Raw genomic sequence first — 223,524 nt, 5'->3', positions numbered from 1 at the left:
TCCTCCCGCGCGGCCGCGCGCCGCATGTGGGCGAGCTCGTCACGCTGCCCGGCGCCGCGCGCATGCTGCGGGCGATCGGGGAGACCAAAGGCGCGGCGCTCTATGGCGGGGAGATCGCCGAGGCGATGGAGGCCCGGGCGCGCGCCGAAGGCGGGGCGATGACGGCGGCCGACATGGCGGCCTTCAAAGCCGAATGGGTGACGCCGATCTCCAAGGATTACCGCGGCTATACGGTCCACGAGATCCCGCCGAACGGGCAGGGGATCGCCGCGCTGATCGCGCTCGGCATCCTGGGCAATTTCGATCTGGCGGGCATGGCGGCCGACGGCGTCGACGCCAATCATCTGCAGATCGAGGCGATGAAGCTCGCCTTCGCCGACACCTACGCCCATGTCGGCGACCTCGCCCATATGAAGGTGACGCCGGCCCAGCTGCTCGACGATTCCTATCTCGCCGAGGCGGCCAAGCTCATCGATCCGACGCGCGCACAGGTCTTCGCGGCTCGCAATCCGGTGAGGGGCGGCACGATCTACCTCACCGCGGCCGACGAGAGCGGCATGATGGTGAGCTTCATTCAGTCGAACTTCATGGGCTTCGGCTCCGGAATCTGCCTGCCCGACTGGGGCCTCTCGCTGCAGAACCGCGGCCACGGCTTCCATCTCGATCCGGCGAGCCCGAACGTCGTCGCGCCGGGCAAGCGGCCGTTCCAGACCATCATCCCGGGCTTCCTCACCAAGGACGGCCAGCCGGTGATGAGCTTCGGCGTGATGGGCGGCAACATGCAGCCGCAGGGGCATATGCAGACCCTCGTGCGCATGATCGACTTCGCCCAGAACCCGCAGGCCGCCTGCGACGCGCCGCGCTGGCGCTTCAACGCCGGCCTCGACATCAACGTCGAGGCCACGATGGCGAGGGCGACCGTCGAGGGCCTCGCCGGCCGCGGGCACGAAATGAGCGTGATCGACGACAGCTACCAGGATTTCGGCGCCGGACAGTTCATCTGGCGCATGGGCGATCCGGCCGTCGAGGGCTACGCCGCGGCGAGCGACCCGCGCCGCGACGGATACGCGGCGACGGGCTGACGGACGGATCGCGCCCTTCAGCCCTGCGGCGCGCCGGCCTGCTTCATGGGATCGGCGTTCGCGAAGGCCGGCATCGCCTCGCATCGGGCGACGATCGCGTCGACCGTGGGGATGTCCGGAACCGTGATCTTGAACACCTTCATCACGGCCGTGACGCTCGCCAGGCAGATGTCGGCGATCGTCGGCGCGTCGCCGTGGCAGAAGGCGCCGGCGCCGGGCTCGCGCGCGAGCTTCTGCTCCACCGCCTGAAGACCCGTCGTGAACCAGTTGATTTGCCACGCTCTCCAGGCGTCGGCGTCGAAGCCGGCTTCCGTCAGGTAGCGGCGCACCCGCGGCACGATCAGCGGGTGGGTGTCGGAGGCGAGCATCGCGGCGATCGAGCGGACGCGCGCGCGGCCGTGCGGGTCGCCGGGGAGGAGCGGAGGCTCGGGCGCGATCTCGTCGAGATATTCGAGGATCGCGACCGACTGGGTGAGCGGCGGCTGGCCCTCCTCGATCAAAGCGGGGATCGCGCCGAGCGGGTTGATCGCGAGAAACGCCGGCGACCGGTGTTCGCCGGCGTCGATGTCGACATTGATCTCCTGCGCCTTGAGGCCCTTCAACGCGAGCGCGACCCGCACCCGGTAGGTCGCGGAGGTCCGCCAGTAACTGTAGAGCTTGAAGGTCGGTTGGGGCATGGACGCTGGCTCCGGGCTTGTCGGCGGAGGAGATTTGCGCGTCGCGGCCCGGGGGACAAGCTGGCGACCGACGTCCCGAGCCCGCCTACACCGCGTGCTCCGGCGCGAGCCGGCAGGCGCCCGTGCGCAGTTCGATCTGGATGGTCGGGTGGACGATGCCGAAGCGCGTCTCGAGCTCGGCCGCGATCGCATGCAAGGCGTCGTCGCCCGGATGTCCGCCGGGAATGACCAGATGGGCGGTGAGGGCGGTCTCCGTCGTGCTCATCGGCCAGATATGCAGGTCGTGAACCTCCACGACGCCGGGCAGGCGCTCGAGCATCACGCGCACCGCGGCCGGGTCGACCCCAGGCGGCGCGGCGTCGAGCGACATCAGCACGCTGTCGCGCAGCAGGCTCCAGGTCCCGACGGTGATCACGGCCGCGATCGCGAGGCTCACGAGCGGGTCGAGCCAGAGCCATCCCGTGAGCACGACCAGCAGGCCGGCCACGATCACGGCGGCCGAAACCGCGGCGTCGGCCGCCATGTGCAGATAGGCGCCGCGGATGTTGATGTCGCCTTTGCCACCCGCCATGAACAGCCAGGCGGTGAAGCCGTTGATCGCGACGCCGATCGTCGCCACCGTCATCACCGTCGCGCCGGCGACCGGCTGGGGGTCGACGAGGCGCTGCGCGGCCTCCCAGCCGATCACGCCGACCGCGATCAGCAGGAAGACCGCGTTGACCAGCGCCGCCATGATCGAGCTGCCGCGCAGGCCGTAGGTGAAGCGCGTGGTGGGCGGCCGCTTCGACAGGATCACCGCGATCCACGCCACGACCAGACCGAGAACGTCGGAGAGGTTGTGGCCCGCGTCCGCGATCAGCGCGAGCGAGTTGCTCGCGATCCCGTAGCCGGCCTCGATCAGGACGAAGGCCGTGTTCAGTCCGATCCCGATCGCGAAGGCGCGCCCGAAGCTCTTCGGCGCATGGCTGTGGCCGCCGGGGCCGTGGGAATGGCCGGCGTGGTCGTGCGCGGCGTGGTCGTGCGCCGCGTGGTCCTGCCGCTGATGGTCCGTCATGGGGTCGCCCTTCCAGGCGCAGGCTTAGTCCGGGCGGCCGACGTAATGCTAGAACGTCCGGTTCGGGACGCCAGTTGAGCCCATGCCGGGCGTCTCCCGTCGCCGGCCCGCCGCACGCGGCGGCCTGTCGCAGGGAATAAAGAAATACGCGGAGCGTCTGTTACGTAAGCCGGACAGACGCCGGAAGCGCATTTGGCGCGCAAGCTTGGGCCCGCCGGGGGACGGGCCGCATGAAAGGCACACACGCTGTGACCACCGCCTATCTCAACCGCATCGCCACGGCGACGCCCCCGAACGACGTGCATGACTCCTTCGTCAGCTTCGCCGAAGGCCAGCTCGAAGACCCCCGCGCCCATCGCGCCTTCCGCCGCATGGCGGAGCGCGGCCAGATCGATCATCGCTGGTCGGCGCTGACGCCGAAGGTCGACGACGGCGACGGCGTGCTCGACCGCGACGGCTTCTATGCGCTCGGCCGGTTTCCCTCGACCGCCGCGCGCATGCGCCGCTACGAGGCCGATGCGCCCGATCTCGCGGCGAAGGCGTTCGAGCGGCTCGGCCTCGGCGCCGACGCCAGCCGGCTGACCCATCTCATCGTCGTCTCCTGCACCGGCCTGTCGGCGCCGGGCATCGACTTCGACCTGATCGCGCGCTTCGAGCTCAATCCGTCGATCGAGCGAACCACGGTCGGCTTCATGGGCTGCTACGCCGCGATCAACGGGCTGAAGCTCGCCCGCCACATCGTGCGCTCGGAGCCTCAGTCGCGGGTGCTCGTCGTCTGCCTCGAACTCTGCACGCTGCATCTGAACGAGAGCGCTAATCTCGAGCAGTTGCTGTCGTTCCTCGTGTTCGGCGACGGTTGCGCGGCGGCGCTCGTCAGCGCCGAGCCCGTCGGACTGGCGCTCGACAGCTTCCACGCCGCGATGGCGCCCGGGACCGCCGAGGAGATCCGCTGGAACATCCGGGATCTCGGCTTCGACATGTTCCTCTCCGGCCGCGTGCCGGGCGAACTCGGCCGCACTTTGAAGCGGGGCGTCGAGACCATCCTGGCTGGCCGCCAGGTCCGGGACGTCGACCTCTGGGCGGTCCATCCCGGCGGCCGCTCGGTGCTCGACGCCGTCGAGACCGGGCTGGAGCTCGAGGGCGACGCGCTGGTGCCGTCGCGGCGCGTGCTGCGGGCGAACGGCAACATGTCGTCGGCGACCATCCTGTTCGTGCTTGAGGAGATCATGCGCGACGCCGAGCCCGGCCGGACCGGCTGCGCCATGGCCTTCGGCCCCGGCCTCGTCGCCGAGACCATGATGTTCCAGACCGCGGGACGATGACCGCCTTCGCCGCGCCCGGCCGCTCGCGCGCGCCGGAGCTGATGGACGACGACGCGACCGACTACGAGACGTTCCGCGCCTGCCTGGTCGACCTCGCCCGCGTGAATCGCCTGTCGCTCGGCTATCGCCCGACCCTCGGTTTCCTCGATCGGCTGCTGCGCGAGGGCCGCCTGCCGAAGGACCGGCCGACCGCGATCGTTGACGTCGGCTCCGGCTATGGCGACACGCTGCGGGAGATCGCGGACTGGGCCCGTCGCCGTGGCGTCGCCGTGGCGCTGACGGGGCTCGACCGCAACCCCTGGGCCGAGCGCGCGGCGCGCGAGGCAGGGGGCGACCCCGCGATCGACTACCGCACCGCCGACGTCTTCGACGTCCGGTTCGACGGCCCGGTGGACGTCGTCCTCAGCGCGCTGTTCACCCATCATCTCGACGACGCCGCGCTCGTGGCCTTCCTGCGCTGGATGGAGCGGACCGCCGGCGTCGGATGGTTCGTCAACGACCTCCACCGCAACCGCCTGCCGGTGATCGGCTTCAAAGCCGCCGCCTGGGCGCTGCGGATGCATCGCTTCGTCCGGCACGACGGCCCGGTGTCCTTCGCGCGCGCCTTCGTCGCCGAGGAGTGGCGTGGGGCGCTCGCGGCGGCGGACGTTCCGGAGGGCGCGGCCGAGATCGTCTGGCGGACGCCGTTCCGTCTCTGCGTGTCGCGGGTCCGCCGATGACGGCCGAGACCCACGACGTCCTGATCGTCGGCGGCGGGCCGGCCGGCGCTGCGCTCGCGACCGAACTTGCCCGCGCCGGGCGGGACGTCGTCGTCGTGGAGCGCGAGCTCGGCCCCCACGACAAGGTCTGCGGCGAGTTCCTGAGCGGCGAGGCGCTCGACATGCTGGAGCGCCTCGGGATCGACGTCGCGGCTCTCGGCGCGGTTCCGATCTGCGCGGTCGGGGTCTCGCGCGGGAGCTGGCGGACGGAGCGGCCGTTGCCGTTCCGGGCGATGAGCCTGTCGCGGCGCGTTCTGGATGAGGCGTTGCTGACGCTGGCGGGCGACAGCGGCGCGCGGGCGCTGCGCGGCTCGGCGGTCCGCGAGCTCAGGACGGCGGAGGAGGGGTGGCGCGCGCGCCTCGCCTGCGGCCGGACGATCGTCGCGCGCCACGCGGTGCTGGCGACCGGCAAGCACGATCTGCGCGGCCATGCCCGGCCGCCGGGCCGCCAGAACGACCTGATCGGCTTCAAGACGGTCTTCCGTCTGCCGGACGCCGCCAGGCGAGCGCTGGAGGACGGGGTCGAGATCGGCCTGTTCCCGGGCGGCTACGCCGGGCTGGAGCCGATCGAGGGCGGCCGGGCCAATCTGTGCCTGGTGGTGACCATGCGCGCCTTCGCGGAGCTCGGCGGCGGCTGGGACGCGCTCGCAGCTCATCTCCGCGCGTCGGTCGCGCGCTTCGAGGCGGCGCTCGCCGGCGCCGAGCCGCTGTTCGAGCGTCCGCTCGCGGTGTCCCGCATTCCTTACGGCCTCGTGCGACGCGGAGGCGAGGGGGACGGACTCTGGCGCGTCGGCGACCAGGCCGCGGTCGTCCCGTCCTTCGCCGGCGAGGGCGTGACGCTCGCTTTGCACGGGGCGAGGCTCGCGGCCCGCGGCCTGCTCGACGGCCGCGCGGCCGGCGCGTTCCAGGCGACGCTTGCGACCGACCTCGCGCCGCAGATCCGGTTTGCCACCGCGCTGTCGCGGATGATCGTGCATCCCGCGGGCCAGGCGCTCGCGCCGCTCGCAGCTCCGACCCTGTTGCGCTGGCTCGCCGGCGCGACCCGGCTGCGGCCGCGCGGCGACGGGCCTTCGCCGCGGCTCGTCGCCTGCCGTCCGAGAGCGGGGCTCGGCCATAGCGGCGAGACCGCCGGCGCCGTCCGGTGGCCGATCGCGCAAGAATCTGGCAAGCGATAGGCCGCCGCCGCCGCGGCGGCCGGGAGGCGCGAAGGTGTCGGCTTCAACCAAGACGAGGGCGGCCGGTCTGTTCACGCGGCCGGGCTTCATGGTGCGTCGGCTGCACCAGATCTACGTGTCGATCTACCTGCAGGAATGCGCGGCCTTCGGCACGACGCCCGTGCAATCGAGCGTCATGCAGGTGCTGCTGCTCACGCCCGGAATCGATCAGGCCGCGCTCGCGGCCGAGATCGGCGTCGACCGCACGACGACCTCGAACGTGCTGGCGCGGCTGGAGAAGCGCGGCCTCGTGCGGCGCGAGGCAGACGCGGAGGATAAGCGGCTCCGGCGCGCCTTTCTGACCGAACAGGGGGAGGCGATGCTGGCCGAGATGCAGGACGCGCTCGACCGCGCGCATGGCCGCCTCGTCGCGCCGCTGTCGCCGGACGAGCGCGACGCCTTCGCGCGCTCGCTGCGGGTGCTGGTGGAAGCCAACAATGACGAGGGCCGCTCGGCGCTGCGCATGCTGTAGGCCGGGGATCGGCGGGGTCAGCGGCTCTTTCCGGTTGCCAAGGCGGATATCGTCAGCATACTGACGATCGGTTCGGAGCCGCGGCGCGGCCCGGTCGGCCGCGAAGCATCGGGCGAGGACGAATGGCAGAGTTTCCGAACGCCGACGGACAGAGCCTCCGCGGCTTCCTGAACATGGTGTCGACGCGCTTCCCCGAGGAGCTCGTGCGCGTGCCGCAACGCGTCGACTCGCGCTTCGCGACGACCGCGGTCGCCTTCGAGCTGGAGCGCGCCGGCCGCAGCCCCGTGCTTCTGTTCGACGACGTCGACGGCAAGGGCATGCCGCTCGTCACCAATGTGGCGGCGAACCGAAAGCTGCTCGCCGCCTGCCTCGACGTCGAGCCTGGCGATCTGCCGACCGCGTTCCGCGAACGGGCGATGAGCTATCTGCCCTGCGAGACGCTCGACCGCGCGCCCTGGGACGAGGTCGTGATCGAAGGCGCCGACGTCGACCTCACGAAACTGCCCATCCCGCTGCAATTCACGGTCGACGCCGCGCCCTACATCACGGCCGGGCAGATCACGGCGCGCGACCCGGTCACCGGGGTCGACACGACGGGCTTCCATCGGCTGATGCTGAAGGGTCGCAACCGGCTCGGCGTGTCGCTGCATTCGCGCCGCCGCATGCACGAGTTCCACCGCCGCGCCGAGGAGCGCGGGCACGGGCTGCCGGCGGCCGTCGTGATCGGCGTGCATCCGCTGCACTATATGGGCTCGATGACCTACGCCTATCCGCCGCATGTGCGGAAGTTCGAGATCATCGGCGGCCTGTTCGGCGAGCCCTACCGGCTCGCCCGCTGCGGGATCGAGGACCTCGAAGTCCCGGCAGGCGCCGAGATCGTCATCGAGGGCGAGATTCTGGCCGAGACGCGCGAGCCGGAGGGGCCCTTCGGCGAATTCACCGGCTACGCGTCCTACCGCAGCACGCAGAACGTGTTCGTCGCCCACAGGGTGCGGATGCGGCGCGACGCGCTCTTCCACAGCGTCGTCTCCGGCATGGCGAAGGACCACATCCTGATCTCCTGCGTCACACGCGAAGGCGAGATCCTGAACGCGCTGAAGCGCAACCTGCCCAACGTCACCGCCGTCCACGTGCCGCACTCGACCTGCGGGGCGTTCGTCGCGATCATCGCCATGAAGAAGATCGCCGAGGGCGAACCGCAGATGGCGGTGATGGCGACGCTCGGCACCGAGCTCTACACGAAATACGTCATCGTCGTGGATGACGACGTCGACGTCTTCGACATCAACGACGTGTTCTGGGCGATCGCGACGCGGGTGCGTGCGGAGAAGGACATCTTCTTCGTGCCCGGCGCCAAGGGGGCGATCCTCGATCCGAGCTCGGACCCGAAGGACTTCACGCTGACCAAGATGGGGATCGACGCGACGCGCCCCTCTGGACGCGACTTCGCCGAGCGCCTGGTGATCTCCGAGGAGGAGCGCACGCGGGCGCGCGACATCCTCGCCGCGGCCGGGGCGACGCTCGGATGAGCGGCCCGGTCTCGCGGCCGATCATCGTCGGGATCAGCGGCGCGTCGGGCGCGGCGCTCGGCGTGCGGCTGCTCGAGGTCCTGCGCGATCTGGGGGTCGAGACCCACCTCGTGATGAGCCGGTCGGCGCAAGTCACCCTCGCGCAAGAGACCGACCTGAAACCCGCCGATCTGCGGGCGCTCGCGAGCTCGTTCCACAATGTCGACAATGTCGGCGCGAGCATCGCGAGCGGGTCGTTCCTCACCGCCGGCATGATCGTCGCGCCGTGCTCGATCCGCACCTTGTCGGAGATCGCGACCGGAGTGACCTCGACGCTTCTCACGCGCGCGGCCGACGTCGTGCTGAAGGAGCGTCGCCGTCTCGTGCTGCTTGTGCGCGAGACGCCGCTCCATCTCGGCCATCTCCGCAGCATGGCCGCGGTGACCGAGATGGGGGCGATCGTCATGCCGCCGGCGCCGGCCTTCTACGCTCGGCCGAAGAGCATCGACGACGTCGTGAACCACACGGTGGGGCGCGCGCTCGACCTGTTCGGCATCGAGGCCGGGCTCTCCGGCCGCTGGGCCGGCGTCTCCAAGGCCGGCGCGACGAGCGACGAGCCGTGACCGCGGCGCTCGACCTCGACGGCCCGCACTGGGGCTTCGCGCTGGAGGTCTACGGCAAGCCGGGCGTCGCCGCCGCCTGCCTGCGCCTTCAGGACGGATGCGGCGTCGACGTCAATGTGCTGCTGGTCGCGCTCCACGCCGCGGCCAAGCTCGGGATCCCGATCGGGGAAAGCGAGGTCGCCGTGCTGGACGCGGCGGCCGCCCCCTGGCGCGAGCGCGCCGTCCAGCCGCTGCGGGCGGTGCGCCGCGACCTGAAGTCGGGCGTCGGCGACCTGCCGCCGGGCGCGGTCGAGGGCGTGAGGGACATGGTCAAAGCCGCCGAGCTGCAGGCCGAGCGCGTCCAGCAGGCGGCGCTGGCGCGTGCGCTGGACGGTTTAGCGCGCGATCCTCTCCGCGCCGACCCGGCCGGCGCCGCGGCCACCGTCGCGATGTTCTACGCCCGACGCCTCGGGCAGGACGGAAACGCCCTTGCGGAGGATGCAGCGCTGGTGGGCGCAGCCGCGGCCTGACGGATCGCCGCACGGCGGGGTCGCTCAGTCGGTCTCCTTGCCGAACAACTTCCGCAGTTCGTCCTTCGCGGCTTCGAGCGTCTTCCGTTGATCGGCGGCGAGGTTCTTCCCCGACCGGTTGATATGGAAGGTCAGCATCGAGATCGCGGAGCGATAGGGATCGGACTTCCGCCGGTCGCTCTTTTCCGCCGAGCGCTTCAGCGATCTGGCGATCTCGGCCGGATCGTCCTTCGTGAACACGCCGTCTTCGAGATCGAGCGCGTCGCTCCTTTCCGTGACGTCCTGAGACCATTTCTCGCCGCTCTTGGCGTGCTTCGCCTTGCCGGTCATGGGGACCCTTCCCGTTTCGGCCCGGCGATCGAGCCGGGCGGCTTCTGAAGACCTCGTCCTGCGTGCGAACAACGGACGCGCGGCTTTGTTCCAGCGAACGGGCGGGCCGTTCACGTCTAAGGCGTCCAGGGGAACTACCTCGCGAGAGCCGTGTTCAACCTGGGAGGAACCCCACCGAACACGGAGAGCCGCCAATGCTCGACGACCCGAAAACCGCCCATCCCCAGCCACCGCAGCCGAACCAGAAGCAGCCCATGCCCGGCAGCGAGTCCGCGATGCGGCCGCAGGCCGATCATGGCGAGCAGAGCTACAAGGGCTCGGGCCGCCTGACCGGCCTCGCCGCGCTGATCACGGGCGCGGATTCCGGCATCGGCCGGGCCGTGGCGATCGCTTATGGGCGAGAGGGGGCGGACGTGCTGATCTCCTATTATGACGAGCACGACGACGCCCGCGAGACGGCGCGGCTGGTCGAGGAGGCGGGCCGCAAGGCCGTCGTCGTCGCCGGCGACATCAAGCAGGAGAGCCACTGCAACGACCTCGTCGCCAAGGCGATGGAGGCCTTCGGCCGGCTCGACATCCTCGTCAACAACGCCGCCCATCAGGCGAGCTTCGAGCGGATCGAGGACATATCGGCGGAAGAGTGGGACGTGACCTTCCGCACCAATGTCTACAGCCAGTTCTATCTGTCGAAGGCGGCCGTGCCCGTGATGAAGCCGGGTTCGTCGATCGTGAACACGACGTCGATCAACGCCAAGAACCCGAGCCCTCATCTTCTGGCCTACGCCACCACCAAGGGCGCGATCGCGAACTTCACGGCGGGCCTCGCAGGCCTCGTGGCCGACCGCGGCATCCGCGTGAACGCGGTCGCGCCGGGCCCGATCTGGACGCCCCTGATCCCGTCGACCATGCCGGAGGAGGCAGTGGAGAGCTTCGGAGAGAACACGCCGCTCGGCCGGGCGGGCCAGCCCGCGGAGCTCGCCGGCGCCTATGTCCTGCTCGCTTCGGGCGAGGCGAGCTACATCACCGGCGCGGTGATCCCGGTCACGGGCGGCCGGCCGATGCTCTAGCGCCGTCGGCGCGGGCCTCGTCCGGCGCCGGGCCCGCGCCGCTTGCTCTGACATCCGACGGACGGAGATCGCGGGGACGTGATCGCCCGTCCCGTCGCGCGCGACGCTTCGGGGCGGCGAGGCTCTGGCCTTGTCCGCCTCGCGCGACATTCTTGTTTGCGAAAAATTCCAATCCGGCGACGCCCGCCGCGCGCGACGGCTGACGGAGACAGACGATTTCGCCCCTCCGCCATCCGCATGTCGTGGTCCTGCTCGCATCGCCGATCCTGGCCGGCTGCTCGGGCGTGCAGTCCGCGCTCGCGCCCGCAGGGCATGAGGCGGAGGAGGTCGCGCGGCTGTTTCTCGTCATGGCGGTCGGCGCCGGCGTGATCTGGACGCTGGTGATGGCGGCGGCGATCTACGCCACGCGCATACGTCCCGAACCGCACGAGGAGCATATCGGCCGCAAGCTCATTTTGTGGGGCGGCGTCGCGTTTCCGGTTGTCGTGCTCGCGGGGCTCCTGATCTACGGGCTCGGCATGATGTCCGAGCTGCGGCGGCCGGGCGAAGGCCTGAGAATCGACGTCTCGGGCGAGCAGTTCTGGTGGCGCGTGACCTATCGGCCGAAGGACGGCGCTGAGGCGCGGAGCGCCAACGAGGTGCGGATCCCGGTCGGCGAGCGGGTCGAGTTCGCGCTAACGAGCCCGGACGTGATCCACTCGTTCTGGATCCCTGCGCTCGGCGGCAAGGTCGACATGATCCCGGGCCGCGAGAACCGTCTGGTGCTGCAGGCGGAGCGGCCCGGAACCTATCGCGGGGTCTGCGCCGAGTTCTGCGGCGCGAGCCACGCCTTGATGGCGTTTCCGGTCGTCGCGATGGCGAAGCCGGACTTTGAAGCCTGGCTCGCGGCGCAGGCGCGGCCGGCGGCGCAGGCGGTCGAGACCGCCCGCGGCGGCGAGCTGTTCCGGCTGAACGGATGCGGCGCCTGCCACGCCGTCGCGGGCACCGACGCGAAGGGCGAGGTCGGACCCGACCTTACCCGCTTCGGCGAACGCGCGACGGTGGGCGCCGGCCTGCTGCCCAACACGGCCGAGAACGTGATCCGTTTCATCATGGAGACGGACACGCTGAAGCCGCGCGCCAAGATGCCCGCCTATCCCAACCTGCCGCACGCGGACCTCGCGGCGATCGCCGCCTATCTGGGGAGCCTGAAGTGACGGCAAGGCTCGGGAACCTCTCCGCTCGCGCGAACCGCCGTGCGTGCTTCGAGACGCCTGCTTCGCAGGCTCCTCAGCATGAGGATCGTCTCCGCTTTGGCGTCCTCAAACCTCCTCATGCCGAGGAGGCCCCGAGCGCCGTGTCGAAGCACGCAGGACCGCGCCCCCATTGGGAAGCGCTCCGCTCGTCGGAAATCCGCCCATGACCGCTGAGCGCGCGCCCTCTCCCCAGGACGACCCCGAACACCGCAAGGCCCAGGAGGAGCGGCTCGAGAAGGTTTGGGAGACGCCGCCGGGCTTCCGTTACTGGTCCGCGGTCAACAATTCCGAGGTCGGGCTCTGGTACACCGCGACCTCGCTGTTCTTCTTCCTGTTCGCGGGCGTCCTGGGACTGCTGATCCGCACGCAGCTCGCCGTGCCTGAGAACGATTTCCTCTCAGCCACCTTCTACAATCAGGTCTTCACCCTCCACGGCACGGCGATGATGTTCCTGTTCGCCGTGCCGATCTTCGAGGCGGTGGCGATCGTCATCCTGCCGGAGATGCTGGGCGCGCGCGACCTGCCGTTTCCGCGGCTCTCCGCCTTCGGCTACTGGAGCTTCCTGATCGGCGGCGTGTTCGTCTGCGGATCGATCTTCTTCAATGCGGCGCCGGACGGCGGCTGGTTCATGTATCCGCCGCTGACGACGGACGAGAAGCAGACAGGCATCGGCGCCGACGTCTGGCTGCTGGGTTTGTCCTTCATCGAGGTGGCGTCGATCGCGGCGGCGGTCGAGCTCATCGTCGGCACGCTGAAGTGCCGCCCGCCCGGCATGCGCATCAATCTGATGCCGCTCTACGCCTGGTACGTGCTGGTGGTCGCCGGCATGATCCTGTTCGCCTTCCCGCCGCTGATCGCGGGCGACATCCTGTTCGAGCTCGAGCGGATGTTCGACTGGCCGTTCTTCGATCCCAAGCGCGGCGGCGACCCGCTGCTCTGGCAGCACCTGTTCTGGATCTTCGGCCACCCGGAGGTCTACATCGTGTTCCTGCCGGCGATCGCGCTGCTCGCCATGATCGTCCCGACCTTCGCGCAGCGGCCGATCCTCGGCTATTCCTGGATCGTGCTGGCCGCCGTCGGAACCGGCTTCCTGTCGTTCGGACTGTGGGTCCACCACATGTTCACGACGGGGCTGCCGTCGATCTCGCTCGCCTTCTTCTCCGCGGCCTCGGAAGCCGTCGCGATCCCGACCGGCGTGCAGATCTTCGTCTTTCTCGCGACCCTGCTCGCCGGCCGCGTGGTCTATTCGGTCCCGATGCTGTTTGCGATCGGCGCGCTCGGCATCTTCGTCTTCGGCGGGCTGACCGGCGTCATGGTGGCGCTCGCGCCGTTCGACTGGCAGGCGCACGACACCTATTTCGTAGTGGCGCATCTGCATTACACGCTGCTCGGCGGCATGCTGTTCCCGCTGATGGCGGGCCTCTATTATTACTTCCCGTTCGCGCGCGACCGGAAGCTGTCGGACCGGCTGGGCACATGGGCGTTCTGGCTGATGTTCGTCGGCTTCAACGTCACCTTCCTGCCGATGCACATAACCGGGCTGCGCGGCATGCCGCGCCGGGTGTTCACCTACGCCGAGGGGCTCGGCTTCGACACGCTCAACATGGTCTCGACGGTCGGCGCCTTCGTGTTCGCCGCCGGCGTGCTCGTCATCGTCTGGGACGTGCTGCGCCCGAGGGGTCGCGAGCCTTACGCGCCGCGCAACCCGTGGAACGCGGGCACGCTGGAATGGCTGTCGGAGAACCCGGGCAAGGACTGGGGCGTGCGCACCGTCCCCGTCGTCACCACACGATACCCGCTCTGGCAGCAGCCGAATTTCGTGCGCGACTTCGACGAGGGCCGCTTCTACCTGCCGGACGCCGAGGAGGGAAAGCGTGAGACGCTGATCACCTCGGTGCTCGACGCGCGGCCGATCCAGTGCCTCCGCGTGCCCGGCAACACCTTCATGACCATGGGCGCGGCGTTCCTGACCGGCGGCGCCTTCATCGCCGCGACTTTCTACGCCTGGACGCTGACGATCCTGTTCGCGATCGCGGCGCTGATTTCGATCCTGGTCTGGCTGTGGCGCGGCACCGCGATCATCCCCGAGAAAAAGGAGAAGGACGTCGGACTCGGACTGAGCCTGCCGCTCTACGTCTCCGGCCCGGATTCGGTCGGCTGGTGGGCGATGTTCATCACCATGATCGGCGACATGTCGGCCTTCGCCAGCCTGATCTTCGGCTACTTCTTCTACTGGACGATCCATGCGAGCGGCTTTCCCGCCGGCGATGGCGCCGGTCCGGGCGTCGTCTGGCCGACGGCCGCGCTCGCGCTTGGCGTCGCGGCCTGGGCCGCGATGCTCGCCGCCCGCCGCGCGAACGCCGCGGACCGGCCAGGCGCGCTGCGCTTCTGGCTCACGGGGGCCGCGGTCCTCGCCGTCGGGAGCGGCGCGGCGCTGCTCTGGGGACCGCACGCGACCGGGCTCGACCCCACCGCCCATGTCTACCCCGCGACTGTCTGGGTGATCGCGATCTGGACGGCCGTCCATCTCGGCGTCGGCGTGATCATGACGCTCTACTGCCTCGCGCGCTCGGTCGGGTCGAAGCTGACGGCCGCGCATGACATCGACATCCACAATGTCGTGCTGTTCTGGCACTTCGCGCTCGTGACGATCGTCGTCACCGTCGCGACGCTCGCCTTGTTCCCGCTGGCGGTCCGATGAGCGACAGCGGCCTGCATGAGCGCGGCGCGCGCTTCGAGACGCGCTTCTGCGAAGCGCTCCTCAGCATGAGGAGCGCAGAGGACGGCAGGCTCGCCCCTCCTCATGCTGAGGAGGCCCGAAGGGCCGTCTCGAAGCACGCAGCGCGTCGTGCCCGCTCAGTCCGGAGCGCCAGCCGATGATCGCCTCGATCCGCGCGAACCTCGTCACGCTTGTCACCGCCCCGACGGTCTGGGCGCTGCACTTCCTCGTCTGCTACGTCGCGGCGGCGACCCATTGCGCCAAGGCGATGGCCGACGCGCGCGTCATGACCGGCGCGGCCTGGCCGGACATCACGGAGGCGCGGATCGTGATCGCGGCCGCGACCCTCGCCGCGCTCGCCGCCATCGCGCTCGCCAGCCGCCAGGCCTGGACGCACTGGGGCGACGGCGACGCCGACCCGCCTTACGACGACGCCACCAAAGACGACCGCCAGCAGTTCCTCGGCTTCGCGACGATCCTGCTCTGCGGCCTGTCCTTCGTCGGCGTCATCTTCGTCGCGCTGCCCGCTGTGTTCATCGGGGATTGCCGATGAACCGCGCCGGCCTGGTCCTGCTCGGCCTCGTCACGCTCGCGCTCGCCTGGGCGCCGTGGACCGACGCCATCCTCGGCCACGGCTTCGCGGCGCATATGACGCGGCATATGGCGGTCGTCGCGGTCGCCGCCCCGCTGATCGCGCTCGGCGTCGTGGGCTCTGCGCGCGACCCGTCGCTCGGATGGCCGTCGGCGTTCGCCGCGATCCCCGTCTCCCTGGTCGAACTCGTCGTCGTCTGGGGCTGGCACGCGCCGGCGGCCCACGACCTCGCGCGGGTCTCGCCATGGGCGTTCGCGGCCGAGCAGGCCTCGTTCCTCGTCGCCGGCCTGTGGCTCTGGATCGCCTGTTTCGGACATGCGGCCGACGCGCGGCCGGGCCGGACGGCGCAGGGCGTGATCGCGATGCTGCTGACCTCGATCCACATGACGCTGCTCGGCGTGCTGCTCGCGACGAGCGCGCGCGCGCTCTACGCCGCCCACCACGGCGCAGCCGCCGCGGCGCTCGACCAGCAGCATGTCGGCGGCATCGTGATGCTGCTTGTCGGCGGCGCGGTCTATCTCGGCGGGGGGCTCGCGCTCGCGGCCCGGCTGCTCGGCGACGACAGGCCGGAGACGGAGCGGGGGCGCGCGGCATGAAGGGGTGGCGCGTCGACTTTCTCGTGACGCCGCTGCGCGCGGGGCTCGCGGCCGCAGCGGTCGCGGCCGGCGTGCTGGCTTTTGGCTGGTCCGGCCTGTTCAACGTCGCGGCGACCTCCGGCCATTGGCCGATCACCGACTGGTTCCTGCACTACGTCATGATCAATTCGGTGAAGACGCGATCGCTGGCGATCGAGACGCCCGGCGATCTCGACGACCCCGCGCTGATCGCCCGCGGCGCCGGGCATTTCGCGGCGGGCTGCGCCGGCTGCCACGGCGCGCCGGGCCGGCCGCGCTCCCCGGTCATCCGCGAGATGGTTCCGACCGCGCCCGATCTCGGCCCGAAAGTTCCGACATGGGAGCCGAAGCACCTGTTCTGGATCGTCAAGAACGGCGTCAAATACGCCGGCATGCCCGCCTGGGTGTCGGCCGAGGAGCGGGAGGACGAAGCCTGGGCCGTCACGGCGTTCCTGCTCAAGCTGCCCGGGATGGACGCAGACAGCTACAGGTCGCTCGCCTTCGGCGCCGAACAGGATGGGGCGGCGAACGGCTTCACGGCGGTGAAGCCCGAGCCGCAGGGCGCAGCGCCGCGCGAGGACGTGCTCGCCGACTGCGCCCGCTGCCACGGCCGCGACGGCGCAGGGCGCGACAACGCGGCCTTCCCCGTGATCGCCGGCCAGAACGAGGCCTATCTGTTCGACGCGCTGAAGGCCTACGCCGACGGACGGCGCCACAGCGGGATCATGGCGACCGCCGCCGCACGCCTTCCCGAGCCGGAGCTCAGGGCGCTCGCGGCGCATTACGCCGCTCAGCCGCCGGTCGCCGCGAAAGGCGCGCCTCCGGTCGAGGCCGCACTGGTCGCGGCGGGCGAGCGCATCGCGCGAGAGGGCGATCGCGGCGCCGGCACGCCGGCCTGCGCGTCCTGCCACGGACCATCGCCGATGGCGCGCAATCCCGCCTATCCCAGCCTCGCCGGCCAGCACGCCGCCTATCTCGAAAGCCAGCTTCGTCTCTGGGAGAAGGAGCACGACAGCCGCGGCGGCGGTCCGTTCGCCGGCGTCATGCGCAAGATCGCCTTCGGCATGACCGAAGAGCAGATCAAGGCCGTCTCCGCCTATTACGCCTCGCTCCCGCGTGAGCGGACGCCGTAGGAACCGCCATAGCCGGAGCCCGCTTCCGAGGTATGGCGAAGCTTCGGGCGGGCGAACGCGCCGGGTTCATCGAAGCAGGCATCCGACGAGCCGCTCCGACCGAGGGGAGGCGAGAGTGGCCTTCGCTCTTGACGCAATGTTATAATATTACATATTTGTCGACGCGAGGACGAGGGTCGGCCCGCTCATTGAACTGGGGACGCACGGACGCGGCTTGAGCCGCCGCCTCCTCGCGCGATGCGGCGGCTCCGGCCGCTCCACACGATAAATCGGGGTGACTCTATTGCGATCCGGCATCAGAACACGCGTGAAGGCTCGCCTTCTCGCAACGGCGGCGCTTACGCTGGCTTCAAGTTGCGGCGCTCGCGCCCAGCAGACGATCGAGCTCGACGAGATCACCGTCTCCGCGCCAAGCCCGATCGCTCCGGCGGACCAGCCGGCCGGCCCGCCGCGCGACCTGAACGGCGTGCTGCCCGTCGTCACCGACGTCTTCGCGCCGGTCACGGTCGCGCCGCGCGACGAGATCGCCCGTCGGCAGCCCGCCTCGCTTGGCGACGCCTTGCGGGACAAGCCGGGCCTCGCCGGGTCGACCTTCGCGCCGGGGGCTGACAGGCCCATCATTCGCGGCCTCGAGGGACCGCGCGTTCAGATCATCGAAAACGGGCTCGGCGTCCACGACGTGTCCGCGCTCGGCGAGGATCACGCCGTGCCGGTCAGTCCGCTGATCGCCGACCAGATCGAGGTGATCCGCGGACCCGCGACACTGCGCTACGGCTCCTCGGCGATCGGCGGCGTCGTGAGCGTCGAGAACGACCGAATCCCGCAGTTCGAGCCGCCGGGCGGGTATTCGGCGGAGGCGATCGCCGGGCTCTCTTCGGTCGACCGCGGCCGCTCGACCGCCGCGCGGATAGACGCGGGCCACGACGGTTTTCTGGTCCACGCCGACGGCTTCGCGACGAGAGCCGAAAACTACGCCACGCCGGACGGACGGCAGGCGAACTCAGCGGCGCGGTCGACCGGCGGAGCGATCGGGTTCTCGAAGGTCTTCGATCAAGGCTATGTTGGGCTAGCCTACAGCCATTACGACAGCTTCTACCACATTCCGGGCGGGGAATCGGCCGAGCTGAACAGCCGGCTTGATCCGGAACAGGACAAGATCCAGGCTCAGGGCGAGTATCGCTTCAACGACGGACCCTTTTCGGCCGTCCGCTTCTGGATCAACGCGTCACGCTACAAGCACCGCGAGCTGGGTTTCGAGGAAGAACATGGTCATGATCACGACGATCATGATCATGACCATGACGAAGATCACGATCATGACGAGGCCCGCGAGGATGTCGTCCACGGAGTGTTCAAGAACCGTGAGGTTGAAACGCGGGTCGAACTGCAGCACGCGCCGGCGGCCCTGTCGTTCGGCGCTTTGACCGGCGCCTTCGGCGTCCAGGCCGGCCACGGCAAGCTCAAGACGTTCGGCGAAGGCGAGGGCCTGATCGCGCCGACCGACACGAGGACGGTCGCCGCTTATGCTTTCGAGCAGATCGACTTCGGTCGCGGGCTGAAGTTCCAGGCCGCGGGCCGCATCGAACATGCCGACGTCGACGGAACGGCGACCAGTTTTCCGGGGCTCGTCCCCGACGGAAGCGATCCTGTCAGCCAGGGGCGAGACCGAAAGTTCACGCCGATGAGCGGGAGTCTCGGCCTGCTTCAGGAGCTGCCGCATGGCTTCGTGGCGAGCCTGACCGGACAATATGTCGAGCGCGCGCCAAGCGGCCTCGAGCTGTTTTCGCGCGGCGCCCATCACGCCGCAGGTCTGTTCGAAATCGGCGATCCGAACCTCAAACTCGAGAAGGCGAGGTCGCTCGAGATCGGCTTGAGGCGGGCCGAGGGGGCGCTCCGGCTCGACGCCAGCGCCTATCACACCTGGTTTGACGGTTTCATCTATCGCCGGCTGACGGGCATCCAATGCGGCCACGAGTTCGACAGCTGCGGCGAGGAGGACGAGTTCGACCAGAGCGTCTATTCCCAGAAGAACGCGAAGTTCTATGGCGTCGAGCTCTCAGCGCAGTTCGACGCGATGATCATCGGCCGGCACGTCTTCGGTATCGAGGGCCAGTACGACTTCACCCGCGCGAAATTCACCGACGGCGCCAACGTCCCGCGCATCCCGCCGCACCGGCTGGGCGGCGGCGTCTTCTGGCGCAGCGAGGACGGCTTCTTCGCCCGCGTCGGGCTGCTCCACGCCTTCGCGCAGAACAAGACCGGCGAACTCGAAACGCGCACGCCCGGCTACGACAATCTGAAGGCGGAGCTCAGCTACACGCGGGAGTTCGATCGCCGGACGACCAAGATCAGCTCGCTGACGGTCGGCGTCCTAGGAGACAACCTGCTCGACCAACGCATCCGCAACGCCGCCTCCTTCAAGAAGGACGAGATTCTTCTGCCCGGCGCCGGCGCGCGCGCCTTCGTGCGCGCGAAGTTCTAGACGGGAGCCTGATCGCCTCAGATCGTCGTGCCGGCCGAGGCGGCGGGACCGGATCTTGTCCGGCGGACGAACGCGCGCTTCCGCGAATGTCCGCTGCGGGCGCCTTCACGCGCGCGGCCGTCGAGGCGTCTCGGGATCAACGACGATCACGCTTGGCTGGGGCGGGAGGATTCGAACCTCCGGATGGGGGAATCAAAATCCCCTGCCTTACCACTTGGCTACGCCCCAGCGAGGCCGCGCGGGCCGTCGGCGGCATGGATAGCGGCGGCGCGCCGCCGCCGCAATGGCCGCGTGGGGCCCCGCGGCGGGCGCGTCCGTCTTCCGGCGGAGCGGTTGCGCCGGAACGGCCGGCCGTCCAGAACGGGCGATCGCCGCAGACGGAACGCGTCTCCATGTCCGACGAGATCGATTTCGACCGTTCACGGGACGCGGCGGCCGGCGAGGTCGTGCAGGTCGCGCCCGGCGTGCGCCGGATCATCGCGCCGAACCCCTCGCCCTTCACCTTCACCGGCACCGCGACCTATCTCGTCGGCCGCGGAAAGGTCGCGATCGTCGATGCCGGGCCGGACGATCCCCGGCATCTCGCCGCGGTGCTGAAGGCGGTCGAGGGCGAGACCGTCCGTTTCATCGCCGTGACCCACACCCATCTCGACCACACCGCCGGCCTGCGCGCGATGGCGGACGTGACGGGCGCCGAGGTGGTCGGGGCCGGGCCGCACCGCGCCTTCCGGCTCCTGCGCGACGGCGAGCGCGACAGCCTCGAGGCCGGCGTCGACACGGCCTACCGGCCCGATCGCGAGCTTGGCGACGGCGACGCCGTCGCGGGCGACGGCTGGACGCTCGTCGCGGTGGCGACGCCGGGGCACACCGCGAACCATCTCGCCTTCGCGCTCCCCGAATCCAACTTGCTGCTGTCCGGCGATCACGTGATGGCCTGGTCCACGACGATCGTCGCGCCGCCGCATGGCGCCATGGGCCCCTACGTCGCCTCGCTGCGCAAGCTGATCGAGCGGCCGGAGGACCTCTATCTGCCCGGCCACGGGCCGGCGCTGCGCAACGCGCGCAGCTTCACGCGGCATCTGCTCGGCCATCGCCTGATGCGCGAGACCGCGATCCGGGAGCGCATCGCGCGGGGTCCCCGCCGCATTCCGGAGCTCGTGGCCGAGCTCTATCGCGGGCTCGACCCGCGGCTCGCCGGCGCGGCGGGGCTGTCGGTCTTCGCCCATCTCGAGGAGATGGTGGCGCGCGGCGAGGCCGCGACCGACGGTCCGCCCCGGCTCGACGGGATGTTCCGCCGGGTCTAAGGCGTCGCGTTGGCGGCCGCCGTGAGGTCGGCGAAGAAGGCCCGGATGCGGTCGGCGTTGGCGCCGAAGTCGGCGCGGCCGATGCGGGAGGCCGAGCGCATGTCGATTCGGGCGCCCTCGCCATCCTCCCGGATGCGGATCGAGACGTCGTTCTGCAGTCCGAGCAGCGGCGTGCGGGCCACCGCCTCGATGCGGCCGGTCGGCGGCCCGCCGCGCGGGAAGGCGGTCGGCCCGAGAAGCCGCCAGCCGCGGTCGTCGATCAGGCCGATCGCGAGGTTGGCGACGTCGTTCGCCGGCAGCGCGAGCCGGAGCGTGCCGATGTCCGGATAGCCCGCCCGCTGGGCTTCCGCCTGCGCCGGCGGAATGACCGGGGGCGGCGCGGGCAGGTCGCTTGGCCCGCGGTCGCGGCCGGCGCGCTCGAACCGCGGCGGATCGGCGAGATCGGTCGAGACGTCGACCAGCGCGGGCGCGCCGATCCGGCTCGCCGCCACATAGGCCGGTCCGCCCAGCACCGCCGCGGCGATGACGATCGCGGCGAGCGCGCGCCCGCCGCCCTTGGCCCCGCTGGTCCAGACGACGACCAGCGCCACGACGCCGAGCAGGGCGGCGAGGGCGGCGAGCGCGAGCCCGGCCACGAGCGCGGCGAGGCCGGAGGCCCCGTCCACGGCCTGCAGGCGCGTAAGCGCGAAGGCGTAGAACGTCACGCAGGCGGAGAACGCCGCGAGCCAGAGCGCGCAGCGCGCGACGACGGACCGCGCGGCGGGCAGGGGCTTCACCACGAACGTCACGGCCGGGATCCTCCGCAGATGCTCTTCAGAGCCCGGAAGGACGCCTCGTCCATCATTGTCGAACTCGCGTCGCCGGCGTCGCCGACGGCGACGTCGATCGCGCGCTTGCGCTCGGCCGTCGCCGGGTGGGAGGCCAGATAGTCCAGCGGCGAGCCCTTGTCGTCCTCCTCGGCGTCGAGCCGGGCGAGGAACCCGCCCAGCGCCTTCGGATCGCCGCCGATCTTGCGCATGAGCGCCACGGCGTAGGCGTCCGCCGCGCTTTCGACGGCGCGCGAATAGGACGCCTCGCTCAGCGTGCGCGCGATGAAGATCGCGACCGTGCCCCCGGCGAAGTCGCCGAGCACGAAGCCGAACAGGAACGAGGTCCCGCCGGCCTGCAGCGTGCGGCGGGATCCGTCGCGATGGGCGACATGGCCGATCTCGTGAGCGAGCACGCCCGCGACCTCGTCGGGGCTTTGCGCCGCCTGGATCAGGCCGTTGAACAGGTAGACGGGGCTGCCGGGCAGAGCGAGCGCGTTCGGAATGTCGCTGTCGACCGCGACGATCCGGATCGGGATCGGCAGTCCGGCGGCGTCCGAAAGCCGCTTCGCCAACGCGTCAAGCGCGGCGCGGCCGGGCTTTTCCTCGGGGCGGTCGCCGCATTCGAAGCGATCGCCGCCGATCGGCAGGACGTAGCGGATCTGACGGTCGACGGCCGCGCCCATGCGCTGGTCGACGCTCCAGGGCAGCAGCGGCGCGATCTGGTCGGCGAGGGCGGGAACGCCGTAGACGCCGAACAGCGCCGCCGAGACGACCGCGGCCAGGCTCCACAGCACCACGCGGCGCTGGACGCTGGCTTCCGCGACATGGGCGGTGTTGAGATTGGGCGACCAAGCGCGGATGTGCTCAGCCAAAGCGGGGTCGCGAAGATCGAGCCGCGCGAGCGGCGCGGAGCCCTCGCAGGTCAGGCGCAGCTGGCCGGGTACGCCCGGAACCTCGCGCAGATCGGCGAACGGCCAGTCGGCGATGCGGCGGCCGTCGGTCCCACGGATGGCGAGATCAGCGCCGAGCGCGACATGCACGTCCTGTCGGAGGCTGGTCTGCCCGTCGAAATAAACGCCCGTTCCCGTCGCCGTCACTCAACGCGTCTCCCGGGCGGCGACGCGCGGCGCGCCTCCCCCCGGCCATTCTAGCCGAGACCGCGCCGGCTTCCATCATCGCGGCGAAGGAGGTGGCCTCAAAAGCCGCCGAAGTCGAGCGCGTCGGCGACGCCCTCGCCGAACGCGCCGGCGACGGGCTCGAGCGACTGGGCCGCCATCAGCGCCGGGAGCCCCGTGATCGCGACGCTTTCGAAGGACCGCCGCCACAGCGAGCGGGCGCCGAAAAGCTGCCACAGACCGGCGGCGCCCATGACGAACAGAAAATAGGCCGCGACCGTCACGATGGCCAGGACGACGCCGGCGCCGCTTCCGGCGCTCTCCGCGCTTTCGGCCATCTCTTGGATGGCGGGCAGTCCGCCGACCGCGAGGACGATCGCGAAGATCACGAGGCCGACGATCGCCGAGAACAGCAGCATGACGAGAAGGAAGCGGACATAGACGCCGAAGAAGGCGAACAGGCCGAGGTCGCAGCGCGCCGCCGCCGGCCCGATCCGGCAGCCATTCGCCCACCAGCGGTATTCGACCGCCTGATAGAGCGGCGGGACGACGAGCAGGCCGAGCAGCGCCGGAAGCGCCAACATCGCCCCGAGGGCGCCGCCCTGCGCTCCGCCAGGCGAGCCCCCGGCCCCCAATTGCGCGGCGACCACGCCGCCGACGACCATCGGCCCGAGGATGAGGACGACCGCGAGCAGCCAGAGCAGCACGCCGCGCTTGAAGAGCTGTCCCCCGGTCGCGGCGAACGACCCCTGCTGGTCGCCATAGGCGGTGTGGTCCATCTTGTAACGCTCGAGGCTCGCGCGGCCCCAGGGGTAGGCGAGGCCGAGCGTCAGGATCGTCGCGAACGCCCAGAGAAAGCTGCGGCCGGCATAAGCGAGGCCGGACCCCGTCTGCTGGAACCGAATGCCGCGCCAGACCGTGCGGGTGAGCCGATAGCGGCGAGCCCGGTAGAGCGCGAATTGCGCGAGAAACACCAGCCCGATCGTGGTCGCCACCTGCGCGACGACTCCGCCGATCGGGCCCGCCAGCGTGGCCGCGAGAAACACCAGCCCGTAGAAGGGGATCAGCACCGCGAGCGCGATCAGGAAGCCGATGAACAGCTCCACGCCGCGGCCGAGATATTCGAGATTGTCGTTGTCGATCTCCGTCCTGCTCCAGAGGAAGCGGCGGATGTCGGTCTGGTACCAGAAGCGGTAGATGCCGAGCGTGACGACGGTGAGCAGGAGGCCCTTGACCACCGTCGGGGCCATCGCGCCGGCCGCGCCGTGAAAGCGCGGCCGCTGTTCGCCGCCGGACCCGAAGGCCGCGTTCCTCTGGTCCACCGCAGCCCCCGCATGCGTTTGTGGCGGCGGCGCCGGCCGCACGCCTGGATTGCGGTCATAGATCACGGAATCGGCGCCGAGGCGAGTTGGTCGGAGGTCTGAGCCGGCTCAGGCCGCCGCGCGCAAGCCCTGCTGCGACACCCAGGCTTCGGCGCGGTCGAGGGCTGTGGCGAGCCGGTCGAACAGAGCGTCGATCTCGCTGTCCGAGATCACCATCGGCGGGCAGATCGCGATCGAATCGCCGATCGCGCGCACGATCAGGCCCTCATCCTGAGCGAAGGCGACCACCTTGGGGCCGACGCCCTGCTTCGGGTCGAAGGAACGCTTGCTCGCCTTGTCCGCGACGGGCTCGACCGCGCCGACCAGTCCCATTCCGCGCGCCTCGCCGATCAGCGGATGGTCGGCCAGCGCCTTCAGCCGCTGCTGGAACAGTGGCGTGACCGTGCGGACATGGCCGATCGTGTTCTCGCGTTCGTAGATTTCGATCGTCTTCAGCGCGACGGCTGCGGCCACGGGATGGCCGGAATAGGTGAAGCCGTGGCCGAAGACTCCGATCTTCTCGCTCTGGCGGATCAGCGCCTCGTCGATCCAGTCGGGGATGATCACGGCGCCGAGCGGGATGTAGGCGGAGGTCAGCTGCTTGGCGACCGACACCGTGTCCGGCTTCATGCCGAGCGCGGTCGAGCCGAACCATTCGCCGAGCCGGCCGAAGCCGCAGATCACCTCGTCGGCGATCAACATCACGTCGTGCTTCTCCAGCACCGCCTGGATCGCGGGATAGTAGCCGGCCGGCGGCACGATCACGCCGCCCGCGCCCATCACCGGCTCGGCGATGAAGGCGGCGACCGTCTCGGGCCCTTCCGCCTCGATCTGCGCGTCGAGTTCGGCCGCGAGCCGCGCGGCGAACGCCTCCTCGCTCTCGCCCTCCTGCCCGAAGCGGTAGTGGTGCGGGCAGGCGGCGTGGCGCACGCTCGACAGCGGCAGGTCGAAGTCGATGTGGTTGTTCGGCAGCCCAGTCAGGCTGGCGCTCGCGATGGTCACGCCGTGATAGGCCTTGATCCGCGAGATGATCTTCTTCTTCTGCGGACGTCCGAGCGCGTTGTTGACGTACCAGACGAGCTTCATCTGGGTGTCGTTGGCCTCGGAGCCCGAGGAGCAGAAGAAGACCTTCGCGGCCTGCATCGGCGCGAGCTCCTTCAGCTTCTCGGCGAGCGCGATCGCCGGATCGTGGCTCTTGCCGCTGAAGAGATGTGCGAAGGGCAGCTTGCCCATCTGCTCCGCGGCCGCCTCGACCAGCTCCTTGCGTCCGTGTCCCAGCCCGTTGCACCAGAGCCCGGCCATGCCCTCGATATAGGGCTTGCCGTCGACGTCGTAGACGAACACGCCCTCGCCGCGCTCAAGGATCAGCGTGCCCTGCGTCGGCAGCGTCGCGAGGTTGGAGTAGGGGTGAAGCACGGTCGCGACGTCGCGCGCCTGCAGATTGGTCAGCATGGTCCGGGCTTTTCGTTCGCGATGAGGGATCGTTCGCGACAGGCTTAGGGAGTTTCCGCCGGCCGCGGAAGGGGCAGCGGCGGATGGCTGGCCGCAGGCTTTGGCGCCTCGCTTCCGGGGGCGGGCTTCGCCGCGGCGGGCTCCTCGTCGCTTCCGTCCTCGTCGGCGACCTTCGGCTCGTCCCACTGACAGAGCTTCGACTTGGATTTGCGCGGCTGGAGATCGAGGTGCAGATGGCTCTCGTGATGGCCGTCCGAGCCGGGTCCGAGCACAGTGTCGAAGCGGCCGCAGGCTGCGTCTTTCGCTTTGCCTGAAAGGGCTTGCGGCATGTCTTTCGCGAAGATCGCGAACGTGCCGCCGGTCTTCAGGGTGAGGCCCGAGAGGTCGACCGCATTGGCGCGGCCGTGCTCGCTCATCTTTCCGCCGGCGGCGCCGTTGCGGCCGCGGCACATGAAGGAGCCGGCGATCTCGACTTTGACCAGCGCGTCGCCCGCCTGCTCGGCCGCCGGCGCGAGGTCGTCGCGGACATAGGCCGCGAGCTCGCGCGCCATCGCGCAGCGCAGGGTGGCGGCGGGCTTGATCGGGATGGTCGCGCCGTCCCTGCGGCGGACTCCGGTAAGCTCGACAGGCGCCCGGGAGCCGCAGACGCCCGGCCCTTCGATCGAAGGCGCCGGCGTGAACTCCGCGACGCCGTCCGCCTCCAGCGCCCTGCAGTCCGGATCGTCCGCGAAGGCGAGTTCCGGGAGCGCCAGGGCTGGCGCCGAAGGCTCCGGCTTGGCCTCTTCCAGCGGTTCGGGCGGCAGCGACGCCTGAGGCGGTACATCCGGGCCGTCGTCCGATCGACGCGGCGGCAACGGCGGCGCGAGCGCGGTCGGCGGGTTGGCCGCGCCAGGTTCGTTCGCGCCCGTCTCGCGCTGCGGCGGGAGCGGGACAGCCGCGTCGGGCGGCGTCGCGACCGGCGCGGGTCGGGCCGTGGGAGCGTCGGACGGCCGGCTCATCATGACGGCCAGCACATTCGCCGGCGCCGGCGCCGGGCCGTCCGCCGGCAGGAGCGGCGGATCGGGCGGCTGAGGGACCTGCGCGAGCACGGCCGACCAGTCCTCCTGCTCGCGCCGCGTGCCGCCGCGCGGCGCGAGCGTCGCGGGGCCGGCGGCGCGCGGGAGCGCGGCGTCGCGCCGGTCCGTGAGCGCGGGTCGGCGCGGAGGGGAGGGCGGGGCCTGGTCGCGGCGTTTCACGCCGGGCTTCTGGCGCGCCGGACGAGCCTTTTCAGGCTTGGCCCGGCGGGGCTTGCGGGCCGGCTTGCGCTCGTTCTCCCACGGAAAGCGGAACTGGACGAGTTCGAACGCGGGCGCGGTCCAGATCGATGCCGCCGGCGCGGCGCACGCCTCCGCGCCAAGCGCGAGACATGCCCCGAGACCCAACAGCGCGGCGCGCGCGAGAGCTCTCATCGCCTGACGACATTGATCATCCCGGGCGTTCGACAAGGCCCGGACGCTTTCCGCCGTACGGACGCCATGTTTGCGCGGCCTGTGACGCTCGTGTAACCCTCGCCGCTTGAGTTCAGAGGACGTCCGGACCCCACGTGACCCTTCCGTCGACAACCCCGCTCCTTGATTCCATCGCCGCTCCGTCCGACCTGCGCCGCCTCCCCGAGGAGAGGCTGACGCAGGTCGCCGACGAGCTTCGGCGCGAGACGATCGACGCCGTCTCGGTGACCGGCGGCCATCTCGGGGCCGGGCTCGGCGTCGTCGAGCTGACCGTCGCGCTGCACCACGTGTTCGACACGCCGGACGACCGGCTGATCTGGGACGTCGGCCACCAGTGCTATCCGCACAAGATCCTCACCGGCCGGCGCGACCGCATCCGCACGCTGCGTAAGGGCGGAGGGCTCTCGGGCTTCACGCGCCGGACGGAGAGCGCCTACGACCCGTTCGGCGCCGCGCACTCCTCGACCTCGATCTCTGCCGGTCTCGGCATGGCGGTCGCGCGCGACCTCAAACGCGGCGACAACCACGTCGTCTGCGTGATCGGCGACGGGGCGATGTCGGCGGGCATGGCCTATGAGGCGATGAACAACGCCGGCGCGCTTGGGAGCCGCCTGATCGTCATCCTCAACGACAACGACATGTCGATCGCCCCGCCGACGGGGGCGATGTCGGCCTATTTCGCGCGGCTGGTCTCCGGGCGCACCTATCTGTCGCTGCGCGAGATCGGCCGCGGCCTTGCGAAGAAGCTGCCGAAATTCGTGGAGCGCGGCGCCGCGCGGGCGGAGGAGTACGCCCGCGGCCTCGCCATGGGCGGCACGCTGTTCGAGGAGCTCGGCTTCTACTATGTCGGCCCGATCGACGGCCACGACCTCAGCCATCTGCTGCCCGTCCTGAAGAACGTCAGAGACGCCGAGCAGGGCCCGATCCTGGTCCATGTCGTGACCCAGAAGGGCAAGGGCTACGCGCCGGCCGAGGCTTCGGAGGACAAGTATCACGGCGTCTCCGCCTTCGACGTGGTGTCGGGCGCGCAGGCCAAGCCCAAGGCCAACGCGCCGAGCTACACCAAGGTGTTCGCCGAGAGCCTGATCCGCGAGGCCGAAAGCGACGACCGCATCGTCGCGATCACCGCGGCGATGCCCGGCGGCACCGGGCTCGACCTGTTCGGCCGGGCGTTCCCCAGCCGCATGTTCGACGTCGGCATCGCCGAGCAGCACGCCGTCACCTTTGCGGCGGGGCTCGCCACCGAAGGGCTGAAGCCGTTCTGCGCGATCTACTCGACCTTTCTGCAGCGCGCTTATGACCAGGTCGTGCACGACGTCGCCATCCAGAAGCTGCCGGTGCGCTTCGCGCTCGACCGTGCGGGCCTCGTCGGCGCCGACGGCGCGACTCACGCCGGCGCCTACGACCTCGCATTCCTCGGCTGCCTGCCGGATTTCGTGCTGATGGCGCCGGCCGACGAGGCCGAGCTCGTCCACATGGTCGCGACCGCCGCGGCCTATGACGAGGGTCCGTCCGCGTTCCGCTATCCGCGCGGCGAAGGCGTCGGCGTCGAGCTGCCGATGCGCGGCCGGGCGCTCGCGATCGGGCGCGGCCGGGTGCTGCGCGAGGGCGCGACGGTCGCCCTGCTGTCGCTCGGAACGCGCCTGCAGGCGGCGCTGGAGGCCGCCGAAGAGCTCGCGCTCAAGGGCGTGTCGACGACGGTCGCGGACGCGCGCTTCGCCAAGCCGCTCGACCGCGATCTGGTGGCCAGGCTCGCGCGCGAGCACGAGGTACTGATCACGATCGAGGAGGCGGCGCCCGCCGGGGGCTTCGGCTCAGCCGTGCTGCATCTGCTCGCGGGCGAGGGGCTGCTCGACCGCGGGCTCAAGATCCGCACGCTCGCCCTGCCGGATCGCTTCATCGATCACGACCGGCCGGACCGTCAGCTGGCCGAGGCCGGCCTCGACGCCCGGACGATCGCGGCCGCCGCGCTCGCCGCGCTCGGCCGCGAAGGCCGGGCGGCGCTCAGGGCCTGACGGCGGGACGTGAGGCGAGATCCGGGCGCGGTTCAGGCCGCGGCGAAGGCCGGGTCGCGGCTGAACTGACGGAAGCTGATCAGACGCCGTCCGGCCTCGTCCCACAGCGCGAGCGGAGCGCATTTCAGGCTCTGCAGCAGCGTCAGCCGGCCGATCTCGCGCAGCTCCGGATGGTCGCGGAGCACTTCCGGCAGCCGGTAGAACGGAATTCGGCTCGACAGGTGATGGACGTGATGCACGCCGATATTGGCGGTGAACCACGTTAGGACGGGCGGCAGATCGTAATGCGAGCTGCCGTGCAGCGCGGCCTCGAGCGCGTTCCACTCACGGCCGCTGCTCCAATGCGTCTCCTCGAACTGGTGCTGGACGAAGAACAGCCAGACCCCCAATCCGCCCGCGATCACGACCACGGGCAGGTGGACCAGCAGGAACGCGCCGAGGCCGACCGCCCAGATCATCACGCCGACCACGAGCGCAATCGCGGCGTTGGTCGCCATCGTGCTCAGCCAAGGGGTCCAGCCCTTTCCCATGAGCCCGATCGGCAGGCGGCTCTGCAGGATGAAGACATAGGCCGGCCCGAGGCCAAACATCACCACCGGGTTGCGGTAGAGGCGATAGCGCAGCCGGCCCCAGCGGGTGCGGCCGCGATATTCCGCGACCGTCAGCGTGTCGATGTCGCCGACGCCGCGATGATCGAGATCGCCCGAGGTCGCGTGATGGACCGCGTGGCTCCGCCGCCAGCAATCATAGGGCGTCAAAGTGAGAACGCCGATGGCGCGGCCGATCCAGTCGTTCGCGGCGCGGTTCGCGAACAGCGAACCATGGCCGCAATCGTGCTGGATCGAGAACAGCCGCAGCAGGAAGCCGGCCGCCGGGACGACCAGGATGACGAGCAGCCAGTCGTGGCCGGCGCTGTGAGCGAACCACATCGCGGCCCAGGCGGCGGCAAACAGCGCCGCCGTCAGAGCGAGTTCATAGATGCTGCGCGCCACGTTCGGACGCTGATAGTCGAGCAGCGCGCGCCTCATGCGGTTGGCCGCCTGAGCTGCTGCCGAACTGGATTTCTCCGCCGCCATCAAAAGCCGTTCCTCGAGTGCCGTGGGCGATCGCTGGGGGCGCGGTCGACCGGGGGTTGCGTGCGGCCTCGACCGTGGTGCGGAGCGGGACGTTGAGCGCTACAGATCACATGGACAGGTCCGGCGCCACTGTTCTCTCGCTCACAATTCGTTTGCGCCAGGAAGTCATGATCGCAGATCGCGGGGTACGAGGCCACCCCGGCGCACCTTCTAAAAGCCGAGGACCTTTGCGATTTCGTCGGCTGCGAGCGTCGGCGCAAGCGCGCCGCCGGCGACGTCCCGCTCCAGTTCGGGCACCCGCCCGGCAAGCTCGGGATGTCCGGCCAGCCGATCGCGGAAGCGGGCCTCGACCATGTCCCACATCCAGCGCACCTGCTGCTTCGCGCGCCGTTCGGCGAACTCGCCGGCGCGTTCCCGCGCCGCGCGGCACGCCACGATCCGCTCCCACAACGTGTCGAGCCGCACGTCGTCACGACCGGAGATGGTCAGCACTTCGGGGGTCCAGGCCCCGCCCTGCGCCGACAGGATCCTGAGCGCCGCGCGGTAGTCCCCCGCGGCGTCCTGCGCGCGGCGCTCGCCGTCGCCGTCGGCCTTGTTGACCGCGATGATGTCGGCGATCTCCAGCACGCCCTTCTTGATCCCCTGAAGTTCGTCGCCGGCGCCCGGCAGCATCAGCACGACGAACACGTCCGTCATGTCGGCGACGGTGATCTCGGACTGCCCGATGCCGACCGTCTCGACCAGGATGACGTCGAAGCCTGCGGCCTCGACCAGCAGCATGGTCTCGCGCGTCTTGGAGGCGACGCCGCCGAGCGTGCCGGCGGACGGCGAGGGGCGGATATAGGCCGCCCGGTCCATCGACAGCCGCGCCATCCGCGTCTTGTCGCCGAGGATCGAGCCGCCGGTTCGCTTCGAGGAGGGGTCGACCGCGAGCACGGCGACCTTGTGACCCTCCGCCGTGAGCCGGCTTCCCAGCGCGTCGATGGTGGTCGACTTGCCGACGCCGGGCACACCGGTGACGCCGACGCGGATCGCCTTGCCCGTCTCGTCCAGCAGTTCCTGAATCAGCGCGCGGGCGGCGGCCTGGTGGTCGGCGCGACGCGATTCCGCAAAGGTGATGGCGCGCGCCAGGGCCGCCCGATCGCCGCTGCGGACGCGGTCGGCGAAGGCGGGCACGTCGATCGGGGGAGGCGGTGCTGACGGCAGGAGGGAGACTCGCGTTTGCGCAGGTCGAGGAGGCTATCAGGTCGCGCAAGGGCGAGCGACGCCGCCGAAAGGCGGACGACACGCGCGGAAAGAATTCACCGCGCTTCAAAATATTCCGCGGAGCAGGCGAACTGTCATCTCACGTTCAGCGTTCCTGCGGCATACAAACGTTACGGAATGTTTCGCTCCGTGACTTTGCGCAGGAGAGCGGCATGAACGCGGATCGGATCGAAGGCCTGTACCGCCAAATCCGGGGCGGCGCGCTGCAGCTCTGGGGCCGTCTCACCGGGGACCATGCGCTGGTGCTCCGTGGACGCGCGACGGCGTTTTCAGGCGCCGCTCAGGCGAGCTTCGGCCGCGCCATGGGCGCGGGCCGCCTGCTGGGGCTGCGGCGTCGTCTAGGCGTCTGACGCCGGACGTTTCCAGCCCGCACGAAAAGAGGCTCAGGAGCCCGCGGCCGCGGCCGCGGCCTCGAGCAGGGCGGCGTGGGCGCGGCGGCGGCAGTCGTCCTTGACCGCTTCGTCGGCGATCTCCATGCCGTCGAGGGATCGCCCCGCGCGTTCGAACAACGCGGCGTCCCACAGAAGATGCGGCGGGTTTTCCTGTCGGAACAACTGCTTGGCGAAGGCCTCGACCAGCTGCGGGTCCGGCTCCTCGGGCGTGTTTTCGGTGCGCTCGTCCGTCATTCCGCAGCCTGCGCCTTGGTGTAGCCGAGACGCTCGTTGAGCATGCCGACAAGCTCCTTCGCGGCGTTCGCGACCACCGTGCCGGGCGGGAAGATCAGGCTGGCGCCCGCCTCCTTGAGCGCGGGATAGTCGACCGGGGGGATCACGCCGCCGGCGACGATCATGATGTCGCCGCGGCCCTCGGCTTTCAGCGCGTCGCGGAGCGCGGGAACCAGCGTGAGGTGCCCGGCGGTCATGGTCGAGATGCCGACGATGTGGACGTCGTTCTCGATCGCCTGCCGCGCGGCCTCTTCCGGCGTCGCGAACAGCGGGCCGATGTCGACGTCGAAGCCGAGATCGGCGAAGGCGGAGGCGATGATCTTCTGGCCGCGGTCGTGCCCGTCCTGGCCGACCTTCGCGACCAGGATGCGCGGGCGGCGCCCGTCCGCCCGCTCGAACTCCGCCACCAGCTTCAGCACGTCGTCGATCGCGCCCATGGCCTTGGCCTCTCGCTTGTAGACACCGGAGATCGAGCGGATCTCGGCGCGATGCCGGCCGAACACCTTCTCCATCGCGAGCGTGATCTCGCCGACGGTCGCTTTCGCGCGGCCCGCCTCGATCGAGAGGGCGAGCAGGTTGCCGGTCCCGCGCGCGCCGTCCTCGAGCGCCTTCAGGGCAGCGTCAACCGCCGTCTGGTCGCGCTCCTCGCGAAGCCGCTTCAGCTTGGCTTCCTGCGCGGCGCGCACTTCCGCGTTCTTGATCTGGCGGACGTCGAGCGTCTCGTTCTTCAGCACCTTGTACTTGTTGACCCCGACCACCGTCTGATCGCCCGAGTCGATGCGGGCCTGCGTGGTCGCCGCCGCCTCCTCGATGCGCAGCTTCGGCACGCCGGCCTCGATCGCCTTCGCCATCCCGCCCAGCCGGTCGATCTCGGCGATGTGCTCGAGCGCCTTGGCGGCGAGGTCGTGCGTCAGCTTCTCGACATAGGCCGAGCCGCCCCACGGGTCGATGAAGCGCGTGGTGCCGCTCTCCATCTGAAGCACCAGCTGGGTGTTGCGGGCGATGCGGGCCGAAAAATCCGTTGGGAGCGCCAGCGCTTCGTCGAAGGAGTTGGTGTGCAGCGACTGGGTCCCGCCTTGAGTCGCGGCGATGGCCTCGAGCGTCGTGCGGGTGACGTTGTTGTAGACGTCCTGCGCGGTGAGCGACCAGCCGCTGGTCTGGCAGTGCGTGCGCAAAGGCAGCGATTTCGGGTTCTTCGCCCCGAGATCGGTCATGAGTTTCGTCCAGATCAGGCGCGCGGCCCGCATCTTGGCGATCTCCATGAACACGTTCATGCCGATCGCCCAGAAGAACGACAGGCGCGGCGCGAAGCGGTCGATGTCGAGGCCCGCCGCCATGCCGGCGCGGACATATTCCGCGCCGTCGGCGAGCGTGTAGGCGAGCTCGAGGTCCGCCGTCGCTCCGGCCTCCTGCATGTGGTAGCCGGAGATCGAGATCGAGTTGAACTTCGGCATGTGCGCGGAGGCGTGGGCGAAGATGTCCGAGACGATCCGCATCGAGGGCTGCGGCGGGTAGATGTAGGTGTTGCGGACCATGAACTCCTTGAGGATGTCGTTCTGGATGGTCCCGGCGAGGCCCGCCTGCGGCACGCCCTGCTCCTCGGCGGCCACCACGAACAGCGCAAGCACCGGCAGCACCGCGCCATTCATCGTCATCGACACGGTCATCTTGTCGAGCGGGATGCCGTCGAACAGCGTCCGCATGTCGTAGATCGAATCGATCGCGACGCCGGCCATGCCGACGTCGCCGGCGACGCGCGGATGGTCGCTGTCGTAGCCGCGGTGGGTCGCGAGGTCGAAGGCGACCGACACGCCCGTCTGCCCGGCCGCGAGATTCGCGCGGTAGAAGGCGTTCGAATCCTCGGCCGTGGAGAAGCCGGCATATTGCCGGATCGTCCAGGGCTGCGACGTGTACATGGTGGGGTAGGGGCCGCGGATGTAAGGCGGCAGGCCGGGCCAGCTGTCGAGGCCCTCGAGCCCGGCGAGATCGGATGCGCCGTAGATCGGAGGCGCCACGACGCCCTCGGGCGTCGTCCAGGCCTCGGCGCCGAGCGGGGGCGGAGCGAGGTCCGGCCGGCGCCAGTCGATGGCTGCGAAATGGGGCAGACGGGCGGTCATGATGCGCCTCCTGCTGCGCGCGCGGCGGTCTGGCGGGCGAGCGGTCCCGCCTCCTGCAGCGTCGCGAGGGCGTCGTCGCCGGCTGTGACGAAGCGCGACACGCCGGCGGCCTCCAGGGCCTCGGCGCCGTCCTTCGGCCGGCCGGCGAGCCAGACCGTCGCGCCGCGCGCCTTCAACGCCGCGACGACGGCCTCGCCGTCGGCAGCATAGCCGTCATCGGCCCCGCAGACGATGGCGAGCCCGGCGCCGCTGTCGGCGAAGGCCGCGGCGGTCGTCTCGGCGTCGGCGCCCGCCGGTCCCTCGATCGCGCCGAGGCCGCCCGCCGCCAGCAGGTTGCGGACGAAGCCCGCGCGGGCGGCGTGGCGCGCGACGGGGCCGATCAAAGCGAGGAACGCCCTCGCTTCGTCCGCGCCGTTCGCGGCCCACAGCGCCTCGAAGCTCTCGGCCGATCGATCGAGGTCGAGCGCGACGGAGGCCGCAGACGGCGCCAGCCGCATCGCCGCCCGGATGTCGGCGAACGAGGCGCCGGCGAGCAGGGCCGAGACGATCCGTTCGAAATCCGCCGGCCCGTCGCCGAGGTCCTCGCCGAGGGGCTGGGTGGCCGGTGCGGGCGGGGGGGCGGCCGGCCGCTTGATCGACATCGGCTGCTCCGACCCCTGCGGAAATTCGCTCACCCCCACGATCGGCGTCTGGCGCGTCGCGACCAAGGCGGCGCGCGCCTTCCGCGTCTCGGAGATCCCCGCCTGCCAGGCGCCGCCCATGACGGCTGGGTGCAGGCCGCCGCTCCGCTCGATCGCGCGGAACGCGCTCCAGCCGGCCTCGGCGAAGCGCTCCGTGAGCGCCTCGATCGCGCCGGCGCCCGCCGCCGGATCGGCCACGCGGTGGGCGTTCGATTCCTCGATCACCATGGCCTGCGTGTTGCGGGCGAGCCTGCGGGCGTCGGCGTCGGCGCCGTCGAGCGCGAATGTGTAGGGCAGCACCGTGACCGAATCGGCGCCCCCGACGCCGGCCGCGAAGGCCGCGATCGCAGTGCGGACCATGTTCGTCTGGGGGTCGCGCCGCGTCATCATCCGCCGCGAGGTTTCGGCGTGGACATGGACGGCCTTCTCGCGAAGCCCGGCTTCGCGTCGCCAGGCCGCCCACAGCAGGCGGAACGCGCGCAGCTTGGCGATCGAGGCGAACTGGTCGGCGTCGCAGGCGAAGGCGAAGGCCATGGCGTCGGCGGCCGTGTCGAGGTCGACGCCGTTGTCCAGGAGCGCCCGGACATGTTCGGTGGCGGAGGCGAGCGCCGTCCCGAGCTCCTGCGCTTCGCTCGCGCCCACCGAATGCGCGACTCGCATGTCGAGCATGGCGACCGGGCTGACGAAGCCCCGGGCGCGAAGCGCCTTCACCGTTCCCGCGAAGCGGGCGCGCATCTCAGGCCACGGGTTCGGCAGGGCGCCGGTGCGGATCAGGTTGCGGATGAGATCCGCGCCGAACAGCACGGTTGTCGACGCGGGGTCGAGGCCGCGCTTCTCGACCAGCGCCGCGACCAGCGCGGCGGTCGCACGGCCCTCGAAGGGCGCGACGTCGAGATGGATCGGCGCGAGGTCGAGCAGCACGCCTGCGAGAGCCGCGTCGAGGCGCTCCACCGTGTCGGCGACGAGGCCGTCGCCGCCGCCCGGCGGCGCGAAGACCAGCGACAGCCCGGAGGCGCCGTTGTTGAGATCTTCAAGCGCCTGGGCGTTCGCGGCCTTGGCGTCGGGGAGGTCGATCCGCGTCATCGCGATCCACGGCGCGCCCGCTGGGCGGCCTGCGATCGGCTTCGCCTCCACCCGGGGCGCGATCGCGTCGACCGGCACGCCGTCAATCGTACTGCGGCCGAGCGCACGGTCGAGCGGGCGTCCTTTCAGGGCGGCATCGGCGGCCTTGCGCCACTCCTCCTCGCTCGCCGGAAACTCGGCGGCGAAGGCGGTGGCGCGCGTGGTCGGCTCGGTCGTCATGCGTCTCTCGATAATGCTGCGGCGCGAAAGTGCCACACCGCCCCTGTCGCGCCATTATCAACCTTGGAACTAGGGACGGCAAAACGGCGCCGGTGGTCGGGGCGACAAGAGCTGCAGGAAAGGCGAGGCGATGGCGACGGACCCGCTCTATTCCGTTTATGTGTTCGACGCCTACGGCACGCTGTTCGACGTCCATTCCGCGGTGGCGCGCCATCGCGGCGCCGTCGGGCCGACGGCTGACGTCCTGTCCGAGACATGGCGCACGAAGCAGCTCGAATATGCCTGGACGCGGACGCTGATGGGCCGCTATCGCGATTTCTGGGCGCTGACCGAAGAGGCGCTCGACGTCGCCGCGGCCAGGGTCGGCGGCCTCGCACCGGAGCTGCGCGTTCTGCTGCTCGACGCCTATCTCGAACTCGCGGCCTATCCCGAGGTCGTCGGCGTGCTGACCGCGCTGAGGGCGCGCGGGGCGAAAACCGCGATCCTGTCGAACGGATCGCCGGACATGCTCGATGCGGCGATCTCGGCTGCGGGGCTCGCTCCGTTGCTCGACGCCGCGCTGTCGGTCGATCCGCTCAGGCTCTTCAAGACCGATCCGCGCGCCTATGCGCTCGTGGGCGAGCGCTTCGGCGCTGCGCCGCACGAGGTTTCGTTCCAGTCCTCGAACCGCTGGGACGTCGCCGGCGCCGCGGCATTCGGCTTCCGAACGGTCTGGATAAACCGCGCCGGGGCGCCAGACGAGTACGCCGACCTACCGCCCGAGCGGGTTCTGGACAGTCTGGGCGGGCTGCTCGCCAGTCCGTCCTAGAACGACACGCCGAGCCGGGCGCGGCCGCCGCGCGTCGCCACGCCGTCGCGCTCGCTGTAATCGTAGTGCACGTCGAGCTTGACGCCCTCGGCGAGCGCCGTGCCGACGCCGAGGCCGCCGACGAGGCCCCGGCCGGTGGGCGATCCCATCGCCGCGGCCGCCACGCGCGCCCCGTCGGCCACGGCGCGAAGACGGGTCGCGTCGTAGCCGACGATCTCGTCCGCGCCCATGAAGGCCTCGACATTCACCTTGTGGGTCGCGTCGATCCGGAAGCTGCGCGAGCCCGCCAGGCGGAACGTGCCGATGGCGGCCGTCGCGCGGCGGGCGGCGAAGGACAGGCCGCCATTGTCGCCTTTGACGTCGAAGCTGGGGAGGGCGGCCCGGTGGAGGGCGAGCGTCGCGGTCGGGGTGATCTTGATCGCGCCGAGGTCGAAGGCGCCGCCGACCTGTCCCGCCGTCCGCAGATCGTAGGACGCCGCGTCGCCGTGGCACCGGGCGTCGTCGGCGCCCAGCGACAGCGAGTTGAAATCGAACTGCGAGGCGCCGATCAGCCCCTTGGCGAACAGCGGGCCGGCATTCGACTTGAAATAGACGTCGACGTGCCGGGAGAAGGTGCGCGCGCCGAGGTCGCCCGAACTCACATTGCCGAAGCCCGCGCCGGCGACCGCGCCCAGGACGAGACCAGTGCGGACCTCGCGGTCCGCCCCGATCCGGAACTGGCTGGCGTCGCCGCCATAGCCCGCCCGGCCGCGGCGTTCAGCCTGGCCGTAGCCTGCGCCGCCTTGCTCCCAATAGGTCAGGGCGTTCGGGACCGGCTTCCTGGCCGCCGATCGATCGGCGTCCAGACGCGCGAGCGCGGCCTCCGCCTCGGCCTGAGAGAGGAACACGCCGCTTTCCAGCAGCGACTGCGTGGTCCGGATGTCCGCGGCCCGGGCCTGCGAAGCGCACAGCGCTCCGACGACGCCGAGCATGAGCCCGACGCGCGATGCATGGATCCCCATGGTCTCGCTCCGTCATTGCCTGCTACGGGCGTCCCGCACGGAGCCCGTATTGCGATGCAGTATGAACGGACGTTCAGAAAACGCGACCCGCGGGGCATCACGAAGCTGTTAGACGGAAGTCGAAGCCGTGCACCCTGTGGCCGTGGAGACTCAACGGCAGGCGACCAAGCCGCCAGCGTATTGAGCGTATGATCAATTATCGGGTAGCGGCGCCTAGGCCGCGAGCGCGGCGAGGATGCGGATCCAGGACCGAGCGCCCTTCCGGAAGCTCTCCAGGTCGTATTTCTCGTTGGGCGAGTGGATCCGATCGTCGTCGAGAGCGAAGCCGACGAGCAGCGTGTCGAGCCCCAGCACGCGCTTGAAGTCGCCAACCACCGGGATCGAGCCGCCGGAGCCGATGGTCACCGGCGCGACGCCCCATTCCGCTTCGAGCGCCGCGCGGGTCTTGACCAGGGCCGGGCTGTCGAAGGGCAGCTGGATCGCGCGCGAGCCCTTGTGGCCGATGAAGTCGACGGAGCAGTCGTCCGGCGTGCGCGCGCGGACGAAGGCGCGGAAGGCCCGGCGGATCGCGGCGGGGTCCTGGTCGCCGACGAGCCGGAAGGAGATCTTGGCGTGCGCTTCGGCGGGAATGACCGTCTTCGCCCCCGCGCCGATATAGCCGCCCCACATGCCGTTGACGTCGCAGGTCGGCCGCGACTGGATCTGCTCGATGACCATGCGGTCGCGCTCGCCGGCGGGCTGCGACAGCCCGATCGGGCTGAGGAAGGCGTCGGCGTCGAGGCCGAGGCCGCGCCATTGCTCCCGCACGTCCTCCGGCGTCTCCCCGACGCCGTCGTAGAAGCCGGGCAGCGTGACGCGGCCGTCGTCGTCGTGCAGAGCCGCCACGATGGCGGACAGGACATGAAGCGGGTTCCGCGCCGCGCCGCCATACATGCCGGAATGCAGGTCGCGGTTCGCGGCCTTGACGGTCACCTCCTCATAGATGAGGCCGCGGAGCGAGGAGGTAATCGCGGGCTTGCCTTCGGCCCACATGGTGGTGTCGCAGACGAGGGCGACGTCGGCGCGGAGTTCGGCCTTCGCGTCCTCGATGAAGGGCGGGAGGTTGACCGAGCCGCTCTCCTCCTCGCCCTCGATCAGCAGGGTGACGCCGACCGGCAAGTCCCCGGTCGCCGCCTTCCAGGCGCGGCAGGCCTCGATGAAGGTCATCACCTGGCCTTTGTCGTCGCTCGCGCCGCGGCCGAGGATGATCTTCCGGCCCGCGACCTCCGCGATCCTCGGCTCGAAGGGCGGCGTCTCCCATTTGTCGAGCGGATCGACGGGCTGGACGTCGTAATGGCCATAGAACAGCACGTTGAGCCCGCCCGGCTTCGGCTGCTTCGCGAGCACGATCGGATGGCCGGGCGTCTCGCGTAGCTCGGCTGCGAAGCCCAGCGCGGCGAGGTCGCGCTTCAGCCAGTCGGCGGCCTCGCGACAGCCGTTCCTGTAGGCCGGGTCGGTCGAGATCGACGGGATCTTCAGAAGGCCGAACAGCCGCTCGAGGCTCTTGTCGAGGCCGTCGTCTGCGGCGGCGAGCGCGCGGTCGAGATCGGACATGGGAGTTCCTTCAGGCTTGGCCGGCGCCGTCGCGTTCAGGCCATTTTCGTCGGTCGGGCGAAGCCGATCAGGCGAGATCGGTATGAACGAAATCGTCGCCCTTGTAGAGCAGCGGCGCGCAATGCGCCCGGGCGCAGGCGTAGGCGAAGCAGTCGCCCATGTTGAGCTGCGCCGGATGGCCCGTGCCCTTGCCGTAGCGTGCGCGGGCGTCGAGCGCGAGCCGGCCGATCTCGGGGGTGACGTCGATGACGGCGACGCGACCGACCGCTAGAAACCCATCGATCCGCAGCATGGCCTCCGCCAGGCTCAGCCGGGTTCTTCGTTGCAACGCCAGCGCGGTTTCGAAGGTCGCGATCGGCGAGGTGAACGCCTCCGCCGCGTCGACGATGCGCTGTTTGAACAGCTCGCGCTCCGCCTCGTCGAGCAGAATGGCGCACAGCGCCGAAGCGTCGACGAACATTGCGACTACTCGTCGTTCAGCGAATCGAAAAAGGCTTTGTCGATGACCGCGCCGGTGTCCGGATGCGAAGCGATTTCATCGACGATCGCTTGCATGGCGGCCAGCCGGCGCGCGCGGTCGGAAGGACCGTCGATCCTGGCGAGCTCCGCTTCGCAGGCGCGCCTGATCGTGGCTGTCAGGCTTTCGCCACTGCGCGCCGCGAGCCGTCGCACGACCCGATCCGTTTCCGGGTCTCGAACATGAAAAGCCATCGTCTACACGCTCCGTGTAGCGATCTAGATAGCGTGTGGACGTGGGCTCTTCAACGTCTCACCGGCTGCGCAGCAGGCTCCCGAGCACGCCGCGCACGAGCGCGCGGCCGACGGAGCCGCCGACGGACCCCGCGATCGACTTGCCGATGGAGGCCGCCACGTTGCCCGCGGTCTGGTTGACGATGGTGCGGGTCACCTCGCGGGCGACGCGCTGGCCGGGGTTCAGCGACCCCCTGCGGCCCGATCCGCCGAAGATCGTGTCGAACATCCCTCCGAGGCCGCCTCCGCCGCCGGCGTCGGCCTCCACGACGGCGGCGTCCAGAGCCTTCTTCGCGAGCATCTCATAGGCGGACTCGCGGTCGATCGTGACGTCGTAGCGGCCGGCGAGCGGCGACTTCGCCATCAGCCCGGCCCGCTCCGGAACCGTCAGCGGCCCGATGCGGGCGGTCGGCGGCGCGATCAGCGTGCGCTCGACGATCGACGGCGCGCCCTTGCCTTCGAGCATGGACACCAGCGCCTCGCCGACGCCGAGCTCGGTGATGACCTGCTCGGTCTTGAGCTTGGGGTTCGGCCGGAAGGTCTCGGCCGCCGCCCGCACGGCCTTCTGGTCGCGCGGCGTGTAGGCGCGGAGCGCGTGCTGGACGCGGTTGCCAAGCTGACCGGCGACCGTCTCGGGCACGTCGATCGGGTTCTGGGTCACGAAATAGACGCCGACGCCCTTGGAGCGGATCAGACGCACGACCTGCTCGACCTTGTCCACCAGCGCTTTGGGGGCCTCGTCGAACAGCAGGTGCGCCTCGTCGAAGAAGAAGACGAGCTTGGGCTTGTCGGGATCGCCGACCTCCGGCAGTTCCTCGAACAGTTCGGAGAGCAGCCACAGCAGGAAGGTCGCGTAGAGCCGCGGGCTCGACATGAGCTTGTCGGCCGCAAGGATGTTGATCACGCCGCGGCCGTCCGGGGCGGTCCGCATGATGTCGGCGAGCGCAAGCGCCGGCTCGCCGAAGAACTTGTCGCCGCCCTGGGTGTCGAGCACGAGCAGCTGCCGCTGGACCGCGCCCACCGTCGCTTTGGCGACGTTGCCGTATTGCGTGGTCAGCGTCGCCGCGTTCTCCGCGACATAGGTCAGCAGAGCCTGCAGGTCCTTGAGGTCGAGCAGCAGCAGCTTCTGCTCGTCGGCGACGCGGAAGACGATGTTGAGCACGCCCTCCTGGGTGTCGTTGAGGTTCATCAGCCGGGCGAGCAGCAGCGGCCCCATCTCCGAGACGGTCGCGCGGATGGGGTGCCCCTGCTCGCCGAACAGGTCCCAGAACACGGCCGGGAACTGCGCGTTCACGTAAGGGTCGAGCCCGACCTCCGTCGCGCGTTTGACCAGGAAATCCTTCGGCTCGCCCATCGCCGCGACGCCCGACAGGTCGCCTTTGATGTCGGCTGCGAATACGGGCACGCCGGCGGCGGAGAAACCTTCGGCGAGGACCTGGAGCGTCACCGTCTTGCCGGTGCCGGTCGCGCCGGTGACGAGCCCATGGCGGTTCGCGAGTCGGAGCTCGAGCTGCTCCTCCTTCACCTTGGCGCCCTTGGCGTCGAAGCTCGCGCCGATGAAGATCCTGCCGTCCTCGGCCATCGCGTTCCCTTGGCGTCGTGTCGGCGGCGGGGCCGCGCGCCGGTCTTGCGTCGGCGGGAAAGTGGCACGGCGCGCGGGCCGAACCAAGCCGACGTCCGTCGATCGGATCGCTTGTGTTCGCCGGCTCGGTCCCTAGTATGCGCCGCTTGCAAAGAGCGCGGACAAGGGGTTTCGGCGGATGGAGGAACTGGTGACGCGCCTGTCGTCGGCTGCGGGACTCGACCGCGCGAAAGCCGAAGCGGCGGTGAAGACGATCCTGGCGTTCCTCGACAAGGAGGCGCCCGCAGACGCGGTCAAGGAGCTCGTCGACGCCATGCCCGGAGCCGACAAGGCGCTCGAGGACGGCCGCGCGGAAGCGGCGGCGAACGGCGGCTATGCCGGCTTCGGCGCGATGGCGGCCTATCACGCTTTGACCGCGGTGGGTCTGTCGGGAGGCGAGGTTCAGGTGGTGACCAAGGAACTGCTCGCTCACTCGCGCGCGACCGTGGGCGAGGAGACGACCGGACGGATCGTGGGCGCCGTGCCGGGACTGGAAGCGTTCGTCTGACGTTCGTCCCGCCGCCTCGGCGGCGGCGACGGGCGCGCCGCCCCGCGTAGATCCTGGGGCTCGTTCGAGGGTTCGGACGCCAGGAGGCGAGGCATGAGCTATCCGATCCTCGACATCGAGGGCGTGGGGCCGCAGCTCGCGGTCAAGCTGAAGGCGGCGGGGGTGCGCACGACCGCGACTTTGCTCGCGCGCGCGAAGGACCCGAGGGGACGAAAGGCGCTGGCGGCGGCGTCCGGGATCGAAGAGCGCCGCATCCTCAAATTCGCGAACATGGCGGACCTCATGCGGATCCGGGGCGTGGCGGGCGAATATTCCGAGCTGCTCGCAGCCGCGGGGGTCGACACCGTGCGGGAGCTGAAGAACCGCAACGCGGCCAACCTCACCAGGGCCCTCGCCGAGCTCAACGCGAGGAGCAAGCTCGTGCGACTCGTGCCTTCGGAAAAGACCGTGATCAAGTGGATCGAGCAGGCGAAGACCATGCCGCCGATGATGACCTACTGAGGCGCGGTCCCGCTTGGAACGGAGACCAGGCCGGGTTCGGCCGGCGCCTTCGCTCCGCCGCCTGACCCGCGCCGCTTCATTCCAGACCGTCGACCCGCGAGATCACATGCCTGACCTAGACGCGACCGCGCCCTTCGCCGCCGCCCGCCTGTTCGACCGCGCCGGGGGCCCCCGCGTGATGGGCATCCTGAACGTCACGCCGGATTCCTTTTCGGACGGCGGCCGATTCGCGGCGGTGGAGGGCGCCGTCGCGCAGGCGCGAATCATGGCGGAGGAGGGCGCCGACGTGATCGACGTCGGCGGCGAATCGACCCGGCCCGGCTACGCGCCGGTCGACGCCGAGGAGGAGATCCGCCGAGTCCTTCCGGCGATCCGCGCCGTGCGGGACGCGGTCCCCACGGCGATCTCGATCGACACCATGAAGGCGAAGGTCGCCGCCGCGGCGCTCGAGGCCGGAGCCGCCATCGTCAACGACGTCTGGGGCCTGCAGCGCGACCCCGATATCGCCCGCGTCGCGGCCGAGCACGGCGCTGCGGTCGTCGTGATGCATCACCGCACCGAGGTCGACCCGAGCCTCGACATCGTCGAGGACATCAAGAGTTTTCTCGGCCGCTCGATCGAGATCGCTCTGAAGGCGGGAATTCCCGAGCGCGCCATCGCGCTCGACCCGGGCGTCGGCTTCGGCAAGACGGTGGAGCAGAACCTGACCGCGATCCGGCGGATCGACGCGCTGGCGGCGATGGGCTTCGCGGTGCTGCTGGGCGCGTCCCGCAAGTCGCTGATCGGGCACATCATCGAGCGGACGCCGAAAGAACGGCTGTTCGGGACCGTCGCCACCTCCGTCGTCGGCTGGGCGGCGGGCGCCACCCTGTTCCGGGTGCATGATGTTCGCGCCAACCGCGACGCCCTGCTGGTCGCGCGCGCGGTGTTGTCCGCGCCCTGAACGGGGCGCGGGCCGCTCCCCGCTCAGGGCCTTGTCATGTCAGGGCAGCGAGCTGCGAATGACGACGAACGCCTCCTGCGTATGCGCGTGCTGGTTGCGCAGCTTGCCGCCATGCCATTCGAAGATCTTCTGGCCCACCCGGTTCCCGACATTGCCGCCGATCGTGTGGATCGCGGCGCCCTGCACGTCGATCACGATGTCGGCGTGACTCGGATAATCGGGGTGATGCGCGGCCCATGCGTAATCGATCTTGGATGCGCTCTCCCGGTTCATGCCGAGGATGTCGCCCGGCTCAACCGTCACATCGCCAGGCTTGTAGCCCCAGAACGGCGTGGTCTTCTTGATGAGCTTGTCGTTGATCGTGCGGTAGAAGTAGACGGAATGCTGGGCGCTGTAGGGAAACTGCGCGGCGGCGCCCGCGATGTTGACCATGTAGGAGATGAAGGCGGCGGACCAGGGAACGTCAGCGTCGCCCCCGTCGAGTTCGGGACGGCCCAGATAATCCCAATAGGTTCCGATGCGCTCCTTCAACGGAGACTGCGTCTCCTTCTTCCCGGAATAGGCGGTGAATTCGGTTTCCGCCTTTTGGGCCAGCTTCGTCGCGAACAGTGCCATCCCCGCGCCTCCTCAAGAGTGTGGCGAGAGGCTACTACAACCTAAAAGGGATGAAAGTCAGGATCACTACTTATAGGAGCGAAGACTGCCCCGCTGCGCCCGTCCCCTTCCACGGACGTGAAAACGGGGCCCGCAGGCCCCGTCTCGGCTTAGCGGCTCGCCGTCACTTCGCCTCGGAATAGAGCTTCTCGACATATTCCCAGTTGATGAGGTTGTCGACGAAGGCCTTGAGGTAATCCGGGCGCTTGTTGCGGTAGTCGATGTAGTAGGAGTGCTCCCACACGTCGACGCCGAGGATCGGCGTCGCGCCGTGCACCAGCGGGTTTTCGCCGTTCGGCGTCTTCATGACCTCGAGCTTGCCGTTCTTCAGGGCGAGCCAAGCCCAGCCGGAACCGAACTGGCCTTTGCCGGCCTCGATGAAGTCCTCCTTGAACTTGTCGACGCCGCCGAGGTCTTCCTTGATCTTCGCTTCCAGCGCGCCGGGGATGGCGCCCCCGCCGTTCGGCTTCATCCACTGCCAAAAATGGATGTGGTTGTAGTGCTGGCCGGCGTTGTTGAAGAGCGCCTGGTTCTTGCCGTGCGACTGCTTCACGATCTCCTCGAGCGAGGCGTCCTCAAGGCCCGAACCCGCCAGCAGCTTGTTGCCGGTCTCGACATAGGTGTTGTGGTGCTTGTCGTGGTGAAACTCGAGGGTTTCCTTGGACATGTAGGGCTGCAGCGCGTCATAGGCGTAAGGCAGTTCGGGCAGCGTGAACGACATGAAAGTCTCCCGAGATGGAATGGCGCGGCCGCCGACCGACGGCGTGGCTCCGACGAGGGCCTCGCACGGCGACAGCATGGCAGCGGTACATAGGCCGCTATCCCAGGCGCGACAACGCCGACCGCGCGAGTGAGGCGCGCGCTCTTGTCCCGGCGTCTCCCACAAGCATGAGAGCGTTGCGGCTGTTCCGCGGCGCTCAGAACCGATAAAACACAGTCTGGCCTTGGCCGATCCCCAGCCCGCCCGGCCGCGCGCGCCGATGGGCCGTCGCCCGAGTTGAGGTTTGTCTCAAATGTTCGTCGTTCTCTATGCGCTTGGATTGGGCCTGATAGCCTGGAGCGGCTTCCTTCTTTTAACCGGCGACGCCTTCGTCACGATCGACATCGCGGCAGGGCTCGCCGGCTCGGGCGCTTTCGTGATCGGCCTCGGCGCCGTCGTCGCGGCGCTTGGGAAACTGACGCGCGCGGTCGCCGCAGGACGGGCCGCGGCGGCGCCGCTTCCGCTTCCCACGCGGGCTCCGGACTCGTCCGCCATCCGGAGCCAGGCGGACGGCCACGCCGAAGAGATCGGTCTTCGTGGGCTGCCGGACCTCGTGTCGGAGCCGGCCGCGCCGGAGCCGACCGCGCCCGACGCTCCCTGGCCTGGAGCCGCGCCTGAACCCAGGTTCGATCTCCGGGCCTCGCGCGGCCCCGCCCCGCAGGAGGCTCCGCCGGCCGAGCCTCCTGCGCCGGCGCCTGCGCTGCAGGAGATGCGGCGGCCGGCGCCCACGATCGCGGTGCAGCGCCCCGCGCGGCCTCGACCCGAACCCGCGCCCGAACCGGAGCCCCTGCCGTCCGAACCGGAGGCCGCGCCGGGACCGTCCGAGCCGGTCGCGTCCACGATCGAGGACGCAGGGTCGCCCGAACCGGCGCCGCGCCGGCCGACGCCCGAAGAGCGCGCGGAAGCGCGGCGACGCCGTCGGCTGAAGCTCAAGCAGGCGCAGGAGGCCGAACAGGCCGAACAGGCCGAAGCCGTCCCGCCGGTCGCCGCGCCGAAGATCGCCGCGCCGATCATGGGCGGCGCCTTCGCGCGCCGCTTCGGCGACGCGGGTTCCGAGCCGTCGTCGTCCGCCGCGCCCGATGTCGGCCGACCGGCGGCGCGGACGGCCGGGGAGAGGTCCGCGGATCTCGATGCGCAGGCGACCCCTTCGGCCGACGCTCCGCACGCCGATCCGACCGAGACGGCGTCGCCGGCGCCCGCCGAGCCTGCTCCGGTCATGGCGGCCGCCGGGAAGGCCGCCGCTCCGGAGCGCGCGCCCCCGTCTGCGCCGGAGCCGAAGATTCCGGAATGGCTCGCCCGAGCCCGGGCCCGTCGCGAGGCCCGGGGGGCAGGGCGACCGGCGGATCGCTCCGCCGCGGCCGCCGTCGCGGAGAGTCCGGCGGAGGCCGTTCCCGAGGAGGCGGCGAACGTCGCTCCGCCTGCGGCCTCCGCCCCGGCCGATGAAGCCGAAGCCCCGGCTCCGGACGCGCCTGTCTTCGCCTCCGGAACCCCGACCGCAGAGATCGAGGCGCCGCCGCCGGCCGAAACATTCGTTTCGTCGGAGGATCACGAGTCGGTCGCGGAGTCTGCACCCGAGCCCGAGCTCCAACCCGAACCCGAACCCGAGCCCGAGCCCGAGCCGGCTCCGGAGCAACCGGCCGGACCCGCCCTCGTCAGCGAGGGCGAGCACAACGGCGTCATCTACCGCTTCTTCGACGACGGGTCGGTCGAAGCGGAGTCGCCGCACGGGATGCGCCGCTTCGCTTCCGTCGACGAGCTGCGCGCGACCGTTCTCGCCGCCCGCGGGCGCCTCGGCGACGAGGACGAGGCCGATGCCGCCGGGACCTATGAAGCGGCGGACGCCGAGGCCCCGGCCGTCGCCGAGTCCGAGACCGGCCAGCCGCATGACCCGGACGGACAGGACGCGGGCCCGGACCAGCATGAGGAGGCGCCGGAGCCCGATTTGCGCGCCAGCCGGGACGAGATCGATCCGCTGGACGCCGCTCTGGCGGAGCTGGAGCGTGGCGAGCCCGACATCCGGATCGATCCCGCCGACCGGCCTGCCGGGCGCTGAACGCGACGCCGCGTCAGAGCCCAGGCGCGGCGTCGGGATGGCCGACCGCGGCCAGTGCGAAGGCGTAGGAGAGGGCGACCTCCTCGAGCCGGTCGAATCGGCCCGAGGCGCCGCCATGGCCGGCGTCCATGTTCGTCCGGAGCAGAATCGGGCGCGCCGAGGTCGTCGCCTCGCGGAGCCGCGCGACCCATTTGGCGGGCTCCCAATAGGTCACCCTCGGGTCGGTCAGCCCGGCCAAAGCGAGGATGGCGGGGTAGGGGCGCGGCGCGACGTTATCGACCGGGCTGTAGCCCGCGATCCTGTGGAAGGCGGCCTCGTCGGTGATCGGGTCGCCCCATTCCGGCCACTCTGGCGGCGTGAGCGGCAGCGTGTCGTCCAGCATCGTCGTCAGCACGTCGACGAAGGGCACGTCGGCGACGATGCCGGCGAACAGCTCCGGCCGGAGATTGGCGGCCGCGCCCATCAGCATGCCGCCGGCCGAACCGCCATGGGCGACGATGCGGCCGGCGCTCGTGAAGCCATCCTTCGCCAGTAGCTCGGCGGCGGCGATGAAATCAGTGAAGGTGTTCGGCTTCTTCTCGAGCTTGCCGTCGAGATACCAGCCCCAGCCTTTCTCCGTTCCGCCACGGACATGGGCGATCGCGTAGACGAAGCCGCGATCGACCAGCGACAGCCTTGATCCGGAAAAGCTCGCGGGCATCGAGATGCCGTAGGCGCCGTAGCCATAGAGCAGGCAGGGCGCGGAGCCGTCGAGCGCAAGGCCCTTGCGGTGGATCAGGGTCACGGGAATGAGCGCCCCGTCCGGCGCCGGGGCCTGAAGGCGGCGAACCACGTAAGCCTCGGGGTCGTGGCCGGAGGGAATTTCCTGCCGCTTGCGCAAGGTCCGCTCGCGCGTGCGGAGGTCGTAATCCCAGACTTCGCTCGGGGTCGAAGGCGAGGAGTAGACGAAGCGCGTCAGATCGGCGTCGAACTCCGCGCCGGCCTCGACGCCGAGCGAATAGGCCTCCTCGGCGAAGGCGATTTCATGCTCCGCCCCGTCGGCGAACGACCGCACCACGATGCGCGGCAGGGCCTCCACGCGTTCGAGCCGCACGAGATGGCGGGCGGTGACGGCGTGGTCGAGCACATAGGTTCCGGCGCGATGGGGGACGAGCTCGCGCTCGCCGGCCGCCGGATCGTCGGCGTCGCGCACGGTCAGCTTGAAGTCGACCGCGCCGTCGGCGTTGGTGCGCAAGATGAGGCTGGAGCGGCCGTCGAGGTCGGGATGATGGTCGATCTCGTAGCGCACGCCGGCGACGCGCGGCAGCACGAGGCGCGGCGCGGCCTCCGGGTCGGCGCGCGCAATAAGATGCGCCTCGCTGGTGTCATGGTCGGACACGGTCACGACGCAGAACGCGCCCGACCGCGTCTCCTCGACGCCGACGAACCAGCCGGGATCCGGCTCGCGAAACACGAGGAGGTCGTCCGCGGCGGGGCGGCCCAGCAGGTGGCGGTAAACTTCGAGCGCGCGATGCTCGTCGTCGAGGCGCACGTACCAGAAGCTTGATCCGTCCGCGGCCCACACGGCCGCGCCGGTCGCATTGGGCACGACGTCGGGAAGGTCCTCGCCGGTCGCGAGGTCGCGGACGCGGATGGTCAGGAACTCCGATCCGGCCTCGTCGGCGCTCCAGCAGAGCAGACGATGATCGGGCGAGGCGCGCCACGCGCCGAGCTGGAAGAAGGCGCGACCACTCGCGAGCGCGTCGCCGTCGATCAGGATCTGATCCTCGCCGTCCGGGGCGTCAGCCGGACGCCGCACGATCAGCGGATGCTGGCCTCCCGCGCGGTGGCGGACGGCGTAGGCGTAGGGCCCGTCCCGGACCGGGACGCTGGAATCATCTTCCTTGATCCGGCCTCGCATCTCCGCGACGAGCCTCGCCTTCAGCGGATCGAGCGGTCCGAGCAGCGCCTTGCAATAGGCGTTTTCGGCGTCGAGATGGGCGCGGATGTCCGGGGGAAGCAGGGAAGGATCGCGAATCGTCTCGCGCCAGTTGTCCGCCTTGAGCCATGCGAAGGGATCGCTGAGCCGCACGCCGTGAACCATCCGTTCGAAGGCGCGACGTGGCGCCGCGGGCGCGGATGGGCGGTCCAGGACGGTCATGAATGCCTCGATCTACTGTGTGCGACGCCCGCCCCGAGGTCGGATCGGGGGCGTAGAGCTAGGCGCGGCGGCCGCTCACCGCAAGAACAGCCGGGCGCGCGCGGTCTGGGCCCGCCGGTTCGCCGCGCGCGTTTGAACTGAAACGCTTGCGGCTCAAGGCTTGGTTGACCGGTAATGACCTCAGTCATCGCGCCATACGGCAAACAAAAGCCGTGAAAATCGACTCTCAGAACTTGCGCTACAGTCGAACATTGTCTATCTAGCAGGCAGTCGTGCGGGCGACGAATCGAACAACGCCGTAAAGGCGGGGTTCACGTCAGGCGCCGCAAGGACTTCTTGACAGGACGCGGCGATCAGAGGTCGGCCGATCGATCCGAAGCGAACATACGGAACCGGATTTCCATGAGCGATACCGCCACCCCCGCGAACTACATCGAACTCGCGGCCGACATCGTTTCGGCTTATGTCAGCAACAACTCGGTATCGGCGAGCGATCTTCCCTCGCTGATCAACGAAGTGCATGGCGCTCTGTCGCGGGTTTCGACCGGCGCCGTGGAGACGGTGGCCGAGGCCCCGAAGCCTGCCGTTCCTCTTAAGAAGTCGGTGACGTCCGAGTACATCATCTGCTTGGAAGACGGCAAGAAGTTCAAGTCTCTGAAGCGCCACCTGCGCACCCAGTACAACATGTCTCCGGAGGAGTATCGGGAGAAGTGGGGCCTTCCCGCTGATTATCCGATGGTGGCGCCGAGCTACGCCGCGGCGCGCTCCGAACTCGCCAAGAAAATGGGCCTCGGTCAGCAGCGCGGCAAGCGCGGCCGCTGACTTCGGCGGGCTCGCTGACGCGGGCCGTTTGACATGCGGGAAGCCGTCCGGTTCGCCGGGCGGCTTTTTTCGTGTGCGCGCGACGGCGACGTTCGGCCGTCCAGGCGAAGCAGGCCGTCCGTCGGCGCGAGGACTTCGTGGCGTCCCTTCGGCCGGTGTTCAGGCGCTCGGCGAGCCGCCTCCGCAGCCGGCTCGCGGGGATCGCGATGAGGCGTGGAGGGCGCGGAGGCGGTCACAGCCTGTCGCGCCGACGGCCGTCGCTGCCGCGAACCGGCCATGGACAAGAAAAAAATCCTAGACTAGGATTTCAGGCATGTTGGTGAACCGGAGGCCGCCATGTCGAAATCCCTCTCATCCGCTCGTCCGAAGGGGGGAAGGCTCACCCGCCTCGCCCCTGCGGCGGCGAAGCTTCTGGCGCGGACCGTCGCGGCGGGACCCGGCGGCCTCGACGCCGCCTCCGCCGAGCGCGCGGCGGCCCTCGATCTCGCCGCGCGCGATCTCGTCAGCGTGCGGGAGGAGGGACGGCTGGTCGCGACGGAGGCGGGACGGGCGCGGATCGCGCGGGGCGCGGCGGGAGACGGGTTCCTGGCCCAGCATCGCGCGCTGGGGCGGCGGCGCGTGGAGGTCGGCGGCTCGGTCGAAGACGCGCTGGTCGACCTCGACGAGAGCCCTCTCGCCTGGCTGGCGCGGCGCAAAGGCCGCGACGGACGGCCGCTGCTCGCCGCTCACGAGGTTCTCGCGGGCGAGCGCCTGCGGGCTGACTTCACGCGTGGGCAGATGACGCCGCGCGTGACAGCAAGCTGGGAGGCCGCGGCGCCGAGCGGGCGTCGTGGCGGCGCGGGGGTCGGGGTCGATCTCGCCGACGCCGTGCTGGCCGCCCGGATGCGCGTCCGGCGCGCGCTCGAGGCGGTGGGCCCCGAACTGGCGGGCGCACTCGTCGACGTCTGCTGCTTCCTGAAAGGGCTCGAAGAGGTCGAGCGCGATCGCGGATGGCCGGCGCGCGGCGCCAAGCTCGTGCTTGGCCTGGCGCTTGCGCGCCTCGCCGGCCACTACGGCCTGGCGCCGCGCGCGGCTTCGCGGCAGGAGGGCCGCATCGTCAGCTGGGGCGCGCCCGACAGCCGTCCCTCGATCGACGGCGCGCCTGGCGAGTCATGATCCGGTCGCAGGCGTCGGCTCGACCTTCGCCGCGTCCGCCGCCTCGCGCTTGATGCGCTCCACCATCGCTCTCAGACCGTTGGAGCGCTGGGGCGTCAGATGCTCCCGAAGCTTGATCCTGTCGAACACCGCCCCGGCGTCGGTCGCGAGGATGTCTCGGGCCCGACGGCCGGAATAGAGCGCGACGGTGACCGCGACGAGGCCCTTCACGAGGTGCGCGTCGCTGTCGCCGCGGAAGAGGAGAACGGGGTCATCGCCTTCGCCGACCTTGGTCTGGAGCCAGACCTGGCTGGCGCAGCCCTGCACCTTGTTCGCGGGCGAGCGCGCCTCGTCGGGCAAGGGCTCGAGCTCCCGTCCGAGTTCGATCAGGTAGCGGATCCGCTCTTCCCAGTCGTCGATGAACTCGAAGCCTTCGATGATCTCTTCGATCGACATCTGAACCTCTCGCGGCGGTCACCGGGAGGTAGTGCGGTCGCGCCGATCGCGCAAAGAAAAACCGCCGCGCGGTCCAGATCGCGGCGTCAGGCCGGGCGGCTGGAAGCGGGTCCGCGCCACGCCGGCTTGCGGTCGCCGGCGGTCAGCGTGTCCCGAACGGGCGCGGCGCCGGCGGCGGTCGGAGCGGCGCCGCTCCGCGGCGCGGTCACGGAAGCGGCCGCTTCGCCGCCCAGATAGTCCTGGATGAGCGACGCCCCGCTGGCCGCGCGCTCGCCGATGACCTTGATCGCCTGCGAACCGATGGCGCAGGCGTCGGGCTGGCGGTCGCAGAAGCCGCCGACGTCGGAGACGGTCGCGCCGGCCGCGGCCAGCGCCGAGAGCGCGTCGATCGAGGCGCGTTCCTTCTCGGTCGGGCCGTCCTTCGAGGGAGAGCCGAGCGGCAGCACCAGAAGGAGAACGGAGATCCAAAACGCGGTGCGTAGAAGGAAGAACATGGCGATGACGGCCTTCTGCCTGTCCGCCGCGCGTGGTTCCAAGCTCCGCGCGGTCGGCTTCTGTCGACGACCATAACGGCCCCGGCCTAAAGACGGATGTAGCCGGCCGGCGTAAATCTCCCAATCTGGTTCACGAATTTGAAAGACGGTCGAAAGCTTTCGTAAAGCATAAACTTGGAATGACGACATCGCGCAAGGTTGAAGACGGCTGAACGGCTCACGCCGCATTTTAGCGTTCGCTTAAGCCGGCGCTGCCACTGTGGCGGCGCGGAGTTGAGGCCCGGACGCTGTGGCGCCGGCGCCGCGCCGGTCCTCCGGGCCGGGTTTCGGAGTGGTGTCGCGTTGCTTCAGGTCGCCCGTCAGCACGCGTTCTTGGAGCAGGCCGCAGCGCGACTCTGCGCGGCGCTCGCCGGCGATCCGGACGTCTCGCCGCGCCATGCCGGGTTCGTCGCCACCCATCTCGCCGTCGGCGTCGCGTCCTTCGCCGTCCTGCCGGCGCTGCTCGCGATCGACGGCGCGCCGTCGGCGCTCGGTCTGGCGGCCTGCGCATGGCTCATCGCGCCCATCCTGATCGCCTTCAAGCTCTCGCGCGGCGGCGACCTCGAACAGGCGCAGATCTTCGCCTCGGTCGCTTTCGCAGCCTTCGTCGCCGCGATCGCGGCGCTTGACGGCGGGCTCGCGTCCTTCGCGACGCTGTGGCTTGCGCTGCCCGCCTTCGAAGCGGCGCTGTCGGGCTCGCGCCGGGCGTTGACGGCCGCAGCGCTTGCGGCCGGGGGCGCTCTGGTCGCGCTCGCCGGGGTGAGCCTCGCCGGCGGCGGACCGGCGTCCGGCGGCGGAGCTGCGAGCGCCGTCGGGATGGTCGCGGCGTCGGTCTACGCGCTCGCCCTGATCCTCCGCGCCGCGCAAGCGATCGGCGCCGGAGACCGCTCGAAACAGGCGGGCGAGGCCCGTTTCGACCTGTTCGCCGCCTCCGTCAGCGACATGATCACCCATCACCTCTCGGACGGGTCCGTCGTCTTCATCTCGCCGGCGGCCCGGACCCTTCTCGGCGCTTCGCCCCGCGATCTGATGGGGCAGGGACTGCTGGCGCGCGTCAACGTCGCCGATCGTCCCGCGTTTCTTCAGACGCTGTCGGCCGGCGGCCTCTCCGATCAGCCGCGCGTCGCGGAGATCCGCATCCGCCGGCCTTCGGCGGCCGGACGGCCCGACGCCGGCGAGGTCGTGTGGCTCGAGATGAGCGCCCGCAGGCTCCGCGCGCATGAGCGCGACGGACATGACGCTGCGTCCGCCGTCGTGGTCTATCGCGACGTCTCCGAACGCAAGGCGCATGAGGAGGCGCTGATCGCCGCCCGCGAGGAAGCCGAGCGCGCCAACGTCCTCAAGACGCGCTTCCTGGCCAACATGAGCCATGAGCTCCGAACCCCGCTCAACGCCATCATCGGCTTTTCCGAAATCCTGTCCGATGAGCAGCTCTGTCGGCTGACGCCCGAGCGGCGGGCCGATTACGCCGCGCTGATCCACAAATCGGGCGCGCATCTGCTCGACGTGGTCAATTCGATCCTCGACATGGCCAAGATCGAGAGCGGCGCCTTCGCGATCCTGGCCGAGCCCTGCGCGCTCGAGCCGATCGTGCGCCACTGCGTCAGCCTGATGGCCCTCAAGGCGGATTCGGCGGGCGTCGCGCTCGTGGCCCGCGTGCCGGCCGACCTCCCCGAGATTTCGGCCGATCGTCGCGCGGTGATGCAGATTCTGCTCAACCTCGTCGCGAACGCCGTCAAGTTCACGCCGCGCGGCGGCGAAGTCGTCGTCGAGCTGCGGCCGGGCGCGGGCGGCGTCGCGCTCGTCGTGCGCGACACCGGCGTCGGCATCGCGCCGGAGCATCTCGGCCGGCTCGGCGAGGCCTTCTTCCAGATCGACTCCGGCGTCAGCCGCCGTCACGAAGGGTCCGGGCTCGGCCTGTCGGTGGTGCGCGGCCTGGTCGAGCTGCACGGCGGCGAGCTCGGCGTCGAGAGCGCGCTCGGACGCGGCACGTCGGTGACCGTGTTCCTGCCGTTCGATCCCGCGGCCCGCCGCACCGCCGCCTCGAAGATCGCCGCGCCGCACTTCGCCCGGGCCGCGGCGCCGACCGTCCTTCCCGCGTTGAGGGGGAAACAAAGTGCGTAACGTCGCCCGCCCATTCGATCCCCGCCAGGACGAGCGCCAAGGCGCGCTCGCCTCCGCGCTCGACGCCGCCCGCCGGCGGCCCGTCGACACGTTCGCGGGCCTGCTCGCGGCCGCCTGCACGGTCATGATCCTCGTGAACGCGCTGGCCCTCCAGGAAGGGCGCCGGCCCGGGACTTCGCCGACGGCGGAGGACGCCGCCCATCCCGCGGGCCACGCGTCGTCCGCGCCCCGGCGGAATGAACTCGTCGCCCAGATCCAGGGCGCGCTCGCCGACCTCAAATATTACGACGGCCCGGTCGACGGGCTGATGGGCGCGCAGACGGCGTCGGCCATCCGCGCCTTCGAGCAGGCCGAACGGCTCGCCCAGACCGGCGAGGCCAGCGAGCGCGTGCTGGCCGCAGCCCTGACCGCGCCGCCGAAGAAGGCCGAAGCCGCATCTTCGGCCGGTCGCTGGACCCAGGCCGAAGCGCCGAAGGCCGCCCCCGCTCCGGCGCGTCCCGCGCCGACCGCGCAGGCGGCGCCGGCGACGACCGGCGCGATCGCCCCGCCGAAGCTGATGGCGGTCCAGAAGGCGCTCGCCAAGATCGGCTATGGCCCCGTCACGATCGACGGCAAGATGGGCGCGGAGACCCGCAGCGCGATCCAGAGCTTCGAGCGCGACCGCGACCTTCCCGTGACGGGCGAGCCGTCGCCTCAGGTGCTGAAGGCGCTGCAGGCGATGACCGGCGCGCCGCTCCAATGAGCGTCGATCGGGGGGCGCCGTGAGCGCGCGGCTCACCTCGGAGTTCTGGGTTTCGGCGTATGTGCGCCGTTGCCAGCTCGCCGGCGCCTATGCGGTGGTGCGTCGCCGCGGCGCCCGCGAGGCCGGCGCGATCCTGCTCGTGATCGACCGACTGGACGGGACCCACGACCTGTATGCGCCGGCGCCGCAGTCCGAGGCGGACGACGTGCGCGGCCGCGCCTTCGAGCGGATCGCGGAGCGCGTGGACGGCCTCGCGGTCGAGGGCCGGCTGGCGCGAGAGGTGAAGTTCGACTCCGACGTCTGGATCGTCGCTGTCGAGGATCGCGAGGGACGCGCCTTCCTGGAGAACACGTAAAGCCGGGATCAGCCGCGCCGACGGGCCCCGTCGCGCTCCCGCGCGGTCCGGCCGCGTGGGGCGGCGCGCGCCGCGCCGGCGCGTTCGGCGACGCCGAGCGGCTCGAACAGCGGCTCGTGACGCGGGGCTGCGGCCTTCGGCGCGACGCGCCCGACGAGCGCGTCGAGAAGCTCCGCCGCCACCACGCGCGGCGTCGCCTCCGCGACGTCGACGAGCGCGAAGAACGGGGCGACCGACAGGGCGATCTCGGGCCGGGCGAGCAGCAAGGCGCGACCGACCCCGCTGACCTCGACGCCCGCCGCGCGCAGCATCATCACGAAGCCTTCGCCGCTCGGCTCGGCCGAGAGCCATGAGGCGTCGGCGGGCTTCAGTGCGAGAGCGTCGGCGAGGGCCTCCGTGATCGCATGCGCGCGGCCTTCCTGCGTCGCGGCCTCGATCAGCGCGGCGTCGACGGCGTCGGCCCTGCGGAAAGCGCGCCCGATCCCCGGCCGGGAGGAGCGCAGCTCCAGAGCCTTGCGGATGGCGACGCGGCGGTCGGGATCCGCGTGCAGATAGAGCGGGGCGAGAACGGCCGCGTCGAGGTCGTCCCGGCGCAACAGCGCGCCCGCGAGGGCCGGCGCCGCGACCGCCCGCGCGACCATGGCGGAGAGGATCGCTTCGCCGGGCCGCGCCGAAGGATTGGCCGCGAGGGCCTCCAGCACCTGATCGCTGGGATGGCGGGCGAGCAGGCGCATCGTGTCGTCGTCGAGGTCGGCGCGCGACGCGACGGCGCCGGCCTCCACCGGACCGCCGTCGAGGGCGAGCGTCAGCAGGATCTGCCGCGGCACATGGGGGAAGCGGGCGAGCAGCGGGGCCGAGACCGAAAAGGCGTCGTCCAGCAGCCGGGCGATCACCGCGGGCGGCGCCCGATCGTCGTCGGCGAGCTTGCGGGCGACGATCGCGCGCGTGTCCTGGTCGACGACGTCGAGCAATTGAAGCGCGAGCTCCTCGAAGCGAGCGATCTCGTCCGGCGCGTGGTGCGGCTTCTGGACGAACAGATCGGTCAGCACGCGCGCGAGGATCGGCCTGACGTCGACGCCCTCGAGCTTCGACAGGCGCTCGAGCGTCTCGACGGGCAACAGCTCTGCGCTCATGGAGGCTTCGGTCCTCGGGCGGAAGGGGAGGGCGGAACGCCGGCGCACGCCCAGCCGATCGGTGAGACGCTAGGACGGGCATGGTTAGCGAGACGTTAACCCGAACCCAGCGCATGCGCGACGCCGGGCGGATCTGTTGTTGCGTGGCCACAGGTCGCCGCTCCGAACGACCTGAACGAGCGGGGTAACGACTCGTTAACCACCCAGGCGCTCAATCGGGTCAGAGGGCCCGTTCTGCAGGGCAACCGCCCCGGGCCGCAATTCGATCGAACCCCCTCGAACGGGGAGGAGCGACATGGGCCTGGTGCTCGCATTCCAAACTGCGCCGCGTGCGGCGTCCCGGCCGTCCCAGCGACGGCCCGCGCCGGCGAACAGCGCCGATATCCTGTTCTTCACAGGCGTGCGCTACGAACGGCAGGAGGTCTCCCGACCTCAGTCCGGCCAAGCGCCGCGCGCTCTCGACCTGAGCCCGCCGTCGTCGTGAGGTCGTCTTCCGTCCGGGCGAGGCGATCGCCCGGAGGAGCGAACGGGATCGGCGCCGCGCTCGTCTGCGCGGTCATGTCCGGGCTCGGCGCCTGCGCGCCGACGGGGGACCTCGGCCGCCCACGACCGAGCGTCGTGCACGAGACGATCATGCCCGCCGCCGGCGCCGCGCTCGCGCGTCAGCGCGGCGAGCCGGTCTCCGCCTATCCCCTGACGGACGACGAGCAGGAGATGCGCGCCCTCGGCTGGGCGGTGGTCATGCCGCCGCTCCAGGAGCAGTGGCGCGACCGAGCGCTCGTCGAGCTTCGCCGCACCCGCATCCTTCCCGCGAGCCGAGCCCGCCTCGACAGGGCGTCCTATGCCGATACCCTGCTTCGGACCCCGTACCGCTCGAGCGCCGCGCGCTATGCGCGGCTGAAGGACGACGTCGAGGCCGACACGCTGCGCGTCGAGCCATTCTTCCAGGCCGCATCGAGGGTCGCCGAGGGCGATCGCGCCCGCGACGGCGTCGCCGCGCGGCTGGCCGACCTCCGCCCCGACGAATCCGCCGACGTGAACGCGCGGGTCGAGGAGAACGGCCTGATGATCGCCTGGGTGCGGCAGTCCTTCGAGGAGCGCCTCGCCGCCTATCGCTACGCGCTGGAGCGGCTGATGCTGGCGACCCCGGACCGGGCGTCGGCCGAGGTCGAAGCCGCTCTCGACGCGTTCGAGGCGGTTCTGCGCAGCCTGCGCCCGCTGGGTCCCCGCCGCGGCGTCTTCAAGGGCTGACGCGCCTCACGGCTCGATCTGGCGCGTCGCGGCGCGGCCGCAGGTCGAGCCCGCGGCGATCCGGCGGAGAGCGTCGCGCGCGCTCGGTCCGGGCGCAAACAGCCTCAGCAGCACGAAGCCCGCCGGAGTCGGCGAGACGATCCTCAGCGTCGGCCGGCCCTCGACCGGGGGCTCCAGTTCGGCGGCGGCGACGTCGTCCGCGTTCAGGATCGTGACCTCGACCTCGCCGTCCGTCGCGGCCCGGTCGGTCAGCGCGTAATAAGGCTGGCCGAGCCGGTTGTGGACCGAAAGCGCTCCGTAGGTCGAGGGCAGCGCCGCCCGCACCGTGACAGGTCCGTCCCCGACGTCGTAGCGGCAGGCCGCCACCACGAAATGCGGGTCGCTGAACGGTAGCAGGCCGGCGTTCTCGCCCTCGTCTGGAAGCGCGACGAAGCGGCCTTCAGCGCCGAGCGCGGCGAGCCGGTCGTAGGGACCCTGCCGCGCGAGATAGGGAACGCCGAGCAGCGAGCCAATGTGGACGAGGCCCGCGAGCGTCAGTCCGACCGCGAGGGCGTAGAGGAGCCGCATCATCGGCAGGCCCCCCGGCGGATCGAGAGCAGTTCGGACCGGTCGGAGCGGTCGAGCGGGGTGCCGAGCGTCGTGTCGTAAAGGGCGAAGCGCATCACGAACGGCCCTTCGCCGACGATGGGCGCCCAGTTGCCCGGCCGCGCTTCGCGCGAGAGCGCGATGTCGAGCGGCTGTCCGACCGTCCGCAACGCGTCCGAGCTTGCGAAGCCCACGCGATCGGCCGCCGTCCCCAGGCGCTGGCCCGCCGGCGTGAACAGCGACAGCGTCCAGAGCCGGGCCGAAGGCAGATCGCCCGCGAGCTCGTAGTCGCAGGCGGCGTCGAGCGGGCGGCCCTCGTCGTCCGTCGAGGCTGCGAAGGCGAGCCCGTCGCCAAAAGCGAGAGGCGCTTCGCCGCGCCGAGCCGCTCCGGCGCGCTGATAGGGATCGGCGTCGAGGGTTCCAACGCCGGGTTCGGCGCGCCAGGGGCCGAAGGCGAGACCGCTGTCGGGCAGTCCGTTCGCGACCGTCCACCACGTCGCGCCGAGTCCGAGGGCTGCTGCGAGCGCAAGCGAGAGAAGCGCGGCGAGGGCAAGGCGCATCTGGATGAGGCTCAGCGGGCGAGCGTGGAACCGCCGCCCCCGGCGGGCAGCGTCAGGGAGGCGCGTTGGGGGCGCGCCGCGCTCGCCGAGGCGACGTCCGAGACGATCGCGTTCAGCACCCGCGCGGCCCCGTCGGTGAGGTTGCGCGAGCGAAACGCGGCGGCCGGGTCCCCGTCCGCCGGGGCGGCCTGGACCATCTGGGGCTGGGCGGCCGGCGCGGGCAGGCCGAGGATCGGCTTCGGGGGCAGGCCCTGTTGGGCGAAGGACATGATGTCCTTGAAGGTCATCGCGGGAAGCGAGCCGCCGGTCATCTCGTTCGTCGTGGTGAAATCGTCATTGCCGAACCAGACGCCCGCGACCAGCGATCCGGTGAAGCCCACGAACCAGGCGTCCCGGTAGGACTGCGACGTGCCGGTCTTGCCGCAGACCTGATAGCCGTCCACGCGGGCGCGGCCTCCGGTGCCGCCTTCGGTGACCGCCAGCATCATCCGGTTCATGTCCGCCACGACGTGGGGCCCGAGCACCAGCTGCGGCGGCTTGGCGTCGCGATCGTGGCGCCACAGCACGTCGCCCTTGGAGTCGAACACCTCGATCGCGGCGTAAGGCGGCGCCCGGCGGCCGCCGCTCGCGAGCGTGGCGTAGGCCGAGGTGTGGTCGATCACCGTCACCTCCTCGACGCCGAGCGCGAATGCGCGGCCGACGTCGAGCTTGCTGCGGATGCCCATGCGGTGGGCGATCTCGATGATCGGCTTCTGCCCGATCTGGACGCCGAGGCGCACCGGGATGGTGTTGATCGACTTCGCATAGGCCGTGATCAGCTTGGTCTTACCGGCGAAGCGGCGGCCGTAGTTGCGCGGGCACCAGTTGCCGATGCAGAGCGGCGCGTCCGTCACCACGCTGTCGGGCGTGTAGCGGCCGGAGGCGAAGGCTGCGGTGTACACGTAAGTCTTGAAGGACGAGCCGGGCTGCCTGAGCGCGTCGACCGCGCGGTTGAACTGGCTCTGGCCGTAGTCGCGGCCGCCGACCATGGCGCGCACCGCGCCTTCCGGCTCCATCACCACGGCCGCGGCCTGGTCGACGCGGTACTCCTCGCCATATTGCCGCAGCATCCGCTCGACGGAGGCCTCGGCGTGGCGCTGGACGGCGGGGTCGAGGGCGGTGCGCACCACGAGCACGCGCTGGCCCTTGAACGCGCCCTGCTCGGCCATCTGCCGGATCTCGCCGAAGGCCCAGTCGAGATAGTAGTCCGGGCTGGTCACCGCGACGATCGGCTTCGGCGTCGCCGGGTAGAAGCGGGCCGGCTGGACCTGACCCTCGGTCATGAAGCCGGAGTCCACCAGATTGTCGAGCACCACCGAGGCCCGCGCCCGGGCGGCGGCGAGGTTGATGTGGGGGGCGTATTTGGTCGGGGCCTTGAACAGGCCGGCCAGCATCGCGCTTTCGGCGAGCGTCACGTCGCGGGCGGATTTCGAGAAGTAGAAATGCGCCGCCGCGTCCACCCCGAAGGCGCCGCCGCCCATATAAGCGCGGTCGAGGTAGAGCTTCAGGATTTCGTCCTTCGACAGATGATGTTCGAGCCACAGCGCAAGAAACGCCTCGCGGATCTTGCGTTCGATGGTGCGTTCATTCGTCAGGAACACGTTCTTCGCAAGCTGCTGCGTGATCGACGACCCGCCCTGAACCACGCCGTTCGCGCGCGTGTTCTGCACGACCGCCCGCAGCGTGCCCGCGACGTCTATGCCGAAATGCTGGTAAAACCTGCGATCCTCGGTCGCGAGCGCCGCCTTGATCAGATGATCCGGATATTCCGACAGCGGAATCCCGTCATTCTGCATCACGCCGCGCTTGCCGATCTCCTGGCCGTGGCGGTCGAGAAACGTCACCGACAGGTCGGTGCGGCTCAGCCAGTCCGGCCCGGTCTCGCGGAAGGCGGGCACCGCGAGCGCCAGCGTCAGCACCGCGCCGGCGGCCCCTAAGGTCAAGCTCTCGCACAGGATTTCGACGGTCCACCGCCGCCACCCGCGCGCGCGGAACGCGTCGAAGGCGGCGCAGACTCCGTCCCACCAGCGGGAGATCGCGGGCCAGATTTTCCAGAACGTGTGGTCGAGCCAGGAATCGAGCGCGAGCAGAGCGCGCCTGGCGTCCGCCTTCTTGCCGGGAGCGCCGAAACCGAACACCAGACCCTCCTCCCGTACCGCGACTTCGCCGTGCTTGACCCTAACCGCTGGCGCGCGCAAGAGCCATGCCGTCGCGGCGGACCGGCCTCCCGCGCGTGAAACGCGCATGCAATCGCGCGCGATTCCGGGTTAAGTCCGCGCGACGCGCCGTCTCACACGCAAAACGCCGCGCCGCCCCTCGCGGCCCGATCCGAAAAGTCCGCCTTTGCCGCCGTCCGACCCCCGCGCCCGCCGACGCCCCCCGGCGCCCGACCCCGCCTTGGCGGCGGCGCCCGCCCCGTTCTGGCGGACGAAGACGCTGGCCCAGATGACCGGGCCGGAATGGGAGAGCCTGTGCGACGGCTGCGGCCGCTGCTGCCTGCTCAAGCTTCAGGACGAGGACACCGACCGCATCGCCTACACCGACGTCGCCTGCCGGCTGTTCGACAAGGACACCTGCCGCTGCTCGAACTACGCCGAGCGCGCCCTCCACGTGCCGGACTGCGTGCGGCTGACGCCGGCGATCGTCGAGGAGATCGGCTGGCTGCCGCCGACCTGCGCCTACCGCCTCGTCCGCGACGGCGAGGACCTGCCCTGGTGGCACCCGTTGGTCTCCGGCCGCCCCGAGACGGTGGTCGAGGCCGGTGTCTCCGTCCGGGACAAAGTGTACGGCTCCGAGACGGAGGTCGCCTTCGACGAGCTCGAAGACCGCATGGTCAGCTGGCCGGCGAAATGGCCGGGGCGGAGGGGGAGGGGCGGGCCTTCTGAACCTTAGACGAGTTTTTCGCTGGACAGCAGCCCCTCAGTGTTGACCGTGGAGGCCGCCAGTCGGGAGTTGACGTTGCGAAAAATCTATACGCTTGGATATGAGGGCGCTACGTTGCCTGACTTCATTAGCACACTTCAAGAATGCGGTATCTCGCTCTTGCTCGACATTCGGGAGCTACCCCAATCGAGGCGTCCAGGTTTCTCAAAACGCGTACTTTCTGAGGCGCTCGCCGACGCTGGAATCTGCTACCGCCATATTAAGCAACTTGGCGATCCGAAACCCGGGCGCGATGCGGCTCGCCGAGGGGATATGGAGCAGTTTCGCACTATTTTCTGTACCCATATGGAGTTGGAGGCGTCCTGTAGGGCAGTTGCTGAAGTCGCGGCTGACGTTGAGCGGGAAACTGTAGCACTTATGTGCTTCGAACGAGCGCCGAAAGATTGTCATAGATCTATTGTAGCTCAACGCATTCAAGGCTTAATACCCGCAGAGGTCATTCATATCGGTGTTCCGCCAGTCAAGCGACTAGGAGATGCGGATGGCGTTCGACCTGAAAGGCTCGTTGGAACACGCCGATGACGAAGCCTTTATCCTCATCAAAGCGGCGCCACGGGCGAGCGAAACACATGGTGAGACGGTATGCATAGCCGCAATAGATCATAATGGATGCTGGGTTCGTCTCTATCCAGTGTCCTTTCGGCAGTTGGAAGACGCGCAGAAATTTCGACGATGGGATCGTATCCGCTACCGCTGGCGGAAGCCAGTTGCTTCCGCAGACCGACGTGTAGAATCGCGGCGCGTAGATCAGGGCAGCATAGAGATAATCGGAAGGTTGAGAGAGAAGGATCGGCACGCATTTATCAACCGCTCCGCGGTCACTTCTCTAAGAGCAGAACTGCAGGCTGGTCGAAGTCTAGCCTTGCTCAACTGCGAGGTCATTGAATTTTGGTCGGAGCGCCAGAATCAAAATGAAATGGAGCGACAGCATAATGTATATAGGATTATGCGCCAGCAGGGTGACTTCCTCAGCCAAGCCAATTTAATTCCGCGTGAGGTCTGTCCTTACGTGTTCAAGTATCGTTACCGCGACGATGATGGAGAGCACACCGGCACTTGCCAAGACTGGGAGACAGAAGCGACTTTTCTGCGCCGACGATCCGAGTTTTGTAGCGAGCAGAAAGCCCTCGAGTGGATGGTAGAAAAATTCGGCGTCGAGTTTCCGCGCGAAGGAATGGCGCTTGCAATGGGAACGCACCGCTACCGAGCGGATCAATGGCTAATAAACGGGATACTACGCGTTAATAAGAACCCTCAGCTGTCATTTTTATAGCTGAGATTGAAATGTAGTTCCTTGTACGGTCGTATCAAAGGTCAATGTGAAAAAGGAAGCCAAGACGCTTCACGGCAAGGCGGTCGACTCGCTCGTCGTCGCAGTCGACCATTTCAACCGTGCGTGGGACCGAGGTCGCACTGAAGCGGTCCTGATCATGCTCGACCGCGCATTCGAACTTCTTCTGAAGGCAATCATCATCCACAAGGGCGGTGACATCCGGGAGAAGGCAAAGGAGGGTACAACCATAGGCTTCGACTACTGCCTACGCAAATGTCTGTCGGACGCTGCTTTGAAATGCCTGGACGAGGACGAGGCGGTCGCGCTCCAAAGCCTTAATACCCTTCGAGATGCCGCACAGCACCACATGATCGAGGTCTCTGAGGAGCAGCTCTACATTCACGCTCAGAGCGGAATTACATTGTTTACCCGGCTTGCGGGTGACTCGCTGGGGTGCCCCCTCAGGAAGGAGATCCCGCATCGCATCCTTCCCGTCTGCGCGAAGCCGCCGACGGACCTGAGTTCGATGTTCGACGTTGAGTTCGCAGATATTAAGAAGATGGTCGCTCCAGGATCACGGAAGCGCCTCGACGCCAGTGCCCGGCTGAGATCGATGGCGATCATTCAAGCTTCGCTAGATGGGAAGAAGAGCCAGCCGAGCGACCGAGAGCTATCGAATGTGGTCCGACGCATCAACAAGGGGGAAGGGTGGCGTTCGATCTTTCCGGGGGTGGCGACCCTGACCATCCAGCCGGACGAGGCCGGCCCGGGCCTCACCATTCGAGTCATGCGTAATCAGGGCGAGGCAGTTCAGATCGTCGAGGAGGGTGATCCGAACGCTACCGTGATCGCCGTTAGAAAGGTGAACGAGCTCGACTACTACAACATGGGGCTCCGCGACATGTCCAAGAAGCTCGACGCCTCTGAGCACAAGTTACTCTGGATCATCCGGCGGGAGGGCATGCTGGAGAACCTAGACCACCACAAAATCATCAAGATCGGAGGCACGACCCATAAGCGATATAGTGGAAAGTGTTTGAAGCGACTTCGCGAACTCCTCGCAGAGAGGGAACTCCATGAAGCCTATGCAAACCGGAATTCACCGCGCTGAGCCGATGCACTGCGAGCGTCCGTATCCGAGCTGACGGCTAATTCCAATCTGCCTATAGCCGAACACCGCATCCACCGCCTACCGGATCCCGCATGCCCCATTCCCGCCGCGTCATCCTCTTCGTCAACGTCGCGCATGCGCTCGATCATTTCGTGCTGCTGGTGTTTCCGACCGCGGCGATCCTGATCGCGCGGGAGCTTGGGCTCGACTATGGGGCGGTGATCGCGCTCGCCACCGGGTGCTTCGTCGCCTTCGGGCTGTTCGCGCTGCCGGTCGGCTGGATCGCGGGCCGGGTCGGGCGACGGAACCTGATGGCGGCGTTCTTTCTCGGTTGCGGGGCGGCGCTGCTCGGGCTGGCGACCGCCTCCGGGACCTGGGGCTTCGCGGGCTGGCTGCTCGTCCTCGGCATGTTCTCCGCGATCTACCATCCGATCGGCTCGAGCCTGCTGGTCGCGAACGCGTCGGCGCTCGGGCGCGCGCTCGGCTGGAACGGGGTGTGGGGCAATGTCGGCGCGGCCTCGGCCTCCGGCGTGACGGCGCTGATCGCGGCCGCCTTCGGCTGGCGCGCCGCCGCGGCCGCGCCCGGGCTCGTCTGCCTCGCCGTCGGGATCGCCTTCCTGCTGCTGGTCCCGAAGGAGGCGGGGAATGCGGCCGGCGGGGCCGGCGGCGCGCCCCCGCAGCCGACGCTCCGGCTGGCGCGGCCGGCGGCGCTGCTTGCCGCCTTCGCGGTCGCGATCGTGGCGGGCGGGCTCACCTTCAACATGACCACGATCGCTGCGCCCAAGGCGATCGACGAGAAGATGTTGTTCGCGCTGCCGCTCGGGCTGGTCGGCGCGCTCGCGACCGCCGTGTTCGCCTTCGGGGCGCTCACCCAGCTCGCCGTCGGGCGGCTGATCGACCGGTTCTCGCTGCCCGCGATCTTCGTGGGGCTCGCCGCCCTGCAGCCGCTCGGGCTCGGCCTCGCGGCGGCGTTCTCCGGCGCGCTTTTCCTCGTCGGGCTCGCGCTCGCGATGAGCGCGATCTACGGGCAGGTGGTGGTGAACGACGCCATGATCGCCCGCTATGTGCCGCCGGACTGGCGCGACCGGGCGTTCGGGATCCGCTATTTCCTGGGCTTCACCGCGGCGGGGCTCGCCGCGCCGCTGATCGCGCTCGGCCACGCCGCCGGCGGCTTCCAGACGGTGTTTTCGGCGGCCGCGGCGTTCGGGGCCGCGATCTTCGCCTGCGCGCTGCTCACCTTCGCGCTGTCGCGGCCGAAGCCGGAGGCGGCCGCGGCGGCCTGAACGAGGTCAGTGGCCGTCGATGCGGTTCTGCGCGCTTTGCCAGGCGAGGAAGTTCTTCCGCGCCTCCTGCACGAACGGGCTGCGGCGCACCGCCGCCATGAAGGCGTCGGCGATCGCCTTGCCGGGTTGGCGCAGGGGCCTGCGGAACTGCACGAGCAGGATCACGCGGGTCTCGTCGGTCTCGTTCCAGACCTCGTGAAAGTAAGTGTCGTCGAAGACGAGGCACTCGCCCTCGCGCCAATGGGTCATCTGGTCGTCGACCGCCATGCGGACCGCCATGCGGTCCTTCGGCACGAACAGGCCGAGATGGCAGGTGATCAGGCTCTTGGTGACGCCGCGGTGGCGCGGGATGCGGGCGCCGGGCGCGAGGATCGAGAAGAACGCGCTGTTGAGGCCGGGCACGGTCGCGACGAGTTCGGCCGTGCGCGGGCATTTCTCGCAATTGGCGTCGACCTTGTAGCCGTAGCCGTAGAGGAAGAACGACCGCCATTTGCGGTCGGCGCCGAGGCGGCCATGGTCGGGCGAGATGTCCGGCAGGACCGGGATGTCCTCGCGCGCGAGCACCGCCGCGGCCTCGGCGCGGATCGCCTCCCAGTTCGCGCAGAGCTCGGCGGTGAAGGGGAAGGCCGCGGCGTCGAACACCGGCGGGTTGCCGACGAGCGACGACTTCGCCAACATCTCGTCGAACCAGGGCCGCAGGCGCTTGCCCGCGCGGTAGATCCAGCTCCGCTTGGGCTTGGTCTTGAGGGGGGCGGCGGCGGCGTTGGTCATGTCCGTCTGGCCGATGTCGGGCGTCTCAGGCGTGAAGCGCGACGACGCGGTCGAGATGCGCGTCGAGCAGGGGAGCGAGCGGCGAGCGTCCGATCGGCACGCCCGTGCAGCGCTGGATGAAGGCGAAGTCCATATTGGCGTCGCCCGACAGAATTTGCGGGCCTTCCGGCGTCCACGCAAGATCCCAGCCGACCACGACAGGACCGTCGAAGGCGCGATGGGCGGCGACCGCGGCCTGCGCGAGCTGTCGCCACCCGCCGCAGACGCGGCCCGCGATCATCTCGCCGGTCGCGGGGTGGGCGTAGGACCAGGCGGCGCAGGTCTCGACGGCGTCGCCTACGACCGGGCCGAAGACGCCGCTCGCAAGGTCGATCGCCGCGCCGAAGGTCGCGCCGGGGCCGGCCGGCCAGCCGGGCTCGCGCAGGAGGCGCATCACGCCGTGGGTGACGCGCGGCTCGCCGGCCTCGTCGAGGCAGGTGACGACGCGGAAGGCGAGCGGCGCCGCGCTCGCGTAGCGCGCGACGCTGTCATGGTTCCTCGTCCGCGCCCGGACGATCAGGCTGCGGCGTCGCGAGAGCGCCGAGAGCCGGGCGAGAACCATGTCGACATTGGCGAAGGTCCCGTCGTCGTCGCAATAGAGCATCGGCTCGACGCGGGCGAGACAGAGGCCGAAGGGGTCGTCCGCGGCGTGGCGGGCGACGACCACGAGGTCCTGGTCGAGGGCGTCGGCGTCCGTCGTGAAGGGCTCAAGGGCGCCGTCCTCGAACAGGCCGAGGATCGGGGCCGTCGGCAGCCCGCGGGCCGCACAGATCCGCGCGAAGGCCAGCCGGTCCTCGAAGTCCGGCGGGCGGTCGGGGGCGCGCCGCGTCGCCTGGATCGAGGCGGTCAGGCCGTTCGCGGTTTCGGCCGCGGTCATGACCGCGTCGGCGCCGGCGCCCAGCGGACGGGCGCCGAACAGCGTCAGCTGGTAGTAGCTCCGCGGATCGACGCGGCGGAGCGCGGCGCAGCACAGAAGGTCGAGCAGTTGGCGGCCGGCGCCCGGCCCGCCGCCGCGCGCGACGGTCCGCGCCGCGCGGCGCCAGCAGTCGGCGATGGCGGCCGCGGTCGCGGCCTGCCGCGCGATGGGCAGGCGTGACAGCGGGCGCGGGCCGGCGCGCCGCAGGTTGAAGTCGCGGTAGATCGCCCGTCCTTTCCGTCCGATCGCGTCAAGCGGGAAGGCGTAGGACTTGTCGGCCGAGAACACGGCGAGCAGCAGGGCGCTGAGATAGGCGAGCACGGCGAGCAGCTCGCCGGTGTCGTTGAAGTAGCCGAGCAGCTCGTTGTCGGTCTCCGATATGGCGTTGTAGGCCGCGCACCAGCCGATCGACTGGGCGCCGATCTGGATCGCCAGCCCTGCCCGCAGGACGTGCTGGACCGAGCGGCGCATGGCGTAGCGCCGACCGGCGTGGAAGATCAGCGCGGCCGCGACGAGCCACAGCGCGATCGACAGGGTCATCTCGTACGGCCCCCCCGTGTCGAGCAGGAAGAGGTCGCCAACGCTGCCCTCGACCGACAGCACCGCCATGCCGATCGACCCCGCGATCCAGGCCCTGCGCAGGGCACGATCCGCCCAGCAGGCGCGCAGCTGGATCAGCGTCCAGGCGAAGCCCGCGACCGCGACGACATTGCTGCTGAGCTCGACCGGAGACCAGCTGATCGCCGGCGGAAGCCCGCTCGCGAGCTGGAGGGCGTAGACGACGAGAATGACGCCGAGCCCGCCGAGCGCAAGGCGTTTCGGCGACGACAGCACCGGGTGAAGCGCGGCCCGCACGGGCGAGGGGGTCACGACCCCTCCCGCGCGCTGCGGTCTGTGGACGCTCGATCGCTGGTCGCAAGGCGCATGACGGGCCTTTCGCGCCCGCGGCGCGCGCGGGCCAATGTCCGTTCCCCGTGTCCACACATAGCGGCCGCGCGAGGCCGGGTGCAATCCCGTCGTGCGGACCTCCCGAAGCCGCCGTCGGCCGCAGTCGGATCTTCACATTCGCGCCGCCCGGCCCACATTCATCCAGACGATCGCGACCGGGCGGCGCGGGTCGTCGGAATGAGATGTCGCAGAAAGGGGCCTTCGCCATGATCCGGGCTTTCTTCGCAGCCGCAGCTGTCGTCGCGCTCGCCGCGCCCGTGTTCGCGGCGCCGGCGCCGACGGGGGTGTGGAGCATGCCGAACGGCAAGGCGCAGGTGCGCATCGCGGACTGCGGCGGCGCGCTCTGCGCCACGCTGGTCGCGCTGAAGAAGCCGACGGACAAGCAGGGCCGCCCGAAGGTCGACAAGCACAATCCGAACCCGGCGCTGCGCAGCCGGCCGGTGATCGGCGTGTCGCTCGTGCGGGCGCGCCCGGACGGCGCGGACTGGGCCGGCGACTTCTACAATCCCGACGACGGCCGGACCTATGCCGGCCGCATCATGGCCGACGGCGCCGACCGGCTGAAGCTGCGCGGCTGCGTGCTGGGCCTCGTCTGCAAGACCCAGGTTCTGACGCGCGTCGACTGAACAGGGGGCGGCAACCTTCCTCTCCCGCGGGCGTTACGCCCCGAGGGCCCGAACGAGGAGATTCACCCCATGCGATCAACTCTCATGGCGCTCGCCATGGCCGCGACGGCCGCCGCGCCCGCCGCGGCGCAGGACGTGATCATCCGCCAGCCGTCGGAGACCCGCGTGATCGAACGCGAGCCCGCGGACACGGACGTGATCGTGCGCGAGCCGGCGGAACGGCGCGTCATCGTGCGCGAATCCGAGCCCGAAGTGGTGGTGCGCCGCGCGCCGGACGTCGTGCGCAAATACGTCGTGGAGGAGAGCCGGCCGTCGGTGCGCTATGAGCGCCAGGTCTCGGTCGGCGACGCGCTGCCGGAGGAGGTCGAGGCCTATTCCGTGCCGGACAGCGAGTATCGCTACGTCGTGCTCAACCAGCGCCGCTACATCGTCAATCGCGAGCGGCGGATCATCGACGTCGTCGACTGAGCGCGCCTTTTCCGCGCCGGGCGGAAAAGGACCCCGCGCATCCCAGCGCGGGGTCCTTTTTTGCGTCGTCGTCAGATCCGGCCGAGCAGCGCCAGCACGATGATGACGATGACGATCAGCCCCAAGATGCCGCTCGGGCCGTAGCCATAGCCGCGCGAGTGCGGCCAGGCGGGAAACACGCCGATGAGGATCAGGATCAGGATGATGATCAGGATGGTGGACATTCGGATCTCCTCGGATGCGCGCTCCCGGGGGGTGCGCGGATCGCTTCTCGCCCTTGAGGTCTAAACCTGCGAGCGAGATGACGGTTCCGTGAGGAGGCGGAGCCCGGTTCAGAACCGGACGATGGTCGCGACCCCGAACACCTTCGCGTTGCGCGTGCGCTTCGGCGCCTCGTCCTCGGACTCCGCTTCGGCGAAGCCGCCGCTGGGCCGCCAGACATATTGGAAGGTCGGCTGGACGGTGAGGCCCGGAACGATCTGGGCGCGGTAGGTCGCCTCCAGCACCGCCTCGGAGCTGCGCGCCGGCAGGTCGAGACCCGCCGCCGCGTGCGCCGCGCGGTCGGCGTCTGCGAGCGCGGGCGAGAAGTCGGCCCAGCCGTAAGCGACCCCGATGACGTCGTTTGGCCGCCCGGGCACGAGGCCGCGCGCGACCACGCCTCCGTCGACATAGGTCGAAATCGGATTGCGGTCGGACGAGCCGGCGATCACGCGGGCGAACACGCCGATCCCCTGCTCGTCCTCGCCGCCGGGAAGACGCCAGATCTGCTGGTCGACGATCGCGAACAGATTGACGTTCCCGCGACGGCGGCGCGGGTCGTCGTTGCTTCCGGGGCTGCCAAGCACGAGCCCGTCGGTCCCGCGCTTCAGGTGGCCGAAGCGCCCGAAATGCCCGTAGCCGCCGAACTTGATCTCTCCGGGCAGGCCGGCCGCGTCCTCGCCCTCGTTGTAGCGGTAGCGGCCTTCGAGGATGACCATCGGGGCGTCCTGGAGGCGGAAGTTCAGCCCGTGACGGTTGCCGCGCTCCGGGTCGTCGTCATAGCGCCCCGGGGCGGCGCGTCCGTTGTAGACCGCCCCGACCAAAGTGAAGTTCTCCGTCGCCTTCCACGTCGCCTGCGCGCCCAGCGCCGCGAGCGGATAGGCCGGCCCGCCCTGCGGCAGGTTCTCCGACGGAGGCCCCGCCCAGCCGAAGGTGGCGTCGAGGAAGTTCTCCCCGTAGGCGCTCGTCATGAACTCCTCGTCGGCCGCCATCTGGCCGAGGCGGACCGACAGCCGGTCCGAGACCTCCTGGTCCCAGTAGAGCTCGAACAGCCGCGTCGTCGGGCGCGCGCCGATGTCGTTCGCCGACAGCAGGTTGCCGACATGCTCCTCCGACACGTCCCGGCCGTGGATCTGCAGCATGTCCGCGTGCAGCCGACCGCCTTCGATCCCGAAGACCGTTTTGGCGTCGACGTCGACGCCGATCTTGAACAGGCCGCTGTAGGTCCAGCCCTTGTCCAGCCCGCCGGAAAGGTTTCCGCGCGGATCGGAGAAGTAGAAGCCGGAGATGCGAAAGCCCTGTTCGGCGAGCGCGTCGCGCCCGGCCGCGAGCCCGGCGAAGGCCGGAACCCCGTCGAGGATCGAGGGATCGGCTTCGTCGTCTTCCGCGGCGCCGGCGGGCGCGGCCAGCAGTGACGCCGCCGCTAGGAGGCCAAGAACCGATCGACGCACGCATCCCCCAGAATCTTATCGTCTTCTTATGTGCTGGACGTTGCCATGGCCGGGTCCCCGCAACAACCGGTTTGGCCGCCGGGCGGCCGACGATGCGAGGCGTGCAAGTAATTCAGCGTCCGTTAACAGCGGTGTGAGACGGTAACTGCTTGTGGATGGGCCTCCAGCCAAGTTGACGCCGTGCAGATGCTCACCCGCCGGTTCCTGAACGACGCATCGGGCAATGTCGCGATGATCCTCGCGTTGCTGTGCGTGCCCCTCATGCTGTGCGCCGGCGGCGGGGTCGACCTCGTGCTGCAGGAGCGCGACCGCGTGAGGCTGCAGGATGCGCTCGACGCCGGCCTGGTGGCGGCGGCGGCCCTGGCCCAACCGCTCGGCGCCGAGCAGACGATCCGCAATTATCTGAACGCCGGCCGGCTCGGGGATTATGCGCTCAGCATCTCCGAAAAGCGCACCGCGATCTCGCGCACGGTGACGGCGACGGCGACGCAGAGACGCCCGACGAGCTTCCTGAAGCTCGCGCGCATCGACGAGTTGCCGATCGTCGCCTCAGGCTCGGCGGAAGAAAGCTACAAGAACGTCGAGCTGTCGCTCGTGCTCGACCTGTCCGGCTCGATGCGCCTTAACTCGCGCATCACCGCGATGCGGCCGGCGGCCAAGTCCTTCATCGCGACGCTGCTCGCGGGAACCGCGAAGGACTACACGACGATCAGCCTGGTGCCCTATGCGGGCCAGGTGAATGTGGGCTTCGCCGCCTTCGACTCCTTCGCGGGGTCCACGACCTATCGCAAGCACGACAAGTCGTCCTGCTTCGGGATCGTCGAGAAGACCTACACGCCGGCGATACCCGACTTCACCAAAGCCGAGCATGTGCCGGTGTTCAGCACCTTTTTGGTCGGCAAGAACGAAGGCTTCGATCCTTGGAACTGCCCGACCGAAGAGACGTCGATCACCTATTTCTCGAACGACGCCAAGCTGTTGCAGGACAAGATCGACGCCTACCACATGTTCGACGGCACGGCGACGCAGATCGCGATGCGCTGGGGGCTCCATCTTCTCGACCCGGCGGTCAAGCCGCTGATGAACAGCGCGGCGGCGCAAGGCGTGAAGCTCATCCCGGCGGGCTTCTCCGACCGGCCGGCGCCGTTCCACGACGGCAAGACGCTGAAGGTGATCGTGCTGATGACGGACGGCGAGGTCGTCGCCCAGCAGCGGCCGACGAGCGGCCTCCCGGTCAATCCGCAACCGACGAAGAGCGGCACGACCAAGCAGGTGCTCAGCCAGTCCGACGCCCTCAACGCGATGGTGGGAGCCTGCGCGGACGCCAAGCTCAAGGGCGTGGTCGTCTACACGATCGGCTTCGACACCAACGGCGAATCGGCGGCGTTCCGCCAAAAGCTCAAGGCCTGCGCGTCGAGCCCGGAGAAGTTCTACGAGGCGAAGACGAGCGACATCAACGCCATCTTCCAGGACGTGGCGCGCAGCATCTATCCGCTGCGGCTCACGAACTGACGCGCGCAGCAAGACGCGAGGATGCGCACGCCCATGCCGAAGCTTGTTCGCGCGTTCTGGCGGCACCGGTCCGGGGTCGCCGCGATCGAGTTCGGGATGATCGCGCCGATCTTCTTCGCGCTCGTGCTCTCGACCTTCGACGCGGGCTGGCTGATGACGCAGTCCATGCTGCTCGACCGCGCGATGGACAAGTCGGTCCGCCTGGTGCGGATCGGCGGCGTCGCCGCGCCGAAGACCCACGACGCCCTCAAGGCGAGCATCTGCGACGAGGCCACGCTGATCCGCGATTGCGCGGCGCGGTTGATCGTGGAGATGACGGTGATCAAGACGGGGAGCAGCTTTCCGACCACGAGCGCGCCCTGCGTCTCGCGTTCGGCGACGCCGGATTCGACCTTCCAGTCCGGCGGGCGCTCGGAGGTGGTTTACGTCCGAGCCTGTCTCGCGGTCGACCCGCTGGTTCCGATCATCGGGGAGGGGCTCGGGCTGCCGCGCGCCGCGTCGGGCTACTACAACATCATCTCCGTCACCGGCTTCATGAACGAGCCGGGCGTATGACCATGACCCGCTTCCGTTCCCGTCTCCGCTCCGACCAGCGCGGCGTGGCGGCGATCGAGTTCGCGATCGTCGCGCCCGTCCTCGTCGTCCTGCTGCTGTCGGTCGTGACCTATTTCACGGCCGCGCGGGACGATCACCAGGCGAAGCGCGCCGCCTTCACGGTGAGCGACCTGATCACGCGCCAGACCTCGGTCGACACCGCGTTTCTGACGCTCGCGCGCCAGATCCTGATCCACACGTCGCCGACGAGCGCGTCCGAACCGGCGCTGCGGGTCACCAGCGTGTCGCGGCCGGTCGACGCGATGACGGTCGACTGGTCCTACGCCACGCCGCCCTTCGCCGCGATGACCAGCGTCGCCGTGCCTGCCGCGCGGCTGCCGGCGATCGCGGTGGGCGAGTCGCTGATCGTGGTCGAGACCGACGCCGCCTATGCGCCGGCCTTCCCGATCGCGGGTCTCGTGCTTCCGCGGCTTCAGAACCTGACCTCGGCGCGGCCAAGGCTCGTCGGCCGGATCGCCAGGACGAACTAGCCGTTCGGCCGCTCAGACCCCTTCGGCCGAGAGGCCCGCGCGCCCGCGGGTGATCGGCGCCGACAGGGTGACCCGCAGTCCCGGCCGGTTGTCCTGATAGGACAGCTCTCCGGAGAGCTGCCGCACCAGCGCCTCCACCATCCGCGAACCGAAGCCCTTCTTGGCGTCGGAGGCGCGGCCGACGCCGCTGTCGGAGACCGTCAGGCGGATCGAGCCGCGGTGGTCCGACAGCGCGATCGCGATCGGGCCGGCCTCTCCGCCATAGGCGTATTTCGCGGCGTTGATCATCAGCTCCGTCAGCACCAGCCCGAGGCTGATCGCGTGTTCGGTCGGGACCAGCACCGGCGACAGGTCGAGCGCGATCAGCCTGGCGTGCTCCTCGCCCGTCGAGGCGCAGATGTCGGCGACGAGGTCCTCGATGTAGCGGGCGGCGTCGATCTGCTCGACCTGGTCGGAGCGGTAGAGGCGACGGTGCACCAGCGCGACCGCGCTCAGCCGCCGCCGCGCCTCTTCGAGCGCCGGCGCGAGGCCCGGGCTCTGCGAGGCCCGCGCCTGCAGGGCGAGGAAGCTCGAGACCAGCTGCAGGCTGTTCTGGACGCGGTGGTTGACCTCTCCGATCAGGAACTCCTTCTGCTGGATCAGCAGGTCCTTCTCGTCGATGGTGGCGACCAGCCGGCGGTTGAGCTCCTGCAGCCGGCGGGTCTGCCAGACCTCGACGACAGCCGACCGCAGGCGCCCAGCGGCCTCGATCTCGGGCGCCGTCCAGCGCCGCGCGCGGCCGCTCACGGTCTCCCGCCAGCTCTCGAACGACGCGCGCGGCGTGAGGATCTGGTCCGGCGTCGCCTCGACGCCCTTATGCGGGTTGCCCGCCCATTCCACGACCTCGACCTGCTCGGCGCGGAACCACATGGCGATCCAGGGATCGCCGAGGGAAAGCGTGATCGCGAGCAGGCCGCTCGCAAGCGCCCGGTGGGCTTCGGCCGCGGGGAGCCGCTCGCTCAGCCGTTCCGTGGCGAACACCGTCTCGACGCTGCGCGGCAGGGCCCAGGCCGCGATCGCCCGGACGGCGTCGTCCGGCGGACAGCGTCCGCTGGTGACCAGGTCGCGCCCGCGCAGGATCGCGACGCCATCGCCGCCAAAGGCGCGACGCACCTCGCCGACATGGTTGGAGATCGCGTCGTCGAGCGAGCCTTCGCGCGACAGCAGCGCGACGAGATCGTCCTGAAAACTGCGGAGCCGGACGCGCTCGCGCACGGCGTCGGTCTCGTCCTTGACCCGGATCTGTCGCCCGAGCTGGCCGGTCACCGCGCGCGCCGCGCCGCGGACGTCGTAGGCGAGGGCGCGCGGCGTCTCGTTGTGGCAGGCGACGAGGCCCCAGAGCACGCCGTCATGGACGATCGAAACGGACGCCGACGCCGCGATCCCCATGTTGCGGAGATACTGAAGATGGATAGGCGAGACGCTCCGCAAGGCCGCGTCGCTGAGGTCGATCGCGTAGGTTCCGGCGCCGGCCGGCCGGATCGGCGCCGGCTGGTAGCCGACGTCCGGAATGACGCGGATCGGGTTGCGCAGGTAAAGCGCGCGCGCCTGCTTGGGGACGTCGGAGGCCGGGAACCGGTGATGCAGGAAGGACCGCAGGTCCTGGCGCCGGTCCTCGGCGATGACGGCGCCGGAATCGTCGGCGAGGAACTGGTAGATCATCACCCGGTCGTAGCCGGTGATGCGGCGAATCTCGGCCGCGGCCACGGCGCACAGCGCTTCGAGCGTCGGCGCGCGCTCGAAGGCGGCGGCGGCCGCTTCCAGTTCGCTCAGCAGCACGCCGGACGAGCGCGCCTCCGGCGACGCCGGCTCCAGCTCGACGAGCAGGCTCCCGCCCGAGCGGTGCGCGCTGGCGTCGAACACCTCGCCGGAGGGCGCCTGGACCGCGCCGAGATAGGCGGGGCCGGGCGCGTCGGCGGCGATGTCGCGGACGCGGTCGAGCACAGCGCCGCCGACGAGCTCTCCGAGCGGCCGGCCCAGCCAAACGTCGGCGCCCAGCCGGCCTTCGACGTCGCCGGCGGCGGCGACCAGGCTCAGGCTGTCGGGATCGGCGACCAGCAGCACGCCATGGGGCTGGATCGCGCCGGGCGCGTGGATCGGCTCGCGATCGCAGGCCGTGAGGTCAAGAGTGTCCACGGCGCGACCACTTCCCCGAAAAAGCAGGACGGAACCCCCGCTGCCCTTTTGACACGCGAAGGTCGCGGGGAAAACCGTTTTCGACGGTATCGAAGGGTGGTTGTCTCGTGCACGGCCGAAACAGATCGTGTGGGCGATCGAAAACCTGAAGGCGCCCCGTCGCAGCCTATCGCCGTTCGGCGGCGCGGCGCTTCACCGCGACGATCTCTTCCTGCATGCGGCGCAGGTCGTCGATCGCGCGCGCCTCGGCCCGGGTGAGCTCGCGCTTCGGCTCGAAATGCTCGATCAGCACCGCGAGCGCGTCGCCGATGCGGCCGAGTTGGCGGCCGTAGCTGCCGACGTCGTCGACGATTTCGCGCTCGACGTCCGGATCGGGCGTCTTGCCGAAGTCGAAATTCAGGAAGCTGAAGACGTTGCCGCGCGGGGCGAACATCAGTCGGAAGGCCTGGGAGACGTCGCCTCCCCAGGGGAACGTCATCCGCGCCATCGTCTCGTCTCCCGCGCGCCAATCCGGCGCCGCCAGCATGCGGCGCGGGATGCGGGAACGCCAGAGCAATTCCGTCGCCGGGCGGGGCGGGTGGCCGCCCGGCGATCGAAGAGCCGTCAGCCGGCCATCTTCAGCCCGGCGTTCGGCGTGCGGATCTCGATGTCGACCTCGAGCGTCGCCAGCGTGTCGTGCCGGTCGAGCTTGACCCGGACCTTTTCGGGATCGATTGCGACGTGCTTTGCGATCACCGCGAGGATTTCGTCCTGCAGCACCGTGACGAGATCGCTGCGGCCGAACACCGCCCGCTCATGCGCAAGCAGCAGCTGCAGCCTTTCGCGGGCCGCCGGCGCCGAGGTCCGGCGAGTGAAGAATCTCAGAACGCCCATGCTCATGCCGCCCTCCGGCCGAACAGGTTGCCGAAGAACCGCTTCCTGTCGCTCGGCACCGTCATTTCGATGGTCTCGCCGCGCAGACGGCGCGCTGCGTCGAGATAGGCGCGCGACGGCGCCGAGATCGGGTTCGCGAGCGTCACCGGCGAGCCCAGATTGGACGCCTTCAGCACCTCCGGGCTCTCCGGGATGATGCCGAGCAGCGGGATCGAGAGGATCTCGAGCACGTCGTCGACCTTCAGCATGTCGCCGCGCTCGGCGCGCACCGGGTCGTAGCGGGTGAGGAGAAGCAGCTTCTCCATGTTCTCGCCGCGCTCGGCCTTCTCGGTCTTCGAATCCAGCAGGCCGATGATGCGGTCGCTGTCGCGGACCGAGGAGACTTCCGGGTTGGTGACGATGACCGCGAGGTCGGCGTGGCGCATCGCGAAATAGGCGCCGCGCTCGATGCCGGCCGGGCTGTCGCAGATGATCCAGTCGAACTTGTCCTTGAGCTGGTTGATCACCCGCTCGACGCCCTCGGCGGTCAGGGCGTCCTTGTCGCGCGTCTGGCTCGCCGGCAGCAAAGAGAGCGTGTCCACCCGCTTGTCGCGGATCAGCGCCTGATTGAGGTTCGCGTCGCCCTGCACGACGTTGATCAGGTCGTAGACGACCCGCCGCTCGGCCCCCATGACGAGGTCGAGGTTGCGCAGTCCGACGTCGAAGTCGACGACGACCACGTTCTGTCCCGTCTGGGCCAAAGCCGCGCCCAGGGCCGCGGTCGACGTGGTCTTGCCGACGCCCCCCTTGCCCGACGTGACGACCAGCACCTCTGCCATATCCGAATTCCCCCTGTCCTGATGATCGTCGCTTCGGTCAGTCGAGCGCGGCGACGCGCAAGTTTTCGCCGTCGAGCCATACGCGCACCGGCTTGCCGCGCAGCGCAGGGTCCAGTTCGTCGGTGGCCATGTAGACGCCGTCGATGGCGAGCAGCTCGGCCTCGAGCTTCCGGCAGAAAATGCGCGCCTTGCCGTCGCCCGCGGAGCCCGCGATCGCCCGGCCGCGCAACGCGCCGTAGACGTGGATCGAGCCGGCCGCGACGATCTCGGCGCCCGAGGCGACCGGGCCGCAGATCGTGACGTCGCCGTGGAACGAGACGCTTTGCCCGGACCTGACCGGCTGGTCGATCACGAGCGAGGTCGCGCCCGGCGCCGCGTCCTTGGCCGCGATCTCGCCCGCGGCGCGGCCGCCGACCGGCATGGCGAGGCGCGCGTTCGGGCCGTCCAGGAACTTGGGATCGCAGCCCTCGACGCCGATGACGCGGACGCCGCGCTGGTCGAGGTCGCCGAGGAAGGCCGCCAGCATGCGCGGCGACAGCCGGATCTGGGACACGTCGAGCACCACCGGGCGCTCGCTGAAGAAGCCGGGCGAGCCCGCGGTCAGGGCGTCGAGCTCCGCGAACCACTCCTCGAGCGGGAGTTCGGGCGCGAGCACCAACGCCATGAAGGACCGGCCGCGGAACCGGACCGGCCGGCGCTTCTCGCCCTTGGCCTCGGATTTGGGAACGATCTGCAGAGCGGCTTGCACGTGGGGCGGTCCCGGGCTCAGGGTTAACGAAGCGTTGCGTTAACTTTCGGGCCGGCTCGGTTAACGAGCGGTAAACGGCCCGGCACTTTCTGCCGGGCGGGCGGATGAACCCGCATTTTGCGACGCGCCCGTTCATGAGCCCCATGCGCCGGCCGGTCGCCGCCGCGGTCCGGTAGGGCGCGGCCCGGACCGGTCAATCCGTGGTTTCCCCGATTGTCGTCCGGTCAATAACGTGGCCCTTCGCGTGGCCCGCGACGAGCGGGCCGAGTCGGGGCGCGCCGGACGAGGGGTCCGGGCCCGAGAGCGAAAAGGTGATACATGGCGGTCATTCGCGGTACGAACTCTTCGACCAAGATTACGGGCACGGCGTCCCGAGATTACATTTATGCGCTTCTTGGAAATGACACCGTGTCCGGCGGAAACGGGCACGACCAGATCTCCGGCAACGCCGGCAACGACGTGCTGAACGGCGACGCCGGCAACGATGTTCTGAAAGGCGGCGGCGGTCTGGACGTTCTCAACGGGGGCGTCGGCAACGATCAGCTGGACGGCGGCAACGATCTCGCTGCGGACAAGCTGAACGGCGGCGACGGCGACGACTACATCATGGCCTACGCCAACGACGTCGTGGACGGCGGGGCGGGACTCGACACGCTGGCGCTCGGCCTGTCGTTCGACTTCTCCGGTTCGTCGGAGCCGAAGCTCTACAAGGTGAACCTGTCGCAGGCGGACGGCGCGGCCGCCGTCGACACCGGCTTCGACGGCGTGGTCGCCAAGAACATCGACAATGCGCTGATCTTCCTCGGCAACGCCAAGGGCGGCTCGTCGGTGATCGGCTCGACCGGCGACGACACCATCCAGGGCGGGATCGTCGAAGCCGGCGCGAAGGGCCACACGCTGCGCGGCGGCGCCGGCGACGACCAGATCACCGGCTCGGACAAGGCGGACCGGATCTATGGCGACGCCGGCTCCGACTTCCTCTATGGCGGGACGGGCGTCGACACGCTGACCGGCGGCGCGGGCGACGACCTGTTCATCCTCCAAATCGAGCAGGCCTTTCCGGGCGCGCCGAAGCAGGCGGTCGACACGATCACCGACTTCGGACCGAACGACTATTTCCTCGTCGAGGCTTCGCTCAACCCGTTCGGCATCAGCATCGACGGCGTCAACCAGAACGCCCCGCTCGTGTCCGGCGCGGCTCCGAAGGCGACGTCCACCAATGGCGGCCAGTTCCTCTACAACACCACGTCGGGCGTGCTGTCCTACGACCATGACGGCAAGGGCGGAGACGCCGCCATCGCGATGGTCAAGCTGACCGGCGCGCCGACGCTCTCGGCCGGCGACTTCATCTTCGACTTCTGACGTTCGTCAGATCGCTTTATGCAAGGTCCGCCCGGCGTACGGCCGGGCGGCGCCTCCGACGATCGCAGGGCTGGCCGGCGCGCCGTTCCCCGCCACATTGCGACAGCGGCGCACGACGCCAGCCGCGTCACTGACCGGAGGCGCCCGCCTGTCCGAGCTTCGCGCGACCCTGAGGCGGCTCTATCACGGGGAGACGGCCGCGGCGCGGCGGTTCCAGCTGTCGGTGATCGCGGTCGACCTCGCCATTATCGCGTTCTTCATCGCGAGCCCGCTGTTCGCGGACAAACCGATCTTCTTCTGGATCGACTATTCGATCGCCGCGCTGCTCGCGCTCGACCTCGCCGCGCGGGCGCTCGCGAGCTCCGACGCCCGGGTCTGGATCCGCCAACCCGTGACGCTGGTCGACGTGTTCATCCTCGTCACCATGCTCGCGCCGCTGTGGCTCGCCAATCTCGGCTTCCTGCGCGTGCTGAGGATCTGGACGCTTTCGAAGAGCGGCCTGATCTGGGCCCCCTTGCGCCGTCGCGGTTACGAGACCTGGGAGACGCCCGCGCGCGCCGTGATCAACCTCGTGACCTTCCTGTTCGTGGTCACCGGCTTCGTCTACACGAGCTTCCGGGGCGAGGAGGGCATCGCGTCCTATGTCGACGCGCTCTATTTCACCGTGGCGACGGTCACCACCACCGGCTTCGGCGACGTCACGCTGCCGGGGGTCGCGGGCAAACTGACCTCGATCGTGGTGATGATCGTCGGCATCTCGCTGTTCGTCCGGCTCGCGCAGGCGATCTTCCGGCCGGCCAAGGTGGACTTTCGCTGTCCGAACTGCGCGCTGCTGCGCCACGACCCGGACGCGGTGCACTGCAAGGCCTGCGGCGAGCCGCTGAAGATACCCGACAAGGACGACTGAGCGCGGGGGGATCGCCATGGACGCACGGCCCCCGTCCGGCCACAGTGCGATGGGCAGGTGAGGAAAAATGCGCCCTGTCCGCGCCCCTGGGCGCGTCCCCTCCCGGAAGGAGCACCATGTCGCTCACGTCGCGCCTCGGCGGCCTCGCCGCGCTCGTCCTCGCAAGCCTCGCGCTCGGCGCCGCGCCGGCTTCGGCCGACAAGGACCTGTCGCGCGAGATGATCGTCGGCGACCCGTCGGCGCCCGTCGGCGGCAACCCGAAGGGCGACGTCACCATCGTCGCCTTCGTCGACTACAATTGCGGCTTCTGCAAGCGATCCGCGCCCGCGCTCGACAAGCTCGTCAAGGCCGACGGCAAGGTGAAGCTCGTCTACAAGGACTGGCCGATCTTGGCCGAGAGCTCGGTCGTCGGCGCGAAGCTCGCGCTCGCGGCGAAGTATCAGGGCAAGTACGAGGTGGCGCACGCCGCTCTGATGAGCCTCACCGGCGCCAAGGTCCCGGTCGACAAGATGTCGGCGGCCCTCACCACCGCGGGCGTCGACATGAGCCGTCTCGCCGCCGACGCCGAGGCCCACAACTCCGAGATCACCGCGCTCCTCAAGCGCAACGACGCGCAGGCGCGCGGCATGCAGTTCCAGGGCACGCCCGTCTATCTGATCGGCCCGCTGCTGGTGGCGGCCGCGCTCGACTACGCCGGATTTAAGGACGCCGTGGAGCAGGCGCGGGCGCGAACGTCGGCAAAGTAATCCGGCGGCGGAGACCATCTCGTGATCGAATGAAAACTTAAGCGCCTTCCGGTGGACTGCATTCTGCTCTGGACTCTGATTGGTCTTCGGAGCGACAACTTCGCCCTCGCATAAGATCGGAGGGCAGGCGCATGGCCACGACCATTCCCGGAACCGACGGAGCGGACAGCCTCACCGGCACGGACCTCGACGAGGTCATCTACGGCTACCTTCCGGCCTCACCGGCGACCGACACCGGCGCCGACACGCTGTCGGGCGCCGGCGGCGCCGACAGCCTCTACGGCGGCGGCGGCGCCGACACCCTCTCCGGCGGAGCCGGCGAAGACCAGGTCTCCGGCGAAGTCGGGAACGACACGCTGCGCGGCGGCGACGGCCGCGACTTTCTCTATGGCGGCGACGACCTCGACCTCATCGGCGGCGGCGCCGGCGACGACTATGCCCTGGGCGGCGCCGGCGACGACACGGTCTATGGCGAGACCGGGCACGACTATCTCGACGGCTCCGACGGAGCGAATCTGCTCGCAGGCGGCGCGGGCGACGACACGCTGGGGGGCGGGGCCGACGCGCTGGTCGACACGCTCGCCGGCGGCGACGGTGTCGATCGGTGGCGGCTCGAGGCGTTCGGGACGCTCGCCTACACTTTCGCCCTGAACGAGACGCCGGGGGCGGCGTCCCTGCTGCGCTACGACGGCGTGATCGTCGCGGGCGGCCGCAGCATGGAGGCGATCTCCTTCGAGCTGGGAAGCGGCGCCGACAGCGTCACCGGCGGCCGGCTTCAGGACCAGATCCGGGGCGGCGACGGGAACGACACCCTTGCGGGGCTGGGCGGCAGCGACAGGCTCGACGGGCAGGACGGCGTCGATTCGCTGAGCGGCGGGGCGGGCGACGACCAGGTCTCCGGCGGGTCCGGGCCGAACCCGATGGTCGCGGTCGGCCTCACCGACGTCCTCGACGGCGGCGCCGGTTCCGACGTCTGGGTGGTCCAGTGGTCCAGCGCCGAGGGCGTTCGGCTGATCTGGAAGAGCGGCGCCGACGCGGTGACGACGCTGTTCTCCGACGGCGTCGCCACGCAGACCGCCGTGCGCTTCGAGCACCTCTACTTCAGCGGATATGACGGGGCCGACAGCGTCGTGGCGGGCGCGGGTCAGGACCAGCTGAGCGGCGGCAAGGGCGCCGACACCCTGATCGGCGGCGCCGGCGACGACATCATCGTCGGAGACTATTACGGCGACGGCGTCGACAGCTTCGACGGCGGCGCCGGCGACGACGTCTGGGCGCATTATGGCTACGCCGGCCTCGGCAATCTGTCCTTCACCCTCGACGACCGGGCCGGCGCGACGAGCGTGATGATCGCGAACGGCGCGGTCGTCGCGGCGGGCCGCAACTTCGAGCGGGTCTATCTCTATGGCGGCGCGGGCGCCGACAGGTTCGTCGGCGGGAGCGGGCGGGACACGCTCGACGGCGGCGGAGGCGACGACCGCCTGAACGGCGGCGGAGGCGACGATTACGTCCAAGACTATGAAGGCGACAACACGATTCAGGGCGGCGCCGGCGACGACTACCTCTATGCCGGCGGCGGTTCGGACCTGATCCGCGGCGGCGACGGCGCCGACACCCTGAATGGCGGCCGGGCGCCGACGGGCGTCGACACGCTCGACGGCGGCGACGGAACGGACGGCTGGCAGGTCGAAGGCCGGGGCGCGGAGGCGCTGTTCGTCACGCTCAATACCGATCCGAACGCCGCCAGCACGGCGACCTCGAACGGCGTGGTCATCGCCACGGCGACGCATATGGAGCAGCTCTACGCCAGCGGCGCCAGCGGCGACGACAGTCTCGTCGGCGCCGGCGGCGCGGACCAGCTCTATGGCGGCGAAGGAGGCGACACGCTGAAGGGCGGGGCCGGAAACGACTATCTGGGCGGCGGCTTCACCCTCTCCGCCGGCGGCGTCGACCCGGCGGCGCGCGACAGCCTTGACGGCGGCGCCGGCTCCGACATCTGGTCGATCGAGGGTTACAACAGCCTGCTGGCGCCGCTCGTGCTGACGCTGCGGGCGCCGAACGTCGTCAGCAAGCTCGGCGTCGGCGGCGTCGTGGCCCAGACGGCGATCAACATGGACAGACTCGACGTCGTCGGCAGCGTCGGCGCCGACCGCTTCGTCGGCGGCGCGGGCGCCGACACGCTCGACGGCTATTTCGGCCGCGACACGCTGAACGGCGGCGGCGGCTCCGACATCCTGGCGTTCTACAGCTTCCAACAGGGCGTCTCGGCGTCGCTCGCGACCGGCACGACCTCGGACGGCGACGTTCTCGTCAGCATCGAGAACCTGATCGGCACCTATTACGACGACACCCTCATCGGGGACGACCGCGCGAACCGGATCGACGGAAGGGGAGGCTTCGACTCGATCGAGGGCGGCGGCGGCGACGACGTGCTGCGCGGCGCCTACGAGGCCGACGTGCTCCGGGGCGGCGAGGGCGCGGACACCGCGACCTACTTCAACCGCGTCATCGAGAGCACGTACGAGGAGGCGGCGATTTCAGTGTCGCTCGCGACCGGAACCGGACGCGGCGGGGAGGCGCAGGGCGACCGCCTGTTCAGCATCGAGAACCTGATCGGCACCATCGTCGACGACGCGCTGACCGGCAATGGCGGCGCGAACGTCCTGCAGGGCGCGGCCGGCGCCGACACGCTGGCCGGCGGCGGCGGCCGCGACACCGCGGACTATTCGCTGTCGGAGGAAGGCGTCACGGTCTCGCTCGCGCAAGGCAAGGGAACCGCCGGCGACGCCAAAGGCGACGCGCTGTCCTCGATCGAGGATCTCGCGGGCTCCTCCTTCGGCGACGTCCTCGCAGGCGACGCGGTGGCCAACCGGCTGACCGGCCGCGGCGGCGCGGATCTCCTGTACGGCCGCGCCCAGCGCGACGCGCTGGACGGGGGCTCTGGCGCCGACACGCTGGTCGGAGGGGAGGGCGCCGACACGCTGACGGGCGGCGCGGGCGCCGACGTGTTCCGCTTCGACAACGCGCCCGTGGCGGGGCAGGCCGACCGCATCGTCGATTTCGATACGCGGCTGGACCATGTCGAGTTGGCGCGGGGCGTCTTCAGGGGGCTGACCGTCGCCTCGCTCGAAGACTTCGCCTATGTCGGCGCGATCGGCCGCGACGGCTCCGGCCGCCTGTTCTACGACGACCGCAGCGGCGTGCTCTCCTTCGACGCCGACCGCGGCGGCGCGGGCAAGGCGATCGCCATCGCCGTGCTGACCGGCTCCCCGCACCTCACGGCGGACGATTTCGCGCTGGTGTGAGGCTGCGGGCGAGGCGGGAGGGGGGACGGTCGCCGACGATCGACGTCCGAGAGGGCGGCTCCGGCGTTCAAATGCGAGGCGGAGCCCCCGACCGAGTTCTCGAGAAGCGACTCAAATTCCTAATCTAGGAAAATAAGCATTGACAGCGTGACGCTGGCGGGGTAGGTTTTCGCCATGCTCCACAGTTGCGCCGCTGACGATGCGGGGTCGCCGGGCCGGTTCAAAACGGATCGCGGGGAGGAGACGCCATGACCGTTTCATCTCCGCGCCCTGCGGCGTCGCCCGCGACCTTCCAGGAGGCGCGACGGCTTTATGAGACGAGCGAACTTCCCCAGGCCGAGATCGGCCGCAGGCTCGGCCTGTCGCCGTCCTCGCTGAGCCGCATGGCGAAGCGCGACGGATGGCGGCGGCCTGCGGCGGCGCAGGAGCGCGCGGCGCTGGTGCGGCGGGTGCGGGCCAAGGTCGACCGCGAGATCGAGGCGGTGGAGAAGGCGCTCGGAGGCGAAGGCGCCGCCGACGCCGCCGAGCGCGCGGCGCGGACGCTGGCGAGCCTCGTCAAGACGCTCCGCGAGCTCGCCCTTTACGACGAGCAGCAGGCCAAGGCCGGCGGCGGCGAGCGCGGCGCGGGGGTCCCAGAGGATGACGGCATCGCCGATATTGACGCCCTCCGCGACGCGCTTGCGCGACGTCTTGAGGGCCTGCGCGGCGAGCCCCGATCGTGACGCGATCCTCGCCGCGCTGGCGGCCGGCGAGATCCGCTTCATGCAGAGCGAATGGACCTTGTGGGCCCGCCGCGACCAGCTGCCGCCGGCCGGCGACTGGACGACCTGGCTCGTGCTCGGCGGCCGCGGCGCGGGCAAGACGCGGGCCGGCGCCGAATGGGTGCGCGGCGTGGCGCTGGGGCGGCCCGGCTCCGCGCCGGCCCGGGCCGGCCGCATCGCGCTCGTCGCCGAGACCTACGCCGACCTCCGCGAGGTCATGGTCGACGGGATTTCCGGCCTGAGACACATCCACGGCCGCGCCGAGCGGCCCGCCTGGGAGGCGAGCCGGCGCCGCCTGGTCTGGCCGAACGGCGCCGTGGCCCACGGCTTCTCGGCCGAGGATCCGGAGGCGCTGCGCGGCCCGCAATTCGACGCCGCCTGGTGCGACGAGATCGCGAAATGGCGACATGGCGAGGAGACCTGGGACATGCTGCAGTTCGGACTGCGCCTCGGGCCCCGCCCGCGGCAGATCGCGACCACCACGCCGCGGGCCGTGCCGCTGATCAAGCGGCTGCTCGCCGACGCCGAAACGGTCGTCACCCGCGCGACCACCCGCGCCAACGCGCAGAACCTCGCTCCGAGCTTCCTGCAGGCGGTGGTGGGAACCTACGCCGGCACGAGGCTCGGCCGGCAGGAGCTCGACGGCGAACTGCTCGAGGACCGCGAGGACGGCTTGTGGACCCGGGAGGCGATCGAACGCGGCCGGGTCCGCGCCGCGCCGGAGCTGACGCGCATCGTGGTGGCGGTCGACCCGCCGGCCGGCGGCGGCGCGCGCTCCGACGCCTGCGGGCTGGTGGCGGTCGGCTTGGGGAGCGACGGCCGCGCTTATGTGATCGCCGACGAGACGATCGCCACCCCGCGGCCGGAGCTGTGGGCGGCCCGCGCCGCAGCTTTGTGGCGCAGGCTGGAGGCGGACGCGCTGGTCGCGGAGGTCAATCAGGGCGGCGAGATGGTGCGCTCGGTGATCGCGCAGGCCGATCCGGAGATCCCGGTGCTCGCGGTGCGCGCCACCCGCGGGAAATGGCTGCGGGCGGAGCCGGTCGCAGCCCTCTACGCCCAGGGCCGGGTCGTCCATGTCGGCGCGTTTCCGAAGCTCGAGGACGAGATGGCGGCCTTCGGCCTTGACGGCCTGGCGAACGGCCGCTCGCCCGACCGCGTCGACGCCCTGGTGTGGGCGGTCACCCATCTCATGCTCGGCGCGAAGGGCAGGGGGCCGCGGGTGATGGCGTTGTGAGGACGCGAAAACGGCCGCGCACGAGGCGCGGCCGTTCGTCATTCGCCTGCGAGGCGTCGTCGGTCAGTTTTCGATGACGTAGACGATCTCGTAGGTGTCGGGATCGACGATGACGATCACGTCGTCATCGGTCACGAAGTAGCTGTAGTCGCGGTATTCCGGCACGATCTCGACGATGGTCGACGGCACGCGCTGCACCGTGACCGTGCGGGGCACGGCGACGCCGACATTGATGCTCACGCCGCCGAGGCTGGAGCGGGACACGCGCGTCCCGCCGCCGGACTTGACGATCGTCTGACGGATGGTGGTGCGCTGCTGCGACGTGATGTTGACGTTCGTGCGGCTGGAGCTGCGGGACGTCGAGCTGGAGCTCGAGGAGCCCTTGTCCTTGGCGTCGGCGCCGGACTTCGTGTCCGCGCCCGACCGCTCCATGCGATCGGCGCCGTCCCGGTCCTTGGCGTCGGAGCCAGAACCGGGGCGCTCCTTCATGTCCGAGCCGGATTCGCGCCGTTCCTTGGCGTCGGACGTCGAACCGGCGCGGTCCTTCGCGTCGGAGCTTGTCTTGTCCTTGGCGTCGGGGCGCTCCTTCATGTCCGATCCGGAACGCATGCCGCCCGCCCCGCCCGACGCGGCGCCGGAGCCTGATTTGTCGTCCGACGCGGCGCCGGCTCTCTCCTTCGCGCCGCTGGCCGAGCCACCGGTCGCCTTGTCCGAAGACGAGCCGCCGTCCGCCGCCGCCCCGCCGCTGCGCGACGAGCCCGCGCCGCTGGAGCCGCCGGCGTCCTGTCCGGAGCCCGCTCCGCCGGAGTCCATGCGTGATCCCGCGCCGCCCGAGGAGCCCCCGGCCGCTGAACCGGCGCCGCCGCTGCTGCTGGACGCTCCGCCGCCTTCCGCCTTCTGCGCGAATCCAGGCGTGGGAGCTGCGATGATCGCGATCGCCGCGACCGTGCTGAGAAGTAGCTTGTTCATTGATTTGCCCTCTCTGCCCGCCAAATCCGGCGGGTGAGTAGCGCGCCCTCGTCAGCCAAACGTCGCCCCGATCCGATTGTTCCGGAGGCGTCTTCTGAAAGCCATGGGCGCCGTGTTGCAGATATGCTGCGGCGCGGCGCGACGACGTCGCGAAAACCTTGATCCTGGAACACTTAGTCTGGACGGCGGCGGCGCCGCATTGCGACGAGCGACGGCCGGCGCTTAGGCCTCGGCCGGCGTCCGCGGACGCTCGCCGACGCCTCGCGCGTGGAGGAACCCCTTATGACCTTCGGCTTCTCCCGCCTGTTCCGGCGCGCCCCGGCGCGGAAATCCGCGCTCACCGGCGCGCTGGTCGCGCTGCATGGCGGCGGGACGGCGGTGTGGACGGCGCGCGACGCCGCGGCGCTCGCTCGCGAGGCCTATCAGAAGAACCCGGTCGCAAACCGGGCGGTGCGGCTCGTGGCGGAGGCCGCCGGCGGCGTGCTGCTGGTGCTCGCCGAAGCCGAGCGCGAGCTCGCCGAACATCCCTTGCTTTCGCTGCTCGCTCGGCCGAACCCCCGGCAGGGGCGGGCCGGTCTGATCGAGACCCTGGTCAGCCACCTGCTGGTCGCCGGCAACGCCTATGTCGAACAGGTCGCGCTCGACGGCGAGCCGCGCGAGCTCCACGCGCTGCGGCCGGACCGGATGCGCGTGATCGCCGGCCCCGACGGCTGGCCGGAGGCCTATGAGCACCGCGTCGGCGCCGAGGTCGCGCGCTACGACCAGCGTCAGACGCCGGTCCCGCCGATCCTGCATCTCACGCTGTTCCACCCGCTCGACGACCATTACGGCCTGAGCCCGCTGGAGCCGGCGGCGGCGGCTGTGGATCTGCACAATGCGGCCTCCGCCTGGAACAAGGCGCTGCTCGACAATGCGGCGCGCCCCTCGGGCGCGCTGATTTACAAAGGCCCGGAGGGGACCAGCCTGTCCGACGATCAGGTCGAGCGGCTGAAGGAGGAGCTGGAGGCGCAGTTCTCGGGCGCCGCCAACGCCGGCCGGCCGCTGCTGCTCGACGGCGGCCTCGACTGGCGGCCGATGGCGCTGACCCCGCAGGAGATGGACTTCCTCGAGGCGAAGAATTCGGCCGCGCGCGACATCGCGCTCGCCTTCGGCGTGCCGCCGATGCTGCTCGGCATCCCCGGCGACGCGACTTACGCCAACTACGCGCAAGCCAATGTCGCGCTGTGGCGCCAGACGGTGATCCCGCTGCTGTCGCGGGTCGCCCAATCGCTCGCCGGCTGGCTCGGCCCGGCCTGGGACCAGGACCTCACCTTGAAGCCCGACCTCGACGCGGTCGAGGCGCTGGCGAGCGAACGCGAATCCCTCTGGCGGCGGGTGACGGCGGCCGACTTCCTCGACCCCGACGAAAAGCGCGCGGCGGTGGGGTACGGGCCACGGGGCGGGTGAGGGGCCAGCGCTTCACCTCGCGTCCCTGTAGTTCGCCCAGCCCTTCGCGACCGCGTCGCGGAGGTCGCGCGGGCAGCTCGCCGACCGTCCCGCGGCGCGGGCCGCTTCGAAGCGGTCGGCGTCGGCCTTGGGCCACGGCCTGTCGAAATTGGCGGAGAGCTTGTCGATCATCTCGGCCGCCTCCGCCTCGCTCGCGACCTCGCAGGCGACGACGAGGCCGGCGAAGCGGCCGAGCACCGCGTAGCGCTCGCGCTGGACGGCGGTTTCGGCCCAGGCGGGCGCCGCGAGCACTCCGCCGATCAGGATGAGTGTCAGGCGCAGCGGCGGACGCACGCCCGAGGGGCGGCGCTCCGGCCGGCGCGTCCCATGTCGCAATTGTCGTTTCAGACACGCCCCCCGGGAAAACCAGATCATGCCTCACGCCCTCCGCCGGGCGCGTTTCGACGCGCCGGAATTGAAGCGCCTGCCCGTCGCGCCGGCGGTGTCGGCCGACGGGGCGGTCGAAGGCTACGCCAGCCTGTTCGGCGTCGTCGACCTCGGCCGCGACCGGGTGGAGCGCGGCGCCTTCTCAGCCAGCCTCGCCCGGCGGGGTGCGCGGGGCGTGCGCTTCCTGTTCCAGCACGATCCGTCCGAGCCGATCGGGGCCTGGGGCCAGATCGTCGAAGACGGGCGCGGCTTGCGGGTCTCCGGCCGGCTGAACCTCGCCGTGACCCGCGCCCGCGAGGTGCACGCGCTGCTGCGGCAGGGCGCCCTCGACGGGCTATCCATCGGCTTCCGCGCGGTGCGAAGCGCGCGGGGGCCCGGCGGCGTCCGCCGTCTCGTCGAGATCGATCTGTGGGAGGTCTCGGTCGTGACCTTCCCGATGCTGCCCGACGCCCGCGTGGGCGCAGTGAAGCTCCGCCCTTCCGTATCCCCCGCCGCCGCGCGCGGCTTGTCCGCCCGAGAGGCCGCAAGATGACCCAGATCGAACTCCGCTCTCCGGAAACCAAGGCCGCCGAGGGCGCGCCGTCGAGCCTCGAGGTGGTGACCGCCTTCGACGACTTCATGCACGCCTTCGAGGCGTTCAAGGAGGTCAATGACGAGCGCCTCGCCGAGATCGAGGCGCGGATCTCGCCCGACGCCGTCACCTCCGAGAAGCTGACGCGGCTCGACGCGGCGCTCGATCGCCAGCAGCGCGCGCTCGACGCGCTCACGCTGAAGAGCCGGCGCCCGGCGCTCGAGACCGGCGGCGGCGCCGTCGAGCGCGGCGGCGTGCGTGAGCACAAGACGGCGTTCGACGCCTATGTCCGCCGCGGCGAGGTCGCCTCGCTGAAGCAGCTCGAGGGCAAGGCGCTCGCCTCCGTCACGGACGCGCAGGGCGGCTATCTCGTGCCGGACGAGACCGAGCGCGAGATCGGCCGCCGCCTCGCGGAGATCTCGCCGATCCGCGCGATCGCGAGCGTCCAGCAGGTGACGTCGTCGGTGTTCCGCAAGCCGTTCGCGACCGAGGGATTCGCCTCCGGCTGGGCGGCGGAGACGGCGGCGCGCGCCCAGTCGGCGACGCCGACGCTGGACGAGCTCGCCTTCCCCGCGATGGAGATCTTCGCGATGCCGGCCGCGACCCAGACGCTGCTCGACGACGCGGCGGTGGACCTCGACCAGTGGATCGCGGCCGAGGTCGAGACCGCTTTCGCCGAGCAGGAGAGCGTCGCCTTCGTCACCGGCGACGGGACCACGCGGCCGCAGGGCTTCCTCACGCCGCCGAAGGTCGACAACGCCGCCTGGGAATGGGGCAAGATCGGCTCCGTGCTCACCGGCGCCGCCGGCGACTTCGCGGCGACCGACCCCGGCGACGCGCTGCTCGACCTCGTCTACGCGCTGCGCTCCGGCTACCGCCGGAACGGGACCTTCGTGATGAACCGGCGCAGCCAGGCCGCGGTCCGCAAGCTGAAGGACGGCGACGGACGCTACCTCTGGGAGCCGCCGGCGCAGGCGAACGCGTCCGCGACGCTGCTCGGCTTTCCCCTGGTCGAGGCCGAGGCGATGCCGGACATCGCGGCCAACGCCCACGCGATCGCCTTCGGCGACTTCAAGCGCGGCTACCTCGTGGTCGACCGGATCGGCGTGCGCATCCTGCGCGATCCGTTCACGGCGAAGCCCTACGTGCTGTTCTACACCACCAAGCGGGTCGGCGGCGGCGTGCAGGACTTCGACGCCATCAAGACGCTGAAATTCGCCGCAAGCTGAGCGGGCGATCCCGATTGGGGGCGCGACGCCTCCGTCCCCCTCTCCCCTTGCGGGAGAGGGTCGGGGTGAGGGGTGGTGGCGGCGCGGTTTCCGAAAAGGGCGCCGCTGGCGCCCCTCATCCGGCCGCTTGCGCGGCCACCTTCTCCCGCAGGGGGAGAAGGGAAGAACGCGCCCGTCGCCGATCACCTCAAGACGAAGCGCGACGCTTCCATCCCCCTCTCCCCTTGCGGGAGAGGGTCGGGGTGAGGGGTGCGGGCGGCGCGGTTTCCGGACAGGGCGCCGCCCGCGCCCCTCATCCGACCGCTTGCGCGGCCACCTTCTCCCGCAAGGGGAGAAGGAGACCGCCGCGCCGTCTCCGTCTTCATTCCCCCTTCCGGCGCGCTTCCGGCGCGAGACGCCGCTCCCTCGGCTGGAGCAGCGCCGGGAGACGCGCGCCTCACCCGCGCGCGTCGGCGGCCCTTTCCGTCCCTCCCGCGGGAAGGGCCGCCACTTTTCCTTCACTCAGGATCACGCTCATGCCCGCCGTGCTGCTCACTCCGCCCGAGGCGGAGCCGATCTCGCTCGCCGACGCCAAGGCCTATCTGCGGCTCGAGCACGACGCCGAGGACGGGCTGGTGACGACGCTGATCGCCGCCGCCGCCCGCCAGGTCGAGAAGATGACGCGGCGCGTGCTGGTGGCGCAGCGCTGGCGGCTCGACGTCGCGCTGCCGGAGGACGGCGGCTTCGTCGCGCTCAGGCCGCGGCCGGTGCGCGAGATCGAGGCCGTGCGGCTCGCCCGCTCGGACGGGACGCTTCAGACGCTGGCCCCGGAGACATGGCGCTTCGACTGGGCCGCCGAGCGCCTGAGCTTCGCGACGCGCCCGGGGGGCAGCCGGCGGGTCGAGATCGACCTCGCCGCGGGCTACGGCGCGCCGGAGGATGTGCCCGAGCCGCTCCGGCTTGCGGTGCGCCGGCTGGTCGCCGACGCCTTCGAGCGCCGCTCCGGCGCCGACGGCCCGCCGGCCGACGTGCTCGGCCTGGTCGCGCCCTATCAGGATCTGCGGCTGTGAGCGCGGCGACGCCCGGCGCGCTCAGGCGGCGCGTGACGATCGAGGCGCCGGCCGATCTTCCCGACGGCGCCGGCGGCGTGGCGCGGGGTTTTGCGGCGGTCGCGACGGCGTTCGCAGCCGTCGAGCCGGTGTCGGCGGAAGAGGCGGCGCCGGCGCGGGCTCTCGGGCTCAACCGCCTGTGGAAGGTGACCTTGCGCGCCCTCGACGGACTCGGCGGCGGCCATCGCGTGATCTGGGGCGGCCGGCCGCTCGACGTGCTGTCGGTCCGCGCGCTCGACGCCGACGACCGCTTTCTGGAGCTGCTCTGCGAGGAGGTCACGCCGTGACGATCCCTTCCGCCTGTCTCGCGCTGCGCGCCGCGGTGGTCGCGCGGCTCTTAGCCGACGCCGGCCTGAGCGCGCTGCTCGGGGGCGCCCGGGTCCATGACGAGCCGCCGCGCGGCGCGTCGCCGCCTTACGTGCTGGTCGGCGACGTCGCCACGAGCGACGCCTCCGGCGACGAGGCGCCGGCGGAGGAGCATCTGCTGGCGCTGGAGGTGTGGTCGCGAGAGGGCGGCCTGTCGGAGGCGCTCAAGGTCGCCGACCGGGCGGTCCGCCTGCTCGACGGCGCCGCGCTCGCCCTCGACGGCTTCCGTCTCGCGAGCCTCGCCTGGCGCACGACCGACGCCGGTCGTTTCGCCGACGCGGGGCTCCGGCGCGCGACGGTGACGTTTCGGGCGGTGACCGAACCGGCGTGACGGGGGGCAGCGAAGCCGCCTCCAATGTCGCCAAGCTACAGGCGCGACGTATCCGCCCCCTCTTCCCTTGCGGGAGAGGGTCGTGAGGGGTGGCGGCGGCGCGGCTTCCGGACAGGGCGCCGCCCGCTCCCCTCATCCGACCGCCGGCTTCGCCGTCGGCCACCTTCTCCCGCACGGGGAGAAGGCAAGAGCGCCCGATCGACATCCCTTTCCACCGAGGACCTGACATGGCCATCCAGAAGGGCAAGGATCTGCTCGTGAAGATCGCGGACGGCGCCGGCGGCTTCGTCACGGTGGCGGGACTGAGATCGCGCTCGCTGTCGTTCAACGCCGAGCCGGTCGACGTCACCCATTCCGAAAGCGTCGGGCGCTGGCGCGAGCTGCTCGCCGGCGCCGGCGTGAAGAAGGCGAGCGTCGCGGGCGCCGGCGTGTTCCGGGACGAGGCGTCGGACGTCCGCATGCGCACGCTGGTGTTCGACGGCGCGATCGACGAGTTCCAGATCGTCATCCCGGATTTCGGTCGCGTCGAGGGGCCGTTCCAGGTCACGGGCCTCGAATTCAAAGGCGACCACGCCGGCGAGGTCGTCTACGAGCTCGCGCTCGAAAGCGCCGGCGCGCTGGTCTTTACGGCGGCGTGATCCGGTCCGGCGTCCGCCCGCGGCGCTTCCGATGAGCGGCGCCTTCGACGCGCGCCGGCTCTGCGCAAGCCTCCCCATAAAACGCCGCCGTCGTCCTCCGGCTTGACCGGAGGACCCAACTCGGGCGTGGAGCGCTGAGGCGGCATGGATGGTCCGGTCAGGCCGGACCATGACGCCAGGTTTGCCAAGGGTCAGCCCGGGAAGCCGACCGCGGTCGTTCGGCGCGGGCGCCTTCTATAAAGCGCCGCCGTCGTCCTCCGGCTCGACCGGAGGACCCATGTCGGGCGTCGAGCTCGACGGTCGACGTGGATGGTCCGGTCAAGCCGGACCATGACGAGGCTCTTATTGCTCACGCTCATCCAAGCCGGGTCGACCCCGCTTGGCGCCGAACCCAGCCCGTCCCTCGCTCGCACGTTCGAAGGATGCATCCCATGCCCGCAAACCGCCGCCGCGGCGAAGTGGAGGCCGTGTTCGACGGTCGGCCGCATCGCCTGGTCCTGACGCTGGGCGCGCTCGCCGAGCTCGAGGACGCGTTCGGCGTCGCCGACCTCACCGCGCTCGCCGAACGCTTCGAGCGCGGCCGGCTGTCGGCGCGGGACGCCGTGCGGATCCTCGGCGCCGGCCTGCGCGGCGGCGGCCTCGACATCGCGGCCGACGACGTCGCGGGGCTCTCCCACACCGAGGGCGCGGCGGGCTTCGTGCGCGCCGTCGCCGACCTGCTGCAGGCGACCTTCGGCGCCGCCGACACGGAGGGCGGAGGCGCGGACGACGCCGGCCCTTTCCCTGGGACGAGCTGACCGCCTTCGGCCTCGGCGTGCTGAACCTGCCGCCCGAGGCCTTCTGGCGGACGACGCCGCGCGAGATCGCGGCAGCCGCGCGCGGCCGGAGCCGGCGCGGGCCGTCGGTCGCGCCGCTCAGGCGCGCCGAGCTCGACGGGCTGATGGCCCGCTTCCCCGATGTGGAGACGCCCCATGGCGCATGAGCCGATCACCGTCAACGTCGCGGTCGACGCCAGCGCGTTCCGGCGCGAGCTGACCGAGGCCGAGCGTCTGTCGCGCGGCTTCGGCAGGGCGCTCGGCGACGCGCTGGAGGGCGGCGTCGTCAAGGGCCGCTCGCTCGGCGACGTGCTGCGCTCGCTCGGCGGGCGGCTGTCGCAGCTCGCGCTGTCCTCGGCGCTCCGGCCGTTCGAGAACGCCGTCGGCGGTTTGTTCGCGAACCTCACCAAGGGGCTGCTCGGCGGCGTCACGCCCTTCGCCAAGGGCGGCGTCCTGGCGGCGCCGACCGTGCTGACAACCGGTTCGGCGCCTGTGGCGCTCGCCGGCGAGGCGGGACCGGAGGCCGTGCTGCCGCTGGCGCGCGGCGCCGACGGCCGGCTTGGCGTGGCGGCCGCGGGCGGCGGCGGGCACGGGGCGATCACGGTGAACATCGCGACGCCCGACGTCGAAGGCTTCCGCCGCTCCGAGGCGCAGGTGACCGCGGCGCTGGCGCGCGCTGTGGCGCGGGGACGGAGAGGCCTGTGACCCCCTTCCACGACGTCCGCTTCCCGACCGACATCGCGCGGGGCGCGCGCGGCGGGCCGGAGCGGCGCACCGAGATCGCGACGCTCGGCTCCGGCTTCGAGGAGCGCAACGCGGTCTGGTCGCATTCGCGCCGGCGGTGGGACGCAGGGCTCGGCGTGAAGACCCTGGCGCAGCTCTCGGCCGTCGTCGCCTTCTTCGAGGAGAGGCGCGGCCGCCTGATCGGCTTCCGCTTCAAGGACCCGCTCGACTTCTCCTCCGCCGCGCCGGGCGCGGCGATCGCGGCCACCGACCAGCATCTCGGCGAAGGCGACGGGACGACGCGTCGCTTCGCCCTGCGGAAGACCTATGGCGGGGCGTTCGATCCCTATCGGCGGCCAATCCGCAAGCCGGTCGCAGGAACGGTCCGCGTGGCGGTCGGCGGCGTCGAGACGGGCGCCTTCGCGCTCGATCTCGCGGACGGGTCGGTGGTGCTCGATACGGCCCCCGGCGTCGGCGAGGTGGTCGCCGCCGGCTTCCAGTTCGACGTGCCCGCGCGCTTCGACGTCGACCGGCTGGAGATCGACCTCGCCGCGTTCCAGGCCGGCTCCGTGCCGTCGATCCCGCTGGTGGAGATCCGGCTGAGGTAGCGGGCACGGGCGGGAGCCATTCTCTCCTTCCGGAAGACGGCGCGCGACGTCGCCGTCCCCCTCTCCCCTTGCGGGAGAGGGTCGGGGTGAGGGGTGTCGGCGGCGCCCCAGACAGGACGAGGCGCCGCCCGCACCCCTCATCCGGCCGCTTGCGCGGCCACCTTCTCCCGCAAGGGGAGAAGGGAAGACGCGGCGCCGCTTTGCGATAAGAGGCCGACAGATGCGCGACATTCCCGAACCGATGGCGGCCGCTCTGGCGTCGGGCGTCACCACTTTCGCGCGCTGCTGGCGGGTGACGCGGGCGGACGGGGTTGCGCTCGGCTTCACCGACCATGACGACGACCTCGCCTTCGACGGGGTCGAGTACCGCGCCGCGAGCGGCATGACGGCGTCGGCCGCCGAGCACGCGCTCGGCCTCGCCGTCGGCGGGCTCGACGTCGTCGGCGCGCTGGACGAGGCCGCGCTGTCGGAGGCGGATCTCGCGCGCGGCGCCTATGACGGGGCGGAGGTGCGGCTGTTCCTGGTCGACTGGCGGGCGCCGGAGACGCGGCTGCTGTTGTTCGCCGGCGCGCTCGGCGAGGTCGCGCGCGAGCGCGGCGTCTTCACGGCCGAGCTTCGCAGCCTGACCCACGCGCTGGCGCAGCCGCGCGGGCGCATCTATCAGCGCGGCTGCGACGCCGATCTCGGCGACGCCCGCTGCGGGGTGAACCTCGCCTCGCCCGCCCATCGCGCGGAAGGCGTGGTGTCCGCCGTCACCAGCCCCCGCGGCTTCCGCGCCGCGGCGCTCGGGGGGCGCGGAACGATCTTCGCGCGCGGCCGGCTGGTCTGGACGAGCGGGGCCAACGCCGGCGCGGCCGCGGAGGTGCGGCGCCATGCGGCCGACGCCGCGGAGCTCGCCGAGACGCCGGCGATGGCGATCGTCGAAGGCGACGCGTTCACGGTGACGGCCGGCTGCGACAAGACGTTTGAAACCTGCTGCAAGCGTTTCGCAAATCAGGTGAATTTTCGCGGCTTTCCTCAGATGCCCGGTAATGACTGGCTGGCTCTGCCGGCGCGCGCCGGCGGCGACAATGACGGAGGCCGGCGTGGCTGAGACCGATCGCGCGACGGCGCGCACGCTCGATCCCGCCGCCGTGGCGGACGCGGCGCGCGGATGGATCGGCACGCCCTACCGGCACCAGGCGAGCGCCCTGGGTCTCGGCGCCGACTGCCTCGGCGTCGTGCGCGGCGTGTGGCGCGAGCTGATCGGCCCGGAGCCCGAGCCGCCGCCGCCTTACGCCCGCAGCTGGGCCGAGGACGGCGCCGGCGAACTCATGCTCGACGCCGCGCGGCGCTGGCTGGTCCCGGTGCCCGCCGGCGCGATCGAGGCCGGCGACGTGCTGCTGTTCCGGGTGGCCCGCGACCGCGTCGCGAAGCATTGCGGGATCGCGACGGGCCCGCGGACCATGGTCCACGCCTATGACGGCCACGCCGTCGCCGAGACCGCGATCCCCGACATCTGGCTCACCCGGCTGGTCGCGCGCTTCCGGTTTCCGGCGGGCGTCTGAATCGAGGGTCGCGCGACGCCTCCGCCCCCCTCTCCCCTTGCGGGAGAGGGTCGGGGTGAGGGGTGACGGCGGCGCCCTCGCCGGAGAGCGCGGAGCCGCACCCCTCATCCGGCCGGCGGCTGTCGCCGCCGTCCACCTTCTCCCGCAAGGGGAGAAGGGAAGAAGCAGCAAGGATGTCCCCATGGCCGTGCTCGCCCTCACCGCGATCGGGTCGGTGCTCGGCGGGGCGTTGCTGCCGAGCGGAATCTCGCTGTTCGGGGCGACCCTGTCGGGCGCGGCGCTCGGCGGGGCGATCGGGGGGCTTGCGGGCTCCGCGATCGACCAGACGCTGTTCGGCTCCACCTCGAAAACGACCGGGCCGCGGCTCGAGGACGTCAAGCTCACCGCCTCCACCGAAGGCGCGCCGGTCATGCGCGTCTATGGCCGCATGCGCGTCGGCGGGCAGGTGATCTGGGCGAGCCGCTTCCGCGAGACCGCGACCACGGAGACCCATGGCGGCAAGGGGTCGAGCCCCAAGGTCGAGAGCACGACCTACGCCTATTCCGCGAGCTTCGCGGTCGGACTCTGCGAGGGGCCGATCGGCGCGGTCGGTCGGGTGTGGGCGGACGGCGAGCCGCTCGAGACCGGCGACTACGAAATGCGGCTCTACACGGGGACGGAGGACCAGCTTCCCGACCCGAAGATCGTCGCGGTCGAAGGGGCGGGATACGCGCCTGCCTATCGCGGGCTCGCTTATCTCGTGTTCGAGGAGCTGCCGCTCGAGCGCTTCGGCAACCGCATTCCGCAGATCACCGTCGAGGTGATCCGCCGGCCGCCGGCGGCGACGCCGCAGCTCGAGGACCTGCTGACGGGCGTGACGCTGATCCCCGGCGCCTCGGAATTCGCCTATGCGACCGAGGCGATCGAGCGCAAGACCGGCTTCGGCGCCTGGGCCGCCGAGAACGCCCATGTCGGCGGCGACCGGGCGGATCTGGTGGCCTCCCTCGACGATCTCGCGGCGCTCGCGCCGAATGTCAGCCATGTCTCGCTGGTCGTCGCCTGGCACGGCACGGACCTGCGCGTGAACCTCTGTGAGATCCGCCCCAGGCCGGAGACGCAGGCCAAGGAGACCCGGCCGAAGAAGTGGCGCGTCTCGAACTTCGAGCGCGAGGACATCGAGACCGTCAGCCTGATCGACGGCGAGCCCGCAATCGGCGGCGCGCCGGCGGACTTCTCCGTGTTCCAGGCGATCTCCGAGCTCAAGGCCCGCGGGCTGAAGGTGACGCTCAACCCGTTCGTGATGATGGACGTGCCCTCAGGCAACGCGAAGCCCGACCCTTACGGCGGCGCCGAGCAGGCGGCCTATCCCTGGCGGGGGCGCATCACCTGCTCGCCGGCGCCGGGCCTGCCCTTCACGACCGACGGCACGGCGGTGATCGCCGAGCGCGTCGGCCACTTCTTCGGCGAGGCCGCGCCGGGCGATTTCGGCTGGCACGCCGAACGCCTGACCGTGACCTATGGCGGGCCGAACGAATGGTCCTATCGCCGCTTCGTGCTGCACATGGCGCGGATCGCGCAGGCCGCCGGCGGCGTCGACGGGTTCCTGATCGGCTCGGAGATGGTGGGCGTCACCCGGCTGCGCGACGACACGGGCGCCTATCCCGCGGTCGCCGCCCTGAAGACGCTCGCAGCCGACGTGCGGGCGACGCTCGGGCCGGACGTGCGCATCGGCTACGGGGCGGACTGGACGGAATTCGCGAACCACCGGCCGGACGACGGCTCCGGCGACGTGATCTTCCATCTTGATCCGCTGTGGGCGGACGACAATGTCGACTTCGTCGGGATCGACAACTACGCCCCGCTCGCCGACTGGCGTGAGGGCTCGGCCCATCTCGACGCCGTCGCCGGCTGGAAGGGGCCCTACGACGCCGCCTATCTCGACGCCAATGTCGAGGGCGGCGAGCTGTTCGACTGGTTCTATGCGAGCCCCGCCGACCGCGACGCGCAGATCCGCACGCCGATCGTCGACACGGCGCATGGCGAGCACTGGGCGTTCCGGATCAAGGACATCCGCTCCTGGTGGGAGAACGCCCATCACGATCGGCCGGGCGGCGTGCGCTCGGCTGCGCCGACGGCGTGGGTCCCGCAGTCGAAGCCCATCGTGTTCTGCGAGCTCGGCTGCCCCGCGATCGACAAGGGCGCGAACCAGCCGAACGTGTTCGTCGACCCGAAATCCTCGGAATCCTTCATCCCGTATTTCTCGAGCGGAAGGCGCGACGACCGCGCCCAGCGCGCCTTCCTTTCCGCCCAGCTCACGCATTGGGCGACGCCCGGGCGCAACCCGGTCTCGGCCGTCACGGGCGAGCCGATGCTCGACCTGGCGCGGCGCTTCGTCTGGACCTGGGACGCGCGGCCGGCGGCCGCGTTTCCCGCGATGTCCGACGTGTGGGCGGACGCCTCGAACTGGCGGCTCGGGCACTGGCTGACGGGGCGGCTCGGCTCGGCGAGGCTTTCCGACGTGATCGCCGACATCGGCCGCGGGCTTGGCGTCGCCTTCGACCTCGACGATCTCGACGGCCAGGTCCGCGGCTACACGCTCGACCGCGTGATGAGCGCGCGCGAGGCGATCGAGCCGCTGATCGACGCCTTCGGCGCGGAGGCGCTGGCGCGCGGCGCGGCGATCCGCATCGCCAACCGCAAGGCGGCGCCGGTCGCCGCGCTGACGCCCGACGATCTGGCGGACGGGACTGAGAAGACGCCGGCGTTCCGGATGACGCGCGCCCAGGCCTCCGAGATTCCGCAGAGCCTGAAGCTCCGGCATGTCGATCCCGACGCCGACTTTCGGCAAAGCGCGGTCGAGGCCCGGCGGCTCGCCGGCGAGGGACGGGCGGTCTCGGAGGCCGCCTTCCCGCTCGCGCTCACCGCCGAGGAGGCGCAAGGACTCGCCGACGGCATGCTGATCGAGGCCTCGGTCGCGCGCGAACGCGGCGAGTGGACGCTGCCGCCCGGTCGGCTCGCGCTGGAGCCGGGCGACCGCGTGGCCTTCACGGCGAACGGCCGCACGACGCTGATGCGGCTCGACGAGGTGGGCGAGGAGTTCTCGCGCCCCGTCAAGGCGACGCGCGACGATCCGGACGCCCGCGACGTCGAGCCGATCGAGATCGTGACGCGGCCGCCGCCTTCGCCGGGACGGGCGGTCGCGCCGGTCTTCGACGTGCTCGATCTGCCGCTGATCGTAGGCGACGAGCCGGCGCATGCGCCGCGGCTCGCGGCCTACGCCGCGCCCTGGACGCCGATGGCGGTCTACCGCGCCGACGACGGCGAGACCTATGCGCTCGACCAGATCCTGCGCCGACCGGCGACGCTCGGCGTGCTGACGGCGCCGCTCGGCGTCCACGCCAGCGGCCGTTTCGACCGCGCGAACGCGCTGGAGGTCGAGATCGGGCCGGACCGGACGCTCGAGAGCCGCAGCGACGCGGCCGTCCTGAAGGGCGCGAACATGGTCGCCGTCCGCGGGCCGTCGGGCGGCTGGGAGGTGCTGCAGTTCGCGACCGCGGAGCTTGTCGGCGCCGGCGTCTGGCGGCTGACCCGCCTGTTGCGCGGCCAGTTCGGCACGGAGGACGCGATCGGCGATCCGACGCCGGCCGGCGCGAGCTTCGCGCTGATCGACGCCCGCACGCCGGTGTCGACGGTCGCCGCGACCGAGCGCGGCCTTGAGCTTCCGTGGCGGGCCGGGCCCGCCACCCGCCCGCGCAACCACGCGACCTATGTCGCGACGACGGCGCGGATCGGCGCGCGCGGGCTCATGCCGCTGTCGCCGGTCCATGTCTCGGCGCGACGCGACCCGGGCTCCGGCGACGTGACGATCTCGTGGATCCGGCGCACCCGGATCGGCGGCGACGATTTCGATGCCCGCGACGCGCGGCTCGGCGAGGACGTGGAGGCCTACGAGGTGGACATCCTCGTGGGCTCTGTCGTCGCGCGGACGATCGAGGCGTCGTCGCCTGCCGCCGTGTATGCGCACGGCGAGCAGATGGCGGACTTCGGCGCGGCGCCGGACGCGCTCGACGTCGCCGTCCGGCAGCTGTCCGCGACGGTCGGGGCGGGCGTCTCGGCGCGGGCGACGCTCGCGCTCTGACCAGGGGCGCTGGCCCTTATGGCTCCGCCGTCGTCCTCCGGCTCGACCGGAGGACCCATCCCGGGCGTCGCGCTCGACGCCGGACGTGGATGGTCCGGTCAAGCCGGACCATGACGAGCTTTGTTCGAAAGCGGCGCGGCTCCGCCTGCGCGCGTGACGGACCTCTCCAGAGCCGAATTTCGGCGCGAAATCCCACATCCGGAGCCCTCCCATGACCGCGAGCCCGCATCTCGGCCTCGGCTATCTCGCGCCGTCGCAGGCGCAGAAGCACGTCACCGTCAACGAGGCGTTCCGGCGGCTCGACGCGCTGGTGCAGCTCGGCGTGCTCGACCGCACGCTGACCGCTCCTCCGGGCGGCCCCGCCGAAGGCGATCGGCATATCGTCGGCCCGGCCGCGACGGGCGCGTGGGCCGGCCATGACGGCGAGATCGCGGCCTTTCTCGACGGCGTCTGGGTCTTCGTCGCGCCGAAGCCCGGCTGGCTCGCTTATGTCGCGGCGGAGGGCGCGCTGCTCGTCTTCCTGCCGGGCGGCTGGGTCTCCGCGCTCGGCAGCCTCGCGAGCCTCGACGCGTTGGCGCATCTCGGCGTCAACGCGACCGCCGACCTCGTCAACCGTTTCGCGGTCGCCTCGCAGGCCGTGCTGTTCAACCATGACGGCGCCGGCGTGCAGGTGAAGCTGAACAAGGCGGGCGTCGGCGACACTGCAAGCGTGCTGTTCCAGCGCGGCTTTTCCGGCCGCGCCGAGTTCGGGATCGCCGGCTCCGACGCCTTCGCCTTGAAGGTGTCGGCGGACGGCGCCGCATGGGCGACCGCGCTCGCGGTCGATCCGGCCACCGGCGCGGTCGACCTGCCGCAGACGCCGCGCGTCAAGGTCGACAAGTTCGTCGCGTCGGGCGTCTGGACCAAGCCGGCCTGGGCGAAGCGCGTCCGCGTCATGCTGTGCAGCGGCGGAGGAGGCGGCGGGTCGGGCGGCCTCCGCGGGGCGAGCGTCGCGATCGCCGGCGGCGGCGGCGCCGCGCCGGGCACGATGTGCGACGCCGAGTTCGCGGCCGCCGACCTGCCCGCGACCGTCGCCGTGACCGTCGGCGCCGGCGGCGCGGGTGGCGCCGCGGTCACGACGGCGGACACGAACGGCGCCGCCGGCGCGCAGGGCGGCGCGAGCGCCTTCGGCGGCTATCTTCAGACCAGCGTGTTCGGCAACCAGGGCGGAGGCGGCGCCGTTGCGGGGGGCGCGGCGGGCCTGTCGTCCGGCGCCCGCTTCCTTCCGCCCTGCGCCGACGTGAGCGGCGGGGCGGCGACGACGCTCGCCGGAGCGAGCGGGTCGAGCGGCCCGGGGCGCTATGCGGCGGGCGCCGGGGGCGGCGGCGGCCTCACCGCGGCGAACGCCGAAGGCGCCGGCGGCGCGAGCGGCTTTCCCCGCGTCGGGACCGGCCTCGGCGGGACCACGGCGGGCGGCGCGGGCCCGGGCGGGGCCGGCGCCGCGGGCGCCGCCATCGTGGAGCTCGGGATCACCCTGATCGGCGGCAACAGCGGCGGTGGAGGCGCTGCGGGCCACGCCGTCGCGGGCGGGGCGGGCGGCGCAGGCTCCGCCCCGGGCGGCGCGGGCGGGGGAGGAGGCGCAGGCCGCAACGGCCTGTCCTCGGGGAAAGGCGGAAACGGCGCCCGCGGCGAGGCTTGGGTCGTCTCGATGGCGTGACGGACGACGGGCGTTTCCGCCCCGACAACCCGCTGCGGCAGCGGTTCGACGCCGACGTCGCCAGACATGCGGCCGCGCGGACGCCGCACGCTCCGCCCGCGGCGCGCCGCAGGCAGGAAGTGAGCGCTGATCTCTGGAGTCTCTTAGGCTCGCCGTGCTAGCACTCGCTCAGCGATACAGGCGAGAGGCGCGGATGCTTGCTACAAGTGAACTGATCACGTTCTTGCAGGGCGAGCCGTGGAACAACCTGACCTACGTCGCGCCCCCGCCGGCGCGGGACGTCGTCGGGATGTCGGATCCGATCGAGCGCAAGCTGCTGTCGTGGCTGACGTCCGCGCTCTACGCCGGAGTCGGCGAGATCGTGGAGCTCGGCACGTTCCTCGGTGCCTCCTCGGTCTCTCTCGCATCGGGCCTTCAGAGCAATCCGCACCTGAGGCCGGAACAAAAATCCAAGAGGATCAACGTTTTCGACCAGTTCAAGGGAACGTTCGAGAGCGACTACATCACCAAATACACGAAGTTCACCCTGGACGAGGACGGAGGGTTCCTCGGCATCCACGCCGCCCAGACGGCGGCGTTCAAAGACTATCTGAAGGTGACCAAGGCCAACGTCAGTCACGTGACCTGGGACGGCCGTCCCATCGAGCTGCTCTATGTCGACGTCATGAAGGACCCGTTCGTCACGGCGAACGTGGTGCGTCAGTTCTTCCCGAGCCTCGACGTCGGCTCCATCCTGATCATGCAGGACTACCTGTTCCACACGCTGCCTTACAGTGTGGTCGTGATGGAGTATTTCGAGGAGTACTTTACGCGAGGGGGAGACACCGGGCGCGGCAACGTCATCTTCGTCTGCCATAAGAAAGTTCCGGCGACCATGACGGCGGAGTTCACCTGGCTTGGCATGACGAGAGACCAGAGACTCCATTATCTGATGCAGGCCATGTCCAAGCAGCGGACGCATCTGCACCGCGAGTTCGTCGCGCACCTGATCAGCGATTTCGTGACCGGCAAATACACCTGAAGCCTGGACGAGCCGCCGATCGGCGGCGGCTCGTCCGGTTGACGCCGGCGACGTCGCTTCGCCCCTGATCCAGCCCGCCCTCCAGGCGGGCTTTTTCGTGCCCGGAGATCCGACATGATCGACGACCGCTCCCTGCAGCGGGCGCTTGCGCTCGCGCGCGCCTATGACGGCGCGATCGACGGAATGGCGGGTCCGAAGACCCGCGCCGCCATCCGGCTGTTCGTCGCGGGCCGCGTCGGAGCCGGCCGGACCGCGCGCTGGGGCGAGGCGCGGCTGCGCGTCGCGGCCGAGCAGGCCGTCCTCGCCGACCTCGGCTTCTATCCCGCGTCGTCGGTGATCGACGGCCTCGTCGGCCCGAACACCCGCGACGCCTGGGAGCGCTGGCAGAACGCCCAACGCGGCGGCGACGCCGCGCCAGCCCTCGCCGCGCTGCTCGGTCCGACGGGCTCGGCGCCCGCCGGCGCGCCGGCCTGGCCCGCCCAGAGCGGCGCGGCGCGCTTCTTCGGCGCGGTCGGGACCGGGCAGACGCTGCTCGCGCTGCCTTATCCGATGCGCCTCGCCTGGGACCGGACGGTCGTGGTGACCCGCGTCTCGCTCCATCTGAAAGTCGCGGCGAGCGCCGGCCGCGTGCTGGCCCGCGTCAAGGACCACTATGGCGAGGCCCGCATCCGCGAGCTCGGGCTCGATCTGTTCGGCGGAGCGCTGAACGTCCGGAAGATGCGCGGCGGCTCCGCCTGGTCGATGCACGCCTATGGCGCCGCGATCGATTTCGACCCCGAGCGCAACCCGCTCCGCTCCGGCCGTGACAAGGCGAGGCTCGCCCGCCCCGACGCCGCGCGCTTCTGGGAGTTCTGGGAGGCGGAAGGCTGGGTCAGCCTCGGCCGCGCGCGGAACTACGACTGGATGCACGTCCAGGCGGTCCGGCTGTAGCGCCGCGGCCCGCCGTCCTTCGCCCCTGCCATTTCAAACTTCCGGAGACCGAGATGTCCCCTCGATCGATCACCCGACCGAAGCTCGAAAACGCCATCGTCGACGCCGCCGCCGGCGTCATCCGCGAGGCGGCGCTGGCGGGAGCCGCCACCCCCGGCGCGGCGCTCGCCACCGCCCGCCGGGTCGCCGACGACGTGGTCGCCGACCCGCGCATCGCGCCGGCTCTCGAGCCCGTCCGCCGCTTCGAAAGCCAGACGCTGCGCGGCATCGCCGCGGCCGCGGGCGCGCCGTTGCTGGTCGCGCTGGGACGGCTTGCCGGAGTCGAGCTCGCCGAGGGCGACGCCGCGACGGTGGTCGCGACCCTCGTGTCGCTGATCGGCGCGGCCTACGCATGGTACGGGCGCGAGACCACGACCCGGCCGCTCGCCTGAGGAGACGCCGATGACGGCCCCGCTCCGCCGCGATCCGGCGGCCTATGACCGCGACGACGCCAAGCTCGCGGCGCTCGAACAGCGGGTCTACGGCCTCGAGCGCGGCGTGCAGGATCTCAACCAGCTCTTCACCGGCCGGATCGGCGAGGTGTCGGCGCAGCTCGCAGGCCTGTCGGCGCGGCTCGACGACCGGTCGCGCACGCCTTGGGGCACGATCGTGTCGGCCATGGGCGTCGTGCTCGCGATCGTGATCGCAGGCGGCCAGCTTGCGAAAACGCCGGTGGTGGACGCGATCTTCCGGCTGGAGCGGGACACGGCGACCCTTGGCCAGACCATGACGCCGCTCGCGACGTTCTCCGACTTCAAGGGAACCTACGAGAGCAACCGCCTCGTCCTGCGGCAGGACAACGAGGCGCGCTTCGCGCGGCTCGACGCCGCGCTCAAGGCCCTGGAGGCGCAGGCGCGCGAGGCGCAAGGCCAGGTCGTGCCGCGCGGCGAGCATCAGGAGCGCTGGCGCTCGCAGGACCTCGCTGTCGCCGGCGCGCAGCGCCAGATCGACGACCTCAAACAGGCGCTCGGGTCGATCTATGGCGCGCGCGACGTGATCATCGACCTGCGCGAACGGCTCGACCGCGTCGAGCGGATGCGCCTCCCGAACGGCAGGTGAGACGGTCGCCGGCGTTGCGCGGGCCGTATGAGCGCCTAGTTTGCAAAGCATGACGATGCGCGTCGGACGGACCACACCGGGCATTCATCGCGGGTTCAGCGCGACCATGGCAGCCTCGAGCGTATGAACTGGAGGCTTTTCATCGCGTGGAGCGCGCTCGCGGCGCTCGCCGCGCCGGCCACGTCCGCCTTGGCGCAGGAGGGCGCCGTTCTCGTCGTGCAGAATGGCGGCCCGTTCGACATGCCTCAGCCGATGGTCCCGATCGATCGCGCGCCGCCTCCTGCCGTAGCGCCCCCGCCGCCGAACGTCGAGGCGCAGGCGCGCGAGCCGGGCGACGCGAACCGCCCGGGGTCCCGCGACGATCGTGACGGGCTGGAGCGCGCACGCGCGGCGGCCCGCGCCGTTGGCGAAGGCGAAGGCGATCTCGACCGCGCCCGCGCGGCGGCGCGGGCCGCCGAACCGCCGCGCGCCCCGCCTCCGACCGCGCCGCGGTCCCCCGGCGCGATCGGCGGCAAGGACTGCCTGTCGGGCCGCGAGGCGCGCGGCGCGATCTCCGCCAAACGCGCCGTGACGCTCGCGCAGGCCGTGCGCTCGGCGCGGGACGCCTGGGACGGCGAGGTCATCGACTACAAGCTCTGCACCTATGACGGCGCGCTCGCCTACGAGCTCACTTTGCTGAACGGCGACGGCAAGGTCGCCCGCGTTCGGGTCGAGGCTGTCAACGGCAAGCTGGTCGGCGTCCGGTGAGGCGGGCTGCGGCGGAACGCGGGACGCGGCGCGCGCGGCGTGGCAAGATCGCCGGCCGAGCCCGCTAGAGCACCCGACCCATGCGCCTTCTCGTCGTCGAAGACGATCCCGACCTCAACCGCCAGATCGTGACCGCGCTGACCGAGGCCGGCTACGCCGTCGATCGCGCCTTCGACGGCGAGGAAGGTCATTTCCTCGGCGACACCGAGCCCTACGACGCGATCGTGCTCGACATCGGTCTGCCGAAGATGGACGGCATCTCCGTGCTCGAGGAATGGCGGCGCGGCGGCAAGACCACGCCGGTGCTAATCCTCACCGCGCGTGATCGCTGGTCGGACAAGGTGCAGGGCTTCGACGCCGGCGCCGACGACTATGTCGCGAAGCCCTTCCACATGGAGGAGGTGCTGGCGCGGCTTCGGGCTCTGCTCCGGCGCGCGAGCGGCCACGCCTCCAACGAGCTGCTGTGCGGGCCCGTGCGGCTGGACACGCGGGCCGGCCGCGTCACCGTCGACGGCCACGCCATCAAGCTGACGAGCCACGAGTACCGCCTGCTCGCCTATCTCATGCATCAGCAGGGGCGGGTGGTGTCGCGCACCGAGCTCGTCGAGCATCTTTACGATCAGGACTTCGACCGGGACTCCAACACGATCGAGGTGTTCGTCGGCCGCCTGCGCAAGAAGCTCGGCTCCGAAATCATCCAGACCGTCCGCGGGCTCGGCTACCTGCTCGCGGCCCCCGAGGACGCGTGAGCGCGACCGCGGAGCGGCCGGACGGGGGCCCTCCGGTCGGCGCGTCCGCCGCCGCCTCCTCGCCGCGCGACCCGACGGCCGAGACGGCGCGGCCGCCCGCCAAGGCCGCGTCGATTGCGGTCCGGCTGTTCAGCTCCGCGGCTCTCTGGACCACGGCGACCTTGCTCATCGGCGGCGTGACGCTCTCCTCCTATTACACCCGCTCGGTCGAGCGCGGCTTCGACCAGCGGCTGCACGTCTATCTCAAGACGCTGGTCGCGGGCGTCGCCGACGGAACCTTCAGCCGCGACGATCCGGGCTCCTTCGGCGAGCCGCGCTTCGACCTGCCGCTCAGCGGCTGGTACTGGCAGATCACGCGGCTCGACAAGGAGCCGACGGAATCGACCACGTCCAAGTCGCTGTTCGAGGAGGAGCTTCCCCGGCTCGCCGATCTCGGCGTCAAGGAGACGGTCGTCGGAACGCGCGAGGGCTACGCGGCGGGTCCTGAGCGACGACGGCTTCGGATCGTCGAGCGCACGGTCGATCTCGGGCCGGACGGCCGCTACCTCATCGCCATCGGCGGCGCGGCGGGCGAGATCGACAAGGACATCGCCGATTTCAACGTCACGCTGCTGATCAGCTTCCTCCTGCTCGGCCTCGGACTCGTGGTGGCGACGGGCTTTCAGGTCCGCTTCGGCCTTCGGCCGCTTGCCCGCATCCGCGCCCAGCTCGTCGAAATCCGGCAGGGCGGCCGCTCACGCCTCGACGGCGCGTTCCCGCAGGAGATCGCGCCGCTCGCGGGCGAGCTCAACGCGCTGCTCGACGTCAACCGCGAGATCGTCGAGCGCGCCAAGACGCATGTCGGCAATCTCGCCCATGGGCTGAAGACGCCGCTGTCGGTGATCGCCAACGAGGCCGACGCCGGCGAGGGCGCCTTCGCCGCCAAGGTGCGGGAGCAGGCGGTGCTGATGCGCCGGCAGATCGACCATCATCTCGAGCGGGCCCGGCTGTCGGCCGGCGTCGCGCTCGCCGGCGACACGACGCCGGTGAAGCCGGTGGTCGAGGCGCTCGCGCGCACCATGGAGAAGGTCTACCGCACCCGCGATCTCGCGATCGCCGTGGAGGCGACCGAGGATCTGCGCTTCCGCGGCGAGCGGCAGGACCTCGAGGAGATGGTCGGCAACCTCGTCGACAACGCCTGCAAATGGGCGAAGGGACGCGTCGCCATCTCGGCCGCGCCCTACGGCCCCGCGACCGGCCCGAACGGACGGCCGCAGCTGCGGGTGCTGGTCGACGACGATGGGCCCGGCCTCACCCCCGAGCAGAGCGCCGAGGTGCTCGCCCGCGGCAAGCGGCTCGACGAGACCAAGCCGGGCTCCGGACTGGGGCTGGCGATCGTGAGCGAACTCGCCGCGATGTATGGCGGCCGGCTCGCGCTCGCCAAGGCGCCCGAGGGCGGCCTGCGCTGCGACCTCACGCTGCCCGGCGTCTGACGCCGCGGAACCGCCGGCTCGCCTCCAAGCTTTCGCCGAATTCCGGCGGCCTTCTCCCTGCGATCGCCGAATCGGCCATGGGGTCGGCCGCGGCGGGACAGGGGGATTCCAATGCGTAGAACCAAACTGGCGGCCGTCGCGGCCGTGTGCGGCCTCGCGGCCAGTCTTGCGGCCTGCGGACCGGGCCGCGAAGGCGAAGGGTTCGGCACGGTCGCAGGCGCGGTCGGCGGCGGGCTGATCGGCAACGCGGTCGGCGGCCATGGCGGCAGCCGGGTGGCGGCGACCGTGATCGGCGCCGGCGTCGGCGGCCTGCTCGGCAACCGGATCGGGGCGGCCATGGACGACGACGCTCGCCTTCGCGCCGAGGAGGCCGAGTACGACGCGCTCGAGCGCGGCGACGAAGGCCGGCCCTATGAGTGGCGGTCGCGGGAGTACCGCGGCACGGTGGTCGTCGGCCCGACCTATGTGCGACGCGACTATGAGCGCTGCCGGACCTTCGAACGGCGGATCTTCCGGCCGAACGGCCAGGTCGTCGTCGAGCGCGGCCGGTCCTGCCGCGGCCCGCGCGGCCGCTGGGTCCCGATCGACTGAGGCTCAGCCCTGCCGGAAGCCGGACCGCGCCGCGAGCAGACCGAGCGTCGCGCGACCGGGAGACGGCGGGGCCAGAGGCGGCTGGCGGCCGGCGGCTTCCGCGCCGAGCACGACGGCGAAGGCTTCGGCCGCGAGGTCGGCCGACAGCCGGCCGCCGTCGGGTCCGAGCCCGAGGCCGAGCCGCCGCGCGAGCGCCATCGGGCCGCTGGCGCCGGCGCGCACGGCGTCGGAGAGGTCGGCGCAGGTGACGTCCGCCGCGATGTCGACGAAGGCCGCAGAGGCGGTCGCCGGCGAGATGCGGGCGAGATAGGCGGCGATCGGCTCGTCGGCTTCGTCGCGCGGCGCCTCGACCCTCGGCGCCTCGACGTCGACCGCGGCGCCGAGGCGGGACGCGGCGGCGACGCCCGCCGCCCAGCCGTTCGCGACGGCGTCGGCCGCGCCGGCCCCCGACCGCGCCTCGAACAGACCATGCTCCTCCCCGAGGCCTGACCTGCGAGCGAGCTCGTCACGCGGCGCGAAGCCTCCGGACACGACGAGCGCGTCGGCCGGGATCACGCGCGCGCCGACGCTCGCGCCTTCGCCGAAGCGGTTTTCCACCCTGACCCCGGTGAGGCGCTGCGCGCCGGCGTCGAACTCCACGCCGGCGACCATTGTGGCGAAACTGAGCGCGACGCCCCGCGCTTTGGCCATGTCGACGGCGGGTCCTTGCGGATCGGGTCGGGAGTCCAGCACCAGCTCGACGGCGACGCCAGCGTCCCGGAGATCGGCGGCCGTGCGGTAGCCGTCGTCGGAGGCGGTCGCGACCACGACGCGCCCTCCCGGCGCGACCGCATGGCGCCGGAGCAGCGCCCGCGCGGCGCCGGACAGCATGACGCCCGGTCGGTCGTTGTCCGGAAAGACCAGAGGCCGCTCGCGCGATCCCGTCGCGAGCACGACCACTTTCGCCGCGAACAGCTTCAGCGACCGACGGTCCGGCCGACGCGGGTCTGCGGCTTCGAGGGCGGTGACCGTCCCGTCGGGGTCGACGGCGACCGCCACGGCGCCGAGCGCGAGCGCGCCGCGATCGCGCAGCGCGTCCGCGCGGCCCTGCGCCCAGGCGGCGAGAGGCAGGCCGTCGACCGTTCCCTCATGGAGGTCGGCGACGCCGCCGGCGCGGGCATCCGCCTCGATCACCCGCACCTCGAGGCCCGCCGCGCGGAGGGCGGAGGCCGCGGCGAGTCCCGCGAGGCCCGCGCCGATGACCGCCACGTCGCATGTCTCGATGCGCGCGCCGTCGAGCGCCTCCGCGATCGCCGCGCGCGGCGCCGGCAGCGGGACGTGCCGGCGCAGGCGTTCGAGCGCCCGCTGGGGGATGGGCAGCGTCCGCCGCTCGGCGCGCGACGCGGCCGCGAGCTGGGCGATGAGCCGCCGCGTCGCCGAATCGACCGGGCGAGCGCTCATGCCCTCGCGCACCGCTATGCGCTCCGCGGCCGCGATCACGGAGCGCGGGCCGACGTCGAGCGCGACCTGGGCCGCCGTCTCGAGACCGATCGCCATCAGCCCCCGCGGCCGGCCGAGGTCGAGGCTTCGTCCGAGCACGGACACGCCGTTGGCGAGCAGCGCGCTCGCGAGCGTGTCCCCCTGAAGGCCGGAGAGCGCCTTGCCGGCGAAGCGGAAGCCCACGGGCTCGTCGCGGTCGACGCGCGCGCCGAAGCGGCCGGGCGCGGACCGGGCGAGACGCCGCGGACCGCTTGCGGGCGGCGCGTCCGGGCCCGACGGGCTCATGGCGTCGTCTCCCGCTCGCGGATCGGCGCGCGCCGCGTCGGCGCGTAAGGGTCGAAGGCCGGGTCCGGCGTCCGTCCGGCGAGCAGCGTGGCGAGGTGCTTCGCCGCCGGCAGCGCGGCGGACAGCGCCTCGCGGCCGAAGCCGAGCGAGAGCCACAGCCCCTCGATCTCGGCCGCGCCCACCTGCGAGCGGCCGTCGACGCCGGTCCACACCGTCACCGGCTCCTCGCCGACGACCGCGAGCCGGGCGAAGGAGGGCGCAAGCGCCACCAGCCGCCGGGCCAGCGCGTCGTCGCCGACCGGGCCGGAGGCGATGATCGCGCCGGACAGGTCGCGCGCCACCGTCACGTCGTCGATCACGAGCGCGGGGCCGATCGACGGCGCGTCGGGCTCCGTGGTCAGGATCAGGCGCTCCTCGCGCTTCAGCGAGAGCCGGCCTTTGCCCTCGCGCACCAGTCGGATGGCGGAGAGATCGTCGGACAGCACGACGGAGCGCGCCCGGATCGTCCGGTCGGCGAGGCGCACGCCCGTGACTTTCGGACCGTCGCGCTCCAGCGCCTCGACCAGCGTGGAGTCCACCAGCTCGGCGCCGGCGGCGGCCGCGTCGTCGGCGATCGCGAAGGCGAGCGCGTCGACGTCGACGGTCACGGCGGAGGCGTCGTGAAGCGCCGCGGCGAGGCCCGACCCGTCCGCGACCGGCGGGCTCAGCGCCGCGACCTCGCGCGGCGGGACCATCCAGGCGTCCACCCCGATCGCCTTGGCGCGAAGCCCGACCTCCGTGAGGGTTTCGATCTCATGCGGTCGGTCGGCGATCGTAAGGCAGCCCGAACGCTCCCAGTCGACCGCGAGCGGCAGTTTGCGCGCGAGCTTCACCATGCGTTTGGGTCCGGCGCGATGCGCCGCCATGCGCAGCGGATCGACATGGGCGGACCGCGCCACGGGCCAGGCGCGCTCCTCGGCGGCCCCCGCGATCTCGCCCGGAGCGATCAGCGCGACGCTCGTCCCGTGGCGCGCGCAGGCCCGCGCCAGCGCGAGCGCGCGGACGCCGCCGCCGACCACGACGAGGTCATACGCGTCGCGCGTCAGGGCGCGGAGCCGGGGGTCGAAGGCCGGAGCGCGCGATCGGCCGAACGCTCCGAAAGGCCAGGGCAGAGCCATGCGTGGGAACAATGGGCCTTCGCCGAAAAGGTGATGAAGCGCAGATGCGCGGCGTTCTATAATGCCTATAAAGCGCTGCGACGCGTCGGGCAGCCCGCGCGACGGCTTTTTCGCCCCTCACGCGCCTTTGCGCCACAATCGGATGTTTCTCGATCCCGTGATGTCCTTCGACGCCGCACGACTTCGCCGACCTGAGCCGCCGTCCGGGACGCCGGCGCGTTGACCGCGCTCTGGATCATATTCGCCGCGATGACCGCCGCGGCCGTGTTCGTCGTGCTCGCCACGCTGGCGCGCGGCCGGACGGCCGCCGTCGACGCCTCCGAGGCCGACGTCGCGGTCTATCGCGACCAGCTCGACGAGATCGCGCGCGACCGCGACCGCGGCCTGATCGGCGCGGCGGAAGCCGACAGCGCGCGCGCCGAGGTGGCGCGCCGCCTGTTCGCGGCGACCGGTCGCGACGGCGAGCCAGGCTCGCGCGCCGACGGCGCGACGGCGCGGCGCAGGATCGCGGCCGTCGTCGCGCTCGTCGGCGTGCCGCTGATCGCGCTCGGGGGGTACGCCGCGATCGGCCAGCCCGAGATGCCGGACATGCCGCTCGCCGGCCGCACGAGCGGGAAATTGGACGCCTCGAACCTTCAGGATCTGGCGACTCGCGTCGAAGCGGCGCTCGCCAAGAACCCGAGCGACGGGCGCGGCTGGGCGGCGGTCGCCCCCATCTATATGCGTCTCGACCGCCCCGACGAGGCGGCGCAGGCCTTCGCCAACGCGATCCGCCTGCTCGGCTCGACGCCGGAACGCGAAGCCGACCGCGGCGAGGCGCTGATCGCGGCGGCCGACGGCGTCGTGACCGCCGACGCCCGGCAAGCGCTGGAGCGCTCCGTGCAGGGCGAGGAGCCCTCCGTGAAGGGCGCGTTCTATCTCGCCCGCGGCGCCTGGCAGGACGGCGACCTCAAGGGCGCCGTCGCCCGGCTGAAGGCCCTGCTCGACAAGGCGCCGGCCGACGCCCCGTATCGCGACGCGGTGAAGGACGAACTGCAGCGCCTCGCCGAAGTCCCGGCGATGCCGATGCCGGAGGCGACGCCGGACGTCGCGAAGAAGACTCCGGAGGAGCGGGCCGCGATGATCCGCTCGATGGTCGACGGGCTCGGCGACCGCCTGGCGGCGCAGGGCGGCGACGTCGGCGAGTGGCTGCGCCTGGTCCGGGCGCGCGCCGCGCTCGGCGACGCCGCGAAGGCGAAAGCAGATCTCAACGCGGCGCGGGCCAAGTTCTCCGGCGACGTTCGGGCCGCGGCGCGGCTCGACGCGCTGGCGGCCGGACTTGGTCTCGAAGGGCCGGGCGCGTAAAGGGTAGCGACATGACGATCGACGCCGGCTCCTCCGCCTTTCCCACGCCGCGCCGCCGCGCCAGCGCCCGCAAGCGGCGCCGGCTCGCGATGCTCGGCCTGATCGGGATCGTTCTGGTCGCCGCCGTCGCGCTGATCCTGAATGCGTTCAATGACACGCTGGTGTTCTTTCGCACGCCGAGCGAGATCGTCGGCCGCGACGCGGGGTCGGGCGTCCGGATGCGTCTCGGCGGGCTCGTCAAGGAAGGCTCTATCGTTCATGAGGGAACGACCGTGCGCTTCGTCGTAACGGACATGAAGGCCGAGATGCCCGTGACTTACACCGGTCTGCTGCCGGACCTGTTCCGTGAGAAGCAGGGCGTGGTGACCGAAGGGGCGATGGGCCAGGACGGCGTCTTCAAGGCCGACAGCGTGCTCGCCAAGCATGACGAGAACTACATGCCGAAGGACGTCGCCGACCGCCTCAAGGCGCAGGGCGAATGGCGGCCGGACGGCGCCAAGACGCCGAAGGGCGAGACGCCAAAGAGCGAGACGCCGGAGGGCAAGGCGCCATGATCGCCGAGACCGGACATTACGCGCTCGTCCTCGCGCTCGCGCTCGCGATCCTGCAGTCGACGTTGCCGCTGTGGGGCGCGCGCCGGCGCGACGCGGCGCTGATGGCGCTCGCAAGCCCGCTCGCGGTCGCGCAGTTCGTGCTGGTCGGCGGCGCCTTCGCGGCGCTGACCCACGCTTACGTCACGTCCGACTTCTCGCTGCTCAACGTGGTCGAGAACTCGCATTCGGCGAAGCCGCTGATCTACAAGATCTCCGGCGTGTGGGGGAACCATGAGGGCTCCCTGCTGCTCTGGGTGCTGATCCTGGTGCTGTTCGGCGCGCTGGTCGCGCTGTTCGGACGCAATTTGCCGGACCGGCTGAAGGCCGACGTGCTGGCCGTTCAGGCGATGATCTCGACGGCGTTCCTGCTGTTCGTGCTGGGGACGTCCAATCCCTTCGCCCGCGTCGTCCAGGCGCCGCTCGAAGGGCAGGACCTCAACCCGCTGCTGCAGGACCCCGGCCTCGCGATCCACCCGCCGCTGCTTTATCTCGGCTATGTCGGCTTCTCGATGGCGTTCTCCTTCGCGGTGGCCGCGCTGATCGAGGGGCGCGTCGACGCGGCCTGGGCGCGCTGGGTGCGGCCCTGGACGCTGATGGCCTGGTGCTTCCTCACGCTCGGCATCGCGATGGGCTCGTATTGGGCCTATTACGAGCTCGGCTGGGGCGGCTTCTGGTTCTGGGACCCGGTCGAGAATGCCTCGCTGATGCCCTGGCTCTCCGGCACCGCGCTGCTGCACTCGGCGGTGGTGATGGAGAAGCGCGAGGCGCTCAAGGTCTGGACCATCCTGCTCGCGCTGCTGACCTTCGCGCTGTCGCTGCTCGGCACCTTCCTCGTGCGCTCGGGCGTGCTGACCTCGGTGCACGCCTTCGCGGTCGACCCCGAACGCGGCGTCGCGATCCTCGCCATCCTCACCGTCTTCGTCGGCGGCAGCCTCGCGCTCTACGCCTTCCGCGCGCCGGTCCTGAAGCAGGGCGGCATCTTCGCGCCGGTGAGCCGCGAGGGCGCGCTGGTCGTCAACAACATCTTCCTGACGGCGGCCTGCGCGGCGGTGTTCGTGGGCACGCTCTATCCGCTCGCTCTGGAGGCGGCGACCGGCGAAAAGATTTCGGTCGGCGAGCCGTTCTTCAACGCGACCGTCGGCCCGACCATGCTGCCGGTCTTCCTGCTGATGCCGCTCGCGCCGCTGCTCGCCTGGAAGCGCGGCGACGCGCTGCGGGCCGCGCAAGGGGTGATCTGGGCGTTCGGCGCGGCGATCCTCGGCACGGCGCTCGTCGCCGGCTTCGTCCGCGGCGGTCCGACGCTGGCGCCGATCGGCGTCGGGATCGCGCTGTTCACGATCGTCGGCGCCTTCGCCGAGATCGCCGAGCGCACGAAACTGTTCCGCGCGCCGCCGGCGGAGAGCCTGCGGCGCGCGAAGGGGCTGCCGACCTCCTCCTGGGGCGGGGCGCTGGCGCATGCCGGCATGGGCGTGACGTTGCTCGGAATCGTCGGCGCGACCGCCTGGTCGAGCGAGGCGGTCGTGGCGCTGAAGCCCGGCGACACGGTCCCGCTGTCCGGCTTCGAGGTGACGTTCGACGGCGCCCAGGCGCGCAACGGGCCGAACTACCGGGCGACCGCCGCCCATCTCACCCTGCGCAAGAACGGCGAGATCGTCGCCGCCGTCGAGCCGGCGCGGCGGTTCTATCTCGCCCGCCGGCAGGACATCGCGGAATCCGGCATCGCGACCTTCGGCGTCTCGCAGTTCTACGCGGCGACCGCCGAGGCGCGGACCGACGGCGCGACCGGCTTCAGGCTGCAGTACAAGCCTCTGGTGCTGCTGATCTGGCTCGGCGCGGTCGTGATGGCGCTTGGCGGATGCCTGTCGCTCGCCGACCGGCGCCTGCGCGTGGGCGCTCCCCGGAAGGCCGCCCGTCCGTCGCCTGCGATGCAGCCGGCGGAATGAGCCGCGTCGTCCTCCTCTTCGCCGCGCTGCTGGCGGTGCTCGCCGGGCCGGCGCTGGCCGTGCAGCCGGGCGAGCAGCTCGCCGACCCCAAGCTCGAGGCCCGCGCCCGCGGGCTCGGCGAAGAGCTGCGCTGCATGGTCTGCCAGAACCAGTCGATCGACGATTCCAACGCGCCGCTCGCGAAAGATTTACGCCTGCTGGTGCGCGAGCGCGTCGCGAAGGGCGACAGCGACGAGGCGGTGCTGTCGTTCCTGGTCGAGCGCTACGGCGAGTTCGTGCTGCTGCGCCCGCGCTTCCGCGGAGAGACCCTTGTGCTCTGGCTGCTCGCGCCGGGCGTTCTTGTCCTGGGGCTCGGCGGGTACCTGGTCTGGGCGATGCGCGCGCGCCGCCGCGCCGCGCCGGCGGACGGGCTGACGGAGGAGGAGCGCGTCCGCCTCGAGGCGCTGCTGGGCCCGGACGGGACGGACCCGAAAACGGTCTGAGCGGGGTTTCGCCGAAAGGCTTGCGGCGAAACGGCGCCGCGGCTTACCGATATTTCATCGCTCAGCCAGCGGCCGGTAAGGCCGGACCGGTGAATGTCTCCGGCGAACCCCCATATGGGGCACAGGATTTCCGCTGGGAGACTGAACCGACATGACGAACGACAAACCCACGCCTAACAGCGCCGGCGGGTTTCTGGCCCGGCGCCGCAAGACGGTGATCGCGTCAGCGCTCGCGCTCGGCGTCGCCGGCGCGCTCGGAGCCGGCGCGTTCACCACCGGCGTCACGCCGGCGCTCGCTGAATCCTCCGCCATCCAGCCGCAGGCCGCTCCGGCGCTGCCGAGCTTCGCGGACGTCGTGGACCGCGTGAAGCCCGCCGTCGTCAGCGTGCGGGTGAAGAACGTCGCCACCGACGACGAGGAGACCGCGCAGGGCCCCGGCGGGCCGGGCGGCGCGATCCCGGGCATTCCGGGCCTCGACCGTCTGCCCGACGACCACCCGCTGAAGAAGTTCTTCAAGGAGTTCGGCCAGCGCGGCGGTCCCGGCGGTCCGGGAGGACCCGGCATGCCCGGTCAGCGGCCGCGGCTTGGCATGAGCCAGGGCTCCGGCTTCTTCATCTCCGGCGACGGCTATGTCGTGACCAACAACCATGTCGTGCAGGGCGCGAAGGAAGTCGAGCTCGCGCAGGACGACGACACGACCTTCAAGGCGAAGGTCATCGGCACCGATCCGCGCACCGATCTCGCGCTGCTTAAGGTCGAGAGCGATCGCAAGGACTTCCCTTACGTGAAGTTCGCAGGCCCTGAGGGCCCGCGCGTCGGCGACTGGGTGGTCGCGGTCGGCAATCCGTTCGGCCTCGGCGGCTCGGTGACGGCGGGCATCGTCTCGGCCCGCGGCCGCGACATCGGCGCCGGACCGTATGACGACTTCCTGCAGATCGACGCGGCGGTGAACCGCGGCAATTCCGGCGGCCCGACCTTCAACCTCAAGGGCGAGGTCGTCGGCGTGAACACCGCGATCTACTCGCCGTCGGGCGGCAATGTCGGCATCGCCTTCTCGATCCCCTCCGAGGTCGCGACCGACATCGTCGAGAAGCTCAAGACCGGCAACAAGATCGCCCGCGGCTACATCGGCGTGCAGATCCAGCCGGTCACCGACGAGATCGCGGAAAGCCTCGGCCTCAAGAAGGCCCAAGGCGCGCTCGTCGCGGAAGCCCAGAAGGGCACGCCCGGCGAGAAGGCGGGCCTCAAATCCGGCGACACGATCATCAAGGTCGACGGCGAGGAGATCGAGAGCGCCCGCGCGCTGTCGCGCAAGATCGCCTCGATGGATCCGGGCAAGCCGGTCACGCTGACGATCTGGCGCGACGGCCGCGAGGAGACCAAGGAGCTCAAGCTCGGCACCTTGCCGGACGAGCCCAAGCAGGCCTCGCTCAACCAGGGCGACGAGGACTCCGACTCGAAGGGCTCGGCCAAGGTCAAGCTCGGCATCGAGGTGACCCCGGCCGCCCGCATGGCCGGCGCCGGCGACCAGGGCCTGGTCGTGACCGACGTCGACACCGACGGCGCCGCCGCCGGCAAGCTCGAGCAGGGCGACGTGATCCTGCGCGTGGGAGGCAAGGCGGTGTCTTCGGTCTCCGACGTGACCGGACAGCTCGACGCGGCGCAGAAGGACGGCAAGAAGGCCGTGCTGCTCCTCGTCAAGCGCGCCGACGCCACCCGCTTCGTGGCGATCGAGATCGGCAAGGGCTGACGCACAGCCCTTCGCCGAGGGGTCCGATCCCGCGCCGACCCCCCGCGGCGCGCCGGACCTCTGGTGCGAGCGGCGGACGGTCTTCCCCCACCGTCCGCCGTTCCGCGCGCTTCGCGCTCCCCGCCGAGGTCGTCTCCCTCGCCTCGGCCGGGGAGGCGCGTCGAACCAGTTCGCCTTCCCAAAGCTCATCCTGCCGCTCGGCCGCTTGCCGAGGATCGAGAGGCGCGTCATGACGTCGTCGATGAAGCTGCTGATCGTCGAGGACGACCGCGAGGCCGCGGCCTATGTCGTCAAGGCCTTCGCCGAAGCGGGCCACGTCGCGGACCACGCCGCGGACGGGCTCGACGGCTATGCGCTCGCGACCGGATCGACTTACGACGTGCTCGTGGTCGACCGCATGCTGCCGAAGCTCGACGGGCTGTCGCTGATCGGCCGTCTCCGCGCCGAGGGCGCCAAGACGCCGGTGCTGATCCTCTCGGCGCTCGGCCAGGTCGACGACCGCGTGCAGGGCCTCAGGGCCGGCGGCGACGACTACCTGACCAAGCCCTACGCCTTCGCCGAACTGCTCGCCCGCGTCGAGGCGCTGTCGCGGCGCGGCGGTCCGGCCACCGCCGAGACCGTCTACCGCGTCGCCGATCTCGAGCTCGACCGGCTGTCGCACACGGTGACGCGCGGCGGACAGGACATCCCGCTCCAGCCGCGCGAGTTCCGCCTGCTCGAATACCTTATGCGCAACGCCGGCCAGGTGGTCACGCGCACCATGTTGCTCGAGCACGTCTGGGACTATCATTTCGATCCGCAGACCAACGTGATCGACGTCCATGTCTCCCGCCTGCGCTCGAAGATCGACAAGGGCTTCGACAAGCCGCTGCTGCACACCGTGCGCGGCGCGGGATACATGATCCGTGACGGCGCTCGGTAAGCTTCTCCGCACCACCGCCTTCAGGCTGGCGCTCGCCTATCTCGCGGTGTTCGCGGTGCTGACGACGGTCGTGCTGGCCTATGTGTCCTGGCACGCCAACGCGCTGATCGCGGGCCAGCTGAACGCCACCGTCAACGCCGAGATCACCGGCCTCGCCGAGCAGTACCGCCAGGGCGGCATCCGTAAGCTCGTCGCCGTGGTCGACGAACGCTCGAACCGCTCGGCCGGCGGCTCGCTCTATCTGCTGACGACCTTCACAGGCGACGTGCTGGCCGGCAACGTCGCCGGGCTGCCGGGGTCCTCTCTCGCCGAGGCCGGGGAACGCGAGCTGCCCTATCAGCGCGTCGGCGAGGACGCGACCGCGCCCTATCCGGCGGTCGTGCGCGTCTTCGTGCTGCCGGGAGGCTACCGGCTTCTGGTCGGGCGCGACACCGAGGAGCGCGAGCGCCTGTCCGCCGTCATAGCGAACGCCGTGCAGTGGTCGCTGGCGCTCGTCGTGGTGCTCGGCCTCGCCGGCGGCGTGTTCGTGGCGAAGCGGGTGCTGAAGCGGCTCGACGCGATGACCGAGACCAGCAAGGCGATCATGGCCGGCGACCTGACGGGACGTCTCGCCGTGACCGGCTCCGGCGACGAGTTCGACCGGCTCGCCCAGGCGACCAACGCGATGCTCGACCGCATCAACGAGCTGATGGCCGGGCTGAAGGAGGTCTCCGACAACATCGCCCACGACCTCAAGACGCCGCTCACGCGCCTCCGGAACCGCGCCGAGGCGGCGCTGCGCGACGCCCGCACCGACGAGGACTGGCAGGTCGGCATGGAGCGCGTGATCGCCGAGGCCGACGGCATGATCCGCATCTTCGACGCGCTGCTGCTGATCGCGCGCGCGGAATCCGGGGGCGCCCGCGGCCAGCTCGCCGACATCGACGTCGCCGACGTCGCCCGCACGGTCGTCGAGCTCTACGAGCCCTTGGCCGAGGAGCGGGGCGCGACGCTGAAAGTCGAGGCGCCGGCGCCGGTCGTCGTGCTCGGCAATCGCGAGCTCATCGGGCAGGTGGTCGCGAACCTCGTCGAAAACGCCCTGAACTACGGCGCAGGCGAGGGCGGCGAGGTCACGGTGTCCGCGACGACCGCCGGCCAGGACGCGCTCATCGTCGTGGCCGACCGCGGCCCCGGCATTCCCGCCGCCGACCGCGGGCGCGCCATGGAGCGCTTCGTGCGCCTCGACACCAGCCGCTCGCGGCCGGGCTCGGGGCTTGGACTGGCGCTCGCCGCCGCGGTGGCGCGGCTCCATGGCGGCGCGCTGACGCTCGAGGACAACGCGCCCGGCCTGCGCGCCGTCCTCACTTTGACCCGCGTCGGCAGCGGCGCGCTCGAAGGCCCGCCCGAGCGGCCGCTGCTCGCCGCGCCCGAACGAAAGCCGGAGGAGCGGGCCGCCGCGGAGTAGTGACGCGTCGCCGGTCGGGTTGCCTCCCGCCCGGAGCCGTGGCAAGCCCTGCGCCGGAGCCGCGCATCGCGCGGGCGGACGGGCCGCACGAGCGGCGCGCCCTATCTTGCCGCACCACACACATCTTCGCCTGAGGAGCCGACGTTGGAAAAACGCGAACTCGACCGCGTGCAGAGCTACATGCGCAAGCTCTTTCAGAACCAGACGATCCGGGTGGTCGCGCGCCCTCGCAAGGACGATTCGGCGGAGGTCTATCTCGGCGAGGAGTTCGTGGGCGTCCTGTTCCGGGACGACGAAGACGACGACCTCTCCTACAACTTCCAGATGGCGATCCTGGAAACCGATCTCGAGTGATAGCGCGCCAGACCGGGACGGCCCGCCTCTTGCTGACGGTCAGCAGGAGGTTGCCGCCATGTCCCTCGTCTCCGGCGCCCTGACCGTCGCGCTCGGCTTCTCGATCTCGGGCGCCGCGGCGTCGGGCTTCGAGGCCGTGACCGGCCGTCCCGCGCATTTCGGCCTGCTGCGCGAGCGCAGCATCACGGCGGTCGCGGCCGTGCCTGTGGTGACGCTCGGCGCGGCCTACATCCTGGCGCGCGCTTTGCTGTTCGGTCCGGCCCGTCCGCGCTCCACGCCCATCGCCTTCGTCGGCACCGTCGTTTCCGGCGGCTGGAGCCTGGTGATCGGCGCAGCCGCGCTCGCGGCTTTCATGTGACGGCGACGCGTGAGACCCCGCGGCGCGACCGGGGCCGCGGGGGTGCCGCGCCGGAAGGACGATCACGCGACCGGCGTGGTCGCGCGCTTGACGTTGACCGGCACGCGGAAGCGCTTGGCCTCGGTCGTGTAGCCCTTGGTGAAGACCGTCGACACGAAGACGTGGTCGACGGTGACCGCCGCCGGCGTCACCTGCACGAGCATGTAGCCGCGCTTGCTCTGCTCGGAGTAGATCAGCCGGTCGCTCGGCGACTTCCTCCGGCTGGAGTCCACCAGCACGCCCGAGACGGCTTCCGGCGGGACGCCCAACAGATATTGCTCGAAGCCCGGCGAGCTGACCGAGGAGCCGCCGAACTCGACGCCGACCCGCTCCAGCCCCTTCGCCGTCGGCAGGTTGAGGTGGGCGGTCCAGGCGTTGTGGGAGTCGCCCGTGAGGACCACCGGGTTCTTCGCCGTCGCGAGCGTCTTGAGCATCTCGATCCGCGCCGAGGGGTAGCCGGTCCAGGCGTCGGCCGCGAGCGGGAAGGGCAGGCCGGCCGCGCCGAGCTGACCGAGCTGGGCCGAGAAGCCCGCGCCGAACAACTGGTCGATCACGCCGTTGAACCCGGCCTTCTGCGCCGCGCTCAGCACCCGCGATCCCGCGAGGTCCGGGGCGTTCTGATAGAACATCAGCACCTGGTTGCCGATCAGCTGCCAGGTCTGCGTCGACTCGGCGATCCTGGCCGCGAACCAGTCCTCCTGCGCCTTGCCCATCAAAGTGCGCGTCGAGCCGTTCGGATTAACGTCGACCGGGAACGGTCCTTCGGGCGGCTGGCCGGCATAGGCGGCGACCATCCGGTCGACGGGGAGCTGCTGGTTGCGGCCGGCCTGGCGCGTGTCGATCATGACGAGGCGGGCGAGCGCGCCGAAATCGAACACGCGGTAGAGGTGCTCGGGGGCGCCCGTCGCGGGGTCGACGATGTCGCGATCTTCGGGCTCGCGGATCGGCAGCCATTCGTAGAAGGCGCGGATGCCGGCTGTCTTGCGCGCCCGCCAGCTTCCTTCCGTCTCCGGCTGGTGGTTCTCCGCGCCGTGTTTCCACGCGTCGTTGGTGACTTCGTGGTCGTCCCAAATGTTGATGAAGACGTTCTCGCGGTGGATCTTCTGCAAATCGGAGTCGGTCTTGTAGAGCGCGTGGCGCGCCCGGTACTGATCGAGCAGGACGATCTCATCCTTCGGGAGCAGCTTTGAGTCGCGCGGCTTGGGGACCAGCCCGAGCGCTGCCGCCGGCGAGGTGTAGCCGCCGGGCCCCGGCGCATATTCGTAGATGTAGTCGCCAAGGTGCAGCACGGCGTCGAGATCGTCGTGCTTTGCGGCTTCGCGGTAGACGTTGAAGTAGCCGAGTTCGAAGTTCGAGCACGACAGCACCGCGAATTTCAGCTTGCGGACGCCGTCTTCGGGGAGCGTGCGCGTGCGGCCGACCGGCGAGGCGCCGCCGACGGCCTCGAAGCGGTAGTAGTAGGTCGCGCCGGGCTTCAGCCCGTCGACGTCGATCTTCACGGTGAAGTCGCGGGCGGGCCGCGCCAGCGCCTTGCCGCTCCTGACCACGCGCTTCATGCCCTCATCCTCGGCGACCGCCCATTCCACAGGAATGGCCGTGGAGGCGTTGGGCTTGGTCACGCGCGTCCAGATGATCACCCGGTCGCGCTGCGGATCGCCGCTCGCGACGCCGTGCAGGAACGCGCCGGCTTCGGCCGCTCGCGCGGGGTCGGTGACGGCGAGCGTGACGGACGTCGCGGACACGCCCGCCGCGACGGTCAACTGCAGCGCCGCCCGCCGCGAGATCATGGCCCCCGAAGGCCGTCCTTCGTCTTTGAAGTTCCCCGACATGGCCCGTCCTCTTCCCCTGGAACGCTTCCAGTTACGGCCCACAGGCAACGGCGCCATGACGGCGGCGTGACGCGGAGCGTCAACGACGGGGGACGGCCGCCCGGCGCCGACGGGACGCGCGCTGCGGTCCGTCCGTTTGGCGAGCTTGCCAAGGCGCCAGGGGCTCTTTAAGCCCCTCCACAGACGAACGAACGCCTAGGCGCGCTTGGAATTTCCGCGCGCAAGCAGGTTCGAACGGACGGCCGGGCGCTCGCGTCCCGCCGTGCCGACGGACGAAACCGGGGGATGCGATTTGGCGCTCTATTCGCTCGACGGGGTGAGCCCGCAGACGCCGGCGAACGGCCGCTTCTTCGTCGCGGAGTCGGCGGTCGTGGTCGGACACGTGATCCTCGAGGAGGATTCGAGCGTCTGGTTCGGCTCGGTCCTGCGGGGAGACAACGAGTCGATCACGATCGGCCGGCGCTCCAACGTGCAGGACGGCTGCGTGCTCCACACCGATCCGGGCTTTCCGCTTGTCCTCGGGCAGGACGTGTCGCTCGGCCATGGCGCGATCGTGCATGGCTGCACCGTCGGCGACTGCAGCCTGATCGGCATGGGCGCCACGGTGCTGAACGGCGCGAAGATCGGCCGGTTCTGCCTGGTCGGCGCCGGGGCGCTCGTGACCGAGGGCAAGGAGTTCCCGGATTACTCGATGATCCTGGGATCGCCCGCGAAGGCCGTGAAGACGCTGGGCCCGGAATTCGAGATCCGCCAGCTCGGCGGCGCCGGCCGCTACGTCGCGAACGGCCGCCGCTTCCGCGAGGGCATGAAGCGGATCGACTGAGCCGTCATTTCATGCGGACGTCGGAGGATGCGGCGCCGACGATCAGCGGGCCGAAATCCGGGTCGTCCTGCTCGAAGACCGCGTCGACCACCCGGCGCCGCGCGGCGTCGTTCAGCGCCTTGGTCGGCGGGCGCACGGCTATCTTGAAGGACGCCGGCCGGCTCTTGACCGCGGAGAACGACAGCGTCTGCGCGGTTGATTTCAGGCAGGCGGCGTTCGTCATCGCCGCCGGGCAGATCGCGACCCGGAACGGCGCCTCGCCGAACGGCCCGACATAGTTCGGACGGACCGTCAGCCGCCGCGTGGCGGCGTGGTTGGTCGCCGTCACCTTGATCACGACGCCGGCTTTAGGCACGGCCAGAGGCTTTCCCCCGTTCACGATCGCGGCGACGGTCGCGAGACCGCCATAAGGGATGGAGGTCAGGTCGAAATCGGGCTCGACGGACGGCGCGCCCGTGCAGTTGAAGGTGACCGGTCCGCCGGCGTGTCCGTAATCCGCGTTGCGGGTGTCCTGGCGTGCGGCGCCGACGACAAGATCGACCGACCGGCCCGGCTCGATCGCGAGCGACGGATCGAACGGTCCGACCGAACGGTTGCGGTCGACGTCGAGAACGCGCCACCGCGCGCGCACGCGAAACTGCGCGGCGAAATGGCAGCCCGTGAGCTTCGCCGGTCCGTTGTTGACGATGTGGAAGACGCTGAGGCCGAACTTGCCGAGCGGCGCCGTCGCGACGTTCGGGACCGCGGAGATCGCGACGTCGACGGGGGTCGAGGAGAAGCCGATCTCGATCGTTCCGGGCGTGCCGGTCGTCGAAAGCGGCGCGGCCGCGGTCTTCGCATCGAACCGGAATTCGCCCAGAACCGCACGTGGGCGGGAGGAGTCGAAGCCGGGCTTCGACGCAAAGGTCGCGGTGGTCGCGACGCCCGCGCCGAGCCGGAACGGCGCAGGCGCGTCCAGCGCGCCGCTGATGCGGACCACGGAGGGCGTGACGATCGCGGACGCCTTAGCGGCGTTGACGACGAGGAAGCTCGCGGGCGGGCAGGCGCCGCCCGAGCCGAGCGAGCAGACATAGTCGGAACCGAGAAATTCGAGTCCCGAAACCTCGCGGAGCTGCGCCACGACGGCGCCCTCCGGGGAGACCAGCGCGCGCGACAGCACGATGTCGCCTTCCGCCCCGGCCTTGGAGCCGATCTGCACGCGGTAGGGCGTGTCCTTGACCGCGTCGAACACGACCAGGCTCGCCGTCGACGACGCGCCGGACATCCGCATGTCGTCATTGACCGCGACGCGCTTCAGCGTCGCCAACGTCTCGCCCGTATAGACCGCGAGCACGGTGTCGACGGAGCTGCCGAAGGTGGTGAGGACCAGCCGCCCGTCGATCGCCGGTCGGACGACGACCCACACGGTCCGCTTCATAAGCCCGCCGGCCGTCGGCTCGCCGCGCTCCACGCCGTAGCCCGTGTTGTCGATCCGCACGACGTTGGGCGTTATCGCCGCCGGCGCGGCGGCTTTCGCGGACGCTGAACCTTCAGCGCCGGGCGCGTTCAGGCCCGACGGTTCGTTCTTGTACCAGGGGACGTAGAAGTCGCGTTCATAGATCTGGTTGTTCCTTTCCCTGTCCGCCAGGTCTTCGCGGCGTTCGTCCAACTGATCGCGAAAATCGTCATGTGTCGGGCGGTTGCCCGCGCTGCGACCTTGGCCGGCGCTCAGGCCGAACAGGACGACGGCGATAAGACCGACAAGGGCTGAATGTCGGATCGATATCGAAAGCGTATCCATCCCGGGTCGCCCCCTGATCGGCATGACCTACGCGTTTTGGACTGAATAGACGCCCATGCATAAAGGCGCCGCGCGCGGCGAAGTCAATCGAAACGCTGAGGACGTAAATCGTGAGCGATTGAATACTTGGCTGACGTCTTCCGAAGCCCTCAGGGCCTGGCGTGGTTAGCGCCGACGCCGCTTGATGCGGAGTCTCTCGAGACGCCGTCATTCCCGCGGATTAGGGCCGAGATCTCACGACGCGTCGGGATCCTTGGCGGAGGCCTGAAGAAAAGGGCGAGGCCGGCCCCTCGCGGGGAGCCGGCCTCTGGCATGCGGTCGATCGGGGCGGGAGTGGGGACGTGATCGACCGCCTGCGTCTCGGGAACTCGATGTCGCCTTACGGGGCGGTGGCGACGCCCACCGGGCCGATGCCGTCGCCGAGCATGACCCACAGGTTCGGGTCGATCTGGGACTGGCGCTTGATGAAGGTGTAGCCGGTCTCGAACCAGGGCTTCAGGTCGTCGATCTGGTTGTCGAGGGCGTAGTCGCCCTTGTCGGTGACGACGGTGAGCACGGCGTGGCCGTCGCCCTTGAGGTCGCGCACCACCGAGATCAGCAGCGCCTGGCGGGGCCAGCCGGCCTCCATCAGCAGGCGGCGCTTCAGCAGCACATATTCCTCGCAGTCGCCCCTATCGACGGGATAGGTCCACTTCTCCTCGACGCCGTAGAGCTCCTGGTCGGTGACGGGCGTGATCGCGGCGTTGACCTGGCGGTTGATCCGGTCGAGCTCCGCCAAGCGCGCGGGCGTCATCTTCGCCTTGACCGACTTCAGCGGCTTCACGTCGCAATCGTCCGCGTGGGTCTTGCAGAAGTCGACCCAGCCGATCGGCGCCTTGGCCGAGCCCTCGACCTGCATCGGCGTCGCGCTGGCGACGATCAGCTTGGCCGCCGCGCTCGCCGGCGCAATGGTGAATCCGCCGGCAACCAGTCCGAACAAGAAGTAAATCGAGGTCTTCTTGATGATCTTAAGCATTTGCATCCCCGTCCTGTCCCGGGATGCAAAGTCTCACATTCCTTTTGATGTCGGTCTAAGTCGAGATGTCGAGTTTTAGTGCTTCGATTTGTAATTTGGAAATCTATTGGAGATGATTTGTTTAGAGATCAATGGGGTGTTTTGTTTACCAAGCAGAAAGTCCTCAAGAGCGGCACGGGAAGACTTGGTTCGCCAAACCTTAACGACGGGCGGTTTTCAGGGGGGTCGATTTCCGAAGGAGTAACCATGGCGCGCAAAGACCGTGTCGAACGCTCTTTCGATGCGGGTCTGGCTGGGGACGATGCGGCGGGAATTGTGTGACGCGCCGCCGAGGGGCGCGTAGGTCCGCTACGCGCGACCCATCGGCGCCGCGCGGGGCGCGCCAAGCCACGCGCGTCTACCCCCGGAGGGGCGCCTCGCCTCGGGCGGGAAGGCGTGTCGGCGGACGGGGGCGGCCGTGAGCCCACATTGTCCGACGTGGAAGAGATTTAGAGCGGGATCACGTCGCCGGGGATTCTTCGGCTCTCACCGCGACCGTCGTTCCGGGCATCCCGGAACCCAGTGATGCGGCGTTATCAGTGATAGGCCGTCGGCGGGGGGCCGTCGTCGCGCGACGGCCGCCTGGTCCCGGCGACGATGCGCCGGGCGTTCGGCTGCGTCAGCCGAACTGCTCGTGCAGCGACTCAAGGTCGTGCGTGCGCGTGAACTCGAGCGCGATGCCCTTGTCGAAGTGGCGCACCACGTGGGCGGAGGTCTTGCCGAGCGTGACCGGCGTGCCGATCGGCAGCTGCAGGGCGGTCGTGATCGCCGCGCCGGACAGCGAGACGTCGATGATGCGGCACTCGTGCTGCTCGCCGTCCTCGGTGATCAGCATCGAACGAGGGTTGCGCGGCACGACGCGCTCGTGGCGGCGGTCCTCCGGCAGGCCCAGGATGGAGCGGTTGGCGAGCCAGGTCAGCTGGGCGGCGAGCTTGTCGCGCTTGCGGATCGTCGCGCCGACCGTCATGGCGAAGCCGTTCGGGATCGGGCGGACCATGACGCCCTCGACCCGGCCGATATGGTCGAGATAGGCGACGACGCGCTCGCCCTGCTGGGCCGGCACCGGCGCGATCAGCGCAAGGCCGCCCGGCGACATGTCAAGTGTCTGACAGGGGTACTCGCGACGCGACGAGAGCATGTACCGTCCGAGCAAAGCGACTTTGACGCGCTGGTGGCGCCGGCGCTCGTCGGAGAGGGGCACCTTCAACGAATACATCGAAGCAACTTTCGCGGTGATGCGGGCGGCCTCAGCCGATGCGATCGCGAATCTAAATGAACGACGTTAACGCGCGGTAACTCCGACGGGCCTCGCCGGGCGGGGATCAGCGTCCGCCGTCAAAGACGAGAAAGCGGCCGATGCGTCGGCCGACGCTCGCAAGGGCGTGCGGCTTCGGAGGGTCCGCCGTCTCCATCGGACGCCGTCGGCCGCTCGGCCACACCATGCGCAGCGACGTCAGCTCGAACCGGGTCACCGGGCAGGAGCCGAGCCAGTAGGGCGTCTCGATCGGCGCGATCGATCCAAGCAGCCGCGCATGCGTCCGCCCCCGGTGGCGGAGCGGGAGCAGGGCGAGTTCGAGGTCGACCCGGCGTCCGAGCTCCGTCAGGCCCTGCGCGCCGATGACGGCGACGGCGGCGTCGTCCGACACGGTCGACAGCGCGCCGAGCACGGTCGCCCGGTCGGCGCCGGTCCAATAGTCGAGGAGGCCCTCGCCCTTCATCTCATGGCCGGTGATGGCGCAGACGCGCGTGCCGGAGAGGCGAAATGGAAAGCCCGCGACGACATTGGCTTCCAGAATGAAGGTGTCGCCGAGGATGCCGCGGATGGCCCCGGGGTCGACGTCGGAGCGCTCCGGCGCCGCCCGGTCGCCGCGGATGCGGTTCCAGTAGCCAAACAACTCCTTGGTGGCGGGAGCTTTCATTCCATACGACCTCAACGTCATGCCGGCGCAGCCGTCCCGCTCTGGCACGCAGGCCGGGCGCGAAAGCTGGTTAAGCAAGTGTTGAGCAGGCGGCGTGCCATGCGGGCCGGAGGGCCGGATCGCGGCCTTGCAATCGCCTGAACTTCGGGCGAGCAGTGGGCTGATGCGGCCCACGCCCGGCCAGAGCCCCCAGCGAGCGATCGGTCCCGATTTGACCTCAAAGAGAGAACCGGCCTTCAACGCGCCGCGCGTCGTCCTGCTGCTGATCGCGCTGTTCGCGGCGATCCACGGCGTCACCGCGCTGATCGGCGACGAGGCCTACGTCGACGTGCTGCTGCGCTTCGCCTTCATTCCCGCGCGCTACGATCCCGCCTCGCCTTACGCCTCCGACTTTCTCGGCGGGGCCGGCGCGGACGCCTGGACCTTCCTGACCTATGCGTTCCTGCATGGCGGCTTCGCGCATCTCGCGGTCAATTCGGTCTCGATGCTGGCCTTCGGCAGCGCGCTCGCCTGGCGGTTCGGGACATGGCGGTTCCTAGCGCTGTCGGCGGTCGCCGCCATAGCGGGGGCCGGAACGCATCTCGCTCTCCATTTCGGAGAGCCGACGCCGGTGATCGGGGCGTCGGCGGCCATCTCGGGGCAGATGGCGGCCGCGATGCGCTTCATGTTCGAGACCGGCGGCCCGCTCGGAGCTCTGCGGAGCCGCGGGAGGGAGGCCTTCTCGGTGCCGGCCGAACCCCTGCTGACCTCGCTCCGCCGGCCGCAGGCCCTGATCTTCCTCATCTTCTGGTTCGGCACGAACCTTCTGTTCGGCCTCGGATCGGTCGCGGTGGGCCTCGGCGACGCGTCGGTGGCCTGGGAGGCCCATATCGGGGGCTTCCTCGCCGGCCTCGCGCTGTTTCCGTTGCTCGATCCGGTCCGGCCTCGGCCGCGCGGGCCTCTTAGCCAATGGGATGAGACAGGGGACGAAGCCTTGCCACTCGACCCGCATCGCCCGCATGATGGCGAAACCGGGGCCGCGGGACGGCCTATGAACTAGGGATCCGACGTCGCCTCCCGCGAAGCCCCCCGTCGAGGGCGGCGTCGCCGCTCGCCAAACGCCGCGCAAGACGGCGCATGAGAAGAGGAGGACGACGATGAGAGTTTCCACGATTCTCGCCGCCAAGGGCCGATCGGTCACGACCGTCGCGCCCGGAGCCGCCGTGGCCGACGTCGTCGCGACGCTCGCCGAGCTCAGGATCGGCGCCGTCGTCGTGTCCGACGGCCGCAACGGCATCGCCGGCATCGTCACCGAGCGCGACGTCGTCCGCGCCCTGGCCGCCCACGGCGCGTCGGCGCTGGAACGTCCGGTCTCCGACTTCATGACGCGCGACGTCGTGACGTGCCATTTCGAGGACACGATCGACGAGATGATGGACCGCATGACGCGCGGCAAGTTCCGCCACATCCCGGTCGTCGACGGCGTCGCGCTCGCCGGCATCATCTCGATCGGCGACGTGGTCAAGCACCGGCTGGAGTCGATCGAGGCCGAGGCCTCCGCGATGCGCGACTACATCGCGACGGCCTGACGGCGACGCCGTCGGCCCCGCGGTCGGCAGGGCCTGACGTCCCGGCGCGAACTCACTCCGCGGCGGCGAGCGCCGCGGCGTCCCCCGCCTGCGCGCGCTGGACGTCCGGCGGCGTCGCCTCGCCGGCGAGCGTCGCGACGCATTCGGCGAGCGTCATCGCGGTCTGGCCCTGGCTCCCGAGCCGGCGGATCGAGACGCCGCGCGTCTCCGCCTCCTTCTTGCCGACCACGACGAGCGCCGGAACCTTCGCCAGCGAATGCTCGCGGACCTTGTAGTTGATCTTCTCGTTGCGCAGATCGACCTCGACCCTCAGGCCGGCCTTCCGCAGCTCGGCCGCGACCTCGCCGGCGTAATCGTCGGCCTCGGAGGTGATGGTCGTCACCACCGCCTGCACCGGCGCGAGCCAGAGCGGGAAATGGCCGGCGAAGTGCTCGATCAGGATGCCGGTGAAACGCTCGAGCGAGCCGAAGATCGCGCGATGGATCATGACGGGGTGATGCTTCTCCCCGTCCGCGCCGATGTAAAACGCGCCGAACCGCTCCGGCAGGTTGAAGTCGACCTGGATCGTCCCGCACTGCCAGTCGCGGCCGATGGCGTCGCGCAGGACATACTCGAACTTCGGGCCGTAGAACGCGCCTTCGCCGGGATTGACCGCCGTCGTCACGCGGTTCCCGTAGCGCGCCGAAATTTCCTGCAGCGCGTCGCCCATCACCTGCTCGGCGCGGTCCCACAGCGCGTCGGAGCCGACGCGCTTCTCGGGCCGGGTCGACAGCTTCAGCATGATCCTGTCGAAGCCGAAATCGGCGTACATGTCGAGGATCAGCTCGTTCAGCGCGAGCGTCTCGGCCATGAACTGCTCGTCGGTGCAGAAGATGTGCGCGTCGTCCTGCGTGAAGGCGCGCACGCGCATCATGCCGTGCAGCGCGCCGGACGGCTCGTAGCGGTGCACGATGCCGAATTCGCCCATGCGGATCGGCAGTTCGCGGTAGCTGCGCAGCCCGTGCTTGAAGATCTGGACGTGGCCGGGGCAGTTCATCGGCTTGATCGCGAAGACGCGCTCGTCCTCGGTCTCGGTGACGAACATGTTCTCGCGGTACCAGTCCCAGTGGCCGGAGGTCTGCCACAGCGAATGGTCGAGGATCTGCGGGGTGTTGACCTCGACGAAGCCGACCTTGTTCACCTTGCGCCTGGAGTAGGCGATCAGCGTCTGGAACAGCGTCCAGCCCTTCGGGTGCCAGAACACGGCGCCCGGGCCTTCCTCCTGGAAGTGGAAGAGGTCCATCTCGCGGCCGAGCCGGCGGTGGTCGCGCTTCTCGGCCTCCTCGAGCTGGTGGAGGTAGAGGTCGAGCGCGGCGCGGTCCGGGAAGGCGGTGCCGTAGATGCGCTGGAGCATCGGGTTGTTGGAGTCGCCGCGCCAATAGGCGCCGGCCACCTTCATCAGCTTGAAGGCCTCGCCGACCTTGCCCGTCGACGTCATGTGCGGCCCGCGGCAGAGGTCCATCCATTCGCCCTGGGCGTACATCTTGAGCGACTGATCCTCCGGGATCGCGTCGACCAGCTCCACCTTGAACAGCTCGCCCTTCGACTTGAAGAATTCTTTCGCCCGATCGCGCGACCAGATCTCCTTCGTGAAGGGCCGGTCGCGGGCGATGATCTTGCGCATCTCGGCTTCGATCGCCGCGAGGTCGTCCGTCGAGAACGGCTCGTCGCGCGCGAAGTCGTAATAGAAGCCGTTCTCGATAACCGGGCCGATCGTGACCTGCGTCTTCGGCCACAGCGTCTGCACGGCTTCGGCGAGCACATGCGCGCAATCGTGGCGGATGAGTTCGAGCGCGCGGGGGTCGGCGCGGTCGAGGAACTCGATGCGGACGTCGCGCTCGATCGGATCGGCGAGGTCGACCACGACGCCGTCGAGCGCCATGGCGACGGTGCGCTTCAGCAGGGACTTGGAGATCTGGCCGGCGATGTCGGCGCCGGTCGTTCCGGCGTCGTAGGATTTCTGGGCGCCGTCGGGGAACGTCACTACGGGCATGTCGGTGTCTCCGCTCAGTCTCTGCCTACGAATGCAGGTAAGCGATTGGGTTTTGGCGTCCGCGCGGTGGGCGCGTCAGCGGTCGGGCACGGCCTCGCAGCGCGCCGAAGCCGCCCGTCCGCCGTAGCGCCACGGCCTAGACCAGCCGGCGCCCGAAGGCAATTCGCGCGGCACGGGATCGAACCCGTCGCCGCCCCAGGGGTGGCAGCGGCAGATCCGGCCGGCGGCCATCCAGGAGCCCGCCCATGCGCCGTGGCGCGCGAGCGCCTCGTCGGCGAACTCCGAGCAGGTCGGCAGAAAGCGGCAGCGCCGCCCGATCAGCATCGAGAGCGAATAGCGGTAGGCGAGGATCGGAAGGCGCAGCAGCGAGGCGACCGGCGCCCGGACCGAGAGCGACGGAATGTCGTCGCCCGTCACGCCGCCCGCTTCGCGGCGATCTGGTCGAGCGCGTCGACCACGGCGTCGAAGGTCAACAGCGTCGAGGCGTGGCGCGCCTTGTAGTCGCGCACCGGCTCGAGCACGGCGAGGTCGGACCAGTCGCCCTCGGGCGCCGGGCCGCTCTCCTTCAGCATGCGGCGCATCGTCTCGCGGACGGCGCGGAGCTCCTCGGCGGTGCGGCCGACGACGGTCCGCGCCATGATCGAGGACGACGCCTGGCCGAGCGCGCAGGCGCGCACCTCATGGGCGAAGTCCGTGACGACGTCGCCGTCCACCGCGAGGTCGACGGTCACGGTCGAGCCGCAGAGCTTGGAATGGGCGGTCGCGGAGGCGTCCGGCTGAGACAGGCGGCCGATCCGCGGAATCTCGGCGGCGAGCTCCAGAATTCTGCGATTGTAAATGTCGTCGAGCATAGGGGCATCCGACGCGAGAGAGGCCGCGCATATCCAAGGGGATCGATTGTTCGAAACCCGCCTGTGACTATATAATGCCCTGCGGTGCGCCTCGCCATCTCCCCTCCCGAAGCTCAGCTTCGTTTCGCGGAGGGGGTCGGGGTTCAGTCGCCGCGCGTATGGGGCTTCCCAAGGCCCCTCGAGAGGAAGCTTATGGACGCCGTCGTACAACACCCCAGGGCGCGGGTTCCCATCCCGGCGCCGAAGCCGGGCGCCGGGCCGGCCAGCATCTATCGCCCGACCCGCGACGAGGCCGAGGCCGCCGTGCGCACGCTCATCGCCTGGGCCGGCGACGACCCGACCCGCGAGGGCCTCGTCGACACGCCGCGGCGCGTGGTGCGGGCCTACGCCGAGCTGTTCGGCGGCTACGGCCAGAACCCCGCCGACCACCTCGCGCGCGTGTTCGAGGAGGTGCAGGGCTATGACGACATGGTCGTGCTGCGCGACATTCCCTACCATTCGCATTGCGAGCACCACATGGTGCCGTTCTTCGGCAAGGCCTATGTCGCCTACTACCCCGCGAAGGGCGTGGTCGGGCTCTCGAAGATCGCGCGCGTGATCGACGCCTTCGGCAAGCGCCTGCAGACGCAGGAGGCGCTGACCTCGCAGATCGCCGAGGCGATCGACGCCAATCTGAGGCCGCGCGGCGTCGCCGTGATGCTCGAAGGCGAACACATGTGCATGTCGATGCGCGGCATCCACAAGGACGGCGTGACCACGGTGACGTCGCGCTTCACCGGAGTTTTCCAGGACGATCCGGCCGAGCAGGCGCGCTTCATGATGATGGCGCGCGCCGGCCAACGCTGACGGCGGCGGCGCGGCGGCGCCGCGACGTCGACCTCTCGAAGGCGGCGCGGAGAAATCCGGCGCCGCCTCTTTCGTCTCGCAGTTCGGACGCGCCCTGATGACCTCTCCCTTCGCCCCGCGCGGCACGCATGAGGAGATCGAGGAGGGCCGGGCCTTCGCGCCCAAATTCGGCCCCGACGGCCTGATCCCGGCGATCGTCACCGACGCCGAAGAGGGCGGGGTGCTGATGTTCGCTCACATGAACGCCGACGCGCTGCGCGCGACGCTCGAAACCGGGATCGCGCATTTCTGGTCGCGCTCGCGCGGCGCGCTCTGGCGCAAGGGCGAGACCAGCGGTCATGAGATGGCGGTGAGGGAGCTCCGCGTGGACTGCGACCAGGACGCGCTCTGGCTCTCGGTCGCCGTGGCGGGAACGGGCGCCGCCTGTCACACCGGCCGCAAATCCTGCTTCTACCGCGCGGCGGCGTTCGGGCCCGGCGCGGCGACGGCCGACCTCGCCTTTGTCGACGACGCGCGTCTGTTCGATCCCGCGAAGGTCTATCGCGGCGCGTAAGGGCCCCTTTCGCGCCGAAGCCCGAGCCCGACCGCGCGGCGCCTCGCGCGCGGGGCCGGGACGCGCCTTACTGGATCGCGACCTCGACGCTCTCGTCGGCGCCGGACTTGACCGCGAAGTTGCGCTGGAACATCCGGCCGTCGTGCCGGGCGATGGCGGTGTAGTCGCCTTCGGCGAGCACGATGTTCGGCAGCGCCCCGATCGAATCGCGGATCACGTCGCCGCCGGGCGTCAGGATCGTCCAGGAGGTGTCGCGCATTTCCGCGCCGCCCGGCCGGTCGACGAGCTTCAGCTGCACCTGCGCCGCCTTATGGTGCACCTGCGCCTCGACCAGCTTGCCGGCGCCGATCTTGAGGTCGACGTCGACGATGGAGTTGGCGTCGCCGAAGGTCGACGTCACGTGATAGTCGCCGGCCGGCAACCGCAGCAGCGCGCCCGGCTTGACGTTCGCCGCGATCGCCCGAGGCACGCCGCCCTCGTCGCGGGTGAGCGCGAAGGTGACCTTGTCGGCCGGGGCGCCGCCGTCGCCGACGATCGCCGTCAGCCGCACGGCGCCGGCCGGCAGCACGAGGGCGCGGGCGGTCGGGCGCGCGGCGTCGACCGTCACATATTTCGCGACGCTGACCAGCCCGTAGACGGCGTGGACGACATAGTTGCCGGGGTCGAGATCGAAGCGCGGGGCCGCGTCGGCGGACTCCGCGACCAGCATGTGCTCGCCATTGGCGTCGGGCTGGTCGGTGAAGACCCGCCATTTGACGCCGCCCGGGACCTTCGGCCCGCCCTCGGCGAACGAAGCGGACAGCGCAAGCGTCTGTTTGATGATCGGCGCCGCGGCCGGCGGCAGCGCGGCCTGGGTCGCGGCGGGCGGCGCGGTCGCCGGCGCGACCGGCCGTACCGGCGGCGCCGTCAGCTTCGGGATGTCCAGGTCTAAGACCTTGGGATCCATCCGGTCGAGACGTTGCGGCGAGAACACCGTCGGCGAGGCCGGCGGCGCGGGCAGGGAGGGCTGAGCACGCGCGGACGGATCCTCGGAGGGCGCGAGCAGGTTCATGCGGCCGGTGATCTCGCCGCCGAAGGACAATCCGCCTTCCTTCTGCGCAGCCCCGGGGCGCACGCCGTTGGGCGCGGCTCCGGCGCCGCCCGCATTCTGCGCGAGGCACGGAGCGGCGAGGGCCGCCCACAATCCGGCCGCGGCGCATCGGCGAGCCAGGGAGCGAACGGATGGGCGAACGCGAACCATGCGCGTGCGATGCCACCCCGCGCAGGGATTGGCAAGCGCGCCGTCGACCGTCGCCGTTGCCTGAGGTCGCGCGCCGTGCCATCGCGAGGGCTGACCGATGCCGCCATGCGAAGAGTCGAAGGCCGACATGAACGAAACCCTCAAGCTGCTCTCGACACGCCGCTCCGTCCCCGCCGCGGCGCTCGCGGAGCCGGGCCCAAGCGAAAACGAGCTCGAGACGATGCTGACGATCGCGGCGCGCGTGCCGGACCACGGCAAACTTGCGCCCTGGCGCTTCGTGGTGATCGAAGGCGACGCCCGCTCGGTCCTCGACGGCAGGCTTGCGGCGCTGCTGAAGGATCTGGACCCCGACGTCGCCGAACCGCGTCTCGCCGCCCAGGCGCGGCAGTTCTCGCAGTCGGCGCTCGTGATCGCCGTCGTCAGCCGCGCCGGCCCGCATGTGAAGATCCCGCTCTGGGAGCAGGAGCTCTCCGCGGGCGCGGTCTGCATGAACCTGTCGCTCGCCGCGAACGCGCTCGGCTACGGCGCGCAATGGGTGACCGGCTGGGCGGCCTATGAGCCGCGCGCGCTGGCGATCCTGGGGCTCGATCCCTCGGAGAAAGTCGCGGGCTTCGTCCATATCGGCACGCCGACCGAGCGCTGGCCGGACCGTCCGCGCCCGGCGCTTGCGGACGTCGTCACCCGCTGGGGGGCTTGAGACCTGATGTTCTACGAGCCCGCAAGCGGCCACGGCCTGCCGCACGATCCGTTCAAGGCGATCGTCGCGCCCCGGCCGATCGGCTGGATCTCGACGCTCGACCTTCAGGGCCGGCCCAACCTCGCCCCCTACAGCTTCTTCAACGGCGTGTGCGGGTCGCCGCCGATGGTGATGTTCTCCTCCGAGGGCCGCAAGCACAGCGCCTCGAACGCGGAGGCGACCGGCGAGTTCGTCTGCAACTTCGTCGGCCATCCGCTGAAGGACGCGATGAACGCGACCTCGGCGCCCCTCGCGGAGGGCGAGAGCGAGTTCGACGCCGCGGGGCTGGAGACTGCGCCGAGCCGCGTCGTGAAGCCGCCGCGGGTGGCGCTCAGCCCGGCGGCGCTGGAATGCAAGGTGCTCAGCGTCACGGAGCTCACCGACCTCGACGGCCGCAAGACGCGCCGCTTCGTCGTGATCGGGCAGGTCGTCGGGGTGCATATCGACGAGGCGTTCCTCACCGACGGACTGTTCGACACCGCCAAGGCGGGAGCGCTCGCGAGGTGCGGCTACATGGACTATTCCGCGACCTTCGAGACCTTCACGCTGGCGCGGCCCGCGGGCGCGTGAGTCCTGCTCATGACTGACCGGGACGGGCCGACCACGCCGCGGCGATGATCGCGGCCTGTCCGGCGTCGAGCGCGATCTTGCCTGAGAAGCCGTCGCGCCGGGCCCGCGACGCCTCGGCCGAAAGGGCGTCGTCGGTCGCGCCGGACCAGGCGCAGTCGATCGCCGGCAGGCCCGCCGCCCGGGCGGCCGCCAGCGTCAGCGTTCGCGCGGTCTGAAGCGGGTCGATCCAGAAGCCGTCGTCCCGGCCGGTTTCCGCGCCGAGATCGACGCCGAGCGCTTCGCCGTCCCAGCCGAGGGCGACCAGACGGTCGCTCGCCGCCGCGATCGCCGGCAGTTCGAACAGGGCGCCGCCCGTTGAGATCAGGGGAACCAGCGCGAGCGCGCCGTCCTCGAGCCCCGCCTTGGCCTCCTCGACCGCGAGCCGCGCGCCCACTTGCTGGACGTCGGCTGCGCTCTCGACGGCGCCTATGGCGAAGCCGTCCACGCCGGACGACGCGAGCGCCGCCACGGCGGCTTCCCACCCCTCCTCGCGAACCGAGACAAGGACAAGAATCGGGGGCCGGGGGGCTCGGGCGCTCAGCGCGGCGACGACGTCCGCCGCCGCCGGGGTCTGCGGCGCCCCGGCGGGATCCAGGATCAGCGCGTCGCACGGCTCCGCGATCGCGCGCTCCAGCGGGTCGGCGTCGAGAAGACGGAGCGTGCGCCAGACTCCCGAGACGCCGGAAGCCCGGCCGGAGGCCGCCCCGTCTCCCGTCGCGCGGGGGGCGGCGGGGCCATCCGTTAACGCGCGATTTACCATGCGGGCCTCATGCTTTCTTTACGGCTCCGCCCAGGCGCCGCGTGTGCGTCCGGTCCTCGGGCGACGGTCGACGAGCTTATCGCATGCAGCTCATCACACCTGCGGAGGCCGCCGGCCGCGTGACCGCCGCGCTGAAGGACGCAGCCGCTGCGACCGGGGCGGGCTTCGACTATCTCCTTCGCACGGCGCGCCGCGAATCGTCTCTCGATCCGACAGCCAAGGCCCCGACCTCGTCTGCGCGCGGCCTGTTCCAGTTCATCGACCAGACATGGCTCGAAGTCCTCAAGCAGGACGGCGCCAAGCTCGGGCTGGGCGACGCCGCGGCCGACGTGACGCGCAGCGCCTCGGGCCGCTATGTCGTGGCCGATCCCGAGCGCCGCGCCGAAATCCTCGCGATGCGCGACGACCCGACCGCCTCGGCCCTGCTCGCGGGGGCCTTCACCCGCCGCAACGCCGCGACCGTCGAAGCCGCGGTCGGGCGCCCGGCCACCGAAGGCGAGCTCTACGCCGCGCATTTTCTGGGCGCGCAGGGGGCGGTCGATCTGATCACGCTGGCCGCGACCAAGCCGGACGCGCCCGCCGCCGGCGCCTTTCCCGCGCAGGCTTCCGCCAACCGCGCGATCTTCTACGACAAGTCCCGGGCCCGGTCGGCGGCGGAAGTCTACGCCAAGCTGACGCGCGCGCCGTCTTCCCCGAACGACGCCTCGCTGTCCACGCCGCCGGCGCCGGTCGCCGTCGCCTACCGCGCGACCGCGACGGAGGACTACGGGCCGTTCAACAGCGGCGTGGAGAACGACGGCGCGGCCTTCCATTCGCTGTTCAAGACCGGGCGCCGCCAGGCCGTGTCGGCCTATGTCGCGCAGGCCTGGTCGTCCTTCGGTTCGGCCGGCCTCGCCTCCGACGTGACCGCCGTCCCGGCCCGCAAGGTCGCCCGAGCGCCGGCGCAGCCTGCCGCGGCGATCATGGCCTCGGCCCAAGCGATCCAGCCCGTCGCGCTGGTCAGGACCGTGCGCACGGAGCGGATCGCGGGCGCCGCAGGCGTCGCGACGGCGGCCACGCAGCCCGTGGCCTTGGTCCGAACCGTCCGCACGGAGCGCATCGCCGCGCAGCCGTCCCAGGCCGACGCTTCGGCGAGCCACGCGTCGCGGCGGAAGGCTTCGGCCGAATCGGCGCCCGTCATGCTCCCCGATTTCCGCGCGGCGCAGCTTGCGACGCCGATGCCGTCGCGGCCGGCGATCCGGACGGGGCCTAAATGATTGTCGAGCGCTATCTCGAATGGGCCGCCGGCGCGCCGTCGCATCTGCGGGCTGAGGCCGCCGGCGCGCTCGCACGCGCCTATCTCCACGGCGATCTCGAACCCTATGCGCGGGCCGAAGTCGAGGCGGCGCTGACGCGAAGCCTGGACGATCCGAGCCTCGCCGTCCGCTGCGCGCTCGCCGAGGCGCTGGCCTCAGCGCCTGACGCGCCGCCCGCGCTCGTCCTGTCGCTCGCCCAGGACGCGCCCGACGTCGCCGAACAGGTCATCGTCTGCTCGCCGGTTCTGGCCGATCTCGATCTCGTCGACCTGGTCGCGCAAGGCGGCCCGCGCGCGCAGCTTGCGGTCGCCCGCCGCGCGCGGATCTCCGTCGCGCTGTCGGCCGCGATCGCCGAGGTCGCCGACGCCCGCGCCTGCCGGACGCTGCTCGAAAATCCGGGGGCGCGGTTGACGCGCGCGGCGGCCGCGCGGATCGCGGCCCGCCACGGCGACGACGGCGCGGTGCGCGACGCCTTGCTCGCCTGCGAGGATCTCGGCCCGGAGCTTCGTCAGATCCTGATGCGCTCGGTCGCGACCGCGCTGTCCTCCTTCGTCGCACGCTGCGGCTGGCTCGGCGCCGATCGCGCCCGGCGCGCGGCCGACGAGGCCTGCGACCGGGGCGCGCTCGCGATCGCGGCCGCCGCGGACGACGCGCGGCGCTTCGTCCTGCATCTCGCCGGCCGCGGCGAGTTCTCCGCGGGGCTTGCGCTGCGCGCCGTGCTCTCCGGAGATGTCGGCCTGTTCGAAGCTTCGCTGTCGGCGCTCTCGGGCCAGGACCCGCGCAGGGTCGCAGGCTTCGTGCGCGACTTCGAAGGCCGCGGCTTCGAAGCGGCCTATGTCCAGGCGGGCTTTCCGCGGACCGCATTGCCGATCTTCCGCGCAGCCCTCGCCGCCCGGCGCGACTATGGCGTCGCGGGTCGCGGCGAGGCCGTCTTGTCGCGGCGCATGGTGGAGAAGGCGATGGGCGCCTGCCACGGCGCGGACGTCGACGTCGAGAGCCTGAGAGCGCTGCTGCGCCGCTTCGCGGCCGAGGCGGCGCGCGAGGAAGCGCGGCGCAGCTATCCGGACGCCGTCGCGGCCTGAGGTCTCGGCTACTCCGCGTCGATGCGCGGCGCGAGCTCCGCGCGGATCTGGCCGAGCTCCCTCGCGAGGTCCATTCCGAGCGCGTGATCGCGGCTGCGGACGTTCTCGTGGACGATCGCTCGAATCGCCTCGACGTGGCGGTTGACCAGCGCTTGCGGCGGCCGTTCGCCGAGTTGCTCGATCAGCGCGCACAGTCCGTCGGCGATCTCGCCGGCGAGCGGGAATCCGAAGGTCGCGGCGCTGCCCCTAAGATCATGAAGCACGCGGTGGAGATCCGCGAAGCTCTGCTCGTCGCGCCGGAACTCGGCGACCCGGCGGACGTGCTCGAGCTTGTCGATCTCGGCGCGAATCCATCCGTCGAACTCCTGCGACAGCAATTCGAGCGCGTTCTCCGCACGCGCGATGGTCGCCCTGTCGCCGCTTTCGCGCAGGCCCGCAGGCCGGGTCGCGCGCTCTTTCAGCCGGTTCGGGGGGCGGAGCACCTCGTGATCGGCGAAGACCTCCGTCGGCACGTCCGGGGCAGGCGAAGCCTCAGGCTGATCCGTCATGGCGGCCTCTCACGAAATCAGGGCGTCGCGCAGGCGCGTGACGGGAACGTCGGCCATGGTGTCCTCGATGTTGATCCGGCGCTCTTCGCCCGTGTAGGCGGACGAGGGGCCGCGCCGCCGGTCAGGGCCGAAATAATCCCTGGTGCGGATGAAGGGCCGAGGGTTCAGCACGCAGTTGAGAAGGCGCTGGTGCAGCGCCTTGGCCGAAATCGGCTTGCACAGAAACTCGGTCACGCCGGCGTCGCGCGCGCGCAGCACGCGGCTCTTCTCGGAGTGGCCAGTCAGCATGATGATCGGCACGTAAGGATTGGCGGCGCTTTCGGGACGACGTATCGCCCTCGTCATTTCGACGCCGTCCATCTTCGGCATCAGCCAGTCCACGATGACGACGTCCGGCAGCTGGGCCCCGAAGAGTTCAAGCCCGACCGCCCCGTTCTCCGCCTCGTAGACCTCGCGCGCGCCGAAGCCGTGCAGCAGCGTCCGGACGATCCTGCGCATGTATGCGTTGTCGTCCACCACCAGCAGTCGGAGTTTCGTGAAGTCGACGCGGATCATCTTGGCCGGGCGTGGAACGCGGAGCGAAGATCATCCTCTCTCAGGCCGCGTTAACGCTCGGTATGCGTCCGGTTACCACCCGAACTGTTCGGCGAGGATGCGCTCGTCGAGGCCGTGTCCGGGGTCGTGCAGCATGACGAGGCTGGTCTTGCGGTCGAGCGCGATCTCGACGCGCTTCACGTTCCGAAATTCGGTGTTGTCGGCGACGGCCGCGACCGGGCGCTTGTCCGCCTCCAGAACCTCGATCGCGACCGCCGCCCTGTCCGGCAGCAGCGCGCCGCGCCAGCGCCGCGGCCGGAACGGCGAAATCGGCGTCAAGGCGAGGAGGGGGCTCGCCAGCGGCAGCAGCGGCCCATGGGCCGAGAGGTTGTAGGCGGTCGATCCGGCGGGCGTCGCGACCAGCACGCCGTCGCAGATGAGTTCGGCCAGCCGCGGCGTGCCGTCGACCTCGATCCGGAACTTGGCGGCCTGATAGCTCTGCCGCCATAGAGCGACCTCGTTGATCGCCTTGGAGACGTGAATCCGGCCCTCGCAGTCGCGGGCGCGCATCGACAGCGGATGGATGACGGCGCGCTCCGCGGCTTCGAGTCGCTCTCGCAGGCCGTCCTCCGAATACTCGTTCATGAGGAAGCCGACCGAGCCGCGGTTCATGCCGTAGATCGGGATCGCGCGGCCCATGTTCTCGTGCAGCGTCTGCAGCATCATGCCGTCGCCGCCGAGGGCGACGACGACGTCGGCCGTCTCCGGCGAGGAGTCGCCATAGCGCGCGCTCAGGGCGTTCCGCGCGGCCTGGGCGTCCTCCGCGGCGCTTGCGACGAAGGCGATGCGGTCGAACTTGCGATCGGCCATGCTGCGGCGCTGGTCCTTTGCCTGCGCCCGACCGGCGCGAGCGACGCTTTACACGGACGGGGCGGCGGTCGTCCATGTCGGATGCGCGCGCAAGGTCAGAGCACGGGATTCCACATCGCCGGCACGAACGCGAAATCGGAGCCGGTGCGCGCGACATGGCCGATGGCGGGGAAGGGGAAATGGTAGCCCGCCACCCACAACCGGTCCGTCGCCACCATGTCGAGCATGTGCCGCCGCGTGGCCTCGGCCTGCTCGGGCTCCATGTCGAACACGGCGTGCCAGCCGGGATTGCGGACGAAGAGAGCCGGGTGGTTCGTCGTGTCGGACCAGACGATGAGCTGTTCGCCCTCCGACGTCAGGCGGAAGGCGGTGTGGCCAGGCGTGTGTCCGTAGGCCGGGATCGCGACGATCCCCGGCGCCGGCTCCGCCTCGCGCTCGAAGCGACGCACGTCCTTCGCCATCGGCTCGAACACGCGCCGGACCATCTTGAACGCGGCCTGCATGCCCTGCGGCGCCCGGCTCATCTGTCCCTCGTCCATCCAGAACGCCCACTCGGCCTCCGGCACGACGACCTCGGCGTTCGGGAACGCCAGGGTTCCGTCCTTGAGACGGATTCCGGCGATATGGTCCGGGTGGAAATGGGACACCAGCACCATGTCGATGGCGCGCGGGTCGATGCCGGCGGCGGCCATGTTCTCGTAGAGCTGCCCCGCTGTGGGCGCCAGCATCCCGCCCGTCCCCGCGTCGATCAGCACCAGACGGCCCCCGGTGTTCACCACGAGCGTGGTGAAGCTCAGCGGCACCTTGTCCGGGGGGAGGAAGGCGTCGGAGAGCGCCTCGCGGACCTTCTCGATCGGCGCGTTGCGGACGAATCCCGCGTCGAGGGGACGGCGGACGAGGCCGTCGGTGAGCGCCGTGACCTCATAGGACCCGATCTTGTACCGGTAGACGCCGGGGGCCTGGCGGCCGGCCGCTGGCGCGGCGGCCGAGGCGACGCCGGCCGACATCGGTACGGCCGCGGCGGTGGCCGCGGCGAGGGCGGCGCGACGGGTCATTGAACTCATTCTCGGCTCGGTCTCCGCATGGCGTCGTCGACGACGCTCAAAAGCGTCTTCGACGTTCAGGGCATATGGCGGGGCCGCCCCGTTGGGCAATCGCGGAAGGCCCGCCGGACGTCACTCCTCCGTGACGCCCCCTCCGGAAGGCGGGGGTTCCCGCAGAACCGTCCGGTAATACATCCTCTTTAGTCTTCGTCGGCATGACCGTTCGCGGAGCAGACGCATGCCCGATCGCGACGCCGCGGCGACCCGATCCCATCTCACTGTTGCGACGCGGGCCGCCGAGGCGTTGGTGGACGCGACTCTCGACGCGGTCGTGACGGTCGACGCGCGCGGCGTCATCGAGAGCTGGAATCCCGGCGCGGAACGCATGTTCGGTTACGCGCGGGAGGACGCGATCGGCCGCGGCCTCGGCATCATCGTGCCGGAGGCGATGCAGGGCGAGCACACCGCGGGGATGCGACGTCTCATGGCCGGAGGGGCTCCACACCTCCTCGGGCGCGCGGTGGAGGTGCCCGCCCGCCGGGCCGACGGCTCTCAGTTCCCGATCGAGATGCGTCTGTCGATGTGGCGCGACGGCGACGCGACGCATTTTGGCGCGGTGATCCGGGACATCTCGGAACGGCGACGCGCGGAGGACCTGCTCCACCACCTGGCGCATTACGACCAGCTCACGATGCTGCCCAACCGGCACATGTTCCTGCGGCGACTGGCGGACGCGCTTCGGGCGGAGGGCGGGGGGGCGGTGACCGTCCTCATCGTCGATTTCGACGACTTCGCGTCCGTCAACGATCTGGTGGGCCACGCCGCGGGAGACGCCCTGCTCAAGGCGGCGGCCGTCACATTGAAGCGTTTCGTGACGAACGAGCACTCCGCGGAGACCGACGCCCCTGCGCCGACAGTCGCGCGCATCGGCGGCAACCAGTTCGGCGTCTTCCTGCCCGGGGCCCGCGACGGAGCGAGGGCGCAGGCGGCGGCCGATCGGATTCGGGCGACGGTCGCCGGCACGCGCGTCGATGGGCTGGCGGAACCGACCCTGTCGTCAGCCGGCGTCGCGGTCGCTCCAGCCCATGGGACGACCCCGGCCGCGCTGCTCGCGAACGCCGACTTCGCTTTGCGCGGCGCCAAGCGCGCCGGGGGCGATCGAAGCGAGATCTTTCAGCCGTCGCGGCGCGAAGCCCAGACCGCGCGACGTCAGCTGGAGGCCGAGGTGCGCCGGGCCTGGGCGGCCGCGGAGTTCGAAGTTTACTACCAGCCGCAGGTGGCGCTCGCGGACCGCGCCGTCGTCGGCGCCGAAGCTCTGCTGCGTTGGAACCATCCCACGCGCGGCGTGCTGGCGCCGGGCGCGTTCCTCGACGCCGTTGGCCCGACCGAACTCGCCGAGCGGATCGGCGAATGGGTGCTCAAAACCGCCTGCCGCGACGCCGCGCGGTGGGGGCGCGAGACGGGCCGGCCGTTCCGCGTCGGCGTCAATCTGTTCGAGCGCCAGTTTCTGCGCGGCGACCTCGCCGACAAGGTCGCCGCCGCGCTGGAAGCCTCTCGTCTGCCGCCGGAATGTCTGGAGATCGAGATCACCGAAAACGTCATGACCGGCGGCGACGACGTGTCGGTGCATCGGGTGCGCCGGCTCCGCGATCTGGGCGTGGGCGTCGCCTTCGACGACTACGGCACCGGATACGCCTCGCTCAGCCTGTTGAAGCGTTATCCGCTGACGCGCCTCAAGATCGACCGGAGTTTCGTGCGCGACCTGTCCTTCGACGAGAACGACGCGACGCTCGTCGAGCTCATCCTCACCCTCGGGGAACGGTTCAAGCTCGGCGTCGTCGCCGAAGGGGTGGAGACCGAAGAGCAGGAGGCGCGGTTGATCGCGCTCGGCTGTCCGGAGGGGCAGGGCTATTTCTATGGCCGCCCGATGACCGCCGAGGCGCTCGGCGCGCTGCTCCGCGCCGCGGGACCCCGCGCGGTGGTCGCCTGAGCCGCCGTGTTCCGCTTCTCAGGCGACGGCGCGGACGCCCTTGCGCGCGGCGTGGTCGGCCTTGACCACCTCCGTCGCCACGAACTCCGCGTGGCGCGCGACTTCCGGCAAGCCCATGATTTCGCCGAAGGCGCCGCGGGCAAGGGGACCTGCGATCCAGAACGCAGGGGATGAGCGCCCGTCCGGACCGACCGCCAGGCTGCCGAGATCGGCGTCCAATCCCAGGCCGACGCGATCGAGCGCGATCAGCCCGGAGGCCGCAAGCCCGGAGACGAGGGGATCGCTGTCGACCAGCCCGCGGTGCGCTGGGCCGGTCGCGAGCGCGACGGCGTCGAAGTCGCGCCGTTCGTGGCCGCCGCCGCGCAGCCTGAAGGCGACCTTCACGGCGTCGAGCGTCGAGGAGGCCTCGACCGGCTCGCCCACGCGCCGAAGGAGGCTGCCGTCCGCGAGCTTGCGGGCGATGACGGCTTCGATCTGCGGCGCGACCCGGAACCGATGGACGTCCCAGAACGGGCGCAGCCGGCGCACCAACCTGGCGCGCTCCGCTTCCGGCAGGTTCGCCCAGATCGCGGGTCCCTGCGTGCGCGCGGCGTCGAGCACGTAATGCCAGGACAGGCCCTCGGCCGCCGCGTCGGCGATCGTCCGCCGGATGCGGCGCGATAGATCAAGGGCGCTGCGGCTCGGGGGTTCGGAGAGGGAGCCGTACTCCTCGCCGGGCTGCGCGGGATGGCCGCGCGACAGCAGGCCCCGACGCGAGACCGCGATGATCGGGCCGCGGTGGCCGCGCGCGTCGAGCGAGGCCACGATGTCGGCCATGGTGAGCCCGGAGCCGACGATCAGGACCCGCGCGTCCGGCGCGACCTCGTCGAGCGCGTCGCGCGCCTGCGTGTCCCGGATTAGCCTGCGGTCATGCAGCACCTGGGAGAAGGCGGACGGCGCGCCCGCAGCCGGATGGGTCGCCGCCAGCGCGACGTAGTCGGCGTCGATCGTCCGCCCGTCCGCGAGCGTGACGAGGTAGCCGCCGCCGTTCCGTCGGGCCGAAATCGCCCGCGTCCGCGCGTGCTCGATCGCGCCGGCCGCGAGGAACGGCTCGATGGTCTCGGCGCAGTAGCGGCCGAACACGGCGCGGCGCGGGAAGGAGCGCCCGTCGGGGAGCTCGGCCGCCGGATCGTCCGCGAGCGCGTCGTTCGCCTTCAGCCAGCGGTCGAAATGGTTGGGGTCGGACTGGATGAAGGTCATCCGCTTCGCCGGCACGTTAAGCCGGTGAGCCGGATCGAGCGTCGAATAGGCGACGCCGGCGCCAAGCCGCGGCCGCGGTTCGACGACCACGACGCGGATGGCGCCCGGCGCCCGCCTGGCGACCTGATGGGCCACCATGGCGCCGGTGAATCCGCCGCCGATGACGACGAGGGTGGATCGGGGGTCGCTCCTCATCGGGATCTCGCCGGTCGTCGGAGCGTCGCCCCGGAGGTCAGGACCGGGCGATCCTGAGGGCAGGTCGAGCGTCATTCGCGATCGTCTCCCCGAACGGACCCATGTTCACCGTGGTCGCCTCCGGCGCCGTCGCAATGGAGAGCGGCAGCAGCGGAAAGACGGTTCGGCGAAGCGATAGGCCTCTTCGAGATGCGGGTAACCCGACAGGATGAAGGTGTCTATGCCGGCGCGCATGTATTCCTTCACCCGCTCGGCGACCTCGTCCGGGCTCCCGACCCGCGCCGTTCCCGCGCCGGTGCTGCAAGGCAACGAACGTCGGCGATTGTCGACTAACTCTGATCTATCGGCTTAATCCGGAGCCTCTCGCCGAAATTGCCGGAGCGTTGATCGGCGCGGCGTTGGCGGCCCGGGGGTGGCGGATCGAGCGAGAATCCTCCAAGCAGAACCTGCGCCGCTCAGACGACGCCGCGCTCCGGGAGGCCTCCGACGCCGTGACGATCCAGCCCACCGACATGACCGCGACCGGCGCCTCGATCACCGCCAAGCGGTTCGCGAGCGGCCTGCTCGGCTACGCCTCGGGGCTGCCGTTCCTGCTGGTGCTCGGCACGTTGGCGATCCGGCTGCGCGAGAGCGGGGTGGGGCTGGCCGAGATCGGACTGCTGTCCTGGGCCAGCATCGCCTACAGCCTGAAGTTCCTGGTCGCGCCATTCCTCGACGCCTACGCGTTGGGCCCGCTCGGCCGCTGGATCGGGCGGCGGCGGGCGTGGATCATGCTGACCCAGATCGGCGTCGCCCTCGGCCTCGTGGTCATGTCGACCACCGATCCGGCCGTCAGCCTGCCCATCGTCGCCGCCGCGGCCTTCCTGACCGCCTTGCTGTCCGCCGTGCAGGACGCAGCCGTGGACGGCTGGCGCATCGACGTCGCGGAGGCCGAAGAGCAGGGCCTGCTCGCCGCCGCCTATCAGCTCGGCTACCGGCTGGCGGTGCTGACCTCCGGCGCCGGCGCGCTCTATGTCGCGGAAGGCTTCGGTTGGCCGACGTCCTATCTCGCGATGGCGGCGATCATGGCGGTGGTGGCGGCGCTCACCGCCGTCCTCGTGCCGTCGGTGGAGAAGCCGCTGGCGCGCTCAGAAGGGCCGCTGTTCACGGCGCCGATCCGCGACCTCGTGGCTCTGCTCGCGACCGTGCCGGTCGCGACGCTCGTCATGATCGGCTGCTACCGCGCGCCCGATCTGCTCGCCGGCGTCATGGCGTCCGCGCTCTACATCGACGCCGGCTTCTCCAAGGTCGAGATCGCCAACGTCACCAAGATCTTCGGGGTTGGGCTGACGATCTTCGGCGCGTTCTTCGGCGGCTGGCTGCTCACCCGGCTGTCGATGCGGACGGTGCTGGTGATCGGCATCGTGGCGTCGTCGACGACCAACCTGTTTTTCTCGGGCCTCGCGATGACCGGCCACTCGCTGCCGATGCTGATCGCGGCGATCTCCTTCGACAACGTCGCCGGCGGAATCGCGGGCACCGCCCTGATCGCCTTCATGTCGCAGCTCGCGCAGTCCGGCTTCTCCGCGACCCGCTACGCCGTGCTGAGCTCGATCTACGCGCTGCCGGGCCACCTCGTCGGCGGCGTGTCCGGCGTCGCGGTCGAGGCCTTCGGCTTCCCGACCTACTTTGCGCTGACGTTCTTCTCCGGCGTTCCGGCGTTGCTGCTGTGCCTCGCGCTGCGGGGAGAGGCGGCGAAGGGCAAGCGGCCGGCCCTGACCTAAGGGCGGGCGGCCGTCAGTTCGCCTCGAACAGCGCCGTGACGTCCGCGTCCGTCACCGTCGCCATCGGCATCATGAGCTTCACGGCCTCCGTCTTCCGGCCGGCGCGCATGATGAGGACGACCGTCTCCGCGCCGCCGCAGGCCGGATCGCCGCAGGCGATCTCGCTGACGGTCACGGCGTCGTCCTCGGACAGCGCCAGCGTCTCGCGCACGAGCGCGGCGACGCGGCGCGAGGCGTCGGCGCGGGCGGGGTCTTCGCGGGCGCGGAAGAACAGGGCCATGGCGGCCTTTTAAGCCGGAACCCCCGCCGGCCGCCAGAGCGTCGCCGGGTCTCGCCCAACGGGCGCGCGCGCCGCGTCGCGCTTCACCACACATGAGGAAAACAGTCGCGCGGCGAGGGCTCGCCTGCTAGACGCGCGGGCGTCCCGTCAAACCCAAGCCGATCCCTCGATTTGCCATGTCGCGTTCCGCGTCGCCTCCTCCGGCCCTGCTCGCCCGCTTCGAAGCGGCCGGCTTCGGGCGCGCCGAACCCGGCGTGCTCCAGCCCGCGGAGCCGTTCCTCGACGTCATGGGAGAGGAACTGCGCCAGCGCATGTTCCTCACCTCCGACGCTGCGGGCCGTGAGCTTTGCCTCCGGCCCGACTTCACGATCCCGGTCGCGCGCCTGCACATCGCCGGCGGCGATCCCGCGCGGGCGGCGGGGTATTGCTACGCGGGTCCCGTGTTCCGCCAGGGCGCGAACGGCGGCGAGGCGTCGCAGGCCGGCGTCGAAAGCTTCGGACGCGTGGACAGCTTCGCCGCAGAGGCCGAGCTGCTGGCGCTCGCGCTCGAAGCCTGCGCGCTGCTCGGGGTCGCGGAGCCGGCGATCCGCCTGGGCGACCGCGCGCTGATCGACGCGGCCGTCGACGCCATCTCGGCGCCCGCCGCCTTCCGGCGCCGGTTGAAACGCGAGATCGCCTCCGGCGGCGCGCTCGAGGCGCTGGCGCCGGCCCAGCCGCGACGGGACGGCGAGCACGCCGGCCTGATCGCAGCCCTCAGCGCAGCAGGGCCGGAAGCCGCGCGCGGCGCGATCGAGGATTTGCTCTCCCTCGCCGGGATCGCCGCCGTCGGCGGCCGCACGGCGGGCGAGATCGCCGAACGCTTCCTCGAGCGCACCGCCGCTCACGCCGCGGCGCTGACGAATCCGGAGAAGCGGGCCCTCGACGCCTTCCTCGCCGTCGACGATCCCGCGCCCGCAGCGCTCGCCCGGCTTCAGGCTCTCGCCGATCGGGACGGGCTCGCCATGGGGCGCGCGGTCGAGGTTTTCGCCGCGCGACTGGAGGCGTTCCGCGCGGCTGGCCTGCCCGTGGAGCGCATGCGCTTCTCCAGCCGCTTCGGCCGCAGGCTCGACTACTACACCGGCCTCGTCTTCGAACTGGCGCCGCCCGGGGGAGGCGAGGCGCTCGCAGGCGGCGGCCGCTATGACGGGCTGATCGCGTCGCTGGGCGCGGCCTCCCCGTCGCGCGGCGTCGGCTTCGCGCTGTGGCTCGACCGGTTCGGGGAAGGGAAGCCGTGAGCGCCAAACTCATCCTCGCCGTTCCCTCCAAGGGCCGCCTTCAGGAGAACGTCCACGCCTTCTTCGCGCGCGCCGGGCTGACCTTCGTGCAGCCGGGCGGCGCGCGCGACTACCGTGGCGCGATCGCCGACGTTCCCGGCGTCGAGATCGCCTATCTCTCGGCCTCCGACATCGCGGGCCAGCTCGCGAGCGGCGCGGTCCATCTCGGCGTCACCGGCGAGGACCTGATCCGCGAGCAGATCGCGGACGCCGCCGAGCGCGTGACGCTGCTGCAGCCGCTCGGCTTCGGCTACGCCGACGTGGTGATCGCGGCGCCCCAGGCCTGGATCGACGTGACGACCATGGCCGATCTCGACGACGTCGCGGAGGACATGCGGCGCAAGCACGGGCGGCGTCTCCGGGTCGCGACGAAATACGTCAACCTGGCGCGCGGCTTTCTGTCGGGCGGCGGGTCGGCGCGCGCCGGCGCGGGGATCGCGAACTACCGAATCGTCGAGAGCATGGGCGCGACCGAAGGCGCGCCGGCCGCAGGGGCCGCCGACGTCATCGTCGACATCACCACGACGGGCGCGACGCTTGCGGCCAACGCGCTGAAGATCGTCGAGGACGGGGTGATCCTGAAAAGCCAGGCGCATCTGGTGGCCAGCCTGAACGCCGAATGGGGCGACGGGCCGCGCCGCGCCGCGCGGACGATCCTCACCCGGGTCGCGGCCGAAGTGCGGGCCCGCGCGGTGCGTGAGGTCCGCGCGCGGTTCGATCACCCGGTGGAACGGCTGATCGTCGACCTCGCCGCCCGCTTCGACGCGCGCGCGCCGTTCGGGCCGCCGCCGCCGGGAACCCCGCTTGTGCTGCATGCGCCGAAGCGAGCCGTGTTCGCGCTCGTCGAGGCGCTGTCGGCCGCCGGCGCCGGCGCCGTCACGGTCGGAACGCTCGAGGATGTGTTCGAACCGGATCCGCCGCTCGTGACGGATCTGTTCAAGGCGATCGGCTGAGGGTTCAGGACCCCGAATAAAAAGCGGAGCCGCCTCGGGGGGGAGCGGCTCCGCTTTATGAGGCTGACCAGTCGGGGGAACTGGCCGCCTGACTTACGTAAATAAAAAGGCGGAGCCGCCTCGGGGGTAGCGGCTCCGCCTCTGAGACTGGCCAGTCGGGGGATCCGGCCGTCTTACAGAAAAGCTCGTGTGGAGCTTTCGAGCATAGAACGTGGACCCGCGCCTTCGGTTCCGGCGCGCTCGAAAAAAATCGCGCGCTATCGGATCGGCGGGACCGCGCCTCCGAGATGGCTCTCGAGGAAGGCGATGGTCCGGTCCCAGGCGAGCGCCGCCGCGCGCCGTTCGTAACGCGCCGGATTGGCGTCGTTGTTGAAGGCGTGGTCGGCGCCTTCGTAGACATAGAGTTCGAACTCCTTGTCGTTCTCCTTCAGCGCCTTCTCGAAGGCGGGGATCCCGGCGTTGATGCGCTCGTCGAGGCCCGCATAGTGCAGCAGCAGCGGCGCCTTGACCTCGGCCGCCTGTTCCGGCGGGAGCGTCTGGCCGTAATAGGCGACGGCGGCCTTCAGGTCGTCGCTCGCGACGGCCAGCCGATTCGCCATGCCGCCGCCCCAGCAGAAGCCGACGGCGCCGACCGAGCCGTTGCTCTCCGGCCGCGCCTTGAGAAACGCCGTGGCGACCACCAGCGTCGCGACCGTCTTGTCCGCGTCGAGCTTGCCGATCATCTCGCGCGCTTTGTCTTCGTCGGCGGGCGTGCCGCCCTGAAGCGAGAGCAGATCGATCCCGTAGGCGAGGAAGCCTGAGATCGCGAGGCGGCGCGTGACGTCCTCGATGTGCGGATTGAGGCCCCGGTTCTCGTGGATGACGAGCACCGACGGGCGCCGGCCGTCTCCCACCCCTGTCGCGAGCAGGCCGGAGACATGGCCGTCCGGTCCGTCGAAGGAGACCTTCGTCGTCACGATCCGGCTGTCGTCCGGCGCGACCATCGCGGCCCGGGCGTAGTCGTTTGCAAGTCCTGCGAGCAGCGCGCTGGCGCCGGCCGTCGACCCCGCGATCAGCGCGAGCCGCTCCAGGAACGCGCGCCGGCCGATTTCGCCATGCGTGTAGCGGTCGTAAAGGGCGATCGCTCGGCGGTCGGGGCGTGCGGGCATCGGTGGGCTTTCCTCTGCGCAAGCGCGGGCGCAAGCCCCTTATAGACCGGCGGCGTGGATGGCTGCGATCACGCGACGGTCATCGCGGCGCGGCGACCGCGCGCGCGATCTGCTCGAACTCGGCGCGGCGGGCGTCGAAATCGCCCTTGTCGCCGACGCACACCACGGTCGTGCGGCCTTTCGGCGTGTCGAGCAGCACAAGATAGGAGCGCACCTCCGCGGCGCGCGGCTCGGCCTCGACCGGCTTGAAGTCCGCCACGACCGCAGCCCCGGCCAGTCCCGCCTGCTCGAACGGATCGATGCTTGAGACGTCGTACCGCAAAGCGAGCGTGGCGCGGATCAGCTCGGTCCATTCCTTCTTTTGGGTGAAGGCGTTGATTTCTTCCTGGCTGAGGCCGGCGTTCTGGGGCGCCGGTTGGAACGCCACCTTGCAGCCGGTGTCGTCGTCGCCGTTCTTCTGGACCGCAAACACCACGGCGTAGCGCGCGTCGCCCTCGGTCTTCTTCGCTTCATAGCCGTCGGGCGGCTGGACGCTGAGGCCGGTCGGCTCGTCCCGCAGCAGCGCGCCGGCGCGCGCCGCTCCCGGTCCGGCAACGCCGGCGAACGCCGCGCAGCCCAGAATAAGCAGAACGTTCCTGACGATCATCGAACGCTCCGCAACTCCCCGGTCCGGCGCCTCTTGGCGAATGCTGTCGCCGGTTCCTTCGACGCATAGTGCGACAATACCCTGCGCCGCGCGAAAAGGTGAGAAAATGCGTCCATCAACCTAAACGGCGGCGGCGGCCCCCCTATCGCTGCACCTCCCCGCCACGGACTCCGGCACCTTCCGCTACGAGCCGGACGACGCAGGACCGCCGAGCAGCCAGTCGATCAGGGCCTGCGCGTGCGGGGAGGGGGCAGGGCCGCCGGGCCGGGTCGCGACCACCAGAGTGCGGGTCGCCCACGGGTCCGAGAGCGGCACGGCGCGGATCGCCATCGACCGTCGCGCGCGCCGCGCCGCCGCCGCCGGCAGCACGCCGACGCCGACGCCCTGCTCGACCATCCGGCAGACGGCGTCGAACCCGCGGACACGTACGCGCAGCGCGACGGAGCGGCCGAGACGGCGCGCCTGGCCGGCGAGATAATCCTGCGCCGCGCTGCCGGCCTCCAGGCCGACATGCGGGCAGTCGAGCGTTTCGGCGAAGGCGACGCGCTTGCGTCCCGCGAGCGGATGCCCGCGCGCCGCGACCAGAACGAAGGCGTCGCGCCGGAACGGCCGGGTGACGAGCTCGGCCACGTCCACCGTGTCGGACATCACGCCGAAATCGACGCGGCCGGCGGCCACCGCCTGCGCGATGTCGCGGCTCAGCCCCTCCGCGAGGTCGATGTCGACATGGGCGTTGGCGGCGAGGAAGGCCGCAAGCGGCTCCGGGAGATGCTCCGACAGCGCGGAGGTGTTCGCCATCATCCGGACGTGGCCCTTGAGCCCGCGTCCGTAGGCGGCGAGTTCGCCGCGCATGCGCTCGCAGTCGTCGAGGATGACCCGGGCGTGGTGCGCGAGCGCCCGTCCGGCCGGCGTGAGGCGGACGCCGCGCCGCTCCCGTTCGAGCAGAGGCGTCGCCGCAAGCTCCTCCATTCCACGGATGCGCTCGCTCGCCGAGGCCAGCGCCAGATGGGCGCGGGCGGCGCCCGCGGTGATGCTGCCGGCTTCCGCGACATGGAGGAAAAGGCGGAGATCCGTGAGGTCGAAGCGCATGAGGGTCCGCGTCGCGCGTCGGCGTAGCCTTCGGCTGATCCGAAGGCCCGCATCGTGACATCCACATTGCGCGGGGGCCGGCCGCGCGATCAAGTCCTGCAATGACCGACCCGACGCTCCCGTTGCTGGCCTTCGCGTTCGCCGTCTTCGTGGCGGCCGGGCTCGTCAAGGGCGTGACCGGCATGGGCCTGCCGACGATCGCGATGGGCCTGTTGGCGACGACGATGCCGCCGCACGAATCCGCAGCCCTGCTGCTCGTGCCTTCGCTCGTGACGAATGTCTGGCAGCTCGCGGCCGGCCCCAGTCCGCGCGCCGCCGCCAAGCGGTTCTGGCCGATGATGGCGGGCGTGACGGGCGGCGCCGTCGCGACGGCCGGCGTGCTCGCGGGAGACGCGGCCCATTACGCCACGATCGGGCTCGGCGCCGTGCTCATGGTCTATGCGCTGTTCGGCCTCAGCGGGCGCCGGCTGACGGCGCCCCCCTCGAGCGAGCGAACGCTCGCGCTCCCGGTCGGTCTGGCGACCGGTCTCATCACGGGCGCGACCGGCGTCTTCGCGATGCCGGCGGTTCTGTATCTCCAGGCCCTCGGGCTGGAGAAGGAGGAGCTGATCCAGGCCCTCGGGCTCTCCTTCACCGTGTCGACGCTGGCGCTGGCGGCGGGGCTGGGCTTTGCGGGCGCGCTCGACCCGCACACGCTCGGCGGCTCAGCGCTGGCTTTGGTCCCGGCCGGCCTCGGCATGGCGGCGGGACAAGCGCTGCGACGCCGGATCTCGCCCACGGTCTTCAAAGTCGCGTTCTTCGCCGGGCTGCTCGGCCTCGGCGCCTATCTCGTCGTCACAAGCATGGGCTGACGCGCGGACGGCGACGAACGCGCCGGTTGGTCTCCGCCGCGTCGATCGTCCCGCTTCCGCTACACGATCGAGTGAAGGGGGCGCCAGGACACCGGCGGAGCCTTTGAGCCGTCATGAGCGCCGCACGATCCTTGCCTCGCGACGAGGCGCGCAGCCCGCTCGCCGCTTTCGCCCAAAGGATCGACCCCATGCTCCGCCAAATTCTCTCCGCCTGCTGTCTCGGATTCGCCGTCGCGGCGCTCGCGGTCGGGCCCGTGCTATCCGCCGAGATCGACAACTCCGCGATCGGCAAGCCCGAGTTTCGCGAGCACAAGGCGACCTACGGCCTCGTCTACACCCTGCCGAAAGACGCCAACGACATCCTCGACGCCAAGATCCGCGGGCCGCTGAAGGCGCGCCTGCTAGACCTCGGGCTGAAGGCTGAAGCCGAGCTGCCGAACATTCCTCACATCACCGTCGTGCATATCCACAGCGCCGATGCCGCGACGCCGGCCGCCATGCTGAAGGCCCTGCCGAAGCCGCCTGCGCCGCTCCAGATCACGATGAAGAAATTCTACACGACCGAAGCGGCCAAGGGAGCCGGCCGGCCGTGGTGGCTTGATCTGGGCGTCGTCAAGGAAGGCAAGGCCTATGACGACATGATGGCCTACAGCGTCACGGCCACCGCGGCGCTTGCGCCGTTGCGCGACGGCCCGCTGCCGCGCGTCACGGGGCCGGTCTACGCCGCCATGGGCGACGCTGCGAAAGATCTCGTGAAGACCGTCGGCGTCAGCGGCGTCAACGTCATGAAGGACGGCAAGGCCACGGCCTCACACAACCCTCACAACACGCTGGTCTACAGCATGGAGCCGTTCTCGAAGTTCCAGGCGCCGATGGACGAGACGGCGGCCGAGTTCAACGCGATCCTTCCCGACGGCTTCCCCGTGACGCTGAAGACCGTGTCGATCGTGGAGCTGCAGTTCGCCGGCAATGTGGTCCGCGAGATCTACCGCGTCAGCCTCGAGGACGGGACGGTGACCGACGTCGCGACCGGCAAGACGCTCGCCTCGCTCTAAACTCGACGCAGGCGGCGGCGCGGCCCGGTCCAGGAGGCGTCGTCGCCGGGGCCGGGCGCAGCGCCGCCGGTCTCGAGCCCCGCCCGCATCGCCGCGGAGCGCCGGCTTGCGAAGAGTGTGTGGCCTCGATGGGCCGAGACAGATAAGGAGACCATAAGACAAGGTTCGGCGTTTGAGGTCTGAGTTCGTGGCGAAGTTGCATTCCGGGAGCGCCGGACGGCCTGGCGATTCCTTTTCCCGGACCGTCGTCGCCCCCGTCAGCCTGCTTGTCGCGGCGATGATCGTGGTGAGCATCGCGGCGGCGATCTGGGTCGCTCATCACCAGACGGCGGAGACGCGGTCGCGGGAGCGCAGCCTCGCCGCGACGGCGCTCGCCGAGCGGTTCGCGGCGCTCGAGAAGACGACCAACGACTACGCGTTCTGGGACGAGACCTTCGATCGCCTCGTGACGCGCGAGGACGCGGCGTGGTTTGACGCCAACGTCGCCCGCCCGGCCATCGACGAATACGACGTCGAACTGGTCGCCGTCGCCGATCGGGGCGGCGCCGCCGTGTTCGGAGCCCGCGACGGGGAGAGCGTCTCCGGGCCGCTCGGCGCCAGTCTCGTCGGCGGCTTCGACGCTCTCCTCGACCGCGTCGCGGCGGGCGCCGGGACGGACACCGCGTCCGGCCTCCTGCTCTGGGACGGCGAGCCCGCGATGGTCGCCGTGTCCCGCATCAGGCCGCAATCGACGGACGCCGATCACGCCGAACGCGCGCCGAGGTTTCTCGTGCTCGCGGCTCGCTTGGGCGCATCGCAGGTCGAGACGATCGCCAAGGCCTATCTTCTTCCGGACCTCGCGGTCGTTCCAGCGGCCGTCGACGACGCCTCGATCCAGCTCGCGACCGTGGACGGCCGCCGTCCGATCATCTTCGCCTGGCGCGGCTCCGACCCGGGCCGAGAACTGCTTCGCAGCCTGTTGCCGCTCATGATCGCCGCGCTGTTCGCCTTCGCCGGGATGACGGCTTATGTGCTCCGTCAGGGGAAGGCCGCCGCGATCCGCCTCAGCGAGAGCGAGCGGCGCGCTTTGCTCGATCCCCTCACCGGCCTGCCGAACCGGGTCGCGTTGTTCGCCGGGGTCGAGGAACTGGTCCGCGCAGCCGAGGCGCCGAGCTTCGCGCTCGCCTATCTCGACCTTGACGGCTTCAAGCAGGTGAACGACGAGCACGGCCATGATCTCGGCGACGAGGTGCTGCGGCAGGCCGCGCAGCGCATGGCCTCGGCGGTGCGTGACGTCGACCTTCTCGTGCGGCTCGGCGGCGACGAGTTCGCGATTCTGCTGCCCGGCCTCACCGACGCGGCGTCGCTCAGGGGGATTGCGGAGCGCGTCATCGCGAAGGTCAGCGAACCGATCGAGGCCAACGGCGTGACGGTCCGCGTCGGCGTGACGATCGGCGTCGCGATCTCCCCCTCGGACGCCCGGGATACGCTCGAACTCGTGAAGATCGCCGACACGGCGCTCTACCGCGCCAAGCGCAGCAGCAAGGGCACGGTGGCGTTCAGCCTCTCGGCCTGAGCGCCGCTACGAGCGGGGCCGGCGCCCTCTTGCCCCGTGGAGGCGCGGCGAGACGCTCGGGCGGGGCGCGAGACGAGCGGGCTTCGCATTCCGCGCCCAGCCCGGCTCTGTTCGACCTCAACGTCCGCCATAGAAAAAGGCCCCGGATCGCTCCGGGGCCTTCGTCATTCTTCAGCAACGCTGAGACGCGTGGATCAGAAGTCCATGCCGCCCATGCCGCCGCCCATGCCGCCGCCGGGCATGCCGCCGGCGCCGCTGTCCTTCTTCGGCAGGTCGGCGACCATCGCCTCGGTGGTGATCAGCAGGGCCGCGACCGAGGCCGCGTCCTGGAGGGCGGTGCGGACGACCTTGGTCGGGTCGACGATGCCGGCCTCGATCATGTCGACATACTCTTCCGTCTGGGCGTTGAAGCCCCAGGTCGGGGAGGCGTTCTCGAGCAGCTTGCCGACGACGATCGAGCCTTCGACGCCCGAGTTCGACGCGATCTGACGGATCGGAGCCTCAAGCGCCTTCAGCACGATGTTATAGCCGGCCTGGATGTCCGGGTTCTCGTGCTTGACGCCGTCGATGGCCTTCTTGGCGCGGAGCAGAGCGACGCCGCCGCCCGGCACGATGCCTTCCTCGACCGCGGCGCGCGTGGCGTTCAGCGCGTCGTCGATGCGGTCCTTCTTCTCCTTGACCTCGACCTCGGTCGCGCCGCCGACGCGGATGACCGCGACGCCGCCCGCGAGCTTGGCGAGACGCTCCTGCAGCTTCTCACGGTCGTAGTCCGAGGTGGTCTCCTCGATCTGCGCCTTGATCTGGCCGACGCGGGCCTGGATCGCGTCCTTGTCGCCGGCGCCGTCGACGATCGTGGTCTTCTCCTTCTCGAGCGTCACCTTCTTGGCGCGTCCGAGCATGTCGAGGGTCACGTTCTCGAGCTTGATGCCGAGGTCCTCGGAGATCACCTGGCCGTTGGTCAGGATCGCGATGTCCTCGAGCATCGCCTTGCGGCGGTCGCCGAAGCCGGGCGCCTTGACGGCCGCGACCTTCAGGCCGCCGCGCAGCTTGTTGACGACGAGCGTCGCGAGAGCCTCGCCCTCGATGTCCTCGGCGATGATGACGAGCGGCTTGCCGGACTGAACGACCGCCTCGAGCACCGGCAGGATCGCCTGCAGGCCCGAAAGCTTCTTCTCGTGGATGAGGATGTAGGGGTCCTCGAGATCCGCGATCATCTTCTCGGCGTTGGTGATGAAGTACGGGCTGAGGTAGCCGCGGTCGAACTGCATGCCTTCGACGACTTCGAGCTCGGTCTCGAGGCTCTTGGCCTCCTCGACCGTGATGACGCCCTCATTGCCGACCTTCTGCATGGCCGAGGCGATCATCTCGCCGAACTCTTTCTCGCCGTTCGCGGAGATCGTGCCGACCTGCGCGACTTCAGCCGAGGAGGCGATCTTCTTCGACGAGGCCTTGAGGTGCTCGATGACCTTGGCGACCGCGAGGTCGACGCCGCGCTTGAGGTCCATCGGGTTCATGCCGGCGGCGACGAACTTGGCGCCTTCCTTCACGATCGCCTGGGCGAGCACGGTGGCGGTGGTGGTGCCGTCGCCGGCGAGATCGTTGGTCTTCGAGGCCACTTCGCGCACCATCTGGGCGCCCATGTTCTCGAACTTGTCCTCGAGCTCGATCTCCTTGGCGACGGTGACGCCGTCCTTGGTGATGCGGGGCGCGCCGAAGGACTTCTCGATCACGACGTTACGACCCTTGGGGCCGAGCGTGACCTTGACGGCGTTGGCGAGGATGTCGACGCCGCGCAGCATCTTCTCGCGCGCGTCGGCGGAAAAACGTACGTCTTTCGCAGCCATGATTCAGGTGCTCCTTTTGAGCGAGATACGAAGAAACCGGCTCGCCGCGAACCTTTGGGTTCGGGCCTCGCCGGCGGAATGAAGAAGGATGATCAGGCGATCACGCCCATGATGTCCGACTCTTTCATGATCAGAAGCTCTTCGCTGTCGATCTTGACTTCGGTGCCGGACCACTTGCCGAACAGGATCTTGTCGCCAGCCTTGACGTCGAGGGGCACGACCTTGCCGGCCTCGTCGCGGGCGCCCGGGCCGACGGCGACGACTTCGCCTTCCTGCGGCTTTTCCTTGGCGGTGTCGGGAATGATGATGCCGCCCTTGCTCTTCTCTTCGGCGGTGAGGCGGCGGACGACCACGCGGTCGTGCAGCGGACGGAAGTTCATGGGGTTCAATCCTCTTGAAGCGGACGTCAGCTTCGCTCGTCAAAAATCACCGCGCCGCAACCGGCGCGCACGCTGTTAGCACTCCCAACCGGCGAGTGCTAACAGCGATGGCGAAATACGAACGGGACGTTCGTCTGTCAAGGGTTGGCGACGTCCCGCGCCGTGGCTGAATGCGGTCCAGGACCGCCGGTCTTGGGGCCGCGCGTCCGCTTCCGACGGGGCGACGGAGCCGCCGGGCGCGAGCCGAAGGGGAGCCATTCGCGGGCGCCCGCAGCCGTCGACGCCGCGAACCGACGGAGACGCTCCGCCATCCGTCCCGCCCGCTCCCTCAGGCGAGGGGGCCGGGGGGCGGTCGCGAGGGTGATGTCGCACAGTTCATTGAAGGTGGGATGAACGCGCGCCGCTGCGTGGATTTCTTGGACGACCCGCTGGATCGAACGCGGGCGGCTCTGGGCCAGGTCTGCGTCGCCACGCCGGGCGTAGGCGGCCTCAACGATCGAGCGGATCGCGATCCGCGGCTTGCCGCGCATGATGAAATAGAAGATCGAGCCGTGAAACGTGCCGGCGACCGGGACGCGACGCACGTTCGGACCGAGCATCCGCTCCGCCTCGCGCCGGTCCGCCCATTCACGGTCGGCGTAGGCGATCGTCGCGTAGGCGTTGGGCCGGAAGCCGAGCAGGCTGACGTCGCCGTGGCGCCGCAGGCTTTTCCAGAGCCGCCGCCCCGCCCGCATGCGGGCGAGCAGCCGGACGTAGCTCCGATAGGGAATGCCGGGATTACGCGGGTACAGGGTGACCTGCGGGCTGAAGGCCAAGGCGTGAAACGCGCGGTCGGGCCGAAGCTTCGCGCAGTTCTGGGTGAGCAGCAGCGCGCCGAACCCGCCTTTGCTCTGGCCCGTCGCCAGCATGCCGTCATAGCCGCCGCGGTCGTAGGCCTCGAGCACGGTCCGCGCCAGACGCTCGGCCGCGATCAGATAGTATCGCCCCCGCTTGTCCGTGACGAACAGCACGTCGTGTCGAAAGCGGTGCCGCAGCAGCGTGAAGCGGGTGTTGGGCGACAGCACGACGATCAGCTTGCTGCTGTCGCTCCCCCGCCGGAACGCGAAGTCGTAGCCGTCGAGCGCCAGGCCGGTCGCCTCCGCCCCGAACGCCGTCGGAAGCCGGCGCGGCCGCTTCAGCGGAGCGCGCCGCTTTGGCCGCCCCGTGGGGCGCTCAGCGGCGGCTGTCACGTCGAAGCCCCTCGCTTCTCGATTCCGCGGCAGGGCGGCCCGCGGCGCCATGCGCCAGTTCGCCGCTAAAGTCGGAGGCGTCAAGCCTGCTCAGTCTCTTGATTCGCAACGTGGTCCCAGCGATTGTCTCGGGCATGCCGACTCGTGACGAGATTCTCGACATCCACAACATGTGCGCCTGCTCGCACATCCGGATGGCCGCGCGCGCGGTGACGCGCTTTTACGACGAAGCGCTGCGTCCGTCAGGCATAAAGGGCACGCAATTCGTGCTGCTCGCCGCGATCGAGGCGGGAGAGGCGACGTCGATCACTGATCTGGCCGAGGTGATCGACATCGAACGCACCACGCTCGTGCGCAACCTTCAACTCCTGCGCAAGGAAGGGCTGGTCTCTCCGCTCAAGGGCATGAACGGCCGCCGCAAGCCCGCGCTCACCGAGAAGGGCCGTCAGGCGCTGGAGACAGCGCTGCCGTTGTGGCGTTCCGCGCAGGGCGAGGTCGAAGGCCGCCTGGGCTATGGCTCCTGGCAGGTCACGCGCCGCCGGCTGGGCGATCTCCGCAAGGCCGTGACCTAGCGCCGCTGGCCGCGGCTCCGATTGGCGTCCGTCTCTGAACCCCGGCCCATTGTCGGCATGGATCCTCACGGCGGGGCGTCTCCGTCACGCCTCGACGTCGCGCGTGAACTGGTGGAGCGTCCGTCCGGAGCCTTCCGGACCGGCTCGGAGGCCGGGCGCCCGCTTGAAGCCGTGACGCTCGCAAAACCGCTCGGTCTCCTCGGAGGCGGCGTCGACCCATACCGACAAGCGATCGCCGCCCGAAGCGGCGGCGAAGGCGTTGGCGCCGGCGAGCAGGGCCGCGGCGAAGCCCTGACCCCGCGTCTCCTCGTCGAGACAGAGCAGCGACAGCTCGAACTCTTTCGGACGGATGTGGGCGGCGAGCCCGAGCGAGCCCGCCAGCGCGCCGTCGCGCTCCACGACCCACAGCCTGCCGCCGCGCTCGGCGTAATGCGTCGCCGGCCGAGCGAAGGCGTCGGCGTCCGCGAGCGCGCCCTCGCGTCCGCCGGCGGAGACGTCCGCGACCAGCCGCTCGAGCGCGGCTCCGTCTTCGTCGGTCGCTTCGCGGATCACGAAATCGGGCATCTTGCGTCGGACTCCTGGCCTTGGTCGGCCCGGACGTTACTTGTCGCTGTGGCTGAAGGCGACAAGCTCAAGCCCTTCACATGCGATGCGTTTCGGCGACAGGTCGGCAAGAATCGTCGCCTTGACGCGGGACGGGCGCCGCGCGGCCATCCTGGCGCCCGACCTGTCGCGGAGTCGTTCATCGCTCGTGAAGTCTGAACGTGCAAAATGCGGCGCTGGCGACCGCCTCGAAGCTTCGCCGCCGAACGTCGAGGAGTGACAGTCTTGAACATGGTTCGCGCGTCTCTCGCCGCCGCCTTCGGAGCGGCCGCTTTCGCGCTTGCGTCCTTCGGCGGGTCGTCGCCCGCCGCGGCCGATCCCGTGGTGATCACCGCGCCGGATTATGTGCCGCGCGGCCGGGCCCGCAGCGTCGAGCGCTATTATGGCGACGAGGACGTGCGCGTCGTCCGCCGCGCCGCGCCCCGCTACGGCCGCCGCACCTATGTCGACGAATTCGTCGAGGACGATCCGATCTACGATCCGCGCCCGCGTCGCATTCCCCGCTACGCCCTGCGCACCGGCCGGCACAGCGACTATTATGAGCCGCTCGATCGCCCCGGCCCGCGCTACGGGCGCGACGTCCGCAGCTACCGCTACTACGAGGAGCAGTCCTACGAGCCCTTCGAGTCGCGCGATCCCGAGGTCGAGTACCAGCCGCGCCGGCTCGCCGGGCCGCCCTCGGCGGCGGGCGGCTCGGCCATGCGCCGGACGGTCGACCCCAAATTCGCCCGCACGACCGTGCCCTACAATGGACCCGAGCCGGCGAACTCGATCGTCATCGACACCCGCTCCCGCTATCTCTATTTGATCCAGCCCGGCGGCCAGGCCATCCGCTACGGCGTCGGCGTCGGCAAGCAAGGCTTCAGCTGGCGCGGCACTGAGACCATCTCCAGCAAGAAGGAATGGCCGGACTGGCGCCCGCCCGCCGAAATGCGCGCCCGCAGGCCTGAGCTTCCCGTCATGATGGCGGGCGGTCCCGACAATCCGCTCGGCGCGCGCGCGCTCTATCTCGGCAGCACGCTCTACCGGATCCACGGCTCGAACGAGCCCTGGACGATCGGCCACGCCGTATCCTCGGGCTGCATCCGTATGACCAATGAGGACGTCACCGATCTCTACGAGCGGGTCGGAGTCGGCACCACCGTCAAGGTGATCTGAACGTCCGCCGCCAGCGCCGGGAGGTCTGCTCGACGCTGATCCTCCCGGCGCGTCGGCTCGGTCGGCGCGACGATGGAGCGGAAAAAACTCTCCTGAAGGTCGCCTTATATCCTAATGAAATTTAAGGGATTTTATTTTTTGCGTTCACGCTTCCTCGACCGTGAAACCGGACGTCCCCTCGCGCGTTGGGGGCTTGGGTCGAGTGAAGTGGAGTTTCCGCTGTGTCCGAGTTTCGCGTACTCATTCTGGAAGACGACGCCGTCATCGCCCTTGATCTCGAGACCATCGTCCGCTGCTGGACGGACGCGACCGTCACGTCCTGCCGGTCGCTCAAGCAGGCGCGCCGCGCCCTCGCCGGCGCCTACGATCTCGCGTTTCTGGATGTGGACGTCGCCGACGGCAAATCCTACGAGCTCGCCGGCGATCTGAAGGCGCGCAGCCTGCCCTTCGCCTTCGTCACAGGGTCGGATCGGCGCGATGCGCCGGCGGAGTTCATGGACGCCGCCTTCATCTCGAAGCCCTACGACCAGCGGACGATCGAGAAACTGGTCGCAGCGGCCGGCGGCGGTCGACGGCACCCATGAGGGGGCCGGACGGGAGCGGCGCTAGCGCGCCGCTCCGAAGTGGCGTCGGAGCAGCTTCATGTTGCGGCGGTTCGCCTTGAAGGCGAAATCGAACACCGACCCCAGCACCGGGACCGAGCCGACGACGGTGTCGAGCGCCACATTGCCCACCATCCGCACGAGAATGTGCTTCGGCGCGCCGAGGTCGTAGGCCCGTTTCACCATGTAGGCCGAGATGAGCCCGGTCGCGACGTCGCCGACCCCGGGGACGAGACCTGCGACGGCGTCGACGCCGAAGCGCCAGCCGGTGCCGGGAATTCGCCAGCGGGTGTCGAGCATGTCGGCCAGCCGATCGAGCTGCTCGAGCGACGCGGCTTGGTCGGCGCGGGGCGTGCGGCCGGCGAAGCCGGTGGCGGCGCGCGCGGTCATTTCTTGACGATCACCCAGATCGCGTGGATCACGCCCGGGATATAGCCCAGCAGCGTCAGCAGGATGTTCAGCCAGAAATGCAGGCCGATGCCGACCTGCAGAAACACGCCGAGCGGCGGCAGCAGGATGGCGATCAGGATGCGGACGACGTCCATTCGTGTGCGCCTCGTGGTGCGTGAAATCAGGCGGACCGTGTGCGGTCCAGCAACCGGGACAACGCCTTAGGGGCGTTTTGGTTCAGGATCGGGATGTGGGGTCGCGCAAGTCGCGAAAGAAGGTCCTGAGCAGATCGCCGGCCTCGCGCTCGGCAAATCCCGGATACACCTCCGGCGCGTGGTGGCATGTCGGTTGGTCGTACAACCGGACTCCGGACGTGACCGCGCCGCCCTTTTCGTCCTCTGCGCCGAAATAGAGCCGCCGGATGCGGGCGAAGGAGATCGCGCCAGCGCACATCGGGCAGGGCTCCAGCGTGACCCACAGGTCGCAGCCGACCAGCCGCTCGGACCTGAGCGCCGCCGCCGCCTGGCGGATCGCCAGAATCTCGGCGTGCGCGGTGGGATCGTTAAGCTCGCGCGTGCGGTTGCCCGCGGCGGCGACCACCGCCCCGTCGCGGGTGACGACGGCCCCGATCGGCGCCTCGCCGCGGGCGGCCGCGGAGCGCGCTTCGGCGAGCGCGATCCGCATCGGCTCGCCTTTCCGCGCCTCGGATGTCGGCTTGCCGCTCGTCAACGCCTCGTCCGCATGCTATCGCCGCCCGATCATGACAGACCCCATCGACCCCGAAGTCGCCTCGCCGGACAAGGCTGAGACGCGCCCCGGCGAGCGTCTCGCCAAAGCCATCGCCCGCGCTGGCCTCGGCTCGCGCCGCGAAGCCGAAGGCTGGATCGGCGAGGGTCGCGTCGTCGTCAATGGCGAGCGCGTCACGACCGCAGCCTTCAACGTCATGCCCTCCGACCGCGTCGAGGTCGACGGCCGCCCGCTGCCGGCGCGCGAACGGACGCGTCTGTGGCTCTACCACAAGCCGCGCGGCTACGTGACGACCACGCATGACCCCGAGGGCCGCGAGACCGTGTTCTCCGTGCTTCCGGCGGCGCTGCCGCGGGTGGTCAGCATCGGACGGCTCGACATCAACACCGAAGGCCTCCTGCTGCTCACCAATGACGGCGGGCTGGCGCGCGTGCTCGAACTCCCGGAGACCGGCTGGCTCCGGCGCTACCGGGTGCGCGCCTTCGGCAAGGTGACGCAGGAGGCGCTCGACGCGCTGAAGGACGGCGTCACCATCGACGGCTTCGCCTATGGCGCGATCGAGGCGGCGGTCGAGCGCCAGCAAAGCGACAATGTCTGGCTCACCCTCGGCTTGCGCGAAGGCAAGAACCGCGAGGTCAAGCGCGTCGCCGAGCATCTCGGACTTGCGGTCAACCGCCTGATCCGCGTGTCCTTCGGTCCCTTCCAGCTCGGGGGCCTGGCCGAAGGCGAGGCGGAGGAGGTCCGCACCCGCACGCTCGCCGAACAGCTCGGGCCCCGCCTCGCGGAGGAGGCGGGCTGCGACTTCGAGACGCCCGCGGGCCCCGAGACGGAGGGCGCGCCGCGCATGACGGGCGGCCGCGGCGCCGGCCGCGTCGACAGCGCTCCGCGCGAGCGCTCCCGCGTCTCCGATCCGTCCCAGCGGCTGGGACGTCGGGCGCCGATCGCCCGGCCGCGCGACATGGCGGCGCCCGTCTCCGCGGCGCCGCAGGATGCGGACGCGTCCCGCACCCGCCGCGGCGAGCCGATCGCCGACCGTCGCGGCCGGAAGATCAAGGTCGAGCGCGTCGCCCGCCCCGCGAGCGAGGAGGCGCCGAAGCGCGTCCACCGCCGCGAGGACGGCGCAGCCGAGCGTTTTGGCGCCGCGAGCCGCGGGCGGAAGCCCGCCGCGCCCCGCGACGCCCGTCCGGCGCGCGAGGGCGACGAGCGGCCGAAGCGGCCGCGCAGCGCGGCGGGGGCCAGCTTCGGCGGCGCCGATCGTCCCAGGCGCGACGGCGACCGTCCCCGCCCCGAAGGCGGAAGCGGCTTTGATCGCCCTCGGACGCCGCGCCCGGCCGGAGAGCGGCCCTACGACAAGCCGCGCGGCCCGCGCCGCGACGGCGACGCTGCGAAATTTGACCGGCCCAGGGCTCCGCGTAGGGACGGCGACGCCGCGGCGACCGACCGGCCCCGCGCCCCCCGCCCCGAAGGCGGCCGCCCTCCGCGTTTCGAGGGATCGCGGCCGCCGCGTTCCGACGGTCCCCGCGGTCCGCGCCCCGAAGGCGGCCGGCCGCCGCGCTTTGAGGGATCGCGACCGCCGCGCTCCGATGGCCCGCGCACGCCGCGCCCCGAAGGCGGCCGGCCGCCCCGACGCGACTACCGACCGGTCCGGGCCGAAGGCGCTCCTGCGGAACGCGGCCCCGCCCGCGTGTCGCAGCCCCGATGGCCGGACGCCGGCCCGACCTCTCCGCGCCCTGAGCGTGGCGGCGACCGGCCCTATCGCAGCGGACCTCGCAGCGACGGCGATCGCGCGCCGCGATCCGATCGTCCCGCGGGCGAGGGCGGCGGCGGCCGTCCGCAGGGACGCCCCGGCGGCGGCGCAGGTCGCGACAGGCCGGGCGGCGGCGGCAAGCCGAGCTTCGGCGGAAGACCCGGCCCAGGCGGCAAGCCGGGCGCAGGCGGCAAGCCGGGCGGGCGCTCGTTCGGCGGCGGCAAGCCCGGCGGGCCGGCCAAACCCTTCGGGGGAAGGCCCGGCGGCCGGCCGGGCGGATCCGGAAAGCCGGCGGGCGGCGGGCGGCCGACGGGCGGCGGCGGCAAGGGGCGGCCGGGCGGTGCGGATCGTCGGCGGTAGGTTCAAGGGTCGGGCGCTGACCGGCCCGTCGGCGGGATCGCGCGCGATCCGTCCGACGTCCGATCGGCTGCGCGAAGCCGTCTTCAACGTGCTCGCCCACGCCTATGACGACGCGGCGGACGGGGCCCGGACGCTCGACCTCTTCGCCGGCACCGGGGCGCTTGGGCTCGAAGCGATGTCGCGCGGAAGCCGGTTCGCGCTGTTCGTCGACGACGGGGCGGAGGCGCGCGCCGCGCTGCGCGCCAATGTCGAGGCCCTCGGCCTCGGCGGCCAGACCAAGATCTTCCGGCGCGACGCGACCCGGCTCGGACCTGTCGGCGCGCTCGGCGCGTTCGATCTCGCCTTCTGCGATCCGCCCTACGGCAAGGGCCTCGGCGAACGGGCGCTCGCCTCGGCGCGCGACGGCGGCTGGCTGGCGCCGGGGGCGCTCGTGGTCTGGGAGGAATCGGCCGAGATCGAGGCGATCCCGCCGGACGGCTTCGACCCGCTCGAGAAGCGCGTCTATGGCGACGCCCAGGTGACGCTGCTCCGGGCCGCCTGACGCTCCGGCGGACGGGCCGAGCGCGAGCGACCGGCCAGCGGCTTCAGTCGTCCTCGTCAAAGACGACGCGATTGCGGCCTGCGCTCTTGGCGGCGTAGAGCGCCCGGTCGGCGCGCTCGACCATCGTTTCGGAACTCGCCGCGCCGTCTTCGCGAACCGCGCCGCCGACGCTGATGGTGACCGCGAGCGTATGCGAGGCCGCCGTCACCGGCTGGCCGACGATCGCCTTCCTGAGCCGCTCGGCCACGCGGCGCGCCTCGGACGGGCCGGCGCGGGGCAACAAGGCGGCGAACTCCTCGCCGCCCAATCGCGCGATCATGTCCTCTCGTCTGAGCGCCGCGGAGGCGCGCTCGGCGACGACCTTCAGGACCAGATCTCCGACGACGTGGCCGAAGCCGTCATTGATCGCCTTGAAGTGATCGATGTCGAGCATCAGCACGGCGACCGGCTGCCGTTCGATCCGCGCGGACAGGATCTCTTCATCCGCGCGCTCGAAGAACCGTCGGCGGTTGGGCAGGCCGGTGAGCCCGTCGGTGCGCGCCGTGGCGCGCAGCTCCCCCTCCAGGCGCCGCTGCTCGGTGACGTCCCACAGCACCAGCGAGAAACGGTCGAACAGGAAGCGGTAGAAGAACTGGATCGTCCGCGACTCGCCGTCCTTGCACCGCACGGTCCATTCCGCCACATGGGCGCGGCTCGGATCGGCCTCCGCCTCGGCGACGACCTCGCGCCACTCGGCCCGCGCCTGGGCTCGCGCCCCGGCGTCGGGGAAGGCCAGCCGCCACCACGCGTCGTGGTTCGCCACAGGGGCGTCGGCGTAGTCGAACAGCTCGTCCGATTTTCGATTGTAGAACAGCGCGTTGAAGTCGAGGTCGAAGATTTCGACGCCGACGGGCAGCGTCTGCAGCACGGCGTGGGTCTTCGCGAGCGCCTCGATCGCCGAGGCGTCCGCGCTTTCCTCGCGGAGCGCCAGGACGAAGGCCGAGCGGACGGGCGGCCGGCGCGTGACCTCGAAGGAGAGGCAGCGCTCGCCGGCCGCGGTCTCGCAGCGGAGCACGATGACGGCGCCCGCGCCGTTCGACGGCAGTTCCTCGGCGAAGCGCGCCAGCGCTTCCGCCGCGCTCCGGCCGATCGCCCGGTCGAGCGGGATTTCGGCGCCCGCCGCGAAGGAACGGCCAAGCAGCCGGCAGGCGGCGGGATTGAGGGTCGCCGCCGCCGCCGAAAGATCGAGCAGCCCGACGGGGTGGCCGATGAGATCGATGAGCGAGGCGCCTGCGTCCTGCGGTCCGGCGTTCGGCATGTGCTCCCCGTATCCAGGCCCACGCAGGCGAATTCGCCGGCCCCGAAGTCATCGCCAGACTCAAGTTGTGAGCGATCGCTCGTCTCGGATCAACGAAGATGCGGGCGCCGTCCCCAGCGCTCACCGCCGCCCGAACAGCCGCTCCAGGTCGGCGGTGGTCAGCGACACGAAGGTCGGACGGCCGTGATTGCAGGTCGAGGCCGCGGGTTCAGCCTCGATCGCGCGGAGCAGGGCGTTCATTTCGTCAGGCTTCAGGCGGCGCCCGGCCCGCACCGAGCCATGACAGGCGACGGTCGCGAGGATCAGGTCGAGTTTGCGGGCGAAAGGCGCAGCCTCGGCGTCGCCCTCGGCCAGCGTCTCCGCGAGGTCGCGGACGAGCCGGCCGCCGTCGCAGGGGCCGAGCGGGGCAGGGGTGGCGCGCACCAGCACGGCTCCCGGCCCGAAGGCCTCCACCGCAAGCCCCAGCGTTTCGAGCAGTTCGCGCTGCGCGAGCACGCGCTCGGCCTCCGCCGGCTCGAGCTCGACGACGTCCGGCACGAGCAGCTCCTGCCGCGGCACCCCGGAGGCCGCGCGAAGCCGCTTCAGCTCCTCATAGGTCAGCCTCTCATGGGCCGCGTGGGCGTCGACGAGCACGATCCCGTCGCGCGTCTCAGCGAGAACGTAGGTCGCGTGCAGATGCGCCTTCGCGGCGCCGAGCGGACGGTCAAGGGCGGCGTCGACCGCGTCCGCGGACGCGACAGGCGCGGCCGGCGGCAGGTCGATCAACCCGTCGTCGAAGGCGGCCTGCGCGCTCTCCGCGAAGCCGCGCACGGCGGGCGTCACGCCGCCGCCCCGGCGCGCTCCGCCGCTGAAGGCGGGCGCTAGCGGCCGGTGGGCCGGGCCGTGCGGGTAGGGCGCGCGTGCGACGAACCGGGCGATCTCGGCGGAGCCCGCCGCGTAGGGCGTCGCGCCCTGATCGCCCAGCGCGGCGCGCACCGTCGAGACGATCAGCGCCCGGATCAGCCCGGGGTCCCGGAAGCGCACTTCGGCCTTGGCGGGGTGGACGTTGACGTCGACCTCGCCCGCGCCGACGCGGATGTCCAGCGCCGCCACCGGGTGCCGGTCCCGCGGCATCACGTCCTGATAGGCGGCCTTGAGCGCGCCGGCCAGCAGCCGGTCCTTCACCGGGCGGCCGTTGACGCTGAGATGGATGGCGGAAGCCGTCGCCCGGTGCAGATGGCTCTGGCCGACATGGCCGGCGAGCCGGGCGCCGCCGCGCTCGCCCGTCACGGGTATCACCGCCGCGGAGACCTCGGCGCCCAGAACCTGCGCCATGCGCTCGGTCCGACCGGCGTCGTCGTCCGTGACCGCAGGGAAGCGCAGGGTCCGGTCCTCCACGACCAGCGTCCAGTCGACCCGGGGGGTCGCCAGCGCGAGACGCCGCACGACCTCGGCCGCGGCCTGCGCCTCGGCGCGGTCGGACTTCAGGAACTTGGCGCGCGCGGGCGTCGCGAAGAACAGGTCGCGCACCTCGATGCGCGTGCCCTTCGGCAACGCGGCCGGCTCGGGGGCGGACTTTGTCCCGCCTTCGACGTTCATGCGCCAGCCATGCGCGGCGCCGTCGGGCCGGGTCGCGACCGACAGTCTCGCCACCGCGCCGATCGACGGCAGCGCCTCTCCCCGGAAGCCCATGGTGGCGACGCCGGCGAGGTCGGCGTCCGAGGTGATCTTCGAGGTCGCGAAACGCTCCACAGCCAGGATGAGGTCGTCGCGGCCCATGCCGCAGCCGTCGTCGACCACCCGGATCAGCCGGGCGCCGCCACCGTCGAGAACGATCTCGATGCGGCGCGCGCCCGCGTCGAGCGCGTTCTCGGCGAGCTCCTTCACGACGGACGCGGGACGCTCGACGACTTCGCCGGCGGCGATCCGGTTCGCGACGACGTCGTCGAGCAGGCGGACAGGCATGCGGCGGCGGCCCTGCAGGAATCGGTGAAGGGCCGCATCCTATCATGCGGCGGCCGATCGGGCCGGACGGCCGCCGCGATCCGTCCGCCGCTCAGCGCTACGCCTTCGGCGAGTAGATGTTGCACCAGCCCTCGGGGCTGATCTTGCCTTCGACGCCCTGGCAGGCGTCCGGCGCCTGGAACATCGCGCAGCCCGCGCATTTGTCGGCCCCGGGAGCCTTGTCGACATATTGCACGTCCGCCTGCTTCTGCTTCTGCTGGGCCGAGGCGCGCGTCGCCCTCAGGCAGAGGGCGCCGGCGCCGATCAGCGCAGCGCCTCCGAGCACGGTCCGCCGAGAGATGGTCCTGTCGGCCGACAGCGCGTCCGGGCCGGTCGTTGCGTCCGGTCCCATCGTCGCCCGCGTTTCGGGGCTGGGGATTTTCGTCATGTGAGCCTCCCTTTTTTTCGTCGGCGATGACGCCGACGTGATCGGAACTGGGCCAGCTCTCACAGATTCAAACTCTTCTAATTCTAAATAATAAGGGCCTCCCTGCCACGAAGAGCAGGCGCGTCCGACGGCCCTTTGTCCTTGAACCGGACGACCTCGTGGTGTTGCCTGAACGCTCGCCTTCAGGCCCCGCCCGACGGCGCAAGAATCGGCGCGGCGCCTTGGGACGTCGCCGGCGAGGGAGGTGACGATGTCGGACGCGACGCGGGCCGGACGGCAATGCGTGGTGGTGATGGGCCCCTCGGGGGTCGGCAAGACCACCGTCGCGCAATCGCTGGCGAAGCGCCTCGGCTTCGCCTTCGCCGAGGCGGACGAGTTCCACCCGAAGGCCAATATCGAAAAGATGTCGGCCGGGATTCCCCTCGACGACGATGACCGCGCGCCCTGGCTCGCGCTGATCCGCGACTGGCTGACGGCGCAGGCGCGCGACGGTCGCGACACGGTCGTCACCTGCTCGGCGCTGAAGCGGCGCTACCGCGACGTGCTGCGGGGGGCGGAGACGCGGGTGCGCTTTCTCGAACTGATCTCCGATCCGGAGGTGATCGAAGGACGCCTCAAGCAGCGCAAGGGGCACTACATGCCGGCCTCGCTGCTCGCCTCCCAGTTCGCGGCGCTCGAGAGCCTCGGAACGGACGAGGACGGCGCGCTCGTCGACGTGGCCGCCGACGTGGAGACGGTGATCGAGCGCTCGCTCGCGGCGCTCGGCTTCGTCGCGGCGCCGCGCTCCGCCGCCGCCGGCTGACCCAATCCGTCCCGCGCGCCGGGACGAGACTCCCCCAAGAACGCGGATCGCAAGCGCGCCGAGGAGACCGTCATGAACCCTGCCGTCGCCGCTCCCGCGCTCGGGGCCGGACCGCTTCTGCTGATCGCCGCCGCCGCGATCGCGGCGCTGCTCGTGCTCATCATGCGCTTCAAGATGCACGCCTTCGTCGCGCTCATCCTGGTCAGCCTGCTCACCGCCTTCGCCGCCGGGATCGCGCCCGAAAAGGTGGTGAAGACGCTGGTCGACGGCTTCGGCACGACGCTCGGCACGGTCGCGCTGCTGGTCGGCCTCGGCGCCATGCTCGGCCGGCTGGTCGAGACGTCCGGCGGCGCGCAGGCGCTCGCCGACGACCTGATCCGGCTGTTCGGCGAGAAGCGCGCGCCGCTCGCGCTCGGCGTGGCTTCGCTGATCTTCGGCTTTCCGATCTTCTTCGACGCCGGCCTCGTCGTGATGCTGCCGATCATCTTCTCGGTCGCGAAGCGCCTCGGCGGCGGGCTGCTCCGCTACGGAATTCCGGCCGCCGGCGCGTTTTCGGTGATGCACGTCTTCGTGCCGCCGCATCCCGGACCGGTGGCTGCAACCGAACTCCTGAAGTCCGACATCGGGCTCGTCACGATGCTCGGCCTCGTGGTCGCGATCCCGACCTGGTACGTCGCGAGCTACCTGTTCGGCCTCTGGATCGGCAAGCGGATCGACGTCAAGGTGCCCGACATCCTGTCGGGCGGTCCGCAGGCCGCGCCTGACCCGAACCCGCCGAAATCCTCCACCGTCATCCTGCTGCTGCTGCTGCCGCTCGCCATCATCTTCGTGAACACGGGGCTCGATTTTCTCGGGGCCGCAGGCGTCGCCGACCGCAAGGCGCAGTGGTTCATGGTCGCTCGCGGAGTTAGCCAGACGCCGGTGGCGCTCCTCGCCGCGGTGCTGGTCGGCTCCTACGTCCTTGGGACGGGGCGCGGCCGCAGCCGCGTGGAGGTCGAGAAGCTGCTCGACGGCGCGCTCGGTCCGATCTGCGCGATCACCCTGATCACCGGCGCCGGCGGCATGTTCGGCGGCGTGCTGCGCGAGAGCGGGATCGGCGCCGCGCTGTCGCAGACGCTGAACGAACTCGGACTGCACATCTTCGTCGCGGCCTATGTGATCGCCGCGGCGCTCCGGATCGCGCAGGGCTCGGCCACCGTCGCGCTGATCACGGCGGCCGGCCTGGTGCAACCGGCCGTGGCCGCCGCCGGCTATGAGGGAACCGACCGCGCCGCGATCGTGCTCGCCCTCGCCGCGGGCTCGGTGATCGCGAGCCACGTCAACGATTCGGGCTTCTGGCTGGTCGGCCGGTTCTTCGACATGGACCTCAAGACCACGCTGAAGACCTGGACGGTGCTCGAGACCCTGATCAGCCTGATGGGCTTCGCCATGGCCGGGCTAATCTTCGTGCTGTTGTGACGGCGCCAGGGGAGCGCGCCAGACCGGGACGGTTGATTTCGATCAACCGCCCACTTCGCGGAAGGCGCGATAGTCGCAGGCGAACATAGGAGTCGCCACGTGACGAACATGATGAAAGCGGCCGTCGCCCGTGAATTCGGCAAGCCGCTCACGATCGAGAACGTTCCGGTCCCGGAGCCGGGACCGCAGCAGATCCTGGTCAAGATCGCGGCGACGGGCGTCTGCCACACCGATCTTCACGCCATTCACGGGGATTGGCCGGTCAAGCCGACGCTGCCCTTCATTCCTGGCCACGAGGGCGTCGGCACGGTCGTCGGCGTCGGCCGCGAGGTGAAGCGGGTGAAGGAGGGCGACCGGGTCGGCGTGCCGTGGCTGCACACCGCCTGCGGCTACTGTCCGCACTGCCGGACGGGCTGGGAGACGCTGTGCGGCGCCCAGCAGAACACCGGCTACTCCGTCAATGGCAGCTTCGCCGAATACGCGCTGGCCGATCCCAATTATGTCGGCCGCCTGCCGGACAACCTCGACTGGGGGCCGGCAGCCCCGATCCTGTGCGCGGGCGTCACCGTCTACAAGGGGCTCAAGGAGACCGAGGTCAAGCCGGGCGAATGGGTGGCGGTCTCGGGCGTCGGCGGGCTCGGCCACATGGCGGTCCAGTACGCTAAGGCGATGGGCATGCATGTCGCGGCGATCGACGTCCATCCCGAAAAGCTCGCTCTGGCCGCCGAGCTCGGCGCCGAGATCGTGCTGGACGCCAGCGAGGGCGATCCGGCCGCGGAGCTGCAGAAGCGCATCGGCGGCGTCCATGGCGTGCTCGTCACAGCGGTGTCGCCCACGGCCTTCGAGCAGGCCTTCGGCGCGCTTCGCCCCCACGGGACCATGGCGCTGGTCGGCTTGCCGCCCGGCAAATTCGCCCTGCCGATTTTCGACACCGTGCTGAAGCGCATCACCGTGCGCGGCTCGATCGTCGGCACGCGGCAGGATCTCGAGGAGGCGCTCGAATTCGCCGGCGACGGCGCCGTCGCGGCGCATTTCTCCTGGGACAAGCTCGAGAACATCAACGCCATCTTCGCCCGGATGGAAGAGGGCGGGATCGACGGCCGGATCGTGCTGCGGCTCGACTAGCGGCGTTCGGCGCGCACAGGCCGTCGAGCGGTCGACGACCGCCCCGCCCAAGGACGGCGCGACGGGCGGGAACGCATGCGGCTCAGGCCGCCACGAAGCTCGGAGGCCGATCGGCCTCCGCTTCGGCCCGCGACGCGCCGAGACCGATCGGACGCGTCGACGACAACCAAAGGCGCACACCATGAGCTACGCGACCACCAACCCCTACACCGGGGAAGTTTTGAAGACGTTTCCGGACGCCACCGACGCCGAAGTCGAGCAGGCGATCGGAAACGCGCATGAGGCGTTCCTGACCTGGAGGACGACGTCGTTCGGCGAACGCGCGCGCGTGATGCAGAACGCCGCCGACCTGCTGCGCAAGGACGCCGCCGCTTACGCCAATCTGCTCACGCTCGAGATGGGCAAGCTGGCGTCCGAAGCGACGGCGGAGGTGGAGCTTTCGGCGGCGATCTTCGAATACTACGTCCACAACGCCGAGCGGCTGCTCGCCCCGGAAAAGCTGCCGGTGGCCGATCCGGCCGAAGGCGAGGCGACGCTCGTGCACGACCCGCTCGGGGTCCTGCTCGCCATCGAGCCGTGGAACTTCCCTTACTACCAGATCGCGAGAATCATCGCCCCGCAGCTCTCGGCCGGCAACACGATGCTGCTGAAACACGCCTCCAACGTGCCGCAGAGCGCCGCCGCCTTCGAGACGCTCATGAAAACCGCCGGCCTTCCGGACGGCGCGTTTCAGAACCTTTACGCCACGCGCTCGCAGATCGAGATGATCCTCAACGATCCGCGCGTGCACGGCGTCGCCCTGACAGGCTCCGAAGGCGCCGGCGCCGTCATCGCCTCGCAGGCGGGCAAGGCGCTGAAGAAGTCGACTATGGAGTTGGGCGGAGCCGACGCGTTCGTGGTGCTGGCCGACGCCGACATGGAGAAGACGGCGAAATGGGCGGTCTTCGGCCGGCACTGGAATGGCGGCCAGGTCTGCGTCTCCTCGAAGCGGATGATCGTCGTCGACGAGGTCTATGATCAGTTCGTGGAGCGCTACTCGGCCGGCGTCGCCGCCCTTCGCGCGGGCGACCCCTTCGACGCCGAGACCACCCTCGCGCCGCTGTCGTCCCAGGGCGCGGCCGACGAAATCAAGGACAAGATCCGAGAAGCCGTCGCCCTCGGCGCCACGGCGACGCAGGTCGGACCGAGCGTTCCCAATCGGGGCGCCTTCGTGCAGCCCACGATCCTCACCGATCTCGCCGAGGACAATCCGGCTCGCTACTGGGAGTTCTTCGGTCCGGTCTCGATGCTGTTCCGGGCCAAGGACGAGGACGACGCGGTGCGCATCGCCAATGATTCCCCCTTCGGCCTTGGCGGCTCGGTGTTCACGTCGGATCCCAAGCACGGGGCGGAGGTCGCGGCGCGGATCTCGACCGGCATGGTGTTCGTGAACCACCCGACCATGGTCAAGGCCGATCTGCCGTTCGGCGGCGTGCGACGCTCGGGATACGGCCGCGAACTGCTTGGCCTCGGGATCAAGGAGTTCGTGAACCACAAGCTGATCAACGTCGTCGACATCGACGCGCCGTTCTGACCGGCGCCTCCGATCGCGCCTCCGCCCGGACGTCGCCGCGGCGGGGCGCGGGCGGAGCTATCGGTCCTAGAAGCCGATCGCCGCTCCGTCCTTGCGGGGGTCGGAGCCGCCCTTGAGCAGGCCCTTCTCGGCGTCGATCCAGATCGCCTGCGCCCCGCCGATCGGCGTCTCGGCGATCGCCACCTTGTGGCCGTAGGACCTCAGGCTCTCGATCGTTCCTGCGTCCACCGTCGGCTCGACGCTGAGGACGCCGTCGAAGGCGAAGGAGCGCGGCGCGTCGATCGCGGCCTGGAGGTCGAGCCCACGGTCGAGCACCCCCGACAGGAAGGCGGCGTGGCCCGCGGCCTGATAGTGCCCGCCCATGACGCCGAACGGCATGACGTTGCGGCCGCCCTTGCGCAGCATGGCGGGGATGATCGTGTGCATCGGCCGCTTCTTCGGGCCGATCGCGTTCGGGTGGCCCTCGATCAGGCGGAACGACGCGCCGCGGTTGTGGAGCAGAACGCCGGTTTCGGGATCGTAGCGGGTCGATCCGAAGGACGAGAAGATCGAATTGATGAAGGACACCGCGTTCCCGTCGCGGTCGACGACGCAGAGATAGACCGTGTCCTTGTGCTCGGGCTCGTGCCACAGCGAAGGCGCCATCGCGGTCTCGCGGCGGAGACGCCTGCGCAGGATCGCGGTGGTCTCGTCGGAGAGCAGCGTCTCGACCGGGTGGGGCAAATGGTCGAAATCGCCGACCAGCGCGTCGCGGTGATGGTAGGCGAGCTTGGTCGCCTCGGCGTGCAGATGGATGCGCTCGGCGAGCGGCAGGTCGTCGAGCAGTTCGAAGCCGCCGAGGATGTTCAGGATCATCAGGGCGGCCACGCCCTGGCCGTTCGGCGGGCACTGATAGACGTCGTAGCCGCGGAACTCGCCCTTGATCGGCGTGGCGTAGAAGGCGGCCGTCTCGGCCTCCGCGAAGTCGTCGAGCGTGTGCAGGCCGCCGAGCGCCTTGAGCCGCCTGACCAGCGACTCCGCGACTTCGCCCCGGTAGAACGCGGCGGCGCCGTCGCGGGCGATCTCGCGGAAGCGCTCCGCGAGCTTCGGCTGCGCGTGCCGGTCGCCCTCGCGAAGCGCATGGCCGCCGGCGAGAAAGGCTGAACGCGCGCCCTCGTCCTGGGCGAGCAGCGGCGCGGCCAGCGCCCAGTCGGCGGCGACGCGCTGGGTGACGGGGTAGCCGTTCTCGGCGTAGGCGATCGCGTCCCGGAACAGCCGGTCGAGCGGGACCGAGCCGTAGTCGCCATGCAGTTTGGTCCAGCCGGAGATCGCGCCGGGGATGGTGATCGCGTGCGGGCTGGTCTGCGGAATGTCGCCCGTCAGCCCGAACTCCCCGAGCTTCGCGACCGTGGCCGCGGCCGGCGCCCGGCCGCTGCCGTTGAGCGCGACGACGTCGCCGTTGGCCGGCGCGTAAAGCACGAAGCAGTCGCCGCCGATGCCGGTCATCTGCGGCTCGACCACGCATTGCACGGCGACGGCTGCGAGCGCGGCGTCGACGGCGTTGCCGCCCTCGCGCAGCACGCTGAGGCCGGCGGCGGTCGCGAGCGTGTGCGACGTCGCGATCATCGCCTCGCAGCCATAGGCGACGCTGCGGCCGGGGCGGAACAGGTCTCTCATGACATGGCCTTCTTATCTGCGGAGTGGAGCGTAAGCGCTCCACAGGCGTCTTGCGTGCGTCGAGACGCGGCCCTGACGGACCATTCCTCAGCATGAGGGAGGGCGGCGGTTTGGGCCAGAGAGCTGCCGCGAGACATACCGTTGCCGGACCCTCCGAAGGTCCTCATGCTGAGGAGCCCGCCCTTCGGCGGGCGTCTCGACGCACGTGGCGCGCTCATTCCAGCCTCAGAACTCCCGCAGCTTCGCGAGATGGGCGACGAGACCCTTGGTCGAGCCGTCGAGGCCATCGGCGCCGGTTTCGCCCTTCACCACGGGGATCAGCCGAGACGCGAGCTCCTTGCCGAGCTCGACGCCCCACTGGTCGAAGGAGTTGATCCCCCAGATGGTTCCCTGCACGAACACCTTGTGCTCGTAGAGCGCGATCAGCCGTCCGAGCGTGCGCGGGTCGAGCGTGCGGTAGGCGATCGCGCAGGTCGGCCGGTCGCCCGGAAACGTCTTGTGCGGGCTGAGGGCTGCGACCGTCGCCTCGTCCTTGCCGGCGGCCCTCAACTGCTCCGCCGCCTCCTCGGTCGTGCGGCCCCTCATGAAGGCCTCGCCCTGCGCGAGCGCGTTCGCGAGCAGCATGGCGTGCTGGTCCCCGACATGCTCGTGGGGCACGGCCGCCATCAGGATGTCGGCGGGGACGACGTCGGTCCCCTGATGCAGCAGCTGGTAGAAGGCGTGCTGGCCGTTGGTGCCGGGCTCGCCCCAGACGATCGGGCCGGTCTTGCCCGCGACCGGCTTGCCGTCGAGCGTGACCGACTTGCCGTTCGACTCCATGTCGAGCTGCTGGAGATAGGCGGGAAAGCGCGCGAGCCGCTGGTCGTAGGGCAGCACCGCGTGGGTCGAGTAGCCCCAGACGTTGCGGTGCCAGATCCCGATCAGGCCCATCAGGGCCGGGATGTTCCGGTCGAGCGGCGCCTCGCGGAAGTGCCGGTCGATCTCTGCCGCGCCGTCGAGGAACGCCTGGAAGTTCCTGGCGCCGATCAGGATGGTCAGCGACAGCCCGATCACCGACCAGATCGAATAGCGGCCGCCCACCCAGTCCCAGAAGCGGAACATCCGCTCCTCGCTCACGCCGAAGGCTTCGACCGCCTCGACATTGGTGGAGATCGCCGCGAAGTGCGACCCGACGGCGGCTTCGCCGAGCCCCCCGACGAGCCATGCGCGCGCGGCGCGCGCGTTCGACATGGTCTCGAGCGTGGTGAAGGTCTTGGAGGCGACCAGGAACAGGGTGCGCGTCGGCTCGAGCTGGGCCAGCACGTCGGTGATGTGGGCGCCGTCGACATTGGACACGAAATGCCCGCGCAGGCCCTTCTGCGCGTAAGGGCTGAGGGCGAGGGCGGCCATCGCCGGGCCGAGGTCGGAGCCGCCGATGCCGATGTTGACGACGTCGGTGAAGCGCTCACCGGTCGCCCCCATCAGCGCGCCGGCGCGGACTGCCTCGGCGAAGTCGGCGGCCTTCTTCCGCTCCGCGAGCACGTCGGGCATGACGTCTTGCCCGTCGACCAGGATGCGCGCGTCCTCGGGGGCGCGGAGCGCCGTGTGCAGGACGGCGCGGTTTTCGGTCGTGTTGATCGCCTCGCCCGCGAACATCGCGTCGCGCCGGGCCTCGACGCCGCAGGTCTTTGCGAGCTCGACCAAGAGGTCGATCGTCTCGCCGGTGACGCGCGTCTTGGAATAGTCGAACAGCAGGTCGTCGAGCGTGACGGAGAAGCGCCCGAACCGGCCGGGGTCGTCCGCGAACTGGGCGCGCAGCGAGGTCTTCGCAACGTCGTCGCGGTGCTTGGCAAGGCGTTTCAGCAGCATGTCGCGGACAGCGCTCATGACGGTCTCCGAGGAGATGGCCCCCGGTCGAGCGGGAGGACGAACGCCTTATCCAGAGAGACTAGGCGCGGGTCAAATCGCGCTCGCGCCCTGCTCGGCGGAGCCGACGCTGGCGCGGAAGGCGGCGAACAGGTTGCGGCCCATGCCGAATTGCGGCTCGGTCGCCTCGGAGGCGGTCTCGCGCAGCGCGAGCTCCTCGGCCGGGACCAGCACCTCCAGGCTGCCGTTGTGGGCGTCCACCCGCACGACGTCGCCGTCCCGGATGCGCGCGATCGGTCCGCCGTCGGCGGCCTCGGGCGTGACATGGATCGCGGCCGGCACCTTGCCGGAGGCGCCCGACATCCGCCCGTCGGTGACCAGCGCGACCCTGTGGCCGCGCTTCTGCAGCACGGCGAGCGCCGGCGTCAGGCGGTGCAGCTCCGGCATGCCGTTCGCCTTGGGCCCCTGGAAGCGCACGACCGCGACCACGTCGCGGTTCAGCTCGCCGGCGCGGAACGCGGCCTCCAGATCGTCCTGGCTGGAGAACACGCGAGCGGGCGCCTCGATCACCCAATATTGCGGGTCGACCGCCGACACCTTGATCACCGCGCGGCCCAGATTGCCGTCGAGCAGCTTGAGCCCGCCCTCCGGCTGGAACGGCGTGGCGACCGGGCGGAGCACGCTCTCGTCGCCGCTCGCGGGCTCCAAATCGCGCCAGACGATCTCGCCTTCGACGAGCGTCGGCTCGCGGGCGTAGTCGGCGAGGCCGGTCCCCATCACCGTCAGCACGTCGTCATGCAGCAGGCCGGCGTCGCGCAGCTCGCGGATCAGATAGGGCATGCCGCCGGCGGCGTGGAAGTGGTTCACGTCGGCCGATCCGTTGGGGTAGATGCGGCAGAGCAGGGGGGTCGCGGCGGACAGCTCGTCGAAATCGTCCCAGGTCAGCGTGATCCCCGCGGCCCTCGCCATCGCGACGAGGTGGATCGCGTGGTTGGTCGAGCCGCCTGTGGCGTTGAGGCCGACAATGCCGTTCACGAAGGCGCGCTCGTCCAGAATCCGGCCGATCGGCGCATAGCCGTTGCCGCTGCGGGTGATCGCGAGCGACTGGCTGACCGCGGCGCGGGTGAGGGCGTCGCGCAGCGGCGTGTTCGGCGGCACGAAGCTCGCGCCCGGCAGATGCAGGCCCATGATCTCCATCAGCATCTGGTTGGAGTTCGCGGTGCCGTAGAAGGTGCAGGTGCCGGGCGAATGGTAGCTCGCCGACTCCGCCTCGAGCAGTTCGGCGCGGCCGATCTTGCCCTCGGCGTAGAGCCCGCGGATGCGGCCCTTCTCGTCATTGGTCATGCCGGACGGCATCGGCCCGGACGGCACGAACACCGCGGGGAGATGGCCGAAGGCGAGCGCGCCGATCACGAGGCCGGGCACGATCTTGTCGCAGATGCCGAGATAGAGGGCGGCGTCGAACATGTCGTGGCTGAGCGAGACCGCGGTCGCGAGCGCGATCACGTCGCGCGAGAACAGGCTGAGCTCCATGCCGAGCCGCCCTTGCGTGACGCCGTCGCACATCGCCGGCACCCCGCCTGCGACCTGCGCCACCGCGCCGAGTTCGCGCGCCGCGGCGCGGATCAAGTCGGGGAAGCGCTCATAGGGCTGATGCGCCGACAGCATGTCGTTGTAGGCGGTGACGATCGCGACGTTCGGGACCGCCTGGCCCTTCAGCGCCGCCTTGTCGTCCGCGCCGCAGCCGGCGAAGCCGTGGGCGAGGTTGCCGCAGGAGAGCGCCGCGCGGTGGGGCCCCTCGGCCGCCGCCTTCGCGATCCCGTCGAGATAGCGCGCGCGGCCCTCGCGCGAACGGGCGACGATGGTTTCCGTCACGTCTGCGATGCGGGCGTCGAGGGTCATACGTGACCTCCCCGTCTGGCTCTGGCCGAGTGCGTGCTTCGAGACGCATCGCTGTCGCGATGCTCCTCAGCATGAGGATGTCGGCGCTTTGGCATCCTCTGCAATCCTCATGCTGAGGACGCCGCGCCTGCGGCCGTCTCGAAGCCCGCAGGCGGTCGGTCCGATGCTGGCACGTCCAGATCAGGGCGCCCAGACGACGTTCAGCGGCGCCGGCGCGTGGGCGATCACCGCGCGGATCGGCATCTCGAGGGCGTCGTCGCCCGCGAGCGCGCGATCGAGCACGTCCTTCTTGTCCGCGCCCTCGATGTGCAGCACCAGGACTTTCGCCGCGACGATCACGGGAAGCGTCAGGGTGATGCGCGGCTCGATCGCGGCGGGCGCCCGCATCGGAAGGGCGAGCGCCTTGCCGGTCGGATCGATCGCGTCCTCCAGCCGGTCGCCGCCGGGAAAGAAGGACGCCGTGTGGCCGTCGCCGCCCAGGCCGAGCACGGCGACGGTGAGCGGGCCGGGAAGGTCGGCGACCCGCTCCTGCACCTCCGGCAATCCGCCCTCGGGCGAGCCGGCGTCGGTCACGAGGGGCACGAAGGTCGCGCGCGCCGCCTCGTTCCAGAGCAGGTTCTCGATGACGAGCTTGGCGTTCGAACGCTCCTCCGTGTCCGGCACCCAGCGCTCGTCGACCAGCGTGATCGTGACGGATTCCCAGTCGAGCTCCTGCCGGGAGAGCTCGTGGAAGAACAGCTTCGGCGTGTTTCCCCCGGAGACCGCGAGCGTCGCCGCCCCGCCGTCGGCGATCTCCGTCCGCAGCGCGTCGGCGACCTCCCGGGCGAGCGCTTCCGCCAGAATCTGGCGGTCGGCGAAGGCGCGGAGATCGATTAGGGGAGACGTCATGCGGGGTCCTCGTGCCAGGTGCGGCCGTCGCGCTCGATGAGGGCGACGGCGGTCGACGGTCCCCATGTGCCGGCGGTGTAGGGATCGGGCGCGCGTCCCAGCCGGGACCACGCCTCGAGGATCGGATCCGCCCACATCCAGGCGGACTCGACCTCGTCGCGGCGCATGAACAGCGCCTGGTTGCCGCGGATCACGTCCATCAGGAGCCGCTCATAGGCGTCGGGGTTCGGACCCTTGAACGTCTCGGCGAAGGACAGGTTCAGAGGAACCTCGCGGAACCGCAACCCGCCGGGGCCCGGATCCTTGATCATCAGATAGAGCTTCACGCCCTCGTCGGGCTGCAGGCGGATGACGAGGCGGTTCGGGGCGAGGAAATCTCCGGCCGAGCCGAAGATCGACAGCGGGACGTGCCGGAACTGGATGACGATCTCGGAGACGCGGCTCGGCAGCCGCTTGCCGGTGCGCAGATAGAACGGCACGCCCGCCCAGCGCCAGGTGCGCACCTCCGCCTTCAGCGCCACGAAGGTCTCGGTCTCGCTGGTCGCCGCGTCCGGAAGCTCGTCGAGATAGCCTGGCACCGACTTGCCCCCGATCGCGCCCTGCCGGTACTGGCCGCGCACGGTGAGCCCGCGGACGTTGCTCTCGTCGATCGGCTTCAGGGCGCGCAGCACCTTGAGCTTCTCGTCGCGGAGCGAATCCGCCTCCATGGCCGAGGGCGGCTCCATCGCGACCAGGCAGAGGAGCTGCAGCATGTGGTTCTGGATCATGTCGCGCAGCGCGCCGGAGCGGTCGTAGTAGCCGCCGCGCCCCTCGACCCCGACGGTCTCGGCCACCGTGATCTGGACGTGGTCGACATGGGCGGAATCCCACACCGGTTCGAACAGCACGTTGGCGAAGCGCAGCGCCATCAGGTTCTGCACCGTCTCCTTCCCGAGATAGTGGTCGATCCGGTAGATCTGGCCCTCGGTCAGCACGTCGGCGACCGCCGAATTGATCTCCTGCGCGGAGGCGAGATCGCGGCCGAGCGGCTTCTCCAGCACCACGCGCGTCTTCGGCGTGATCAGGGCGTGCTTGGACAGGCCGTGGGCGATGGCGTCGAACAGGTCCGGCGAGGTGGCGAGATAGAAGGCGCGCACCCGGTCGAGGCCGTCGGCGATGAGCGCCTTCAGATCGTCCCAACCTTCGTCGCTCTTCGCGTCGACCGAGACGAAATGCAGCCGGTCGAGGAAACGCGCGAGGCAGGTCTTGTCGAGTTCCTCAGCGGGCACGAAGGCTTCGAGCGCCTTCTTCACGTCGGCGCGGAACGCTTTACGGTCGAGATCGCTGCGCGAGACGCCGATGATGCGGCTCGGATCAGTCAACTGGCCGTCGCGGTCGCGCCGGTAGAGCGACGGAAACAGCTTGCGGTGGGCGAGGTCGCCCGTGCCCCCGAACACCACGAGGTCGAAGGGATCGACGGCGACGATGCGGCTCGTCATCGGCGGAAGGACTCCACTGGCGGAAGCGACGCTCGCAACAGGAGGCGATGCTCGGAGGGCTGATCTCGCAGGCGCGAGATGATGGCGCGGCCGCCCCGGCTGTCAAATGCGCCGGCGGTCGGGAGGCCGCGCAGTGAAGCGTGGGGCCGCGGCCGCTCTTCCGCAAGGCGCGACGGCCGCGTCAGCCGCCGCTCCGCCATGTGAAGGCGGGCTTGCGCTTGTCGAGGAACGCCTGCGCGCCCTCCTTGAGATCCTCGCCGGCGAACCCGCCGCGCCAGAGCGCCTCCAGCGCCGCGTGATCGGGCGCCTCGTCGTCGAGCGCGTCGACGATCCGCTTCGACGCCGCGAGCGAATATCGCGAATTGGCGAGGATCTGGCCAGCTAGCGTCTCGACCTCGCTCGCAAGATCGCCCGCGGGAACCACCCGGTCGACAAGGCCGATCCGCAGCGCCTCCTCGGCCAGGATGAGCCGGCCGGTGAACAGCAGGTCCTTCGCGGCCGCCCGCCCGACCGCTGCGACGAGCCGGCGCGTGCTCGCGACGGGGTAGACGATTCCGAGCTTCGCCGGCGTGACCCCGAAACGGGTCCCCTCGGCGGCGATCCGGATGTCGCAGGCGAGCGCGATCTGGCAGCCGCCGCCGACGCAGACGCCCTCGATCGCCGCGATCGTCGGACGGTCGACGGCGGCGACGGCCTCCTCGCCGCCGCGCACCGCATCGGCGAAGGCGTCACGCCGCGCGGCGTCGGCGGTCGTGAGCGCGACGAACTCGGCGATGTCGGCGCCCGCGCTGAAGATCCCGCTCGCGCCGCGGACGACGACCACCGCGATCTCCGGATCGGCCGCGATCTGCGCCGCGACGTCGACGAAGGCGCGCCAGGCCGCTTCGTCGATCGCGTTCTTCTTCGCCGCCCGGTCGATCACGATCGTGGCGCGCGCGCCGTCGCGGAGGAGACGGACGGCGGACGGTTCGTCGGGCATCGCTTTCCCTTTCGCGAGAGTGGCGCCCGCCTCTGTTAGCACCTGCCCGGCGCCTGCCGCCAATCTGCGGACGCGCAAAGCGAACCGGTCACAAGCTTGCAGTCCTGCAACTAAAGGCTTTCGGGACTTCCGCTTGCGGGTCGTCCGATCCGGCCTCACCTTGCGGCCCAATCGAAGCGGGCCGATCTGGTCCGGGCGGATCAGGAGGCTGCGATGGCCAAGGTGCTGGTGCTGTACTACTCGACCTATGGGCATATCGAGACGATGGCGAACGCCGTCGCCGAAGGCGCGCGCGAGGCCGGCGCGGAGGTCGCGGTGAAGCGCGTGCCCGAGACCGTGCCGGAAGACGTGGCGCGGCAGAGCCATTTCAAGCTCGACCAGGCAGCCCCGGTCGCGACCGTCGACGAGCTTTCCGACTACGACGCGATCGTCTTCGGCGCTCCGACCCGCTTCGGCACCGTCGCCTCGCAGATGCGCTCTTTCATCGACCAGACGGGCGGGCTGTGGTTCGCCGGCAAGCTCGTCGGCAAGGTCGGCTCCGTGTTCACCTCGTCGGCCACCCAGCATGGCGGGCAGGAGAGCACGATCCTTGGCTTCGTCCCGACCCTGCTGCACCACGGCATGGTGGTCGTAGGTCTGCCCTACGCCTTCGCCGGACAGATGAATATGGACGAGATCACCGGCGGATCGCCCTACGGCGCAAGCACCCTCGCCAAGAGCGACGGCTCGCGCCAGCCGAGCGAGAACGAGCTCGCCGGCGCCCGCTTCCAGGGCAAGCATGTCGCGGAGATCGCAGCCAAGCTCGCGGGCTGAAGGATCGACAGGGCGCCTTGACGGGCGCGGCCCTCAGGCCGCGTCCTTCCAGCCGTAGATCCAGTCGTAGCGCCGCAGCAGCGCGCTGGTCGGCGCGAGCATCAACGCCGCGTTGCGGGCGCGGGCGCGCATGCCCGCCATGTGATTGATCTCGATCTGGCGGCGCGCCTGGACCTGCATCCGGGCGGCGCGCATCAGCCGCGCCGCCTCATAGGCGCCGAGCGGATCGGGTCCTTCCGCCGCAACGAGACGGGCGAGCGTCGCCGCGTCTTCGATCGCGAAGGCCGCGCCCTGCGCGAGCGTCGGCAGAGCCGCGTGGGCCGCGTCGCCGATCAGGGCGATGCGGCCGCGACGTAGCCGCGCGTCGGGAGGGCGGTCGAACAGGGGCCAGGGCGTCCAGTGCGTCGCGGCTCCGACCAGGTCGCGCGCAGGCTGCGCCCATGACGCGACGATCTCGGGAGCGCCGGAGGCCCGTTCGTCGCCGATCACCACCACGTTCGCTTCGCGCCCCTTGCGCAGGGGATAGACCACGAGATGGGCGCCCGGGCCCATCCAGATCGTCACGTTCAGGCTCTTGAAGGTCTTCGGCAACGCGGCGGCCGGCGTGACGGCGCGCCAGGCGACCAGTCCGCGGCCGCGAACGCCGGTCGGAAGCTTCAGCGCGCGCCGCACGACCGAGCGCAGGCCGTCGGCGCCGGCGAGCCACCCGCCCTCGATCGCGGCGGGACCGTCCGCCGTGGCGACGTCGAGCGCGACTCCGTCGTCCGTCTCGCGGGCGTCCTTCACCTCGGTTCCCAGAATGAGGTCGATCGCGCTCTCGGAGGCGATCGCCTCCAGCAAGGCTTCCTGAAGATCGGCGCGGTGGATGACGCGGTACGGCGCGCCCCAGCGCCGCTCGGCGGCTCGCCCGAACGGGAGCGTCTTCAGCGTCCGGCCGCTCGGGGCGTCGGCGATCGATACGGCCTCGGGCCGCGTCGAGACCGCGTCGAGCGCCGGGCCGAGGCCAAGCGCGTCGAGCACGCGGCCGGCGTTGGCGGAGAGCTGCACCCCGGCGCCGGTCTCTTCCAGCATGGCCGCGCGCTCCACCAACCGGCTCGCCACGCCGCGGCGGGCGAGCGCGAGCGCGAGCGTCAGCCCTCCGGGTCCCGCTCCGGCGATCAGGGCGGGGCCGAGGGCCGGCGTGCTCACGCCGGCGCCGGCGTGCGCCAGAGGCAGCCGGCCGGGTCGGATTCATCCGCATGCAGCGCGGCGCTGAATTTGTAGAGCGTCGAGCAGTAGGGGCAGACGATCTCGTCGTCCGATCCCATGTCGAGGAAGACATGCGGATGGTCGAAGGGCGGCTTGGCGCCCACGCACATGAACTCGCGCGCCCCGATGTGGATGGCGGAGACGCCCGCGTCGTTCGCGAAATGCGGGATCGCATGGTCGGCCATCGCGGCTCCTTCGAGGTCGGCGAATTCGTCCTCGTCGCTTACGAAAGTTGGACGACCGCGGCAAGACGACGGGGCGTCGCGCGCCGCGCGGGGCTGAGGCGCGGCTCGCCCGCTTTCCCGCCACGAGACGCGACGTTATAGGTCGGCCGCCTTGCTGGGACGCCAGACGGAGATTCCATGCCGACCTTCCAGTCCGACGGACTCGAACTCGCCTACCGCGACGAGGGCGAAGGCGAACCGATCCTTCTGATCCACGGCTTCGCGTCGTCGCTCGACGTCAACTGGGTCGGACCCGGCTGGTTCGACACGCTGACGCGCGACGGGCGCCGGGTGATCGCGATCGACAACCGCGGCCACGGCGCGAGCGAGAAGCCCTACGATCCGTCCTTCTACGGCTCCGACCTGATGGCGGGCGACGCGCTTGCTCTCCTCGACCATCTCGACGTCGCGCGCGCCGACGTCATGGGCTACTCGATGGGCGCGCGCGTGACCGCGCTGCTCGCGATCCGCCATCCCGCCCGGCTGCGCAGCGCGATCCTCGGCGGCATGGGCGAGGGGCTGCTGCACGGCGCGCCGTCGGCCGACGCGATCGCGGACGGGCTGCTCGCCGAGAACGCCGACGACGTCACCCATCCGACCGCGAAGATGTTCCGCCGCTTCGCCGACGTCACGAAAGGGGACCGCAAGGCGCTCGCCGCCTGCATGCGGGCGCAGCGCTCGCTGGTGAGCAAGGACATGCTCGCGACCATCACGGTCCCGACGCTGGTCGCGGTCGGCACGGAGGACGACGTGTCGGGCGACCTCGACGCGCTTGTGGCCCTCATCCCCGGCGCCGAGGCGCTGCCGATCCCGCGGCGCGATCACAACCGCGCGGTCGGCGACAAGGTCTACAAGGAAGGGGTCTTGTCGTTCCTCGCAAGGCGTCCTTAATGCTGGCTGCGGCCTCGACCAATTTCATGCCTGAGACGTTTACCGGCGTGTGGTATGTGTCCGCGACGGTGGCCGGACCGCCTCCAGGATCTGTCGCATGAGCAAGTTCGCACGCGCTGAAATCCACAATCTGAAGACGCTCGACCCGGTCTGGGCGCGCATCCGCGCCGAGGGCGAGGACATCGTGCGCCGCGAGCCGGAGCTCGGCGGCTTCGTGATGGCGAGCGTGCTCAACCACGAGCGCCTGGAGCAGGCGGTGGGGCACCGCGTGGCGTCCCGGCTCGATCATGTCGACGTGCCGCGCTCCTTGATCTGGCAGGCCTTCGAGGAAGCGACGTCGGCGGATCCGGAGATCGGCCACGCGATCCGCGCCGATCTGAACGCGGTCGTCGAGCGCGACGCCGCCTGCCACCGCGCCATCGAGCCGCTGCTGCACTTCAAGGGATTCCACGCGATCCAGGCGCATCGCCTGGCGCACTGGCTGTGGAAGCAGGGCCGGCGCGACTTCGCGCTCTACATCCAGAGCCGCGCCTCCAACGTGTTCCAGGTCGACGTGCATCCCGCGGCGCCGTTCGGGCGCGGGGTGTTCTTCGACCACGCCACCGGCGTCGTGATCGGCGAGACCGCGGTGATCGAGGACAACGTCTCGCTGCTCCACGGCGTCACGCTCGGCGGCACCGGCAAGAGCGACCAGGACCGCCACCCCAAGATCCGCCACGGCGTGCTGATCGGCGCCGGCGCGTCGATCCTCGGCAACATCGAGGTGGGCCACTGCTCGCGCGTGGCGGCGAACTCCGTCGTGCTGCGCGACGTGCCGCCGAACGTCACCGTCGTCGGCATCCCCGCCCGCATCGTCGGCGCCTCGCCCTGCGCCGAGCCCGCCCAGTCGATGGACCAGATCTTCTACGACGCCGGCATCTGACGCCCGACGGCTTCATCGCCGCCGCTGGGCCGTCATGCCCCGGGCAATGACGGCCGTTATTCCCAAGACGCCGTCGCTCCCCATCCGTCTTTCGCCGCCTTGCGGCCGTCGGCCCGATCCCGCATGGCAAAGGCGGGAGGACGCTGGAGATGACGGCACGATCATCGGGGCGGACCGTGTCGAAAGCGGACGCCGGCGGCGCGCTGGCGGACCGCATCACGGCGACGTTCAAGCCCGCCGACGCGCGGGGCGCGCGAAAGCGCGTCAACGACCTGCTCAAGACGGCGGAGGCCGAAGCGCTTGCCTCTCTCGCTGAGGTGCCGCCCGTGCGCGGCCTGCTCGAGGCGGCCGCCGACTTCTCGCCCTTCCTGTGGGGGCTGATCGAGCGCGAGCCCGAGCGCGCCGCGCGCGTCTTCGCAGCCGACCCCCAGGGCCATGTCGCCGGGATCGTCGAGCAGATGGCCGCGGCCGCCGCGGGAGACGACCGCGCCGCGCTCGCTCGCGCGCTCCGGCAGGGCCGCGCCGAGGGCGCGCTGACGGCGGCGCTCGCCGACCTCGGCGGCCTCTGGGACTGCGAACAGGTCACCGCCGCGCTCTCCGACATGGCCGAGGCCGCGATCCGCGCGGCGACCCGCTTCGCGCTGCGCGAGGCGCATGACGGCGGGCGGCTGAAGCTCGCCGACCCCGCGGACCCGGAAGCAGGCTCCGGCTTCTTCATCCTCGGCATGGGCAAGCTCGGCGCCCGCGAGCTCAACTTCTCCTCCGACGTCGACCTGATCGCCCTCTACGACCCGGAGGTCGTTCCGGCCCGCGAGGGCGAGGAGCTGACGCCGCTCTTCGTGCGCGTCACGCAGACCATCGTGAAGCTGCTGCAGGAGCGCACCGCCGACGGCTATGTCGCCCGCGTCGACCTCCGCCTGAGGCCGGATCCGAGCTCGACCGCCGTCGCGATCTCGCGCGACATGGCGATGCAGTATTACGAATCCGCCGGCCAGAACTGGGAGCGCGCCGCCATGATCAAGGCGCGTGTCGTGGCGGGGGACGCGGCCGCCGGCGACGCCTTCCTCGCGGAGCTCGGCCCGTTCATCTGGCGCCGGTCGCTCGATCATGCCGCGATCGCCGACATCCACGCCATGAAGCGGCAGATCCACGCCCATAAGGGCCATGGCGAGGTGGCGGTCGAGGGCCACAACCTCAAGCTCGGCCGCGGCGGCATCCGCGAGATCGAATTTTTCGTGCAGACGCAGCAGCTTGTCGCCGGCGGCCGCGATCCGGACTTAAGGGCGCGCGGCACCGTCGAGATGCTGGGGCGGTTGGCCGAGGCCGGTTGGATCGCGCCGCGCGCCCGCGACCAGCTCGGCGAGGCCTACGGCTTCCTGCGCACGCTCGAGCACCGGGTGCAGATGGTCGAGGACGCGCAGACCCACACGCTGCCGGACGACCGCAAGGCGCTCGCCCGTTTCGCGCGCTTCGCGGGCTATGACGGCCGCGACGCCTTCGCCGAGGCGCTGCTCAAGCGGCTGAAGACGGTGCAGCGGCATTACGCAAGGCTGTTCGAGGACGCGCCGCCTCTGTCGGCCGACATCGGAAGCCTGGTCTTCACCGGCGAGGAGGACGACCCCGACACGCTCGAGACCCTCGCCGGCCTGGGCTACGCCGAGCCGTCGTCGGTGTCGCGCACGGTGCGCGGCTGGCACCGCGGGCGCTTCCCTTCGACCCGCAGCGCGCGCGCCCGCGAACTGCTGACCGAGCTCGCGCCGACGCTGCTTGCGACCTTCGCGCGCTCCGGCCGGCCGGACGCCGCTCTGAACGGTTTCGACAAGGTGCTGGAGCGCTCCACCGGCGGCGTCGCGCTGCTCGCGCTGATCCGCGCGCACCCGGACATCCTGAACCTGTTCGCCGACGCGCTCGGCGCCGCGCCGCGGCTGGGCGAAACGCTGGCGCGCCGGCCGCGAGTGCTGGACGCGCTGCTCGACCCCGCCTTCTTCGGCCATCTGCCGAGCCGCGAGGAGCTCGACGCCCATGTGCGCCAGGCCCTGTCGCAGGCGGCCACCTATGAGGACGCGCTCGACCGCGCCCGCATCGTGGGGCAGGAGCTGAACACGCTGGTCGCCCTGCGGGTCGCGTCCGGGACGGTGTCTGCGGATAAAGCGGGCTACGCCTTCGCGCGCGCCGCCGACGCGCTGGTCGCCGCCTTGTTCGAGCGGGCGGAGACGGAGCTGATCCGCGTCCATGGCCGCGTGCCCGGCGGGGCGGCGGCCGTCGTCGCGCTCGGCAGGCTCGGCGGCGAGGAGATGACGGCGGCCTCCGATCTCGACCTCATCCTGCTCTACGACCACCCGGACGCCGCCGCGGAGACCGACGGCGCGCGGCCGATCGCGCCCGCGCAATTCTACGCCCGGCTGACCCAGCGCCTCGTCGCGGCGCTGTCGGCGCCGACGGCCGAGGGCGTGCTCTACGAGGTCGACGTCCGTCTGCGCCCTTCCGGCCGCGCCGGGCCGCTCGCGACCAGGCTCAAGGCGTTCGAGGCCTATCAGGCCGAGGAGGCCGAGACCTGGGAGCACATGGCGCTGTCGCGCGCCCGCGTGATCGCAGGCCCCGCGCCGTTCCGCCGGAAGGTCGGACGCGCCATCGGCGCGGTGCTGACGATGCGCCGCGACCCGAAGCGGGTCGCGAGAGACGTCCGGGCGATGCGCGCCCTGCTCGACAAGGAGAAGGGCGCCGGCGGCCCGTGGAACCTGAAGCACGCGCCCGGCGGCCTCGTCGACATCGAGTTCGTCGCGCAAGGCCTGCAGCTCGCGCACGCCGCGGATCACCCGGAGATCCTGTTCACCTCCACCGCGTCCGCGCTCGACCGCGCGCGCGACGCCGGCCTGCTCGACCGGGGCGACTGGGAGATCCTGCACGCCGCGGCCCGTCTTCAGCTCGACCTCACCCAGATCCTGCGCCTCGCGGTCGACGGCCCGTTCGACCCGGCGACCGCGAGCGAAAGCCTCCGCCAGCTCCTCGCCCGCGTCGGCGAAGCGCCGGACTTCAAGACGCTGACGGCGACACTGGCCCAAGCGCAGAAGGCGGCGCGCAAGGCGTTCGAGCGGGTGATGAAGGGGCTGGGGTGAGGGGACGGCGGTCGCGGGAGAGCGCGGCTTAAGTGGAGCATGACCGCTTCAGGTCGAAACTGACGTCCCCAACGTGGATATCCACATTGGTTGACCTGTAGCAGCCGGCAAGGCGGTCACAGCCATCGTTTGAAGGACAGGTAATGCTCCAAAAAGCCACTGTAGAGCCGAGTAATTCACTCTTGTTCATCAGTGATCGAAATGGAGGCTCCGATCCCGAGCCGACGGGCGAGCATCTGCTTTGGACCGAATCGGCGATTTCGATTACGTGTTACCCATGGCAAGATGGACCGACAGAGTTGACCCTCTGTCATGCGGGTGACGCCGTATTCGAAGGGCCCCCAATATTCGACAGGGAGCTCGATACTCCCAATAGAGAAGTAATCATCACGACAGTCGAGTGGGACGTCGTGTTGAGCGCGCGTGTCGAGTTTAAGCGAACGCGCATTCGCATCTGGGAAAATGATCCCAAGTGGCCCAACGACATCCGCATCGTTCTCGGCTGACCGCCGCGCTTTAGGCGATCTTCTCTTCCGCCTGCATCGCCTCGTCGACGCGGACCGGGAGGCGGATGAGCACTACGGTGCCGACGCCGAGCGTCGAGCGGATCCGCATCGAGCCGCCATGCAGCTCGGCGAGCGAACGGGCGATCGCGAGGCCGAGGCCCGAGCCCTTGTGGCTCTTGGAGAACTGGTTCTCCACCTGCTCGAACGGCCGGCCGAGCTTCTCGATCGCGTCCTTCGGGATGCCGATGCCGGTGTCCTCGATATAGAGGTTCATCGCCCCGCCGACCGCGCGGGTGCGGATCGTCACGCGGCCGCCGGCGGGGGTGAACTTCACCGCGTTCGACAGCAGATTGAGCAGGATCTGCTTGAGCGCGCGGCGGTCGACCTCGACGGTCACGCCGGTCGCGGCCTCGGCGCGCAGCGCGATCGACTTCTCCTCCGCCCGCGGGGTGATCACCCGCATCGCGTCGAGCACCACCTTGTCGATGTCGATGGTCTCGGGGCTGATCCGGAACCGGCCGGCCTCGATCTTCGACATGTCGAGCACGTCGTTGATTACGTCGAGCAGATACTGCCCGCTCTCGCGGATGTCGCGGAGATATTCGGAGTATTTCTCCGAGCCGAGCGGGCCGAACAGGCCGGATTCCATGATCTCGGAGAAGCCGAGAATGGCGTTCAGCGGCGTGCGCAGCTCATGCGAGATGTTGGCGAGGAACTCGGATTTCGCCTGGCTCGCGCTCACCGCCTCGCTCTTCTGCTCGGCGTAGCGCTCGGCGAGGTCGGCGAGCTGCTGGGCCTGGACCTCGAGCGTCTGGCGCGATTTGCGCAGGTCGGCGACGTTCGCCATCAGCGCCTTCTCGCTGTCCATCAGGCGCTCTTCCTGACGCTTCAGCGAGGTGATGTCGGTGCCCACCGAGACGAAGCCGCCGTCCTTGGTGCGGCGCTCGTTGATCGCGAGCCAGCGGCCGTCCTCGATCTGCGCCTCGTAGGAGCGGGCGCCGTCCTCGACGCGGCCGTCGGGCCGCACCGAATTGACGATCACCGGCTGGCGGCCGGCGGCGATGATGTCCTCGCGCGGCGCGCCGGGGATCACGGCCTCGTCCGAGAGCTCGTAAAGCTGCTGGAATTTCGAGTTGCAGGTGACGAGGCGGCTGCTCGCGTCCCACAGCACGAAGGCCTCCGAGATCGTCTCGACGGCGTCGCGCAGCCGCATGTCGGCGGTGGCGGTGCGCTCGGCGAGCAAGCGCTGCTCGGTGACGTCGACGCAGATGCCGACGAGGCGAGGACCGGCGTCGCCGCGGCCGCGCACGACGTCGGCGCGGGCGCGCAGCCATTTCCACTCGTCGCGCGCGTCGCGGACGCGGAACACGCGGTCGATCGTCTCGGCGCGGCCGGAGGCGATCTCGTCGGCGAGCGCGAACAGGTCGGCGTCGTCGGGATGCACGATCGCGTTGAACTCGCCGAAGGAGAGCAGCGCGTCGCGCGGCTCGTGGCCGAGCATCTCGAACAGCGAGCGCGACCAGAAGATGCGGCCATGCGCGATGTCCCAGTCGAACAATCCGCAATGGCCGCGCGACAAAGCGGTGTCGATGCGGGTCTGGAGATGGGCGTAGACGTCGTCGGTCCGCCTGGCGCGCGACGACTGCCAGTGAAAGGCGAAGCCGAGGAGGGCGAGCACCAGGCCGATCGTCGAATACAGCGTGACGGAGGCGCGCGCGCCGTCGCGCCAGGGCGCCAGGGCGTCGTCGACGTTCTGCAGCAGCGCGATCTGGCCGGAGCGGCCCGCGGGAAGGCTGCGCACGGTGGCGAGCGCCGGAACGCCGTCGGGCAGCGTCAGGGTCATCACCCCGGCGCGTTCGCCGAAGGTGGTGAGCGGCTGCGCGGGCCCGAGCAGGGTGACGAGATCGGCGGGCTTCGCCCCCTCCGGCGCGCCGCTCGCCGCGACGATCCGTCCGCCGTCGTCGGCGAGATAGACCCGGCGCCCCTGGTCGAGCGCGGCGCGGGGCAACACGTCGGTGAGCGCGGCGTCGCCGCGCACCTCGGTCGAGGAGGTCTCGTAGGCGACCACGGCCGCCAGCATCGCGAGGTCGTCGGCGGCGGCGCGAAGCGTCCGGCTCCGGGCGTCGAGGGTCTGCAGCACCGCGCTGCCGCCCAGCACCGCGAGGAACACCACGATCAGGATCGGGATGATGCGTCGGAGCGCCGGCTCGGCGACGACGATGCGACGGCGTAGCGGCGCGAGCCAGGCGAGGATGGCTGTCTGGCGTGTGTAGCGACGCAAAGGCATCCCCGCCACGGTGGCGCGCGCCATCGCAGTGTCCTTCCGCTCGATGATAAGATGAAGTCGATCCGAGGAACCCCCGACGTTTCGAATCGACTTGGACATTAGAATCAATAGTGCGGGGTGCTGTCCAGTGTGAATTAACCGAGCGTTAAATACTTTTCGCGCTGCGGCGGAAAAGTGGAGTCGGATGAATCACTTGCGTCTTACGCGGCGAGCGCGCGCCGCACGATGTCGGCGACGTCCGGCGACAGGCGGGGGGCCTCGGCGATCCGGCGGAGCGCCTGCTCCGCCTTGCCGCGTCGCGTCGGCTCGAGCGCGCGCCATGTCCGGAACGCGCCAAGCAGCCTCGCCGCGACCTGCGGGTTCGTGGCGTTGAGCTCCAGCGCGACGCCCGCGACGAAATCGTAGCCCGCCCCGTCCGGCCGGTTGAACTGCGTCGGATTGCTCGACCCGAACGCGCCGATCAGCGAGCGGACGCGATTGGGATTGCCGATGTCGAAGGCCGGAGACCCCATCAGGGTCTGGACGCGGTCGAGCGTGCCCGGCAGCGGGGCGGAGGCCTGGATCACGAACCATTTGTCCATGAGCAGCGGGTCGCCCCCGAAGCGCGCGGCGAAGTCGTCGAGCGCGTCCTCGCGCTCGGGGCCCGCGTGCAGAGACAGCGCCTGCAGCGCCATCACCCGGTCCGTCATGTTGCCGGCGCTCCGGTAGAGGGCGTGCGCCCGCGCCACGCCGTCAGGTTCGCCGCCGGCGGCCAGGAAGTCGAGCGCGGCGAATTTGAGCGCCCTGCGGCCCGCGGAGGCCGCGTCCGGCGAATAAGGGCCGGTCTCCGCGAGCCGCTCGAAGGCCGCCGCCAGAGGCCCGGCGAGCCGGCGCCGGAGCGCGGCCTTGAGCGCGGTCCGCGCGGCGTGGACCTGATCGGGATCGACGTCCGACCGCAGCTCGCGGGCGACGTCGCCCTCGCTCGGCAGCGCCGCCACCTGGGCGGCGTAGGCGCAGTCGGTCTCCTCCGGCGCGAAGACGCGGCCGATCGCGTCCGCAAGCCGCGGCTCGTCGATCGGCTCGCCGCCCTCGCGGACGGCGGCGACCGAGGCCACGAGGTTGCGCAGCGCGACGGTCTGCCCGGCCTGCCAGCGGTTGAACGGGTCGGAATCATAGGCTGCGAGGAACAGCAGGTGGTCGTCGGTCAGGTCCGACGTGACCTTCACCGGCGCGGAGAAGCCGCGGAACAGCGAAGGGATCGGCCGCCGCGCGACCTGCTCGAACACGAGCCGGGTGGTCTCAGCCTGAAGCGCGAAGACCGGCCCCGCGGCTGCGCCGTCGACCACGAGATCGACGTCGCGGCCGTCCGGATCGACGAGCCCGAGCGCGAGGGGGATCACCACCGGCTTCTTGGTCGACTGGCCGGGCGTCGGCGGCGTGGACTGGCGGGCCTCCAGCGTGAAGGTCCGCGCGGCCTCGTCATAGGAGGTCGTGACCTCGACGTCCGGCGTGCCGGCCTGGCCGTACCAGCGCATCCACTGGGTCATGTCGCGGCCGGAGGTTTCGGCGAAGCAGGCGACGAACTGCTCGATCGTGCAGGCCTCACCGTCGTGGCGATCGAAATAGAGGTCCATGCCGGCCCGGAAAGCGGCGTCGCCGATCCAGGTCTTCAGCATGCGGATCACCTCGGCGCCCTTCTCGTACACGGTGGGCGTGTAGAAGTTGTTGATCTCGTGGTAGATTTCGGGCCGGACGGGGTGGGCGAGCGGCCCTGCGTCCTCGGCGAACTGCAGCGCGCGGAGATTGCGCACGTCCTGGATGCGCTTCACCGGCCGCGAGCGCATGTCGGAGGTGAACTCCTGGTCGCGGAACACGGTCAGCCCTTCCTTCAGGCAGAGCTGGAACCAGTCGCGGCAGGTGATGCGGTTGCCCGTCCAGTTGTGGAAGTATTCGTGCGCGATGATCGCCTCGATATTGGCGTAGTCGCCGTCGGTCGCGGTCTCGGGGCTGGCGAGCACGTATTTGTCGTTGAAGACGTTGAGGCCCTTGTTCTCCATCGCGCCCATGTTGAAGTGCGACACCGCGACGACCATGAAGACGTCGAGGTCGTACTCCCGGCCGAACGCCTGCTCGTCCCAGCGCATCGAGGCCTTGATGGACTCCATGGCGTGCGAGGCGCGGTCTTCCTTGCCGTGCTCGACGAACACCTTCAGCGCGACGGTCCGGCCGCCCATGGTGACGAACTCGTCCTCGACGACGCCGAGGTCGCCGGCGACCAGCGCGAACAGGTAGGACGGCTTCGGGTGCGGGTCATGCCACACCGCGAAACGGCGCCCGTCGCCGGCGTCGCCGGTCTCGACGAGATTGCCGTTCGACAGCAGGAGAGGGGTCTCGTCCGTCGGCCCTTCGATGCGCGTGGTGTAGGTCGCGAGCACGTCCGGCCGGTCGAGGAAATAGGTGATGCGGCGGAAGCCTTCCGCCTCGCATTGCGTGCAGTAGGAGGCGTTGGAGCGGTAAAGCCCCATCAGCCTCGTGTTCGCCGTCGGGTCGATTTCGGTGACGATCTCGAGCTCGAACGGCCCGCGCGGCGGGTTCGCGATCCTGAGCGACGCCGGCGAGACGTCGAGCGCGTCGGCCGCGAGCGTCACGCCGTCGATCGCGGCTGAGATCAGCGTCAGCTCGTCGCCGTCGAGCGCGAGGGCCGCGGACGCATCGCCCTCCGGGTTGGGCCGCATCTTGAGCCGGGCCGTCACCCGCGTCGCCGTCGGGTCGAGCTTCACGTCGAGATGGACCTCGTCGATCAGGAAGTCCGACGGGCGGTAGTCGACGAGACGGACGGGGCGGGGATCCTCGGCGCGCATGGGCTCTCCGGCAGGCTGAAGGCAGGCGCCCGGTGTAGGCCCGCGATAGCGGCGGAGGCAAGGCGGGGCGCTTCCCGGGCGTTGCGCGCAGGGATGAAACGAAAGCGCCTCTTCGCCCGGCTCACGGGCGGGCCGCGAGGAGGGCGAAGAGGCGCAGTCTTCAAGGTGTCGCTCTCTCCTCACGCCGCGAGGCGCGAGGAGAGGGACGTTCGCCGAGGCGTCGGGCTCAGGTTCCGATGCGCCCGCCGCCGATCTTGCGGATCGCCATGACGGTCGGACGCACCACCGGCTTGCGGTCCGGCCAGGTCGAGATCGTGTTCGGCACGCCGCCGCCCTCGCCCGGATGCTGGATCGCGCAGAACACCGTCCGGTCGTCGGTCGAGAACTCCGGCCCGCAGACCTCGCAGCCCCTGGGGCCGCTCAGGAACTGGCGGAGATAGCCGCGGTTCTTGCCTTCGGTCGGAACGACGTGCATCGCGTCATTCGGCCGGCCGATGTCGGCGTTGCTCGGCTGCCCGTCGGTCGCGATCCAGAGGTTGCCCTTGCTGTCGAAGGCGATGTTGTCGGGAGCGCCGACCTTGCCGAGCTTGTCGGCGTCCGCGTAGCCCGCGAAGAAGGTCGCGGTCGAGGCGAGGCCCGGCTCGAGCTGCTCCGCGCTGGTCTTCAGGTCGATCGTAGGATTGCCGCAGAGCAGGAAGATCTCCCACTTGAAGCGGGTCGCCGCATGGTCGTCCCGGTCCTCGGAGAGCTCGATGATGTGCCCGCTCGGGTTGGGGACGCGCGGGTTGGCCTTGGCGCTGCCGGCGTCCGGCACGATCGAGGTCCGCGCCGTGTTGTTGGTCATCGTGAGATAGACCTTGCCGTTCACGGGGTTCGGCTGGCAGTCCTCCGGCCGGTCCATGGCGGTCGCGCCGACCAGGTCGGCGGCGAGGCGGGTCTTGATCAGGATCTCGCCCTGGCTGTCGAACTTGCCCTTCAGGGCGGGGTTCGTCATCGTGAGCGGGATCCACTCGCCGGTGTTGTCGTCGTGGAATTTCGCGACGTAGAGCGTGCCGGTGTCGAGCAGATCGAAGTTGTCGCGCCGGTTGCCCGGGTTGTAGCGGCCCTTCGAGATGAACTTGTAGACATAGTCGAACTGCTGGTCGTCGCCGGTGTAGACCACGACGCGGCTGTCCTTCGACAGGATGCAGGTCGCCGCTTCATGCTTGGCGCGGCCGAGCATGGTGCGCTTCTTCGGCACGAAGGTCGGATCGAACGGGTCGATCTCCACCACCCAGCCGAAGCGGTTCGGCTCGTTCGGCTCCTTCGCCACGTCGAAGCGGTCGTAGAACGCCTCCCAGGCCCGTCCGCTCGCGCCGCCGGTCACGCCGTAGCGCTGGTGCGCCGCCTTCAGCTCGGCGTCGGGGTTCTGGTCGTTGTTGGCGAAGTACTGGTTGAAGTTCTCCTCGCAGGTCAGCCACGTGCCCCACGGCGTCTTGCCGCCGGAGCAGTTGTTGAGCATGCCGAGGACCTTCGTGCCGTTCTTGTCGGCGGAGGTCTTCATCAGGTCGTGGCCCGCGGCCGGACCCGTGATCTCCATCTCGGTCTCGCCGGTGATGCGCCGGTTGTACTTGGAGCCGCGGATATAGGACCAGACTTCGCCCTCGAGCCGGATCTCCACGACCGAGCCGCCATGCGCGGCGATCTCGATGTCGGCCTGGTTCTTGTTCCGGCCGGGCTGGTAGCTCCGGAACATGTCCTCGCCGGACGTGTACTCATGGTTGACGCAGAGCAGCGCGCGACGCTCGCCCGCGAGCGGGAAGTAGCCGACGAAGTCGCAGTTGTAGCCGAACTGGCCGCGCTGCTTCTCCGGCGTCTGGGCGTTGGCGTTGAAGGGCGCGACGTCGTCGAACAGCGGGTCGCCCCACTTGATCAAAGCGCGCTGGCGGTAGCCCTTCGGAACGATGACCTTGTCGGCGGTGGAGGGCTTGATGGGCTCGAAGGCGAGGCCGTCGAGCGTGGCGGCTTCCGCCTCATTGGATGCGAAGGGCGCGAAGGTCGCGGTCGTCATCAGCACAGGCACGGCGGCCGCCGCGCCCTTCAGGAAGGACCGGCGCGCCATGTTGCGCGACACGATGTCCGTGAAGCTCTCGTTCTGCGGGCGCTCGCCGGGCGCGGCGTGCAGACCCGGCCGGTCGATGCCGAGCGCCTCGTCGTCAAGACCATCGATCGCGGCGTCGCGCCGATCGAGCATGTTGCCCTCTGACATGATTTCCCCGTCGCCTGCATTGGAGTTGGAACGGCTCCAATTACGGCGGCAGCCATGTCAGTCGCTTGACGGGTGGATGACGGTTTTGTTGCGCCGGCTTTGGCGGCGTCAGCGCCCGGTCCAGCGCGGCGCGCGCTTCTCGAGGAAGGCGGCCGCGCCCTCGGCGTGGTCGGGGGCGGCGCCGGCCTCGGACTGCAGCCGCCGTTCGAGCGCGATCTGCTCCTCGAAGCCGTTGCGCGCCGACGCGCGGAACGCCTCTTTGGCGAGCGCGATCGCGCTCGACGACTGGGAGGCGAGGGTCGCCGCGACGGCGAGCGCCTCGTCGAGCAGGGCGTCGTCGTCGACGACCTTCCAGATCAGGCCCCAGGCGAGCGCCGTCTCCGCCGGCAGCGGCTCGCCGAGCAGGCAGAGCGCTTTTGCGCGCGCTTCCCCGATCAGGCGCGGCAGGGTCCAGGTCCCGCCGACGTCGGGGATGAGGCCGAGCCGCCCGAAGGCCTCGACGAAGCTCGCGGAGCGGCCGGCGATCACGATGTCGGCGAGCAGCGCGAAATTGGCGCCGGCGCCCGCCGCGACCCCGTTCACCGCGGCGACCACCGGCAGCGGACAGGCGCGCAGCTTGGCGATGACCGGCTCGTAGGCCGTCTCGAGCATGCGCCCGACGTCGCGCTCCGAGGGCGGCAGGCTCGCGAAGGCGACGATGTCCTGCCCCGAGCAGAAACCTCGGCCGGCGCCCGTGAACACGATCGCCCGCGCCTCCCGGTCCGCGACGGTCGAATCGAGCGCCCCGCCGATCGCGGCGAGCAGGTCCGGCGTGAAGGCGTTGATGCGCTCGGGCCGGTTCAGCGTCATCAGCGCGACCGGCCCGCGCCGCTCGACGAGAAGGGGGGCTTCGCTCATGGACGGCTCTCCGGCGGCGCAGGCGCGCATTCAGAGCGCCGTTCCGACGGACGTGCAAGCGCGCGTCCGTCGGATGCCCGCCCCGCCCGACGGCCGGGCGCGGCCCCCTCCCAGGATCAGCGCAGCGCGCGCTCGAGGACGCGGGCGAGGCGGCCGGAGAAGGCCTTCGGGTCGGCCGGGCGTTCGCCGTCGAGGATCTTGGCCTCGTCGAACAGCAGGGCCACCGCGTCTTCGCGGAAGCCAGCCTCCTCCGCGCCGACCTTGGCCAGCGCCGTCACCAGCGCGTGGGTTGGGTTGATCTCCAGCACCGGCTTCGAGCCGGCCCCCGCGCGGCCCGCGCTCGCCATGATTTTTTCGAGCTGGCGGTCCGGCCCATGATCGGGAGCGACGAGGCACACCGCGCTTTCGGTCAGGCGATCCGAGGCGCGCACGTCCGACGCCTGGTCGCCGAGCGTGGCCTTGGCGAAGGCGATGAAGTCCGCGACCGCCTCGCTGGTCTCCGGCGCCGGCTTATCCTCCGCGTCTTCCGCCTTGATCAGCGCGAGGTCGGCGGCGCCCTGGCTCACCGACTTGAACGGCTTGCCCTCGAAGCCCTGGACGGTCGTTGTCCAGAACGAGTCGACCGGGTCGGACAGCAGCAGCACCTCGACGCCGCGGGCGCGGAAGCCCTCGAGATGCGGCGAGGCCTTGAGCTGGTCGGGGTTGCCGCCGGCGAGGTAGTAGATTGCCGTCTGGTTCTCCTTCATGTCGGCGACGTAGGACTTCAGCGACCGCCAGCCTTCGCCCGACGCCGTCGAGCGGAACCGGGCGAGCGCCAGAAGCTGGGCCTGCTTTTCGTAGTCCTCGTAGACGCCCTCCTTGAGGACCTGGCCAAAGGCCTCCCACACCGTCTCGAAGGTCGCAGGATCGTTCTCGGCGAGCTTCTCGAGATCGCCGATCACGCGGTTGGTCAGGCCCTTCCGGATCGCCGCCAGGATCGGGCTCTGCTGGATCATCTCGCGCGAGACGTTGAGCGGCAGGTCCGCGGAGTCGACCAGTCCCCGCACGAAGCGCAGATAGCGCGGCAGCAGCTCGGCGTCGTCGGTGATGAAGACCCTCTTCACGTAGAGCTTCAGCCGGCCCTTGCGCTCGGGATCGAACATGTCGAAGGGCTGCGTCGAAGGCACGAAGGCAAGCGCCGTGTATTCGTGCCTTCCTTCAGCGCGGTAGTGGATCGTCATCGCCGGCTCGTCGAACTGGCCGGCGGCGCTGCGGTAGAAGTCGGCGTATTCCTCCTTCGAGATCTCCGATTTCGGCCGCGTCCAGAGCGCGGCGCCGTCGGCGATCTCGGCGGGCTCGTCGCCGGGCTTCTCGACCAGCGAGATCGGCACCGGCACATGGCCGGACTGCGCCTTGACGATGCGCTCCAGCGTCCAGCGCTCGGCGTAGGACTTCGACTCCTCGTTCAGATGCAGCGTCACGCGCGTGCCGCGCGCGGGCGCGTCGGCGAGGTCGACGGCCGAGACCGAGAACGTGCCCTGTCCGTCCGACGACCACAGCGTCGCCGCGTCGGAGCCCGCGCGGCGCGAGACGACGTCGACGCGATCGGCGACCATGAAGGCGGAGTAGAAGCCGACGCCGAACTGGCCGATGAGCTGCGCGCTCTCCTTGCCCTGCGCCGCCTCGACGCGCTCGACGAAGGCTTTCGTGCCGGAGCGGGCGATGGTGCCGAGCGCCTCGACCATCTCGTCGGCGCTCATGCCGACGCCGTTGTCTTCAACGACCAGGTGTCCGCCCTCGGCGTCGGCGGAGATGGTGATGCGCGGCTTCGGGTCGTCGCCCAGCAAAGCGGGGGTCTGGATCGCCTCGAAGCGCAGCTTCTCGCAGGCGTCGGCTGCGTTGGAGATCAGCTCGCGCAGGAAGACGTCGCGGTCGGAATAGACCGAGTGCACCATCATGTGCAGCAGTCGGGCGACGTCGGCTTCGAACGGGCGGGCTTCGGCGGGCGTGTGGTCAGCAGGCTTGGCGTCGGCGGCGTCGGTCATCTGGTTCTCTGTCCTCGGGTCGTCCGGCGGCTGAGATGCGCCGAAGCGGCCGCAAGTTCAAGACCGCGCGGACCGTCCGCCCGCGCCCGATCGCGGCTCATCTTAAGAATGACAAGATGACCGGCGAGACAGGCGGTCGCCGTTTGTTGGCGCGCGCGCGGCCGCCATGGTATACCGCGCGCGAGGACTGCTGACGCGGCCTGGCCAGATGTCGTTCGGGGGACTATCGATGAGCATCACGTTCAAGGGCGGTCGGACCGCCGCTTTCGCGCTTGCGCTCGCCATCGCGGCGATCCCGGGCGTCGCCGAGGCCGGCAGCAAGACGCGCACCGCGGTCGGAGTGGGCTTAGCTGCCGGCGCGGTCGGACTCGCGCTGGGCGCTGCGGCCGCCAACGCCGAGCCGGTTGAGGAAGAGGTGGTCGAGGAGCGGGTGTACCGCCGTCCGCGCTGCTGGACGGAGCGCCGCAGCTACGAGGATCGCTACGGCGACATTCACATCCGCCGCGTCCGCGTCTGCGACTGAGCCTTTCCCGGCGCCACTGTCGGAGCCGAATGCACGGATGGAAGGGCGGCCCGCTCGCGGCGCCGCCCTTTTTCATGGCGCGCGGCCGGCGACAGGCGCCTGTATGCGCCTTGAACGTCGCGGGCGCCGTCGCGCTGCGAGCCCGCCGTTTTTCGCACCGCACAAATATTTCATACCGATGAGTATGAAATAGCTTGACGACCCCGCTCCCCGCTCGCTACTTGTCGGTACAGTACCGGTTGGTATGGATCAAGGTGCGACACCGGGGACACGCTATGGCGCTCTCATCCTCCAGACTGAAATCACGGCTGCTGGCCGCCGTGGCCGCGACCGCGGTGGGCGGCGGCGCGCTGTTCGTCGCCGTGCCGGCGAGCGACATGTCGGCGAACGGCGCTCCGGCGGCGGCGGTCGTCCAGGCGATTCCGGCCTCCGTCGCGCGCGTTCAGCGCCGTGACGTCGCCAAATGGGTCGAGTTCTCCGGCCGGCTCGAGGCGGTCGACCGCGTCGAGGTCCGCGCCCGGGTGTCGGGGGCCGTCGACGCCATCCATTTCCGTGAGGGCGCGCTGGTCGCGAAGGGCGACCCGCTGCTGACCATCGACCCCGCGCCCTACCGGGCCGAGGTCGACCGGGCGCGCGCGCAGGTCGCGTCGGCCGAGGCCCGGATCGCGCTCGCCAAGGCCGATCTCGAACGCGGCCAGAAGATGACGCGGCTCGAGACCATCTCGCAGCGCGATCTCGACGTTCGCGTCAACGCGCTGCGCGAGGCGCAGGCGAGCGAGCAGGGCGCCCGGGCCGCGCTGAAGATCGCCGAGCTCAACCTCGGCTACACGGAGGTCCGCGCGCCTGTCTCGGGTCGCGTGGGCCGCATCGAGGTGACCGTCGGCAACCTGATCGCCGCCGGTCCCGGCGCGCCGGTGCTGACGCATCTCGTATCCGTCGATCCGATCTATGCGAGCTTCGACGCGGATGAGCGGTCGGTGCTGAAAGCCCTCGAGTCGCTTCCCGCCGGCCCGGGCGACGTGCGAGACGGCGTCGGCTCGATCCCGGTCGAGATGGCGACGGATTCCGCGGGCTCCGCCGTGCGCGGGTCCCTGCAGTATATGGCCCCCGTCGTCGACGCCGCGGCCGGCACGGTGCGGGTGCGCGCCGCCTTCGCGAACCCGCAGGGCCGGCTGATGCCCGGCCAGTTCGCGCGCCTGAAGATGGGCCAGGCGAAGCCGGAATCGGCGGTGCTGGTGAGCGACCGGGCGGTCGGCGTCGACCAGGACAAGACCTTCGTCTTCGTCGTCGGCGACGACGACAAGGCGGCCTGGCGCGAGGTCAAGCTCGGCGCCGCGGCCGAGGGTCTGCGCATCGTTCTGAACGGGCTGGAGCCTGGCGAACGGGTCGTCGTGAACGGCTTCCAGCACGTCAAGCCCGGCGCCCCGATCGCGCCGGAGCCGGTCGCGATGGACGGCTCCGCGGCCGCCGCCAGACAGGCGTCGAACGAGACGAACTGACGAACGAACGGCGCGCGGACGGCCGGGGAGGCCGCCTGCGTGCTTCGAGACGGCCCTTCGGGCCTCCTCAACATGAGGAGGACCGAGGACGCCGTCGAAGACGTCCGGCGGATGCCGGAGCACAGACCTCCTCATGCTGAGGAGCATCGCGCCAGCGATGCGTCTCGAAGCACGCAGCACGCAACGTCGACGTCCGTAGGGCCGCAAGCCATGAACATCTCCAAGTTTTTCATCGACCGGCCGGTGTTCGCGGGCGTGCTCTCCGCGGTGATCTTCCTCGCCGGGCTGCTCGCGCTCCGGGCGCTGCCGATCTCGGAATATCCGGACGTCGTCCCGCCCCAGATCGTGGTGCGCGCAACCTATCCCGGCGCCAACCCGAAGGTCATCTCCGAGACGGTCGCGACGCCGATCGAGGAGCAGATCAACGGCGTCGAGGGCATGCTCTACATGTCGAGCCAGGCGACGACGGACGGCGTGATGACGCTCACCGTCACCTTCCAGCTCGGCTACGACCCCGACAAGGCGCAGCAGCTCGTCCAGAACCGCGTCAGCCAGGCCGAGCCCCGGTTGCCGGCGGAGGTGCGCGCGCTCGGCGTCACCACGGTGAAGTCCTCGCCTGACCTGACGCTCGTCGTGCATCTGACGTCGCCGAACGGCCGCTACGACATGACGTATCTGCGCAATTACGCCGTGCTCAACGTCAAGGACCGGCTGGCCCGCATCCCCGGCGTGGGCCAGGTTCAGTTGTTCGGCTCCGGCGACTATTCCATGCGCGTCTGGCTCGACCCGCAGCGCGTCGCCGAGCACGGCCTGTCGGCCTCCGACGTCGTGAACGAGATCCGCGCCCAGAACGTCCAGGCCGCGGCCGGCGTCGTCGGCGGCTCGCCGGCGCCCTCCGACGTCGACCTCCAGCTGTCGGTCAACGCCCAGGGGCGCCTGCAGAGCGAGGAGGAGTTCGGCGACATCATCGTGAAGTCCGGCGCGAACGGCGAAGTGGTGCGGCTGCGCGACGTCGCCCGCATCGAGATGGGGGCCGCCGACTACGCGCTGCGCTCGCTGCTCGACAACAAGTCGGCGGTCGCGGTCCCGGTGTTCCAGGCGCCCGGCTCGAACGCGATCGACATCGCCGACCGCGTGCAGGCCGAGATGCGCGACATCAAGGCCAACATGCCGGAGGGCGTGGACTACGCGATCGTCTACGACACAACCCAGTTCGTCCGCTCGTCGATCGACGCGGTCGTCCACACGCTGCTCGAGGCGGTGGCGCTGGTGGTGCTCGTCGTCGTGGTGTTCCTGCAGACCTGGCGGGCGTCGATCATCCCGCTGGTCGCGGTGCCGGTCTCGATCGTCGGCACCTTCGCGGTGATGCATCTCTTCGGCTTTTCGATCAACGCGCTCAGCCTGTTCGGGCTGGTGCTCGCCATCGGCATCGTGGTCGACGACGCGATCGTCGTGGTGGAGAACGTCGAGCGCAACATCGAGGAGGGGCTGAGGCCCCGCGAGGCGGCGCTCAAGGCGATGCAGGAGGTGTCCGGCCCGATCGTCGCGATCGCGCTGGTGCTGATCGCGGTGTTCGTGCCGCTCGCCTTCATCTCCGGCCTGACGGGCCAGTTCTACAAGCAGTTCGCGCTGACGATCGCGATCTCTACGGTGATTTCGGCGATCAACTCCCTCACGCTGTCGCCGGCGCTGGCGGCGCTCCTGCTCAAGGGCCACGACGCGCCGAAGGACCGGCTCACGCGGATCATCGACGTCCTGTTCGGCTGGTTCTTCCGCCCCTTCAACCGGGCCTTCTCGGCGGGCTCCAACGCCTATTCGCGCGGCGTCGGCGTCGCGATCGGCCGCAAAGTCGTGATGCTCGCGCTTTACGTCGGTCTGATCGCCGTCACCGGGCAGCTGTTCCGCACGATCCCCGGCGGCTTCGTGCCGGCCCAGGACAAGCAATATCTCGTCGGCTTCGCGCAGCTGCCGGACGCGGCCTCGCTCGACCGCACCGAGGACGTGATCCGCCGCATGGGCGACATCGCGCTCAAGGAGCCGGGCGTGCAGAGCGCCGTCGCCTTCCCCGGCCTGTCGATCAACGGTTTCACCAACTCGTCCAACGCCGGCATCGTGTTCACGACGCTGAAGCCGTTCGAGGAGCGCCGCGACCCCTCCTTGAGCGCCGGCGCGATCGCGCAGAGCCTCAACGCCAAGTTCGCGGGGATCAAGGACGCGACGATCGCGATGTTCCCGCCGCCGCCCGTCCAGGGGCTCGGCACCATCGGCGGCTTCAAGCTCCAGATCGAGGACAAGTCGGGGCAGGGCTACCAAGCGCTCGACCAGGCGACCAAGGCGTTCCTCGCCAAGGCCGCGCAGGCGCCGGAGCTTGCCGGCCTGTTCTCCTCCTATCAGGTGAACGTGCCGCAGCTGTTCGCCGACATCGACCGCACCAAGGCCCGCCAGCTCGGCGTGCCGATCGCGGAGGTGTTCAACACGCTGCAGATCTATTTCGGCTCGCTCTACGTCAACGACTTCAACAAGTTCGGCCGCACCTATTCGGTGCGCGTGCAGGCGGATTCCGCCTACCGCGCCCACGCCGAAGACGTCGGCTTCCTGAAGGTCCGGTCGAACTCGGGCGAGATGGTGCCGCTGTCGGCGCTGATGACGGTCAAGCCATCTGCCGGGCCGGAGCGCGCCATGCGCTACAACGGCTTCCTCGCGGCCGACATCAATGGCGGCGCGGCGCCGGGATTCTCGACGGGACAGGCGCAGGACGCGGTCGCGAAGATCGCGGCGGAGACGCTGCCGAAGGGCTTCTCCTACGAGTGGACCGAGCTGACCTATCAGGAGATCATCGCCGGCAATTCCGGCCTGATCGTCTTCCCCGTCGCGATCCTGCTCGTCTTCCTGGTGCTCGCCGCGCAATATGAGAGCCTGACGCTGCCGATCGCGATCATCCTGATCGTGCCGATGGGCATTCTGGCGGCTCTCGTCGGGGTCTGGCTGTCGGGCGGCGACAACAACGTCTTCACCCAGATCGGCCTGATCGTGCTGGTGGGACTATCGGCGAAGAACGCGATCCTGATCGTCGAGTTCGCCCGCGAGCTGGAGCTCGCCGGCGCGACGCCGCTCAAGGCCGCGATCGAAGCCAGCCGGCTGCGTCTCCGGCCGATCCTGATGACCTCGCTCGCCTTCATCATGGGCGTGCTGCCGCTGGTCACCTCGACCGGGGCGGGCGCCGAGATGCGGGCTGCGATGGGCGTCGCGGTGTTCGCCGGCATGATCGGCGTGACCGCCTTCGGCCTGTTCCTGACGCCTGTGTTCTACGTCGTGATCCGCACGCTCGCCGGCGGCCGCAAGCTGAAGGGCGCGGCGGGGCACGCGCCGATCGCGCCGCATGGCGACGCCGCGCCGGCGGCGCCTGCGCCGAACGCCCTGTCCATCGGTTGAGGGAGGCGACGAGCGGTTAAGCGTCCCCACGCACGCGTCGTCTCCCTCGACGGCGGCGGCCGCCGGTCCTCATCCCGGCGGCCGCCGAAGTCCCCTGAAGCCCGAGGGTCGCTCGTTACCCTCGACGCGACGGTCCGGACTGACTATGTCGGTGAGTGAAGTCAGGTTGAGGCCCGTCGCATGGGAAGGCCCAAAGAGTTCGACGTCGACGAGGCGCTGTGCGCCGCGCTCCAGGTGTTCTGGCGGCACGGCTATGAGGGCGCGTCGCTGACCGACCTGACGGAGGCGATGGGCATCACCCGTCCCAGCCTCTACGCCACCTACGGCAACAAGGAAGACCTGTTCCGCAAGGTGCTCGACCGCTACGAGCAGAACCATCTGTGCTTCGTCGCGCACGCGCTCGCCGCGCCCTCGGCGCGCTGCACGATCGAACAGCTGCTCAAGGGCTACGCCGACGTGCTGACCGACCCGATGCACCCGCCAGGCTGCCTTGGCGTCAACAGCGGCGTCGGCTGCGGCGGGGAGGGGTCGGCGATCCGCGACGAGCTCATCGCCCGCCGTTCGCTGAGCGAGGACACGCTTCGCGAGCGGCTGGAGCGCGCGTCCGAGGAGGGCGACCTGCCCGCGGGCGAGGACCCCGCCGACTGGGCGCGCTACGTCATGGCGGTCGGCCTCGGCATGGCCGTGAAGGCGACCTCCGGAGCCACACGAGCCGAATTGCACCGCGTGGTCGACGTGGCGCTCAAGGCGCTGCCGGCGGCGCGCCCGGTCTCCGCTCTCGGCGAACGCATCGCCGCGCCGGACCTCGCGCCCTCCTGAACCGCGCGCCGCCGACGGAGCTTCCCCAGAACCGCCGCCGTCGTCCCGGGCTCGTCCCGGACCCATTTCCGCGACGGTCGCGCGACCTTGCGCCCGGCGTGCATATGGATTCCGGGACGAGCCCGGATGACGGCGTTCTACGGACGCGCCGGTCGCCGCCTGGCCGGCGCCGTTGCAGCGGCCCCCGTCAGCGCAGCCCGCCGGCGCGCTCGATGAAGGCCGCCACCGGGTCCACGCCCTCGCCGTTCTTCACGCTCGCGAACACGTAAGGGCCGCCCTTGCGCATCCGGATCGTGTCGGCCTCCATCACCGAGAGGTCGGCGCCGACCATCCCCGCGAGGTCGGTCTTGTTCACCACCAGCATGTCGGACCGGGTGATGCCGGGGCCGCCTTTGCGCGGGATCTTCTCGCCGCCCGCGACGTCGATGACGTAGATCGTGATGTCGGCGAGCTCCGGCGAGAACGTCGCCGCCAGATTGTCGCCGCCGCTCTCGATCAGGATGAGGTCGAGCTTCGGGAAGCGCAGGTTCATCTCGGCGACGGCCGCGAGGTTGATGGACGCGTCCTCGCGGATCGCGGTGTGCGGGCAGCCGCCTGTCTCCACCCCCATGATGCGGTCCGCGTCGAGCGCGCCGGCCTCGACCAGGATGCGGGCGTCCTCCTTGGTGTAGATGTCGTTGGTGATCGCGCAGATCTCGTAAGCGTCGCGGAAGCGGCGGCAGAGCGCCTCCATCAGCGCCGTCTTGCCGGAGCCGACGGGGCCGCCGATCCCGACGCGGAGAGGTCCGTTGGCTGCGGTCATGAGCGGAAAAGCCTCGTATATTGAGTTTCATGGCGCGCGGAGCTCAGGTCCAGCCTGAAGGTCGCGCTGGCGAGGTCGTCGGCGCCGAGGCCCGCCGTCTCCGCCGCGAGGTCCCGCGCCAGCGGCGCCAGCCGGGCGACGATCATCGCGCCCGCCGTCTGCCCGATCGGCGCGAGCCGGACGCCAGCCGAGACCAGGGCCTGCGCGACCGCGAGCAGGAAGGCCGCCGCCGCGTCACGGGCCGGAACGCCGTGGCACGCGGCTGCGAGGCCGACCGCGACGGGGTAGGCGACCGGGCCGTCGAGCGCCTCGGCTGAGGCCGCGAGCCACGGGTTCGGCCAGGATGCGCAGACGACGTCGAGAAAGCTGCGGCCCTGCTGGCTGGTCTCGAGATGCAGCTCCTTCGTGGCCGCGAAGGCGAGCGCCAGCTCGTTGATCGCGATGAGCCCCGCTGCGTCCTCCGCCTCCGCCGCGCGGTGCGCGGCCTGCAGCAGGATCGCGTCGTTGCGGCCGAAGCCGAGCGCGAGCGCGTCGCCGAGCCAGGCCTCCAGCGAGGCGGGATCGGTCACGTCGCCGTCCTCCACCGCCTGCTCCAGCCCGTGGCTGTAGGCGTAGCCGCCGACGGGAAAGGCGGGCGAGAGCCAGGCGAGCAGGGTGGTTACGGCGGCCGCAGGTCCGTGCGCCGAGGACGTGTCCGCATGCTCCGCCGTCATGCCGGGCCTGCCCCGGCATCCATTCCCGCGGACCGAGCCATGCCTGGCGACACGCAGCGGAAATGGGTTCCGGGACGAGCCCGGAACGACTGCGTCAGCGGGTCGGCGTCAGTCATGCGCATGGCCATGGCCGCCGCCATAGGCGCCGGTCTCCGGGCGGAACGCCCGCCGCACGGTCCGCGTCGCGGCTCCAAGCCCCCGGACCATGTCGACCAGCACATGGTCGGGCGCGACATAGATCGCGTCTTCCGTCACCTCCGCCGGCGTGTGTCTGTTGCCGAGATGCCAGGCGATCTTGGCGAGCCTGAGCGGCGTCGCGGCGGTGATCTCGACCAGCTCCTCCTCGGCCGCGCGCACCTCGACCAGCCGCCCGTCCTCCAGCTTCAGCGCGTCGCCATGGTCGAGCGCCATGGGGCGCGGAAGGTCGAGCAGGAAGGCGAGGCCGCCGTCCGCCGTCATGGCGAGCCGCCGGCGGTTGCGGGCCTCGTGGTCGAGGGTGATCGCGTCCACGACGGCGGGGGGCTTCACCGCAGGGCGGCGGACGACGGAGACGGCGCGGGTCATGACTCGTGGACATCCCCTGCGTGCTTCGAGACGGCCCTTCGGGCCTCCTCAGCATGAGGAGCGTGGCGGATGGAAACCCCAAACCTCCTCATGCTGAGGAGCGAGCCGCGAGGCTCGCGTCTCGAAGCGCGCAGCACGTCTGAATCCGCCGTCAAAACATGAAATACCGCTGCGCCATCGGCAGCGTTTCGGCGGGTTCGCAGACCAGCAGCTCGCCGTCGGCGCGGACATCGTAGGTCTCGGCGTCGATCTCGATGACGGGCGTGGCGTCGTTCAGGATCATCGACTTCTTCGAGATGCCGCCGCGGACGTTCTCCACGGCCACCATCGGCTTGCGCGCCAGGATCTTCTCCGGCAGCCCGTCCTCGAGCGCGGCCTTCGAGACGAAGGTGAGCGAGTTGGCGAGCGGGGCGGGGCCGTAGGCGCCGAACATCGGGCGGTAGTGCACGGGCTGCGGGGTCGGGATCGAGGCGTTGGGGTCGCCCATCGGCGCCATGGCGATGACGCCGCCCTTGATCACCATGTCCGGCTTCACGCCGAAGAAGGCGGGCGTCCACAGCACGAGGTCGGCGAGCTTGCCGGCCTCGACCGAGCCGACATGTTTCGACACGCCGTGGGCGATCGCCGGGTTGATCGTGTATTTCGCGACGTAGCGGCGGGCGCGCAGATTGTCGTTGTCGCCGGTCTCGCCGGGCAGGCCGCCACGCTGGCGCTTCATCTTGTCGGCGGTCTGCCAGGTGCGGATGACGACCTCGCCGACCCGGCCCATCGCCTGGCTGTCCGACGACATCATCGAGAGCGCGCCGATGTCGTGGAGGATGTCCTCGGCGGCGATCGTCTCCTTGCGGATGCGGCTCTCGGCGAAGGCGAGGTCCTCCGGGATCGACGGGTCGAGATGGTGGCACACCATCAGCATGTCGAGATGCTCGTCGATGGTGTTCTTCGTGTAGGGCCGCGTCGGGTTCGTCGACGAGGGCAGCACGTTGGGAAGCCCCGCCACCTTCATGATGTCGGGCGCATGGCCGCCGCCGGCGCCTTCGGTGTGGAAGGCGTGGATGGTGCGGCCCTTGAAGGCCGCGATCGTGTGCTCGACGAAACCGCTCTCGTTCAGCGTGTCGGAATGGATCATCACCTGCACGTCGGCCAAGTCCGCGACGGTCAGGCAGCAGTCGATTGCGCCCGGGGTCGTGCCCCAGTCCTCATGGAGCTTGAGCGCGCAGGCGCCTGCGCGCACCTGCTCCTCGAGGCCGGCCGGAAGGGACGCGTTGCCCTTGCCGGCGAAGCCGAGATTCATCGGGAAGGCGTCCGCCGCTTCGATCATGCGCGCGAGATGCCATGGGCCGGGCGTGCAGGTGGTGGCGTTGGTGCCGGTCGCGGGGCCCGTGCCGCCGCCCAGCATGGAGGTGACGCCCGACGCCAGCGCCTCCTCGATCTGCTGCGGGCAGATGAAGTGGATGTGGCTGTCGAAGCCCCCGGCGGTGACGATCTTGCCTTCGCCCGCGATCACCTCGGTGCCGGGGCCGACGACGATGTCGACGCTGGGCTGGACGTCCGGGTTGCCGGCCTTGCCGAGCCTGACGATGCGCCCGTCGCGGATGCCGATGTCGCATTTGAAGATGCCGGAATGGTCGAGCACCACCGCGTTGGTGATGACCGTGTCGACCGCCCCTTGCGCCCGCGAGGCCTGGCTCTGCCCCATCCCGTCGCGGATGGTCTTGCCGCCGCCGAACTTCACCTCCTCGCCATAAGTGGTGAAGTCGCGCTCGACCTCGATCACCAGCGCGGTGTCGGCGAGCCTTATGCGGTCGCCGGTCGTCGGGCCGAACATGTCGGCGTAGGCGGAGCGGGAGATGCGGGCGGGCATCGGTCTAGCGGTCCCCCATGGATATCAACGTAAAATCGTCGCCATAGGCCGCTTCGCGATCGAACGTGAAGGTGGTCCTGCACCCGGCGCGCTTGTTCAGCAGGGCGATGATGGCGTCCGGCATGTCCTCGCCGTTCTCCTTGGATCGATGGGCGGCCTCGCGCATGAGGTCCTTCTCGCCGCAGACGATCCTGGGGTGTTCGGTGAGCTTCCGCACGACGACCGTCAGCCGATCGTCGTCGACGCGATAGGCGCGGCGGAGCACCCACAGCAATTCGACGACCGTGACGATGTTGACGAAGGCGGACTCGTCGGCCTCGTCGATTAGCCGTCGAGCCGCATCGGTCTGCACCCGATCGTCCGCGGCGAACAGGCGGACCAGGACATTCGTGTCGAGGCCGATCATTCCGCCGCTTGGCCGGCGCGTTCCGGCCGCCTGCCGCTTTTCGACCGCTCGTCCCTTTCCAAGTCCGCATCCATGATGGCGTCGTCCATCTCGCGGATCGACAGAGGCGGCGACCGCTTCTCGACCACGAGTCCGGCAAGGCCTTCGGTCGTGCCCGTGATGGCGTGGACGTGGACCTGCCCGTCCCACGCCAGGAAGAACTCGACCGTCGCTCCGGGCGCGATCGCGAGCCGGTCGCGCAGCTCCTTCGGCAACACCACGGCTCCTGCATCGTCGACTTTGGCCGTGAACGTGGGCATCGAAACCTCCGTCGCGCTGTACGTCAGAGATTATCACAGCTCTCCCATGACCTCCTGCCGAAATCCGAACGCCTTCCGGGCGCCGGAGAACGGGACGAGCGTCACCGTCCGCGTCTGGCCCGGCTCGAAGCGCACCGCCGTGCCGGAGGCGATGTCGAGGCGCATGCCGCGGGCGCTTGCCCGGTCGAAGTCCAGCGCCGGGTTGGTTTCGAAGAAGTGGTAGTGGCTCCCGACCTGGATCGGCCGGTCGCCGGTGTTCGCCACGCTGACCGTGACGGTCTCGGCGCCCGCGTTGAGCTCGATCTCGCCGGCCGCCGGGATGACTTCGCCCGCCGCAAGCTGCGAGGCCTCGCCGCGGATCGGGTGGTGCACGGTGACGAGCTTCGTCCCGTCCGGAAACGTCGCTTCGACCTGGATGTCGTGGATCATCTCGGGGATGCCGTCCATCACCTGGTCGGCCGTGAGCACGCCCGCGCCGGCCTCCATCAGCTCGGCGACCGAGCGCCCGTCGCGCGCGCCTTCGACCACGAAGTCGGTGATGAGCGCGATCGCCTCGGGATAGTTCAGCTTCACGCCGCGGGCGAGGCGGCTCCTCGCCACGATCGCGGCCATCGCGACCAGCAGCTTGTCCTTTTCGCGGGGCGTGAGGTTCATTCCGGCCTATCCTCGGTCGAACGGGGTGCGTGCTTCGAGACGCCCGCTGGCGCGGGCTCTTCAGCATGAGGAAGTCTGGGCCCTCCATCCAGCCGATAGACGTCACCCTCCACGCCCCTCATGCTGAGGAGCCGTCCGCAGGACGGCGTCTCGAAGCACGCAGGCGATCCCCGCGTCCTGTTCCGGGCGCTCAGCATGCCCACACCCGCGGCAGGGGGCGGCCCGTCAGCAGCGGCAGCACGGCGCGGGCGGCGTCGCGCAGCGCCTCGGACAGGCGGGCAAGCAGGCGCACGGTCAGCACGCCGTTCCAGGCGCTGACGCCGGCCTCGACGTCATGACCGAGAAGCGCCTCGCGGACGGCGTCGACCCGCGCTTCCGCGTCCGGCGCGACATGGAGCAGGGTGGCGAGCGCGGTCGCGCCGCCGCCGACCGTGCGCTTCGCCAGCAGGTCGCGGACGGGGCCTGCGAGCCGCAGCGTCTCGGCGAAGACGAGCCTTCCGCCGCGCCGCACCCGCCAGCGGTCCTGCAACAGGCCGGTCTCGACGGTTTCTCCGCGCGCCTGACGGCCGAAGGCGAGCGCCTCGTAGACGGTGAGGCGACCGTCCGCCGCGACGTCAGCCTCGAGGGTGCGGACGAGGCGCGAGCGGTCGAACAGGATGGTCTCCTGCGGCAGCCAGCTCAGGCGGCCCTCAGCGCCGACGGAAAGCCGGGTGGAGACCGTCACGTCCGCTCCGTCGGAGCGGTAAACGCGCTCCGCGCCGGGCGTCGACAGCGCAAGCGTCGCGCCGGGGCCGACCTCGGCCTCCACCGCCATCCGGTCGCCGCAGGCGAGGCCGCCGGCGATGTTGAGCAGGACGCCGTCGAGCCCGTGCTCCGACCGCGGCAGCCGCAGCCGCGACGAGCCGCTTTCGGACAGGCGGACGACGCGCGAGGCGCCGGCCGAGGCCGAGACGCCGACGGCGATCCGCCCCTCCGCGCGCTGCCGGCGGGGACCGGGCGCCCTCTCCAAAATCTCAGAACGCAAGGCGCTGGCGTACATCGTCCCCCTCGAGCGCCTTGGCGTCGCCGGCCTCGACGACCTCGCCCCGCTCCATCACGATGAAGCGGTCGGCGAGCTCCTGGGCGAAGTCGAAATACTGCTCGACCAGCACGATGGCCATGCCGCCCTTGTCGCGCAAGTAGCGGATGGCGCGGCCGATGTCCTTGATGATGGAGGGCTGGATGCCCTCGGTCGGCTCGTCGAGCACGAGCAGCTTCGGGCGCGTCACCAGCGCGCGGCCGATCGCGAGCTGCTGCTGCTGGCCGCCCGACAGGTCGCCGCCACGCCGGTGCAGCATCGACTTCAGCACCGGGAACAGTTCGAAGATCTCCGCCGGGATCGTGCGGTCCCTGCGCTTCAGCGGCGCGAAGCCGGTCTCGAGATTTTCGCGCACGGTGAGCAGCGGGAAGATCTCGCGGCCCTGCGGCACATAGGCGACGCCGAGGCTCGCGCGCTCATAGGGCTTGAGCGCGGCGATCGACTTGCCCTCGAGCAGGATCCGCCCGTCCGAGATCGGCCGCTGGCCGGTGATGGCGCGCAAGAGCGAGCTCTTGCCCACCCCGTTGCGGCCGAGCACGCAGGTGACCTCGCCCGCCGCCGCCGTCACCGACACGCCCTTCAAAGCGCGGGAGGAGCCATAATAGAGCGAGACGTCCTCGACGCTCAGCATGCGCAGGGCCCTCCGCCCGAGATCGACTGCGTGCTTCGAGACGCGCCGGCTCCGCCGCCGCTCCTCAGCATTAGGAGCGTGGAGCGACAACCATCCTCATGCTGAGGAGGCGCGAAGCGCCGTCTCGAAGCACGCAGGACCGCCGTCCCACGCCGGAGGTTGGAAGGAGCTATCCTCATCGCCCGAGATACACTTCGATGACGCGCTCGTTCGACGACACCGCGTCGAGCGAGCCCTCCGCTAGCACCGAGCCCTCGTGCAGGCAGGTGACCTTCACGCCGAGGTCGCGCACGAAGGTCATGTCGTGCTCGACCACGACGACCGAGCGGGTCTTGGCGATCTCGCGTAAGAGGTCGGCGGTGTCGGCGGTCTCCTGATCGGTCATGCCGGCCGCGGGCTCGTCGACCAGCAGCAGCTTCGGCTCCTGGGCGAGCAGCATGCCGATCTCGAGCCACTGCTTCTGGCCGTGGCTGAGCTCGCCGGCCTTGCGGTCGCGCGCGGCCGTGAGGCGCACGCGCTCCAGCAGGGCGTCGATGCGCTCCCTTTCCGTGCTGGTGCGCTTCGAGAACAGGACCGGAAACGGGCGTCGGTCGGTCTTCAGCGCGAGCAGGATGTTGTCCTCGACGGTGTGCATCTCGAACACCGTCGGCGTCTGGAACTTGCGGCCGATGCCGAGCTGGGCGATCGAGGCCTCGTCGAGCGTGGTGAGATCATGCGTCGCCTCGAACACGGCGACGCCGACATTGGGCCGGGTCTTGCCGGTTATGACGTCCATCATCGTGGTCTTGCCGGCGCCGTTCGGGCCGATGATGGCGCGCATCTCGTTGCGGTCGATCGAGAGCGACAGCGCGTTCAGCGCCTTGAACCCGTCGAAGGTGACGGAGACGTTGTCGAGATAGAGCAGCGCGTTGGTGGTCAGTCCGCCGATCGTCATGGGCCTACTCCGCCGGCGCGGGTTTTGCGGGCGGAGCGGGCGCCGCGGCGGGCGCCGACGGCAGTTCGCTCTTGCGCCTCAGGCCGAGCAGGTCGGTGACGGCGCCGACGATGCCCTTGGGCATCAGCAGCGTGGTCGCCACGAACAGGCCGCCGAGCGCGAACAGCCACAGCGACGGCAGCACGCCGGTGAACCAGGTCTTGCCGGCGTTGACCGCGAAGGCGCCGAGCGCCGCGCCGACCAGCGTGCCGCGGCCGCCGACGGCGACCCAGATCACCGCCTCGATCGAATTCGCCGGCGTGAACTCCGACGGGTTGATGATGCCGACCTGCGGCACGTAGAGCGCGCCGGCGACGCCGGCCAGCATGGCGGACAGCGTGAACACCGCGAGCTTGTAGGTCTCGACGCGGTAGCCGATGAAGCGCGTCCGACTCTCGGCGTCGCGGATCGCGACCACCACCTTGCCGAACTTCGACGTCACCACCCAGCGGCAGAGCAGATAGGAGCCGGCGAGCGCGAGCGCGGTCGCCGCGAACAGCGCGGCGCGGGTGCCCTGCGCCTGCACGGAGAAGCCCAGAATCTCCTTGAAGTCGGTGAGCCCGTTATTGCCGCCGAAGCCCATGTCGTTGCGGAAGAAGGCGAGCATCAGCGCGAAGGTCATCGCCTGGGTGATGATCGAGAGATAGACGCCGGTCACCCGCGAGCGGAAGGCGAGCCAGCCGAAGCCGAAGGCGAGCAGGCCCGGCGCCGCCATCGCCATCAGCGCGGCGAACCAGAAATGGTCGAAGCCGAGCCAGAACCACGGCAGCTCCTTCCAATTCAGGAACACCATGAAGTCGGGCAGGACCGGATTGCCGTAGACGCCGCGCGAGCCTATCTGGCGCATCAGATACATGCCCATCGCATAGCCCCCGAGCGCGAAGAACGCGCCGTGGCCGAGCGAGAGGATGCCGCAATAGCCCCACACCAGATCAAGCGCGAGCGCGAGCATCGCGAAGGCGAGATACTTGCCGAGCAGCGGGACGAGATAGTCCGGCACATGCAGCGGATGGTCCGGCGTCAGCAGCAGGTTCGACGCCGGGATCAGCACGGCCATGGCGAGCACGACCGCGAGGAAGATCCAGCCGGCCCCGTCGAGGAAGCGGTAGCGGCTCACGGGCGGGCCTCGCGATCGCCCGCGCCGGCCGAGGCGCGGCCGAGGGACGCTGCGTGCTTCGAGACGCCGGCCGTTGGCCGGCTCCTCAGCATGAGGGGGGTGGGCGCTTGAAAGACGCAGGGCTGAGGCGCGGGCGCCCCATCGACCGCTCCTTCGCTCCCGCCCCACGGCGCGGACCCTGCGTGCTTCGAGACGCCGGCCGCTGGCCGGCTCCTCAGCATGAGGGAGGTGGGAGCAGGACGAAAGGCTGATCTTGGAGGCAATCCTCCGCGCTCCTCATGCTGAGGAGCGCCGAAGGCGCGTCTCGAAGCACGCAGGGCCGGCGCTTCAGCCTTTCCGCCCGCGTCGTGAAAGCTCAGGCAGGCGATCCAGCGCTCCGGCGATAAGCGCCTCCTTCTTCGCCCTTGACCAGCCTTTGATCCGCCGCTCGGCTGCGATCGCCTCGTCGATCCGCTCGAAGCTTTCCGAGAACACGAGCTCGACCGGCCTGCGATCGGAGGTGTAGCCGCCGAATGTCCCGTCGCGGTGCTCGGCGAGCCGTTTCTCCAGATCCGCGCCCCGAGCGGAGCCGACATAATACGAGCCGTCGGCGCAGCGGAGCATATAGACCCAGGCGTTCGCCACGGCGCGGTTCCTGCGTGCTTCGAGACGCCGGCCTGCGGCCGGCTCCTCAGCATGAGGAGCGGGAGAGCGGAACGGAAGTGCTTTTGACCGCCGCCTCTCCGCACAACCCATCCTCCACGCTCCTCATGCTGAGGAGCGCCGAAGGCGCGTCTCGAAGCACGCAGAAGGGCGCCTCTCTCGCCGTCCATCCTCACGCCTCCACCGCCCGACCCTTCAGCGCGAACAGGCCGCGGGGCTTCTTCTGGATGAACAGGATGATCGCGATCAGCAGGATGATCTTGCCGAGCACGGCGCCGGCCCAAGGCTCCAGGAGCTTGTTCGCGACGCCGATCGAGAGCGCGCCGACGAGCGTGCCGTAGAGATTGCCGACGCCCCCGAACACCACCACCAGAAACGAGTCGATGATGTAGCTCTGGCCGAGATTGGGGCTGACATTGTCGATCTGGCTCAGCGCCACCCCGGCGATGCCGGCGACGCCGGAGCCCAGCCCGAAGGTCATGGCGTCGATCCAGGGCGTGCGGATGCCCATCGAGGCCGCCATGCGGCGGTTCTGCGTCACGGCGCGCACCTTCAGGCCGAGGCTGGTGCGCTTGAGAAGCAGCTGCAGCGCGAAGAACACCGCGATCGCGAACAGGATGATCGCGATGCGGTTCAGAGTGAGCGACACGCCGAACACGCCGATCGAGCCCTGCAGCCAGTCCGGCGTCGAGACCTCGCGGTTCGTCGGGCCGAACAGGGTGCGCACCGCCTGCTGCAGGATGAGGCTCACGCCCCAGGTCGCGAGCAGCGTCTCCAGCGGGCGGCCGTAGAGGAAGCGGATCACCGTGCGCTCGATCAGCACGCCGACGGCGCCCGCGACCAGGAAGGCGATCGGGATCGCGACGACGAGCGAGGCGCCGTTGAGGGCGGGCAGATGATCGCGGATGCACCCCTGCGTCAGGAAGGTGGCGTAGGCCCCGATCATCACCATCTCGCCATGCGCCATGTTGATGACGCCCATCACGCCGAAGGTGATGGCGAGGCCGATGGCGGCGAGCAGCAGCACCGAGCCCAGCGACAGGCCGTAGACCAGGTCCTGGATCACGCTCGCGACGCCGAGCCAGCGCTCGATCGCCGCCATGCCGTCGGCCGCGGCCTTCGCCACGGCGGGCGGCGCGTCGGCCGGCAGCGAACGCAGCGCCGCCATCGCGTCGGGGTTCCCGACGTCGGCGATGACGCCGGCCGCCGCGATCCGGTCGGCCTCGGGAGCGTCGGCCTTGCCGAGGATGATCGCGGCGCGGGCCTGCTCCAGCACGGCCTTCGCGGAGGCGTCCTTCTCGGCGCCGAGCGCGGCGTCGAGCGAGGGCAGGGCGGTGGGCTCGCGCGTCTTGAAGATCGCGCGCGCCGCGGCGATCCGCTTGGCGGGATCGGCGGCGCGCAGCTCGAAGGTCCCCGACGCGGCGTCAAGCGACCGGCGCAGCCGGTTGTTGACGCGGACGAGCTTCAGCGGCTTCGCGGCGAGTTCGGCCGGCGCGGGCTCGCCGGTCTTGGCGAGCGTCAGGCCGCCGCCGGCGTCCTTGATCACCACCGCCTTGCTCTCGGGATCGAAAAACAGGCGGCCTGCGCTGAGCGCCGTGAAGATTTCGGCGCCGCGCGGCGCGCCGGTCTGGACGATGCCGGCGATGCCTTTCTCGGTGTCGTCGTATTTGTCGGCCGTGAAGCTGAGCAGGGCGTCATCCACGGCGTCGGCGCGGGCCGGCGCGGCGGACAGCCATGCGCAGCACAGCGCGGCGAGGAGCAGCAGCGGGCCGAACAGCGGCCGGCCGCCGGAACGAAGGGTTCGTCGCATCGTCTGACCGGCCTGCTGGAGAGAAGTCGCGGCGGGCGACCGAGGGAGGACGCGGCCGCCCGCCGCTATCGAGTTCCGAGCCAAGGGGTCAGCTCAGGAACCCTGTCCGCCGCATTTGTTGGTCTTGGTGTTGAAGTTGCCGCACTTCTTGCCGACCCAGTCGGCCTCGAGGTCCTTCGAACCGGGCAGGAAGTCCGACCAGGCGTCGCCGGGCACGAGATCGTCGGTCTTCGAGACGACGTCGAACTGGCCGTCGTCCTTGATCTCGCCGATCAGCACGGGCTTGGTGATGTGGTGGTTCGGCAGCATCTTCGAGATCCCGCCGGTGAGGTTCGCCTGCTCGACGCCGGGCAGCGCGTCGATCACCTTGTCGGCCTCGACGGAGCCGGCCTTCTCGACCGCCTTCACCCACATGTTGAAGCCAATGTAGTGGGCCTCCATCGGGTCGTTGGTGACGCGCTTCGGGTTCTTGGTGAAGGCCTTCCACTTCTCGATGAAGGCCTTGTTCTCGGGCGTGTCGACGCTCTCGAAATAGTTCCAGGCCGCGAGATGGCCGACGAGCGGAGCGGTGTCGATGCCCGCGAGCTCCTCCTCGCCGACCGAGAAGGCCACGACCGGAATGTCGGTCGCCTTGACGCCCTGGTTGCCGAGCTCCTTGTAGAACGGCACGTTGGCGTCGCCGTTGATGGTCGAGACCACCGCCGTCTTCTTGCCGGTCGAGCCGAACTTCTTGATGTCGGAGACGATCGTCTGCCAGTCGGAGTGACCGAACGGCGTGTAGTTGATCATGATGTCGCTTTCGGCGACGCCCTTGTCCTTGAGATAGGCCTCGAGGACCTTGTTGGTGGTGCGGGGATAGACGTAGTCGGTCCCGGCGAGCACCCAGCGCTGGACGCCTTCTTCCTTCAGGAGGTAGTCGACGGCCGGGATCGCCTGCTGGTTCGGCGCGGCGCCGGTGTAGAACACGTTCCGCTCGCTCTCCTCGCCCTCGTACTGGACGGGGTAGAACAGGACCGAGTCGAGCTCCTTGAACACCGGCAGCACGGATTTGCGGCTGACCGAGGTCCAGCAGCCGAACACCACGGCCGCCTTGTCCTTGGTGATGAGCTCGCGCGCCTTCTCGGCGAACAGCGGCCAGTTGGAGGCGGGGTCGACGACCACCGGCTCGAGCTTCTTGCCGAGCACGCCGCCCTTCTTGTTCTGCTCGTCGATGAGCATCAGCATGACGTCCTTCAGCGTGGTCTCGCTGATCGCCATGGTGCCCGAGAGCGAATGCAGGATCCCGACCTTGATGGTCTCTTCCGCCCTCGCCGGCGCTGTCGTCAACGCCGCCGCGGCTACCGCCGCCGCCGTGAGCGCCGCCCCCAAGAATGTGCGCATCCCAGTCTCCGTCGATCTCTGTCCAACCCTCTCCCGGGCCGGTTCGGCGATCAGACGCAAGCGCGATGCCAGATGGGGGAAGATTGGGCGACCCGCTGCTTTTGGCTGCACGGGGTCACGCCCCGTCGAGGTCCTCGATTCGAGATGACCAAAAATTAGGCAGACGCGCCGCCCGTCGCCCTCAGCCCGGGCGCAGGCGGCCCTTGACGAAGTCGCCGATCAGCGCTGCGCGCGTCTCCGGCGAGGCGGTCGCAAGCGGGGGCGCTCCCGCCGCCACGAGGGCGTCCTCCACCGCTTTGTCCCAGGCCGCGGCCGGCGAGAACGCGATGTCGAAGCCCGGGGACCCCGCCACCACCGCGACGTCGGACCGCAGCAGCGCCTCGGCGCCGAGCTCCTGGACGTCGACCGCGAGCCTGAACCCGCACAGATTGGGCGCCCGGGGATACTGGCGCGCCAGATCCGGCCGGGGAATCCGGGCCTTCACGGCGGCGGGAACCATGCGGTCGCCGACCCTGAGCGCGAACTCGGCGATCGGCCCGCGACCCTCCTCCAGAGCCCAGCCCTGCAGGGTGACCGTCGTCGGCGTCACCACGGTCCGGCCGATCGAGCCGCGCCGGCGAGCCGCGGGCGCCTCGGCCGGGGCGGGCTGGCGGCCGCCC

207 protein-coding genes, 1 tRNA gene and 1 pseudogene (2 of these 209 cut by a window edge) are annotated in these 223,524 nt (G+C 70.5%); 110 read left to right on the top strand and 99 right to left on the bottom strand.

Going from position 1 to position 223,524, the window contains the following annotated elements:
* On the top strand, positions 1 to 1,082 hold the 3' portion of the coding sequence (locus tag ACO2RJ_RS08700) for a gamma-glutamyltransferase family protein (protein ID WP_423267596.1). Its footprint begins 541 nt before the window's first position; only the last 1,082 of its 1,623 coding nucleotides appear in the window; its start codon lies off the left edge, out of view; the stop codon is at positions 1,080 to 1,082.
* A gap of 17 nt (positions 1,083 to 1,099) precedes the next feature.
* On the opposite strand, the gene maiA is transcribed toward ACO2RJ_RS08700, so the two are convergent.
* Positions 1,100 to 1,759 (bottom strand): maleylacetoacetate isomerase, encoded by a 660-nt coding sequence (maiA, locus tag ACO2RJ_RS08695; RefSeq protein ID WP_423267595.1) that lies wholly within the window; start codon positions 1,757 to 1,759, stop codon positions 1,100 to 1,102.
* Positions 1,760 to 1,844: 85 nt separating this feature from the next.
* Positions 1,845 to 2,813 carry a cation diffusion facilitator family transporter gene (locus tag ACO2RJ_RS08690; RefSeq protein ID WP_423267594.1) on the bottom strand — a complete coding sequence of 323 codons (969 nt, stop codon included), beginning with the start codon at positions 2,811 to 2,813 and terminating at the stop codon, positions 1,845 to 1,847.
* 230 nt (positions 2,814 to 3,043) lie between these two features.
* Here ACO2RJ_RS08690 and ACO2RJ_RS08685 point away from each other — a divergent pair, with 230 nt between their 5' ends.
* The 7 genes from ACO2RJ_RS08685 to ACO2RJ_RS08655 all read left to right on the top strand — a co-directional run bounded on the left by ACO2RJ_RS08685 (position 3,044) and on the right by ACO2RJ_RS08655 (position 9,219).
* Positions 3,044 to 4,135, top strand: a complete 1,092-nt coding sequence (locus ACO2RJ_RS08685) for a type III polyketide synthase (RefSeq protein WP_423267593.1) — start codon at positions 3,044 to 3,046, stop codon at positions 4,133 to 4,135.
* Positions 4,132 to 4,854, top strand: a complete 723-nt coding sequence (locus tag ACO2RJ_RS08680; protein ID WP_423267592.1) for a methyltransferase domain-containing protein — start codon at positions 4,132 to 4,134, stop codon at positions 4,852 to 4,854. The genes ACO2RJ_RS08685 and ACO2RJ_RS08680 overlap by 4 nt, the downstream gene beginning before the upstream one ends.
* The gene (locus ACO2RJ_RS08675) at positions 4,851 to 6,068 is read left to right on the top strand and encodes an NAD(P)/FAD-dependent oxidoreductase (RefSeq protein ID WP_423267591.1); all 1,218 of its coding nucleotides are present in this window, start codon (positions 4,851 to 4,853) and stop codon (positions 6,066 to 6,068) included. The genes ACO2RJ_RS08680 and ACO2RJ_RS08675 overlap by 4 nt, the downstream gene beginning before the upstream one ends.
* A 34-nt stretch (positions 6,069 to 6,102) precedes the next feature.
* Positions 6,103 to 6,579: a MarR family winged helix-turn-helix transcriptional regulator gene (locus ACO2RJ_RS08670; RefSeq protein WP_423267590.1), complete on the top strand. Its 477-nt coding sequence runs from the start codon at positions 6,103 to 6,105 to the stop codon at positions 6,577 to 6,579.
* A 122-nt stretch (positions 6,580 to 6,701) separates the two neighbouring features.
* Positions 6,702 to 8,108 (top strand): UbiD family decarboxylase, encoded by a 1,407-nt coding sequence (locus ACO2RJ_RS08665; protein ID WP_423267589.1) that lies wholly within the window; start codon positions 6,702 to 6,704, stop codon positions 8,106 to 8,108.
* Positions 8,105 to 8,710 carry a UbiX family flavin prenyltransferase gene (locus ACO2RJ_RS08660; RefSeq protein ID WP_423267588.1) on the top strand — a complete coding sequence of 202 codons (606 nt, stop codon included), beginning with the start codon at positions 8,105 to 8,107 and terminating at the stop codon, positions 8,708 to 8,710. The genes ACO2RJ_RS08665 and ACO2RJ_RS08660 overlap by 4 nt, the downstream gene beginning before the upstream one ends.
* Complete coding sequence (locus tag ACO2RJ_RS08655) at positions 8,707 to 9,219, top strand: TIGR02444 family protein (RefSeq protein WP_423267587.1); 513 nt, start codon at positions 8,707 to 8,709, stop codon at positions 9,217 to 9,219. Before ACO2RJ_RS08660 ends, ACO2RJ_RS08655 begins: the two co-directional genes overlap by 4 nt.
* A 24-nt stretch (positions 9,220 to 9,243) precedes the next feature.
* Here the strand turns inward: ACO2RJ_RS08655 and ACO2RJ_RS08650 are convergent, their stop codons facing one another.
* Positions 9,244 to 9,549 (bottom strand): DUF3175 domain-containing protein, encoded by a 306-nt coding sequence (locus tag ACO2RJ_RS08650; protein ID WP_423267586.1) that lies wholly within the window; start codon positions 9,547 to 9,549, stop codon positions 9,244 to 9,246.
* 194 nt (positions 9,550 to 9,743) lie between these two features.
* Between ACO2RJ_RS08650 and ACO2RJ_RS08645 the strand changes: the two genes are divergently transcribed.
* The 7 genes from ACO2RJ_RS08645 (at position 9,744) to ACO2RJ_RS08615 (ending at position 19,391) form a co-directional block, all read left to right on the top strand.
* Entirely contained in the window at positions 9,744 to 10,616 is an 873-nt protein-coding gene (locus ACO2RJ_RS08645; protein WP_423267585.1) for an SDR family oxidoreductase, read from the top strand.
* A 242-nt stretch (positions 10,617 to 10,858) separates the two neighbouring features.
* A complete protein-coding gene (gene coxB, locus ACO2RJ_RS08640) occupies positions 10,859 to 11,812 on the top strand; it encodes a cytochrome c oxidase subunit II (protein ID WP_423267584.1) in 954 nt (317 codons plus the stop codon).
* A gap of 202 nt (positions 11,813 to 12,014) precedes the next feature.
* Positions 12,015 to 14,552 (top strand): cytochrome c oxidase subunit I, encoded by a 2,538-nt coding sequence (gene ctaD, locus ACO2RJ_RS08635; RefSeq protein WP_423267583.1) that lies wholly within the window; start codon positions 12,015 to 12,017, stop codon positions 14,550 to 14,552.
* A 175-nt stretch (positions 14,553 to 14,727) separates the two neighbouring features.
* Complete coding sequence (locus tag ACO2RJ_RS08630; RefSeq protein ID WP_423267582.1) at positions 14,728 to 15,123, top strand: hypothetical protein; 396 nt, start codon at positions 14,728 to 14,730, stop codon at positions 15,121 to 15,123.
* Entirely contained in the window at positions 15,120 to 15,758 is a 639-nt protein-coding gene (locus ACO2RJ_RS08625) for a cytochrome c oxidase assembly protein (RefSeq protein ID WP_423267581.1), read from the top strand. The genes ACO2RJ_RS08630 and ACO2RJ_RS08625 overlap by 4 nt, the downstream gene beginning before the upstream one ends.
* Positions 15,755 to 16,909, top strand: coding sequence for a c-type cytochrome (locus tag ACO2RJ_RS08620; protein ID WP_423267580.1), 1,155 nt, complete (start codon positions 15,755 to 15,757; stop codon positions 16,907 to 16,909). The genes ACO2RJ_RS08625 and ACO2RJ_RS08620 overlap by 4 nt, the downstream gene beginning before the upstream one ends.
* A 307-nt stretch (positions 16,910 to 17,216) precedes the next feature.
* A complete protein-coding gene (locus tag ACO2RJ_RS08615; protein ID WP_423267579.1) occupies positions 17,217 to 19,391 on the top strand; it encodes a TonB-dependent receptor in 2,175 nt (724 codons plus the stop codon).
* Between the two features lie 153 nt (positions 19,392 to 19,544).
* Here the strand turns inward: ACO2RJ_RS08615 and ACO2RJ_RS08610 are convergent.
* Positions 19,545 to 19,619, bottom strand: a tRNA-Gln gene (locus ACO2RJ_RS08610).
* A gap of 164 nt (positions 19,620 to 19,783) precedes the next feature.
* Here ACO2RJ_RS08610 and ACO2RJ_RS08605 point away from each other — a divergent pair.
* Positions 19,784 to 20,695 carry an MBL fold metallo-hydrolase gene (locus tag ACO2RJ_RS08605; protein WP_423267578.1) on the top strand — a complete coding sequence of 304 codons (912 nt, stop codon included), beginning with the start codon at positions 19,784 to 19,786 and terminating at the stop codon, positions 20,693 to 20,695.
* Here the strand turns inward: ACO2RJ_RS08605 and ACO2RJ_RS08600 are convergent.
* From ACO2RJ_RS08600 to ACO2RJ_RS08580, 5 genes are all read right to left on the bottom strand, one after another.
* Positions 20,692 to 21,483 carry a DUF1499 domain-containing protein gene (locus ACO2RJ_RS08600; RefSeq protein WP_423267577.1) on the bottom strand — a complete coding sequence of 264 codons (792 nt, stop codon included), beginning with the start codon at positions 21,481 to 21,483 and terminating at the stop codon, positions 20,692 to 20,694. The genes ACO2RJ_RS08605 and ACO2RJ_RS08600 overlap by 4 nt on opposite strands.
* Positions 21,480 to 22,601: a M48 family metallopeptidase gene (locus tag ACO2RJ_RS08595; protein WP_423267576.1), complete on the bottom strand. Its 1,122-nt coding sequence runs from the start codon at positions 22,599 to 22,601 to the stop codon at positions 21,480 to 21,482. Before ACO2RJ_RS08595 ends, ACO2RJ_RS08600 begins: the two co-directional genes overlap by 4 nt.
* Positions 22,602 to 22,699: 98 nt before the next feature.
* On the bottom strand, positions 22,700 to 23,941 hold the full coding sequence (locus ACO2RJ_RS08590; protein ID WP_423267575.1) for a DUF898 family protein: 1,242 nt from the start codon (positions 23,939 to 23,941) through the stop codon (positions 22,700 to 22,702).
* Positions 23,942 to 24,049: 108 nt separating this feature from the next.
* Positions 24,050 to 25,432, bottom strand: a complete 1,383-nt coding sequence (locus ACO2RJ_RS08585) for an aminotransferase (protein ID WP_423267574.1) — start codon at positions 25,430 to 25,432, stop codon at positions 24,050 to 24,052.
* Positions 25,433 to 25,476: 44 nt separating this feature from the next.
* Positions 25,477 to 26,880, bottom strand: a complete 1,404-nt coding sequence (locus ACO2RJ_RS08580; protein WP_423267573.1) for an extensin family protein — start codon at positions 26,878 to 26,880, stop codon at positions 25,477 to 25,479.
* Between the two features lie 134 nt (positions 26,881 to 27,014).
* Here ACO2RJ_RS08580 and dxs point away from each other — a divergent pair, with 134 nt between their 5' ends.
* Positions 27,015 to 28,934, top strand: coding sequence for a 1-deoxy-D-xylulose-5-phosphate synthase (dxs, locus tag ACO2RJ_RS08575; protein WP_423267572.1), 1,920 nt, complete (start codon positions 27,015 to 27,017; stop codon positions 28,932 to 28,934).
* Between the two features lie 32 nt (positions 28,935 to 28,966).
* On the opposite strand, the gene ACO2RJ_RS08570 is transcribed toward dxs, so the two are convergent.
* Both ACO2RJ_RS08570 and meaB read right to left on the bottom strand, forming a co-directional pair.
* A complete protein-coding gene (locus ACO2RJ_RS08570; RefSeq protein ID WP_423267571.1) occupies positions 28,967 to 29,962 on the bottom strand; it encodes a fatty acid desaturase in 996 nt (331 codons plus the stop codon).
* A 258-nt stretch (positions 29,963 to 30,220) separates the two neighbouring features.
* Positions 30,221 to 31,192 carry a methylmalonyl Co-A mutase-associated GTPase MeaB gene (gene meaB, locus ACO2RJ_RS08565; protein ID WP_423268942.1) on the bottom strand — a complete coding sequence of 324 codons (972 nt, stop codon included), beginning with the start codon at positions 31,190 to 31,192 and terminating at the stop codon, positions 30,221 to 30,223.
* A 236-nt stretch (positions 31,193 to 31,428) separates the two neighbouring features.
* On the opposite strand from meaB, the gene ACO2RJ_RS08560 reads away from it, so the two are divergent.
* A complete protein-coding gene (locus ACO2RJ_RS08560) occupies positions 31,429 to 31,626 on the top strand; it encodes a CsbD family protein (protein ID WP_423267570.1) in 198 nt (65 codons plus the stop codon).
* 33 nt (positions 31,627 to 31,659) lie between these two features.
* Here ACO2RJ_RS08560 and ACO2RJ_RS08555 read toward each other — a convergent pair whose 3' ends face one another.
* Genes ACO2RJ_RS08555 through ACO2RJ_RS08545 form a run of 3 tightly spaced genes read right to left on the bottom strand, consistent with a single transcriptional unit; the run spans position 31,660 to position 36,040 of the window.
* Positions 31,660 to 31,902, bottom strand: coding sequence for a hypothetical protein (locus ACO2RJ_RS08555; protein WP_423267569.1), 243 nt, complete (start codon positions 31,900 to 31,902; stop codon positions 31,660 to 31,662).
* The gene (gene scpA, locus ACO2RJ_RS08550) at positions 31,899 to 34,058 is read right to left on the bottom strand and encodes a methylmalonyl-CoA mutase (RefSeq protein ID WP_423267568.1); all 2,160 of its coding nucleotides are present in this window, start codon (positions 34,056 to 34,058) and stop codon (positions 31,899 to 31,901) included. The genes ACO2RJ_RS08555 and scpA overlap by 4 nt, the downstream gene beginning before the upstream one ends.
* Positions 34,055 to 36,040, bottom strand: coding sequence for a methylmalonyl-CoA mutase family protein (locus tag ACO2RJ_RS08545; RefSeq protein ID WP_423267567.1), 1,986 nt, complete (start codon positions 36,038 to 36,040; stop codon positions 34,055 to 34,057). The genes scpA and ACO2RJ_RS08545 overlap by 4 nt, the downstream gene beginning before the upstream one ends.
* A gap of 130 nt (positions 36,041 to 36,170) precedes the next feature.
* Here ACO2RJ_RS08545 and ACO2RJ_RS08540 point away from each other — a divergent pair, with 130 nt between their 5' ends.
* Positions 36,171 to 36,848: a haloacid dehalogenase type II gene (locus ACO2RJ_RS08540; protein ID WP_423267566.1), complete on the top strand. Its 678-nt coding sequence runs from the start codon at positions 36,171 to 36,173 to the stop codon at positions 36,846 to 36,848.
* Here the strand turns inward: ACO2RJ_RS08540 and ACO2RJ_RS08535 are convergent.
* The 5 genes from ACO2RJ_RS08535 to ACO2RJ_RS08515 form a co-directional block, all read right to left on the bottom strand.
* On the bottom strand, positions 36,845 to 37,849 hold the full coding sequence (locus ACO2RJ_RS08535; RefSeq protein WP_423267565.1) for an autotransporter outer membrane beta-barrel domain-containing protein: 1,005 nt from the start codon (positions 37,847 to 37,849) through the stop codon (positions 36,845 to 36,847). The two genes, ACO2RJ_RS08540 and ACO2RJ_RS08535, sit on opposite strands and share 4 nt — an antisense overlap.
* A 213-nt stretch (positions 37,850 to 38,062) precedes the next feature.
* Positions 38,063 to 39,442, bottom strand: a complete 1,380-nt coding sequence (locus tag ACO2RJ_RS08530) for a dipeptidase (protein WP_423267564.1) — start codon at positions 39,440 to 39,442, stop codon at positions 38,063 to 38,065.
* Positions 39,443 to 39,509: 67 nt separating this feature from the next.
* Positions 39,510 to 39,902 carry a type II toxin-antitoxin system VapC family toxin gene (locus ACO2RJ_RS08525; protein ID WP_423267563.1) on the bottom strand — a complete coding sequence of 131 codons (393 nt, stop codon included), beginning with the start codon at positions 39,900 to 39,902 and terminating at the stop codon, positions 39,510 to 39,512.
* 5 nt (positions 39,903 to 39,907) lie between these two features.
* Complete coding sequence (locus tag ACO2RJ_RS08520) at positions 39,908 to 40,153, bottom strand: type II toxin-antitoxin system VapB family antitoxin (RefSeq protein ID WP_423267562.1); 246 nt, start codon at positions 40,151 to 40,153, stop codon at positions 39,908 to 39,910.
* Positions 40,154 to 40,211: 58 nt separating this feature from the next.
* On the bottom strand, positions 40,212 to 41,774 hold the full coding sequence (locus tag ACO2RJ_RS08515; RefSeq protein ID WP_423267561.1) for a helicase HerA-like domain-containing protein: 1,563 nt from the start codon (positions 41,772 to 41,774) through the stop codon (positions 40,212 to 40,214).
* Positions 41,775 to 41,964: 190 nt separating this feature from the next.
* Between ACO2RJ_RS08515 and ACO2RJ_RS08510 the strand changes: the two genes are divergently transcribed.
* From ACO2RJ_RS08510 to folP, 3 genes are all read left to right on the top strand, one after another.
* Positions 41,965 to 42,321 (top strand): hypothetical protein, encoded by a 357-nt coding sequence (locus ACO2RJ_RS08510; protein WP_423267560.1) that lies wholly within the window; start codon positions 41,965 to 41,967, stop codon positions 42,319 to 42,321.
* Positions 42,322 to 42,414: 93 nt separating this feature from the next.
* Positions 42,415 to 42,822 (top strand): DUF4332 domain-containing protein, encoded by a 408-nt coding sequence (locus ACO2RJ_RS08505; RefSeq protein WP_423267559.1) that lies wholly within the window; start codon positions 42,415 to 42,417, stop codon positions 42,820 to 42,822.
* A 106-nt stretch (positions 42,823 to 42,928) separates the two neighbouring features.
* Positions 42,929 to 43,765 carry a dihydropteroate synthase gene (gene folP, locus ACO2RJ_RS08500; protein WP_423267558.1) on the top strand — a complete coding sequence of 279 codons (837 nt, stop codon included), beginning with the start codon at positions 42,929 to 42,931 and terminating at the stop codon, positions 43,763 to 43,765.
* Between the two features lie 39 nt (positions 43,766 to 43,804).
* Here the strand turns inward: folP and ACO2RJ_RS08495 are convergent, their stop codons facing one another.
* Together ACO2RJ_RS08495 and ACO2RJ_RS08490 are read right to left on the bottom strand one after the other, a co-directional pair.
* Positions 43,805 to 44,380, bottom strand: a complete 576-nt coding sequence (locus tag ACO2RJ_RS08495; RefSeq protein ID WP_423267557.1) for a DUF2272 domain-containing protein — start codon at positions 44,378 to 44,380, stop codon at positions 43,805 to 43,807.
* 163 nt (positions 44,381 to 44,543) lie between these two features.
* Positions 44,544 to 45,140, bottom strand: coding sequence for a superoxide dismutase (locus tag ACO2RJ_RS08490; protein WP_423267556.1), 597 nt, complete (start codon positions 45,138 to 45,140; stop codon positions 44,544 to 44,546).
* 292 nt (positions 45,141 to 45,432) lie between these two features.
* On the opposite strand from ACO2RJ_RS08490, the gene ACO2RJ_RS08485 reads away from it, so the two are divergent.
* Complete coding sequence (locus tag ACO2RJ_RS08485; protein ID WP_423267555.1) at positions 45,433 to 47,232, top strand: hypothetical protein; 1,800 nt, start codon at positions 45,433 to 45,435, stop codon at positions 47,230 to 47,232.
* A 13-nt stretch (positions 47,233 to 47,245) separates the two neighbouring features.
* Here ACO2RJ_RS08485 and ACO2RJ_RS08480 read toward each other — a convergent pair whose 3' ends face one another.
* Positions 47,246 to 49,372: a S9 family peptidase gene (locus ACO2RJ_RS08480; protein WP_423267554.1), complete on the bottom strand. Its 2,127-nt coding sequence runs from the start codon at positions 49,370 to 49,372 to the stop codon at positions 47,246 to 47,248.
* A gap of 402 nt (positions 49,373 to 49,774) precedes the next feature.
* Between ACO2RJ_RS08480 and ACO2RJ_RS08475 the strand changes: the two genes are divergently transcribed.
* Together ACO2RJ_RS08475 and ACO2RJ_RS08470 are read left to right on the top strand one after the other, a co-directional pair.
* A complete protein-coding gene (locus ACO2RJ_RS08475; RefSeq protein ID WP_423267553.1) occupies positions 49,775 to 50,194 on the top strand; it encodes a MucR family transcriptional regulator in 420 nt (139 codons plus the stop codon).
* A gap of 336 nt (positions 50,195 to 50,530) precedes the next feature.
* The gene (locus ACO2RJ_RS08470) at positions 50,531 to 51,349 is read left to right on the top strand and encodes a DUF6456 domain-containing protein (RefSeq protein ID WP_423267552.1); all 819 of its coding nucleotides are present in this window, start codon (positions 50,531 to 50,533) and stop codon (positions 51,347 to 51,349) included.
* Here the strand turns inward: ACO2RJ_RS08470 and ACO2RJ_RS08465 are convergent.
* Both ACO2RJ_RS08465 and ACO2RJ_RS08460 read right to left on the bottom strand, forming a co-directional pair.
* Positions 51,344 to 51,784 carry a SufE family protein gene (locus ACO2RJ_RS08465; RefSeq protein WP_423267551.1) on the bottom strand — a complete coding sequence of 147 codons (441 nt, stop codon included), beginning with the start codon at positions 51,782 to 51,784 and terminating at the stop codon, positions 51,344 to 51,346. The two genes, ACO2RJ_RS08470 and ACO2RJ_RS08465, sit on opposite strands and share 6 nt — an antisense overlap.
* 86 nt (positions 51,785 to 51,870) lie before the next feature.
* Positions 51,871 to 52,278, bottom strand: coding sequence for a DUF5330 domain-containing protein (locus ACO2RJ_RS08460; RefSeq protein ID WP_423267550.1), 408 nt, complete (start codon positions 52,276 to 52,278; stop codon positions 51,871 to 51,873).
* Between the two features lie 342 nt (positions 52,279 to 52,620).
* On the opposite strand from ACO2RJ_RS08460, the gene ACO2RJ_RS08455 reads away from it, so the two are divergent.
* Genes ACO2RJ_RS08455 through ACO2RJ_RS08445 form a run of 3 tightly spaced genes read left to right on the top strand, consistent with a single transcriptional unit; the run spans position 52,621 to position 55,538 of the window.
* A complete protein-coding gene (locus tag ACO2RJ_RS08455; protein ID WP_423267549.1) occupies positions 52,621 to 54,441 on the top strand; it encodes a PAS domain-containing sensor histidine kinase in 1,821 nt (606 codons plus the stop codon).
* On the top strand, positions 54,434 to 55,183 hold the full coding sequence (locus ACO2RJ_RS08450) for a peptidoglycan-binding protein (protein WP_423267548.1): 750 nt from the start codon (positions 54,434 to 54,436) through the stop codon (positions 55,181 to 55,183). The genes ACO2RJ_RS08455 and ACO2RJ_RS08450 overlap by 8 nt, the downstream gene beginning before the upstream one ends.
* A 19-nt stretch (positions 55,184 to 55,202) precedes the next feature.
* Positions 55,203 to 55,538, top strand: a complete 336-nt coding sequence (locus ACO2RJ_RS08445) for a DUF1491 family protein (RefSeq protein ID WP_423267547.1) — start codon at positions 55,203 to 55,205, stop codon at positions 55,536 to 55,538.
* An 8-nt stretch (positions 55,539 to 55,546) separates the two neighbouring features.
* Here the strand turns inward: ACO2RJ_RS08445 and ACO2RJ_RS08440 are convergent, their stop codons facing one another.
* On the bottom strand, positions 55,547 to 56,671 hold the full coding sequence (locus tag ACO2RJ_RS08440) for a DUF2336 domain-containing protein (RefSeq protein ID WP_423267546.1): 1,125 nt from the start codon (positions 56,669 to 56,671) through the stop codon (positions 55,547 to 55,549).
* A gap of 633 nt (positions 56,672 to 57,304) precedes the next feature.
* On the opposite strand from ACO2RJ_RS08440, the gene ACO2RJ_RS08435 reads away from it, so the two are divergent.
* Positions 57,305 to 57,922, top strand: coding sequence for a hypothetical protein (locus ACO2RJ_RS08435; protein ID WP_423267545.1), 618 nt, complete (start codon positions 57,305 to 57,307; stop codon positions 57,920 to 57,922).
* Between the two features lie 6 nt (positions 57,923 to 57,928).
* On the opposite strand, the gene ACO2RJ_RS08430 is transcribed toward ACO2RJ_RS08435, so the two are convergent.
* From ACO2RJ_RS08430 to ACO2RJ_RS08420, 3 genes are read right to left on the bottom strand one after another with little or no spacing between them, the layout of a single operon-like run.
* On the bottom strand, positions 57,929 to 58,492 hold the full coding sequence (locus ACO2RJ_RS08430) for a DUF1254 domain-containing protein (RefSeq protein WP_423267544.1): 564 nt from the start codon (positions 58,490 to 58,492) through the stop codon (positions 57,929 to 57,931).
* Positions 58,489 to 59,067, bottom strand: coding sequence for a DUF1214 domain-containing protein (locus tag ACO2RJ_RS08425; RefSeq protein WP_423267543.1), 579 nt, complete (start codon positions 59,065 to 59,067; stop codon positions 58,489 to 58,491). Before ACO2RJ_RS08425 ends, ACO2RJ_RS08430 begins: the two co-directional genes overlap by 4 nt.
* Before the next feature lie 11 nt (positions 59,068 to 59,078).
* Entirely contained in the window at positions 59,079 to 61,244 is a 2,166-nt protein-coding gene (locus tag ACO2RJ_RS08420; RefSeq protein ID WP_423267542.1) for a transglycosylase domain-containing protein, read from the bottom strand.
* A gap of 259 nt (positions 61,245 to 61,503) precedes the next feature.
* Here ACO2RJ_RS08420 and ACO2RJ_RS08415 point away from each other — a divergent pair, with 259 nt between their 5' ends.
* The 5 genes from ACO2RJ_RS08415 (at position 61,504) to ACO2RJ_RS08395 (ending at position 65,716) form a co-directional block, all read left to right on the top strand.
* Positions 61,504 to 61,998 (top strand): YcgN family cysteine cluster protein, encoded by a 495-nt coding sequence (locus ACO2RJ_RS08415; protein WP_423267541.1) that lies wholly within the window; start codon positions 61,504 to 61,506, stop codon positions 61,996 to 61,998.
* 30 nt (positions 61,999 to 62,028) lie between these two features.
* Positions 62,029 to 62,571: a DUF488 family protein gene (locus ACO2RJ_RS08410; protein ID WP_423267540.1), complete on the top strand. Its 543-nt coding sequence runs from the start codon at positions 62,029 to 62,031 to the stop codon at positions 62,569 to 62,571.
* The gene (locus ACO2RJ_RS08405; RefSeq protein WP_423267539.1) at positions 62,531 to 63,322 is read left to right on the top strand and encodes a hypothetical protein; all 792 of its coding nucleotides are present in this window, start codon (positions 62,531 to 62,533) and stop codon (positions 63,320 to 63,322) included. Before ACO2RJ_RS08410 ends, ACO2RJ_RS08405 begins: the two co-directional genes overlap by 41 nt.
* A 46-nt stretch (positions 63,323 to 63,368) precedes the next feature.
* Entirely contained in the window at positions 63,369 to 64,433 is a 1,065-nt protein-coding gene (locus ACO2RJ_RS08400) for a DUF3644 domain-containing protein (protein WP_423267538.1), read from the top strand.
* Positions 64,434 to 64,525: 92 nt separating this feature from the next.
* Positions 64,526 to 65,716 (top strand): MFS transporter, encoded by a 1,191-nt coding sequence (locus ACO2RJ_RS08395; protein WP_423267537.1) that lies wholly within the window; start codon positions 64,526 to 64,528, stop codon positions 65,714 to 65,716.
* A gap of 6 nt (positions 65,717 to 65,722) precedes the next feature.
* Here ACO2RJ_RS08395 and ACO2RJ_RS08390 read toward each other — a convergent pair whose 3' ends face one another.
* Positions 65,723 to 66,487: an aspartyl/asparaginyl beta-hydroxylase domain-containing protein gene (locus ACO2RJ_RS08390; RefSeq protein WP_423267536.1), complete on the bottom strand. Its 765-nt coding sequence runs from the start codon at positions 66,485 to 66,487 to the stop codon at positions 65,723 to 65,725.
* A 25-nt stretch (positions 66,488 to 66,512) separates the two neighbouring features.
* Positions 66,513 to 68,312 carry a sugar-transfer associated ATP-grasp domain-containing protein gene (locus ACO2RJ_RS08385; protein ID WP_423267535.1) on the bottom strand — a complete coding sequence of 600 codons (1,800 nt, stop codon included), beginning with the start codon at positions 68,310 to 68,312 and terminating at the stop codon, positions 66,513 to 66,515.
* Positions 68,313 to 68,572: 260 nt separating this feature from the next.
* Between ACO2RJ_RS08385 and ACO2RJ_RS08380 the strand changes: the two genes are divergently transcribed.
* Both ACO2RJ_RS08380 and ACO2RJ_RS08375 read left to right on the top strand, forming a co-directional pair.
* Positions 68,573 to 69,016, top strand: a complete 444-nt coding sequence (locus tag ACO2RJ_RS08380; protein WP_423267534.1) for a DUF2147 domain-containing protein — start codon at positions 68,573 to 68,575, stop codon at positions 69,014 to 69,016.
* A gap of 69 nt (positions 69,017 to 69,085) precedes the next feature.
* Positions 69,086 to 69,484, top strand: a complete 399-nt coding sequence (locus tag ACO2RJ_RS08375) for a DUF1236 domain-containing protein (RefSeq protein WP_423267533.1) — start codon at positions 69,086 to 69,088, stop codon at positions 69,482 to 69,484.
* A gap of 71 nt (positions 69,485 to 69,555) precedes the next feature.
* On the opposite strand, the gene ACO2RJ_RS08370 is transcribed toward ACO2RJ_RS08375, so the two are convergent.
* Together ACO2RJ_RS08370 and ACO2RJ_RS08365 are read right to left on the bottom strand one after the other, a co-directional pair.
* A complete protein-coding gene (locus ACO2RJ_RS08370; protein ID WP_423268941.1) occupies positions 69,556 to 69,714 on the bottom strand; it encodes a DUF3309 family protein in 159 nt (52 codons plus the stop codon).
* A 102-nt stretch (positions 69,715 to 69,816) separates the two neighbouring features.
* Complete coding sequence (locus ACO2RJ_RS08365; protein ID WP_423267532.1) at positions 69,817 to 71,193, bottom strand: carbohydrate porin; 1,377 nt, start codon at positions 71,191 to 71,193, stop codon at positions 69,817 to 69,819.
* 186 nt (positions 71,194 to 71,379) lie between these two features.
* Here ACO2RJ_RS08365 and ACO2RJ_RS08360 point away from each other — a divergent pair, with 186 nt between their 5' ends.
* From ACO2RJ_RS08360 to ACO2RJ_RS08350, 3 genes are read left to right on the top strand one after another with little or no spacing between them, the layout of a single operon-like run.
* A complete protein-coding gene (locus ACO2RJ_RS08360; RefSeq protein WP_423268940.1) occupies positions 71,380 to 72,705 on the top strand; it encodes a pilus assembly protein TadG-related protein in 1,326 nt (441 codons plus the stop codon).
* 33 nt (positions 72,706 to 72,738) lie between these two features.
* Positions 72,739 to 73,260 carry a TadE/TadG family type IV pilus assembly protein gene (locus ACO2RJ_RS08355; protein ID WP_423267531.1) on the top strand — a complete coding sequence of 174 codons (522 nt, stop codon included), beginning with the start codon at positions 72,739 to 72,741 and terminating at the stop codon, positions 73,258 to 73,260.
* A complete protein-coding gene (locus ACO2RJ_RS08350) occupies positions 73,257 to 73,790 on the top strand; it encodes a TadE/TadG family type IV pilus assembly protein (RefSeq protein ID WP_423267530.1) in 534 nt (177 codons plus the stop codon). Before ACO2RJ_RS08355 ends, ACO2RJ_RS08350 begins: the two co-directional genes overlap by 4 nt.
* A gap of 12 nt (positions 73,791 to 73,802) precedes the next feature.
* Here the strand turns inward: ACO2RJ_RS08350 and ACO2RJ_RS08345 are convergent, their stop codons facing one another.
* The 5 genes from ACO2RJ_RS08345 to minC form a co-directional block, all read right to left on the bottom strand.
* A complete protein-coding gene (locus ACO2RJ_RS08345; protein WP_423267529.1) occupies positions 73,803 to 75,965 on the bottom strand; it encodes a histidine kinase dimerization/phosphoacceptor domain -containing protein in 2,163 nt (720 codons plus the stop codon).
* 166 nt (positions 75,966 to 76,131) lie between these two features.
* Entirely contained in the window at positions 76,132 to 76,521 is a 390-nt protein-coding gene (locus ACO2RJ_RS08340; protein WP_423267528.1) for a hypothetical protein, read from the bottom strand.
* A gap of 47 nt (positions 76,522 to 76,568) precedes the next feature.
* Positions 76,569 to 76,838, bottom strand: coding sequence for a cell division topological specificity factor MinE (minE, locus tag ACO2RJ_RS08335; protein WP_423268939.1), 270 nt, complete (start codon positions 76,836 to 76,838; stop codon positions 76,569 to 76,571).
* Positions 76,839 to 76,840: 2 nt separating this feature from the next.
* Positions 76,841 to 77,656: a septum site-determining protein MinD gene (gene minD / locus ACO2RJ_RS08330; RefSeq protein ID WP_423267527.1), complete on the bottom strand. Its 816-nt coding sequence runs from the start codon at positions 77,654 to 77,656 to the stop codon at positions 76,841 to 76,843.
* 37 nt (positions 77,657 to 77,693) lie between these two features.
* Positions 77,694 to 78,404, bottom strand: coding sequence for a septum site-determining protein MinC (minC, locus tag ACO2RJ_RS08325; RefSeq protein ID WP_423267526.1), 711 nt, complete (start codon positions 78,402 to 78,404; stop codon positions 77,694 to 77,696).
* 318 nt (positions 78,405 to 78,722) lie between these two features.
* Between minC and ACO2RJ_RS08320 the strand changes: the two genes are divergently transcribed.
* From ACO2RJ_RS08320 to ACO2RJ_RS08295, 6 genes are all read left to right on the top strand, one after another.
* Positions 78,723 to 79,766: a calcium-binding protein gene (locus tag ACO2RJ_RS08320; RefSeq protein ID WP_423267525.1), complete on the top strand. Its 1,044-nt coding sequence runs from the start codon at positions 78,723 to 78,725 to the stop codon at positions 79,764 to 79,766.
* Positions 79,767 to 79,863: 97 nt separating this feature from the next.
* On the top strand, positions 79,864 to 80,673 hold the full coding sequence (locus ACO2RJ_RS08315) for a potassium channel family protein (RefSeq protein WP_423267524.1): 810 nt from the start codon (positions 79,864 to 79,866) through the stop codon (positions 80,671 to 80,673).
* A 116-nt stretch (positions 80,674 to 80,789) separates the two neighbouring features.
* Positions 80,790 to 81,419, top strand: coding sequence for a DsbA family protein (locus ACO2RJ_RS08310; RefSeq protein WP_423267523.1), 630 nt, complete (start codon positions 80,790 to 80,792; stop codon positions 81,417 to 81,419).
* Positions 81,420 to 81,550: 131 nt separating this feature from the next.
* Complete coding sequence (locus ACO2RJ_RS08305) at positions 81,551 to 84,724, top strand: hypothetical protein (RefSeq protein ID WP_423267522.1); 3,174 nt, start codon at positions 81,551 to 81,553, stop codon at positions 84,722 to 84,724.
* A gap of 248 nt (positions 84,725 to 84,972) precedes the next feature.
* Positions 84,973 to 85,446, top strand: a complete 474-nt coding sequence (locus ACO2RJ_RS08300) for a hypothetical protein (protein WP_423267521.1) — start codon at positions 84,973 to 84,975, stop codon at positions 85,444 to 85,446.
* A 40-nt stretch (positions 85,447 to 85,486) separates the two neighbouring features.
* Positions 85,487 to 86,719, top strand: a complete 1,233-nt coding sequence (locus ACO2RJ_RS08295) for a DNA-packaging protein (RefSeq protein ID WP_423268938.1) — start codon at positions 85,487 to 85,489, stop codon at positions 86,717 to 86,719.
* Between the two features lie 63 nt (positions 86,720 to 86,782).
* On the opposite strand, the gene ACO2RJ_RS08290 is transcribed toward ACO2RJ_RS08295, so the two are convergent.
* Positions 86,783 to 87,688 (bottom strand): DUF1236 domain-containing protein, encoded by a 906-nt coding sequence (locus ACO2RJ_RS08290; protein ID WP_423267520.1) that lies wholly within the window; start codon positions 87,686 to 87,688, stop codon positions 86,783 to 86,785.
* Positions 87,689 to 87,970: 282 nt separating this feature from the next.
* Between ACO2RJ_RS08290 and ACO2RJ_RS08285 the strand changes: the two genes are divergently transcribed.
* Positions 87,971 to 89,134, top strand: a complete 1,164-nt coding sequence (locus ACO2RJ_RS08285; protein WP_423268937.1) for a phage portal protein — start codon at positions 87,971 to 87,973, stop codon at positions 89,132 to 89,134.
* Positions 89,135 to 89,146: 12 nt separating this feature from the next.
* Here the strand turns inward: ACO2RJ_RS08285 and ACO2RJ_RS08280 are convergent, their stop codons facing one another.
* Entirely contained in the window at positions 89,147 to 89,467 is a 321-nt protein-coding gene (locus tag ACO2RJ_RS08280) for a hypothetical protein (protein WP_423267519.1), read from the bottom strand.
* A gap of 79 nt (positions 89,468 to 89,546) precedes the next feature.
* On the opposite strand from ACO2RJ_RS08280, the gene ACO2RJ_RS08275 reads away from it, so the two are divergent.
* From ACO2RJ_RS08275 to ACO2RJ_RS08170, 22 genes are all read left to right on the top strand, one after another.
* Positions 89,547 to 90,092: an HK97 family phage prohead protease gene (locus tag ACO2RJ_RS08275; RefSeq protein ID WP_423267518.1), complete on the top strand. Its 546-nt coding sequence runs from the start codon at positions 89,547 to 89,549 to the stop codon at positions 90,090 to 90,092.
* Positions 90,089 to 91,360, top strand: a complete 1,272-nt coding sequence (locus ACO2RJ_RS08270) for a phage major capsid protein (protein ID WP_423267517.1) — start codon at positions 90,089 to 90,091, stop codon at positions 91,358 to 91,360. The genes ACO2RJ_RS08275 and ACO2RJ_RS08270 overlap by 4 nt, the downstream gene beginning before the upstream one ends.
* 515 nt (positions 91,361 to 91,875) lie before the next feature.
* A complete protein-coding gene (locus ACO2RJ_RS08265; protein ID WP_423267516.1) occupies positions 91,876 to 92,409 on the top strand; it encodes a head-tail connector protein in 534 nt (177 codons plus the stop codon).
* Positions 92,406 to 92,735 (top strand): phage head closure protein, encoded by a 330-nt coding sequence (locus ACO2RJ_RS08260; RefSeq protein WP_423267515.1) that lies wholly within the window; start codon positions 92,406 to 92,408, stop codon positions 92,733 to 92,735. The genes ACO2RJ_RS08265 and ACO2RJ_RS08260 overlap by 4 nt, the downstream gene beginning before the upstream one ends.
* Positions 92,732 to 93,145, top strand: a complete 414-nt coding sequence (locus ACO2RJ_RS08255; RefSeq protein ID WP_423267514.1) for a DUF3168 domain-containing protein — start codon at positions 92,732 to 92,734, stop codon at positions 93,143 to 93,145. The genes ACO2RJ_RS08260 and ACO2RJ_RS08255 overlap by 4 nt, the downstream gene beginning before the upstream one ends.
* Before the next feature lie 227 nt (positions 93,146 to 93,372).
* A complete protein-coding gene (locus ACO2RJ_RS08250) occupies positions 93,373 to 93,783 on the top strand; it encodes a phage major tail protein, TP901-1 family (protein ID WP_423267513.1) in 411 nt (136 codons plus the stop codon).
* 431 nt (positions 93,784 to 94,214) lie between these two features.
* Positions 94,215 to 94,580, top strand: a complete 366-nt coding sequence (locus ACO2RJ_RS08245; RefSeq protein ID WP_423267512.1) for a gene transfer agent family protein — start codon at positions 94,215 to 94,217, stop codon at positions 94,578 to 94,580.
* 17 nt (positions 94,581 to 94,597) lie between these two features.
* Positions 94,598 to 94,765, top strand: coding sequence for a phage tail assembly chaperone (locus ACO2RJ_RS08240; protein WP_423267511.1), 168 nt, complete (start codon positions 94,598 to 94,600; stop codon positions 94,763 to 94,765).
* Positions 94,755 to 95,303, top strand: coding sequence for a phage tail tape measure protein (locus ACO2RJ_RS08235; protein WP_423267510.1), 549 nt, complete (start codon positions 94,755 to 94,757; stop codon positions 95,301 to 95,303). Before ACO2RJ_RS08240 ends, ACO2RJ_RS08235 begins: the two co-directional genes overlap by 11 nt.
* Positions 95,300 to 95,929 carry a phage distal tail protein, Rcc01695 family gene (locus tag ACO2RJ_RS08230; protein ID WP_423267509.1) on the top strand — a complete coding sequence of 210 codons (630 nt, stop codon included), beginning with the start codon at positions 95,300 to 95,302 and terminating at the stop codon, positions 95,927 to 95,929. Before ACO2RJ_RS08235 ends, ACO2RJ_RS08230 begins: the two co-directional genes overlap by 4 nt.
* A gap of 220 nt (positions 95,930 to 96,149) precedes the next feature.
* Positions 96,150 to 97,022 (top strand): DUF2163 domain-containing protein, encoded by an 873-nt coding sequence (locus ACO2RJ_RS08225; RefSeq protein ID WP_423267508.1) that lies wholly within the window; start codon positions 96,150 to 96,152, stop codon positions 97,020 to 97,022.
* Entirely contained in the window at positions 97,015 to 97,476 is a 462-nt protein-coding gene (locus ACO2RJ_RS08220; protein ID WP_423267507.1) for an NlpC/P60 family protein, read from the top strand. The genes ACO2RJ_RS08225 and ACO2RJ_RS08220 overlap by 8 nt, the downstream gene beginning before the upstream one ends.
* A gap of 181 nt (positions 97,477 to 97,657) precedes the next feature.
* Complete coding sequence (locus ACO2RJ_RS08215) at positions 97,658 to 101,593, top strand: baseplate multidomain protein megatron (protein WP_423267506.1); 3,936 nt, start codon at positions 97,658 to 97,660, stop codon at positions 101,591 to 101,593.
* A gap of 211 nt (positions 101,594 to 101,804) precedes the next feature.
* On the top strand, positions 101,805 to 103,289 hold the full coding sequence (locus ACO2RJ_RS08210) for a DUF2793 domain-containing protein (RefSeq protein WP_423267505.1): 1,485 nt from the start codon (positions 101,805 to 101,807) through the stop codon (positions 103,287 to 103,289).
* A 193-nt stretch (positions 103,290 to 103,482) separates the two neighbouring features.
* A complete protein-coding gene (locus tag ACO2RJ_RS08205) occupies positions 103,483 to 104,310 on the top strand; it encodes a class I SAM-dependent methyltransferase (RefSeq protein ID WP_423267504.1) in 828 nt (275 codons plus the stop codon).
* 114 nt (positions 104,311 to 104,424) lie between these two features.
* Positions 104,425 to 105,240, top strand: coding sequence for a M15 family metallopeptidase (locus ACO2RJ_RS08200; protein ID WP_423267503.1), 816 nt, complete (start codon positions 104,425 to 104,427; stop codon positions 105,238 to 105,240).
* Between the two features lie 53 nt (positions 105,241 to 105,293).
* Positions 105,294 to 105,671 (top strand): hypothetical protein, encoded by a 378-nt coding sequence (locus tag ACO2RJ_RS08195; protein WP_423267502.1) that lies wholly within the window; start codon positions 105,294 to 105,296, stop codon positions 105,669 to 105,671.
* Positions 105,672 to 105,681: 10 nt separating this feature from the next.
* Positions 105,682 to 106,338: a hypothetical protein gene (locus ACO2RJ_RS08190; RefSeq protein ID WP_423267501.1), complete on the top strand. Its 657-nt coding sequence runs from the start codon at positions 105,682 to 105,684 to the stop codon at positions 106,336 to 106,338.
* 123 nt (positions 106,339 to 106,461) lie between these two features.
* A complete protein-coding gene (locus ACO2RJ_RS08185) occupies positions 106,462 to 107,085 on the top strand; it encodes a PepSY domain-containing protein (protein ID WP_423267500.1) in 624 nt (207 codons plus the stop codon).
* Positions 107,086 to 107,165: 80 nt separating this feature from the next.
* Positions 107,166 to 107,834: a response regulator transcription factor gene (locus tag ACO2RJ_RS08180; RefSeq protein ID WP_423267499.1), complete on the top strand. Its 669-nt coding sequence runs from the start codon at positions 107,166 to 107,168 to the stop codon at positions 107,832 to 107,834.
* Positions 107,835 to 107,947: 113 nt separating this feature from the next.
* Positions 107,948 to 109,306, top strand: coding sequence for an ATP-binding protein (locus ACO2RJ_RS08175; RefSeq protein WP_423268936.1), 1,359 nt, complete (start codon positions 107,948 to 107,950; stop codon positions 109,304 to 109,306).
* A gap of 111 nt (positions 109,307 to 109,417) precedes the next feature.
* Positions 109,418 to 109,897, top strand: a complete 480-nt coding sequence (locus ACO2RJ_RS08170; protein WP_423267498.1) for a glycine zipper 2TM domain-containing protein — start codon at positions 109,418 to 109,420, stop codon at positions 109,895 to 109,897.
* A gap of 3 nt (positions 109,898 to 109,900) precedes the next feature.
* Here the strand turns inward: ACO2RJ_RS08170 and ACO2RJ_RS08165 are convergent, their stop codons facing one another.
* The gene (locus ACO2RJ_RS08165; protein WP_423267497.1) at positions 109,901 to 111,661 is read right to left on the bottom strand and encodes an FAD-dependent oxidoreductase; all 1,761 of its coding nucleotides are present in this window, start codon (positions 111,659 to 111,661) and stop codon (positions 109,901 to 109,903) included.
* Positions 111,658 to 112,818, bottom strand: coding sequence for an NAD(P)/FAD-dependent oxidoreductase (locus tag ACO2RJ_RS08160; protein ID WP_423267496.1), 1,161 nt, complete (start codon positions 112,816 to 112,818; stop codon positions 111,658 to 111,660). The genes ACO2RJ_RS08165 and ACO2RJ_RS08160 overlap by 4 nt, the downstream gene beginning before the upstream one ends.
* A 219-nt stretch (positions 112,819 to 113,037) precedes the next feature.
* Here ACO2RJ_RS08160 and ccmI point away from each other — a divergent pair, with 219 nt between their 5' ends.
* From ccmI to ACO2RJ_RS08115, 9 genes are all read left to right on the top strand, one after another.
* Complete coding sequence (ccmI, locus tag ACO2RJ_RS08155) at positions 113,038 to 114,162, top strand: c-type cytochrome biogenesis protein CcmI (RefSeq protein WP_423267495.1); 1,125 nt, start codon at positions 113,038 to 113,040, stop codon at positions 114,160 to 114,162.
* Between the two features lie 11 nt (positions 114,163 to 114,173).
* A complete protein-coding gene (gene ccmE / locus ACO2RJ_RS08150) occupies positions 114,174 to 114,716 on the top strand; it encodes a cytochrome c maturation protein CcmE (protein WP_423267494.1) in 543 nt (180 codons plus the stop codon).
* Complete coding sequence (locus ACO2RJ_RS08145; RefSeq protein WP_423267493.1) at positions 114,713 to 116,698, top strand: heme lyase CcmF/NrfE family subunit; 1,986 nt, start codon at positions 114,713 to 114,715, stop codon at positions 116,696 to 116,698. The genes ccmE and ACO2RJ_RS08145 overlap by 4 nt, the downstream gene beginning before the upstream one ends.
* Positions 116,695 to 117,180 (top strand): cytochrome c-type biogenesis protein, encoded by a 486-nt coding sequence (locus ACO2RJ_RS08140; protein WP_423267492.1) that lies wholly within the window; start codon positions 116,695 to 116,697, stop codon positions 117,178 to 117,180. The genes ACO2RJ_RS08145 and ACO2RJ_RS08140 overlap by 4 nt, the downstream gene beginning before the upstream one ends.
* A 151-nt stretch (positions 117,181 to 117,331) precedes the next feature.
* Positions 117,332 to 118,930: a Do family serine endopeptidase gene (locus ACO2RJ_RS08135; RefSeq protein ID WP_423267491.1), complete on the top strand. Its 1,599-nt coding sequence runs from the start codon at positions 117,332 to 117,334 to the stop codon at positions 118,928 to 118,930.
* Between the two features lie 229 nt (positions 118,931 to 119,159).
* Positions 119,160 to 119,852, top strand: coding sequence for a winged helix-turn-helix domain-containing protein (locus tag ACO2RJ_RS08130; RefSeq protein WP_423267490.1), 693 nt, complete (start codon positions 119,160 to 119,162; stop codon positions 119,850 to 119,852).
* Positions 119,836 to 121,296 (top strand): sensor histidine kinase, encoded by a 1,461-nt coding sequence (locus ACO2RJ_RS08125; RefSeq protein ID WP_423267489.1) that lies wholly within the window; start codon positions 119,836 to 119,838, stop codon positions 121,294 to 121,296. The genes ACO2RJ_RS08130 and ACO2RJ_RS08125 overlap by 17 nt, the downstream gene beginning before the upstream one ends.
* Before the next feature lie 144 nt (positions 121,297 to 121,440).
* Positions 121,441 to 121,650: a DUF3126 family protein gene (locus tag ACO2RJ_RS08120; RefSeq protein ID WP_423267488.1), complete on the top strand. Its 210-nt coding sequence runs from the start codon at positions 121,441 to 121,443 to the stop codon at positions 121,648 to 121,650.
* A 58-nt stretch (positions 121,651 to 121,708) separates the two neighbouring features.
* Positions 121,709 to 122,008 (top strand): DUF6949 family protein, encoded by a 300-nt coding sequence (locus ACO2RJ_RS08115; protein ID WP_423267487.1) that lies wholly within the window; start codon positions 121,709 to 121,711, stop codon positions 122,006 to 122,008.
* Positions 122,009 to 122,070: 62 nt separating this feature from the next.
* Here the strand turns inward: ACO2RJ_RS08115 and ACO2RJ_RS08110 are convergent, their stop codons facing one another.
* Positions 122,071 to 123,834 carry an alkaline phosphatase D family protein gene (locus ACO2RJ_RS08110; protein ID WP_423267486.1) on the bottom strand — a complete coding sequence of 588 codons (1,764 nt, stop codon included), beginning with the start codon at positions 123,832 to 123,834 and terminating at the stop codon, positions 122,071 to 122,073.
* Between the two features lie 334 nt (positions 123,835 to 124,168).
* Between ACO2RJ_RS08110 and ACO2RJ_RS08105 the strand changes: the two genes are divergently transcribed.
* Entirely contained in the window at positions 124,169 to 124,699 is a 531-nt protein-coding gene (locus tag ACO2RJ_RS08105; protein ID WP_423267485.1) for a gamma carbonic anhydrase family protein, read from the top strand.
* Between the two features lie 4 nt (positions 124,700 to 124,703).
* Here ACO2RJ_RS08105 and ACO2RJ_RS08100 read toward each other — a convergent pair whose 3' ends face one another.
* The 4 genes from ACO2RJ_RS08100 to ACO2RJ_RS08085 form a co-directional block, all read right to left on the bottom strand.
* Positions 124,704 to 126,347: a hypothetical protein gene (locus ACO2RJ_RS08100; protein WP_423267484.1), complete on the bottom strand. Its 1,644-nt coding sequence runs from the start codon at positions 126,345 to 126,347 to the stop codon at positions 124,704 to 124,706.
* A gap of 511 nt (positions 126,348 to 126,858) precedes the next feature.
* On the bottom strand, positions 126,859 to 127,494 hold the full coding sequence (locus ACO2RJ_RS08095; protein WP_423267483.1) for a transglutaminase-like cysteine peptidase: 636 nt from the start codon (positions 127,492 to 127,494) through the stop codon (positions 126,859 to 126,861).
* Between the two features lie 658 nt (positions 127,495 to 128,152).
* On the bottom strand, positions 128,153 to 128,749 hold the full coding sequence (locus ACO2RJ_RS08090; protein ID WP_423267482.1) for a PilZ domain-containing protein: 597 nt from the start codon (positions 128,747 to 128,749) through the stop codon (positions 128,153 to 128,155).
* 106 nt (positions 128,750 to 128,855) lie between these two features.
* Positions 128,856 to 129,452, bottom strand: coding sequence for a PAS domain-containing protein (locus tag ACO2RJ_RS08085; protein WP_423267481.1), 597 nt, complete (start codon positions 129,450 to 129,452; stop codon positions 128,856 to 128,858).
* A 211-nt stretch (positions 129,453 to 129,663) separates the two neighbouring features.
* On the opposite strand from ACO2RJ_RS08085, the gene ACO2RJ_RS08080 reads away from it, so the two are divergent.
* Together ACO2RJ_RS08080 and ACO2RJ_RS08075 are read left to right on the top strand one after the other, a co-directional pair.
* Complete coding sequence (locus ACO2RJ_RS08080; RefSeq protein ID WP_423267480.1) at positions 129,664 to 130,491, top strand: rhomboid family intramembrane serine protease; 828 nt, start codon at positions 129,664 to 129,666, stop codon at positions 130,489 to 130,491.
* Between the two features lie 97 nt (positions 130,492 to 130,588).
* Positions 130,589 to 131,020 carry a CBS domain-containing protein gene (locus tag ACO2RJ_RS08075; protein WP_423267479.1) on the top strand — a complete coding sequence of 144 codons (432 nt, stop codon included), beginning with the start codon at positions 130,589 to 130,591 and terminating at the stop codon, positions 131,018 to 131,020.
* A 52-nt stretch (positions 131,021 to 131,072) separates the two neighbouring features.
* Here ACO2RJ_RS08075 and thrS read toward each other — a convergent pair whose 3' ends face one another.
* The 3 genes from thrS to ACO2RJ_RS08060 form a co-directional block, all read right to left on the bottom strand.
* A complete protein-coding gene (gene thrS / locus ACO2RJ_RS08070) occupies positions 131,073 to 133,052 on the bottom strand; it encodes a threonine--tRNA ligase (protein ID WP_423267477.1) in 1,980 nt (659 codons plus the stop codon).
* A 75-nt stretch (positions 133,053 to 133,127) separates the two neighbouring features.
* On the bottom strand, positions 133,128 to 133,418 hold the full coding sequence (yidD, locus tag ACO2RJ_RS08065) for a membrane protein insertion efficiency factor YidD (protein ID WP_423268935.1): 291 nt from the start codon (positions 133,416 to 133,418) through the stop codon (positions 133,128 to 133,130).
* 47 nt (positions 133,419 to 133,465) lie between these two features.
* On the bottom strand, positions 133,466 to 133,903 hold the full coding sequence (locus ACO2RJ_RS08060; RefSeq protein ID WP_423267476.1) for an iron-sulfur cluster assembly scaffold protein: 438 nt from the start codon (positions 133,901 to 133,903) through the stop codon (positions 133,466 to 133,468).
* A gap of 192 nt (positions 133,904 to 134,095) precedes the next feature.
* Here ACO2RJ_RS08060 and folE point away from each other — a divergent pair, with 192 nt between their 5' ends.
* Together folE and hisI are read left to right on the top strand one after the other, a co-directional pair.
* A complete protein-coding gene (folE, locus tag ACO2RJ_RS08055) occupies positions 134,096 to 134,749 on the top strand; it encodes a GTP cyclohydrolase I FolE (protein ID WP_423267474.1) in 654 nt (217 codons plus the stop codon).
* A gap of 97 nt (positions 134,750 to 134,846) precedes the next feature.
* Positions 134,847 to 135,302: a phosphoribosyl-AMP cyclohydrolase gene (gene hisI / locus ACO2RJ_RS08050; RefSeq protein WP_423267473.1), complete on the top strand. Its 456-nt coding sequence runs from the start codon at positions 134,847 to 134,849 to the stop codon at positions 135,300 to 135,302.
* A gap of 67 nt (positions 135,303 to 135,369) precedes the next feature.
* On the opposite strand, the gene ACO2RJ_RS08045 is transcribed toward hisI, so the two are convergent.
* Positions 135,370 to 136,416 carry a hypothetical protein gene (locus ACO2RJ_RS08045; protein ID WP_423267472.1) on the bottom strand — a complete coding sequence of 349 codons (1,047 nt, stop codon included), beginning with the start codon at positions 136,414 to 136,416 and terminating at the stop codon, positions 135,370 to 135,372.
* 253 nt (positions 136,417 to 136,669) lie between these two features.
* On the opposite strand from ACO2RJ_RS08045, the gene ACO2RJ_RS08040 reads away from it, so the two are divergent.
* Positions 136,670 to 137,239 carry a nitroreductase family protein gene (locus ACO2RJ_RS08040; RefSeq protein ID WP_423267471.1) on the top strand — a complete coding sequence of 190 codons (570 nt, stop codon included), beginning with the start codon at positions 136,670 to 136,672 and terminating at the stop codon, positions 137,237 to 137,239.
* 6 nt (positions 137,240 to 137,245) lie between these two features.
* Complete coding sequence (locus ACO2RJ_RS08035) at positions 137,246 to 137,848, top strand: flavin reductase family protein (RefSeq protein ID WP_423267470.1); 603 nt, start codon at positions 137,246 to 137,248, stop codon at positions 137,846 to 137,848.
* Positions 137,849 to 137,855: 7 nt separating this feature from the next.
* Here the strand turns inward: ACO2RJ_RS08035 and ACO2RJ_RS08030 are convergent, their stop codons facing one another.
* Positions 137,856 to 138,647: an aldolase/citrate lyase family protein gene (locus tag ACO2RJ_RS08030; RefSeq protein ID WP_423267469.1), complete on the bottom strand. Its 792-nt coding sequence runs from the start codon at positions 138,645 to 138,647 to the stop codon at positions 137,856 to 137,858.
* Positions 138,648 to 138,730: 83 nt separating this feature from the next.
* Between ACO2RJ_RS08030 and ACO2RJ_RS08025 the strand changes: the two genes are divergently transcribed.
* The gene (locus ACO2RJ_RS08025) at positions 138,731 to 139,903 is read left to right on the top strand and encodes a lytic transglycosylase domain-containing protein (protein WP_423267468.1); all 1,173 of its coding nucleotides are present in this window, start codon (positions 138,731 to 138,733) and stop codon (positions 139,901 to 139,903) included.
* The gene (locus tag ACO2RJ_RS08020) at positions 139,900 to 141,024 is read left to right on the top strand and encodes a DUF2336 domain-containing protein (protein WP_423267467.1); all 1,125 of its coding nucleotides are present in this window, start codon (positions 139,900 to 139,902) and stop codon (positions 141,022 to 141,024) included. Before ACO2RJ_RS08025 ends, ACO2RJ_RS08020 begins: the two co-directional genes overlap by 4 nt.
* Positions 141,025 to 141,032: 8 nt before the next feature.
* Here ACO2RJ_RS08020 and ACO2RJ_RS08015 read toward each other — a convergent pair whose 3' ends face one another.
* The 4 genes from ACO2RJ_RS08015 to ACO2RJ_RS08000 form a co-directional block, all read right to left on the bottom strand.
* Entirely contained in the window at positions 141,033 to 141,572 is a 540-nt protein-coding gene (locus ACO2RJ_RS08015; protein WP_423267466.1) for an Hpt domain-containing protein, read from the bottom strand.
* Positions 141,573 to 141,581: 9 nt separating this feature from the next.
* On the bottom strand, positions 141,582 to 142,127 hold the full coding sequence (locus ACO2RJ_RS08010) for a response regulator (protein ID WP_423267465.1): 546 nt from the start codon (positions 142,125 to 142,127) through the stop codon (positions 141,582 to 141,584).
* A gap of 72 nt (positions 142,128 to 142,199) precedes the next feature.
* Complete coding sequence (locus ACO2RJ_RS08005) at positions 142,200 to 142,976, bottom strand: NAD kinase (RefSeq protein ID WP_423267464.1); 777 nt, start codon at positions 142,974 to 142,976, stop codon at positions 142,200 to 142,202.
* Between the two features lie 95 nt (positions 142,977 to 143,071).
* Positions 143,072 to 144,031, bottom strand: coding sequence for an MBL fold metallo-hydrolase (locus ACO2RJ_RS08000; RefSeq protein ID WP_423267463.1), 960 nt, complete (start codon positions 144,029 to 144,031; stop codon positions 143,072 to 143,074).
* 226 nt (positions 144,032 to 144,257) lie between these two features.
* Between ACO2RJ_RS08000 and ACO2RJ_RS07995 the strand changes: the two genes are divergently transcribed.
* Positions 144,258 to 146,009 (top strand): putative bifunctional diguanylate cyclase/phosphodiesterase, encoded by a 1,752-nt coding sequence (locus ACO2RJ_RS07995; RefSeq protein ID WP_423267462.1) that lies wholly within the window; start codon positions 144,258 to 144,260, stop codon positions 146,007 to 146,009.
* 18 nt (positions 146,010 to 146,027) lie between these two features.
* Here ACO2RJ_RS07995 and ACO2RJ_RS07990 read toward each other — a convergent pair whose 3' ends face one another.
* Positions 146,028 to 147,518: an FAD/NAD(P)-binding protein gene (locus ACO2RJ_RS07990; protein ID WP_423267461.1), complete on the bottom strand. Its 1,491-nt coding sequence runs from the start codon at positions 147,516 to 147,518 to the stop codon at positions 146,028 to 146,030.
* Positions 147,481 to 147,737: pseudogene (locus tag ACO2RJ_RS07985) on the bottom strand (alkanesulfonate monooxygenase); the annotation flags it as partial. The gene ACO2RJ_RS07990 and the pseudogene ACO2RJ_RS07985, both read right to left, overlap by 38 nt.
* A gap of 104 nt (positions 147,738 to 147,841) precedes the next feature.
* Here ACO2RJ_RS07985 and ACO2RJ_RS07980 point away from each other — a divergent pair.
* Positions 147,842 to 149,206 (top strand): AmpG family muropeptide MFS transporter, encoded by a 1,365-nt coding sequence (locus tag ACO2RJ_RS07980; protein WP_423267460.1) that lies wholly within the window; start codon positions 147,842 to 147,844, stop codon positions 149,204 to 149,206.
* A 13-nt stretch (positions 149,207 to 149,219) separates the two neighbouring features.
* Here the strand turns inward: ACO2RJ_RS07980 and ACO2RJ_RS07975 are convergent, their stop codons facing one another.
* Positions 149,220 to 149,486 carry a hypothetical protein gene (locus ACO2RJ_RS07975; RefSeq protein ID WP_423267459.1) on the bottom strand — a complete coding sequence of 89 codons (267 nt, stop codon included), beginning with the start codon at positions 149,484 to 149,486 and terminating at the stop codon, positions 149,220 to 149,222.
* A gap of 176 nt (positions 149,487 to 149,662) precedes the next feature.
* Here ACO2RJ_RS07975 and ACO2RJ_RS07970 point away from each other — a divergent pair, with 176 nt between their 5' ends.
* The gene (locus ACO2RJ_RS07970; RefSeq protein WP_423267458.1) at positions 149,663 to 150,760 is read left to right on the top strand and encodes an ATP phosphoribosyltransferase regulatory subunit; all 1,098 of its coding nucleotides are present in this window, start codon (positions 149,663 to 149,665) and stop codon (positions 150,758 to 150,760) included.
* Positions 150,757 to 151,752 (top strand): ATP phosphoribosyltransferase, encoded by a 996-nt coding sequence (gene hisG / locus ACO2RJ_RS07965; protein ID WP_423267457.1) that lies wholly within the window; start codon positions 150,757 to 150,759, stop codon positions 151,750 to 151,752. Before ACO2RJ_RS07970 ends, hisG begins: the two co-directional genes overlap by 4 nt.
* Before the next feature lie 257 nt (positions 151,753 to 152,009).
* Here the strand turns inward: hisG and ACO2RJ_RS07960 are convergent, their stop codons facing one another.
* The 3 genes from ACO2RJ_RS07960 to ACO2RJ_RS07950 form a co-directional block, all read right to left on the bottom strand.
* On the bottom strand, positions 152,010 to 152,900 hold the full coding sequence (locus tag ACO2RJ_RS07960; RefSeq protein ID WP_423267456.1) for a dienelactone hydrolase family protein: 891 nt from the start codon (positions 152,898 to 152,900) through the stop codon (positions 152,010 to 152,012).
* A gap of 79 nt (positions 152,901 to 152,979) precedes the next feature.
* On the bottom strand, positions 152,980 to 153,546 hold the full coding sequence (locus tag ACO2RJ_RS07955; RefSeq protein ID WP_423267455.1) for a hypothetical protein: 567 nt from the start codon (positions 153,544 to 153,546) through the stop codon (positions 152,980 to 152,982).
* A 183-nt stretch (positions 153,547 to 153,729) separates the two neighbouring features.
* Positions 153,730 to 154,635 (bottom strand): LysR family transcriptional regulator, encoded by a 906-nt coding sequence (locus tag ACO2RJ_RS07950; RefSeq protein ID WP_423267454.1) that lies wholly within the window; start codon positions 154,633 to 154,635, stop codon positions 153,730 to 153,732.
* Positions 154,636 to 154,736: 101 nt separating this feature from the next.
* Here ACO2RJ_RS07950 and ACO2RJ_RS07945 point away from each other — a divergent pair, with 101 nt between their 5' ends.
* The 3 genes from ACO2RJ_RS07945 (at position 154,737) to ACO2RJ_RS07935 (ending at position 158,096) form a co-directional block, all read left to right on the top strand.
* On the top strand, positions 154,737 to 155,486 hold the full coding sequence (locus tag ACO2RJ_RS07945; RefSeq protein WP_423267453.1) for a sulfite exporter TauE/SafE family protein: 750 nt from the start codon (positions 154,737 to 154,739) through the stop codon (positions 155,484 to 155,486).
* 188 nt (positions 155,487 to 155,674) lie between these two features.
* Entirely contained in the window at positions 155,675 to 156,541 is an 867-nt protein-coding gene (locus ACO2RJ_RS07940) for a hypothetical protein (protein WP_423267452.1), read from the top strand.
* 187 nt (positions 156,542 to 156,728) lie between these two features.
* Entirely contained in the window at positions 156,729 to 158,096 is a 1,368-nt protein-coding gene (locus tag ACO2RJ_RS07935; RefSeq protein ID WP_423267450.1) for a diguanylate cyclase domain-containing protein, read from the top strand.
* A gap of 194 nt (positions 158,097 to 158,290) precedes the next feature.
* On the opposite strand, the gene groL is transcribed toward ACO2RJ_RS07935, so the two are convergent.
* From groL to ACO2RJ_RS07920, 3 genes are all read right to left on the bottom strand, one after another.
* Positions 158,291 to 159,940 carry a chaperonin GroEL gene (gene groL, locus ACO2RJ_RS07930; protein WP_423267449.1) on the bottom strand — a complete coding sequence of 550 codons (1,650 nt, stop codon included), beginning with the start codon at positions 159,938 to 159,940 and terminating at the stop codon, positions 158,291 to 158,293.
* A gap of 92 nt (positions 159,941 to 160,032) precedes the next feature.
* Entirely contained in the window at positions 160,033 to 160,320 is a 288-nt protein-coding gene (groES, locus tag ACO2RJ_RS07925; RefSeq protein WP_423267448.1) for a co-chaperone GroES, read from the bottom strand.
* A 137-nt stretch (positions 160,321 to 160,457) separates the two neighbouring features.
* On the bottom strand, positions 160,458 to 161,549 hold the full coding sequence (locus ACO2RJ_RS07920) for a hypothetical protein (protein ID WP_423267447.1): 1,092 nt from the start codon (positions 161,547 to 161,549) through the stop codon (positions 160,458 to 160,460).
* 134 nt (positions 161,550 to 161,683) lie between these two features.
* Between ACO2RJ_RS07920 and ACO2RJ_RS07915 the strand changes: the two genes are divergently transcribed.
* Positions 161,684 to 162,121 carry a MarR family winged helix-turn-helix transcriptional regulator gene (locus ACO2RJ_RS07915; protein WP_423267446.1) on the top strand — a complete coding sequence of 146 codons (438 nt, stop codon included), beginning with the start codon at positions 161,684 to 161,686 and terminating at the stop codon, positions 162,119 to 162,121.
* 84 nt (positions 162,122 to 162,205) lie between these two features.
* Here the strand turns inward: ACO2RJ_RS07915 and ACO2RJ_RS07910 are convergent, their stop codons facing one another.
* The gene (locus ACO2RJ_RS07910) at positions 162,206 to 162,685 is read right to left on the bottom strand and encodes a GNAT family N-acetyltransferase (RefSeq protein WP_423267445.1); all 480 of its coding nucleotides are present in this window, start codon (positions 162,683 to 162,685) and stop codon (positions 162,206 to 162,208) included.
* Between the two features lie 270 nt (positions 162,686 to 162,955).
* On the opposite strand from ACO2RJ_RS07910, the gene ACO2RJ_RS07905 reads away from it, so the two are divergent.
* Together ACO2RJ_RS07905 and ACO2RJ_RS07900 are read left to right on the top strand one after the other, a co-directional pair.
* Entirely contained in the window at positions 162,956 to 163,882 is a 927-nt protein-coding gene (locus ACO2RJ_RS07905) for a L,D-transpeptidase (protein ID WP_423268934.1), read from the top strand.
* A gap of 221 nt (positions 163,883 to 164,103) precedes the next feature.
* The gene (locus tag ACO2RJ_RS07900) at positions 164,104 to 164,466 is read left to right on the top strand and encodes a response regulator (protein WP_423267444.1); all 363 of its coding nucleotides are present in this window, start codon (positions 164,104 to 164,106) and stop codon (positions 164,464 to 164,466) included.
* Between the two features lie 21 nt (positions 164,467 to 164,487).
* On the opposite strand, the gene ACO2RJ_RS07895 is transcribed toward ACO2RJ_RS07900, so the two are convergent.
* The 3 genes from ACO2RJ_RS07895 to ACO2RJ_RS07885 all read right to left on the bottom strand — a co-directional run bounded on the left by ACO2RJ_RS07895 (position 164,488) and on the right by ACO2RJ_RS07885 (position 165,558).
* Positions 164,488 to 164,874 (bottom strand): DUF4112 domain-containing protein, encoded by a 387-nt coding sequence (locus ACO2RJ_RS07895; RefSeq protein ID WP_423267443.1) that lies wholly within the window; start codon positions 164,872 to 164,874, stop codon positions 164,488 to 164,490.
* Positions 164,871 to 165,029: a YqaE/Pmp3 family membrane protein gene (locus ACO2RJ_RS07890; protein WP_423267442.1), complete on the bottom strand. Its 159-nt coding sequence runs from the start codon at positions 165,027 to 165,029 to the stop codon at positions 164,871 to 164,873. The genes ACO2RJ_RS07895 and ACO2RJ_RS07890 overlap by 4 nt, the downstream gene beginning before the upstream one ends.
* An 82-nt stretch (positions 165,030 to 165,111) precedes the next feature.
* Positions 165,112 to 165,558, bottom strand: coding sequence for a nucleoside deaminase (locus ACO2RJ_RS07885; RefSeq protein WP_423267441.1), 447 nt, complete (start codon positions 165,556 to 165,558; stop codon positions 165,112 to 165,114).
* Positions 165,559 to 165,634: 76 nt separating this feature from the next.
* Between ACO2RJ_RS07885 and ACO2RJ_RS07880 the strand changes: the two genes are divergently transcribed.
* On the top strand, positions 165,635 to 167,728 hold the full coding sequence (locus ACO2RJ_RS07880) for a pseudouridine synthase (protein ID WP_423267440.1): 2,094 nt from the start codon (positions 165,635 to 165,637) through the stop codon (positions 167,726 to 167,728).
* Positions 167,709 to 168,269: a 16S rRNA (guanine(966)-N(2))-methyltransferase RsmD gene (rsmD, locus tag ACO2RJ_RS07875; RefSeq protein WP_423267439.1), complete on the top strand. Its 561-nt coding sequence runs from the start codon at positions 167,709 to 167,711 to the stop codon at positions 168,267 to 168,269. Before ACO2RJ_RS07880 ends, rsmD begins: the two co-directional genes overlap by 20 nt.
* 43 nt (positions 168,270 to 168,312) lie before the next feature.
* On the opposite strand, the gene ACO2RJ_RS07870 is transcribed toward rsmD, so the two are convergent.
* The 3 genes from ACO2RJ_RS07870 to ACO2RJ_RS07860 form a co-directional block, all read right to left on the bottom strand.
* A complete protein-coding gene (locus ACO2RJ_RS07870) occupies positions 168,313 to 169,566 on the bottom strand; it encodes a GGDEF domain-containing protein (RefSeq protein WP_423267438.1) in 1,254 nt (417 codons plus the stop codon).
* Between the two features lie 120 nt (positions 169,567 to 169,686).
* Positions 169,687 to 171,510, bottom strand: coding sequence for a DNA mismatch repair endonuclease MutL (gene mutL / locus ACO2RJ_RS07865; RefSeq protein ID WP_423267437.1), 1,824 nt, complete (start codon positions 171,508 to 171,510; stop codon positions 169,687 to 169,689).
* A 97-nt stretch (positions 171,511 to 171,607) separates the two neighbouring features.
* A complete protein-coding gene (locus ACO2RJ_RS07860; protein WP_423267436.1) occupies positions 171,608 to 171,937 on the bottom strand; it encodes a high potential iron sulfur protein in 330 nt (109 codons plus the stop codon).
* 250 nt (positions 171,938 to 172,187) lie between these two features.
* Between ACO2RJ_RS07860 and ACO2RJ_RS07855 the strand changes: the two genes are divergently transcribed.
* The 4 genes from ACO2RJ_RS07855 to ACO2RJ_RS07840 all read left to right on the top strand — a co-directional run bounded on the left by ACO2RJ_RS07855 (position 172,188) and on the right by ACO2RJ_RS07840 (position 176,895).
* Positions 172,188 to 172,739 (top strand): gluconokinase, encoded by a 552-nt coding sequence (locus tag ACO2RJ_RS07855; RefSeq protein WP_423267435.1) that lies wholly within the window; start codon positions 172,188 to 172,190, stop codon positions 172,737 to 172,739.
* Between the two features lie 72 nt (positions 172,740 to 172,811).
* Positions 172,812 to 174,197 carry a GntP family permease gene (locus tag ACO2RJ_RS07850; RefSeq protein WP_423267433.1) on the top strand — a complete coding sequence of 462 codons (1,386 nt, stop codon included), beginning with the start codon at positions 172,812 to 172,814 and terminating at the stop codon, positions 174,195 to 174,197.
* Between the two features lie 108 nt (positions 174,198 to 174,305).
* Complete coding sequence (gene adhP, locus ACO2RJ_RS07845) at positions 174,306 to 175,322, top strand: alcohol dehydrogenase AdhP (RefSeq protein WP_423268933.1); 1,017 nt, start codon at positions 174,306 to 174,308, stop codon at positions 175,320 to 175,322.
* Between the two features lie 181 nt (positions 175,323 to 175,503).
* The gene (locus ACO2RJ_RS07840) at positions 175,504 to 176,895 is read left to right on the top strand and encodes an NAD-dependent succinate-semialdehyde dehydrogenase (protein ID WP_423267431.1); all 1,392 of its coding nucleotides are present in this window, start codon (positions 175,504 to 175,506) and stop codon (positions 176,893 to 176,895) included.
* Between the two features lie 66 nt (positions 176,896 to 176,961).
* Here the strand turns inward: ACO2RJ_RS07840 and ggt are convergent, their stop codons facing one another.
* The 6 genes from ggt to ACO2RJ_RS07810 form a co-directional block, all read right to left on the bottom strand.
* Positions 176,962 to 178,551 (bottom strand): gamma-glutamyltransferase, encoded by a 1,590-nt coding sequence (ggt, locus tag ACO2RJ_RS07835; protein ID WP_423267430.1) that lies wholly within the window; start codon positions 178,549 to 178,551, stop codon positions 176,962 to 176,964.
* Between the two features lie 225 nt (positions 178,552 to 178,776).
* Positions 178,777 to 180,417 carry a glucose-6-phosphate isomerase gene (gene pgi, locus ACO2RJ_RS07830; RefSeq protein WP_423267429.1) on the bottom strand — a complete coding sequence of 547 codons (1,641 nt, stop codon included), beginning with the start codon at positions 180,415 to 180,417 and terminating at the stop codon, positions 178,777 to 178,779.
* A gap of 72 nt (positions 180,418 to 180,489) precedes the next feature.
* Complete coding sequence (edd, locus tag ACO2RJ_RS07825; RefSeq protein ID WP_423267428.1) at positions 180,490 to 182,298, bottom strand: phosphogluconate dehydratase; 1,809 nt, start codon at positions 182,296 to 182,298, stop codon at positions 180,490 to 180,492.
* A gap of 180 nt (positions 182,299 to 182,478) precedes the next feature.
* Positions 182,479 to 183,186, bottom strand: coding sequence for a 6-phosphogluconolactonase (gene pgl / locus ACO2RJ_RS07820; RefSeq protein WP_423267427.1), 708 nt, complete (start codon positions 183,184 to 183,186; stop codon positions 182,479 to 182,481).
* Positions 183,183 to 184,664: a glucose-6-phosphate dehydrogenase gene (zwf, locus tag ACO2RJ_RS07815; RefSeq protein WP_423267426.1), complete on the bottom strand. Its 1,482-nt coding sequence runs from the start codon at positions 184,662 to 184,664 to the stop codon at positions 183,183 to 183,185. Before zwf ends, pgl begins: the two co-directional genes overlap by 4 nt.
* Before the next feature lie 181 nt (positions 184,665 to 184,845).
* Positions 184,846 to 185,643: an enoyl-CoA hydratase/isomerase family protein gene (locus tag ACO2RJ_RS07810; protein ID WP_423267425.1), complete on the bottom strand. Its 798-nt coding sequence runs from the start codon at positions 185,641 to 185,643 to the stop codon at positions 184,846 to 184,848.
* 213 nt (positions 185,644 to 185,856) lie between these two features.
* Here ACO2RJ_RS07810 and wrbA point away from each other — a divergent pair, with 213 nt between their 5' ends.
* Positions 185,857 to 186,456, top strand: coding sequence for an NAD(P)H:quinone oxidoreductase (gene wrbA / locus ACO2RJ_RS07805; RefSeq protein WP_423267424.1), 600 nt, complete (start codon positions 185,857 to 185,859; stop codon positions 186,454 to 186,456).
* A 33-nt stretch (positions 186,457 to 186,489) separates the two neighbouring features.
* Here wrbA and ACO2RJ_RS07800 read toward each other — a convergent pair whose 3' ends face one another.
* Both ACO2RJ_RS07800 and ACO2RJ_RS07795 read right to left on the bottom strand, forming a co-directional pair.
* Positions 186,490 to 187,644, bottom strand: coding sequence for an FAD-dependent monooxygenase (locus ACO2RJ_RS07800; RefSeq protein ID WP_423267423.1), 1,155 nt, complete (start codon positions 187,642 to 187,644; stop codon positions 186,490 to 186,492).
* Positions 187,641 to 187,889 (bottom strand): zinc-finger domain-containing protein, encoded by a 249-nt coding sequence (locus tag ACO2RJ_RS07795; RefSeq protein WP_423267422.1) that lies wholly within the window; start codon positions 187,887 to 187,889, stop codon positions 187,641 to 187,643. The genes ACO2RJ_RS07800 and ACO2RJ_RS07795 overlap by 4 nt, the downstream gene beginning before the upstream one ends.
* A gap of 177 nt (positions 187,890 to 188,066) precedes the next feature.
* Here ACO2RJ_RS07795 and ACO2RJ_RS07790 point away from each other — a divergent pair, with 177 nt between their 5' ends.
* The 3 genes from ACO2RJ_RS07790 (at position 188,067) to ACO2RJ_RS07780 (ending at position 192,857) form a co-directional block, all read left to right on the top strand.
* Positions 188,067 to 188,819: an alpha/beta fold hydrolase gene (locus tag ACO2RJ_RS07790; protein ID WP_423267421.1), complete on the top strand. Its 753-nt coding sequence runs from the start codon at positions 188,067 to 188,069 to the stop codon at positions 188,817 to 188,819.
* A gap of 97 nt (positions 188,820 to 188,916) precedes the next feature.
* Complete coding sequence (cysE, locus tag ACO2RJ_RS07785; RefSeq protein WP_423267419.1) at positions 188,917 to 189,741, top strand: serine O-acetyltransferase; 825 nt, start codon at positions 188,917 to 188,919, stop codon at positions 189,739 to 189,741.
* Between the two features lie 149 nt (positions 189,742 to 189,890).
* The gene (locus ACO2RJ_RS07780; protein ID WP_423267418.1) at positions 189,891 to 192,857 is read left to right on the top strand and encodes a bifunctional [glutamine synthetase] adenylyltransferase/[glutamine synthetase]-adenylyl-L-tyrosine phosphorylase; all 2,967 of its coding nucleotides are present in this window, start codon (positions 189,891 to 189,893) and stop codon (positions 192,855 to 192,857) included.
* 516 nt (positions 192,858 to 193,373) lie between these two features.
* Here ACO2RJ_RS07780 and ACO2RJ_RS07775 read toward each other — a convergent pair.
* The 5 genes from ACO2RJ_RS07775 to htpG all read right to left on the bottom strand — a co-directional run bounded on the left by ACO2RJ_RS07775 (position 193,374) and on the right by htpG (position 203,659).
* Positions 193,374 to 195,674 carry a PAS domain-containing sensor histidine kinase gene (locus ACO2RJ_RS07775; protein WP_423267416.1) on the bottom strand — a complete coding sequence of 767 codons (2,301 nt, stop codon included), beginning with the start codon at positions 195,672 to 195,674 and terminating at the stop codon, positions 193,374 to 193,376.
* A 176-nt stretch (positions 195,675 to 195,850) separates the two neighbouring features.
* Positions 195,851 to 198,490: an aminopeptidase N gene (gene pepN, locus ACO2RJ_RS07770; RefSeq protein ID WP_423267415.1), complete on the bottom strand. Its 2,640-nt coding sequence runs from the start codon at positions 198,488 to 198,490 to the stop codon at positions 195,851 to 195,853.
* A gap of 226 nt (positions 198,491 to 198,716) precedes the next feature.
* The gene (locus ACO2RJ_RS07765) at positions 198,717 to 200,738 is read right to left on the bottom strand and encodes a PhoX family protein (RefSeq protein WP_423267414.1); all 2,022 of its coding nucleotides are present in this window, start codon (positions 200,736 to 200,738) and stop codon (positions 198,717 to 198,719) included.
* A gap of 108 nt (positions 200,739 to 200,846) precedes the next feature.
* A complete protein-coding gene (locus ACO2RJ_RS07760; protein ID WP_423267413.1) occupies positions 200,847 to 201,635 on the bottom strand; it encodes an enoyl-CoA hydratase-related protein in 789 nt (262 codons plus the stop codon).
* A gap of 116 nt (positions 201,636 to 201,751) precedes the next feature.
* The gene (gene htpG, locus ACO2RJ_RS07755) at positions 201,752 to 203,659 is read right to left on the bottom strand and encodes a molecular chaperone HtpG (RefSeq protein WP_423267412.1); all 1,908 of its coding nucleotides are present in this window, start codon (positions 203,657 to 203,659) and stop codon (positions 201,752 to 201,754) included.
* Positions 203,660 to 203,888: 229 nt separating this feature from the next.
* On the opposite strand from htpG, the gene ACO2RJ_RS07750 reads away from it, so the two are divergent.
* The 4 genes from ACO2RJ_RS07750 (at position 203,889) to ACO2RJ_RS07735 (ending at position 209,932) form a co-directional block, all read left to right on the top strand.
* Positions 203,889 to 204,182 (top strand): hypothetical protein, encoded by a 294-nt coding sequence (locus ACO2RJ_RS07750; RefSeq protein WP_423267411.1) that lies wholly within the window; start codon positions 203,889 to 203,891, stop codon positions 204,180 to 204,182.
* A 275-nt stretch (positions 204,183 to 204,457) separates the two neighbouring features.
* Positions 204,458 to 205,681 (top strand): efflux RND transporter periplasmic adaptor subunit, encoded by a 1,224-nt coding sequence (locus ACO2RJ_RS07745; protein ID WP_423267410.1) that lies wholly within the window; start codon positions 204,458 to 204,460, stop codon positions 205,679 to 205,681.
* A 210-nt stretch (positions 205,682 to 205,891) separates the two neighbouring features.
* Positions 205,892 to 209,113 (top strand): efflux RND transporter permease subunit, encoded by a 3,222-nt coding sequence (locus tag ACO2RJ_RS07740; RefSeq protein WP_423267409.1) that lies wholly within the window; start codon positions 205,892 to 205,894, stop codon positions 209,111 to 209,113.
* A gap of 180 nt (positions 209,114 to 209,293) precedes the next feature.
* On the top strand, positions 209,294 to 209,932 hold the full coding sequence (locus ACO2RJ_RS07735; RefSeq protein ID WP_423267408.1) for a TetR/AcrR family transcriptional regulator: 639 nt from the start codon (positions 209,294 to 209,296) through the stop codon (positions 209,930 to 209,932).
* Positions 209,933 to 210,119: 187 nt separating this feature from the next.
* Here the strand turns inward: ACO2RJ_RS07735 and ureG are convergent, their stop codons facing one another.
* The 15 genes from ureG to ACO2RJ_RS07660 form a co-directional block, all read right to left on the bottom strand.
* Positions 210,120 to 210,734, bottom strand: a complete 615-nt coding sequence (gene ureG / locus ACO2RJ_RS07730; RefSeq protein WP_423267407.1) for an urease accessory protein UreG — start codon at positions 210,732 to 210,734, stop codon at positions 210,120 to 210,122.
* Entirely contained in the window at positions 210,731 to 211,447 is a 717-nt protein-coding gene (locus ACO2RJ_RS07725) for an urease accessory protein UreF (protein WP_423267405.1), read from the bottom strand. Before ACO2RJ_RS07725 ends, ureG begins: the two co-directional genes overlap by 4 nt.
* 108 nt (positions 211,448 to 211,555) lie before the next feature.
* Positions 211,556 to 212,011, bottom strand: a complete 456-nt coding sequence (locus ACO2RJ_RS07720; protein WP_423267404.1) for an urease accessory protein UreE — start codon at positions 212,009 to 212,011, stop codon at positions 211,556 to 211,558.
* 151 nt (positions 212,012 to 212,162) lie between these two features.
* On the bottom strand, positions 212,163 to 213,875 hold the full coding sequence (gene ureC / locus ACO2RJ_RS07715) for an urease subunit alpha (protein ID WP_423267403.1): 1,713 nt from the start codon (positions 213,873 to 213,875) through the stop codon (positions 212,163 to 212,165).
* A 4-nt stretch (positions 213,876 to 213,879) separates the two neighbouring features.
* A complete protein-coding gene (locus tag ACO2RJ_RS07710; RefSeq protein ID WP_423267402.1) occupies positions 213,880 to 214,281 on the bottom strand; it encodes a PIN domain-containing protein in 402 nt (133 codons plus the stop codon).
* Positions 214,278 to 214,580: an AbrB/MazE/SpoVT family DNA-binding domain-containing protein gene (locus tag ACO2RJ_RS07705; RefSeq protein WP_423267401.1), complete on the bottom strand. Its 303-nt coding sequence runs from the start codon at positions 214,578 to 214,580 to the stop codon at positions 214,278 to 214,280. Before ACO2RJ_RS07705 ends, ACO2RJ_RS07710 begins: the two co-directional genes overlap by 4 nt.
* A gap of 33 nt (positions 214,581 to 214,613) precedes the next feature.
* Positions 214,614 to 215,234, bottom strand: a complete 621-nt coding sequence (locus ACO2RJ_RS07700) for an urease subunit gamma (RefSeq protein ID WP_423267400.1) — start codon at positions 215,232 to 215,234, stop codon at positions 214,614 to 214,616.
* Positions 215,235 to 215,424: 190 nt separating this feature from the next.
* A complete protein-coding gene (locus tag ACO2RJ_RS07695; protein ID WP_423267399.1) occupies positions 215,425 to 216,273 on the bottom strand; it encodes an urease accessory protein UreD in 849 nt (282 codons plus the stop codon).
* On the bottom strand, positions 216,248 to 216,943 hold the full coding sequence (gene urtE / locus ACO2RJ_RS07690) for an urea ABC transporter ATP-binding subunit UrtE (RefSeq protein ID WP_423267398.1): 696 nt from the start codon (positions 216,941 to 216,943) through the stop codon (positions 216,248 to 216,250). Before urtE ends, ACO2RJ_RS07695 begins: the two co-directional genes overlap by 26 nt.
* A gap of 175 nt (positions 216,944 to 217,118) precedes the next feature.
* Positions 217,119 to 217,877, bottom strand: coding sequence for an urea ABC transporter ATP-binding protein UrtD (gene urtD, locus ACO2RJ_RS07685; RefSeq protein WP_423267397.1), 759 nt, complete (start codon positions 217,875 to 217,877; stop codon positions 217,119 to 217,121).
* Positions 217,878 to 217,881: 4 nt separating this feature from the next.
* Complete coding sequence (gene urtC / locus ACO2RJ_RS07680; protein WP_423268932.1) at positions 217,882 to 218,973, bottom strand: urea ABC transporter permease subunit UrtC; 1,092 nt, start codon at positions 218,971 to 218,973, stop codon at positions 217,882 to 217,884.
* Positions 218,974 to 219,360: 387 nt separating this feature from the next.
* Positions 219,361 to 219,636, bottom strand: coding sequence for a GIY-YIG nuclease family protein (locus tag ACO2RJ_RS07675; protein WP_423268931.1), 276 nt, complete (start codon positions 219,634 to 219,636; stop codon positions 219,361 to 219,363).
* A 211-nt stretch (positions 219,637 to 219,847) separates the two neighbouring features.
* Positions 219,848 to 221,485: an urea ABC transporter permease subunit UrtB gene (gene urtB, locus ACO2RJ_RS07670; RefSeq protein WP_423267396.1), complete on the bottom strand. Its 1,638-nt coding sequence runs from the start codon at positions 221,483 to 221,485 to the stop codon at positions 219,848 to 219,850.
* A gap of 93 nt (positions 221,486 to 221,578) precedes the next feature.
* Positions 221,579 to 222,865, bottom strand: a complete 1,287-nt coding sequence (gene urtA / locus ACO2RJ_RS07665; protein WP_423267395.1) for an urea ABC transporter substrate-binding protein — start codon at positions 222,863 to 222,865, stop codon at positions 221,579 to 221,581.
* Positions 222,866 to 223,046: 181 nt separating this feature from the next.
* A protein-coding gene (locus tag ACO2RJ_RS07660; protein ID WP_423267394.1) for a glycosyltransferase family 2 protein crosses the window boundary here: on the bottom strand, positions 223,047 to 223,524 show its 3' portion. 926 nt of this gene lie beyond the right edge of the window; the window shows 478 of its 1,404 coding nt (coding positions 927-1,404); its start codon lies off the right edge, out of view; it ends in the stop codon at positions 223,047 to 223,049.

Source organism: Hansschlegelia sp. KR7-227 (genome assembly GCF_049446035.1).
Lineage (GTDB): Bacteria > Pseudomonadota > Alphaproteobacteria > Rhizobiales > Methylopilaceae > Methylopila.
This window is presented reverse-complemented; position numbering and strand designations above follow the sequence as displayed.

Coding starts and splice junctions, on each gene's coding strand:
- maiA (WP_423267595.1), bottom strand. CDS start 1,759: ATGCCCCAACCGACCTTCAAGCTCTACAGTTACTGGCGGACCTCCGCG.
- ACO2RJ_RS08690 (WP_423267594.1), bottom strand. CDS start 2,813: ATGACGGACCATCAGCGGCAGGACCACGCGGCGCACGACCACGCCGCG.
- ACO2RJ_RS08685 (WP_423267593.1), top strand. CDS start 3,044: ATGAAAGGCACACACGCTGTGACCACCGCCTATCTCAACCGCATCGCC.
- ACO2RJ_RS08680 (WP_423267592.1), top strand. CDS start 4,132: ATGACCGCCTTCGCCGCGCCCGGCCGCTCGCGCGCGCCGGAGCTGATG.
- ACO2RJ_RS08675 (WP_423267591.1), top strand. CDS start 4,851: ATGACGGCCGAGACCCACGACGTCCTGATCGTCGGCGGCGGGCCGGCC.
- ACO2RJ_RS08665 (WP_423267589.1), top strand. CDS start 6,702: ATGGCAGAGTTTCCGAACGCCGACGGACAGAGCCTCCGCGGCTTCCTG.
- ACO2RJ_RS08660 (WP_423267588.1), top strand. CDS start 8,105: ATGAGCGGCCCGGTCTCGCGGCCGATCATCGTCGGGATCAGCGGCGCG.
- ACO2RJ_RS08650 (WP_423267586.1), bottom strand. CDS start 9,549: ATGACCGGCAAGGCGAAGCACGCCAAGAGCGGCGAGAAATGGTCTCAG.
- ACO2RJ_RS08645 (WP_423267585.1), top strand. CDS start 9,744: ATGCTCGACGACCCGAAAACCGCCCATCCCCAGCCACCGCAGCCGAAC.
- ctaD (WP_423267583.1), top strand. CDS start 12,015: ATGACCGCTGAGCGCGCGCCCTCTCCCCAGGACGACCCCGAACACCGC.
- ACO2RJ_RS08630 (WP_423267582.1), top strand. CDS start 14,728: ATGATCGCCTCGATCCGCGCGAACCTCGTCACGCTTGTCACCGCCCCG.
- ACO2RJ_RS08625 (WP_423267581.1), top strand. CDS start 15,120: ATGAACCGCGCCGGCCTGGTCCTGCTCGGCCTCGTCACGCTCGCGCTC.
- ACO2RJ_RS08620 (WP_423267580.1), top strand. CDS start 15,755: ATGAAGGGGTGGCGCGTCGACTTTCTCGTGACGCCGCTGCGCGCGGGG.
- ACO2RJ_RS08605 (WP_423267578.1), top strand. CDS start 19,784: ATGTCCGACGAGATCGATTTCGACCGTTCACGGGACGCGGCGGCCGGC.
- ACO2RJ_RS08585 (WP_423267574.1), bottom strand. CDS start 25,432: ATGCTGACCAATCTGCAGGCGCGCGACGTCGCGACCGTGCTTCACCCC.
- ACO2RJ_RS08580 (WP_423267573.1), bottom strand. CDS start 26,880: ATGAGAGCTCTCGCGCGCGCCGCGCTGTTGGGTCTCGGGGCATGTCTC.
- ACO2RJ_RS08570 (WP_423267571.1), bottom strand. CDS start 29,962: ATGAGGCGCGCGCTGCTCGACTATCAGCGTCCGAACGTGGCGCGCAGC.
- ACO2RJ_RS08560 (WP_423267570.1), top strand. CDS start 31,429: ATGAACGCGGATCGGATCGAAGGCCTGTACCGCCAAATCCGGGGCGGC.
- ACO2RJ_RS08555 (WP_423267569.1), bottom strand. CDS start 31,902: ATGACGGACGAGCGCACCGAAAACACGCCCGAGGAGCCGGACCCGCAG.
- scpA (WP_423267568.1), bottom strand. CDS start 34,058: ATGACCGCCCGTCTGCCCCATTTCGCAGCCATCGACTGGCGCCGGCCG.
- ACO2RJ_RS08545 (WP_423267567.1), bottom strand. CDS start 36,040: ATGACGACCGAGCCGACCACGCGCGCCACCGCCTTCGCCGCCGAGTTT.
- ACO2RJ_RS08540 (WP_423267566.1), top strand. CDS start 36,171: ATGGCGACGGACCCGCTCTATTCCGTTTATGTGTTCGACGCCTACGGC.
- ACO2RJ_RS08535 (WP_423267565.1), bottom strand. CDS start 37,849: ATGGGGATCCATGCATCGCGCGTCGGGCTCATGCTCGGCGTCGTCGGA.
- ACO2RJ_RS08530 (WP_423267564.1), bottom strand. CDS start 39,442: ATGTCCGATCTCGACCGCGCGCTCGCCGCCGCAGACGACGGCCTCGAC.
- ACO2RJ_RS08525 (WP_423267563.1), bottom strand. CDS start 39,902: ATGTTCGTCGACGCTTCGGCGCTGTGCGCCATTCTGCTCGACGAGGCG.
- ACO2RJ_RS08520 (WP_423267562.1), bottom strand. CDS start 40,153: ATGGCTTTTCATGTTCGAGACCCGGAAACGGATCGGGTCGTGCGACGG.
- ACO2RJ_RS08515 (WP_423267561.1), bottom strand. CDS start 41,774: ATGGCCGAGGACGGCAGGATCTTCATCGGCGCGAGCTTCGACGCCAAG.
- ACO2RJ_RS08505 (WP_423267559.1), top strand. CDS start 42,415: ATGAGCTATCCGATCCTCGACATCGAGGGCGTGGGGCCGCAGCTCGCG.
- folP (WP_423267558.1), top strand. CDS start 42,929: ATGCCTGACCTAGACGCGACCGCGCCCTTCGCCGCCGCCCGCCTGTTC.
- ACO2RJ_RS08495 (WP_423267557.1), bottom strand. CDS start 44,380: ATGGCACTGTTCGCGACGAAGCTGGCCCAAAAGGCGGAAACCGAATTC.
- ACO2RJ_RS08490 (WP_423267556.1), bottom strand. CDS start 45,140: ATGTCGTTCACGCTGCCCGAACTGCCTTACGCCTATGACGCGCTGCAG.
- ACO2RJ_RS08485 (WP_423267555.1), top strand. CDS start 45,433: ATGTTCGTCGTTCTCTATGCGCTTGGATTGGGCCTGATAGCCTGGAGC.
- ACO2RJ_RS08480 (WP_423267554.1), bottom strand. CDS start 49,372: ATGACCGTCCTGGACCGCCCATCCGCGCCCGCGGCGCCACGTCGCGCC.
- ACO2RJ_RS08475 (WP_423267553.1), top strand. CDS start 49,775: ATGAGCGATACCGCCACCCCCGCGAACTACATCGAACTCGCGGCCGAC.
- ACO2RJ_RS08470 (WP_423267552.1), top strand. CDS start 50,531: ATGTCGAAATCCCTCTCATCCGCTCGTCCGAAGGGGGGAAGGCTCACC.
- ACO2RJ_RS08465 (WP_423267551.1), bottom strand. CDS start 51,784: ATGTCGATCGAAGAGATCATCGAAGGCTTCGAGTTCATCGACGACTGG.
- ACO2RJ_RS08460 (WP_423267550.1), bottom strand. CDS start 52,278: ATGTTCTTCCTTCTACGCACCGCGTTTTGGATCTCCGTTCTCCTTCTG.
- ACO2RJ_RS08440 (WP_423267546.1), bottom strand. CDS start 56,671: ATGAGCGCAGAGCTGTTGCCCGTCGAGACGCTCGAGCGCCTGTCGAAG.
- ACO2RJ_RS08435 (WP_423267545.1), top strand. CDS start 57,305: ATGCCCGCCGCCGGCGCCGCGCTCGCGCGTCAGCGCGGCGAGCCGGTC.
- ACO2RJ_RS08430 (WP_423267544.1), bottom strand. CDS start 58,492: ATGATGCGGCTCCTCTACGCCCTCGCGGTCGGACTGACGCTCGCGGGC.
- ACO2RJ_RS08425 (WP_423267543.1), bottom strand. CDS start 59,067: ATGCGCCTTGCCCTCGCCGCGCTTCTCTCGCTTGCGCTCGCAGCAGCC.
- ACO2RJ_RS08405 (WP_423267539.1), top strand. CDS start 62,531: ATGGCGTTCGACCTGAAAGGCTCGTTGGAACACGCCGATGACGAAGCC.
- ACO2RJ_RS08395 (WP_423267537.1), top strand. CDS start 64,526: ATGCCCCATTCCCGCCGCGTCATCCTCTTCGTCAACGTCGCGCATGCG.
- ACO2RJ_RS08390 (WP_423267536.1), bottom strand. CDS start 66,487: ATGACCAACGCCGCCGCCGCCCCCCTCAAGACCAAGCCCAAGCGGAGC.
- ACO2RJ_RS08380 (WP_423267534.1), top strand. CDS start 68,573: ATGTCGCAGAAAGGGGCCTTCGCCATGATCCGGGCTTTCTTCGCAGCC.
- ACO2RJ_RS08375 (WP_423267533.1), top strand. CDS start 69,086: ATGCGATCAACTCTCATGGCGCTCGCCATGGCCGCGACGGCCGCCGCG.
- ACO2RJ_RS08360 (WP_423268940.1), top strand. CDS start 71,380: ATGCTCACCCGCCGGTTCCTGAACGACGCATCGGGCAATGTCGCGATG.
- ACO2RJ_RS08355 (WP_423267531.1), top strand. CDS start 72,739: ATGCCGAAGCTTGTTCGCGCGTTCTGGCGGCACCGGTCCGGGGTCGCC.
- ACO2RJ_RS08350 (WP_423267530.1), top strand. CDS start 73,257: ATGACCATGACCCGCTTCCGTTCCCGTCTCCGCTCCGACCAGCGCGGC.
- minE (WP_423268939.1), bottom strand. CDS start 76,838: ATGGGCGTTCTGAGATTCTTCACTCGCCGGACCTCGGCGCCGGCGGCC.
- minD (WP_423267527.1), bottom strand. CDS start 77,656: ATGGCAGAGGTGCTGGTCGTCACGTCGGGCAAGGGGGGCGTCGGCAAG.
- ACO2RJ_RS08320 (WP_423267525.1), top strand. CDS start 78,723: ATGGCGGTCATTCGCGGTACGAACTCTTCGACCAAGATTACGGGCACG.
- ACO2RJ_RS08310 (WP_423267523.1), top strand. CDS start 80,790: ATGTCGCTCACGTCGCGCCTCGGCGGCCTCGCCGCGCTCGTCCTCGCA.
- ACO2RJ_RS08305 (WP_423267522.1), top strand. CDS start 81,551: ATGGCCACGACCATTCCCGGAACCGACGGAGCGGACAGCCTCACCGGC.
- ACO2RJ_RS08300 (WP_423267521.1), top strand. CDS start 84,973: ATGACCGTTTCATCTCCGCGCCCTGCGGCGTCGCCCGCGACCTTCCAG.
- ACO2RJ_RS08295 (WP_423268938.1), top strand. CDS start 85,487: ATGCAGAGCGAATGGACCTTGTGGGCCCGCCGCGACCAGCTGCCGCCG.
- ACO2RJ_RS08290 (WP_423267520.1), bottom strand. CDS start 87,688: ATGAACAAGCTACTTCTCAGCACGGTCGCGGCGATCGCGATCATCGCA.
- ACO2RJ_RS08285 (WP_423268937.1), top strand. CDS start 87,971: ATGACCTTCGGCTTCTCCCGCCTGTTCCGGCGCGCCCCGGCGCGGAAA.
- ACO2RJ_RS08275 (WP_423267518.1), top strand. CDS start 89,547: ATGCCTCACGCCCTCCGCCGGGCGCGTTTCGACGCGCCGGAATTGAAG.
- ACO2RJ_RS08270 (WP_423267517.1), top strand. CDS start 90,089: ATGACCCAGATCGAACTCCGCTCTCCGGAAACCAAGGCCGCCGAGGGC.
- ACO2RJ_RS08265 (WP_423267516.1), top strand. CDS start 91,876: ATGCCCGCCGTGCTGCTCACTCCGCCCGAGGCGGAGCCGATCTCGCTC.
- ACO2RJ_RS08250 (WP_423267513.1), top strand. CDS start 93,373: ATGGCCATCCAGAAGGGCAAGGATCTGCTCGTGAAGATCGCGGACGGC.
- ACO2RJ_RS08245 (WP_423267512.1), top strand. CDS start 94,215: ATGCCCGCAAACCGCCGCCGCGGCGAAGTGGAGGCCGTGTTCGACGGT.
- ACO2RJ_RS08235 (WP_423267510.1), top strand. CDS start 94,755: ATGGCGCATGAGCCGATCACCGTCAACGTCGCGGTCGACGCCAGCGCG.
- ACO2RJ_RS08225 (WP_423267508.1), top strand. CDS start 96,150: ATGCGCGACATTCCCGAACCGATGGCGGCCGCTCTGGCGTCGGGCGTC.
- ACO2RJ_RS08215 (WP_423267506.1), top strand. CDS start 97,658: ATGGCCGTGCTCGCCCTCACCGCGATCGGGTCGGTGCTCGGCGGGGCG.
- ACO2RJ_RS08210 (WP_423267505.1), top strand. CDS start 101,805: ATGACCGCGAGCCCGCATCTCGGCCTCGGCTATCTCGCGCCGTCGCAG.
- ACO2RJ_RS08205 (WP_423267504.1), top strand. CDS start 103,483: ATGCTTGCTACAAGTGAACTGATCACGTTCTTGCAGGGCGAGCCGTGG.
- ACO2RJ_RS08200 (WP_423267503.1), top strand. CDS start 104,425: ATGATCGACGACCGCTCCCTGCAGCGGGCGCTTGCGCTCGCGCGCGCC.
- ACO2RJ_RS08195 (WP_423267502.1), top strand. CDS start 105,294: ATGTCCCCTCGATCGATCACCCGACCGAAGCTCGAAAACGCCATCGTC.
- ACO2RJ_RS08190 (WP_423267501.1), top strand. CDS start 105,682: ATGACGGCCCCGCTCCGCCGCGATCCGGCGGCCTATGACCGCGACGAC.
- ACO2RJ_RS08185 (WP_423267500.1), top strand. CDS start 106,462: ATGAACTGGAGGCTTTTCATCGCGTGGAGCGCGCTCGCGGCGCTCGCC.
- ACO2RJ_RS08180 (WP_423267499.1), top strand. CDS start 107,166: ATGCGCCTTCTCGTCGTCGAAGACGATCCCGACCTCAACCGCCAGATC.
- ACO2RJ_RS08170 (WP_423267498.1), top strand. CDS start 109,418: ATGCGTAGAACCAAACTGGCGGCCGTCGCGGCCGTGTGCGGCCTCGCG.
- ACO2RJ_RS08165 (WP_423267497.1), bottom strand. CDS start 111,661: ATGAGCCCGTCGGGCCCGGACGCGCCGCCCGCAAGCGGTCCGCGGCGT.
- ACO2RJ_RS08160 (WP_423267496.1), bottom strand. CDS start 112,818: ATGGCTCTGCCCTGGCCTTTCGGAGCGTTCGGCCGATCGCGCGCTCCG.
- ccmE (WP_423267494.1), top strand. CDS start 114,174: ATGACGATCGACGCCGGCTCCTCCGCCTTTCCCACGCCGCGCCGCCGC.
- ACO2RJ_RS08145 (WP_423267493.1), top strand. CDS start 114,713: ATGATCGCCGAGACCGGACATTACGCGCTCGTCCTCGCGCTCGCGCTC.
- ACO2RJ_RS08140 (WP_423267492.1), top strand. CDS start 116,695: ATGAGCCGCGTCGTCCTCCTCTTCGCCGCGCTGCTGGCGGTGCTCGCC.
- ACO2RJ_RS08135 (WP_423267491.1), top strand. CDS start 117,332: ATGACGAACGACAAACCCACGCCTAACAGCGCCGGCGGGTTTCTGGCC.
- ACO2RJ_RS08130 (WP_423267490.1), top strand. CDS start 119,160: ATGACGTCGTCGATGAAGCTGCTGATCGTCGAGGACGACCGCGAGGCC.
- ACO2RJ_RS08115 (WP_423267487.1), top strand. CDS start 121,709: ATGTCCCTCGTCTCCGGCGCCCTGACCGTCGCGCTCGGCTTCTCGATC.
- ACO2RJ_RS08110 (WP_423267486.1), bottom strand. CDS start 123,834: ATGATCTCGCGGCGGGCGGCGCTGCAGTTGACCGTCGCGGCGGGCGTG.
- ACO2RJ_RS08095 (WP_423267483.1), bottom strand. CDS start 127,494: ATGCTTAAGATCATCAAGAAGACCTCGATTTACTTCTTGTTCGGACTG.
- ACO2RJ_RS08090 (WP_423267482.1), bottom strand. CDS start 128,749: ATGTATTCGTTGAAGGTGCCCCTCTCCGACGAGCGCCGGCGCCACCAG.
- ACO2RJ_RS08085 (WP_423267481.1), bottom strand. CDS start 129,452: ATGAAAGCTCCCGCCACCAAGGAGTTGTTTGGCTACTGGAACCGCATC.
- ACO2RJ_RS08075 (WP_423267479.1), top strand. CDS start 130,589: ATGAGAGTTTCCACGATTCTCGCCGCCAAGGGCCGATCGGTCACGACC.
- thrS (WP_423267477.1), bottom strand. CDS start 133,052: ATGCCCGTAGTGACGTTCCCCGACGGCGCCCAGAAATCCTACGACGCC.
- ACO2RJ_RS08060 (WP_423267476.1), bottom strand. CDS start 133,903: ATGCTCGACGACATTTACAATCGCAGAATTCTGGAGCTCGCCGCCGAG.
- folE (WP_423267474.1), top strand. CDS start 134,096: ATGGACGCCGTCGTACAACACCCCAGGGCGCGGGTTCCCATCCCGGCG.
- hisI (WP_423267473.1), top strand. CDS start 134,847: ATGACCTCTCCCTTCGCCCCGCGCGGCACGCATGAGGAGATCGAGGAG.
- ACO2RJ_RS08040 (WP_423267471.1), top strand. CDS start 136,670: ATGAACGAAACCCTCAAGCTGCTCTCGACACGCCGCTCCGTCCCCGCC.
- ACO2RJ_RS08035 (WP_423267470.1), top strand. CDS start 137,246: ATGTTCTACGAGCCCGCAAGCGGCCACGGCCTGCCGCACGATCCGTTC.
- ACO2RJ_RS08030 (WP_423267469.1), bottom strand. CDS start 138,647: ATGGTAAATCGCGCGTTAACGGATGGCCCCGCCGCCCCCCGCGCGACG.
- ACO2RJ_RS08025 (WP_423267468.1), top strand. CDS start 138,731: ATGCAGCTCATCACACCTGCGGAGGCCGCCGGCCGCGTGACCGCCGCG.
- ACO2RJ_RS08020 (WP_423267467.1), top strand. CDS start 139,900: ATGATTGTCGAGCGCTATCTCGAATGGGCCGCCGGCGCGCCGTCGCAT.
- ACO2RJ_RS08015 (WP_423267466.1), bottom strand. CDS start 141,572: ATGACGGATCAGCCTGAGGCTTCGCCTGCCCCGGACGTGCCGACGGAG.
- ACO2RJ_RS08010 (WP_423267465.1), bottom strand. CDS start 142,127: ATGATCCGCGTCGACTTCACGAAACTCCGACTGCTGGTGGTGGACGAC.
- ACO2RJ_RS08005 (WP_423267464.1), bottom strand. CDS start 142,976: ATGGCCGATCGCAAGTTCGACCGCATCGCCTTCGTCGCAAGCGCCGCG.
- ACO2RJ_RS08000 (WP_423267463.1), bottom strand. CDS start 144,031: ATGACCCGTCGCGCCGCCCTCGCCGCGGCCACCGCCGCGGCCGTACCG.
- ACO2RJ_RS07995 (WP_423267462.1), top strand. CDS start 144,258: ATGCCCGATCGCGACGCCGCGGCGACCCGATCCCATCTCACTGTTGCG.
- ACO2RJ_RS07990 (WP_423267461.1), bottom strand. CDS start 147,518: ATGACGCTCGACCTGCCCTCAGGATCGCCCGGTCCTGACCTCCGGGGC.
- ACO2RJ_RS07975 (WP_423267459.1), bottom strand. CDS start 149,486: ATGGCCCTGTTCTTCCGCGCCCGCGAAGACCCCGCCCGCGCCGACGCC.
- ACO2RJ_RS07970 (WP_423267458.1), top strand. CDS start 149,663: ATGTCGCGTTCCGCGTCGCCTCCTCCGGCCCTGCTCGCCCGCTTCGAA.
- ACO2RJ_RS07960 (WP_423267456.1), bottom strand. CDS start 152,900: ATGCCCGCACGCCCCGACCGCCGAGCGATCGCCCTTTACGACCGCTAC.
- ACO2RJ_RS07955 (WP_423267455.1), bottom strand. CDS start 153,546: ATGATCGTCAGGAACGTTCTGCTTATTCTGGGCTGCGCGGCGTTCGCC.
- ACO2RJ_RS07950 (WP_423267454.1), bottom strand. CDS start 154,635: ATGCGCTTCGACCTCACGGATCTCCGCCTTTTCCTCCATGTCGCGGAA.
- ACO2RJ_RS07945 (WP_423267453.1), top strand. CDS start 154,737: ATGACCGACCCGACGCTCCCGTTGCTGGCCTTCGCGTTCGCCGTCTTC.
- ACO2RJ_RS07940 (WP_423267452.1), top strand. CDS start 155,675: ATGCTCCGCCAAATTCTCTCCGCCTGCTGTCTCGGATTCGCCGTCGCG.
- groL (WP_423267449.1), bottom strand. CDS start 159,940: ATGGCTGCGAAAGACGTACGTTTTTCCGCCGACGCGCGCGAGAAGATG.
- groES (WP_423267448.1), bottom strand. CDS start 160,320: ATGAACTTCCGTCCGCTGCACGACCGCGTGGTCGTCCGCCGCCTCACC.
- ACO2RJ_RS07915 (WP_423267446.1), top strand. CDS start 161,684: ATGCCGACTCGTGACGAGATTCTCGACATCCACAACATGTGCGCCTGC.
- ACO2RJ_RS07910 (WP_423267445.1), bottom strand. CDS start 162,685: ATGCCCGATTTCGTGATCCGCGAAGCGACCGACGAAGACGGAGCCGCG.
- ACO2RJ_RS07905 (WP_423268934.1), top strand. CDS start 162,956: ATGGTTCGCGCGTCTCTCGCCGCCGCCTTCGGAGCGGCCGCTTTCGCG.
- ACO2RJ_RS07895 (WP_423267443.1), bottom strand. CDS start 164,874: ATGACCGCGCGCGCCGCCACCGGCTTCGCCGGCCGCACGCCCCGCGCC.
- ACO2RJ_RS07890 (WP_423267442.1), bottom strand. CDS start 165,029: ATGGACGTCGTCCGCATCCTGATCGCCATCCTGCTGCCGCCGCTCGGC.
- ACO2RJ_RS07885 (WP_423267441.1), bottom strand. CDS start 165,558: ATGCGGATCGCGCTCGCCGAAGCGCGCTCCGCGGCCGCCCGCGGCGAG.
- ACO2RJ_RS07880 (WP_423267440.1), top strand. CDS start 165,635: ATGACAGACCCCATCGACCCCGAAGTCGCCTCGCCGGACAAGGCTGAG.
- ACO2RJ_RS07870 (WP_423267438.1), bottom strand. CDS start 169,566: ATGCCGAACGCCGGACCGCAGGACGCAGGCGCCTCGCTCATCGATCTC.
- mutL (WP_423267437.1), bottom strand. CDS start 171,510: ATGCCTGTCCGCCTGCTCGACGACGTCGTCGCGAACCGGATCGCCGCC.
- ACO2RJ_RS07860 (WP_423267436.1), bottom strand. CDS start 171,937: ATGACGAAAATCCCCAGCCCCGAAACGCGGGCGACGATGGGACCGGAC.
- ACO2RJ_RS07855 (WP_423267435.1), top strand. CDS start 172,188: ATGTCGGACGCGACGCGGGCCGGACGGCAATGCGTGGTGGTGATGGGC.
- ACO2RJ_RS07850 (WP_423267433.1), top strand. CDS start 172,812: ATGAACCCTGCCGTCGCCGCTCCCGCGCTCGGGGCCGGACCGCTTCTG.
- adhP (WP_423268933.1), top strand. CDS start 174,306: ATGATGAAAGCGGCCGTCGCCCGTGAATTCGGCAAGCCGCTCACGATC.
- ACO2RJ_RS07840 (WP_423267431.1), top strand. CDS start 175,504: ATGAGCTACGCGACCACCAACCCCTACACCGGGGAAGTTTTGAAGACG.
- ggt (WP_423267430.1), bottom strand. CDS start 178,551: ATGAGAGACCTGTTCCGCCCCGGCCGCAGCGTCGCCTATGGCTGCGAG.
- pgi (WP_423267429.1), bottom strand. CDS start 180,417: ATGAGCGCTGTCCGCGACATGCTGCTGAAACGCCTTGCCAAGCACCGC.
- edd (WP_423267428.1), bottom strand. CDS start 182,298: ATGACCCTCGACGCCCGCATCGCAGACGTGACGGAAACCATCGTCGCC.
- pgl (WP_423267427.1), bottom strand. CDS start 183,186: ATGACGTCTCCCCTAATCGATCTCCGCGCCTTCGCCGACCGCCAGATT.
- zwf (WP_423267426.1), bottom strand. CDS start 184,664: ATGACGAGCCGCATCGTCGCCGTCGATCCCTTCGACCTCGTGGTGTTC.
- ACO2RJ_RS07810 (WP_423267425.1), bottom strand. CDS start 185,643: ATGCCCGACGAACCGTCCGCCGTCCGTCTCCTCCGCGACGGCGCGCGC.
- wrbA (WP_423267424.1), top strand. CDS start 185,857: ATGGCCAAGGTGCTGGTGCTGTACTACTCGACCTATGGGCATATCGAG.
- ACO2RJ_RS07795 (WP_423267422.1), bottom strand. CDS start 187,889: ATGGCCGACCATGCGATCCCGCATTTCGCGAACGACGCGGGCGTCTCC.
- ACO2RJ_RS07790 (WP_423267421.1), top strand. CDS start 188,067: ATGCCGACCTTCCAGTCCGACGGACTCGAACTCGCCTACCGCGACGAG.
- cysE (WP_423267419.1), top strand. CDS start 188,917: ATGAGCAAGTTCGCACGCGCTGAAATCCACAATCTGAAGACGCTCGAC.
- ACO2RJ_RS07780 (WP_423267418.1), top strand. CDS start 189,891: ATGACGGCACGATCATCGGGGCGGACCGTGTCGAAAGCGGACGCCGGC.
- ACO2RJ_RS07775 (WP_423267416.1), bottom strand. CDS start 195,674: ATGGCGCGCGCCACCGTGGCGGGGATGCCTTTGCGTCGCTACACACGC.
- pepN (WP_423267415.1), bottom strand. CDS start 198,490: ATGCGCGCCGAGGATCCCCGCCCCGTCCGTCTCGTCGACTACCGCCCG.
- ACO2RJ_RS07765 (WP_423267414.1), bottom strand. CDS start 200,738: ATGTCAGAGGGCAACATGCTCGATCGGCGCGACGCCGCGATCGATGGT.
- ACO2RJ_RS07760 (WP_423267413.1), bottom strand. CDS start 201,635: ATGAGCGAAGCCCCCCTTCTCGTCGAGCGGCGCGGGCCGGTCGCGCTG.
- htpG (WP_423267412.1), bottom strand. CDS start 203,659: ATGACCGACGCCGCCGACGCCAAGCCTGCTGACCACACGCCCGCCGAA.
- ACO2RJ_RS07750 (WP_423267411.1), top strand. CDS start 203,889: ATGAGCATCACGTTCAAGGGCGGTCGGACCGCCGCTTTCGCGCTTGCG.
- ACO2RJ_RS07745 (WP_423267410.1), top strand. CDS start 204,458: ATGGCGCTCTCATCCTCCAGACTGAAATCACGGCTGCTGGCCGCCGTG.
- ACO2RJ_RS07740 (WP_423267409.1), top strand. CDS start 205,892: ATGAACATCTCCAAGTTTTTCATCGACCGGCCGGTGTTCGCGGGCGTG.
- ACO2RJ_RS07735 (WP_423267408.1), top strand. CDS start 209,294: ATGGGAAGGCCCAAAGAGTTCGACGTCGACGAGGCGCTGTGCGCCGCG.
- ureG (WP_423267407.1), bottom strand. CDS start 210,734: ATGACCGCAGCCAACGGACCTCTCCGCGTCGGGATCGGCGGCCCCGTC.
- ACO2RJ_RS07725 (WP_423267405.1), bottom strand. CDS start 211,447: ATGACGGCGGAGCATGCGGACACGTCCTCGGCGCACGGACCTGCGGCC.
- ACO2RJ_RS07720 (WP_423267404.1), bottom strand. CDS start 212,011: ATGACCCGCGCCGTCTCCGTCGTCCGCCGCCCTGCGGTGAAGCCCCCC.
- ureC (WP_423267403.1), bottom strand. CDS start 213,875: ATGCCCGCCCGCATCTCCCGCTCCGCCTACGCCGACATGTTCGGCCCG.
- ACO2RJ_RS07710 (WP_423267402.1), bottom strand. CDS start 214,281: ATGATCGGCCTCGACACGAATGTCCTGGTCCGCCTGTTCGCCGCGGAC.
- ACO2RJ_RS07705 (WP_423267401.1), bottom strand. CDS start 214,580: ATGCCCACGTTCACGGCCAAAGTCGACGATGCAGGAGCCGTGGTGTTG.
- ACO2RJ_RS07700 (WP_423267400.1), bottom strand. CDS start 215,234: ATGAACCTCACGCCCCGCGAAAAGGACAAGCTGCTGGTCGCGATGGCC.
- ACO2RJ_RS07695 (WP_423267399.1), bottom strand. CDS start 216,273: ATGTACGCCAGCGCCTTGCGTTCTGAGATTTTGGAGAGGGCGCCCGGT.
- urtE (WP_423267398.1), bottom strand. CDS start 216,943: ATGCTGAGCGTCGAGGACGTCTCGCTCTATTATGGCTCCTCCCGCGCT.
- urtD (WP_423267397.1), bottom strand. CDS start 217,877: ATGACGATCGGCGGACTGACCACCAACGCGCTGCTCTATCTCGACAAC.
- urtC (WP_423268932.1), bottom strand. CDS start 218,973: ATGGCCGTGCTGATCCCGGCGTCGAACCTGCTGCTGACGCCGGACCAT.
- ACO2RJ_RS07675 (WP_423268931.1), bottom strand. CDS start 219,636: ATGCTCCGCTGCGCCGACGGCTCGTATTATGTCGGCTCCGCTCGGGGC.
- urtB (WP_423267396.1), bottom strand. CDS start 221,485: ATGCGACGAACCCTTCGTTCCGGCGGCCGGCCGCTGTTCGGCCCGCTG.
- urtA (WP_423267395.1), bottom strand. CDS start 222,865: ATGCGCACATTCTTGGGGGCGGCGCTCACGGCGGCGGCGGTAGCCGCG.